General features: G+C 52.9%; 229 protein-coding genes, 5 tRNA genes, 3 pseudogenes and 1 riboswitch (2 of these 238 cut by a window edge). Of the genes and pseudogenes, 85 read left to right on the top strand and 152 right to left on the bottom strand.

Going from position 1 to position 227,843, the window contains the following annotated elements:
- From ACMV5I_RS02070 to ACMV5I_RS02105, 8 genes are all read right to left on the bottom strand, one after another.
- Positions 1–1,563, bottom strand: partial view of a host specificity protein J gene (locus ACMV5I_RS02070; protein WP_414823707.1) — the 5' end (the start) only. It extends 1,641 nt beyond the left edge of the window; only the first 1,563 of its 3,204 coding nucleotides appear in the window; its start codon is at positions 1,561–1,563; its stop codon lies off the left edge, out of view.
- Positions 1,564–1,618: 55 nt separating this feature from the next.
- On the bottom strand, positions 1,619–2,203 hold the full coding sequence (locus ACMV5I_RS02075; protein ID WP_414823535.1) for a tail assembly protein: 585 nt from the start codon (positions 2,201–2,203) through the stop codon (positions 1,619–1,621).
- Positions 2,200–2,913 carry a C40 family peptidase gene (locus tag ACMV5I_RS02080; protein WP_414823536.1) on the bottom strand — a complete coding sequence of 238 codons (714 nt, stop codon included), beginning with the start codon at positions 2,911–2,913 and terminating at the stop codon, positions 2,200–2,202. Before ACMV5I_RS02080 ends, ACMV5I_RS02075 begins: the two co-directional genes overlap by 4 nt.
- A 2-nt stretch (positions 2,914–2,915) precedes the next feature.
- Positions 2,916–3,671: a phage minor tail protein L gene (locus ACMV5I_RS02085; protein ID WP_414823537.1), complete on the bottom strand. Its 756-nt coding sequence runs from the start codon at positions 3,669–3,671 to the stop codon at positions 2,916–2,918.
- A 9-nt stretch (positions 3,672–3,680) separates the two neighbouring features.
- Positions 3,681–4,022: a phage tail protein gene (locus tag ACMV5I_RS02090; protein WP_414823538.1), complete on the bottom strand. Its 342-nt coding sequence runs from the start codon at positions 4,020–4,022 to the stop codon at positions 3,681–3,683.
- 222 nt (positions 4,023–4,244) lie between these two features.
- The gene (locus ACMV5I_RS02095) at positions 4,245–5,090 is read right to left on the bottom strand and encodes a hypothetical protein (protein ID WP_414823539.1); all 846 of its coding nucleotides are present in this window, start codon (positions 5,088–5,090) and stop codon (positions 4,245–4,247) included.
- Between the two features lie 39 nt (positions 5,091–5,129).
- The gene (locus ACMV5I_RS02100; RefSeq protein ID WP_414823540.1) at positions 5,130–5,354 is read right to left on the bottom strand and encodes a hypothetical protein; all 225 of its coding nucleotides are present in this window, start codon (positions 5,352–5,354) and stop codon (positions 5,130–5,132) included.
- 1 nt (position 5,355) lies between these two features.
- Positions 5,356–8,847 (bottom strand): phage tail tape measure protein, encoded by a 3,492-nt coding sequence (locus tag ACMV5I_RS02105; protein WP_414823541.1) that lies wholly within the window; start codon positions 8,845–8,847, stop codon positions 5,356–5,358.
- A gap of 163 nt (positions 8,848–9,010) precedes the next feature.
- Between ACMV5I_RS02105 and ACMV5I_RS02110 the strand changes: the two genes are divergently transcribed.
- A complete protein-coding gene (locus ACMV5I_RS02110) occupies positions 9,011–9,265 on the top strand; it encodes a hypothetical protein (protein WP_414823542.1) in 255 nt (84 codons plus the stop codon).
- 13 nt (positions 9,266–9,278) lie between these two features.
- Here ACMV5I_RS02110 and ACMV5I_RS02115 read toward each other — a convergent pair whose 3' ends face one another.
- The 17 genes and pseudogenes from ACMV5I_RS02115 to ACMV5I_RS02195 form a co-directional block, all read right to left on the bottom strand.
- Entirely contained in the window at positions 9,279–9,452 is a 174-nt protein-coding gene (locus ACMV5I_RS02115) for a hypothetical protein (protein WP_414823543.1), read from the bottom strand.
- Positions 9,453–9,621: 169 nt separating this feature from the next.
- Complete coding sequence (locus tag ACMV5I_RS02120) at positions 9,622–9,876, bottom strand: DUF1799 domain-containing protein (RefSeq protein WP_414823708.1); 255 nt, start codon at positions 9,874–9,876, stop codon at positions 9,622–9,624.
- Positions 9,877–9,923: 47 nt separating this feature from the next.
- A complete protein-coding gene (locus ACMV5I_RS02125) occupies positions 9,924–10,277 on the bottom strand; it encodes a phage tail assembly chaperone (RefSeq protein WP_223499656.1) in 354 nt (117 codons plus the stop codon).
- Between the two features lie 38 nt (positions 10,278–10,315).
- Complete coding sequence (locus ACMV5I_RS02130; protein ID WP_414823544.1) at positions 10,316–10,972, bottom strand: phage tail protein; 657 nt, start codon at positions 10,970–10,972, stop codon at positions 10,316–10,318.
- Positions 10,973–11,013: 41 nt separating this feature from the next.
- Positions 11,014–11,427 carry a DUF4128 domain-containing protein gene (locus ACMV5I_RS02135; RefSeq protein ID WP_414823545.1) on the bottom strand — a complete coding sequence of 138 codons (414 nt, stop codon included), beginning with the start codon at positions 11,425–11,427 and terminating at the stop codon, positions 11,014–11,016.
- Positions 11,424–12,008: a hypothetical protein gene (locus ACMV5I_RS02140; RefSeq protein WP_414823546.1), complete on the bottom strand. Its 585-nt coding sequence runs from the start codon at positions 12,006–12,008 to the stop codon at positions 11,424–11,426. Before ACMV5I_RS02140 ends, ACMV5I_RS02135 begins: the two co-directional genes overlap by 4 nt.
- 1 nt (position 12,009) lies before the next feature.
- The gene (locus ACMV5I_RS02145) at positions 12,010–12,360 is read right to left on the bottom strand and encodes a hypothetical protein (RefSeq protein WP_414823547.1); all 351 of its coding nucleotides are present in this window, start codon (positions 12,358–12,360) and stop codon (positions 12,010–12,012) included.
- A 13-nt stretch (positions 12,361–12,373) separates the two neighbouring features.
- The gene (locus ACMV5I_RS02150; RefSeq protein WP_414823548.1) at positions 12,374–12,856 is read right to left on the bottom strand and encodes a DnaT-like ssDNA-binding protein; all 483 of its coding nucleotides are present in this window, start codon (positions 12,854–12,856) and stop codon (positions 12,374–12,376) included.
- 37 nt (positions 12,857–12,893) lie between these two features.
- The gene (locus tag ACMV5I_RS02155) at positions 12,894–13,862 is read right to left on the bottom strand and encodes a major capsid protein (RefSeq protein ID WP_223499339.1); all 969 of its coding nucleotides are present in this window, start codon (positions 13,860–13,862) and stop codon (positions 12,894–12,896) included.
- A gap of 12 nt (positions 13,863–13,874) precedes the next feature.
- Positions 13,875–14,651, bottom strand: coding sequence for a hypothetical protein (locus ACMV5I_RS02160; RefSeq protein ID WP_223499338.1), 777 nt, complete (start codon positions 14,649–14,651; stop codon positions 13,875–13,877).
- A 79-nt stretch (positions 14,652–14,730) separates the two neighbouring features.
- Entirely contained in the window at positions 14,731–15,843 is a 1,113-nt protein-coding gene (locus ACMV5I_RS02165; RefSeq protein WP_414823549.1) for a hypothetical protein, read from the bottom strand.
- Positions 15,818–17,245 (bottom strand): DUF4055 domain-containing protein, encoded by a 1,428-nt coding sequence (locus ACMV5I_RS02170; protein ID WP_414823550.1) that lies wholly within the window; start codon positions 17,243–17,245, stop codon positions 15,818–15,820. Before ACMV5I_RS02170 ends, ACMV5I_RS02165 begins: the two co-directional genes overlap by 26 nt.
- A complete protein-coding gene (locus ACMV5I_RS02175; RefSeq protein ID WP_414823551.1) occupies positions 17,242–18,567 on the bottom strand; it encodes a terminase large subunit domain-containing protein in 1,326 nt (441 codons plus the stop codon). Before ACMV5I_RS02175 ends, ACMV5I_RS02170 begins: the two co-directional genes overlap by 4 nt.
- Positions 18,536–19,555: a terminase small subunit gene (locus ACMV5I_RS02180; RefSeq protein ID WP_414823552.1), complete on the bottom strand. Its 1,020-nt coding sequence runs from the start codon at positions 19,553–19,555 to the stop codon at positions 18,536–18,538. Before ACMV5I_RS02180 ends, ACMV5I_RS02175 begins: the two co-directional genes overlap by 32 nt.
- A 5-nt stretch (positions 19,556–19,560) precedes the next feature.
- The gene (locus tag ACMV5I_RS02185) at positions 19,561–19,821 is read right to left on the bottom strand and encodes a hypothetical protein (protein ID WP_414823553.1); all 261 of its coding nucleotides are present in this window, start codon (positions 19,819–19,821) and stop codon (positions 19,561–19,563) included.
- Positions 19,811–21,214, bottom strand: coding sequence for a ParB N-terminal domain-containing protein (locus tag ACMV5I_RS02190; RefSeq protein ID WP_414823554.1), 1,404 nt, complete (start codon positions 21,212–21,214; stop codon positions 19,811–19,813). The genes ACMV5I_RS02185 and ACMV5I_RS02190 overlap by 11 nt, the downstream gene beginning before the upstream one ends.
- 160 nt (positions 21,215–21,374) lie before the next feature.
- A pseudogene (locus ACMV5I_RS02195) lies at positions 21,375–21,827 on the bottom strand (ParB/Srx family N-terminal domain-containing protein); the annotation flags it as partial.
- Between the two features lie 547 nt (positions 21,828–22,374).
- Here ACMV5I_RS02195 and ACMV5I_RS02200 point away from each other — a divergent pair.
- Positions 22,375–22,674, top strand: a complete 300-nt coding sequence (locus tag ACMV5I_RS02200) for a DUF1883 domain-containing protein (protein WP_414823555.1) — start codon at positions 22,375–22,377, stop codon at positions 22,672–22,674.
- A gap of 145 nt (positions 22,675–22,819) precedes the next feature.
- On the opposite strand, the gene ACMV5I_RS02205 is transcribed toward ACMV5I_RS02200, so the two are convergent.
- From ACMV5I_RS02205 to ACMV5I_RS02220, 4 genes are all read right to left on the bottom strand, one after another.
- The gene (locus ACMV5I_RS02205) at positions 22,820–23,116 is read right to left on the bottom strand and encodes a hypothetical protein (RefSeq protein WP_223499330.1); all 297 of its coding nucleotides are present in this window, start codon (positions 23,114–23,116) and stop codon (positions 22,820–22,822) included.
- A 267-nt stretch (positions 23,117–23,383) separates the two neighbouring features.
- Positions 23,384–23,734: a hypothetical protein gene (locus tag ACMV5I_RS02210; protein WP_414823556.1), complete on the bottom strand. Its 351-nt coding sequence runs from the start codon at positions 23,732–23,734 to the stop codon at positions 23,384–23,386.
- Positions 23,731–24,096, bottom strand: coding sequence for a D-Ala-D-Ala carboxypeptidase family metallohydrolase (locus tag ACMV5I_RS02215; RefSeq protein WP_414823557.1), 366 nt, complete (start codon positions 24,094–24,096; stop codon positions 23,731–23,733). The genes ACMV5I_RS02210 and ACMV5I_RS02215 overlap by 4 nt, the downstream gene beginning before the upstream one ends.
- Positions 24,086–24,439, bottom strand: coding sequence for a phage holin family protein (locus ACMV5I_RS02220; RefSeq protein ID WP_223664477.1), 354 nt, complete (start codon positions 24,437–24,439; stop codon positions 24,086–24,088). The genes ACMV5I_RS02215 and ACMV5I_RS02220 overlap by 11 nt, the downstream gene beginning before the upstream one ends.
- Positions 24,440–24,564: 125 nt before the next feature.
- Here ACMV5I_RS02220 and ACMV5I_RS02225 point away from each other — a divergent pair, with 125 nt between their 5' ends.
- On the top strand, positions 24,565–25,005 hold the full coding sequence (locus ACMV5I_RS02225) for a hypothetical protein (protein WP_414823558.1): 441 nt from the start codon (positions 24,565–24,567) through the stop codon (positions 25,003–25,005).
- A 13-nt stretch (positions 25,006–25,018) separates the two neighbouring features.
- Here ACMV5I_RS02225 and ACMV5I_RS02230 read toward each other — a convergent pair whose 3' ends face one another.
- From ACMV5I_RS02230 to ACMV5I_RS02260, 7 genes are all read right to left on the bottom strand, one after another.
- On the bottom strand, positions 25,019–25,174 hold the full coding sequence (locus ACMV5I_RS02230; protein ID WP_223499325.1) for a hypothetical protein: 156 nt from the start codon (positions 25,172–25,174) through the stop codon (positions 25,019–25,021).
- Between the two features lie 717 nt (positions 25,175–25,891).
- Positions 25,892–25,966, bottom strand: a tRNA-Gly gene (locus tag ACMV5I_RS02235).
- 2 nt (positions 25,967–25,968) lie between these two features.
- Positions 25,969–26,045, bottom strand: a tRNA-Ile gene (locus ACMV5I_RS02240).
- Positions 26,046–26,100: 55 nt separating this feature from the next.
- Positions 26,101–26,304 (bottom strand): hypothetical protein, encoded by a 204-nt coding sequence (locus ACMV5I_RS02245; protein WP_414823559.1) that lies wholly within the window; start codon positions 26,302–26,304, stop codon positions 26,101–26,103.
- A 202-nt stretch (positions 26,305–26,506) separates the two neighbouring features.
- The gene (locus ACMV5I_RS02250) at positions 26,507–27,343 is read right to left on the bottom strand and encodes an antitermination protein (RefSeq protein ID WP_414823560.1); all 837 of its coding nucleotides are present in this window, start codon (positions 27,341–27,343) and stop codon (positions 26,507–26,509) included.
- Positions 27,340–27,627, bottom strand: a complete 288-nt coding sequence (locus tag ACMV5I_RS02255) for a DUF1364 domain-containing protein (protein ID WP_414823561.1) — start codon at positions 27,625–27,627, stop codon at positions 27,340–27,342. The genes ACMV5I_RS02250 and ACMV5I_RS02255 overlap by 4 nt, the downstream gene beginning before the upstream one ends.
- Positions 27,627–28,223 (bottom strand): DUF1367 family protein, encoded by a 597-nt coding sequence (locus tag ACMV5I_RS02260; RefSeq protein WP_414823562.1) that lies wholly within the window; start codon positions 28,221–28,223, stop codon positions 27,627–27,629. The genes ACMV5I_RS02255 and ACMV5I_RS02260 overlap by 1 nt, the downstream gene beginning before the upstream one ends.
- Before the next feature lie 562 nt (positions 28,224–28,785).
- Here ACMV5I_RS02260 and ACMV5I_RS02265 point away from each other — a divergent pair.
- Complete coding sequence (locus tag ACMV5I_RS02265) at positions 28,786–29,043, top strand: helix-turn-helix domain-containing protein (protein ID WP_414823563.1); 258 nt, start codon at positions 28,786–28,788, stop codon at positions 29,041–29,043.
- Positions 29,044–29,142: 99 nt separating this feature from the next.
- On the opposite strand, the gene ACMV5I_RS02270 is transcribed toward ACMV5I_RS02265, so the two are convergent.
- The 16 genes from ACMV5I_RS02270 to ACMV5I_RS02345 all read right to left on the bottom strand — a co-directional run bounded on the left by ACMV5I_RS02270 (position 29,143) and on the right by ACMV5I_RS02345 (position 39,129).
- Positions 29,143–29,703 (bottom strand): hypothetical protein, encoded by a 561-nt coding sequence (locus ACMV5I_RS02270; protein WP_414823564.1) that lies wholly within the window; start codon positions 29,701–29,703, stop codon positions 29,143–29,145.
- Positions 29,700–30,326: an HNH endonuclease gene (locus tag ACMV5I_RS02275; protein WP_414823565.1), complete on the bottom strand. Its 627-nt coding sequence runs from the start codon at positions 30,324–30,326 to the stop codon at positions 29,700–29,702. The genes ACMV5I_RS02270 and ACMV5I_RS02275 overlap by 4 nt, the downstream gene beginning before the upstream one ends.
- Complete coding sequence (locus tag ACMV5I_RS02280; protein ID WP_414823566.1) at positions 30,323–30,553, bottom strand: hypothetical protein; 231 nt, start codon at positions 30,551–30,553, stop codon at positions 30,323–30,325. The genes ACMV5I_RS02275 and ACMV5I_RS02280 overlap by 4 nt, the downstream gene beginning before the upstream one ends.
- Before the next feature lie 52 nt (positions 30,554–30,605).
- Positions 30,606–30,953, bottom strand: a complete 348-nt coding sequence (locus ACMV5I_RS02285; RefSeq protein WP_414823567.1) for a hypothetical protein — start codon at positions 30,951–30,953, stop codon at positions 30,606–30,608.
- A 71-nt stretch (positions 30,954–31,024) separates the two neighbouring features.
- Positions 31,025–33,223, bottom strand: coding sequence for a DNA cytosine methyltransferase (locus ACMV5I_RS02290; RefSeq protein ID WP_414823568.1), 2,199 nt, complete (start codon positions 33,221–33,223; stop codon positions 31,025–31,027).
- On the bottom strand, positions 33,220–33,585 hold the full coding sequence (locus ACMV5I_RS02295; RefSeq protein WP_414823569.1) for a hypothetical protein: 366 nt from the start codon (positions 33,583–33,585) through the stop codon (positions 33,220–33,222). The genes ACMV5I_RS02290 and ACMV5I_RS02295 overlap by 4 nt, the downstream gene beginning before the upstream one ends.
- Positions 33,575–33,811 (bottom strand): hypothetical protein, encoded by a 237-nt coding sequence (locus tag ACMV5I_RS02300; RefSeq protein WP_414823570.1) that lies wholly within the window; start codon positions 33,809–33,811, stop codon positions 33,575–33,577. The genes ACMV5I_RS02295 and ACMV5I_RS02300 overlap by 11 nt, the downstream gene beginning before the upstream one ends.
- On the bottom strand, positions 33,790–34,485 hold the full coding sequence (locus ACMV5I_RS02305; protein ID WP_414823571.1) for a hypothetical protein: 696 nt from the start codon (positions 34,483–34,485) through the stop codon (positions 33,790–33,792). The genes ACMV5I_RS02300 and ACMV5I_RS02305 overlap by 22 nt, the downstream gene beginning before the upstream one ends.
- Positions 34,482–35,105 (bottom strand): hypothetical protein, encoded by a 624-nt coding sequence (locus tag ACMV5I_RS02310; protein ID WP_414823572.1) that lies wholly within the window; start codon positions 35,103–35,105, stop codon positions 34,482–34,484. Before ACMV5I_RS02310 ends, ACMV5I_RS02305 begins: the two co-directional genes overlap by 4 nt.
- The gene (locus ACMV5I_RS02315) at positions 35,102–35,494 is read right to left on the bottom strand and encodes a hypothetical protein (RefSeq protein ID WP_414823573.1); all 393 of its coding nucleotides are present in this window, start codon (positions 35,492–35,494) and stop codon (positions 35,102–35,104) included. The genes ACMV5I_RS02310 and ACMV5I_RS02315 overlap by 4 nt, the downstream gene beginning before the upstream one ends.
- A gap of 43 nt (positions 35,495–35,537) precedes the next feature.
- Entirely contained in the window at positions 35,538–35,987 is a 450-nt protein-coding gene (locus ACMV5I_RS02320; RefSeq protein ID WP_414823574.1) for a replication protein P, read from the bottom strand.
- Complete coding sequence (locus ACMV5I_RS02325; protein WP_414823575.1) at positions 35,977–37,008, bottom strand: YdaU family protein; 1,032 nt, start codon at positions 37,006–37,008, stop codon at positions 35,977–35,979. The genes ACMV5I_RS02320 and ACMV5I_RS02325 overlap by 11 nt, the downstream gene beginning before the upstream one ends.
- Positions 37,008–38,069, bottom strand: coding sequence for a DNA-methyltransferase (locus tag ACMV5I_RS02330; RefSeq protein WP_414823709.1), 1,062 nt, complete (start codon positions 38,067–38,069; stop codon positions 37,008–37,010). Before ACMV5I_RS02330 ends, ACMV5I_RS02325 begins: the two co-directional genes overlap by 1 nt.
- Before the next feature lie 2 nt (positions 38,070–38,071).
- Positions 38,072–38,314 (bottom strand): hypothetical protein, encoded by a 243-nt coding sequence (locus tag ACMV5I_RS02335; protein ID WP_074032482.1) that lies wholly within the window; start codon positions 38,312–38,314, stop codon positions 38,072–38,074.
- Between the two features lie 18 nt (positions 38,315–38,332).
- Positions 38,333–38,896, bottom strand: coding sequence for a toxin YdaT family protein (locus tag ACMV5I_RS02340; protein ID WP_414823576.1), 564 nt, complete (start codon positions 38,894–38,896; stop codon positions 38,333–38,335).
- A 2-nt stretch (positions 38,897–38,898) separates the two neighbouring features.
- Complete coding sequence (locus ACMV5I_RS02345; protein ID WP_308870278.1) at positions 38,899–39,129, bottom strand: transcriptional regulator; 231 nt, start codon at positions 39,127–39,129, stop codon at positions 38,899–38,901.
- A 107-nt stretch (positions 39,130–39,236) separates the two neighbouring features.
- Between ACMV5I_RS02345 and ACMV5I_RS02350 the strand changes: the two genes are divergently transcribed.
- From ACMV5I_RS02350 to ACMV5I_RS02390, 9 genes are all read left to right on the top strand, one after another.
- The gene (locus ACMV5I_RS02350; RefSeq protein WP_308870277.1) at positions 39,237–39,611 is read left to right on the top strand and encodes a helix-turn-helix transcriptional regulator; all 375 of its coding nucleotides are present in this window, start codon (positions 39,237–39,239) and stop codon (positions 39,609–39,611) included.
- A gap of 336 nt (positions 39,612–39,947) precedes the next feature.
- The gene (locus tag ACMV5I_RS02355) at positions 39,948–40,145 is read left to right on the top strand and encodes a hypothetical protein (protein ID WP_081375925.1); all 198 of its coding nucleotides are present in this window, start codon (positions 39,948–39,950) and stop codon (positions 40,143–40,145) included.
- A 147-nt stretch (positions 40,146–40,292) separates the two neighbouring features.
- Positions 40,293–40,586, top strand: a complete 294-nt coding sequence (locus ACMV5I_RS02360) for a hypothetical protein (protein ID WP_414823577.1) — start codon at positions 40,293–40,295, stop codon at positions 40,584–40,586.
- Between the two features lie 139 nt (positions 40,587–40,725).
- Positions 40,726–40,959 (top strand): hypothetical protein, encoded by a 234-nt coding sequence (locus ACMV5I_RS02365; RefSeq protein ID WP_414823578.1) that lies wholly within the window; start codon positions 40,726–40,728, stop codon positions 40,957–40,959.
- A gap of 371 nt (positions 40,960–41,330) precedes the next feature.
- A complete protein-coding gene (locus ACMV5I_RS02370) occupies positions 41,331–44,564 on the top strand; it encodes a RecE family exodeoxyribonuclease (RefSeq protein WP_414823579.1) in 3,234 nt (1,077 codons plus the stop codon).
- Entirely contained in the window at positions 44,561–45,616 is a 1,056-nt protein-coding gene (locus ACMV5I_RS02375; protein WP_414823580.1) for a RecT family recombinase, read from the top strand. Before ACMV5I_RS02370 ends, ACMV5I_RS02375 begins: the two co-directional genes overlap by 4 nt.
- Before the next feature lie 5 nt (positions 45,617–45,621).
- Complete coding sequence (locus ACMV5I_RS02380) at positions 45,622–45,801, top strand: hypothetical protein (RefSeq protein ID WP_414823710.1); 180 nt, start codon at positions 45,622–45,624, stop codon at positions 45,799–45,801.
- 70 nt (positions 45,802–45,871) lie between these two features.
- Positions 45,872–46,117, top strand: a complete 246-nt coding sequence (locus ACMV5I_RS02385) for an excisionase (protein ID WP_074032141.1) — start codon at positions 45,872–45,874, stop codon at positions 46,115–46,117.
- On the top strand, positions 46,098–47,228 hold the full coding sequence (locus ACMV5I_RS02390) for a phage integrase Arm DNA-binding domain-containing protein (RefSeq protein ID WP_414823711.1): 1,131 nt from the start codon (positions 46,098–46,100) through the stop codon (positions 47,226–47,228). Before ACMV5I_RS02385 ends, ACMV5I_RS02390 begins: the two co-directional genes overlap by 20 nt.
- A gap of 95 nt (positions 47,229–47,323) precedes the next feature.
- Here the strand turns inward: ACMV5I_RS02390 and ACMV5I_RS02395 are convergent, their stop codons facing one another.
- From ACMV5I_RS02395 to icd, 3 genes are all read right to left on the bottom strand, one after another.
- Positions 47,324–48,535: an XRE family transcriptional regulator gene (locus ACMV5I_RS02395; RefSeq protein WP_414823581.1), complete on the bottom strand. Its 1,212-nt coding sequence runs from the start codon at positions 48,533–48,535 to the stop codon at positions 47,324–47,326.
- A 12-nt stretch (positions 48,536–48,547) separates the two neighbouring features.
- Complete coding sequence (locus ACMV5I_RS02400; RefSeq protein WP_414823582.1) at positions 48,548–49,222, bottom strand: hypothetical protein; 675 nt, start codon at positions 49,220–49,222, stop codon at positions 48,548–48,550.
- 272 nt (positions 49,223–49,494) lie between these two features.
- Positions 49,495–50,748 carry an NADP-dependent isocitrate dehydrogenase gene (gene icd, locus ACMV5I_RS02405; protein WP_414823583.1) on the bottom strand — a complete coding sequence of 418 codons (1,254 nt, stop codon included), beginning with the start codon at positions 50,746–50,748 and terminating at the stop codon, positions 49,495–49,497.
- A gap of 140 nt (positions 50,749–50,888) precedes the next feature.
- Between icd and rluE the strand changes: the two genes are divergently transcribed.
- The 5 genes from rluE (at position 50,889) to purB (ending at position 55,191) form a co-directional block, all read left to right on the top strand.
- Entirely contained in the window at positions 50,889–51,515 is a 627-nt protein-coding gene (rluE, locus tag ACMV5I_RS02410; RefSeq protein WP_202811225.1) for a 23S rRNA pseudouridine(2457) synthase RluE, read from the top strand.
- A gap of 9 nt (positions 51,516–51,524) precedes the next feature.
- Positions 51,525–51,971, top strand: a complete 447-nt coding sequence (locus ACMV5I_RS02415) for an NUDIX hydrolase (RefSeq protein WP_021804669.1) — start codon at positions 51,525–51,527, stop codon at positions 51,969–51,971.
- Between the two features lie 95 nt (positions 51,972–52,066).
- Entirely contained in the window at positions 52,067–53,170 is a 1,104-nt protein-coding gene (mnmA, locus tag ACMV5I_RS02420) for a tRNA 2-thiouridine(34) synthase MnmA (protein WP_021178255.1), read from the top strand.
- 2 nt (positions 53,171–53,172) lie between these two features.
- Positions 53,173–53,799 (top strand): high frequency lysogenization protein HflD, encoded by a 627-nt coding sequence (hflD, locus tag ACMV5I_RS02425; protein ID WP_021804670.1) that lies wholly within the window; start codon positions 53,173–53,175, stop codon positions 53,797–53,799.
- A 21-nt stretch (positions 53,800–53,820) separates the two neighbouring features.
- Complete coding sequence (gene purB, locus ACMV5I_RS02430; protein WP_414823584.1) at positions 53,821–55,191, top strand: adenylosuccinate lyase; 1,371 nt, start codon at positions 53,821–53,823, stop codon at positions 55,189–55,191.
- Positions 55,192–55,338: 147 nt separating this feature from the next.
- Here purB and ACMV5I_RS02435 read toward each other — a convergent pair whose 3' ends face one another.
- The 4 genes from ACMV5I_RS02435 to ACMV5I_RS02450 form a co-directional block, all read right to left on the bottom strand.
- Positions 55,339–55,947, bottom strand: coding sequence for a maltose acetyltransferase domain-containing protein (locus ACMV5I_RS02435; RefSeq protein ID WP_121608952.1), 609 nt, complete (start codon positions 55,945–55,947; stop codon positions 55,339–55,341).
- Between the two features lie 23 nt (positions 55,948–55,970).
- Complete coding sequence (locus tag ACMV5I_RS02440; protein ID WP_121606616.1) at positions 55,971–57,233, bottom strand: MFS transporter; 1,263 nt, start codon at positions 57,231–57,233, stop codon at positions 55,971–55,973.
- A 213-nt stretch (positions 57,234–57,446) separates the two neighbouring features.
- Positions 57,447–60,539: a beta-galactosidase gene (locus tag ACMV5I_RS02445; protein WP_414823585.1), complete on the bottom strand. Its 3,093-nt coding sequence runs from the start codon at positions 60,537–60,539 to the stop codon at positions 57,447–57,449.
- Between the two features lie 141 nt (positions 60,540–60,680).
- Positions 60,681–61,772 (bottom strand): LacI family DNA-binding transcriptional regulator, encoded by a 1,092-nt coding sequence (locus ACMV5I_RS02450; protein ID WP_121606615.1) that lies wholly within the window; start codon positions 61,770–61,772, stop codon positions 60,681–60,683.
- A 255-nt stretch (positions 61,773–62,027) separates the two neighbouring features.
- On the opposite strand from ACMV5I_RS02450, the gene ebgR reads away from it, so the two are divergent.
- From ebgR to ACMV5I_RS02470, 4 genes are all read left to right on the top strand, one after another.
- A complete protein-coding gene (gene ebgR / locus ACMV5I_RS02455; protein ID WP_121606614.1) occupies positions 62,028–63,011 on the top strand; it encodes a transcriptional regulator EbgR in 984 nt (327 codons plus the stop codon).
- A 345-nt stretch (positions 63,012–63,356) separates the two neighbouring features.
- Positions 63,357–66,428 carry a beta-galactosidase subunit alpha gene (gene ebgA, locus ACMV5I_RS02460; protein WP_414823586.1) on the top strand — a complete coding sequence of 1,024 codons (3,072 nt, stop codon included), beginning with the start codon at positions 63,357–63,359 and terminating at the stop codon, positions 66,426–66,428.
- Positions 66,429–66,431: 3 nt separating this feature from the next.
- On the top strand, positions 66,432–66,884 hold the full coding sequence (locus tag ACMV5I_RS02465) for a beta-galactosidase subunit beta (RefSeq protein WP_414823587.1): 453 nt from the start codon (positions 66,432–66,434) through the stop codon (positions 66,882–66,884).
- Positions 66,885–66,974: 90 nt separating this feature from the next.
- Entirely contained in the window at positions 66,975–68,390 is a 1,416-nt protein-coding gene (locus ACMV5I_RS02470) for an amino acid permease (protein ID WP_414823588.1), read from the top strand.
- A gap of 120 nt (positions 68,391–68,510) precedes the next feature.
- On the opposite strand, the gene ACMV5I_RS02475 is transcribed toward ACMV5I_RS02470, so the two are convergent.
- Positions 68,511–69,221, bottom strand: a complete 711-nt coding sequence (locus ACMV5I_RS02475; protein ID WP_414823589.1) for a GNAT family N-acetyltransferase — start codon at positions 69,219–69,221, stop codon at positions 68,511–68,513.
- 484 nt (positions 69,222–69,705) lie between these two features.
- On the opposite strand from ACMV5I_RS02475, the gene ACMV5I_RS02480 reads away from it, so the two are divergent.
- The 4 genes from ACMV5I_RS02480 (at position 69,706) to ACMV5I_RS02495 (ending at position 74,718) form a co-directional block, all read left to right on the top strand.
- The gene (locus ACMV5I_RS02480; RefSeq protein ID WP_284121742.1) at positions 69,706–70,425 is read left to right on the top strand and encodes a gluconate 2-dehydrogenase subunit 3 family protein; all 720 of its coding nucleotides are present in this window, start codon (positions 69,706–69,708) and stop codon (positions 70,423–70,425) included.
- The gene (locus ACMV5I_RS02485; RefSeq protein ID WP_121606608.1) at positions 70,426–72,204 is read left to right on the top strand and encodes a GMC family oxidoreductase; all 1,779 of its coding nucleotides are present in this window, start codon (positions 70,426–70,428) and stop codon (positions 72,202–72,204) included.
- A gap of 17 nt (positions 72,205–72,221) precedes the next feature.
- Positions 72,222–73,493 carry a c-type cytochrome gene (locus ACMV5I_RS02490; RefSeq protein WP_414823590.1) on the top strand — a complete coding sequence of 424 codons (1,272 nt, stop codon included), beginning with the start codon at positions 72,222–72,224 and terminating at the stop codon, positions 73,491–73,493.
- A gap of 460 nt (positions 73,494–73,953) precedes the next feature.
- Positions 73,954–74,718, top strand: coding sequence for a GntR family transcriptional regulator (locus ACMV5I_RS02495; RefSeq protein WP_414823591.1), 765 nt, complete (start codon positions 73,954–73,956; stop codon positions 74,716–74,718).
- Here ACMV5I_RS02495 and ACMV5I_RS02500 read toward each other — a convergent pair.
- From ACMV5I_RS02500 to ACMV5I_RS02510, 3 genes are read right to left on the bottom strand one after another with little or no spacing between them, the layout of a single operon-like run.
- The gene (locus ACMV5I_RS02500; protein ID WP_414823592.1) at positions 74,705–75,679 is read right to left on the bottom strand and encodes a PfkB family carbohydrate kinase; all 975 of its coding nucleotides are present in this window, start codon (positions 75,677–75,679) and stop codon (positions 74,705–74,707) included. The two genes, ACMV5I_RS02495 and ACMV5I_RS02500, sit on opposite strands and share 14 nt — an antisense overlap.
- Positions 75,676–76,695: an ADP-ribosylglycohydrolase family protein gene (locus ACMV5I_RS02505; RefSeq protein WP_024485248.1), complete on the bottom strand. Its 1,020-nt coding sequence runs from the start codon at positions 76,693–76,695 to the stop codon at positions 75,676–75,678. The genes ACMV5I_RS02500 and ACMV5I_RS02505 overlap by 4 nt, the downstream gene beginning before the upstream one ends.
- A 51-nt stretch (positions 76,696–76,746) precedes the next feature.
- Positions 76,747–77,997 (bottom strand): nucleoside permease, encoded by a 1,251-nt coding sequence (locus ACMV5I_RS02510; protein WP_261169342.1) that lies wholly within the window; start codon positions 77,995–77,997, stop codon positions 76,747–76,749.
- Between the two features lie 352 nt (positions 77,998–78,349).
- Between ACMV5I_RS02510 and phoP the strand changes: the two genes are divergently transcribed.
- From phoP to ACMV5I_RS02525, 3 genes are all read left to right on the top strand, one after another.
- Positions 78,350–79,021: a two-component system response regulator PhoP gene (gene phoP / locus ACMV5I_RS02515; RefSeq protein WP_021804688.1), complete on the top strand. Its 672-nt coding sequence runs from the start codon at positions 78,350–78,352 to the stop codon at positions 79,019–79,021.
- A 5-nt stretch (positions 79,022–79,026) separates the two neighbouring features.
- The gene (phoQ, locus tag ACMV5I_RS02520; protein WP_021804689.1) at positions 79,027–80,484 is read left to right on the top strand and encodes a two-component system sensor histidine kinase PhoQ; all 1,458 of its coding nucleotides are present in this window, start codon (positions 79,027–79,029) and stop codon (positions 80,482–80,484) included.
- A gap of 80 nt (positions 80,485–80,564) precedes the next feature.
- Complete coding sequence (locus tag ACMV5I_RS02525) at positions 80,565–81,686, top strand: cupin domain-containing protein (protein WP_021804690.1); 1,122 nt, start codon at positions 80,565–80,567, stop codon at positions 81,684–81,686.
- 53 nt (positions 81,687–81,739) lie between these two features.
- Here ACMV5I_RS02525 and pepT read toward each other — a convergent pair whose 3' ends face one another.
- A complete protein-coding gene (pepT, locus tag ACMV5I_RS02530) occupies positions 81,740–82,972 on the bottom strand; it encodes a peptidase T (protein ID WP_024485244.1) in 1,233 nt (410 codons plus the stop codon).
- A 333-nt stretch (positions 82,973–83,305) separates the two neighbouring features.
- Here pepT and potA point away from each other — a divergent pair, with 333 nt between their 5' ends.
- From potA to potD, 4 genes are all read left to right on the top strand, one after another.
- Complete coding sequence (gene potA / locus ACMV5I_RS02535; RefSeq protein WP_414823593.1) at positions 83,306–84,412, top strand: spermidine/putrescine ABC transporter ATP-binding protein PotA; 1,107 nt, start codon at positions 83,306–83,308, stop codon at positions 84,410–84,412.
- Positions 84,396–85,256, top strand: coding sequence for a spermidine/putrescine ABC transporter permease PotB (gene potB, locus ACMV5I_RS02540; RefSeq protein WP_024485242.1), 861 nt, complete (start codon positions 84,396–84,398; stop codon positions 85,254–85,256). Before potA ends, potB begins: the two co-directional genes overlap by 17 nt.
- Positions 85,253–86,029, top strand: coding sequence for a spermidine/putrescine ABC transporter permease PotC (potC, locus tag ACMV5I_RS02545; protein WP_414823594.1), 777 nt, complete (start codon positions 85,253–85,255; stop codon positions 86,027–86,029). The genes potB and potC overlap by 4 nt, the downstream gene beginning before the upstream one ends.
- 118 nt (positions 86,030–86,147) lie before the next feature.
- A complete protein-coding gene (potD, locus tag ACMV5I_RS02550) occupies positions 86,148–87,194 on the top strand; it encodes a spermidine/putrescine ABC transporter substrate-binding protein PotD (RefSeq protein WP_141131984.1) in 1,047 nt (348 codons plus the stop codon).
- A gap of 458 nt (positions 87,195–87,652) precedes the next feature.
- Here potD and cobB read toward each other — a convergent pair whose 3' ends face one another.
- From cobB to lolC, 5 genes are read right to left on the bottom strand one after another with little or no spacing between them, the layout of a single operon-like run.
- On the bottom strand, positions 87,653–88,492 hold the full coding sequence (cobB, locus tag ACMV5I_RS02555; RefSeq protein WP_141131983.1) for a Sir2 family NAD+-dependent deacetylase: 840 nt from the start codon (positions 88,490–88,492) through the stop codon (positions 87,653–87,655).
- A 9-nt stretch (positions 88,493–88,501) separates the two neighbouring features.
- Complete coding sequence (nagK, locus tag ACMV5I_RS02560) at positions 88,502–89,419, bottom strand: N-acetylglucosamine kinase (RefSeq protein WP_202728161.1); 918 nt, start codon at positions 89,417–89,419, stop codon at positions 88,502–88,504.
- Positions 89,420–89,471: 52 nt separating this feature from the next.
- Complete coding sequence (gene lolE, locus ACMV5I_RS02565; RefSeq protein ID WP_121606601.1) at positions 89,472–90,719, bottom strand: lipoprotein-releasing ABC transporter permease subunit LolE; 1,248 nt, start codon at positions 90,717–90,719, stop codon at positions 89,472–89,474.
- Positions 90,719–91,423, bottom strand: a complete 705-nt coding sequence (gene lolD, locus ACMV5I_RS02570; RefSeq protein WP_024485237.1) for a lipoprotein-releasing ABC transporter ATP-binding protein LolD — start codon at positions 91,421–91,423, stop codon at positions 90,719–90,721. The genes lolE and lolD overlap by 1 nt, the downstream gene beginning before the upstream one ends.
- Entirely contained in the window at positions 91,416–92,618 is a 1,203-nt protein-coding gene (gene lolC / locus ACMV5I_RS02575) for a lipoprotein-releasing ABC transporter permease subunit LolC (RefSeq protein ID WP_065685925.1), read from the bottom strand. The genes lolD and lolC overlap by 8 nt, the downstream gene beginning before the upstream one ends.
- Before the next feature lie 244 nt (positions 92,619–92,862).
- Between lolC and ACMV5I_RS02580 the strand changes: the two genes are divergently transcribed.
- Positions 92,863–93,843, top strand: coding sequence for a threo-3-hydroxy-L-aspartate ammonia-lyase (locus tag ACMV5I_RS02580; protein ID WP_202671167.1), 981 nt, complete (start codon positions 92,863–92,865; stop codon positions 93,841–93,843).
- Positions 93,844–94,163: 320 nt separating this feature from the next.
- Positions 94,164–97,640 carry a transcription-repair coupling factor gene (gene mfd, locus ACMV5I_RS02585; RefSeq protein WP_414823595.1) on the top strand — a complete coding sequence of 1,159 codons (3,477 nt, stop codon included), beginning with the start codon at positions 94,164–94,166 and terminating at the stop codon, positions 97,638–97,640.
- A 497-nt stretch (positions 97,641–98,137) separates the two neighbouring features.
- On the opposite strand, the gene ACMV5I_RS02590 is transcribed toward mfd, so the two are convergent.
- From ACMV5I_RS02590 to ACMV5I_RS02620, 7 genes are read right to left on the bottom strand one after another with little or no spacing between them, the layout of a single operon-like run.
- Positions 98,138–98,761, bottom strand: coding sequence for a flavoprotein (locus ACMV5I_RS02590; protein WP_414823596.1), 624 nt, complete (start codon positions 98,759–98,761; stop codon positions 98,138–98,140).
- Between the two features lie 20 nt (positions 98,762–98,781).
- Positions 98,782–99,246, bottom strand: a complete 465-nt coding sequence (locus ACMV5I_RS02595; RefSeq protein WP_414823597.1) for a group II truncated hemoglobin — start codon at positions 99,244–99,246, stop codon at positions 98,782–98,784.
- A gap of 48 nt (positions 99,247–99,294) precedes the next feature.
- Positions 99,295–100,164 (bottom strand): GNAT family N-acetyltransferase, encoded by an 870-nt coding sequence (locus ACMV5I_RS02600; protein WP_414823598.1) that lies wholly within the window; start codon positions 100,162–100,164, stop codon positions 99,295–99,297.
- A gap of 30 nt (positions 100,165–100,194) precedes the next feature.
- On the bottom strand, positions 100,195–101,325 hold the full coding sequence (locus tag ACMV5I_RS02605) for an acyl-CoA dehydrogenase family protein (RefSeq protein ID WP_414823599.1): 1,131 nt from the start codon (positions 101,323–101,325) through the stop codon (positions 100,195–100,197).
- Between the two features lie 7 nt (positions 101,326–101,332).
- A complete protein-coding gene (locus ACMV5I_RS02610) occupies positions 101,333–102,091 on the bottom strand; it encodes a thioesterase II family protein (protein WP_414823600.1) in 759 nt (252 codons plus the stop codon).
- The gene (locus ACMV5I_RS02615; RefSeq protein WP_414823601.1) at positions 102,088–103,719 is read right to left on the bottom strand and encodes a GMC family oxidoreductase; all 1,632 of its coding nucleotides are present in this window, start codon (positions 103,717–103,719) and stop codon (positions 102,088–102,090) included. Before ACMV5I_RS02615 ends, ACMV5I_RS02610 begins: the two co-directional genes overlap by 4 nt.
- On the bottom strand, positions 103,716–107,090 hold the full coding sequence (locus ACMV5I_RS02620) for a non-ribosomal peptide synthetase (protein WP_414823602.1): 3,375 nt from the start codon (positions 107,088–107,090) through the stop codon (positions 103,716–103,718). The genes ACMV5I_RS02615 and ACMV5I_RS02620 overlap by 4 nt, the downstream gene beginning before the upstream one ends.
- Positions 107,091–107,651: 561 nt before the next feature.
- On the opposite strand from ACMV5I_RS02620, the gene ACMV5I_RS02625 reads away from it, so the two are divergent.
- A complete protein-coding gene (locus tag ACMV5I_RS02625) occupies positions 107,652–109,076 on the top strand; it encodes an MFS transporter (RefSeq protein ID WP_414823603.1) in 1,425 nt (474 codons plus the stop codon).
- 88 nt (positions 109,077–109,164) lie between these two features.
- Here ACMV5I_RS02625 and ACMV5I_RS02630 read toward each other — a convergent pair whose 3' ends face one another.
- On the bottom strand, positions 109,165–109,836 hold the full coding sequence (locus ACMV5I_RS02630) for an ArsR/SmtB family transcription factor (protein ID WP_414823604.1): 672 nt from the start codon (positions 109,834–109,836) through the stop codon (positions 109,165–109,167).
- A gap of 159 nt (positions 109,837–109,995) precedes the next feature.
- Here ACMV5I_RS02630 and ACMV5I_RS02635 point away from each other — a divergent pair, with 159 nt between their 5' ends.
- Complete coding sequence (locus tag ACMV5I_RS02635) at positions 109,996–110,490, top strand: DUF2938 domain-containing protein (protein WP_414823605.1); 495 nt, start codon at positions 109,996–109,998, stop codon at positions 110,488–110,490.
- A gap of 34 nt (positions 110,491–110,524) precedes the next feature.
- Here the strand turns inward: ACMV5I_RS02635 and ACMV5I_RS02640 are convergent.
- The 10 genes and pseudogenes from ACMV5I_RS02640 to ACMV5I_RS02685 form a co-directional block, all read right to left on the bottom strand.
- A pseudogene (locus ACMV5I_RS02640) lies at positions 110,525–111,017 on the bottom strand (IS1 family transposase); the annotation flags it as partial.
- 292 nt (positions 111,018–111,309) lie between these two features.
- Entirely contained in the window at positions 111,310–111,846 is a 537-nt protein-coding gene (locus ACMV5I_RS02645; RefSeq protein ID WP_174332757.1) for a glycine zipper 2TM domain-containing protein, read from the bottom strand.
- Between the two features lie 294 nt (positions 111,847–112,140).
- Positions 112,141–113,445: an NAD(P)/FAD-dependent oxidoreductase gene (locus ACMV5I_RS02650; RefSeq protein WP_024485958.1), complete on the bottom strand. Its 1,305-nt coding sequence runs from the start codon at positions 113,443–113,445 to the stop codon at positions 112,141–112,143.
- A gap of 332 nt (positions 113,446–113,777) precedes the next feature.
- A complete protein-coding gene (gene ycfP, locus ACMV5I_RS02655; protein ID WP_024485957.1) occupies positions 113,778–114,320 on the bottom strand; it encodes an alpha/beta hydrolase YcfP in 543 nt (180 codons plus the stop codon).
- A gap of 76 nt (positions 114,321–114,396) precedes the next feature.
- On the bottom strand, positions 114,397–115,416 hold the full coding sequence (gene nagZ, locus ACMV5I_RS02660) for a beta-N-acetylhexosaminidase (protein WP_029712059.1): 1,020 nt from the start codon (positions 115,414–115,416) through the stop codon (positions 114,397–114,399).
- A gap of 37 nt (positions 115,417–115,453) precedes the next feature.
- Positions 115,454–116,317, bottom strand: a complete 864-nt coding sequence (locus ACMV5I_RS02665) for a phosphotransferase (RefSeq protein WP_414823606.1) — start codon at positions 116,315–116,317, stop codon at positions 115,454–115,456.
- Positions 116,298–116,879, bottom strand: coding sequence for a penicillin-binding protein activator LpoB (gene lpoB, locus ACMV5I_RS02670; protein WP_414823607.1), 582 nt, complete (start codon positions 116,877–116,879; stop codon positions 116,298–116,300). The genes ACMV5I_RS02665 and lpoB overlap by 20 nt, the downstream gene beginning before the upstream one ends.
- Before the next feature lie 25 nt (positions 116,880–116,904).
- Entirely contained in the window at positions 116,905–117,294 is a 390-nt protein-coding gene (locus ACMV5I_RS02675; RefSeq protein ID WP_414823608.1) for a YcfL family protein, read from the bottom strand.
- 12 nt (positions 117,295–117,306) lie between these two features.
- Positions 117,307–117,657: a purine nucleoside phosphoramidase gene (hinT, locus tag ACMV5I_RS02680; RefSeq protein ID WP_021178295.1), complete on the bottom strand. Its 351-nt coding sequence runs from the start codon at positions 117,655–117,657 to the stop codon at positions 117,307–117,309.
- A gap of 130 nt (positions 117,658–117,787) precedes the next feature.
- The gene (locus ACMV5I_RS02685; protein ID WP_414823712.1) at positions 117,788–118,096 is read right to left on the bottom strand and encodes a winged helix-turn-helix transcriptional regulator; all 309 of its coding nucleotides are present in this window, start codon (positions 118,094–118,096) and stop codon (positions 117,788–117,790) included.
- Positions 118,097–118,263: 167 nt separating this feature from the next.
- Here ACMV5I_RS02685 and ACMV5I_RS02690 point away from each other — a divergent pair, with 167 nt between their 5' ends.
- The gene (locus ACMV5I_RS02690) at positions 118,264–119,019 is read left to right on the top strand and encodes an SDR family oxidoreductase (RefSeq protein WP_414823609.1); all 756 of its coding nucleotides are present in this window, start codon (positions 118,264–118,266) and stop codon (positions 119,017–119,019) included.
- A gap of 65 nt (positions 119,020–119,084) precedes the next feature.
- Here ACMV5I_RS02690 and ACMV5I_RS02695 read toward each other — a convergent pair whose 3' ends face one another.
- Positions 119,085–119,681 (bottom strand): GNAT family N-acetyltransferase, encoded by a 597-nt coding sequence (locus ACMV5I_RS02695; RefSeq protein ID WP_414823610.1) that lies wholly within the window; start codon positions 119,679–119,681, stop codon positions 119,085–119,087.
- Between the two features lie 316 nt (positions 119,682–119,997).
- Here ACMV5I_RS02695 and ACMV5I_RS02700 point away from each other — a divergent pair, with 316 nt between their 5' ends.
- Positions 119,998–120,150, top strand: coding sequence for a type I toxin-antitoxin system Hok family toxin (locus ACMV5I_RS02700; protein WP_021178298.1), 153 nt, complete (start codon positions 119,998–120,000; stop codon positions 120,148–120,150).
- Positions 120,151–120,299: 149 nt separating this feature from the next.
- Here ACMV5I_RS02700 and ACMV5I_RS02705 read toward each other — a convergent pair whose 3' ends face one another.
- From ACMV5I_RS02705 to yceD, 15 genes are all read right to left on the bottom strand, one after another.
- Positions 120,300–120,809, bottom strand: coding sequence for a hypothetical protein (locus ACMV5I_RS02705; protein ID WP_414823611.1), 510 nt, complete (start codon positions 120,807–120,809; stop codon positions 120,300–120,302).
- Positions 120,810–120,962: 153 nt separating this feature from the next.
- Entirely contained in the window at positions 120,963–122,396 is a 1,434-nt protein-coding gene (ptsG, locus tag ACMV5I_RS02710; protein WP_202671173.1) for a PTS glucose transporter subunit IIBC, read from the bottom strand.
- Positions 122,397–122,735: 339 nt separating this feature from the next.
- Positions 122,736–123,512 carry a metal-dependent hydrolase gene (locus tag ACMV5I_RS02715; protein ID WP_414823612.1) on the bottom strand — a complete coding sequence of 259 codons (777 nt, stop codon included), beginning with the start codon at positions 123,510–123,512 and terminating at the stop codon, positions 122,736–122,738.
- 14 nt (positions 123,513–123,526) lie between these two features.
- Positions 123,527–124,534, bottom strand: coding sequence for a DNA polymerase III subunit delta' (gene holB, locus ACMV5I_RS02720; protein WP_414823613.1), 1,008 nt, complete (start codon positions 124,532–124,534; stop codon positions 123,527–123,529).
- Positions 124,534–125,172 (bottom strand): dTMP kinase, encoded by a 639-nt coding sequence (gene tmk / locus ACMV5I_RS02725; RefSeq protein ID WP_021804713.1) that lies wholly within the window; start codon positions 125,170–125,172, stop codon positions 124,534–124,536. Before tmk ends, holB begins: the two co-directional genes overlap by 1 nt.
- Positions 125,162–126,187, bottom strand: coding sequence for an endolytic transglycosylase MltG (gene mltG / locus ACMV5I_RS02730; protein WP_414823614.1), 1,026 nt, complete (start codon positions 126,185–126,187; stop codon positions 125,162–125,164). The genes tmk and mltG overlap by 11 nt, the downstream gene beginning before the upstream one ends.
- 13 nt (positions 126,188–126,200) lie before the next feature.
- Positions 126,201–126,998 carry an aminodeoxychorismate lyase gene (gene pabC, locus ACMV5I_RS02735; RefSeq protein WP_414823615.1) on the bottom strand — a complete coding sequence of 266 codons (798 nt, stop codon included), beginning with the start codon at positions 126,996–126,998 and terminating at the stop codon, positions 126,201–126,203.
- 122 nt (positions 126,999–127,120) lie between these two features.
- Positions 127,121–128,362, bottom strand: coding sequence for a beta-ketoacyl-ACP synthase II (fabF, locus tag ACMV5I_RS02740; RefSeq protein WP_024485943.1), 1,242 nt, complete (start codon positions 128,360–128,362; stop codon positions 127,121–127,123).
- Positions 128,363–128,443: 81 nt separating this feature from the next.
- Positions 128,444–128,680 (bottom strand): acyl carrier protein, encoded by a 237-nt coding sequence (acpP, locus tag ACMV5I_RS02745; RefSeq protein WP_004719003.1) that lies wholly within the window; start codon positions 128,678–128,680, stop codon positions 128,444–128,446.
- Positions 128,681–128,834: 154 nt separating this feature from the next.
- Positions 128,835–129,569, bottom strand: a complete 735-nt coding sequence (fabG, locus tag ACMV5I_RS02750; protein ID WP_021178306.1) for a 3-oxoacyl-ACP reductase FabG — start codon at positions 129,567–129,569, stop codon at positions 128,835–128,837.
- Between the two features lie 12 nt (positions 129,570–129,581).
- Positions 129,582–130,511 (bottom strand): ACP S-malonyltransferase, encoded by a 930-nt coding sequence (gene fabD / locus ACMV5I_RS02755; RefSeq protein ID WP_021804717.1) that lies wholly within the window; start codon positions 130,509–130,511, stop codon positions 129,582–129,584.
- A gap of 18 nt (positions 130,512–130,529) precedes the next feature.
- Positions 130,530–131,483: a beta-ketoacyl-ACP synthase III gene (locus ACMV5I_RS02760; RefSeq protein WP_414823616.1), complete on the bottom strand. Its 954-nt coding sequence runs from the start codon at positions 131,481–131,483 to the stop codon at positions 130,530–130,532.
- A 6-nt stretch (positions 131,484–131,489) separates the two neighbouring features.
- Positions 131,490–132,524, bottom strand: a complete 1,035-nt coding sequence (gene plsX / locus ACMV5I_RS02765) for a phosphate acyltransferase PlsX (RefSeq protein ID WP_024528541.1) — start codon at positions 132,522–132,524, stop codon at positions 131,490–131,492.
- 12 nt (positions 132,525–132,536) lie between these two features.
- Positions 132,537–132,704 carry a 50S ribosomal protein L32 gene (gene rpmF / locus ACMV5I_RS02770; protein WP_004943042.1) on the bottom strand — a complete coding sequence of 56 codons (168 nt, stop codon included), beginning with the start codon at positions 132,702–132,704 and terminating at the stop codon, positions 132,537–132,539.
- 16 nt (positions 132,705–132,720) lie between these two features.
- Positions 132,721–133,242, bottom strand: a complete 522-nt coding sequence (gene yceD / locus ACMV5I_RS02775) for a 23S rRNA accumulation protein YceD (protein ID WP_024485941.1) — start codon at positions 133,240–133,242, stop codon at positions 132,721–132,723.
- Between the two features lie 141 nt (positions 133,243–133,383).
- On the opposite strand from yceD, the gene ACMV5I_RS02780 reads away from it, so the two are divergent.
- Positions 133,384–133,965 carry a Maf family protein gene (locus ACMV5I_RS02780; RefSeq protein WP_202728149.1) on the top strand — a complete coding sequence of 194 codons (582 nt, stop codon included), beginning with the start codon at positions 133,384–133,386 and terminating at the stop codon, positions 133,963–133,965.
- Between the two features lie 79 nt (positions 133,966–134,044).
- On the opposite strand, the gene rluC is transcribed toward ACMV5I_RS02780, so the two are convergent.
- Positions 134,045–135,013: a 23S rRNA pseudouridine(955/2504/2580) synthase RluC gene (gene rluC / locus ACMV5I_RS02785; RefSeq protein WP_024485939.1), complete on the bottom strand. Its 969-nt coding sequence runs from the start codon at positions 135,011–135,013 to the stop codon at positions 134,045–134,047.
- 553 nt (positions 135,014–135,566) lie between these two features.
- Between rluC and rne the strand changes: the two genes are divergently transcribed.
- The 7 genes from rne (at position 135,567) to ACMV5I_RS02820 (ending at position 143,454) form a co-directional block, all read left to right on the top strand.
- The gene (rne, locus tag ACMV5I_RS02790; protein ID WP_414823617.1) at positions 135,567–138,860 is read left to right on the top strand and encodes a ribonuclease E; all 3,294 of its coding nucleotides are present in this window, start codon (positions 135,567–135,569) and stop codon (positions 138,858–138,860) included.
- A 251-nt stretch (positions 138,861–139,111) separates the two neighbouring features.
- Positions 139,112–140,161 carry a dihydroorotase gene (gene pyrC / locus ACMV5I_RS02795; protein ID WP_141131965.1) on the top strand — a complete coding sequence of 350 codons (1,050 nt, stop codon included), beginning with the start codon at positions 139,112–139,114 and terminating at the stop codon, positions 140,159–140,161.
- 74 nt (positions 140,162–140,235) lie between these two features.
- On the top strand, positions 140,236–140,475 hold the full coding sequence (dinI, locus tag ACMV5I_RS02800; protein WP_021178315.1) for a DNA damage-inducible protein I: 240 nt from the start codon (positions 140,236–140,238) through the stop codon (positions 140,473–140,475).
- A gap of 134 nt (positions 140,476–140,609) precedes the next feature.
- Positions 140,610–140,888, top strand: a complete 279-nt coding sequence (locus ACMV5I_RS02805) for a hypothetical protein (RefSeq protein ID WP_121606580.1) — start codon at positions 140,610–140,612, stop codon at positions 140,886–140,888.
- A 197-nt stretch (positions 140,889–141,085) separates the two neighbouring features.
- Positions 141,086–141,340, top strand: coding sequence for a biofilm formation regulator BssS (gene bssS, locus ACMV5I_RS02810; RefSeq protein WP_024485935.1), 255 nt, complete (start codon positions 141,086–141,088; stop codon positions 141,338–141,340).
- Between the two features lie 145 nt (positions 141,341–141,485).
- Entirely contained in the window at positions 141,486–142,598 is a 1,113-nt protein-coding gene (gene solA / locus ACMV5I_RS02815; RefSeq protein ID WP_174334091.1) for an N-methyl-L-tryptophan oxidase, read from the top strand.
- A 214-nt stretch (positions 142,599–142,812) separates the two neighbouring features.
- Positions 142,813–143,454 (top strand): helix-turn-helix transcriptional regulator, encoded by a 642-nt coding sequence (locus tag ACMV5I_RS02820; protein WP_414823618.1) that lies wholly within the window; start codon positions 142,813–142,815, stop codon positions 143,452–143,454.
- A 3-nt stretch (positions 143,455–143,457) separates the two neighbouring features.
- Here the strand turns inward: ACMV5I_RS02820 and ACMV5I_RS02825 are convergent, their stop codons facing one another.
- Positions 143,458–144,516 (bottom strand): AI-2E family transporter, encoded by a 1,059-nt coding sequence (locus tag ACMV5I_RS02825; RefSeq protein WP_414823619.1) that lies wholly within the window; start codon positions 144,514–144,516, stop codon positions 143,458–143,460.
- Positions 144,517–144,944: 428 nt separating this feature from the next.
- Between ACMV5I_RS02825 and ACMV5I_RS02830 the strand changes: the two genes are divergently transcribed.
- Together ACMV5I_RS02830 and ACMV5I_RS02835 are read left to right on the top strand one after the other, a co-directional pair.
- Positions 144,945–145,499 (top strand): cytochrome b, encoded by a 555-nt coding sequence (locus ACMV5I_RS02830; RefSeq protein WP_414823620.1) that lies wholly within the window; start codon positions 144,945–144,947, stop codon positions 145,497–145,499.
- A 26-nt stretch (positions 145,500–145,525) separates the two neighbouring features.
- Positions 145,526–146,104 (top strand): YceI family protein, encoded by a 579-nt coding sequence (locus ACMV5I_RS02835; protein WP_414823621.1) that lies wholly within the window; start codon positions 145,526–145,528, stop codon positions 146,102–146,104.
- A gap of 90 nt (positions 146,105–146,194) precedes the next feature.
- Here the strand turns inward: ACMV5I_RS02835 and ACMV5I_RS02840 are convergent, their stop codons facing one another.
- A complete protein-coding gene (locus tag ACMV5I_RS02840; protein WP_141131961.1) occupies positions 146,195–147,247 on the bottom strand; it encodes a rhodanese-related sulfurtransferase in 1,053 nt (350 codons plus the stop codon).
- Between the two features lie 208 nt (positions 147,248–147,455).
- Between ACMV5I_RS02840 and ACMV5I_RS02845 the strand changes: the two genes are divergently transcribed.
- On the top strand, positions 147,456–148,553 hold the full coding sequence (locus ACMV5I_RS02845; RefSeq protein WP_414823622.1) for an NADH:flavin oxidoreductase/NADH oxidase: 1,098 nt from the start codon (positions 147,456–147,458) through the stop codon (positions 148,551–148,553).
- Between the two features lie 19 nt (positions 148,554–148,572).
- On the opposite strand, the gene ACMV5I_RS02850 is transcribed toward ACMV5I_RS02845, so the two are convergent.
- Positions 148,573–148,734, bottom strand: a complete 162-nt coding sequence (locus ACMV5I_RS02850; RefSeq protein ID WP_414823623.1) for a histidine kinase — start codon at positions 148,732–148,734, stop codon at positions 148,573–148,575.
- A 327-nt stretch (positions 148,735–149,061) separates the two neighbouring features.
- Between ACMV5I_RS02850 and ACMV5I_RS02855 the strand changes: the two genes are divergently transcribed.
- The 4 genes from ACMV5I_RS02855 (at position 149,062) to ACMV5I_RS02870 (ending at position 153,777) form a co-directional block, all read left to right on the top strand.
- On the top strand, positions 149,062–149,982 hold the full coding sequence (locus ACMV5I_RS02855; protein ID WP_024486561.1) for a Kdo(2)-lipid IV(A) acyltransferase: 921 nt from the start codon (positions 149,062–149,064) through the stop codon (positions 149,980–149,982).
- A 59-nt stretch (positions 149,983–150,041) separates the two neighbouring features.
- Positions 150,042–150,326: a YciI family protein gene (locus ACMV5I_RS02860; RefSeq protein ID WP_414823624.1), complete on the top strand. Its 285-nt coding sequence runs from the start codon at positions 150,042–150,044 to the stop codon at positions 150,324–150,326.
- A gap of 184 nt (positions 150,327–150,510) precedes the next feature.
- Positions 150,511–151,746, top strand: a complete 1,236-nt coding sequence (gene mdtG / locus ACMV5I_RS02865) for a multidrug efflux MFS transporter MdtG (protein WP_414823625.1) — start codon at positions 150,511–150,513, stop codon at positions 151,744–151,746.
- Between the two features lie 477 nt (positions 151,747–152,223).
- On the top strand, positions 152,224–153,777 hold the full coding sequence (locus ACMV5I_RS02870; protein WP_414823626.1) for a peptide MFS transporter: 1,554 nt from the start codon (positions 152,224–152,226) through the stop codon (positions 153,775–153,777).
- 48 nt (positions 153,778–153,825) lie between these two features.
- Here ACMV5I_RS02870 and ACMV5I_RS02875 read toward each other — a convergent pair whose 3' ends face one another.
- On the bottom strand, positions 153,826–154,224 hold the full coding sequence (locus ACMV5I_RS02875; RefSeq protein ID WP_414823627.1) for a VOC family protein: 399 nt from the start codon (positions 154,222–154,224) through the stop codon (positions 153,826–153,828).
- Positions 154,225–154,356: 132 nt separating this feature from the next.
- Between ACMV5I_RS02875 and ACMV5I_RS02880 the strand changes: the two genes are divergently transcribed.
- Positions 154,357–155,157, top strand: a complete 801-nt coding sequence (locus ACMV5I_RS02880; protein ID WP_414823628.1) for an AraC family transcriptional regulator — start codon at positions 154,357–154,359, stop codon at positions 155,155–155,157.
- On the opposite strand, the gene leuA is transcribed toward ACMV5I_RS02880, so the two are convergent.
- Positions 155,129–156,796 (bottom strand): 2-isopropylmalate synthase, encoded by a 1,668-nt coding sequence (leuA, locus tag ACMV5I_RS02885; protein ID WP_202811116.1) that lies wholly within the window; start codon positions 156,794–156,796, stop codon positions 155,129–155,131. The two genes, ACMV5I_RS02880 and leuA, sit on opposite strands and share 29 nt — an antisense overlap.
- Positions 156,797–156,971: 175 nt before the next feature.
- On the opposite strand from leuA, the gene ACMV5I_RS02890 reads away from it, so the two are divergent.
- Complete coding sequence (locus ACMV5I_RS02890; RefSeq protein ID WP_024485685.1) at positions 156,972–157,346, top strand: MysB family protein; 375 nt, start codon at positions 156,972–156,974, stop codon at positions 157,344–157,346.
- A 97-nt stretch (positions 157,347–157,443) separates the two neighbouring features.
- On the top strand, positions 157,444–157,992 hold the full coding sequence (locus tag ACMV5I_RS02895; protein WP_414823629.1) for an N-acetyltransferase family protein: 549 nt from the start codon (positions 157,444–157,446) through the stop codon (positions 157,990–157,992).
- Positions 157,993–157,995: 3 nt separating this feature from the next.
- Here the strand turns inward: ACMV5I_RS02895 and ACMV5I_RS02900 are convergent, their stop codons facing one another.
- The 3 genes from ACMV5I_RS02900 to ACMV5I_RS02910 form a co-directional block, all read right to left on the bottom strand.
- Positions 157,996–158,235: a YceK/YidQ family lipoprotein gene (locus ACMV5I_RS02900; RefSeq protein WP_370454289.1), complete on the bottom strand. Its 240-nt coding sequence runs from the start codon at positions 158,233–158,235 to the stop codon at positions 157,996–157,998.
- 81 nt (positions 158,236–158,316) lie between these two features.
- On the bottom strand, positions 158,317–160,878 hold the full coding sequence (gene mdoH, locus ACMV5I_RS02905) for a glucans biosynthesis glucosyltransferase MdoH (protein ID WP_414823630.1): 2,562 nt from the start codon (positions 160,876–160,878) through the stop codon (positions 158,317–158,319).
- On the bottom strand, positions 160,871–162,439 hold the full coding sequence (locus tag ACMV5I_RS02910; RefSeq protein ID WP_414823631.1) for a glucan biosynthesis protein G: 1,569 nt from the start codon (positions 162,437–162,439) through the stop codon (positions 160,871–160,873). The genes mdoH and ACMV5I_RS02910 overlap by 8 nt, the downstream gene beginning before the upstream one ends.
- Positions 162,440–162,691: 252 nt before the next feature.
- Between ACMV5I_RS02910 and mdoC the strand changes: the two genes are divergently transcribed.
- The 3 genes from mdoC (at position 162,692) to ACMV5I_RS02925 (ending at position 166,353) form a co-directional block, all read left to right on the top strand.
- A complete protein-coding gene (gene mdoC, locus ACMV5I_RS02915) occupies positions 162,692–163,819 on the top strand; it encodes a glucans biosynthesis protein MdoC (protein ID WP_414823632.1) in 1,128 nt (375 codons plus the stop codon).
- A 311-nt stretch (positions 163,820–164,130) separates the two neighbouring features.
- Positions 164,131–164,355, top strand: a complete 225-nt coding sequence (locus tag ACMV5I_RS02920) for a hypothetical protein (RefSeq protein WP_021178338.1) — start codon at positions 164,131–164,133, stop codon at positions 164,353–164,355.
- 276 nt (positions 164,356–164,631) lie between these two features.
- Entirely contained in the window at positions 164,632–166,353 is a 1,722-nt protein-coding gene (locus ACMV5I_RS02925) for a potassium/proton antiporter (protein WP_284122033.1), read from the top strand.
- Between the two features lie 417 nt (positions 166,354–166,770).
- Here ACMV5I_RS02925 and ACMV5I_RS02930 read toward each other — a convergent pair whose 3' ends face one another.
- The 3 genes from ACMV5I_RS02930 to ACMV5I_RS02940 form a co-directional block, all read right to left on the bottom strand.
- On the bottom strand, positions 166,771–166,902 hold the full coding sequence (locus ACMV5I_RS02930) for a hypothetical protein (RefSeq protein ID WP_021178340.1): 132 nt from the start codon (positions 166,900–166,902) through the stop codon (positions 166,771–166,773).
- Positions 166,903–166,971: 69 nt separating this feature from the next.
- Positions 166,972–167,475, bottom strand: a complete 504-nt coding sequence (locus ACMV5I_RS02935; RefSeq protein WP_202728139.1) for a YlaC family protein — start codon at positions 167,473–167,475, stop codon at positions 166,972–166,974.
- A 119-nt stretch (positions 167,476–167,594) separates the two neighbouring features.
- Positions 167,595–167,900, bottom strand: a complete 306-nt coding sequence (locus ACMV5I_RS02940; RefSeq protein ID WP_071680533.1) for a hypothetical protein — start codon at positions 167,898–167,900, stop codon at positions 167,595–167,597.
- Between the two features lie 144 nt (positions 167,901–168,044).
- Here ACMV5I_RS02940 and ACMV5I_RS02945 point away from each other — a divergent pair, with 144 nt between their 5' ends.
- Both ACMV5I_RS02945 and proP read left to right on the top strand, forming a co-directional pair.
- Positions 168,045–168,458, top strand: a complete 414-nt coding sequence (locus ACMV5I_RS02945) for an Exc2 family lipoprotein (protein WP_414823633.1) — start codon at positions 168,045–168,047, stop codon at positions 168,456–168,458.
- A 425-nt stretch (positions 168,459–168,883) separates the two neighbouring features.
- A complete protein-coding gene (proP, locus tag ACMV5I_RS02950; protein WP_248945811.1) occupies positions 168,884–170,386 on the top strand; it encodes a glycine betaine/L-proline transporter ProP in 1,503 nt (500 codons plus the stop codon).
- Positions 170,387–170,534: 148 nt separating this feature from the next.
- Here proP and ACMV5I_RS02955 read toward each other — a convergent pair whose 3' ends face one another.
- Positions 170,535–171,491: a DMT family transporter gene (locus tag ACMV5I_RS02955; RefSeq protein ID WP_238393684.1), complete on the bottom strand. Its 957-nt coding sequence runs from the start codon at positions 171,489–171,491 to the stop codon at positions 170,535–170,537.
- Positions 171,492–171,630: 139 nt separating this feature from the next.
- Here ACMV5I_RS02955 and ACMV5I_RS02960 point away from each other — a divergent pair, with 139 nt between their 5' ends.
- Entirely contained in the window at positions 171,631–172,125 is a 495-nt protein-coding gene (locus ACMV5I_RS02960; protein WP_024485698.1) for an Lrp/AsnC family transcriptional regulator, read from the top strand.
- A gap of 124 nt (positions 172,126–172,249) precedes the next feature.
- On the opposite strand, the gene ACMV5I_RS02965 is transcribed toward ACMV5I_RS02960, so the two are convergent.
- The gene (locus ACMV5I_RS02965) at positions 172,250–172,669 is read right to left on the bottom strand and encodes a hypothetical protein (RefSeq protein WP_414823634.1); all 420 of its coding nucleotides are present in this window, start codon (positions 172,667–172,669) and stop codon (positions 172,250–172,252) included.
- 269 nt (positions 172,670–172,938) lie between these two features.
- Here ACMV5I_RS02965 and ACMV5I_RS02970 point away from each other — a divergent pair, with 269 nt between their 5' ends.
- Positions 172,939–173,391, top strand: coding sequence for a hypothetical protein (locus ACMV5I_RS02970; RefSeq protein ID WP_414823635.1), 453 nt, complete (start codon positions 172,939–172,941; stop codon positions 173,389–173,391).
- 101 nt (positions 173,392–173,492) lie between these two features.
- Here ACMV5I_RS02970 and ACMV5I_RS02975 read toward each other — a convergent pair whose 3' ends face one another.
- Both ACMV5I_RS02975 and ACMV5I_RS02980 read right to left on the bottom strand, forming a co-directional pair.
- Positions 173,493–173,987 (bottom strand): hypothetical protein, encoded by a 495-nt coding sequence (locus ACMV5I_RS02975; protein WP_414823636.1) that lies wholly within the window; start codon positions 173,985–173,987, stop codon positions 173,493–173,495.
- Positions 173,984–174,817, bottom strand: coding sequence for a winged helix-turn-helix domain-containing protein (locus ACMV5I_RS02980; protein ID WP_414823637.1), 834 nt, complete (start codon positions 174,815–174,817; stop codon positions 173,984–173,986). Before ACMV5I_RS02980 ends, ACMV5I_RS02975 begins: the two co-directional genes overlap by 4 nt.
- A 559-nt stretch (positions 174,818–175,376) precedes the next feature.
- On the opposite strand from ACMV5I_RS02980, the gene ACMV5I_RS02985 reads away from it, so the two are divergent.
- From ACMV5I_RS02985 to ACMV5I_RS03025, 9 genes and pseudogenes are all read left to right on the top strand, one after another.
- A complete protein-coding gene (locus ACMV5I_RS02985) occupies positions 175,377–175,904 on the top strand; it encodes a hypothetical protein (RefSeq protein WP_414823638.1) in 528 nt (175 codons plus the stop codon).
- 307 nt (positions 175,905–176,211) lie between these two features.
- Positions 176,212–178,275 carry a TcfC E-set like domain-containing protein gene (locus ACMV5I_RS02990; RefSeq protein ID WP_414823639.1) on the top strand — a complete coding sequence of 688 codons (2,064 nt, stop codon included), beginning with the start codon at positions 176,212–176,214 and terminating at the stop codon, positions 178,273–178,275.
- 28 nt (positions 178,276–178,303) lie between these two features.
- Positions 178,304–178,990 (top strand): pilus assembly protein, encoded by a 687-nt coding sequence (locus ACMV5I_RS02995; RefSeq protein WP_202811108.1) that lies wholly within the window; start codon positions 178,304–178,306, stop codon positions 178,988–178,990.
- The gene (locus tag ACMV5I_RS03000; protein WP_414823640.1) at positions 178,981–179,457 is read left to right on the top strand and encodes a hypothetical protein; all 477 of its coding nucleotides are present in this window, start codon (positions 178,981–178,983) and stop codon (positions 179,455–179,457) included. Before ACMV5I_RS02995 ends, ACMV5I_RS03000 begins: the two co-directional genes overlap by 10 nt.
- On the top strand, positions 179,454–180,017 hold the full coding sequence (locus tag ACMV5I_RS03005) for a hypothetical protein (protein ID WP_414823641.1): 564 nt from the start codon (positions 179,454–179,456) through the stop codon (positions 180,015–180,017). Before ACMV5I_RS03000 ends, ACMV5I_RS03005 begins: the two co-directional genes overlap by 4 nt.
- The gene (locus tag ACMV5I_RS03010; RefSeq protein WP_414823642.1) at positions 180,014–180,694 is read left to right on the top strand and encodes a hypothetical protein; all 681 of its coding nucleotides are present in this window, start codon (positions 180,014–180,016) and stop codon (positions 180,692–180,694) included. The genes ACMV5I_RS03005 and ACMV5I_RS03010 overlap by 4 nt, the downstream gene beginning before the upstream one ends.
- Positions 180,691–181,224, top strand: coding sequence for a helix-turn-helix domain-containing protein (locus ACMV5I_RS03015; protein WP_414823643.1), 534 nt, complete (start codon positions 180,691–180,693; stop codon positions 181,222–181,224). Before ACMV5I_RS03010 ends, ACMV5I_RS03015 begins: the two co-directional genes overlap by 4 nt.
- Positions 181,225–181,249: 25 nt before the next feature.
- Positions 181,250–182,230: a hypothetical protein gene (locus ACMV5I_RS03020; protein ID WP_414823644.1), complete on the top strand. Its 981-nt coding sequence runs from the start codon at positions 181,250–181,252 to the stop codon at positions 182,228–182,230.
- 156 nt (positions 182,231–182,386) lie between these two features.
- Positions 182,387–182,569, top strand: a pseudogene (locus tag ACMV5I_RS03025) (integrase); the annotation flags it as partial.
- 147 nt (positions 182,570–182,716) lie between these two features.
- On the opposite strand, the gene ACMV5I_RS03030 reads toward ACMV5I_RS03025, so the two are convergent.
- From ACMV5I_RS03030 to uvrY, 6 genes are all read right to left on the bottom strand, one after another.
- Positions 182,717–182,802: transfer RNA gene (locus tag ACMV5I_RS03030), tRNA-Leu, on the bottom strand.
- 10 nt (positions 182,803–182,812) lie between these two features.
- Positions 182,813–182,886, bottom strand: a tRNA-Cys gene (locus tag ACMV5I_RS03035).
- A gap of 55 nt (positions 182,887–182,941) precedes the next feature.
- A tRNA-Gly gene (locus ACMV5I_RS03040) sits at positions 182,942–183,017 on the bottom strand.
- Between the two features lie 144 nt (positions 183,018–183,161).
- The gene (gene pgsA, locus ACMV5I_RS03045; RefSeq protein WP_021804755.1) at positions 183,162–183,710 is read right to left on the bottom strand and encodes a CDP-diacylglycerol--glycerol-3-phosphate 3-phosphatidyltransferase; all 549 of its coding nucleotides are present in this window, start codon (positions 183,708–183,710) and stop codon (positions 183,162–183,164) included.
- A gap of 56 nt (positions 183,711–183,766) precedes the next feature.
- Positions 183,767–185,599 (bottom strand): excinuclease ABC subunit UvrC, encoded by a 1,833-nt coding sequence (uvrC, locus tag ACMV5I_RS03050; protein ID WP_414823645.1) that lies wholly within the window; start codon positions 185,597–185,599, stop codon positions 183,767–183,769.
- Positions 185,592–186,248, bottom strand: a complete 657-nt coding sequence (gene uvrY / locus ACMV5I_RS03055) for a UvrY/SirA/GacA family response regulator transcription factor (protein ID WP_024485703.1) — start codon at positions 186,246–186,248, stop codon at positions 185,592–185,594. The genes uvrC and uvrY overlap by 8 nt, the downstream gene beginning before the upstream one ends.
- Before the next feature lie 790 nt (positions 186,249–187,038).
- On the opposite strand from uvrY, the gene ACMV5I_RS03060 reads away from it, so the two are divergent.
- Positions 187,039–187,263 carry a DUF2594 family protein gene (locus ACMV5I_RS03060; protein ID WP_021178352.1) on the top strand — a complete coding sequence of 75 codons (225 nt, stop codon included), beginning with the start codon at positions 187,039–187,041 and terminating at the stop codon, positions 187,261–187,263.
- A 374-nt stretch (positions 187,264–187,637) separates the two neighbouring features.
- Here ACMV5I_RS03060 and ACMV5I_RS03065 read toward each other — a convergent pair whose 3' ends face one another.
- Complete coding sequence (locus tag ACMV5I_RS03065; protein WP_021178353.1) at positions 187,638–188,066, bottom strand: universal stress protein; 429 nt, start codon at positions 188,064–188,066, stop codon at positions 187,638–187,640.
- Between the two features lie 630 nt (positions 188,067–188,696).
- Between ACMV5I_RS03065 and cycA the strand changes: the two genes are divergently transcribed.
- Positions 188,697–190,097 (top strand): D-serine/D-alanine/glycine transporter, encoded by a 1,401-nt coding sequence (gene cycA, locus ACMV5I_RS03070; RefSeq protein WP_071680542.1) that lies wholly within the window; start codon positions 188,697–188,699, stop codon positions 190,095–190,097.
- Between the two features lie 66 nt (positions 190,098–190,163).
- On the opposite strand, the gene ACMV5I_RS03075 is transcribed toward cycA, so the two are convergent.
- Positions 190,164–191,078 (bottom strand): DMT family transporter, encoded by a 915-nt coding sequence (locus ACMV5I_RS03075; protein WP_024528494.1) that lies wholly within the window; start codon positions 191,076–191,078, stop codon positions 190,164–190,166.
- Positions 191,079–191,224: 146 nt separating this feature from the next.
- The gene (locus tag ACMV5I_RS03080) at positions 191,225–191,398 is read right to left on the bottom strand and encodes a hypothetical protein (protein WP_164721884.1); all 174 of its coding nucleotides are present in this window, start codon (positions 191,396–191,398) and stop codon (positions 191,225–191,227) included.
- Positions 191,399–191,787: 389 nt separating this feature from the next.
- On the opposite strand from ACMV5I_RS03080, the gene ACMV5I_RS03085 reads away from it, so the two are divergent.
- Positions 191,788–192,102: a hypothetical protein gene (locus ACMV5I_RS03085; protein ID WP_202729081.1), complete on the top strand. Its 315-nt coding sequence runs from the start codon at positions 191,788–191,790 to the stop codon at positions 192,100–192,102.
- Positions 192,103–192,216: 114 nt separating this feature from the next.
- Here the strand turns inward: ACMV5I_RS03085 and ACMV5I_RS03090 are convergent, their stop codons facing one another.
- A complete protein-coding gene (locus ACMV5I_RS03090; RefSeq protein WP_024486733.1) occupies positions 192,217–192,450 on the bottom strand; it encodes a hypothetical protein in 234 nt (77 codons plus the stop codon).
- Between the two features lie 502 nt (positions 192,451–192,952).
- Here ACMV5I_RS03090 and ACMV5I_RS03095 point away from each other — a divergent pair.
- The 3 genes from ACMV5I_RS03095 to ACMV5I_RS03105 are packed head-to-tail and all read left to right on the top strand — an operon-like array spanning position 192,953 to position 195,387.
- Entirely contained in the window at positions 192,953–193,363 is a 411-nt protein-coding gene (locus ACMV5I_RS03095) for a GNAT family N-acetyltransferase (protein WP_021178360.1), read from the top strand.
- Between the two features lie 25 nt (positions 193,364–193,388).
- Positions 193,389–194,078 (top strand): helix-turn-helix transcriptional regulator, encoded by a 690-nt coding sequence (locus ACMV5I_RS03100; protein ID WP_024528492.1) that lies wholly within the window; start codon positions 193,389–193,391, stop codon positions 194,076–194,078.
- 19 nt (positions 194,079–194,097) lie between these two features.
- Entirely contained in the window at positions 194,098–195,387 is a 1,290-nt protein-coding gene (locus ACMV5I_RS03105; protein WP_261461193.1) for a cytosine permease, read from the top strand.
- A 92-nt stretch (positions 195,388–195,479) separates the two neighbouring features.
- Here the strand turns inward: ACMV5I_RS03105 and cobT are convergent, their stop codons facing one another.
- The 6 genes from cobT to cbiB are packed head-to-tail and all read right to left on the bottom strand — an operon-like array spanning position 195,480 to position 201,002.
- Complete coding sequence (gene cobT, locus ACMV5I_RS03110) at positions 195,480–196,538, bottom strand: nicotinate-nucleotide--dimethylbenzimidazole phosphoribosyltransferase (protein ID WP_414823646.1); 1,059 nt, start codon at positions 196,536–196,538, stop codon at positions 195,480–195,482.
- 4 nt (positions 196,539–196,542) lie between these two features.
- Positions 196,543–197,160: an adenosylcobalamin/alpha-ribazole phosphatase gene (locus ACMV5I_RS03115; RefSeq protein ID WP_414823647.1), complete on the bottom strand. Its 618-nt coding sequence runs from the start codon at positions 197,158–197,160 to the stop codon at positions 196,543–196,545.
- A gap of 9 nt (positions 197,161–197,169) precedes the next feature.
- Positions 197,170–197,916: an adenosylcobinamide-GDP ribazoletransferase gene (gene cobS / locus ACMV5I_RS03120; protein ID WP_414823648.1), complete on the bottom strand. Its 747-nt coding sequence runs from the start codon at positions 197,914–197,916 to the stop codon at positions 197,170–197,172.
- Positions 197,913–198,458 (bottom strand): bifunctional adenosylcobinamide kinase/adenosylcobinamide-phosphate guanylyltransferase, encoded by a 546-nt coding sequence (gene cobU, locus ACMV5I_RS03125; RefSeq protein ID WP_202672376.1) that lies wholly within the window; start codon positions 198,456–198,458, stop codon positions 197,913–197,915. Before cobU ends, cobS begins: the two co-directional genes overlap by 4 nt.
- Positions 198,455–199,996: a cobyric acid synthase gene (locus ACMV5I_RS03130; protein WP_414823713.1), complete on the bottom strand. Its 1,542-nt coding sequence runs from the start codon at positions 199,994–199,996 to the stop codon at positions 198,455–198,457. Before ACMV5I_RS03130 ends, cobU begins: the two co-directional genes overlap by 4 nt.
- A 49-nt stretch (positions 199,997–200,045) precedes the next feature.
- Positions 200,046–201,002 (bottom strand): adenosylcobinamide-phosphate synthase CbiB, encoded by a 957-nt coding sequence (gene cbiB, locus ACMV5I_RS03135; protein ID WP_414823649.1) that lies wholly within the window; start codon positions 201,000–201,002, stop codon positions 200,046–200,048.
- A gap of 160 nt (positions 201,003–201,162) precedes the next feature.
- A riboswitch (cobalamin riboswitch) is annotated at positions 201,163–201,356 on the bottom strand.
- Between the two features lie 220 nt (positions 201,357–201,576).
- Between cbiB and cobD the strand changes: the two genes are divergently transcribed.
- Positions 201,577–202,650 carry a threonine-phosphate decarboxylase CobD gene (cobD, locus tag ACMV5I_RS03140; RefSeq protein WP_414823650.1) on the top strand — a complete coding sequence of 358 codons (1,074 nt, stop codon included), beginning with the start codon at positions 201,577–201,579 and terminating at the stop codon, positions 202,648–202,650.
- Positions 202,651–202,708: 58 nt separating this feature from the next.
- Here the strand turns inward: cobD and ACMV5I_RS03145 are convergent, their stop codons facing one another.
- The 16 genes from ACMV5I_RS03145 to hybO all read right to left on the bottom strand — a co-directional run bounded on the left by ACMV5I_RS03145 (position 202,709) and on the right by hybO (position 219,207).
- A complete protein-coding gene (locus ACMV5I_RS03145; RefSeq protein ID WP_414823651.1) occupies positions 202,709–204,037 on the bottom strand; it encodes a hypothetical protein in 1,329 nt (442 codons plus the stop codon).
- Positions 204,037–205,296: a hypothetical protein gene (locus ACMV5I_RS03150; protein WP_414823652.1), complete on the bottom strand. Its 1,260-nt coding sequence runs from the start codon at positions 205,294–205,296 to the stop codon at positions 204,037–204,039. The genes ACMV5I_RS03145 and ACMV5I_RS03150 overlap by 1 nt, the downstream gene beginning before the upstream one ends.
- 23 nt (positions 205,297–205,319) lie before the next feature.
- Positions 205,320–206,069, bottom strand: coding sequence for a hypothetical protein (locus ACMV5I_RS03155; protein WP_414823653.1), 750 nt, complete (start codon positions 206,067–206,069; stop codon positions 205,320–205,322).
- 211 nt (positions 206,070–206,280) lie between these two features.
- Positions 206,281–206,871, bottom strand: coding sequence for a HupE/UreJ family protein (locus ACMV5I_RS03160; RefSeq protein ID WP_202672380.1), 591 nt, complete (start codon positions 206,869–206,871; stop codon positions 206,281–206,283).
- A 60-nt stretch (positions 206,872–206,931) separates the two neighbouring features.
- Complete coding sequence (gene hypF, locus ACMV5I_RS03165) at positions 206,932–209,268, bottom strand: carbamoyltransferase HypF (RefSeq protein ID WP_414823654.1); 2,337 nt, start codon at positions 209,266–209,268, stop codon at positions 206,932–206,934.
- Between the two features lie 235 nt (positions 209,269–209,503).
- Positions 209,504–210,532 (bottom strand): hydrogenase expression/formation protein HypE, encoded by a 1,029-nt coding sequence (gene hypE / locus ACMV5I_RS03170; protein WP_284122004.1) that lies wholly within the window; start codon positions 210,530–210,532, stop codon positions 209,504–209,506.
- Entirely contained in the window at positions 210,532–211,647 is a 1,116-nt protein-coding gene (hypD, locus tag ACMV5I_RS03175) for a hydrogenase formation protein HypD (RefSeq protein ID WP_414823655.1), read from the bottom strand. The genes hypE and hypD overlap by 1 nt, the downstream gene beginning before the upstream one ends.
- Positions 211,634–211,909, bottom strand: coding sequence for a hydrogenase maturation factor HybG (gene hybG / locus ACMV5I_RS03180; protein ID WP_414823656.1), 276 nt, complete (start codon positions 211,907–211,909; stop codon positions 211,634–211,636). The genes hypD and hybG overlap by 14 nt, the downstream gene beginning before the upstream one ends.
- The gene (gene hypB / locus ACMV5I_RS03185; protein WP_414823657.1) at positions 211,909–212,871 is read right to left on the bottom strand and encodes a hydrogenase nickel incorporation protein HypB; all 963 of its coding nucleotides are present in this window, start codon (positions 212,869–212,871) and stop codon (positions 211,909–211,911) included. The genes hybG and hypB overlap by 1 nt, the downstream gene beginning before the upstream one ends.
- A 19-nt stretch (positions 212,872–212,890) precedes the next feature.
- Positions 212,891–213,232 carry a hydrogenase maturation nickel metallochaperone HypA gene (gene hypA, locus ACMV5I_RS03190; RefSeq protein ID WP_024486888.1) on the bottom strand — a complete coding sequence of 114 codons (342 nt, stop codon included), beginning with the start codon at positions 213,230–213,232 and terminating at the stop codon, positions 212,891–212,893.
- Positions 213,233–213,718, bottom strand: coding sequence for a hydrogenase-2 assembly chaperone (gene hybE, locus ACMV5I_RS03195; protein ID WP_414823658.1), 486 nt, complete (start codon positions 213,716–213,718; stop codon positions 213,233–213,235).
- Positions 213,702–214,202, bottom strand: a complete 501-nt coding sequence (locus tag ACMV5I_RS03200) for a HyaD/HybD family hydrogenase maturation endopeptidase (protein ID WP_121606541.1) — start codon at positions 214,200–214,202, stop codon at positions 213,702–213,704. Before ACMV5I_RS03200 ends, hybE begins: the two co-directional genes overlap by 17 nt.
- On the bottom strand, positions 214,202–215,896 hold the full coding sequence (gene hybC / locus ACMV5I_RS03205; RefSeq protein WP_098931614.1) for a hydrogenase 2 large subunit: 1,695 nt from the start codon (positions 215,894–215,896) through the stop codon (positions 214,202–214,204). Before hybC ends, ACMV5I_RS03200 begins: the two co-directional genes overlap by 1 nt.
- A complete protein-coding gene (gene hybB, locus ACMV5I_RS03210; protein WP_021804782.1) occupies positions 215,874–217,073 on the bottom strand; it encodes a Ni/Fe-hydrogenase cytochrome b subunit in 1,200 nt (399 codons plus the stop codon). The genes hybC and hybB overlap by 23 nt, the downstream gene beginning before the upstream one ends.
- Complete coding sequence (gene hybA, locus ACMV5I_RS03215) at positions 217,060–218,070, bottom strand: hydrogenase 2 operon protein HybA (RefSeq protein WP_046808164.1); 1,011 nt, start codon at positions 218,068–218,070, stop codon at positions 217,060–217,062. Before hybA ends, hybB begins: the two co-directional genes overlap by 14 nt.
- A 3-nt stretch (positions 218,071–218,073) precedes the next feature.
- Entirely contained in the window at positions 218,074–219,207 is a 1,134-nt protein-coding gene (gene hybO / locus ACMV5I_RS03220) for a hydrogenase 2 small subunit (RefSeq protein WP_024487114.1), read from the bottom strand.
- Positions 219,208–220,260: 1,053 nt separating this feature from the next.
- Here hybO and ynfF point away from each other — a divergent pair.
- Together ynfF and ACMV5I_RS03230 are read left to right on the top strand one after the other, a co-directional pair.
- Positions 220,261–222,699: a selenate/tellurate reductase subunit YnfF gene (gene ynfF, locus ACMV5I_RS03225; RefSeq protein ID WP_414823659.1), complete on the top strand. Its 2,439-nt coding sequence runs from the start codon at positions 220,261–220,263 to the stop codon at positions 222,697–222,699.
- Between the two features lie 44 nt (positions 222,700–222,743).
- Positions 222,744–223,025, top strand: coding sequence for a hypothetical protein (locus ACMV5I_RS03230; protein ID WP_414823660.1), 282 nt, complete (start codon positions 222,744–222,746; stop codon positions 223,023–223,025).
- Positions 223,026–223,417: 392 nt separating this feature from the next.
- On the opposite strand, the gene ACMV5I_RS03235 is transcribed toward ACMV5I_RS03230, so the two are convergent.
- A complete protein-coding gene (locus tag ACMV5I_RS03235; protein ID WP_284121997.1) occupies positions 223,418–223,795 on the bottom strand; it encodes a hypothetical protein in 378 nt (125 codons plus the stop codon).
- Positions 223,796–224,365: 570 nt separating this feature from the next.
- Between ACMV5I_RS03235 and yahO the strand changes: the two genes are divergently transcribed.
- The 3 genes from yahO to xdhB all read left to right on the top strand — a co-directional run.
- Complete coding sequence (yahO, locus tag ACMV5I_RS03240) at positions 224,366–224,635, top strand: DUF1471 family periplasmic protein YahO (protein WP_037413937.1); 270 nt, start codon at positions 224,366–224,368, stop codon at positions 224,633–224,635.
- A gap of 360 nt (positions 224,636–224,995) precedes the next feature.
- A complete protein-coding gene (gene xdhA / locus ACMV5I_RS03245; protein WP_414823661.1) occupies positions 224,996–227,281 on the top strand; it encodes a xanthine dehydrogenase molybdenum-binding subunit XdhA in 2,286 nt (761 codons plus the stop codon).
- 12 nt (positions 227,282–227,293) lie between these two features.
- Positions 227,294–227,843 carry the 5' portion of a xanthine dehydrogenase FAD-binding subunit XdhB gene (xdhB, locus tag ACMV5I_RS03250; RefSeq protein WP_414823662.1) on the top strand. Its footprint extends 332 nt past the window's final position, so 550 of the gene's 882 nt are visible here — the first part of the coding sequence; it begins with the start codon at positions 227,294–227,296; its stop codon lies off the right edge, out of view.

The raw sequence follows: 227,843 nt of genomic DNA on the forward strand, positions 1-227,843 counted from the left end.
CAGCCGATCACCCGGCGATACATCGGCAACCCGATCCAATTTAATCACCCGGCCATTAACCGCCGATATGCGGCCACCTAACACACGCCCAGCCAACATCTGATCTGCAACGCCAATGATGCGCCCGGGCAATGGAATGTAACCATCCAGCCCCGTTGAGAACGATATTGTGCGGTCGTTGCTATTCGTGAGCAGCGCCCAGCGCCCGCGCCGGTTTGCCTCCGTTTGCCGCGTGCAACCTATGGCGGAGATTTCCGTCTGATTGACACCGTAACGCTCAACCAGTGCATTTTCCATAACCGCTTCAACTTCATCTTGATAATGATTGTCAGGGTTTGACCAACTCACCATCGCACTCGAATAGCGGTTTCGATAACTGCCGCCTTGGTAGTGAAACTTTCCATCAATGACGTTTGCACGTGTGTATGTAAAATCCATATCTCTCGGCATATCAGCCAACACGCAAACCTGGTTATTGGCCCAATACGTCATGCCACGAAAAATCGAAGCCAGATCGCGCAGAACGGTAAAGGCTTCATTCTGAGCCTGAATATAAACGTCACACACAAATCGTGGCTCTGTACCGGAGCCGCCACGCCCATCGGGTACACGTTGATCACAGTATTGTGCGATACGATACAGTTCTACCTCATCAACTTGGGTTGCATCCAGGCGATCACCGAGGCCAAACCGGTTATTCAGCAAAATATCGTAGAATACCCATGCTGGATTGTTGGAGTAGGCCCATTTAAAACTGCCGTCCCATGTGCCGTTGTATGTCCGGCTTTCCGGGTCATATGTTGTCGGAACGCGAATAACCCGCCCTTTCGGCTTACAACTGATCTGCGGAATGTTTGGGAACTGTTTCGCATCGAACGAAACAAATAACAGCGCCGTGTTGGGATAACGAAGCTTGGCATCGATCACTTCAGTAATCGCCATCACCCGCGTAAGATCCACAACATTGCTGGATGTTGAATCAGGGGTAATCCTGCGCAAGCGGATTTGCCAGCCTGTTGTTGCTGGCGGCAGATTCACACGGTGACTGCGCTCAAAAAGTGACGTGGTTTTATCGTTTATAACCCCATTTAATACTGTCTGATATGCACCGCCATCCGTAGAGAGATCAATCGCATAATCAACCCGAGTACCCACGCGATCCCCGTTATCCTCTTGCCTTACCAGCGTCTGCCAGCCAATGCGAACTCTGACAGCCGATAGCTGAGTATTATTTATCGCCCTCACCCAAGGCTGCGTGGCTTTCAGATCGACACCAACACTAGCTTCGTATTCAGCGCCGGGCATTCCCTGAATATAATTCTGCATCTGGGTGCCCGGACGGAAATCCCACTCAAAGCCGGGATAGTTCAGGGTTCCATCTGGCGAATAAACCGGTGTGCCATCGAGGAAAATATTTTGCCCATCCAACCCGCCAGCAAATTCCCCCTCACCCAGCGCCAGCAAAATCTTCGCCCTCGCTATTGACTGTATGCTGTCAGGGGACTCTGTCGGGGTATGGCTACTACCACCGCCACCTTTGCGACCTTGGATCACGTCTGTCATGGTTTCGCCCATAAAAAAGCTCGTCTAAGCGAGCCTGATTGAACACTGATATTTTTTACTGCTGATCTTCCGCGTAAATCCCCGCTGATATCACAGCACCGCCGATTTCTCGACTGCCGTATAGGACACCAACTGGATTGCCCTGGGTTGTCGAGTTAACCGGACCACCGAAGGCGTAGGAGGGTTTGTTCTCGGCATTCTGGCCCACCGACAAGCCGCCTGGCTGGGGTGATAACATTTGCACCACGCCACCTAACAGCATCGATGCGCCGGCCATACGAAGATAGGGAGATATCGGAGCCAAATAAGGGACAAACGACGCTGCAATCAGGGCGGCACCAAGAATGGTTTGGAAAATACCACCCCGCTTGCTGCCGATAATTAGAGGAATGATACGTATATCGTCATTGCCCTTGGTCATGTCGATCTCTTCTTCGCTGACGTTTTTGCTTCCAACGAAAACGGCAAAGGTCAGCCCCCTCATTTGCGCCTCATTCATGAAACGCTCAAAGCCAGGGAATTGCCCTTTCAATGCCCTGACCGCATGAGGTATATCCCGAGCACGGTACTTAAATTCTTTGACAAACTTCTTCCCCAGAATACCGCCAAGCTTTATTGTTCTGATCGGTGTTTCGCTCATTTGAAAAAGTCCTTATAACGCAGGATTTTTATCATTCTTTCCTGAAAATAACCGCCGTATGGGATCCGCTGGCTCAGTTGCCCATAAGGATGGTGCAGCAGCATGTTACCTTCCAACAGGATCCCCGCGTGATTTGGCACCGAAGCCGAGATCTGCATAATGACCATATCGCCCGGTTGTGGTGACCCGTAGAACTCCCGAAAACCGCATTCATACCAGTTGTCCATATACAGGTTTTCACCTTCATCCCACCAGTGATGCTCCACACTGTAATTAGGCAGGGTAATGCCGTGCTGTTGCCGGTAATAATCCATAATCAACGACCAGCAATCGGCATGCCCAAGTATGAACTGGCGACCTTCCAACGGGCGATCACCGCGTGGGTTAATCGTCCTGATATCGCCCTCAGGCCATGAAGCGATCACCCACGGCAATTCCGTAACGTCACACTGCAACATGTCCAGTTCGCTGGGCTGCGTCGTGGCCCCATCGCCAGTGTGGCTATGTACGATAGATACTACGGTTCCCCAATCTTCGGCTATCGCATAGTCCAACGGAGCCAGCTCGAAATGTTCTGTAGGCTTGAGAGAAAGATTGGCACAAGGAAAATAACGCTCTACGCGCCCTCTCTGGGCAATGACGCCGCAGCATTCAGCCGGGTGGCAACTCTCAGCATGAGCCAAGATTGCATCGATAGTTTTTTGTCGCATGGTTACCTCCGAACCAAGGCAGAGCCAGGGAACCCGCCGAAATCCAGCTCGTTATTTTCCCCGTAGCGCTTTTTACAATCCGTCAGCAGCCCCCCACATGCATCTTGCGAAGGATCTGCGGTAGGATTACCTTTCTTATCAAACCAGCCGTTCTGCCCCGCGTATGCGCAACCATCCCCGGTTTTATACAGCCCCCGCATACACCAAGTGCAAAGTGCCGTAATTTGCCGCGTTGGGATCCGCCGCCCTTGCAATGACATTGGATCTGACAACGTAAACTCAATAGCCTCGTTGTGTTCCGCGCTTTTGCTGTCGATGTAGAAAACCTGCTTAAATTCTTGGGCTGGGTCTGCTTTAGGATTTCCACCGGCAAAGTTTTTGGCATCGAGGTAATGCACAAAGGTATCGTGGATCGTTACCTTGGCCTGGAGCATATCGTCAAACCGCAAACACAGCGCAGTGATCAGGCTGTCGATATTTGAAACCGCCAATTTCGGTGTTGCACTCGCCCCGTCGCTGGATGATTCCAGCCCCTTTAACTCATACGGAAATGCGCCGTATTCCTTCCCCTGCCACCAAATGCTTTTTGGCTTTAACTTGGTTTCATCGCCACCAGACGCAGCAATCTCCGCTGGTGTATGAGGTATGGTTTCATTGTGAAAGCGCAGAACATCGGCACCAAATTTTGTACCGTCGACTTCGATTAACCGGACCCGGTTACCGGGTTCCAGTTTTTGCACGTCGTTAGTGATTGCCACATTGTCCCCCTATGGCAAGAACGCTTGTTCAAATGTTGCGGATACCGTCATGATCTGACCGCCAACCGGAGTTGCCTTGATGGAGTCAGCAACCACGCGATATAGCCCCTTTACCCCGTAGGGTGGTGTCCAAAAGAATGATTTAGTGGTGTAGGAGCGGACGAACGCCAGCAGCGGGATCATTTCCGCTTTCTGGCCGGTGAATGACAACGGCCAGGTCTGGGTTTCAATGTTGAGGCCATTACCGGCTACCTGCTTATAGCCATCACCGAACTGCGCCGTTCTCACTCGCTGGGCATAGCTGCCCTCTGGCTGTCCCTGAATTCGCCAGGTGAAAGTGTCGATCGCCATGTTTTCTCCGTGCATAAAAAAACCCAGCCTGGGCTGGGTGTAAAACTTAACGAATTAGTGCCTATTTTCTTAGTCGAATGAGTCTGACATGCTTGCTATCTGGTTGTGCATGGTAATGATCTTAAAACATGATACTAACAGTGCACCAAGCACCTGAAAGTCATTACATAAGATGCCACTTGAAAAATCCCTACCCACAACCTTAGACATATTTCAAAAATATTATATTTCTCTAAACACCCACCTCAACTTGGCGGGGTAAACTTCACCTGTTTTAGCATTTACAAGTCTGGCTGCGATTAAATCAGCATTGAATACTACAACATCCCCTCTGATATCGTCTGGACTGTCCAGTGTGGGGGGCTTGTCTCCCATCCCAGAAACGACACCATGCCCCAATGCTTTTACTCTCGCTAAGTATTCTATTTTGCAATCTCTATGGCTCAAGTTTATGGGTAGATCACCAATCACCTCAATATCAGCATCAACAGGAATGCGGCCATCAGGATTGATTCCGTTGTTTCCGAAAACTAAGATCGCCCCCTTATAACGCAAGCGCTCTACCTGCGCAGTAACCCCAAATGCATTGGCCCCTTCATATGTATCATGGTTAGTGGTAACGTGTTTATCAACGGGGAATCCATACCAGCCTACAGCATTCCTTATTGCACCAGCCTCACCTGCGTTAACTTCCAAATACTCTCTAACGTTGTAAGTTCCTTTTTTAAAGGCGTCAGTTCCTGCAAGCCATCCTTTTTTACTCCATGTATTGTTATAAGGGGCATATGTGACAGAGTGAACGATATATTCTGACGATTCACCACGTTTGTTACGCTTAGCAAGCTCGTTTCTAAGTTTGACCCCGTTTATTGGCACCCCGGAGAAATCACCTTCTGAAGGTATCTCAATTATTTTATAGGTCGTCTTTTCGGCTAATTCTTGTTCTGTCCGCTGTTCATATTGACCGGACGGATAATTAGAACCACACCCGGTAAATGCCAGCGACAACAGAGATAAAAAGATTGTTTTTCTCACGTCAATGCCTCCAATAATCACAAGTGGCAACATCCTATCACCACCTGATTAGCAGTCAATATTTAGTAATGATTAACGCGTCTCCATTGCTGCCATTGCCTCCTTGAGCTTGATTTTGGCAGCTTTGATAGCCTCATTTGTTACTTCACCAAGATTCAACTCCCGGAACGCCGGCAATCTCACTGGGACACTGATTTCATTACCTGGCCCATGCCCCATGATGATGTACACTCGCGCTATAATTCCGCTTTCGTCTTCATTTTCATATGGTGTAATGTTTTCAACTTCAAATTTCATGTCATTTCCTTTGGTTATTTAGGTTCCACAGCGGAGTGCCTGGATTTTGCATTTCAGACATGACCGCATTGAGTATCACAGGCTTTAGTTGCTTGGTGATTCCGTTAATATCAACCACTGTAGAGGTTCCATTCTTCTGCTGCTGGTTTTGGTTGATGATATTTATACCGCCAACATCAACGTTTATTCCTCCACCTCGCAATCCATGCATTGGTGCAGCTCCGCTGACGGTGTTGGTATTGCCAACCAGCCCGCCTGTGGCATAGCCGCGCATCATGGCATACAGATTATCAACACCAATGCGTTCCGTGGCTTCTTTGGTCATTACGAACTCACCACGATGTACAACACCGGCTGGCTCGTATTTCCCTCCATCGCCGGTATAACCCCCCGTATCAAAACTGAAAGTTTTACCCAGAGCGGAAGTAATCGAACTACCACCTTCACCTTCTCCTAACATGCTCTTGACCGCGTAGGCCACCAAAAGCTTGTTGATGATATCAATAATCATCTTGAGGATTGACGTCGTGAAGTCGCGGAATGATGCTTTGCCGGTGGTTACCAAGTCAGTCATCATGTTGGAAATGCCGCTCAACGCACTCATAGCCACGTTTGACACCGAGCTATAAACATCCGTGGCTTTCTCCAGATACTCATTCAGCCCATTGAGCGCACCAGCTTTCCAGTCCTGTTCTAACTTATCTCGCTCCGCATAAGTCTTTTCAAGGGATGACAGTGCCTGCTTTTGTGCAACTGGATTATCAGCATATTCAGTAGTGAGTCGGTCTCTTTCCGATTGCCTCTGAGAATCCCTGGCAGTACCACCTTTGGAAAGAAAAGCGATCTCAGCACGTTTTGCCTGCTGCTGCCGATCAAATTTCTGTGCACTATCCAGCAACTTGTTTAATCGTTCCTGCTGGACAACCTGATCACCGATAACGGCCAGCCGTTCTTTACTCGCAAGAACAGCATCCTTGCTGGATAACAGTGATTTTTCTTGTGCTGATAACTGGCGTGTACCTGCTGCCTTTTCAAGAACCGTGAACTGCGCTTGGGCTTTTTGCAGATCTTTGCGCTGCTGACTGATTTTATCGTTTACGCCGGTATGCTGACGCAATACCTCCAACTGGGCTTGCAGCGCCAAGAGATCGGCTTGCGCAGAATCCTCAGCCTTATCACCAGCAGGGGGCTGATACTTCGGCCCTTTAGGAACCACAGGGTCTATGTGCTTCCTTATGATTTCTGCCCGATATTCTTTATATTGGGCATCCGTTAAAGCCCATCGATCTGCATCAAGTTTGGCTAATTCCTCTTTTCTTTGTGTAGCCTTACTAGCGTATTGCTGATTGTATTTTTCGCCAATTTTTATCCTGTTTTTGAGCCGCTCTTGCTCGTCTCGCTCCTGCTTTGCCCGCCCGGCAGCAAGCCCCTCATCAGTCAGCGACTTTTGAAGTTTCTCGTATTCTTTGGTCAGGTTGCCAACCAGAGTCCTTTGATTTACCAGCGCCTGGCTCTGTTCTCTAGACGAAAACGAATCATTTTGCCGACCGTAGCCATAGCCAGTAGTGTTTACAGCCGGTGTAGCCTCCAGGCGCTCAAGATTCTTACGTGCAACCTCCAACTGCTTCCTTACACCCTCAACCTTGCTACTAAGACTCTGTTCTCTCCCCACATCAAGCATGGCATCCCACGCCCCGGAAGCTGCATCCTTCACATACTCCCATGCTGTTTCCAGTGTGCCGAGATTATTTTTAACCCCGATAGACCGACTGCTCATTGAAGATGCGTAAGATTCCATCGCGATTTTTGCTAAATCGGCGGTGCGCCCCTGTTTTTCGAGAGAGATAATTTGCTCAAGTTGGGTGGCAGTAAGAAAATGGAGGGTTCGATCCAACTCCATTACTGCCTTGACTGGTTCGTCCTGTAGGCGCTTGAAATGCTGGATCGTTGTATCAATTGATTGCCCGGTAGCGTCTTCAATTTCTGCGGCAACCCGCGAGACCATGCTGATCGCACCAGAAGAGAATTCCCCGCTGCCGACCACTTTCGCAATCGAACTCGCGAATGCACGTTGTGTCAGTCCATTTTGTGATAGAGAGCGAGCTAAATCCTGCAACTGAGAGGCTGTTTTTCCAGCATACCCGCCTGTCAGTATAAGCTGCTTGTTATACTCCACGGCTTCTTGCGAGCCTTTGTGCCATGCAGTGACAAGTAGGCCAGCCACACCAACCAGCCCTATAATGGCAAGACTTGTTGGCGAAAGTATTCCGGCAAGCCCCTTCGCATGTTCAGCATTTTCGGCCAACGCATTGGCATTTTCTGATAATGACCCTGAAGATTCCTCAGAGGCATCTTTCATGCCCAACAACTCCTCCTTGATATAGCGGAAGATCCCACCCAGCCCACCGAACGAGTCACTGATCTGGCCGCCCTGTTGAAACAGAACCAGCCACAGCGGCATTCCGCCTGCTATAGACGTGAAGATATCGGTAAATTGTGCGGGCAGCATACGGATCGCCTGCCGATACTGCCCTGCTGAAATAGCCCCATTCTGCCAGGCAGCATCCTGCTCACGCAACCGGGCGATCAACGGTGCAGATTGGGTTGATAGCCCCAACTCAGCGGCTTTCAACTCCAGCAATTCAGCACGTGTTTTACCAATGGCCGTTACTTGTGCCTGCAGCGAGTCAATGAAAGACTTACGAGTAGTCTCTGCGCGCTTGGTCTCCATCGCAACAGCACGTTCTGCAGCTTCTTGCTCTGCCAGTGCCTGCTTCAACCCTCGCGCTGCAATAGCAGCTGCCCGCTTCTGCTCGGCATCGCGAATAAGTGCCCGCTCTTGTGCCTGCATTTGGGCAATCAGCGGCGCTGCCTCCTGGGAGATACCAAGCTGCGCAGCTCGATATGCAGCAGCATCAGAGGCAGATGCCTTATAAAGTGCGCTCTGTGCTTGGAGTTTTGTTAAAAATGCTTCTTTGGCGGCTGTAGCAGCTCGCTCTTGTTGCGCAGCAGCTGCCGCAGCTTTCCCTTCCTCCGTTCTGGCTGTAGCTGCCCGCTCCAACTGAATGCGGGTCTGCTGGATAGTACGGGAAGCCTCAGCAAAGGATTCTGGATCAATAACCCCTTTTGCGTTGAATTTCGATAACTGGCTTTCCATGTTATCGAGTCGTTCGAACGCCGCTGTAACCGGGTTAATCTGCGTCAGTAAATCGCGCAATTCTTGCCGTTGCTGCGCTGTCGCCTGCGAATGGTTTTTTGCTTCCGTCTGCGACTTATTCAACGCTGCAGCATATTCAGCAACACGGCGATGGGTATCTTCAATCTCTTGCGCGATCTCCTTCGATACCTTCGCCGTATTCTTCCCGGAAGCATTGAAACCATCTGCGGCACCGGCCGCACCGGTGGCTTTCTGCTGGAATTTATCCAGCTCTTGGTTGCCCCTCTGCAAATCGCCTGTATCGACGTGCAGGGAAAGCGATGCAATGTCTGACATGCTGGACTCCATGCAAAAAAAGCCACACCCAGGCGGCACTGTTCGAATATCAGGGTGTTGCTGGCGGAAACTAAAGGTTATCTTGAGTGTTCAGCTCGCCCATGTAGGAGCATGGGCGTTTACATCATAGGGATGGCTGATTAACTCTGGGAAAGGGATGAAGATGTCAAAACAATTTTCACTTGAAGAAACACTTGCAATAATGAATGACACTGCACGCAAAAATTATGCTATGACTGAATTATTAGCTCAAGCTTTCAGTGCGTTTGTCATATCAACTGGAAACAAAGACGCTGTTGTAGATTTTATAAAATCTACTAGTGCCACTGGGGAGTTAGTTGAAGCCCATAAACACGCACAACAGTCACTTTTGAAAATTCTCAATTCAGTAGAGATTATCCCCACCAATAAGCACTAACGGAATTACTTTTTTACTCTGTTATGTGTGATTTAATTTTTGCGGCCTGAAGATGGGCCGCATTTATGCTTCCTGATTCTATAACGGCATTCTGAATAAATACTTCCCCCTCACATATCGAAAAATTTTTGCCATTTAAGATATTCAGTTTTTTCTCCAAAGCTTCAACTCGTTGTTCTAAAGTCATAGTTATCTCCTGGTATTTTGTTAAAGCCTCAGACTGCAAAGCCTATTTGATGGTAATACCCAGCGGGCCACTACTGCATTGCTTTATGCTACGTCTTACAGGTAGAACTTTCATCGCATTAACGTTGTGTTGACGGCGACACAACATATGCAACAAACAAAATTTGGCCCTAGCTTTTGTGAATAACTGAAAGTGCCGCCGCCTCCATCACCCTGATATCAGTTAAGACGGTTGCCTCATCCTCTACGCCGTGCAGCTTCATTACCCAGGGCAAGCAGTTGTAATCCAGTCCGGTGACGCCGCTCATGCCAGTACGCCACTGTGTGGCCATGGCGCGGAATACTTCAAACGACTGCCACACATCGGGCAGGATCTCTACCGGGTCTGATTCAACGTCTTCCGGTGTTAGCCCAAATGCGGCCAGTTCTTCCGGTGAGGGTTCAGGCGTATAGAATGCCGAGGCAACCGCTGTTAGTTTTTTTCACGCAACGCCATCAGTTCGCGGGTATATGCCAACGCGATCGAGTCAAACGCCCGCGGGTAGTTTTCCAACAGCACCATAACGTTTTCTTTCGTGAATTTTTCCGGCAACGCCCAGCCAATGGCAATTTCGCAGACAAAATCTACCATCGGTGCATTGGTGTGCTTGCCCGTTTCGCCAAGCTTCTCGGTCTCTTCCCGCAAGTTTTTTTCCAGCACTTCCAGATCGGCACGAGTCTTATGCTTGAACGTAAACGTCAGAACACCATCTTCAGCACCAGCGCGGGGAATGGTCACATCGATTTTAAAAGTTGGATTAGGGATAAGAGTAAATTTCATGTCGATACCTGTGATTAGTGGGGCGCAGCTGCCGCCCCAGTGAATTATTTGTCTTTGTAGAACGTCATGGTGCGGGATTGCACAGCGATAGATACCTGGACGGTTTCTACCTGGTTTACCGCTGTGGCCGGTTGCGGATCGAACGATGCCACACCAGACCAATAACGTTTCTCTTTGGCTTTAGGCACATACATGTAAAATGGCAACGTATCGCCGGAGCGATCACCAGCAAGTAGAACGTTATAAATCGCCAGCGATGAATCATGCGCAAAGGTAAATGTCTGGTTTTTTGCGGCACGGAACGTGGCAAGGTTACGCTGGCGATCATCCTCCAGAAATTGCACCTGAACATATTGCTGATCACCACCGGAGGCACCCACTTCGGTAATTTGCGGGATCTGCATCCAATCAGTGATTTTCATTAATGACCCTACGCCCGCACCGTCAGGGAAAAAGTTTGTATCTGACGTGTCGAGGGAACCAATCGTAATTGCCGTTGCGGTCGCAATGGTCACCTTAGCAACCAGATTATCAACCAATCCCCAGCCGGATTTGATTAAAACAATGTCGTCAACAGCCAGTGTGCTGCCAGTAACAGTAAACACAGCCCCCTTTGCGTTGCTGACTGCTGTTGCAGGCAACGCGGCGGCCATTTTGGACCCCACAAATACCGTGGCGCCGTTAGGCAATGCAAATCCCATAGGATTCTCCAATTCAGGACATAAAAAAACCGCCGAAGCGGTCAGTGAGTGATGATGTCAGCTCGGTAATTCATGCTGACGGGGATTGTGTAGCGCGTATCCGTTGTTATGCCGCGGTAAACCGTGGGCGGCGTGCTGATGTAGCAGGTTAAGCCACCTTCGGTCAGCATCATCCCCAAAGGGAACAATGCGGAGATCTGGTCGGCCAAGTCCCTTGCAGGGCCGATGCCATCACCAGCAGGCGCAACAACGTTGATTTGCCAAACACCCGGCAAAACATGCAGCTTTTCCGCAAGGTCTATTGCTGTTGTGGTTGCGGGCATGGCGTAGGCTTGCAGATACAGGCCATCGGGCGGATCCATTGGGGTGTTTTCCCACGCAACAGGAATATCATGCGCGTCGGCCCATTCGCCCAGACGGGCCTCAAGCAACGCAGCTATGCGGGTGTGGCTCACGGTTCAATCTCCGATACGGCGGCGCTGAAATGCCGCTGGAAGTCTGCGGCAGTGATACGGACCATGCCGCCTGGCGCTTGGGTGGAATGTCCAAATTCCAGTGGATAGGCATAAGGGACGTTATTCGCGAAGTAAATGGCCTGCATGCCAATGCGGAATTGCTCTATCACCAGGTTTCCCGCAGCCAGCGTCGCACCGCCTGATTTATCGATCCGACCTGTTTCACCATCAGCCGGCGAATCAAAAGACACCTGCCAATTGCCGCGAAACCGGCCCCCGCTATAACCTGGTGGCGCCCGGATCCCCATACTGTCAGAAACCCGAGCGCGCTTTTTCAATTTCCCGGTGGGGGTGAGGTTGGCAGAGTCTTGTCGCAGGGCCTCATTGTGATCAAAAACAGCCTGGTTGTAAGCTACCGCCGTGTTATTCACTTCCCATAACTCAGGATTGCCAACAGGCGACATCTGCACAAGTTGCGCCAGTATCCGGATACTGGTCGCACGCACCACCTGCGCTTGATTGGCCTTTGCCTTATCGACAAACGCCGTTATCGTCTGCATAAAGGCATCATTTTCGGACATATTACGCCCTCAGTTGTGCCCGGTAACAAATCAGGATGGGACCAGGCTTTATCGGATGAGGATGCACTACCCGATATTTTTTACCGTCAACCTCGATCTGGTCATCTATACGGATTTCCGTTTCATGTGTGGCCACCAGTTGCACATCACCGCCCTGAATCAAAGTGCCGTCGATCTCGTTCGGTTTGTACTCGGTTTTTACACCGATTACCGTGCCGTTAACCTCCGGCTCCCTCACTTCCTTACCAGCTATGCGGCTGACTGTACCGCCGCGGGTATGCGGGTATTCAGATCCGTTCTCGGTCAATGTGTGAGTTGCCCTTTTCTGGGCGCCCAGATAATCGATAGCCATCCTTTCCCCCGAATCAAGATCTCGTTGCGATCGCGTTAATGGCAAACCCACCACCGACAACAAAGCCGTTTAATACCGCCATTACCGCCGGATAGGTCTGCTTGAAAGTTTCACCGTCAGCAATAGCAAAAACAGTGGTGATCGCTCCTTCGACACGCTCAGACTTTATTGAAGCCGATCTGCCGGCAGCCAACAGATCCCCCTCTTGAGCCTCAATTGCCAGCATGCATTGCGCTGTAACGACCTGTGGAGGGATCACGTCATTCGGATAACTAAAGCCATCGAATATCACACCAGAACGCGGCCATGCCAACGGCTGAACGGCTTTAGCCCTTCGCCCCTGCCAATTTATGCCACTCAGAAAATCCATTGCCTTGATCAGCAACGGCTCGGGGCTTTCTGGGGGCGTAATGCCCCGACCAACAACAAATGCTTCAAGATCTGCCGCCGATGCGTAGCTGTTGAATTCCGGCGCTTTCGGATTGGTAGACAACATAGTGCCTCCAAAAAATTAGGGGCCTAAGCCCCTTGGATTACTTAGCCTTGGCCGCCGGAGCGGAGTCGGTAAGCTTGATCATCACACCGGCCGTTACCTTGTTGCTGGTAGCGTGTTTTTTCCAGTTTGTCGGTGTCCCAATCTTGGTTAGATCCGGATTTGCGCCGCCCTTTGACTCATCCCAGCTATAGCCGAGCATATCAATATTTACCGTACCTTCAGCGCGGTAACCAATTGCAAGGTTTTCTTTATTGTTCACATCGAAAGAACGGAACCCCGGCGCTTGCGATTCAGTGATCGCAATAGCATTTGGCAGAAGCCCCAGAATAACATCGATTGGCGCTGTATCCGTAACCAGCACAGGCTTACCCAATGTGCCAGGCAATCCGCCATACACCACCACGCCCGCTTCTTCATAAATTTTGTTGGCGATAGCTTCATCGACAATGTCGAAATAGCTGGCAGAGTGCATAACGAACAGGCTGATACGGCCAAACTTATCGCCATATTTGCGCATTCCTTTGGTGAGCGTCTTTTTGCCATCGGTCGCAATATTGGCACTGACAACCATTTCGTCATTGGCACCAATAGCCGCTGTGAGCGCCTTAATTGCATATTTTACAAAACCTTCCAAGGTGGCATCAGCAACATCAATACCCACGATTTCCGAAAACTCAGAAACGTCGCGGCCACGGCGTTTAAATGCTTCCTCAGTGGTTTCGTAAGGGCCATATTTCCATGGTGCCTTAACACCCACGGACTCTCCGGCACCAATTTTTTTGCTATCCACCGGGTCGTTAGAATTCACGTCACGATGTTCGATGCTGCCCGACAGGTTATAAAAAGCACGCTTCTTGAAGTCACCTTCGATCAGCGCGTTATCCAGAACGATCGCCCCATTTGATGAAGCATTGAATACATCCAAATTATCCTGACGGCGCTCCAGGTATGCAGTTTGAGCCAGATCGTTATAAATGATCAGGTCGGTGTTAACAGTTGCTGCCATGTTCGGTGATCCTTATTCTTTTGGAAGTCTTAAAAATGCCTGCTGGCCATGAGCGCGGATGTAATCCGATTTTTGCTTGGAAGACATCTGAGAGCGCTTCAGTGATCCGCCACCAGGCTTATGCCCACCCGCGCCCGAACCTTCGGCTGCTGGCCAAAGATGAGGGGCAGTGTCTTTGAGGGATTCGGCCCACTCGGCAGGTGATAGCGGCGTTTTACCGTCCTTCCCCATAACCGGGTTGCCGTCCTTGTCGATTGCAACGGCCTCGCCGTCTTCGTTAAGTGTGAAAACTCCCTGGGAGCGTAAAATGATGTCGTCCGCCGCAGTGGCCAGAACACCAGTTTTTAATGCCGCCGAACGGATCACATCACCCAGCACTCGCTTAGTGAATTTGTTCGCTAGCGCCTCGGCTTTTTCAGCGCGATCTACGGCAGCTTTGATTTTCTTATCCGAATCACCACGCATTCGTTCGGTACGCTTCTCCAGCACCTCATCAATTTTCCCTGCGGCGATCAGTTCTGCCTCTTCGCCATCGGAAAAACGCTTGAGAATGCCACGCACAGCGTCGGGATCGATGCCATCAAAACGCTTCAAGTTGTCGCCTTGCTCTTTGAGCTTGCCGAGCAACTCGCTGTTTTTGGTTTTCAGGCCCGAAACAGACTCGTTAATGCGGGAATCAATAATGGCTTGGATTTCCGGGGTGATCTCGACCCCAGCACTGCCGCCGCCACCTTCCCCGCCTTCACCTGCTGCCGCATAATATTTACGTGCAATATTTCGGAATAACATGCTTTCCCCTTGGGATTTATTGCCGGGCTTTGCCCAATAAAAAACCCGCGCTATGGCGGGCTCGTTGAAAATCTAATTTTTACATTCCGGCCTGGCTAAATGCCTGCCCGTCAATCTCTCGCAGTTGCGCGAGTGTGAGCCACTCCCCTTTATCGGTGAAGAATTCAGAGGGTTTCATGCCACCATCTCGCATCAGCCGTGCGCGGGCCTCGCCCAATACCTGCACTTGCCGCTGATAGGATTGTCTCTGGAGCCAATCGCGATAATTCGTGTCTGCCGGCACTTGCCCATCCATACTGGCCCGAGTGCCTTCCAGCATGTCATTGGCATCGATCCCTAGGTCTTGCCATGACTTGACCACCAACGTTTCGGTAGAACGGCAGCAAAAATGAATGCGGCCAGGTCCTGCCCCATAAGGCACCTTATGCCCGATAGGTTTGTTTTCCATCGTGTACCGCAGGCGATCACGAATAATGCAGGCAGGCGTGGTTTTGTTGTCCAACGTGCTTAGCCACTGCTTACAATCAACTATGTCGGCGTTTGCCTGAGCAAATTCAGTGCGGGCTACTGCTGACATGTGATTGACCGCAGTCTTTATCACGCTTGTTGCGTTAGATCGGCCTGTTTGCAAAACGCCATCCTGATAATTCCGCGCCTTCGTGCCACGTATGCGCCGGTATATTTGGTCTGTCGTTTCTCCCTGCAAATAGCCCTGGCTAACCGCATTGCTGATACGCTGCATGCGGTCGCCTTCAAGCTTTCCGGCCCATTCACTCAACAACCGGCCCTGGAATGGCCGTGCGGTAGCTGCTGCATAGGCTTGCTGGGGTGTGATCGTCATGAGTGGCCAGCGCTGCTTAACCGCCCCAGGCAGCAGCGAATCGAACAGGCTCAACTGGTAGCCAACCTCATGCCCTATAAAATCGCTCAACTCGTCACTGAGTGAATGATAGAGCTGCTGATGAGCCTGCTGGTTGATATCGCGCACGCCGCCAAGCAGCGTTTCCAAGCGGCGAACGGTGAAACTGGTAGGATCCAAATCCTCCATGGCCACCATCAACCGGGCGGATAAGTCAGCGTCAGCCTGGTTTAATACCGCCACCATTCTTTTTGCTGTGCCGGTCGAGTACCGGCTTACAAAAATTGTGTGCGCCACCGCCTCATCACTAAGCCGCTGATTGACCGTCGCCATTGGCTCCACCCACAAAGTTAGGCCCGGAAGTGCTCAGGACATCCAAAATAGTCGCCGGGTCTGCCGCTGGATCGATGATGTCCATTTTTTGCAGTGAGCGGATCATGTCGAGCGTCGGAACAGCTCCGCTTTGCCACGCTGCCACAATGGCATTAAGGACATTGGCGTCTGCCCCTTTCGGCAGGAACTCCTTGGTTACCGCATAACTGATAGCATCAAACTCGTTGATACCCAGATAACGTGCGCACCACATCACCGCCACGGTATATGCCTCGGAAACGTTACTGCAGCAGATGCCCAGAATGGAGGTGCCGGACGCCTGCTCGCCGCTTGCCTGCGTTGCCGTCTTGATTGCACCATTTTGCTCAATAAGCCGAGCGCCGAGTGCAATCATGTAGGCTTTTTTGTCGTCCATCGCCTCTTTGGCAATCATGTTTGGCTGGCCTTGCGCCATCCCCATCGCCCCATCAGCCGGTAACAGCATAGGGTTTCGGGATCCAAACTTAACGCCGTTTTTTTCCAGCCAGTCGCGCCAGTCTTCGGATAAACCACTAATCCACGGCTGGATCTGACCACAAAAATGCACGCTATCCTCATAGTCTGCACTGTTGCGGTAATGGCCCAGGTTAATGGAGATCAGCGCCTCTAGCGGGGATTTGTCTATATCCGGGTTGTTATCCTGTGCGCCGAGGAAAATGAATGGTATTTCGTCCCAATGATCAGCTCCGAATGGCTTCGGATAATAAGGTTCACCCGCAACATATTTTTGCGACTTACCATCACCCGAAGGCCGCCATACACGCACCATGAACTTGTCCCCCTCCATCGCCAGTTCACGATATTGGATCACATCCTTGAAGCCGTAACCGTCCTCTTCTTCAACGCATTCACGCAATACCACGAGGATTAACTTGTTGCGTCCATTGATACGCTTTGTTCGCCAGTTGATTATATTTTCGGTCAGGTAACGCAAGATAATGGCTTGCTTCCCTTCCTCTGCGTAGTCGACATAAAGCCCGTCACGGGCCACCTCAAGGACTGATTCAAGGCTTTGCTGCGACTGCTGGTAAATGCTGGTCCCGGCTCCGTCAGCATTTGTTTTCAGGTATTCCAATTTGTTACTTTCGGGAAGGGAAAGCGTCGGATCCCGGCGAAATGCCATCCCCTGTAATCCCTGCTTAGTATTTGCAGCGATTGCATAGAAAACCGCACGTGCCAGATAGCTGGCGTTGCGCTGCTCATTGGCTTCGGATATATCCAGCGGGTTTAACTTTGGCAGATGCTCATGGCCTGCGGCCTTAACTGCATCCGGGCCGCTACACACGTCCCGGTTTCGCTTCCACGTAGGTAAAGCCTCGTCGTACTCTGGCCGAGTAAACGTTATGTCATTTTTTTTACTCATCCTAAAGTGGATCCCATGTTAGTGCTGAATGCTTCTTTGATTTTCAGAGCGAAGAGATAGAAGATCGGATAGCCACCAGCGTCGTTACCGTGGTCAAACCCACCTTTTTTATCTGGTTCACCGCTATCCGCATAAACCTGACGCTCTAGGCACTGAGTAAACTTAGGGCATTTTTTCGTATTCACTTTCATCCGGCGATCGCCATATGTGTTGCACAGCATGGCATTCACAGAGTTAACACGATCTTTAACTGCCGGGTTTGAGTCCTTGGCCTTAACCGTGAATCCAGCGTCTTTTAGCAGCGATATATCGGACTCACTGGCATTACTTGAACCACGATTTTTGCCGGAGGCATCTGGATAAATGAGGATTTTGTGGCCGAGAAAATGTTTCGTTATTTCCTCAATCATTGCCCTCGTATCAAATTTATTCATTAACTCATCAACGGCGTGCGGCAAGCCCTCACGCATTACGTAAACCACTGCCGCCATTTTTCCGACGTTGAAGTCCATCCCTATATGCAACTCATCACCTGGCTGGATAGTGTCGTCAGTATGGTTTTCCTTCCGGTCAAAACAGTAATAAACAACGCCTTGGTAATTCTCGAACGATGCCAAATACTCTTGGCGAAATGTCCGCGGATCCATCGTGCGTCTAGCTGTCTCTATTTCTTCCGGCGGTACGTTGCCACCGTCTACCGACGTATAAAGCCAACTGCGGTGATCCGGCTCTCTACCATCCTGCCCGGCACTGTAAGTGTCATAGCAGTGGTTAAACCCTTTCGGGGTACCAATACGCAACGCATGGCCACCCACATGCTGCACGCCATCAACGGTGTACTTGCAGGTCGAGAGCATCGGACGGATAACCTCTTCCCATGCCTGATAGGGGCAGTCTGCCCATTCATCTATCAGCACGAAAAAAAGACCAGAGCCTCGCAGATCATCGTAATTGTTCAAACCCACGCAGCGGATGATGTGGCCACTGTTGAGGGTGATCGACAATTCCGTTTCGTTAGGCTTCGTCGCTCGCCAATGAGGTGGGATCGCTTGCTTTAGCCTGCGCCAGAATACTCGCTTGGCCTGTTTCAGCGTTGGAGCGCAATACCAGATTTCGTCCTCAACGCTGACGTTCCAGCGATCGGCTAAACGGGCAGCTCGGCGCATTTCTGCCTTGCCCAGGAACGTTTTACCAAATCGACGGCCGCACACGGCATCACGAAAACGGGCTTTCGGCTGCCAGCCCCAAACATAGATATTCGCCTGTTTCGGCGTTAATTGAACGGGCCCGTCAGAGGATTGGATTGTCCGGAGTAGGTTCATCAGGGGTTATTGCCTGTAGTTGATAATCATCCTCCAGCCCTGTTTTGTTGTTTGCTGGCTCTCTTGCTGCCTGAGCGGTCAATAGCTGGATCAGGGTTCGACGTGCCGCGTCCTGGTCGGCGGTCAATACTTGGATGCCATGCTGCGTGTGCTTTATACCAGCGTAAAGCCAGCGAGCATCCGTCCCGGCCAGATTCCTTGTGTCGGCAATGTACGATTGCCCCTCCCCTGCGCCCTCACACTTCGGACAATCAGGATTGGGATCATCACTTTCGACAAATCCAAGGCCGCCGTATTCAGGTTGTGGCTTGCCATCGCCAGCCGCTTTTTCTGCCGCTTCGTCAAATTCTCCAATGTCGCGCCACTGGTAGCGATGATTGTCACCCCAGCAGTAGCGGCAATTCACATGGCGGAATTGGGATAACTCGTTAGGATCCGCTCGAGTGATTGAAACAAGCTGATGCACGATTTCATCAAGCTCTGCCGTGTAACGTTTTTGGCGCTTGTCCAAGCCATCACGAATTGCCCGGTAAACCGATACGTGGCGATACAGTCTCCGGGCTGCGGCCTTTCCTGTTTCTCCATCGCACTTGTAACCGGCATTTCGGTAAGACGCGTACTTATCACCAGTCAAAAGGTACTCAGAAACAAATTTTGCCTGCTGTTCGTTAATCCCGTAATCGCGGGGATCGAAGATAAATTCTGAGGGATCGCTTTCTATCTCAATCACGTCATTTTTAATCTGAGGCTCTATTTTATTTGTGGCTGTTTTTCCCTTGCCAGATTGCGCAGTTTTGCTTGTACGCACTTCCTTTTGCGCAGTATTGCGCATTTCAGATTGCGCACTTTTAGAAGGTTTCTTGATATAGCGGCGGGCGGTTGCGTAATTCAGTCCTTTGGCTTCACACCACGCTGTCGGCGATATACCGGACCGGGCATGGTCAGCCAAGAACTGGTCTTGCAGCGCCCCCCAGTCCGGTTTGCTCATACGGGTTACTCATGTTTGCTTTTGCGCTTAACGTTGCGGAGCATGCTGATAGCACCAGTGTCTCCAGTACGTGCTTTTTGATAGATGGCGTTGTGTAGGTCAGCCGCCCCCTTAGCGCTACCTCTTCGGATTGCCTCACGGAATTTACCAAGGGATTCGCGATCGACCTTTAACTGCCCCAGATCGAAACCCAAGACATCAGCTATTTGCTGCTCGGTCAGCTTGCGGGCGGCCCACCCTTCGACTTTTGAGTAATCAAGCTCCATGCTCACCTCGCAGCCAGAAAGCATCTAGCACATCATCAGAGCGTCCCAGGGGCTTACCGTCTGGCAACTCCATTTCGAACTCATAACGAATTGCTGCGGATAGTCTCTCTCTTGCCAGCGGATGTTCTGAAATTGCTTGCACCTGAAAAGATGATCCGGTGTTTGCGTGGTGTACGATTTTCAGCTCATGATTTTTTGCCAGTAGCTTCACGTCTGCCGCGCTATGGAAATGCTGATAGAACCAATTTCCTTTTCGATACTTCGCCGTGAAATTGTCCTTGTCGGGAAAATACACTTTCGATTTTTTCGAACCGGCTTTCATGAGGCGCATTGAAGCCTGCTCAAACTCCAACCGTCGGCCAGAAAAGAACACCAGCCCGCCTGGCTTGCAAAGCCCCTTGATGAAATCCATGACCGAGCGCTCAGCCTCCAGGCTATCGACGCTGTTTATCACGCTATCGCATACCACGTAGTCGAAAGGGCCGTGGTTTTTGAGTGACAGGCACATCGCGTCAATCATGCGATGCACGCTCCGTCGGTCGATGACATTGCCGGCACCGCGCCGCCGAAACAGCTCAAGATCGAGGAAGTTAAAACCAAGCCCCCGTAAAAGGTGTGCGTAGTCCCCCTGGCCGGACCCAAAATCGATCCCCCGCAGCTCTTTACCGTTCGCATGATTGGAAAGGTAAGGCATAACGAGTTGCTCATAGAGTTTTGAGCGATTTCCTTTCCTGCTGCCCTCCCTCAGCCGCATCATTTGCGCGTAGGTTTGAACGTAGGTTTTTTTCTCAAGGTGGCCATAGCTGAATACCCCGTACTCCCTATCAAGGTATTTTTTGTAGCGGGCCTTATCAGCGTCAGAGATAACAAAAACTGTCAGCGGGGATTTTGTCCCAATCGACGCAAGGGCGTACTGTGCACAGTGGATCACATCTCCGGACTCAGTAGCAACACAGCCACCCCACGGCCCGTATTTCATGATCATCTCGCTAATCTCGCGGCGGACATATGCCATGCGGGCGCGCAGGTTTCCAGATATCTGACCAGACTCAACAACCACGAAACCGGATTTTCCAACCAAACCGCTGACCCTGCAGTTTTCATCACCCGAATCCATATCCGTACCGTTATGCAACTGGTTGAAACGGATCTCGTCGTAAAGGTTGGTTTCTGTCGGCAGCAGGTAAACGGCGGCCGTTGTCACACCATTAACGCGAAGCGCTTTTGTGCGCTGGTGACCGGCAACCAGCAAGCTACCCCGAACAATGAGTGGTTTCACCAGCCCCAGGATTCGAATGCTATCCGCAAGCATCTGCAGATCATCGTCATTAATGTGCCGCGGGTTGTACTTGGCGCCATGCAAATTTGTGATGTCGTAATTCAGATCAAGCATCGTCACGCCCTCCAATTAGGGAGGAAACGAAACCGAAATATGATCCATTTTCGTCAACGTAATCATCAAGCGCGCTCAGCAAGCCTGACTCTTCGCATTCCGTTAGGGGAATGCGCTTTCGACAAAATGACAGGTAGTTTATGTCGACACCGGCCGAGTCCTCTTCACGATCGAAACTGATTTCTGATACATCCTCAAGCAGCGTATCAACCTCTGTTTCAGTGAAACCGGTCAGGTCAACGTCAAAGCCGCTATCCAACAAATCGGTTAACTCGATTTTCAGTAGTTCCTCATCCCACCCAGCATGCAGCGGTAACTTATTGTCTGCCAGGCGATAGGCTTTTTTCTGCGGTTCGGTCAGGCCCGATAATACGATGCACGGCACTTCTACAATCATCAGCACGTCAGCGGCCATAACCCGGCCATGCCCTGCAATAATTTCGCCAGCCTCATCGATCAACACCGGGTTTGTCCAACCGAATTCCTGAATGCTATCTGCCAACTTTTTTACTTGCTCGTCGCTGTGCAACCGCGCATTACGTGCATAAACAATTAGCGAATCGACTGGCTTATAAACGATTGCCAGCTTTTCCTGTTTTTTTTCTTTGGTCATTTCCGAGGATCCAATAAGATGACCCCGCTCTCGAGAGCAAGTGGGCCTTGGTTCGTACTCATCATGACGATCTTGTGGGTATGAATGGCCGCCGGTAGCTCTAACTACCGGTGGCCGCCCACCTTCCTTTAGAATTTTCTGCTGACTTCTGGATTACCCACTCGGGAAATCCGCCAACAACCATCTACGAATACAGATCGTTTGTGCTAATTTTCTTTGTGGCCAACGCAAAAATTCAGAACAAAATAAAAACCACCAGCAGATAACGGTCAGGGTGACCAGGCAGGAGCTACCGGAGATTTTTCGTGCCTTAATCAGTGCCCGAGCAGACGCTTTTTAATACAAATAATCAATTTAAATTCACCATTATTGTTCATTTTTACACAAATATTTTTATTTACATGCAAAGCTAAATCCATATACTCAATCCGAGTTATAAGTTTGCGCTGTTTTCCCACTAGTACTTCATATCCCTATGTAACACTTGCCCCTTATCAGGAGGGGCTTTTTTTTACTTCCAAAACGTAAAATATCGAGTTAACTTAAGATGCTATTAAATAATTCATCCCGTCATGATCGTTCATACCTTGCAGCGGGTAGTGTTGTAGTCGTACATTGTTCACACCCTTCAATCATTATGTTGATGTCTGATGACCAATATGGAAAATATCTCATGGGCACGGCAGTTTTCTTTTATGGGGGATATTATTCAGAATTTCCAGCTAACATAGCCGTACCGGACTCGTGTTACTGGAATGTCATTATCAAACCCGTACAAAATTGTAATGAGCACATAGAGCACTCTGTTTTATTTACAGATCAGAAAAAAACGCCCTATAATTTATAAGCAAATATATTATTTAAATTAACCGCGATGTTCAGGTGCTGCATAACATGCTCAACCTACAATTAGCTCATTAACAACCTGAAAATAAAAACCCCGGACTATGCCGAGGCTATTGGTTACATGAAAATAGCTAATGGCAACCTTATTAATCCAATTTATTTCTATGATCTTGGCATTTGATACGCAAATAACCATCAAATGTTGGTGGCATATTTACTTTTACAGACCTCATATCCCCAACTCCATACTCATGCATATATGTACTTCTATTTAATTCAAACTCATCGACCTGGATAATAACCTTAGGCTCAGCTATTCCTTTTTGCTGTTCATCAAACACTTTAACTAAGTATGCATCATCATGTTTTTTAATGACATCATAACGAACAAATCGCCCGTCTTTGTGATCTGATATGTAATGACTGTCAAAGTCGTAAATCATGTCGAATGCCTCTCTTTAGTATCGAATTCTTAATCTCCTCCAAATAGAAGAAAGATACAACTCATTTAAAGAGTCATAAAAAACTATCCACTACTGCCTACACTACTCCGGTGCCACTTAATCAATCCCCTAATCCTTGATGAGCACACATCAAGCTGAGTTTGGCTCACTTGCAACGCTATGACAGCATCACCAAACGTCGAGCCGGTGAACGGTGTCTGTTCGCATTGTTGTAATAGCACTTCTGGCGGGTACACGTAGATCAGCTTAGGGGCTGGTGTGGGTGGCATCCTTACCCCGCAAGATGTCGATAACATCATCAGGCAAAGGCTGATTGCCAAAGTCGCTATGTTCCAGAGCCTCGCGTAACGTTCTGTTTTCAGCATCGGCCTTGGCCCTCTTCTGCCGCTCAGTCTTAAGTTGTTCCTCGTTAGCGCGCCGGTCAGCGTCAGCGGCACCTTTTAGCGCCCTGATCGTTTCATCGCGACTTTCCACCATGGCTACCAGCGCTTTGTTGTCCTTTTCAGCTGCTTCCAAATCGTCTGATAACAAGGATGCATACCAGCCCAGACAGATAGCCAACAGCAACACACCTATCGTTCCGAACTTATCCATCATTGCTTCCAACGTGACGGGCCGGTGCGAACGTCAATATGGGTAAACGTGGCATAGCGCCCCACACCGTAGCGGCCCGGATACTTACCTTCAAAATACGCGGCCACTGCGGCTGGCTGAACGCCTTTTACCTGAATGTCGGCGGCGGTACCCAGCAGATGCTGGCTGGACTTTGCCCCGCCAACTTTTGCATTATGTGCCGGGCAACGACGACCACTGACGATGGTGATGGGCACAGCAAAGTGTGTGCGGGCGTCTTCCAGAACCTTGATCAGTTCTGCCGATACCTGGTTAGCACCGCAGCCGCAACGGCATGCAAATTCGTTACTGCTGAAATGCTCTGACAATTTAGAGTTACTGGTCATTTTTCCTGTCCTTTTCATCCAGCGGTGTATTGGTCTTCATGCTGGCAAATATGCGGAGGATAGAGATGCATCTCTCTACCCCCATGCCACCAATGACCACACCGACGATCAGTGCGTTGTCCTGACTCATACCAAACAGCTCGAGGGAATTGATAACGCCTAGCGTTATTAACAAACAGATAAGGCCCGCATAAAGCGCATCAAGCCACGATTTACCATCACGCAGCGTTAATAGCGTCGCCATGCCGAACGCGGCAAAAGAGCCGTATACCGCAGGGGCGTTAAGTTTTATCCACATAAGAAACGCCTCGACAAAGCCGGGCGGCAGGTTGTTATTGTCCATTACCAGTGCTCCGGCGTAAGAAATAAAAAAAGCTCACCTGAGTGAGCCTTGCGAGCCTGATTATTTTTTATCTCAGGCAGTGGTGGTATCTTGGTGGTGCTTAAATCAACCAAAAGGGAAACTTAATGAGCTCGATTCATAATTTATGGCATGCCATCAAATCACGGGTTTGCCATAACCACGGCGTTAGCCTTTTAGATTTTAACAATGGTAACCTTGAGGGCAATCGAGCCAGAAACCGAACTGCGCAACTGTTCGTATTAGAGATGATCCTCTACAAACACCGCCTGCAGTACGCAACGACATTTCAACCTCTAGATGGCAAGGATGCTCTACATCACCTTATTCTCACAAAAACAAAATGGAAACTCGCTGATATAAGATCACTTTCCCTTGAAGACTGCTTGTTTGTGATCCAGGATGAGTTGAGGCTCAGTAGAGTGCCAGAAGAAGCAAAGCATTTACTCAATGCAGCTAACCTTCCAGAAGCAGCCTTTATTTTTGAAGAGCTTCCAGAAGAGGATTGGGCTCCCAAGGAAAACTCAACTTTTCTGGCTTCAATGTAGGTGCGTATTGCCCTCAATCGTTGTCCACTTCCGTGAGTCGCTTGATCAAGGCGGCTCTTTCTGAAATCAAACGATTGTAATGGCTCAGGTGCAATTTTTGCTGACCGAGCCAATCTTCAAGCTGTTCCGGCGTCACGCCAAGATTGTAGAAATACGGTTCGTTCTGCATGTGCATTTCCTCAAGCAGTGATCCGGTCAAAGAAAAGGCCACGCATTAGCGCAGCCCTATGTTTTGTTGATTTTTACCTATTTAACCATGCGTAATATATTGCTTTTATTTATGAAATCATTAATTATACTTACCACTGCCATGATGAAACAGATACTCCATCTGACGTGGTGCCGATTCCCTAGTGTTGGTCATATTGACGCCCACCACCCTAGACGGAGGGTGGTGTTTTTTTTGCATTCAAATCGGCAGCAGTGTAATTATAGATGCCCATCCTGAAGTTGGTGGCATGCCAACCAACAATAACAACATGCCTTTCTGAACGCCTAGCCCTGAACAACCCTAGTTGCTTAGGGCATTTTTTTATCTTTAACAATGTGATAGATAGCACTAGGAAAAATCATGCGTGAATGGCTCCCATTACTACTTTTAGTTTCCACTCTGGCGATTTTGTCAGCATTTTTGTTTTTCAATATGGTTTGGTTCAATTAGCAAAAAGCCCCAGCGGTTAGGCCAGGGCTTGAATGGGTGCCAGTCTTTCCCGGCTGTCACTTCACATCGAGGGGCACATTCACAAACCCGACAAAGGGATCGACTGTGCGTGTCAAAACATAAATGCGCCCCTCTGTTGCGCCAGAATAAGCGGTTGAGCACTCACCGCTAAGATGACCCGACATCATTCCTTTTACAAGCCAGCAAGTGCTCATTCGATTGTTCTGGAGCGGTCAGCGGGAGTCGAACCCGCGTCATCAGCTTGGAAGGCTGAGGTAATAGCCATTATACGATGACCGCTTTGGTGGCCCTTGCTGGACTTGAACCAGCGACCAATCAGTTATGAGCCGACTGCTCTAACCAACTGAGCTAAAGGGCCGAGGCCAGGATACTAATGCAGTCAGGATAATCACACAAGACCCATCAAAAAATCTTTACAATCTTCGGTGTTTCTCCGCTTCGAATTTCTCGCTCAACACAATGCTGTCTGGTAGTAAGGCCCAGGCGACGTAGAAATCATGCGGGACCATTTCATCCATCATGAAAGTGTAAATACCGACGTGATAAACCTCAGCGCCTTCCTCCCAAGCCCGAATATGCCCCTCATGCCAGCCATCACAGGGGTTGAGAATTAACACGTTCTCCCCGTCAAGGTCCTCGGTTGGTCTTTCGCTGGCGGGTCTAAATGTGAGTTGTTCGATATTGGCTGTCTCCATAAATGCAAAAACCCGCACAGAGGCGGGTTTCTCAACGTCAGGCAGAAAACACCCATCGTTAGAGAGAAATTACCACACTTTCGGGAAATGTAAATAGCCCGCAATAAAATCACTCACTATTTTGTCAACCTGTCGTTGCCCTTAACGCCATATTGGCTCTCTCCTCTTCAATATCCAACTGGGTGATCATCTCGTCATAAAATGGCTTCACCGATTTTTTCCATGTATCTAACGAAATACTTTCAGTGATACAAGCGATCGCCCTATAAGCCTGAGTCGAAGGGATTCTTTCATAGCCGCGCCCTGAGCAGCGTTTGCAGGGTTTCTTCACCGGTACGCCTTGGCGCTCTGACTCATCTTTGTCGATGGCTACACCACGACCGCGGCAGTCATTGCAGCCGGATTTTATCACTGTTCTGCCGTTGCATTTTGGGCACACCTTGCGCGTGGTTTCATAGAAAGTATGCTTCACCCGCATTTCCCGACCTTCCAACTGCGTAATCGACGCTGGCAAATCTCCTCGCGCAAAGCTGTCGACAGTGTCGTGGGCCTTCGCCAGCTTGTTCATGACAAATTTCCGCTCTTCGATAAAGCCACTATCACATGCGTCGCATGGTACCTCGCTGGCAGCGCTCCGGGAGAAATCCAAGAATGCGAATGCCGCCAGGGTAAGGATCACTCGGGCTTTGGTTTCGCCCGGGAGTTTGCGAATTGCTGCAACGCTGTCAGAGCGCGCCATACTGTGCTTGGCAAGCAACACTACCGCCTTAACCTTGTCAGCATCACTAATGCCCACCTTACCCAAGAACGCCGACAAGCCCAATTCCGCCTGAGCCTGACACATTCCCAAAGCCCCCATTACGTCACTGATCGTCAAAGAATCCGAAGCCGTCGCAGGAACCGAGTCCCCCAGCATTGGAGATTTCGGTGAGAAATATTTTACTACCGACTCGAGATTCATAATTTTCCTTCCTTTCTCAGAATTGCTTGCGTGCGAAATACGCCCTCGGCGTGGTACAGACGCAGGGTTTCACGGTCATATTCGGTTTTAATGCGGCCATCGATCGCATCGTGACAGTTGCTACAAGCCCAGGCACCCTGAGCATCATCAGGTTTTATCCCGGTACCGCAGGTGCCAGCCAGGCGGTAATGCGCCAGCACGGTGGTGTAGGGATTGAAATTACATACTCCAGGGATCCGGATTTGGCAGTCGCGTCCTTTGGCATCCTTTTTAAGATTGGCCATTATTCGAACTCCAGCAGCTGCAAAGCCACGTTCTCAGCTTCTTGCCTATTGCGGAAACTGCGTGACAGGATGAAATTCCACAGGACGTTGAAAACGGACTTGTACAGGCCTTGGAATGTGTCTTCATCCATTTTGGAAAACGAGATCGATTTGGGTACCCGTTGGCGCAGTCCATTGGGCAGGATCACCTCATCGTAATAGCCAGCTTCAACTGTGGCCCATGCCCGGTAGGGCTCAAAGGACTTGATCACCGCAATTTCTTTGGCGCGCAACTTTCCTACATTAAACAGGTAGTCATCAGCAACTGAGCTGATGATTGCTCCATGCTGGCCGGACATATCAATGAGATATTCGACAAACCCATCAATGAGTTGCCGTTCGGGCAGCATCAATGTGCCGCCGGTTGGTGTCCAGTAATCGAATCCAAATTGCAGGAGTTTGAAAAAACGTTTGTGTAACTGATAGTTACGGACACGGCGGAACTCGGCCTGGATCCATTCTCCAAGCTTTACACGTTGCAAAAAATCGCTGGCCTCGATCGTTGCCGGGGTCAGGATAGTTGGTGCGGATTTTACTAATTGTAGTAACTGCGCCATTGGTTGCTCTCCAGTAGCGCAGCAGGTGATCAGCTGTTCAGGCTGATGATGTATTATACATTACTTTCGTTTGACGATGTAACCAGCCATCCTCAGTATTATGACCATCATATCCATATCAACGACAACCTGATCAGGTTGAAGTGGCATTACTCCCTTTATCTTCCCCTCTTCCGTATAAATAATTGATCGCCCTAAAAATGGTAGCTCAACTGGAAGTTCATATAAAAAATGACCATTCACGGGTTACATCTCCCTAAATTATGGGAGATTAGAAAAAATGCAACTTCCAATGTTTTTAACATACAAATCACCCAGAAATATTAATGGAGTATTGACTGTGCATTCCTATGCGGCGGCAATACATTAAAATCCCTGGTGAAAAAAGTTTTAATCTTAACCGCTTTATTTTGTGTGGATATGTTGCGGCTTTAGATTAATTTGCACCAGTCAACTATTATTATCAATACCACTAAAAGTGGTGGGTCATTGAGTGACCCAGCGGGAAAATAGCCGCAAATAACACGGATAATGCAGACCATTGATAATTAATGGTTATATTATGCAAGAGATTGAGCTGGAACTTAAGAACACCATCAGGAAATTACTTATAAAACATAAGTATAGTAGAAAATGGTTGGCCGGAGCTACAGGTATAGATTATGAGCGTGTAAAGCGGTTACTCAATGACCGAAGCAATCAGAGGTTATCTGTGGCTGACGCTGATTTAATGCTAACTGCGCTCGGGAGTGACCTGCGCCGGGCACTAATAAGCCCACTATTGAAAAAACTTCGTGCCGAAATTGATGAATATGAGTAATGAAAAAGGGGGCTCCCCCCCTTTTTTTATCTTGACTTTCGAATGATGCTTTTCGCTCAATCCCTTAGCAGCGTGACAAAATCATCCTCATTCATAGTATCACTCACCCTCGACCTTGGCCGCTGCACGGTCTAAGCGTTCAATCTCTGCCAGAATGAGTGCACCAGCCTTAACTAAATCGCGGCGCTCCGTTGATGGCCTCCAAAATTCTGCATCCCAAGGCCATTCAGGAGGTGTGTACCCTTGTCCGGGATACGGATTACCGGCGTAAAGGGCATAACAAGCTGCCGCAAAAGCCATTTCGTTATTCTCGTGTTCGTCATCATGATCCGATGTCCATCCCTCAGCGTTGATCTGCCGCTGCCGTTCGGTCATGACATCAGCAAGCGCTGGCTGCTGTAGTCGCCGCTCCAGCTCTGAGTTTGTGCGAAGCTCGTTATCACGCTGCTCGCGAACTAGTTCTAGCCGTTGCTCTGCTGCCTCTGCGCGTTGAATCAGTGCGCTTACATACCCATGTGAGTAGAGTGCAATGTCTTGCCCGCAGCCGTGGGGAATGGCCCACAGAGCGGCATATGTATCGCCATCAGGGCCTTGCATAGACTCCAGTTCTTCGCGGTCTGTGTATGCGATAGGCTGGCTAAGTTCATCGTTGTTGTTCATGGTCTGGATCCTTTCTCAATTTTCCGGATAGCACCCTGTAACATGACCTTGGCATATAGTGCCGGAGCAAGAGCCTTGGGAGCATCACCACCACCAGATAAAACGAACATCGCTTTTGTATGTGACGGAGCAGCCATCAGGTTGGCGATCTGGTTGTTGTTCTTGTCGTTATCCAAATGAATTACTGTATAACCCGGTTTGAGTGGTCCGTTCACACACTCCCAAACATAGATATCCAACCGTATAGGCTTACCTTTGATGTAAACTTTTTGGTAATCCCCTCGACCAGAAAGTCGATATTTCCCCCACCCTTTTCCACGCATGAAGCATCTAACGGCGTCTACAGTTTTATTGGTTTTGAAACGATTATTAAACATCTCTGTAAGAACTGGGTAAGTATTATCTTTGTTCACAAATAGAAATGTTAACTGTTCATCCGTATAGCTAGGTTCTTTTGTTAGATGTTTATCCATTCCACGACCGCGCAGAATCCCCCTAATCGAACCAAAACTTTTATTTGTGCCAAACCTATGATTAAAAATCTCTGTTATTTCTCTACATGTCATGCCGTGACAATGTGCTTCGAGAAATAATATTTGCTCTTGCGGGTATAGTTTGCTCATTTCTCGATCCCCATCACTTTAGGAACATTGCCTGCGTAACCGTCATAAACAGCTTTCTGCGCATCCAGCGCTATCCGGTAGGTGTTCACCATAGTGCCGCAGATCTCTACCACTGCTTTCGCTCTAGCGAGTTCCTCCTGTAAAACCTCACCTTTGATATTCTGATCAGTAACAGTTTCCAGCATGGCGAATTGATGGTTCATCAAATCTTGAATTGTATTCTTCATTGTTCATATACCTTCTCATGTAGCTCATAGGCGTGTGAATATTAATTAAGGTTTACTTATTCCTGGCTAAAGGCACTGCGAGATCTACAGTACAAGAAATGATTGCCACCTCGTTGGAACTCTTGGGTTCACCAAAAACGTAGTATTTGCTTCCTGGGCGGCCCATGACCGGGTCGAGGAAAACAGGCTCTTTCCCCTCAACCAAAACAGCAATCACCTGATGTAAACCACCGACAATATTCAAGGATGGAACAGATAGAAAATAAATAAATCGATTGCGCAGCGTTCCTTGTTTCGGATGTCCATAAAAGTATGGAATACTATAGTGGTCTAACGCATCGTCAAGCCACTCCGCCTTTGACTGGAATTTTTCATGCCAAAGGTCGACAACTTCATCCACTGGCTTTCACGCGACCATCGCAATGCAAGCTGACATGCATGTGTTGAAGGTTGGTTGTTGTTGATGTTCGATCATGCTGCCTGCTCCTCTATGGCAATACACATTTCTGGCAAGTTGGCGCGGACAAGCGCCTCAGCGAACGGCGGCGGTACCGCGTTGCCGCATCTGGCCACTTGCGCCTCTTTCGAGTATTTTTTCCCACGATAATCGCGTTCGATGATGTACCAGTCAGGGAACCCCTGGGCTCTATACAACTCTCTCGGCGCCAGCATCCGCATGCAGATATCAACGATGATGTAATCACCGACACGGATGTAGCCGGGGCGTTCTGCGGGAAATAAGTGGCTATCGTCTGGCTCGTCACTGAATTTCTCCAGTAACCGGGCGCACCACCACGCCCCATAACGCTGTTCCTCCGTAAGTGGTTCCTGGCCGCAGTGTGCCTCATTGATCGCCATACGGTCTTTTGTGGTGACCGAATGCACTGGTGCCGCAACGTCGACAGCTGTCGCTGTGCCATAGTATTTGGTCAGGAAAGCTTGGACGTGCCCGTTATGCTGGCCACTGGCGGTTATCGTCGGTACCGGTTCTGTAATTGGCCTGCCGTCTTTGCACGTGCCCCGCAAATGGACGAGGTGTGACGTGCAAAGTGCATGGTGATCAACTTGGGTAACCGTATGCAATGGCTCATCCAATCCCAGCCCTGCACCGGTGTAGTTTCCGCCATAGTGCTTCACCATGTTGGCTGCTACAACGGCATGCTTTATGCCTCCAGCTACAACGGTACCCAGGGGTTTGTCCAGATCCAGCACTCTTGGTGCCTGGCCAACTCGTTCACCGTATCCCATTTGAATCAAGGTTGCGGATGCGAGCGCTGTATGTGCAGTTGTTGGAATGGTAATCGTCGGTACGTCGACTGTTCGCGGTTTGCCCGAGTATTTCGGGCCGCCTGCCCCAACCAATACAGCGCTCACCGCGTTCACTCGTGAAACGCTCGTAATGGTCTGGTATGGGGTTGTGACAGACTTGGGGCGCATTTGCCCTTCATTGCCACCGGTACAGACAAGAACAGCCGCGGCTATTTGAGTTTTCCCGCCACCACCAGGCATGACCGTTCCCACCGGGGTATCAACCGGTTGGCCGGTACTGTTTCCGAACTGGCGTACTACCACCGGGGCGGCAACCCCAAAGCCGTGGGTTTGCGTTATCGTCTGCAGCGGAAGCCTGCCAGATTGCCCCCGGAAACAATGGTATTTGGTTTTGTTCGATGTGTGATTGCTTTTCACGACATACGGCTCGATCAAAAGGTGTTCTGCTTTGCTAGTGATCGTCGTTAATGGCTGTTCTGTTGAATACTGCCGGCCGTCACCACCGAAACCGGTTTGCCCAATTTGAACAATGTAGGGATCTGGATTATTTATAACGAACCGTTGCAAGCCTTTAACGATGCGGCGCAGAGTGTTATCTGCCAGATCCTTCTTTCTGCCAAAAATGCTTTTGGTTGGAAGTGACCAATCGATAATTTCGGCAGCTGTACGCCAGGGTTTTAGTTTTCCGCTCTTAACCTCTTTAGATTTCGGATCCCCGTGGGTGGGTTCGGGCCAAACTGTTGGATTACCATCACAGCGGGCCATCATGAAAAAGCGCTTACGGATAGTAGGAGCGCCATAGTCACAAGCTCTCAACTCACGATACTCAACCGCATAGCCCAATCCAGCTATCAGGCGACGGTGTTCGTCACTGCCCTCTGCTATACCCAAAATTTCGCAGCACTCAGCCAACGCAGGGTGATCTGCATCAATGCCGGTGGTCAGCATTGCTATAAACCCGAGAAAAGTTTCCCCAACACGATCTGGGCATGGGTAGTCATTGCCGTTCTGGTCTGTAACGAGCGGCCCCCACGTTTTAAATTCCTCCACGTTCTCCATTGCGGTAACCCGCGGGCGAACCTTCAAGATCCATCTGATTTTTATCCAGGCCAATCCCCTGATTTCTTTTTTAACCGGTGCGCCGCCCTTCGCTTTCGAAAAATGTCTGCAGTCGGGGCTAAACCACGCCAAGCACACAGGCTTGCCAGCTGTGGCAACCACCGGATCGATATCGAACACAGATTCACAGTAATGCAACGTGTCCGGATGATTGGTTTCGTGCATAGCGATCGCATGTGGGTCGTGATTAATCGCAATATCAACGCTGCGGCCGGTGGCCAACTCGATACCCGTTGACGCACCACCACCACCGGCAAAGTTATCAACAATAATTTCTCTCATTGGTATTGCCCCAAGGTATCGGCCAGCACTTTGGCAACGGAAGTAACAGTGGGCATAGGGATCCCTTCTAACCACATGCGATTGATATGGTGCCGGAGCCGTTTTTGATGGCACTCCGGCAAGTTTTCCGCGCTGTCAATTTGGGTGATCACCATTTCGACCTCTTTGGGCCAAACTGTATTTTCAACCGGGATCAGCAGCATGGTTTCAAGTTCGATGATCCGATTAATGGCGTTTTTCAGGATTATTTCGTCCATAGCACCGCCACCATTGTGATGATCAATATCCAAAACGTGCCGCTGGCGATGCATATCATTTTCCAGGGATTTCGTAACATCCATTTTTTTGATCTCACTCTTCATGATGGGCCTCGCTTGGTAGACCAACCGGATCGTATTGCCACGCGATAAAGTTTTGAGGCCATTGACGCACCACCCAGTCTTGAATAAAACGCCGTACTGGTTGACCCTCATACACGCCACCAAGAGTTTTACGACAAGCAACTAATACCTGGTAGGGCTGTTCCTTCTTTTCAGGTAGTTGCTTGTCAGGGCTGATCCACTTATTCAGTTCGCTATTAGTTGCCATCCCCGGCCCTCCACTCGTTTAAACTCAACCACCCAGCACCACGGATTAGCCTGCCAACTTTCAGCGCCGTAGATTGACTCCCAGAGTCGTTGAAAAGCCACCTTGGCGGTTGCAAAGTCACCTTTTGGGGTGAGATATGCATCAGGGATATTTGGCAGCAATTCGCCTGCAGGCGTTACTCCTTCGGCCTTTGCATCGTCGTTGCTGATATCGCCCAGGCGCTCAACCCGTACGCCGGTAATTTCCAATACCAGGCGGCAAGCGTGGCACGGCATGTGAATCGATGGTCGCCATGGAAAACCACGGGTTTCTCGGCTTTCTCCCTTAAAATCCACTTCATAGACGGGTTGCCAGTAGCTGTCATGCTGCTCTGGGACGCTTGGAGCGTATGTAATTTCATCCTCGTCATATTCGCTATGGATCAACTGCCATGTTTCGCGCACCCACAGCTGATCGCCTACCTGGCCGAATGGGCAGACTTTAAAGCAGTTAGCAAAATTGCGGATGGTATCCTTGTGGCTGGAGCCAATGCCGTATGCATAGCCATTCCAATTAAACCCGGTGCGCTCACTAAGCGTCGGTTGTGGTTTGATTACGCGCCGCGTCTGCGTCTTGCGTCCGTCGAGGATTGCGCGAACCATCTCACTATTGAAAATTATCGGGCGCTCTTTCATACCAGGCCCTCCAGCAGATCGACAGCAAATGCACGTGCCTGAAGTGCAGCAAATTGATGGGCCGCACCGAGATGTTTTGCACCTGCACGCTCAGCAGCGGATGATTTCTCTTCCTGCTGTTCTGCGAATTTCTCAACCAATTTCGTCTCAACTTCTGCCAGTGCTACGTTGGTAGCGGAGAAGTTCAATTCCTCGGCACATGGGATAACATCGCCGTATATGCGTTCCATTGCCTGCTGCCAGCCATATTCCATTGCGTCGTATCGGTCAGTGATACCGCGGTCTTCTAAGCCACACCCCATACCTTCAGGGTGATACTGGGGCTCGTTATCCAAGTTAGTAACGGAGTCGATGATGGCTTTCATCGCCGCACACTCAGCGGTCAGCGCCAGATTCTCGTCCATGAGGCTCTTTACCGTCGCCTCTACAGGCTCGGTGTAACCCGACAACGCATCGCTGGCCCATTGCTGCATGCGCTCGCCTTCAGTCGCCGGGTCCATCTTTTTGATGCCTGCTAGCGTTTGAACGTGATTTGCATTTCTCGCTGCTACCGCATTCAGTTCCTGCCTAAGCTGGTCCCGCTCTACCTTGAGGGCTTCATAGCTCAACACGTTAATCATGCTGATGCCCACCCCTGGACAGACGCCAGTGCCTGATCGAACATTTTGTGCAAATGGCAGAAGCGCAGTTCAACTGGGTTGAAGTGCCAGAGCCTTTTATCGCTGGGGGTGTTTTGAGAATTAGAACGATAATTTACCTCCCCTCGCGTAATAAAACTTTCGCTGGCACTGATCAGTGTGTAGCGCGCCTTGTTCCCCTGGCTTTTGACAACAATTTCAGCGTGGGGAGATCGAACCATATTCCTCAGTCGAGTGAGGATTGACATGCGAGTGAGGTCACCATCTGGATAAACCTGGTGTGCCAGCTCGTAAATTTCGCTGGTGCTCAGTTCCTTACCCAGGATCAGATCGACGAATTGCCTTGTTGTAATTCTGGTTTTTTTGGTCATTGGTTTATGCTCCGTTTTTATTACTGCATGACATGGCGTCACCCTAAGTTTTTTTGCGCTTGTACTGTTCGTAAGCCAGTTCTGCCGGTGTTGGTCCTGGCGGCGCTTTTGGCGCTTCCAGCACCCTGCGGATCGGGGGAATGGGAAAACCGCCTGCAACCCGCTTTTCCCAGTGAGCCAACTGCTTTACGGCCAGGGTGCGCAATTCTCCCTCAGTGAGTTTTCGCTCAATGCCTATGCGCTTCAGTGCGATGCAGATGTGATACAGCACCGGGTGACGCCAAGGGAATTTCTCTGCGCAGCTGTAGAGGTAAAACTCGTTACGCCAGCGCTTGTTCTCAGCCATGACATCCTCAACCGTCAGGCCAAACATGCCACCGCTGCATTCGGCGACTATCGATACAAACTCAGCCAGGTCCGGTGGCCAGTGGCTGCCAGCCCGCCATTTGTCTGCAAGCGCAGAGCAGACACGGGTGAGTTGCTCACTCGTCATCGAATTGACCTGGACCGTCCATAGGTCCGATGGTTGATTGCCATTCTTCGCAATCCAGCGTTGGCCGTAGATTTTGATCATCAGTTCCCACAGCTGCCATTCCGGCGGTGGACTGCCCTGTCTGTCGTTCCCACTCCATGAACTGCTCGTAGTACGAGCGCTGATCGCTTGGGTTGTATCGAAATTCCGCATGTTGTGTTACCTCAGTGGTTATTTTCCAATCGTCCTCAAAGTGCCGGGACGGCCCAAAAAATGTTTTTGCCTGCTTGATAAATTCCGTGCCGGACTTGCCTGTAGCCACCACGAAAGCAGAGTAGCGCCTTGTACCATCAAGCATGGACTCGCTTGTCACCCCTTCCCGCAGCCGGGCATTCCAAGCCTTGAGAGCACAGTGCTTGTCAGGGCTTCCTGGTCGCCGGGGGTAAGCCAGCCACACCGTTTCAAAATCCGGTGGGTACTCGTACCGGATGACCCGGCCACCGGCTTCCGGGTCATCCGGCTTTTGATCGGCAGAGCCCCCTCCCTGAAAATCCCCATCGGGTCGCTTGGCGGTTTTTTCGCCATGAGACAATAGGTTTTTATCTTTTAGATCTTTATCTGTATCTGGATCTTTATTCGTTGAACGGTCGTTGCCATCTCGTTCAACGACCGTTGAACGTACGTTATGTCGCAATTGATTTTCTTGCGTTTTTTTTGCCAAGCGTTTCTGTGCAGATATTTTCCCTGCTTCACTGCGCTGAGATTGAGCCCCTTTAACAGAGAGCAAATCACGCTCAATACGCTTGTGAACCCATACATTTCCATCGTCGATAAAAAACTCGTTCAACGACCGTTCAACGTCTGTCCAACGGTCGTTTGAAATCCGCGCTATACCCGCTAGCCTATTTTTTGGCAATGGCTTCCCGGTTTGCCAGTAATTGAATATCAGTAGCAAATATGCGCCGTGTTCCTCCGTTGAAAGATGCATGGTGTCTGCCAGGTAATCGGCAACATAAAACTGCATGTACGGAAGTGCCGCCATTAGCTGTTCCTGGTGTTTCGTGTTTCGGTGATTTTGGTTGCTATATCGCCGACCCTGCTTGGCACTAATGCCGCATATTCAGGATTCAGCTCGCACAGTACCGCCTTGCGGCTGTACGCCGCGGCGACGCCTGCCGTTGTGCCACTACCGCCGAACGGATCGATAACGGCGCCACCTGCCGGACTACCAGCCAAAATGCATGGCTCAACCAGCGCTGGCGGGAACGTAGCGAAATGCGCGCCCTTAAACGGTCGAGTTGCAATCGTCCAAACACTTCGGCGATTACGCAGGTTCGTATCCCACGCTGACTCGTCACGTTCAGCCCTGTGTGTGCCGTACGCTTGGCCCGGTATTGCTTGCCCGCGTTTGCTATCACCACGCTTGAATGAATCTCGCTTGGAACGCGTTCGCTCAGCCCTAACATCACGCGGGTCGACTTTGCTGGAGTGGTTCCAGCCGACACCCGTACCGATTTCACCATTGCCGACCGCCGGTTCCTTGAATGCTTCATGATCGAAGTAATATCGCGGCGATTTGCTGAATAGAAAAACGTACTCGTGTGCTTTTGTGCAGCGATCGCGCACACTCTCCGGCATCGGGTTTGGTTTATGCCAAATGATGTCCTGACGCAGATACCAACCGTCAGCGCGCAAAGCAAAGGCCAACATCCACGGGATGCCAATGAGGTCTTTATGCTTCATTCCTTGTGGTGCTGAACGCCAGCCGGTAACAGCATTTTTCCCCTTCCAAGCACCATCGCTGCGAGCATCCATGAAAGAGCCACCACCACCCCGCCCACCGGTTGCGTATGTATCTCCGATATTCACCCACAGCGTTCCGTCATCGCGCAGCACGCGGCGAACCTCACGGAATACGCCGACCAACTTCTCGATGAATTCTTCCGGTGTCGGTTCCAGCCCGATTTGTCCATCCACGCCGTAATCCCGCAACCCGTAATACGGTGGGCTCGTCACGCAGGTATGGAAGGCCCTTTCGGGCATTTTTCGCATAAGCTCTACGCAATCGCCGACATAGCAGCGGAAGAATTTATCCCAAGGCATAATCACCGACGCCCCATACGGCGCCCAGGAACATGTGGGCGATCCGGCTTGCCCTTCACCCGCTTTAGCGGCTTTGCGTACGTCTTTGCGACCGCAAGGCTGCTGGCGATGGTCGCGTTTGGGTATGCCAGGTAATGATTGGCGCCGTGCACTGCGGCAGAACGCGCGACTTCAACAGAAAATCCATTACTTACCAGTTGATCGCGGATCTGCGCTTCAACTTGTTCTCTTGAAAAGTTAGCCATTGGTTTATGCTCCGATCGTTAAAAACAGCCGCTGAATACTGCAGCGGCACTGGTCATAACTGCAGCCCACCGATCCGGCGGTGCCAGCCTTACCAGCGATTCAATGCCCTCGCGGATTTCTTTCTCCAGCTCACGCAACGGTGCTCCGAGTAATGCCGCCTGTTTGGCGTCCGCGCATTCTTTGATGGCGTCGGCCACCAGTTCAAACTTGGTTTTCCCCTGCTTCAATCCGTATTTTCTGGCTATCTCTATCGGCATCACGTCGGCAATTACCGGCGCCAGCTGCAGGACGTAACCGGCGTACTTCTCAGTACGGTGCGGGTTGTCCAACCAGCGGAAAATGTTCTGTCTGTTGTTACGGTCAGAATTCCCCAATTGGAGGCATTTACCGTCACGTCGAAACCATTCATCGGTGATCAACTTTGCGATAGTTTCCTGTGCCCGGCCCGGCAGCGTGCTCTGCCAATCCTCGACGGCCAGCCGCACCGCCTCGGGTTTGACGCTGGCACGGCGGCGCATGGAAGATTGATTTTCTGAACTCAGGCGCTGGCCACTCGCCCTGATAGCATTTGCAAATGACATGGCTAACTCTCCAGTTTCTGAGGTATACCTGATGTCGGATTGGGATGTATGTCTGGGCGCAATTCGTGCGGTGTTATGCCGGTCAGTGAGTAAATTTTCAAAAGCTGCCCCTCAGGAACACGCCCGGCATACTTTTTTACCCAACGATTTAGGGATGACGGTCTTATCCCTAAGGCAATTGCCAGCTTCCGCTGGTTACCAATAATTTCGATAGCTTTATCAAGTCCGGTCATTTCAGACCTCCATGCAGTTAAGACACAAACAAGTGTTACCCAAAAGCTAACACGTGTCAACTTTGTGATAAATTGAGGGACATTAGCTAGTGGCTTATACTTGCACTATGAAAAATGCAGATGACAAAAGTGATTCACTGATAACGCAACGCCTGGCGGAACTGATGGGAACTAAGCACATATCTAAGGCGGATATGGCCAGAATTGCGGGTATTAGTAGATCTTCGGTAAATGGCTGGTTTAAGAGGGGGAGCATTAGCAAAGAGTCTGCCTCTAAACTCTCCGCAGCGACTGGTGTATCGCTCGCATGGCTGCTTGGCGATGACTCGGCAGAGAGTAGAGACCTCTCACAAGATGAGATGAGATTATTAGATCTCTATCGGAAGTTGCCCGACGCGGAACAAGCAAACATGCTCGCAGCTTTCGAGATGCGCCTCAAAGAGTTAAAAGAATATTATGAGCGATATGTTTTAAAAAAATAAATATTAATCATATAGATATTAGCGTATCCCCCATCAAAAGCCGCTGCCCTAGCGGCTTTTTTGTTGCCTTCAACAAATTTATTCGCTTCCATGAAGTTGACTTGTGTTAGCTTTTAGCTCACACTTATTTCCATCAAGCAGCCGCCAAGGCAGAAACCACACGAAGCAATACCCCGAGTTACTTTGTGTTCTGCTGAGGCTAAGTAGCCAGCCCGAGGCGCAGGAACATGACGGCGACTGTAGAAGTGAAATCAGCAGCAGGTGAAAACGTTCTGACAGCCAGGAAAGACTGGCGAGCATAAACCAATGTTCAACCAATCAGCAGAGGGGTAGCCAATGATCAGCACTACCGTTCCACACAGTGGTAAAGCAACCAACTACCGCAACAAGCGCACCGGCGCTGCATGGGTGGCACATTACGATATCCATTGCCAAGTGTATCGGTTCGAGCCTACCGGCAACCTTCGGGCGATCAAGTCACCGTTTGAATCTCGCAGTATTCCGCCATATTTCGAACCGGCTGGCACCCACTGAAAATGCAACACCAGGGAACGGTCGTATATTCCCGCACGCAGATGTAGGTAATACGACGCCGGAAACGTAACCGGCAACCTAATTATTTTTAATTCAGCTTATTAATTAATCCATGGATCCCCATTACCTAAAATCGGAGTATGACCAATGAGCAAGACTGTTATTTTTAAATTAGAGCAGGTCAGCAATAACATCGCCAAAGTAGTTTCAAACAGCGAAACTGCTGGTTACATCGCATTGCCTGAAAACGAACATCAAAATCAGCAACCTTTCGCCATCACCAACAATGGCAAAGATATTGGCTATGAGCATTGTGAGGTATGTGCGATCGAAGCCGTTATCCGCCGCTTTGAACGCATTCCCCTCTCGGTAGAAATCAACCTCATTACGCCTAAAGAGGCCGGCCGCTCAGTGAGCATCAATGTTGTATCCATTCACTGATTGCTGTGTGAAGTCTTCCCCGCCGTCGCTGGCGGGGCTTTTTGAAGTTATTGAAATGCGTCCTGCGTTTCCTATCTGGGGGCGTAAATTCGCGGGGCGTATTTCAATATCAACCTGATTATCAATGGAGAGTAGATATATGGCTATCGACATTACCATAAAAGTAAAAAGCATTGGCTCAATTGAACAACCCGGATTTCGCTCAGATTTAGAAGTAGAACTTAACTCCGCTGAATTAATAGAGGCTGTCGATGCGAAAGCCATTGTCGGTGAATACGACAAGGACGAATTGCTTGAAGCAATTGGTGAAGAATATATCCAGGAATGGTTAGAGGAACAGGGATTCACAGTTACCAATGGTGACCAATCATGATGTTTTCACCATCTGTTGCAATCGATGCACAAAAGAAGTATTGCGCTGACAATCGCCTACCTTTATTTGCACCTCGTGACGGCATTTGCAATCGCTGCACAAATAATATTTACCGGCAAAAAGTTTCACATGGGTACAAAACGGGCATCTCAGTTGAAGCAGCTGGCACTACGCATGTTCTCGACTGCCCGCATTGCAGCCTCAGTTACTGCAATTAGAAGTAAAAGGCCCGCCAAGGCGGGCCAGTGCCGGTTTAACGTCCCGGCGACGGGTTACCGGGGAACCACCCCCAGCAACCGGAGCATAAACCAATGACCACTATCGCAGTCAATGATCGACTGCATTCTACCTAAATTCAGGAGAACTGCATAATGCAAAATGTTGCCGCCTATCTATACCGGGCAAAACAAAAGTCAGGTAAGCCTCATCTCTATGTTCATTTCGAAGCAAAGTCAGACGACCATGCCGAAACGAAGCGTGATTATCTTTTTATGGAAGCTGGATATTCCAAAGCCGATTATTTTACCCCACTACGCATTAACTTCCCTGTTGTTGACGATCTGCCAGTTGATGGCGCATTCAGTGAGTCATTCTGGTTATCTTGGGCACTTGAAGGAGATTCTGGGCGTACTTGTTTTCCGCGCGACAAAGTTGATCCCTCTGTCGCGATCCCTAAGCTTTACCCCTACATGCTCAAGGCCGACACGGATACACCGGCAAAAACACCGGAGCCGCCAGCTAAAGAAGAGGCCAAGTATTTCGCAAAAGACCTCGACAGACACACGGTAGGCGCTGCCGCATGGCTGCTTGGTCGGGATAGTCGCCAAATGACTGGGGAGCAGTTGAAAGCAGCATCCAAACTTATGATGGATGATTCGCAGCGGTACCCGCAAAATTTTATCATGGCATTATCAAATATTAAGATCTCTGACTGCGCATTTCATGAGGCATCAGTTATAGCTGCTGCCGCGGTGAAATCCATCTGGCCGCCATTCGGCAAAGTGCCGGAATTGGGCAAGATCAGCCAATTTATGGACGAATACCTGAATGCGAAAGTTGATGATCGCCAGTCTGTCATTTCCAAGTGGCAGACGTCGCCCAGAGCCGCAAATAACTCACAGGTAGAATTGCCTCGCACGTCGTCCGGCACACTGGCCGGCACAGGCAATAAACCAGTCTACGGCACGCCAATAGCGTCCTTTAGCGAACTTGAAACAGTCACTTACCTTGCTCACTACCCATCCGATTTTGATATCAGCAGGCCGCCTATCGGCATTGTTAATGCAGTAAAAGAGATGAAAACGCGCAAAGAAAAGTCCCCATTAGCATGGTATGGACCGTTGTCCGAAACTCCCGGCATTCTGGACTTTTCCCGTGAGGCCGTTGGTATGCTTATCCGCAATGCGCCAGAAACCCTCCACCTAACACCTGGCCCACTACGCGACTATATCAATGCGAACCTGATTGAGATTGACGAAAAAACAGCGAAGGTAAAAAACCATGCTCAAACCCAATCGCTGCCGCAGTGCGAGGCAGGCTCACTGGTTGATGAACAGCTTGCGAATGAAACGCTGGCAGGCGCATCAGCAAGTGCTGGCAGCGCGGCGCTGGCGGGCGAAATGACAGCAAGTAATGCCTCAAATGATGGCGAAAAAGAAGAGGTGGACGCCGCTAAGGATCTTGACCCAACAACGCGCAGCGCGTTGCTGCGGCGCGAAATCATGTTCGCCCTGGACGGTAAAACGTCAGTGATGAGTACGGATTATGTCGAGGAGCTTCTCACAAAAGCTGGCGATTTTAATCACGTATATCTCGCCAGGCTATTGGCAAAAGAAATTGAGCCCTGCGATCCTTTCAAGCAGTTGACCAAGGACGATATTTATCACCTCACCTGCGATCTGCTTGAGGCTTGGACCGACGATAAAGAAGAACGCTGCCAACTTATCGATGAACGCGTTGAGTTCTATCTGAAAGAAGCGCGTCAAACGTTGGAACAGGCAGTCGTCACTGGTCAGCATAAAAACGCTGAACTGGCGCGCCCTGATGCCTCAAATGGGGGAGAAAAAACGGAAGTCGCCCAGCAGCAGCCTGCTGGCGAATTGCACGCCATGGGCAGCGGCAAGTTTGATGTATCTGAATTGTTCGCGACATCACCGCTGGCCAGTGTAGATAACTCAGCCCCAGCCGATTTGCGGGAAAATGAGGATCTGACACCCAAGGATGTTCGGGAATTCCTGGATCCGTCAACCAAACCAGCCGATTTGTCAGGAGAATGCGCGCCAGCTGCACAGGAAGTACCGGTCGCCACGACACTGCCATACTTCGAGCCTGGCCGCTACCTCGATATCCCGAACGACGTTTACCACGCGGCGAACGGCATCAGCAGCACCCAAGTTAAAGATGCCCGGATCAGCCTGATGTACTTCCATGGCCGCCACGTCATCAAGTCTATTCAGCGTGAACGCACCGACGCCCTGACATTCGGCTCGCTGGTCCATACGCTGGCACTCGAACCGGATAAACTGGACGCAGAGTTTAGCGTCGAACCGCTGATCCCCGAAGGTGCATTCACTGATACAGCATCAATGCGCGCGTTTATCGACAAGCACAACTCAGCGCTGCCAAAACAGGCCGACGCTGACATGCTTCGGTCGATAATCGAAAAACACAACGCCACACTGCCGGTACCGTATGCCCTGGGTGGTAATGCCGACGAAATAGGACAGTTCTATACCCTGCTGCCAGCCGAATTTCAGCGGATCGGCGAGGAACAGAAGCCTACTGCATCAGCGATGAAAGCCTGCATCAAAGAATTTAATGCCACGCTGCCGGTACCTTTAAAAACGTCGGGATCACGCGACGCTTTACTCGAGCAATTGGAAAGCATCGACCCGGAGTTTGTCGAAGAAGAGCGCGCAATCCCAGCCCCTCTGTCTGTGAGTGGTAGCAAAGAGGAAATGGCTGCGCGCATTAAAACAATTTTGCCAACTGCCATATTCGCCGACGAACTGATCAGTGCCTGGAAAAGTAACAGCGATCAGCGCCAGCCGATCACCCAGGCGCAGATGAAACACGCGAAAGCGATTCAGTATGCCCTCTTATCTCACCCCCTGGCCGGGCTATGGCTGCAACATCCGCAACGTGCGACAGAGGTGAGTTACTTCGGTATTGATGAAAATACAGGGCTCGACGTGCGCATACGCCCCGATCTGGAAGTTGACACTGGCGCGCGGCGGATTGCCATCGACCTGAAAACCGTCAGCCTGCCGTACGTTAAGCAGGATAACCTCCGTCATCGCCTACACCGCGAAATCATTGAGCGCGATTATCACATGAGCGCTGGCATGTATTGCGACGTTGGGATGTTCGATCAGTTCTTCTGGATCTTCGTCAACAAAGAACCAGGTTATCACTGGGTAGCCGTCATCGAAGCCTCCGCCGATGAACTGGCCTTGGGATGCGCCATTTACAAACTGCAGTTGGTGGCAATCCGCAACGCAATGGATACCGGTATCTGGCCGGAGCCAATTACCGAGGTGTTTACTGACACCCTGACTGATTACGAACTTTCACGCCTGAAAGAGCTGAACGGAGAGCCATCATGAGCACTGAAATTATCGAACAGAAGAAAAACGGCATCATCGACAACATATCAATCCTGACTAACGGCGATCTGTTTGATCGCCTGATGAAAATCTCCGAAGTGATGGCGAAGAGTGGCGCTATGGTACCTCAACATTTTCGCGATCAACCCGATGCCTGTATGGCGATCACAATGCAGGCCGCGCGTTGGGGCATGGACCCCTTCGTCGTTGCTCAAAAGACCCATTTAGTTAACGGCACGCTGGGCTATGAGGCCCAGTTGGTAAACGCCATTATCAACAGCATGGCGCCAACTAAAGATCGCATTCACTTTGAATGGTTCGGGTCGTGGGAAAATATCCTTGGCTGTTTTGTCGAGAAGACAGGCAAGAGCGGAAATAAATACACTGCCCCTGGCTGGTCTCTGGCGGATGAAAAAGGCGTTGGCGTCCGTGCCTGGGCTACGTTAAAGGGCGAAGACGAGCCGCGCGAGTTGCTGCTTTATTTGTCTCAGGCTCAGGTTCGTAACTCAACCTTGTGGGCTAGCGACCCCCGTCAACAGTTGGCATATTTGGCCATTAAACGTTGGGCGCGTCTGTATTGCCCGGATGTGATACTGGGTATCTATTCTGACGACGAACTGCTTGAGCCAACTCCACGCACCGAGAAAGATATCACCCCGGCGACAGCGACTGTTTCAGAACTGGCAAGCGCGCCAGCAGTCGAACTGGATGAAAGTAAGGCAACGGAACTTGCTGACGCCCTTAGCGCCGCGCTGGATGAGGCAAGCACTCAGGAGGAAGCAACCGCCATTGAGCAGCGGATAGCCAAGCACAAAGATGCGCTAGGCAGCTCTCTGCTATTCAGTCTTCGTGGTAAAGCCCAGAAGAAGCGTAGCGGCTTTAAGGCGGTGATAGAGATTGATGCTGCACTCAGCGCCCTGGACGGCAGCGATAGCCAGAAATTTCAGCAATTGGAAACGCTGGTAGCGAACCGGAAAAACACCTTGCCGCCAGTAGACTATGAACGCTTCACCGTGGCACTGAACGACCTGCGACCGGAGTACCAGCAATGATCGACATCCTGATCGGTTTCGTCCTGTTGGTCAGTCCATGCAGTCACGATGCATGCGACGCGATACCGGTATCCGAACGGGTGTACTCAAGCAAAACTGAATGCGAACAGGTGAAAGAAGCCATTCAGTTTCGTCGGCCACACGCCGTATTGTTTTGCAGCGAAGTATATAGATCTGAAAATTGATTTTTGAAAATCAAAACACAACCCTGACCACGATTAAGATCGTGGTCGGTTGTGTGTAGGAGCATAACCAATGGCACGCACTCAAATATTAATGGAGTGGGCAATAGATGAGTTTGGGAAAGAAAATTGCCCTAGTTATTCAACGCTTCTTTTGTATGCAAAAAATAAAATGATATACCCGCCTCCTCAAAAAGCTGGGCGCTATTGGCGCGTAGAGAAAGGGGCAAGATTTACCGGGTTAGTCTGCCAGCCAGAGATGAAAAAAAGCGACGATCCCCGCCTATTGAGGATTTTATCTGATGGCAAGACCACGTAAATACAACATCGATGTTCCTGGTCTTTCCTGCTATACGGACGCCAGAACAAAAAAAGTGTACTGGCGTTACAAACACCCTATTACTAAAAAATTTCATGGGTTAGGTGATAACGAAGAAGAGGCAGCAGCAATAGCAAAAGACGCCAACACCAGGTTATCCGAGCAGTTGCTGCGTAACACACTCGCCGTTCGTGACAAGTTGAGCCGCGCCGTTGGCGGCAGTATAAGCGTTTCAACGTGGCTCGATCGTTACCTTAAAATCCAAGAAGAGAGGATGCAGGCAAACGAAATCACAAAAAATACCGTGAAGCAGAAGCTTGCCCCAGTCAAAGCAATGCGGGCAGCATTGGCAACAAAACCGATCCGAGAAGTTGATACACGAGATATTGCTGACATTCTGGACGATTACAAAAATCGGGGCCATTCAAGAATGGCTCAGGTAGTACGCACGACACTGATCGATGTATTCAAGGAGGCTCAGCACGCTGGTGAAGTCCCGCCAGGCTACAACCCTGCGGAAGCTACTAAGAACCCGTATAACAGGATAGACCGGGAACGGATGATCCTGGAGGAGTTCAACGTAATGCTGGCAGTGATCGCACCACCATTTGAGTACATGAAAAACGCAATGTTGTTGGCGCTCGTTACAGGTCAGCGCGTGGGTGACATCAGCAAGATGCAGTTTTCCGACATCTGGGATGATCACTTGCATGTTGAGCAGATAAAAACCGGTGCGAAGGTGGCAATCCCGCTATCTCTTCACTGTGCCGCCATTGGCATAACGTTGGGCCAAGTGATCGCACAATGTCGCGATAATATCGTCAGCCCACATCTAGTTCACTATACGCACAATACGGCGATGGCCCGCCGTGGTGGAATGGTCACGGCCAATACGATAAGTAGCAGCTTCAAAAAAATACGGGATCTGTCTGGCTTGGTTTGGGATAAGGGCACTCCACCCAGTTTTCACGAAATCCGCTCGCTTGCGGAACGTCTGTACAGGGAGCAAAAAGTGAATACCAAGGATTTGTTGGGGCATAAATCCCAACGTCAAACCGACCGTTACAATGATGATCGAGGGAAAGATTGGAAGGTTGTACAGGGTATTTAGTCCATTCCCCGTGCTTTTAGCACAGAAGTCCTGAGAACCCAGATTGCTACTTTATGAACACCTGCGACAACAAGAACAGCAGTCGCAGGTGACAATTAACGAATGTTTTTCTTACTAAAAATATCAACAACTTTAGTTGGAGAGGAATTATCTTTATGCGTACCTAAAATATTCTTAAGTTTAATTCTTGACTCCATATCTAGAATGGCAGTATCAGTGAGGAACCCTTTGGGTAAGGAAAAAATATCCTCAACATCAGTACGAGCCATACTTAAACCTTCAAGTAAACTTGATTTGGAAAATATATTTGAATCCAACAACAAATTAACACAACGTGGCAATAAGCGCGCAGACTCAGGCCTTCTCAAATCATCTAAAGGTTCCCCTTTTCGCCAACCTCTCGCAGACACGCCCTTGTATAGTCGTTGATACTCAAGAGGGGAAATTAACTCCAGAGAATTAGCTCTGTGAATCATAGCTTGAGCAGACATTCCCCAACGGGTTTTAAGAGAAAGAAAGTTTTCTAATGTCGGGTATGGTGGTAACTCAACAGAAAATGCTTCCTCTGGTAACATTAAACAAGCCGCAAACTTATTAGCTTGTTCTTCAATAGGTTTAAAATTTATGCTGTCTAGTCGTTTGACATATCTATGAAGCACAATATGCCCTAGCTCATGAGCCACATCAAATCGACTTCTATAATAGTTATCTTTGTCCGTGGCTAAAATTATATATGGCCTGTTCTCTGACTCATTCCATTGAGAATAACCATCCATTACTGCGCTTCCCTGCTCAAAGCGAGAACAGATAACACCAGCATTCTCAACAAGCAATAGTAGATCTGAAATTGGACCAATGCCTAGTCCCCAAGTATCACGGCATTTAGAAGCCATAACCTCAATCATTCCATCATCAATGGCACGGTAGTCATCGACCTTTAAATGAGGAATGTTGACTTCAGGGTAATCAAGGTATTCTTGTAAGAAACCTGATGCCTCCTGTAACCACTCCATGTATCTTTCAGAAGCATTACAAAGATCTTTTGCAGTGCTGGCCATCGTTCTGAAAAAAACTGGATTATTTTCCTTTTTCAATACTGGCTTGGTAAACCAGGGTAACGGGCAGTTTAAAACCTTCCCCATCACAGCCAAAATCTCAGCGTCAGGAGAATGACTACCATTCTCCCATTTGGTAATAGTCGAGGGAGAGCGTTCAACCAAGCGACCTAGGTTGATTTTAGATAATCCTCTCGCCTCTCGAATTTGAGTCAATCTATCAGGTTGAAAGCCAGATATACCCACTCTCATATAATCACCACATTAACCTTCTTGATCTTTGAGTCGCTTCTTTAGCAAAGGAATAGCCATATCAGGAACAATGACATTTCTTTCTACATTATAAAGTTCCAGAACATCAGTTATAGAATGATTGTAATGAAACCCTTTCATGTTCGTAAAAGGAACGACAACCCTTATATCAAGCATTCGATCTTGGTCCAAAGACAAAGGTGGGTTCACGTTCAACACCAATACCCCCAGAGAACCAAAGGATTTCGAATACTCACTTTTATTGCTTACATTGAAAAAATCTGGCGTATACCCTTCATAATCAGCATTAAGCTCTGCGATTAGTGAACGATGCTTGGCAGTACGAATCATGCTTTCATCGTGATTAATCCCGATGCGGCTAACTTTTACACCATTAGAACTAACGATAATGTAATTTTCACCTTTAGGCTTGGTTTCAGCATCAAATACTTCGTAACCAGCTGATACAGCCGCTCTCCGGAAAGCCGCATTCAAGCCATAATGCCTTGCCTGTGGGCGAAAGCGAACTTGTTCAGGACGCTCAAGCTTCATCACATTCCCCACCACAACAGAATGAGCTGCCTCGTATCCTGTAGCCAGACTGTCTTGTATGTTCAACCAAAAATCTCGCTTGAAAGCATTGGTTAAAACATCACTGATTTGCTTCTGAACGTCTTCCATACTCATTTAGATACCCTGATTGCGTTAAGCAGATTTTATCTTAGTTTTTTTTCGTTTTGATAGCAAGTAACTCATCTTGCATTCTAAGAATTTATATGGTGGTAGATATCCTTTTATAGCGATAGCTAACTAGGAGAAGGCCGTCAGGTACTGGAATTAGTTTATTTTACATACAGTTTTGCAGAAGAGTTTTGCAGGAGTTTTGCAGAAGAATTTTTGGAGGGGAAAAAACAGACGGGAGCCATAAGCTCCCGTTATCATTCAACGCCAAAACACACTTACATGTGTTTAACGATGGCGTCGACAAACTCGCTACATTTCAGTAGTTTAGCACCTTCCATCAGGCGTTCGAAGTCGTAAGTCACGGTCTTGGCAGCGATAGCGCCTTCCATGCCCTTAACGATCAGGTCAGCAGCTTCGAACCAGCCCATATGACGCAGCATCATCTCAGCGGACAGGATGATGGAACCTGGGTTCACTTTGTCCTGGCCAGCATACTTAGGTGCAGTACCGTGGGTAGCTTCAAACAGCGCACAATCGGAACCGATGTTGGCACCAGGGGCGATACCGATACCACCAACCTGAGCGGCCAGGGCGTCGGAGATGTAGTCACCGTTCAGGTTCATACAGGCGATCACGTCGTATTCTGCCGGGCGCAGCAGGATTTGCTGCAGGAAGGCGTCGGCGATTACGTCTTTAACCACGATCTCTTTACCGGTGTTCGGGTTCTTGATTTTCAGCCATGGGCCGCCGTCGATCAGTTCACCACCGAACTCTTCACGTGCCAGTTCGTAGCCCCAATCCTTGAAGGCACCTTCGGTGAACTTCATGATGTTGCCTTTGTGAACCAGCGTCACAGAATCACGATCGTTGGTGATCGCATATTCGATGGCCGCACGAACCAGGCGTTTGGTGCCTTCTTCGGAACAAGGCTTAACGCCAATACCGCACTGCTCTGGGAAACGGATCTTCTTCACGCCCATTTCGTCACGCAGGAATTTGATCACTTTGTCCGCTTCTGCAGAACCCGCTTTCCATTCGATACCGGCGTAGATGTCTTCGGCGTTTTCACGGAAGATCACCATATCGGTCAGCTCTGGCTGCTTAACCGGGCTTGGTGTGCCCTGGTAATAACGCACCGGACGCAGACACACGTACAGATCGAGTTGCTGGCGCAGTGCCACGTTCAGAGAACGAATACCGCCACCCACTGGCGTAGTCAGTGGGCCTTTGATCGCTACGCGGTAGTCACGAATGAGTTCCAGAGTTTCTTCCGGCAGCCACACGTCTTTCCCGTAAACGTGGGTGGATTTTTCACCGGTATAGATTTCCATCCAGGAGATTTTACGTTCGCCGTGGTAGGCCTTTTTAACCGCTGCATCCACCACGTGGATCATGGCAGGAGTAACGTCAACGCCAATACCGTCACCTTCGATGAACGGGATGATAGGGTTATGCGGAACAACCAGTTTACCCTGGGCATCAACCGTAATCTTTTTACCTTCTGCCGGAACAACTACTTTGCTTTCCATCAACCTCTCCTTTCTGTCTTCAAGCGCAATTTTTGTTAATGCTTTGTAAGATGCGTGTCAATACTACTTGAATATTCAGCTCGCGCCAATCCGAAACGGATTAGGCTATAATGCGCTTATCATTCGAAATCTCAAAGACCATGACTAAATTCTCTGTTAAAAATCACCAAGTTAAACGATTCAGCCGCAGTAAACCCGCAGCCCGCCAGAAATCGCAGGCGCCGCGGCGAGTGGTTATCTTCAACAAACCCTTTGATGTGTTACCACAATTTACCGACGAAGCCGGCCGCGTCACCCTGAAAAAATTCATTCCTTTCAGCGATGTTTATGCCGCTGGGCGCCTCGATCGCGACAGCGAAGGCTTACTGGTGCTGACCAACGACGGCAAGCTACAGGCGCAGCTAACCCAGCCAGGCAAACGCACCGGTAAGATTTACTATGTACAGGTTGAAGGCGAACCACAGGATAGCGATCTGGCAGCATTGCGCCTTGGCGTTACGCTGAACGATGGGCCAACCCTGCCCGCTGGAGCGGAACGGGTCGAAGAGCCAGAATGGCTATGGCCGCGCAATCCACCGATCCGGGAACGCAAGACCATCCCCACCAGTTGGCTGAAAATCACGCTCTACGAGGGCCGAAACCGCCAGGTGCGTCGCATGACGGCACATATCGGCTTCCCTACCCTGCGCCTGATTCGTTACAGTATGGGCAATCTTTCCCTGGGGGGCTTGCAACCTGGGGAATGGCAGACCGTCGATTCACTATAAGGAACCGCCATGTTTAAGCCGCACGTCACTGTTGCCTGCGTGGTTCATGCCGCCGGTAAATTTTTGGTGGTCGAAGAAACCATCAACGGTAAAGCCCTGTGGAATCAACCGGCAGGCCATCTCGAGGCGGATGAAACGCTGGTCCAGGCCGCCGAGCGCGAACTGTGGGAAGAAACCGGCATCCGCGCCACGCCGCAGTCTTTTCTGCGGATGCATCAGTGGATCGCGCCAGATCGCACGCCGTTTCTGCGCTTCTGCTTTGTGATTGAGCTGGAGCAGCCGCTGCCCACCGAGCCGCAAGACGATGATATTGACTGCTGCCTGTGGCTGACCGCCGAGCAGATCCTGGAGGCTGAAAACCTGCGTTCACCGCTGGTGGCTGAGACGATCCGTTGTTATCAGCAGCCGGAACGCTACCCGTTGTCGCTGGTTGCCAGCTTTAACTGGCCGCTTTAACCGCAAATAAGGGCCGTGCGCGCAGGCAGCCAACGTGGTAAAATCCTGCGCTTGTTTTTTATCGCACAGTACGTGTTCAAGTTCGTGAGATCCCCATGTCAGACAACAGCCAGAAAAAAGTGATCGTCGGAATGTCCGGCGGCGTCGACTCTTCCGTTACCGCCTATCTGTTACAACAACAGGGCTATCAGGTCGCTGGGTTGTTTATGAAGAACTGGGAAGAAGACGACGACGAGGAATACTGCTCGGCCGCCACCGATTTGGCCGATGCGCAAGCCGTCTGCGACAAGCTGGGCATCGAGCTGCATACGGTGAACTTCGCAGCGGAATACTGGGACAACGTGTTCGAGCTGTTCCTTGAAGAGTACAAGGCAGGCCGTACCCCTAACCCGGATATCCTGTGCAATAAAGAAATCAAATTCAAAGCGTTCCTGGAGTTTGCGGCGGAAGATCTGGGGGCGGATTTTATCGCTACCGGTCACTATGTCCGCCGCCAGGACGTGGACGGCAAAAGCCGCCTGCTGCGCGGCGTCGACGGTAACAAAGACCAGAGCTATTTCCTGTATACGCTAAGCCACGAGCAGGTTGCGCAAAGCCTGTTCCCGGTTGGCGAGTTGGAAAAGCCAGAGGTGCGCCGCATTGCGGAGCAACTGGAACTGGTTACCGCCAAGAAAAAAGACTCTACCGGCATCTGCTTTATCGGCGAACGTAAATTCCGCGACTTCCTGGGCCGCTATCTGCCAGCACAGCCAGGCCCGATTGTTAGCGTCGACGGCCAAACCATCGGCGAGCACCAGGGCTTGATGTATCACACCCTTGGCCAACGCAAAGGGTTGGGCATCGGCGGTATGAAAGACAGCAGCGAAGATCCGTGGTACGTGGTGGATAAAGACGTCGCCAACAATATTCTGGTGGTCGCCCAAGGCCACGAACATCCGCGCCTGATGTCTATCGGCCTGATCGCCCAGCAGTTACATTGGGTGGATCGCCTGCCGTTGACACAACCTCTGCGCTGTACGGTTAAAACCCGTTATCGCCAGCAGGATATTCCTTGCACCGTGACGCCGCTAGACGCCGAGCGCATCGAAGTCCGCTTCGATGAGCCGGTCGCAGCCGTCACCCCAGGCCAGTCCGCCGTGTTTTATCAGGGCGATATCTGCCTGGGCGGCGGCATTATTGAACAGCGTATACAGGAGTAACCATGGCGAAGAATTATTACGACATCACGCTGGCCATGGCCGGGATTAGCCAAGCGGCCCGTCTGGTACAACAGTTGGCGCACGAAGGGCAAATGGATGGCGAAGCCTTCCATACCTCGCTCAACAGCCTGTTGCAGATGGATCCCCCTTCTACCCTGGCGGTGTTCGGCGGTGAAGAGCGTAACCTGAAGATGGGGCTGGAAACCTTGATTGGCGTACTCAACGCCAATAACAAAGGCCCGGCCGCCGAGCTGACCCGCTACACCATCAGCCTGATGGTGCTGGAGCGCAAGCTTAACGCCAACAAAACGGCGATGAATACGCTCGGCGAGCGCTTGAGCCAGTTGGAGCGTCAGTTGGCGCATTATGAACTGGGTTCAGATACCATCATCAGCGCTCTGGCCGGTATCTATGTCGATGTTGTGGCACCATTGGGGCCGCGCATCCAGGTCACAGGTTCACCCGCCATCCTGCAAAATCCGCAGGTTCAGGCCAAGGTTCGTGCCACCCTGCTCGCCGGTATCCGTGCCGCCGTGCTGTGGCAACAGGTTGGCGGTAGCCGCCTGCAGTTAATGTTTTCCCGTAATCGTCTGCTCAAGCAGGCGCAAAATATCGTTGCTCATTGTTAAACTTCCCAGGAGTTGCTACCGATGGAATTATCCTCACTGACCGCCGTTTCCCCCATTGATGGACGCTACGGTGATAAAGTCAGCGCACTGCGCACCATTTTTAGCGAGTATGGCTTGCTGAAATTCCGCGTGCAGGTTGAAGTACGTTGGCTGCAAAAACTGGCCGCTTGCGCAGAGATCAAAGAAGTTCCCGCTTTTGACGCCGACGCAAACGCTTACCTTGATAAGATCGTCGCAGAATTCAGTGAAGAAGACGCCCAGCGCATCAAGACCATCGAGCGCACCACCAACCACGACGTGAAAGCGGTGGAGTACTTCCTGAAAGAAAAAGTGGAATCAGTACCCGCTCTGCACGCCGTGTCCGAGTTTATCCACTTCGCCTGTACCTCTGAAGACATCAACAACCTGTCCCACGCACTGATGCTGCACACCGCTCGTCAGGATGTGGTGTTGCCGCACTGGCGCAAAATCATCGAGTCCATCAAAGGGTTGGCGCTGGAATATCGCGATATTCCGCTGCTGTCACGTACCCATGGCCAACCTGCTACCCCGTCTACCGTGGGTAAAGAGTTTGCCAACGTGGCCTACCGGATGGAGCGTCAATATCGTCAGTTAGAGCGCATTGAGATCCTCGGCAAAATCAACGGCGCGGTGGGTAACTACAATGCCCACATCGTGGCCTATCCGGAAGTGGACTGGCACAGCTTCAGCGAAGAGTTCGTCACCTCGCTGGGAGTGACCTGGAACCCGTACACCACCCAGATCGAGCCGCACGACTATATCGCCGAGCTGTTCGACTGCGTAGCGCGTTTCAACACCATCCTGATCGACTTTGACCGCGATATCTGGGGTTACATTGCCCTGAACCACTTCAAGCAAAAAACCATTGCCGGTGAGATCGGTTCTTCCACCATGCCGCACAAGGTTAACCCGATCGACTTCGAGAACTCCGAAGGCAACCTGGGCCTGGCTAACGCGGTGCTGGGCCATCTGGCTAGCAAACTGCCGGTTTCCCGCTGGCAGCGTGACCTGACGGACTCCACGGTGCTGCGTAACCTGGGCGTGGGCCTGGGCTATGCGCTGATTGCTTATCAGGCCACCATGAAAGGCATCAGCAAGCTGGAAGTGAACCGTGCGCACCTGCTGGACGAGCTGGATCACAACTGGGAAGTGCTGGCCGAGCCGATCCAGACCGTGATGCGCCGCTACGGCATCGAAAAGCCGTATGAGAAGCTGAAAGAGCTGACCCGTGGTAAACGCGTGGATGCGGCAGGTATGCAAGCCTTTATCGATAGCCTGGAACTGCCGGAAGACGAGAAAACCCGTCTGAAAGCCATGACGCCAGCTAACTATATTGGCCGCGCCACCACCATGGTTGACGAGCTGAAGTAAGCGTCTCCCCCTTGTAGCTTTTAAAGGCTCTTTAGTTACCCGCCCAAGGGCGGGTAAACTTTAACCGAGCTGAACCGGACTCCACAGCCGGATCATCTATGAAACAACAAGCCGCGCCCCTACGCAGCGAACAGATTATCTTGCCGTTTATAGTGAGCTATCTGTGAAACGCCGCCCTTTATGGTAGAAAACTCGATCGTGCTCACCGATGGGTCTTAATACGCGGCAGGGAACGCCCGCAGCGACCACATCTGCAGGCACATCCTTGGTCACCACGCTTCCAGCACCAATAACGCTGTTACGACCTATGGTGACGCCAGGGTTAATGATGACCCCACTACCAATCCAGACATTATCTTCAATGGTGACGGGCAAAGAAAACTGCTGACCGGTAATACGCACTGCAGGATCCACCGGGTGCCCCGTGGTAGATATCGTGACATTCGGTGCAATCATTACATTATCGCCAATCAGCACCTTACCGTCGTCCACCACAACCAGATTAAAGTTGGCGTAAAAGTTTTCCCCAATAGCGATCTGGCTACCATAGGCAACATGCAGTGGCGGCTCAATCCAAAAGTTCTTGCCGACCCTTCCCATCAGTTGTCGGATCAGCGCTTCACGTTTTGTCCGCTCTGAAGGCCGCGTATGATTAAAGTCATAAACCAATTCTTTGCCGCGCAGGCGCTCTTCTGCCATACCTTCATCCATATCAGTGTATAAACACCCACTGGCTAACTTTTCCCGTTGCGTCATCATCGCATTATCCTTGTCGTTGACTATGCCATATCCCTTACGGCTTCAGGTTCAGGTTTAAAAGCTGACAGCGGCCCACGTCCCGACAAAGTGAAGACTGATATCAGAGTAAACGTTAGCGCAATAAGCCCCAGAATAAGGTAGGTTCCGTGGAAGCCGACTTTTTCATACATATTCCCGGCAAAGACCGACATAAACATGATGGCTAATTGTTTAAAGAAACAGAAACAAACCAGATAAATAGTGGCAGAGAAACGCACCTCAAATACCGAAGTGATATACTTAAAACAGCCGACGATCAGGAACGGAATTTCAAACATATGCAAGGTTTTCAGAATAACCACTTCTAACGGCGTAGAGGCAAATGAAGAGCCGATAATACGTATCGACATGATTAGCCCCGCGAGCAACAGCGCATTTTTCCCACCGATGCGATTCACAATGAGCGGTGCAAAAAACATGATTGAGGCATTCAGCAACTCCCCCATCGTGGTGACATAACCAAAAACACGCGTTCCTTGTTCAGTTGAAGAGAAGAACGAAGTGAAAAAGTTGGCGAATTGCTGATCAAACACATCATAGGTACAGGAAACGCCTACCACGTACAGGGCTAAAAACCACAGTTTTGAGTCTTTCAGTAATTCGAACGCCAAGCGTAAATTAAACGGCTTACTGTTAGCGCCCAATTTGTCAGCAACCTCGGCGGTACTGCCGGTTTCAGGCTTAGCGATAAGTAACAGGATCGCCAGTATCACGGCACAACCAGAGCCCAGCCAGAATACAAATTCGTTGTTGATGGTAAACATAATACCAACCACAGAGGCACACAACGCCCAGCCTACACAGCCAAATAAACGCGCACGGCCAAATTCAAACGAGCTACGGCGGCTTACTTTTTCTATATACGCTTCAATAGCCGGCGCACCTCCGTTATAAATGAAACCAAGATAAATCCCGCCCACGATGGAGCCTAAAACAATGTTGGTGCGTAGTAGCGGGCCAAAAACATAGATAAAGAACGGCGCAAACAACACCAGCATTCCTGTGATTATCCACAGCAAGTGTTTTCTCAACCCCAGCTTATCCGACAGCAAGCCAAATATCGGTTGAAAGAGTAATGAGAAGAAGGAGATGCTGGCAAAGATAATGCCGGTATCGCTTTTACTGACCTGGTTGATGTCATGCAGCCAGATGGGGAAAAACGGGAAATAGGCCCCCATGATGAAGAAGTAGAAAAAGAAAAACAGCCCAAACATCCAGAAGTTAGTGTTTTTTAAATAGTACATGCGAACTCCTTGTGCAAAACCCAAGCGCGTTTGAGTTCATACTCAAGTACGCGACATTATTTATATTTTCATCAGGTAGGAGATAGATACTTTTCTTTATTTTAAAAATTCGAGTTGCGGGAGTGTGCTAAACCCGCGCCTCCAGTCACATAGATAACCATGTGACTGGAGTAAATAAGTACAACTAAGAATCCATCCCATGATGAATAAGTCTTATCCGCCGTACTGCCAAACCAACTTATAGTTATAGTGCTCAGCATCCAAGATAAAATCCGGGCTCACACTCGGGCTCCATGAGTCATCACCGCCGACCCCCATATGGAAACCATCTATATTGACCCAAGCCCCCTGCTCCGCGCGCAACAAATGGTTATGTGAGGTATCAGCCAATTGTTGCTGGCCATATTGGCTGAGGCCAAAGTGGAAATCCCCCTGCCACTGCCAGTGACCAAAATTCAGTTGGCGAGTATTGCAACGCAATCCATTCTCCGTTGGGAAAATGTATGGCGTATGTAGCTCAGAAAGCGGTAACGTCCACCGCCCAAGCTGAGCGGAAAGCTGGCGGTCAGGATAGTTTTCGTGTGGGCCTAACCCCAGCCACGTTGCGTGTTCAGCAACCTCCGCAAGTTGGCAGCTCAAGCCAATCCGCGCCGGTGCTGGAATTCCATGGGCTACGTCAACGTTGACATCAATATGCAGTTTACCCAGGCGGTCGATCAAAAAGGTCTTGCGGCTGATAAACATGATGTTGTTTTGGTAGGCATAAGCATGGGCTGTGCAGATCTGCACGCCTTGTGAAATCGCATCGGCTTCACAGTGCAGTAAGCGCGTTTCTAGCGCGTACATTCCAGCTCTCTTCCAACGTTCTACCCATGCATTAGGATCGATGTGAGCGGCATCGCTCACACCAATGTCATTATCAAGCGGTGCGCGGGTAAAGTTGTCGCGTAACGGCGCCAACAGAGCGGCTTTTTCATCCTGCCACCACTGTTCAAGCAAACCGGTTTGCCGATTGAACTGCCAGCGCTGTGTACCCCACTCAATGCTGAAAGCGTCATTATGCTCGTTCAACCGAGGTGACTGCGCCTGAACGTCGCTGTAATCGGTTGGTAAGGTTAATGGTCGAGATAAACGCCACTGGTCCCAGGCACAACGATGATGCTCTTCAGACCATGCCGTTGCCTTGATTTGGCGAACCTCCACGTTCAACCACAGTTCACCGCTCTCTTTCAGTTCGGGAATATCACCCAATACGATTTTCTGTGTACCCTGCGCCGCTAATAACAGTTCAACCTCGCCCTGTGCAATAGCTTTCCCGTCCAAGGTTACATTCCAATAAAGCCGCTCGTTATCGCTGTTACGGAATAAATACTCACTGCTCACTTCAACCGTTAACGGCTGCTGTTCGAGCATTTGGAACTGATAAAACTGCTGGGCACGCTGCGCTTCAAACAGTGCCGGGTGCGGGCTGCGATCGGGGAATACCAACCCGTTCAGACAAAATTGGCGGTCATTGGGCGTATCACCGAAGTCGCCGCCGTAAGCCCAGTAAGATTGACCATCATCATCAAGACGCGTCAAACCTTGGTCGACCCAGTCCCAGACAAAGCCCCCCTGCAGTCGCGGATGTTTACGAAAAGCCTGCCAGTAACGATCAAAACCACCAAAGCTGTTGCCCATCGCATGAGCATACTCACACAGGATCAGTGGGCGGTTTTCATCGGGCATGCCGATCCACTTCTTGATCGACCATTTGGGTACTACCGGGAAAGGCTGATCCTGGTCGACGCGGGCATACATGGGGCACACAATATCCGTTGCCGCCGAATTGGCACCGCCGCCTTCATACTGCACTGGACGAGTAGGATCCTGGCTTTTCACCCAGCGATACAGCGCATCATGATTGCTGCCGTGGCCGGACTCGTTGCCCAGAGACCAGATGATGATGCAGGCATGGTTGCGATCGCGTTGTACCATGCGCGTAACGCGCTCGCTCATGGCAGGTAGCCAGAGCGGATCGTTCGACAGCCGGTTCATCGGCTGCATGCCGTGGGTTTCAATATTAGCCTCATCCACTACGTACAGGCCGTAGCGATCGCACAGCTTGTACCACAGCGGGTGGTTTGGATAATGGGAACAGCGCACCGCGTTGAAATTATGCTGCTTCATCAGCAGGATATCCTGACGCATGGTGGCTTCATCCATGACCTGACCCTGCTCAGGATGGTGCTCATGGCGGTTGATACCACGTATCAATAGCGGCTGTCCGTTAAGCTTCAGTAAGCCGTTGCTGATTTCAACCTGGCGGAAACCGACATCATAGGCTTCAGCCTCCAGCAATTCACCCGTTGGGGAGAGCAACTTGACCACTGCGCGATACAGTGTCGGCGTCTCTGCACTCCACAAGGCGGGTTGATCCACCGGCAGGCGCAGGGTCGTACGCTCATCATAAGCGCCGCGCTCATCGATAATCTCGCTGCCGAAGTCCTGCGTTTTCTCGGCGATCAGGGCATCTTTACGCCACAGTTGCACCTGCACCCGGTGTTGTTGTGGCTGATGAGCTCGCACCTCTACCACCAATTCCCCTCGGCGGAAACTGTCACTTAATGGCGTGGTGATAGAGATATCGCTCAGGTGAGTGGCGGGTTTATGCAATAGGCTGACATCGCGGAAAATCCCGCTCATGCGCCACATATCCTGATCTTCCAGATAACTGCCGTCGCACCAGCGTAATACCATCACCGCCAGCCGGTTTTCCCCTGGAACCAAAACGTCGCTGAGATCGAATTCAGCAGGTAAACGGCTGTCTTGCGAATAGCCAACCCAGTGACCATTGCACCACAGATAAAACGCAGAATTGACACCGTCGAAAATAATCCGGGTCTGTCCCTGTGCTAACCACCCATCATCAAGATTAAATGTGAGCGAATAACATCCCGTGGGATTTTCTACCGGGACGAAAGGCGGATTAACTGGGATCGGATAGGTAACGTTGGTGTAAATCGGTGCATCGTAGCCAGCCAATTGCCAGTTTGACGGCACCTGTATTTCATCAGCGTTGTCCAGGTCGTTCTGTAACCAGGTCTCCGGCACCCGTTCTGGCTGACTAAAATAGCTAAACTTCCAGGTGCCATTTAATGAAGCAGACTGAGCTGAAGCCCTATCTTCTCTTGCATCTTGCTCATTGCGCCAACTTTGAAATGGCGGATGCGCGGGTAGGCGACGGTATTGCGTACAGGCAGGATTTTCCCAGTCTCGACGAGATAAAACAGCGCTGAGTGATTTCCCTGTTTGAGATGAGTTCATGCTTTCCCTCTAAATGTTATACGCTCACAATTAACAATAAAATGAACAATGCGCGTAGAGGTGTAAAGCAAATATCCTTGGGAAAGCGAGATCAGTCACAAATTAAGCTCAGGGATCGCAACCGATCCCTGACTTTGGCGGCTATTTTCCCTCGAGCGCGGAGATTTGACGTGCGATACGCAGCAACTCCTGGGATAAAGTGTGCAGCGATACCTTTTCTTGATTCATAACCGCCGTTGTATGCCTTTGCACCAGACTGGTCGTCAAACGCAAAGAACCGGCATGAGACACATGTCGATCTTCCAGACACTGAACCAGGCGTTTAACGCTTTCCTGCCCCAACATCCGAAAGTCCTGCTTAATGGTTGTCAGCGGTGGGTAATAATAAGCACTGTCTTCAGTATCATCGTACCCCACTACCGACATTTGCACCGGAATTTGCAACCCGTACTCCTGCAGTGCACGCAGCACGCCTAACGCCATTTGATCGTTAGCAACCAAGATCGCCGTTGGGTGTTTTGGCAAGCTCAGGATCTGCCCGGCAAGCTGGTAACCGGAGGCCGCACTCCAATCTCCATGGAGCACAGAACAAGGCTTCAACTGACGCTCTGCTAACGTAGTCAGCCACCCCTGATAGCGCAAGCGTGCCGAAATCGAGACCAGCGGCCCGGTAATCAGTGCTATATCACGATGCCCAAGAGCAACGACATGTTCTACCCCTTGTCGAGCCCCCTGATAGGGATCAAAAAGAATGCTGGAGACATCAGAATCAGGGTCGACGTCCAAAAACAGCGCAGGCACCTCGCCACAAACTTGTTCAATAGCGTGAGAATCTTCAGCGCAGAGCGAAACGTTAATCAGCAATCCATCCACCCTTTGCGACAACAGCTCATTTATCGCAGTGCGACAGGCCTGAACGCTAAGATCTTCCACCATGGAAATCACCACGTTAAATCCCATCTGGTTTGCCTGCGTTTTAATTGCCGAAGCGATTTGAGAAGGTGCGTGCAGCGCTAGTTCGGTGGTCGCCAGCCCCAGCGTAAAACTCTGTTTGCCTGCAAGTTGCTGTGCGACACGGTTTGGTACGTAATTCAGCGCAGCCATGGCCTGCTCGACCTTCGCGCGGGTTTTATCCGAAACGTGTTCAGCACGATTTAATACCCGTGACACGGTTTGATACGACACTCCGGAATAGTCGGCGACGTCATTCAGCGTGACAGATTTAGGCTTCATACGGTTTCTCGCGTCGATTAATTCAAAGAAATCAAGCTAATGAGTATCAATCATAGCAGCTTAAAACGCTATCCAACCAGGCATTATTGACTGTACGGCCTGAAGGTATTGATTTCAGGCCTTCGGGCCCATAAAGACTGAACCCGTAAATCACACAACCCTTATTTTTTACTAAAAACTGATGAAAGTTCGCCGACATCACTTACAATGCCAGATAACGAAGTTTGCCGTTCAGGCTGTGAGATAAGGATAGATATGGCAACGCTGAAAGACATCGCGGCCGAAGCAGGAGTTTCATTGGCGACGGTCTCCCGGGTTTTGAATGACGATCCCACGCTCAACGTCAAAGAAGAAACCAAGCATCGCATTCTGGAAATTGCCGAAAAGCTGGAATACAAGACCAGCAGTGCCAAAAAGCATCTGACTAACACAGTGGTACAGCACCACGTGCTGGCGCTATACAGCTATAAGCAAGAGATGGAAATCAACGATCCTTATTATCTTTCCATTCGCCACGGCATCGAAACCCAGTGTGAGAGGTTGGGGATTGAACTCACCAACTGCTACAAAAACAACCAACTGCCGGATTTGAAAAAGATCACCGGCGTGCTGATCGTCAGCAAGCCTGCACCTGAGATCCTGCGTAAGGCAGCGGCGCTAACCGACAACATCTGCTTTATTGATTTTAATGAGCCCGGTTCCGAGTACGACTCAGTGGATATCGATCTGACAAAAATCAGCAAAGAGATCATCGACTTCTTTATTGAACACGGGGCCAAACGCATCGGTTTTATCGGCGGTGCCGATGAGCCGAATAAAGCGGATATCCGCGAAGCGGCCTTTGTGGAATATGGGCGGCTGAAAGGCGTGGTCCGCGATCAAGATATCTACCGTGGCGATTTCTCTAGCGCCTCCGGCTATGAGCTGGCGAAAAAAATGCTGGCAACCGCGGATTATCCTGCCGCGCTGTTTGTCGCCTCAGACTCCATTGCCATTGGGGTACTGCGCAGCATTCATGAGTTGGGGTTGAAAATCCCACAGGACATCGCCCTGATCAGCGTGAACGATATCCCGACCGCACGTTTTACCTTCCCACCGCTTTCTACCGTGCGTATCCACTCGGAAATGATGGGGATCCAAGGGGTCAACCTGCTGCTGGAGAAATTCCGTGATGGTCGTGCCCTGCCACTACAGGTCTACGTGCCCAGCAAGTTAAAGCTGCGTGAAACCACCAAGTAACTGACGACTCAATTCTCGCCATGTTGGGGCGCCGCATGCTGCGCCCGTTAAAACGCCTATCCCGTATCCAACCGCTTAGTTATTAGTAAAAAATACTAATAATTACGGGTTTTTTTACCTAAAAATCTGCCACTTTTTGCCACTTCTCTCCGCCTACCACGCCAATCAGCCATTTCTTTAACCCGATCACAGATCCACCAGCACAATGAGCATAAAGCGTGATCGAGTTAAAGCAAAACAAATTATCGGCTATATTTTAGTAAATATTTTACTAAAATCACTCCAAGCATTGACGCATTCCATGCCAAGACTGCGGCCTACAGCATTCAGACCAGGAGAGATGACGTGAATAATTGGGAAAACTTTCAACACCTGCATGAGAACCGAATGGCCCCCCGCGCCTACTTCTTCTCATATGACTCACTCAAGCGTGCCCAAACCTTTCAGCGCGCCCTCAGCAGCCACTTTATGGCGCTCAGCGGCCAATGGAGCTTTAACTACTTCACCAACCCGCTGCTGGTGCCCGACGACTTTTATTCACAAAGGATGACTGACTGGGGCCAGATCACGGTGCCCAACATGTGGCAAATGGAAGGCCACGGCATCCTGCAATATACCGATGAGGGCTTCCCCTTCCCGATCGATGTGCCTTTCGTGCCGACAGACAACCCAACCGGTGCTTACCAGCGTAGTTTCACACTAGGTGAACAGTGGAGCGGGAAACAGACCATCATCAAATTTGATGGGGTTGAGACCTATTTTGAAGTGTACGTTAACGGCCAGTATGTGGGTTTCAGCAAGGGCAGCCGCCTGACCGCCGAATTTGATATCTCCGGTTACGTACACTCTGGGGAAAACCTGCTGGCCGTGCGCGTCATGCAGTGGGCGGACTCGACCTATATTGAAGATCAGGATATGTGGTGGACGGCTGGCATCTTCCGTGATGTCTATCTGGTGGGCAAAGAGCCGGTTCACGTGCAGGATCTGACCGTTCGCACCGATTTTGCCGCTGACTATCAAAGCGCGACCCTGTCCTGCGCACTGGAGATCGAGAATCTGTCTGGGGCACCGCTAGCAGACTACGTGGTCGAGTATGCCCTGTTTGATAACGATAACCTCCTGGCGCAGCAGTGCCTGGGCGCACAAACCCAGACCCATTTTGCTATCAATCTGGCAAATCCCATCCAGTGGTCAGCGGAAAACCCTTATCTCTATCAGTTGTTTATCACGCTTAAAGACCCAAGCGGCACCGTGCTGGAGGTGATACCTCAACGCGTCGGGTTCCGCGATATCAAGGTGCGTGATGGCCTGTTCTATATCAACAACCAGTATGTGATGCTGCACGGCGTCAACCGCCATGATAACGACCATCTGAAAGGCCGTGCGGTAGGCATGGATCGCGTCGAAAAAGATCTGATCCTGATGAAGCAGCACAATATCAACTCGGTACGAACCGCCCATTACCCGAACGACCCGCGCTTTTATGAGCTCTGCGACATTTACGGGCTGTTCGTGATGGCCGAAACCGACGTCGAAACCCACGGTTTTGCCAACGTGGGCGATCTGAGCCGCATCACCAACGATCCGGCCTGGGAAACGGTATTCGTCGATCGCATCGTGCGCCACGTTCACGCGCAGAAGAACCATCCGTCGATCGTGATGTGGTCGCTGGGCAATGAGTCCGGCTACGGCTGCAACATCCACACGATGTACCACGCCACCAAAGCCATCGACGATACCCGCCTGGTGCATTACGAAGAAGATCGCGATGCCGAGGTAGTGGATATCATCTCCACCATGTATACCCGTGCGCCGTTGATGAATGAGTTTGGTGAACACCCACACGCCAAGCCACGCATCATCTGTGAATACGCGCACGCCATGGGCAATGGCCCCGGCGGCCTGACGGAATATCAGAACGTGTTTTACCAGCACGATCATATTCAGGGCCACTACGTTTGGGAGTGGTGCGATCACGGCATCCTCGCGCACGACGAGCAAGGCCAGGCGTTTTACAAATACGGCGGCGACTTCGGCGACTATCCGAACAACTACAACTTCTGCATGGACGGGCTGATCTTCCCGGATCAAACCCCAGGGCCGGGCCTGAAGGAGTACAAGCAGGTTATCGCGCCGGTGAAGATCCGCGCGCTTGAGGCACGCCTTGGCACCTTCCTGGTTGAGAACAAGCTGTGGTTTACCAATCTGGATGATTACACCCTCACCGCCGAGATCCGCGCAGAAGGGGAAACGCTGGCAACGCTGCCTCTGCGGTTGAAAGATCTGGCGGCCAACTCCTCACGGGAAATCCGCCTCGACCTGCCTGAACTGGATGAGCGCGAAACCTTTGTGAACTTCACCGTACGCAAGAACTCCAGCACGCTCTACAGCCCAGCCAATCACGAAATCGCGGTGTACCAGTTCCAGCTCAAAGAGAACACGGCGCAGGCAGAAGTCTATACCAACCTCAACGCCCTGCCACTACGGGTAGCGGAAAGCCGCCTGGCGTACTGCATCAGTGGCCAGGACTTTACGCTGACCTTCTCCAAGGTGAACGGCAAGCTGACCTCCTGGATGAGCAAGGGGGAAGAGATTATCGCCTCTGCTCCGGCGTTAAGCTTCTTCAAACCGATGATCGATAACCATAAACAGGAGTATCAGGGCCTGTGGGAACCCGCTCATCTGCAAATCATGCAAGAGCACTTCCGTACATTGGACGTCGTTCAGGCCGATGGCCGCGTTGAAATCACCGTCACCAGCATCATCGCCCCGCCGGTCTTCGACTTCGGCATGCGCTGTTGCTACCGCTACCAGATCAATGCCGAAGGCCAGCTCAACGTGGAACTCAGCGGCGAGCGTTATGGCGATTATCCGTACGTGATCCCGGCCATCGGGCTGGATATGGGCATCAACGGCGGCTTTGACCGGGTGAACTACTATGGCCGCGGCCCGGAGGAAAACTATCAGGACAGCCAGCAGGCCAACCTGATCGATATCTACCAGACCACGGTGGCCGAGATGTTCGAGCACTATCCGTTCCCACAAAACAACGGTAACCGCCAGCATGTGCGCTGGGCCGCGTTCACCAATCGCCACGGTACCGGCCTGCTGGTCAAACCGCAGCAACCGATCAACTTCAGCGCCTGGGAGTACACCAGCCAGAACCTGCATCAGGCGCAGCACACCAATGAGCTGCAACCGAGCGGTTATATCACCCTCAACCTTGACCACCAGGTGATGGGCCTGGGTTCCAACTCCTGGGGCAGCGAAATCCTCGACTCCTACCGGGTTTACATGGCGCCCTTCCGCTACGGCCTGACACTGATGCCGCTGCAAGCCGGTGACGTCAGCGCCCAAGCGCTGGCCAATCATGACTTTGCCAATGACTTCTTCACTCCAACCACCAACGAGGCCTGATCCATGCACGTATTAGACAACCTGGAACAATTCAAAGTGGTTTACCGGGACGGCCGCAAATGGAACCGTTGTGTGGAAGCCATTGAGAACATTGCCAATATCAAAGACGGCGTGATGCACTCCATCGGTGACGCGCTGGTCTATATGATTGAAGACGGCGTCACCTGCAATCGCGCGACCTTTGAAGGCAACCGTCGCTATTTCACCATCCATTATTACCTCGAGGGCGGTGAAACGGTGGAGTTCGCGCAGAAATCCGCCCTCTCCCCCGTTGAGGCCTACCGCGATGAAACCGACCGCGAATACCTGGAAGGCACCGGGCAAACCTGTGAAATACGTGCCGGGCAACTGGCGATTTTTGACAATCAGGAAGCCTACCGCTTCCACGGCGATAACCGGGTAAGAAAAGTGGTGCTGCGGGTCACCATTGAGGATGGCTACATGTTGAACAAGTGATCCTGCTGATTATGAAGCGAGCCGGGCGGGAAATCTCTCCCGCACCATCCAGATTGAGTTCATCATTGATGTCGTTCATCGGAGGACGCTATGTCCGATTCTTTACGTGGCACGATTGGCAAGTTTGCCCTGTTGTCGATGACCTTTGCGGCGGTGTTCAACGTACGCAATATCGTCAACAACAACATTGAGCTGGGCTTGAGTTCAGCCCCGGTATTTTTGTTTGCGACCCTGGTCTACTTCATTCCCTTTGTGTTTATTATCGCGGAGTTTGTGTCCGCCAATAAGAACTCCGAGTCGGGAATGTACGACTGGCTAAAACAGCCTCTGGGCACCCGAGCAGCCTATATGGGGTCGTTCCTGTATTGGTTCGTCAACCTGTTCTGGTTTGTATCATTGCTGCCTAACGTGATTGCCTATGCGTCGTACGCCATTATGGGCCGCGAATACGCCTTTTCCCCGGTGATGGTATCGATCATCTCGATCGTACTGTTTGCCGCCACCACCCATATTTCCACCAAGGGTGCCAGTTGGTTGGGCAAGATTGCCGAAGTCGTCGCCTATGGGGTATTCGCCCTGTTTGCGATTTACGTATTGGGCGCACTAATGGCGCTGAGCGGCGATCACGTCCCGGCGCAGCCTATTACGCTGGAGGCGATGACGCCGACGGTGAACTGGGCAACGTTGGGTATCATGTGTTGGATTTTCCAGGCGGCTGGCGGTGCAGAAACGGCGGCGGCCTACCTCAATGACGTCAAAGGGGGCCAGAAGTCGTTTATCAAGGTGATTATCATTGCCGGTGCGGTGATCGGTGGGATGTATGCCGTCGGTTCCCTGTTGGTTAACGTGTTTGTCGCGCGTGAAAACCTGACCTACGCGGGCGGCATGGTGGAAATCTTCACCGGGATGGCCAAGTACTTCAGTATTTCCGAAACGCTGGTGGGCCGCCTGGTGGGTATCGTGCTGTTCATCGCCATTTTTGGTTCGATGATGATGTGGACCTCCGCGCCGGTGAAGATCCACTTCTCCGAGATCCCGAAAGGCGTTTACGGCCAGAAAACCACCGAGCTGAACAAGCATGGCGTTCCGGTACGTGCCGCATGGTGGCAATTTGCCTTCGTGTTCGTGATGTTGGTGGTTAACGGCTTTGGTTCCGAATCGGTACAGCAGATGATGAACACCGCGATTAACCTGACGGCGGGGACGGCGATGCTGCCACCGATCTTTATCATGGTGGCCTACTTCGTGTTCCGCTGGAAGCATGACGATACGCCGCGCGAGTTCCGCATGGGGTCGCGTAAATTCGGGATGGGTGTAGTTTCGGTGCTGATCACCATCTTTGTGGTCAGCATGACAGCGTCGGCATTCCCGCCGGGTGTCGATCTGATGAAGGCCTTCTTTATCAACGTCTGTATGACCGCCGTGTTCTCGGCGCTGGCCTGGTGGTGGATTTCACGCTTCGAGGCTAAACAGGTGAGAAATAAGGCGGCACTAACCGAGCAGTAATTAACGAGACACCATTGCTGAATACGTAGGGGGCGAACATGTTCGCCCCGATATATCAACGGACGTGGCACTCGACAAAGCGGGCGCAGCATGCAGCGCCCCTACGAAGAAATGAGTCGGTTAGCTGTTTGGCGGCATAAACGCCTGCAAACGCTGTATCTGCTGGCCATCAGAGCCAAAGTTCTCGTCAGCCAGCCAACCTTCGAACGCACTACGCATCTGCGGCCAGTTTTGGTCGATCATGGCGAACCAGTCGGTATCCCGGTTGCGGCCCTTGGTGACCAACGCCTGCAAAAAACGCCCTTCGTATTGGAACCCAAAGCGTTGCGCTGCCTGCCGGGAAGGTGCATTCAGGCTATCGCATTTCCATTCGCAGCGGCGGTAACCCAACTCATCAAAGGTGTGGCGCAGCATCAGGTAAATCGCCTCGGTGGCGCAGGAGCGCTGCTTCATCAGCGGTGACCAACAGACGTGGCCAATTTCCAACACGCCGCTGGCCTCTTCAATCCGCATAAAGGCCACCGTGCCGACGGGCAGATCGGTGGCTAAATCGAACACCACCAGATTCACCAACGCCGGGTTGGCCTGCAGGTTTTCCAGATGCGCACGCAGTTCCTGCGGGCTATCCGGCCGCTCCCTCATCAGGTAAGTCCAGTCACGACCGTCTGGCGCGAGCTGGTAAGCCGCAAACAGCGCGGCAAAGTCCCGCTCGGCGTCCAACATCGTGAGGCGGCAAAATTTGCCCGTCAGCGTCACCTCCTGCGGCCGTGGCAAGGCATGCCATTGCACCAAGGGTTCGCCCACCGGCTGACCATATTGATTTATCGCCATAAAAGTATTCCGTCTGGTTGCAGCAAAAGTAGGTTCTCCGCAACAGCATATACCGATGCCAGATCGCAGCATACAGACCAATTAACCCCAACGACTAGACCAATCACCAACCGCCCGTTAGGGGCTTTAGTCAAGGTAAATTGTTAATGAAATGATCTAAATCAAAAACAATGTGAATAAAATGTTTTGAAACAGATGCTTTATTGTTTGTTTTAGCGGCCAAGACGTAAACTTGAATCACCATACCAGTAGCTTGCTAATCATTATTGGTCATGGAATAGCAACTCCCTCTGCCCGTTTTTATGGCCCAAGACAGCGGCCGCGCGGGCATTTCTGTGAAGCAGGTACCCTATGGATTTCAAGCTGCAGCTAGGCGACAAACTATCTCATCCCCAAGAGCTTACACTTAGTAAGTGACTGGGGTGTGATAGTGCAGGTAACAACGCTGCAGCTTGAAAGACAACGGGTAATTCAAGGTGGAATTATGTCTCGACAGCACTCTCCAGTACCGCCTCGGCGGAACTTTCTAAAGAAAACGCTAGCACTAATACCGCTGGCAGCCGCTGGAGGTACCGGCGTTCTGACATTGACGCCCCTACCAGCCTCCGCTGCAGGTGTCTCCTCTCACTATGTTCCCGCTTACTTCAATAACGATGAATGGCGTTTTTTGCTGGCGGCCTGCGATCGACTGATCCCCAGCGATAGCAACGGCCCTGGTGCCGTCGAAGAAGGCGTGCCGATCTTTATCGATAAGCAAATGGAAACGCCTTATGGCCACGGTGGCCTGTGGTATATGCACCCGCCGTTTGTCCCTTCGGCCCCTGAATTAGGCTATCAGTCCAAACTGACGCCGCGTGATACCTACCGCATTGGCATTCGCGGCATCAATGCGCACTGCCAGCAGCAGTACCAGAAAGCCTTTGCGGATCTGGATCATGCCCAGCAAGAGCAGCTCCTAACGGCGTTGGAAAAAGGTGAACTGGACTCCGAGACCCTGCCCGGCAAAGCCTTTTTCAACCAACTGCTGCAAAACACCAAAGAGGGTTATCTGGCCGATCCGCAGCACGGCGGTAACCAGTCGATGGCCTCATGGAAACTGATCGGCTTCCCTGGTGCGCGGGCGGATTACACCGACTGGGTCGATCATCCTAATCAGGCCTATCCCCTTGGCCCGGTCAGTATCTCCAGCAAAAGGAATGCATAAATGAGCACGATAAAAAAGCCACCGGTAGACGTGGTGATTGTCGGATTTGGCTGGACCGGTGCCATTATGGGCATGGAACTGACCGAAACCGGCCTGAGCGTATTGGCACTGGAGCGCGGTGAGCAACGCGATACCTACCCTGATTTTGCCTATCCACGGATTGCCGACGAATTGACCTATGGCATCCGCCTGAAACTGGAGCAGGAGATGGCGCACGAAACCGTCACCGTGCGCCATACGCCAGCGGATTTCGCCGTGCCTTATCGTCAGCTTGGATCCTTTTTGCCCGGCAACGGCGTTGGCGGTGCTGGCGTCCACTGGAACGGCATGCACTGGCGCGCCCTGCCCGCCGATCTGAAAATGCGTACCACGGTGACGGAAAAGTATGGCGACAAATGGGTGCCAGAAGGCATGTTGTTGCAGGATTACCCTCTCAGTTACACCGAGCTGGAGCCTTACTTCGATAAGTTCGAGAAGGTCTGTGGTACCGCTGGCAAGGCCGGTAACCTGCAAGGCAATATCGTCAAAGGCGGCAACCCGTTCGAAGGGCCACGCACCAGCGAATATCCCACTGCGCCCCTCAAGCAGCTCTATTCTGGTTCGCTGTTTGGCAAGGCGGCCGAGTCGCTCGGCTATCACCCGTTCAGCATTCCCGCGGCCAACTGCTCGGAGCCTTATACCAATCCCTACGGCGTGCAACTCGGCCCTTGTAACTACTGCGGTTACTGTGAGCGCTTCGGCTGCTTTATGTATTCCAAGGCCTCACCACAAACCACCATTCTGCCGGTGTTGATGAAGCGGAAAAACTTTGAATTGCGCACTCAGTCGCAGGTCATCAAGGTCAATCTGGACAGCAGCGGCAAAAAGGCGACCGGTGTCACCTATGTCGACGCCCAAGGCCAACAGATTGAACAACCGGCGGACCTGGTGATCCTCAGCGCCTTCCAACTGCATAACGTGCGTCTGCTACTACTCTCCGGCATCGGTAAACCTTATGACCCCGTCACCGGCGAAGGGGTCGTTGGCAAGAACTACGCCTATCAGATGAATAGCGGCATTTCGCTGTTTTACGATAAGGACACCCACTTCAACCCGTTTATCGGAGCCGGAGCTGCGGGCACGGTGATCGACGATCTCAACTCGGAAAACTTCGATCACGGCGCGCTGGGCTTTATCGGCGGCGCCTATATTTCCGCCACCCGCACCGGAGGCCGCCCGATCCAACAGATGTCGTTACCGCCGGGGACACCCACCTGGGGCAGTGGCTGGAAACAAGGTATCAAAGAGAATTATCAGCACTCGATGAGCATTGGCTCTGAAGGCTCGGTGATGCCCTATCGCGACTGCTATCTCGATCTCGATCCCACCTATCGGGACGCCTATGGGCTACCGCTGCTGCGCATGACCTTCGACTGGAAGGCTAACGAGATCAAGATGACCCAGCACATTACCAGCAAGATGGCGAACATCGCCAAAGCCATGGAGCCGAAGCAGATGGCGATTTCGGTGATGGACAGCGGTTCGCACTATGACGTGCGCCCGTATCAATCCACCCACACTACCGGCGGAGCAATCACCGGCGACAACCCAAAAACCAGCGTGGTGAACAAGTACCTGCAATGCTGGGACGTACCCAACGTGTTTGTCACTGGTGCCTGCGCCTTCCCGCAGAACCTGGCTTATAACCCCACTGGGATCGTCGGTGCGCTGGCCTATTATTCAGCGGAAGCGATCCGTAATCAGTATCTGAACAACCCCGGCCCGTTGGTTCAGGCCTGATACGCAAGGAGAAGACGATGAAAGGATTAACCCCCTCGCTGCTGGCCTTGCTGGTATTAAGCGCCAGCGCTCAGGCCGCCGAGGATACCCACCAGGTTGGGCAAATCGCTCATGGCGAATATCTGGCCCGCGCCGGTGACTGTGCCGCCTGCCATACCGCGCCAGGTGGCATGGCGTTCGCCGGTGGGCTGAAGATGACCACCCCGGTTGGCGCGATCTATTCCACCAATATCACTCCAGACAAAACCACTGGCATCGGTGCCTACGATCTACAAGAGTTTGCCGACGCCCTGCGTAAAGGCATTAGGCGCGATGGCACTCGGCTCTACCCGGCCATGCCCTATCCCTCTTTCGCCAAAATCAATGATGAAGATATACGCGATCTGTATCTCTACTTCACCCAACGGGTAACGCCGGTGGTGCAGCAGAACAAGGCTAGCGATATCCCATGGCCGCTGAATATGCGCTGGCCGTTGGCGATGTGGGACGGCATATTCCGCGAGGATGGCACCTATCAACCAGATGCTAACCAAAGCGCACAATGGAACCGTGGAGCCTATCTGGTTCAGGGATTGGGCCACTGCGGCAGTTGCCATACGCCGCGCGGCATTGGCTTCCAGGAGAAAGCGTTGAACCAGACGGATGACACCTATCTGAGCGGTGGGACGCTGGAAGGTTGGCACGCCGCCAGCCTGCGTGGCGATGCGCTCAGCGGGCTGGGTAGTTGGAACGCGGCAGATCTGACCCGTTTCCTGAAAACCGGCCACAGCGACAGATTTGCCGCCTTTGGCTCCATGGTAGACGTGGTACAAGACAGCACTCAGCACCTGAGCGATGAGGATTTGCAGGCGATCGCCACCTATCTGAAATCGCTGCCTGCAGGGGATGAGCAAAAAACGCCAATAGCCAACCAGCCGCTGGCACTTTACAGCATCGACCAAGGCAACCCAGGCGGTCAGGCTTATCTGGACAACTGCGCCGCCTGCCACCGCAGCGATGGCCAGGGCTATCGCAATACCTTCCCACAGTTGGCCCATAATCCGGCGTTGCTGGCGGAAGACCCTGCTTCGGTGATCAGCATCATTTTGAATGGTTCACGTACGCCGATGACTATAGAAGCCCCTACCGGACTCACCATGCCGGACTTTGGCTGGCGTCTGAGCGACCAGCAGGTGGCCCAGATTGCCACTTTTGTGCGCACCAGTTGGGGGAATAACGCCGCTCCGGTCAGCGCCGATCAGGTCAAAGAAATACGGGAGAACAGCGCCGCCAAACCTTCCCAGCAGTAAACACCACAACGGGCGCAGCATGCAGCGCCCCTACGTTTTGACTTGATCGTTGGTGTTACAGATTGTCTTTCATACCTGGCTATAGCACCGTACCGGCCCCCTCTCCTTTTTGGGGAGCGGGTTGGGGTGAGGGGAAACAGTGGGCACCGGCTCACCATTGATTATCCAAACAGTCGCAGCATGCAGCGCCCCTACGTTTTGACTTGATCGTTGGTGTTACAGATTGTCTCTCATACCTGACTATAGCGCCGTACCGGCCCCCTCTCCTTTTTGGGGAGAGGGTTGGGGTGAGGGGAAACCGTGGGCACCGGCTCACCATTGATTATCCAAACAGTCGCAGCATGCATCGCTCCTACGTAGCGAGTTTGATCTCCACAGATCTTGCTCCACACGGTTGCACCGCCCGGCGAAATCACCTTAAATAAGCTATCGCATTGAGGCTACAGGATTTCGGTCATCTATGAGCACGGATCCCAACCAGCGCCTGCTGGACAAACTGCAACAAGATCTGACCAGCGCTGGCGCTATGCCGCTCTACCTGCGCTTTAACGAATCGGTACGCCAGGCCATTGAGCTTGGCATATTGAGCCAGGGGGATTTTCTGCCCAGTGAGCGCCATTTCACCGAGCGGCTGGGGATCTCGCGCATTACGGTACGCAAAGCCTTGGCCTGCCTGGAGCAGGACGGCATTATCGGCCGCTCGCGGGGCTATGGCACCTTCATTCAAAATACCGTGGCTCAACCTAAACTGGCCTATTCGCTGGCGGATGTGAAAGGCTTTTCACGCGAAGTGATGCTGCAAGGCCGCAAACCGGACACCATGTGGATCAGCCGTGAACAGATCCCGGCGGATAGCGCACTGGCCGAGAAGCTGTCGCTGGCCGAGCATACGCCGGTGTACAAACTCAAACGCATTCACTTTATCGATCAGCGCCCCATGTCGGTAGCGGTGTCTTACGTGGTGGCAGAAGCCATAGCCAACGTTGAGGACATCGGCGTTTCCCTGTATGACTACTTCCGTTTGAACAACGTGGAGTTGGGATCGCTACGTAGCCAGGTTAGCGCCGCCATGAGCGATGACGAAACCCTGAACGCGCTACAGCTGAAAGAGCCGATGCCGCTGCTGATCATCAAGCAAACGCTGTTCGACAGCCGGAAAAAGCCCATCGAATACAGCGAAAGCTTCTGCCGCAGCGACATGTACGAGTTTATCAGCGAGGATTGAGTTCCTCGCTGGCCAGGAGCTCAGCCAAGGTTGGCGCACAATCTCCACCGGCCTGCGATACCACGTAACCGGCGATGCTATTGGCTAGCATCATGCTTTGGCGAGCGGTCAGGCCCAGTGCCAATCCGGCGAGCAAACCGGCGCTGTGGCTATCGCCAGCACCAATGCTGTCTACCACTTTGACCTGGCGAGCGGCGATCCAGCCTTGATCCTCCGGCCCGGCAAAGTAATATCCACCTTCCCCGCCACAGCGCACAATCACCAGTTGCTCAGTGGTTGACCATAACTGCTGGCAAAAACCGGCAATATCTTCCTGCATGCCAAGGTGCTGAGCTTCACGCTGGTTTAGCGTCAGGATCACGCCAGGGCGGATCAGGCGTTGCAGCAGGCTCTCCGCCATCACGTCGATGCGCGGGCCAATGTCCAGCACCACCCGAACCTGTTCAGGTAGACGTAACAGCCAATCCACCAGCACGTGGCCCCGCCTGGCTCCCAGTTGATAACCGGAAAGGTAAACCAGCCCGCTTTGTGGCGTCACGTCTGCCAACCACTCCGGCTGCCACTGGTTCTCTATGCCATCGATAGAGATAAAGGTGCGCTCTCCGTCCGGCTCGACCAACGCCAGACACCAGCCGTTATCCTCACCACCCACTTGCAGATCGGAACTCACGCCGCGCTGCGCCATCTCGCTACGCAAACGCTCCGCCCATACGCCTTCGCCCACCGGCAGCAGGTTACGACTGGTAATGCCCAACTGGCGCAGAGCCACTGCAATATTCAGCGCGCAGCCCCCTAAATGCAGCCCTTGCATCTGGGCCGACACGTCGCCACCGCGCACCGGCAACGCATCGGCGCTCACCACCATATCCATTACCGCTGCGCCAATCACCGTCACCGGGCACTGTTGATGCCAGCCGCCCTGGGTCAGCGTCTGCAATAACTCGCGTCTTTCGTGACTCATTCAGCCTCCTGCCAGCGCTGGCGGAAACGGAGAAAGGCCTGCGCGTAGTGGTTGATATCCAGCGGATTCACCCGCTTCAGTTCTGCCAACATGGCCGCGTCGAACGCGTCGATACCGTTCAGGGCACCGCAGATCGCCGTGGCCATCGCGCCAATGGTGTCGGTATCACCGCCCAGGTTGGCGCACAGGATCGCACAGCGGGTAGGATCGGTTTGCGCCAGTTCGACCATCGCCAACGCGGCCGGAACGGATTCTATGGTGCTGACCCCTGCGCCAACCAGCTGGTAGACCCGTTCTGAGGCCTGCTCGGTACCGCCAGCCTGTTCGACTACCTGGAAGGCCAGTTCGATGCGCGCAGCTAAAGAAGCACTGAAGGTGGTGCTCTGGCGGCGTTGAGCGTAATCTGCCACTCCCGGCAACGCCAGGCGGATCTCTGCCCAACTAGCCCCTTCGACCGCCTTGGCAACTGCCCAGGCAATCACCACCGCCCCGGCAACCGCGATATCGGATTTATGCGTCGGGCTGGAGGCCAGCCAAACCTGCTGGCAAAACTGCTCCAACGGTGCAGAAGGCAGCACACAACCCAACGGGGAAACCCGCATCGCCGCGCCGTTGGTCACACCGTTGTTTTCCAAATCGCTAATCGGCGTGCCCTTCTTCTGCTCCCCCAGCGCCAGTTTGGAACTTGGGCCAAGGATGTTTTTGTTGAAGGCGTCAAAACTATCGACCCAGCGGATCACATTGCGGGCAATCAACTCCGGCACCACTTGACCGTCGGCCTCGATCAACGCGTCGGCGAGCGCCAGAGCCATCGAGGTATCATCGGTATACTGCGCTGCCGTGAAATAGCAGGCGGCGTTGTTCTCCGCCGGGCCGTCAAGGAAACGGTCGATCCAGCCAAAGTGGCGCTTAACCCGCTCACGCGGCCACAGCTCGGAAGGCATGCCGAGCGCGTCGCCCAGCATTTGGCCATAAAGTGCGCCCACCACGCGTTGTTCCTGGGTTAACTGCTTCATCTGTTTCTCCTGAATTTTTACCTTGCCGGGCAACACGCCCGGCGCAATGAATTAAGACCGTGCCACGTCAATCGGGGTGATGTTGTCGCTGCGTTCACGGAAGAACAGCAGGAACAGCAGCATGACGCCCACCACCATCACCGCACCAACGCCCCACACGGCGAACCAGTCAAATGTCATACCGTCTCGCGGTTGTTCAAGGGCGAAAGTGGTCATCGCACGGCCCCCGAGCCAGTTACCGATAAAGCTGCCCAACCCCTGGCAAATCAGGGTGATCAGGCCCTGAGCGGCGGTACGCATATGCGGCGGCGCTTTTTTGTCGACGTAGATATAGCCGGTCACGAAATAGAAATCGTAGCTGACACCGTGCAGCAAAATGCCCATGAACAGCATGCTGTAGGCCCAGACGTCGGCGGTGCCGCCGTAGATAAAGAACACATAGCGGATCGCTGCGGTCACAAAGCCCAGCAACAGCACCTTCTTGATACCGTACCGCTTGAGCAGCATCGGCAGCGCCAGCATGGCGAAGATTTCCGAGACCTGCCCCAGCGTCATCCAGCCGGTGGCATTCGGCAGCCCAACCTGCGTCAGATAGCCATTGGCAAACTGGTAGTAAAACGCCAACGGCATGCAGAACAGGAACGAGCACAGGGCGAAGGTGGCAAATGAGCGATCCTTCAGCAGGCCAAGCGCATTCAGGCCCAGCAACGCCTTGATATCCACCGGGCCAGAGCCTTTGGCTGGCGTATTGGGCAGCACAAAGCTGTACAAACCGAGCGCGATCGAGGCCACACCGGTAATGATTAACGGCAGGTTGCTATCGGAAATATTGCCTAACCCCAGCAGCGGCGGCAGCATAAAGCCCACCACCAGACCGGAGGCAATCCAACCCAAGGTGCCCAGTACGCGGATGCGCGGGAACTCTTTTTCGGTATCGGTAATGTTGGCAAAGGCGATGCTGTTGGTCAGCGCCACGGTCGGCATATAGGTGATGGCATAAATCACTAGCAGCGGGAAGAAGGTGGCAAAGGTGGTTTGCCAGGCGATGATAAACATCAGCACCCCACCAGCCAGATGCAACCAGCCCAAGACTTTTTGCGCGGCGAAGTAGCGATCGGCAATGACGCCAACCAGCACCGGCGAAAGGATTGCCGCAATCGCCGTACTGCTGTACGACCAGGCTATTTCGCCCGGCGTAAAGCCCAGTTTGTTGAGGTATTGCCACAGGGGAACAAACCACGCTCCCCAGATAAACCACTCGATAAACATCATGACAGACAGCTTCAGATGAGGACGTTTCATTATTATTTATCCTTGCTGGCTACCTTCCCGGCATCGGCTCGGGAAAGCGGTGTAGGGTTCCTGGTATTAGTATCATTACGATACCTATATAATACCTTAATGATACCTTTAACCCTTTACAGCGATCCCGCTCACACTTCAGGCAGTCAGCTTTGTTTAAGTTTTGTTTACCTTTGGCACTGCGCTGTTTATCCTGCGTTTATCAGCCATTGCCGATAATCAATGGATGACAGAATCAAACGATCAGGGAATGGTCAGCTAATGCGCGTTGCCACAACGTGGCCAACAGCGTGTAACCTTTTCAGTGTGGGTGCCTGGTATTGCACCCGCCTAAACAACAGGAGTCTGTACCATGCGAGTACTGGTTGTCGAAGACAATGGCCTATTGCGCCACCATCTTAGTGTGCAAATGCGTGAAATGGGGCATCAGGTTGATGCCGCAGAAGATGCCAAAGAAGCTGACTATTTTCTGCAGGAACATGCGCCTGATATCGCCATTGTCGATCTCGGGTTGCCGGGTGAAGACGGCCTGAGCCTGATCCGCCGTTGGCGTGCCAACCAGATGAAGTTGCCGATCCTGGTGCTGACCGCTCGTGAAAGCTGGCAGGATAAGGTGGCGGTGCTGGAAGCCGGTGCCGATGATTACGTCACCAAGCCCTTCCACCTGGAAGAAGTGATTGCCCGCATGCAGGCCTTGATGCGCCGCAATAGCGGCCTGGCTTCACAGGTGATCGTACTGCCGCCGTTCCAGATCGACCTCTCGCGCCGTGAGCTGAGCGTCAACGAACAGCAAATCAAACTGACGGCCTTTGAGTACACCATTATCGAAACGCTGATCCGTAACGCGGGTAAAGTGGTCAGCAAAGATTCATTGATGTTACAACTCTACCCGGATGCCGAACTGCGCGAAAGCCACACCATCGACGTATTAATGGGCCGCCTGCGTAAAAAGCTACAGGCCGAATACCCACAGGAAGTGATCACCACCGTACGTGGTCAGGGCTACCGTTTCGATGCCAAGTGAGCATAATGTTCAACAGAGATAAAAAGCCCTTCTCACTGCGCGCCCGCTTTCTGATGGCCACCGCCGGGGTGATCCTGGCGCTGTCGCTATCCTACGGGCTGGTTGCGGTGGTCGGCTATATCGTCAGCTTTGATAAAACCGCCTTCCGCCTGCTGCGCGGTGAGAGCAACCTGTTCTTCAGCCTGGCGCAGTGGAAAGACCAGAAGTTGACCATTGCCATCCCGCCCGATCTCGATCTCAACTCCCCAACGCTGGTGTTTATCTACGACGAAAAAGGCAACCTGTTGTGGAGCCAGCGCTCGGTGCCGGAACTGGAAAAACGGATCCAGAAAGAGTGGCTGGAAGAGTCCGGTTTCTATGAGATAGACACCGACACCCGGATCAGTAGCGAAGTGCTGGGCGACAATCCCAAGGCCCAGGATCAGCTGAAAGACTATGACGATACCGACCATGAGGCGTTAACCCACTCGGTGGCCGTCAATACCTATGCCGCCACCCCACGCCTGCCCGCCTTGAGCATTGTGGTGGTCGACAGCATTCCGCAGGAGCTGCAACGCTCGGACGTGGTATGGGAATGGTTCAGCTACGTACTGCTGGCCAATCTGCTACTGGTCGTGCCTCTGCTGTGGCTAGCTGCGTATTGGAGTTTGCGGCCGATCAAGGCGCTGATAACCCAGGTCGGTGAATTGGAAAACGGCGAGCGCGAGCAACTGGATGAGAATCCCCCCAGTGAACTACGTGGTCTGGTACGGAACCTGAATATCCTGGTGCGCAACGAGCGCCAGCGCTATACCAAATACCGCACTACGCTATCAGACCTCACCCACAGCCTGAAAACCCCGCTGGCGGTATTGCAGACCACCCTGCGCTCGCTGCGGTCCAGCAAGCAGACCACCATCGAAGAGGTCGAGCCGATCATGCTCGAGCAGATTAGCCGTATCTCGCAGCAGATTGGTTATTACCTGCATCGGGCCAGCATCAACTCTGGTCAAACCGTGCTGACCCGTGAGATCCATTCGGTTTCTGCCCTGCTCGACAGCCTGAGCGTGGCGCTGAACAAGGTCTATCAGCGTAAAGGGGTAGTCATCACCCTCGATATCTCACCAGAAGTCACCTTTATGGGCGAGAAAAACGACTTTATGGAGGTGATGGGCAACGTGCTGGAGAACGCCTGTAAATATTGCCTGGAGTTTGTGGAGATCACCTCGCTGCACTCGGACAAATACCTGACGATCGTCATTGATGACGACGGCCCCGGCATCCCGGAAAGCAAGCGTGAGCTGATCTTCCAACGCGGCCAACGCGTCGATACTCTGCGCCCCGGCCAGGGGATTGGCCTGTCGGTCGCCGCCGAGATCATCGAGCAATATGACGGGCAAATTACCATCAGCGACAGCCCGCTTGGTGGTGCACGGATGGAAGTTACCTTCTCCCGCCAGCACGACTCCCACCATCACGATTAAATTCTCTCGCTCAGGCCCCGATCCACGGGGCCTAACTTCCGTTATAATCCCTGCAGGCTCACTCTATCCTGGAATAGAACATGGATTACCAATTAGATCTCGACTGGAACGACTTTTTGCAACGCTATTGGCAAAAGCGCCCGGTAATTATCAAGCGTGGTTTTAACAACTTTATCGATCCGATTTCCCCGGATGAGCTGGCCGGGTTGGCTATGGAAAACGAGGTGGACAGCCGCCTGGTGAGCCATCAGGAAGGTCGCTGGCAGGTTGGCCACGGCCCGTTCGAAAGTTTCGACCATCTGGGCGAGAACAACTGGTCATTGCTGGTGCAGGCCGTTGATCACTGGCATCAGCCTTCCAGTGCCCTGATGCAACCGTTCCGTAAGCTGCCGGACTGGCGCATGGACGATCTGATGATTTCGTTCTCGGTACCGGGCGGCGGCGTTGGCCCACATCTCGATCAATACGACGTGTTCATCATCCAGGGTACTGGCCGCCGCCGTTGGCGCGTGGGCGAAAAAGTGCCGATGAAGCAGCACTGCCCGCACCCTGACCTATTACAGGTAGAGCCGTTTGACGCCATCATTGATGAAGAGATGGAGCCTGGTGATATTCTGTATATCCCACCGGGATTCCCGCATGAAGGCTACTCACTGGAAAACTCGCTCAACTATTCCGTCGGCTTCCGCGCGCCGAATGGCCGCGAAATGGTGAGTGGCTATGCCGACTACGTGCTAGCACGCGAGTTAGGCAGCAAACGTTACACCGATCCGGATATCGCGCTGCGCGATCACCCGGCGATGGTTCTCCCCCATGAGGTCGATGCACTGCGTGGGATGATCCTGGAGCTGGTGCAGCAGCCGGAGCACTTCCAGAACTGGTTTGGCGAGTTTATTTCGCAGTCGCGTCACGAGCTGGACATCGCGCCGCCAGAGCCGCCTTATCAGGCCGGTGAAATCTATGAGCTACTGCAACAGGGTGAGCCATTACAACGTTTGGGTGGGTTACGCGTGCTGCGCGTTGGCGACCAATGCTTTGTCAACGGTGAGCTAATCGACACCGAACATCTGCAAGCCGCCGATGCGCTGTGCCAGCACGCCAGCGTTGATGCCGCCTTGCTGGGCGACGCGGTGGACGACCCGTCGTTCCTGGCCCTGCTGACGGCGTTGATTAACAGCGGTTACTGGTATTTCAACGACTAATCATAATGAGTGAGGGGCAAACTAGCCCCTCACTCAATCTGTTAACGCAAAAACTACCGTTTAGCGCGCTCAGCGCTCAGAGTAGCAATGCGCATAATCACCGCCACCGCCTGCTCCATCCCTTCCAGCGTAATAAACTCATGCTTGCCATGGAAGTTATAGCCACCGGTAAACAGGTTTGGACAAGGCAGCCCCTTGAAGGATAGCTGCGCACCATCGGTACCACCGCGGATCGGCTTCATCACCGGCTCAATATCGCAGTCCCGCATCGCCTGCTGTGCCAGCTCGATCACATGAGGATGCTCAGCCACCTGCTCACGCATGTTGTAGTAATTATCCTCGATCGCCACCTCAATGTAGCAATCCCGTGGTAACCCACGGCCAACCTTTTGCGCGACTTCAATCATCTTGCGCTTGCGTGCCTCAAAGCCTTCACGCTCAAAATCCCGCAAGATGTAATGCATCTCGGCACGTTCGACGTTCCCCTTGATGCTGTTGAGATGGTAAAAGCCCTGATACCCCTCAGTATGCTCCGGTGTTTCCTCGGCCGGTAGCTCCTGTTGGAAACGGGTTGCCAGCGACAGCGCGTTCACCATCACCCCTTTGGCACTGCCAGGGTGTACGTTATTACCGACGATTTTTACCGTCACTGCTGCTGCATTGAAGTTTTCACACTCCAGTTCGCCCACACCACCACCATCGACGGTATAGGCCCACTCTGCATCGAACGCGGCAACGTCAAAGAAATGCGCCCCTTTGCCTACTTCTTCATCCGGCGTGAACGCCACGCGGATATCGCCGTGAGGAATTTTTTGCTGCTTTAGCCGCACCATCGCGGTCAAGATCTCGGCAATCCCGGCTTTATCGTCAGCCCCCAACAGCGTTTTGCCGTCGGTGGTGATCAGCGTTTGCCCCAGCATCTGATGCAAGATCGGGAACATCACCGGCGATAACACTTCATCACCGATGCCCAAGGCAATGTCACCGCCGCGATAGTTTTCCACTATCTGCGGTGTCACATGCTTACCCGAAAAATCGGGTGAGGTATCAAGGTGAGAAATAAAGCCAATGGCCGGCACTGGCCAGCTCACATTGCCAGGCAGCGTGCCCATCACGCAGCCATGTTCGCTTAGCGATACCCGTTCAAACCCCAGCCCAATCATTTCCTGTTGCAACGCACGCGCCAGCTTCAGTTGCCCTTCGGTACTAGGCACATGTTTGACGTTCGCTTTAGCCTGTGTGTCAAATGAGACGTAGTTAAAAAAGCGATCTAGTAGTTTATCCATGGTTCCGCCCTCAGAATTTCGCGTTTCATTATGCGGAACCGATCCGGATCAAATATTGAGACAGGTCATTAATAATCAGATTTAACACAAATCATTAAAGCAAGTGATGGTTTAATAGGGTAACTACCGACGCAAAAATCGGCCAACTGGCATGACTTATGGGCGGTTTGGCTTTCAATTACCGGATTCTGCGTCTATCATGCGCCCTCTTAAATTTTTGATCGGCGCCGCTGGCTTTGAGCTTCAGTACCTGACGGGTCACTCCCGTAAGCTCGCGCAGTCTTTTCCAGCGGCGGTTCTATCTGCACCACCGTACGGGATAGAGACACTAAAATGACTGAACAATCCTCTTTGGTTACACTGAACGCCCTGAATAAAAGCTTTGACGGCAAAGAGATCATTCGCGATCTCAACCTTGAGATTAATGATGGTGAATTCCTGACCCTGCTTGGCCCTTCCGGCTGCGGGAAAACCACCGTGCTGCGGCTGATTGCCGGCTTGGAAAATGCCGACCACGGGCAGATCGTGCTCGACGGGCAAGACATCACCGCCATCCCGGCCGAGCATCGGCACGTTAACACCGTGTTTCAAAGCTATGCCCTGTTCCCCCATATGACCGTGTTTGAAAATGTCGCCTTTGGCCTGCGCATGCAGAAAACCCCAGAGGCGGAGTTAACGCCGCGCGTGGAGGAAGCCCTGCGCATGGTGCAATTGGACGAGTTCGCTCAGCGCCGCCCGCATCAGCTATCTGGAGGGCAACAACAACGGGTCGCGATTGCCCGGGCCGTGGTGAATAAACCTAAACTGTTACTGCTCGACGAGTCGCTTTCGGCACTGGACTACAAGCTGCGCAAGCAGATGCAGAACGAGTTGAAGGCGCTACAGCGCCAATTGGGCATCACCTTTGTGTTCGTCACGCACGATCAGGAAGAGGCGCTGACCATGTCCGATCGGATTGTGGTGATGCGCGACGGGCGAATAGAACAGGACGGCACCCCACGGGAAATCTATGAAGAGCCCAGGAACCTGTTTGTCGCCAGCTTTATCGGTGAGATCAATATCTTTGATGCGGTAGTGCTACATCGTATCGATCCGCAGCGGGTGCGCGCTCGTGTAGAAGGCCGTGAGTGTGATATCTACGCCGATCTCCCGGTCGAGCCAGGGCAATCCCTGAAGGTTCTGCTGCGCCCGGAAGATCTGCGCGTAGAAGAGGTGAACGACAGCGAGCAGATAGATGGCCTGGTCGGCTACGTGCGCGAACGCAACTATAAAGGCATGACGCTAGAATCGGTGGTTGAACTGGAAAACGGTAAGATGGTGATGGTCAGCGAATTCTTCAATGAAGACGATCCTGACTTTGACCACTCGTTAAACCAGAAGATGGCGATAACCTGGGTTGCAAGCTGGGAGGTAGTGCTGGCCGATGAAGAAATCGCGTAATTTGCTGCAAAACCTGGTGATCAGCGGCACCGTCGGCTGGCTGGTGCTGTTTGTTTTTCTGCCGAACCTGATGATCATCGGCACCAGTTTCCTCACCCGTGACGACGCCAATCTGGTGCAGATGGTGTTCACTCTGGATAATTACACCCGGCTGTTTGATCCCCTGTATGGCCAGGTGATGCTGCACTCGCTGAACATGGCGGCGATCGCCACCTTGTGCTGCCTGCTGCTGGGTTATCCCTTCGCCTTTATTCTGGCTCGCCTGCCGCAAAGGGTGCGCCCGCTGCTGCTGTTCCTGCTGATTGTACCCTTCTGGACCAACTCGCTGATCCGTATCTATGGCCTGAAGCTGTTTCTCAGCACCCGCGGCTATCTGAACGAGTTCCTGATGTGGGCCGGGATCATCGATACGCCGTTACGCATTATGTATACCTCTGGCGCCGTGGTGCTGGGGCTGGTCTACATCTTGCTGCCGTTTATGGTGATGCCGCTCTACTCCAGCCTGGAAAAGCTGGATAAATCCTGCCTGGAAGCGGCCCGCGATCTCGGGGCCAGCAAGCTGCAAACCTTTATCCGCATCATCATTCCGCTGACTATGCCAGGCATTATCGCCGGTTGCCTGCTGGTGCTGCTGCCCGCCATGGGCCTGTTCTACGTGGCCGACCTGATGGGCGGAGCCAAAAACCTGCTGATCGGTAACGTCATCAAGAGCCAGTTCCTGAATATCCGTGACTGGCCGTTTGGTGCCGCCACCAGCATTTGCCTGACGCTGGTGATGGGGCTGATGCTGTGGATCTATTACCGAGCCGCCAAGCTGCTGAACAAAAAGGGGGAGCTGGAATGATCGGACGCCTGTTGCGCGGTGGCTTTATGAGCCTGATTTACGCCTATCTCTATATTCCCATCGTGATCCTGATCGTTAACTCGTTCAACACCTCACGCTTTGGCATCAACTGGCGGGGTTTTACCACCTACTGGTACAGCATGTTGATGAACAACGACAGCCTGTTGCAAGCCGCTGGGCATTCACTGACCATGGCGGTGCTGTCCGCCAGCTTTGCGACCATGATCGGCTCTTTGGCGGCAGTGGCGTTATACCGCTATCGTTTTCGCGGGAAGCCCTTTGTCGGTGGCATGCTGTTTGTGGTGATGATGTCGCCGGATATCGTCATGGCCATCTCGCTGCTGGTGCTGTTTATGCTGCTGGGCGTCTCGTTGGGCTTCTGGTCGCTGTTATTTTCGCATATTACCTTCTGCCTGCCCTTTGTGGTGGTCACCGTCTATGCGCGCCTGAAGGGCTTTGACGTCAAGATGCTGGAGGCCGCACGCGATCTGGGTGCCAGCGAAATGGTGATCCTGCGCAAAATCATCCTGCCGTTGGCCATGCCCGCCGTCGCCGCCAGTTGGCTGCTAAGCTTCACGCTGTCGATGGATGATGTCGTGGTTTCTTCGTTCGTGACCGGGCCAAGCTACGAGATTTTGCCCTTGAAGATCTATTCGATGGTGAAGGTCGGCGTATCTCCTGAAGTGAACGCCCTTGCCACCATTCTGCTGGTATTATCGCTAGCGCTGGTGCTGACCAGCCAACTGCTGTTGCGCGATCGGCAAAAACACTGATTTGCCAACGGGATAAGCGTCTTTACCCCGCTGGGTACGCCACCTATAATGGCCGCTCTCTGGGGTATGGCGCATCACGCTATACTGTAAAAACACGCACTGCTAAAGGATCCGTACCATGAAAAAGTGGTCACATCTGCTCGCAGCCGGGATGATGGCACTGAGCCTTGGCTCGGCAAACGCCGCGGACGACGGCAAAACGCTCTATTTCTACAACTGGACCGAGTATGTCCCGCCTGGGCTGCTGGAACAGTTCACCAAAGAAACCGGTATCAAGGTGATTTACTCCACCTATGAATCCAACGAAAGCATGTATGCCAAGCTCAAAACCTACCGGGACGGCGCGTACGATCTGGTAGTCCCTTCCACCTATTTCATCGCCAAGATGAGCAAGGAGGGGATGCTGCAAAAGATCGACAAAAGCAAACTCAGCCACTTTAACGATCTCGATCCCAACCTGTTACACAAGCCGTTCGATCCCAACAATGATTACTCCATTCCCTATATCTGGGGCGCAACCGCCATTGGCGTCAATTCGGATGCCATTGATGCCAACACCGTAACCGCCTGGGCCGATCTGTGGAAACCGGAATACAAAGGCCGCGTGCTGCTCACCGATGATGCACGTGAAGTGTTCCAGGTCGCGCTACGTAAACTGGGTTATTCGGGCAATACCACCGATCCTAAGCAGATCGAGGCTGCCTATAACGAGCTCAAGAAGCTGATGCCAAACGTGCTGGCGTTTAACTCCGATAATCCGGGTAATCCGTATATGGAAGGTGAAGTCGATCTGGGCATGGTATGGAACGGTTCCGCCTATGTCGCGCGCCAGGCCGGTACCCCACTGGAGATTGTCTGGCCGAAAGAAGGCGGGATCTTCTGGATGGATAGCCTGGCCATTCCGGCTAACGCCAAAAACGTCGAGGGAGCGTTGAAGCTGATCGACTTCCTGCTGCGCCCAGAGATCGCGGTGCAGGTGGCGGAAACCATCGGTTACCCTACTCCCAATCTGGCCGCGAGAAAGCTGCTACCTAAAGAGATCGCCAACGACAAGTCGCTGTATCCAGATGATGCGGTGATTGAGAACGGTGAATGGCAAAACGATGTGGGTGATACCAGTACGCTGTATGAAACCTACTTCCAGCAGCTAAAAGCTGGGCGCTGAGGCCCCTCACCCCAACCCTCTCCCACAGGGAGAGGGAGCTGTCCTGAGCGCGTACGTTAGCCCGAGCAGCTCCGGAAAGCAGGGAGTAAGAACCAGTAAAACAAGGTATTACGCAAAGCAATCAACGAACTCGATCGGTCCCCTCTCCCTGTGGGAAATGGAGCTGTCCTGAGCGCGTACGTTAGCCCGAGCAGCTCCGGAAAGCAGGGAGTAAGAACCAGTAAAACAAGGTATTACGCAAAGCAATCAACGAACTCGATCGGTCCCCTCTCCCTGTGGGAAAGGGAGCTGTCCTGAGCGCGTACATTAGCCCGAGCAGCTCTGGAAAGCAGGGAATAAGAACAAGTAAAACAAGATATTACGCAAAGCAATCAACGAACTCGATCGGTCCCCTCTCCCTGTGGGAGAGGGTTAGGGTGAGGGGCATACTAAAGCCACCAATCTCACCCAACATTCTGCTAAGGCTTATCCGCCCGCTCGACCTTGCCCATCAGGAATTTGTGCACAAAGCGTGGCACCACTTCGCTGGCCGGACCGTAATGCTTCTCTTCGAACTGGCTTTCTACCAGGCTTGGCTCCAGATTCAGCTCCATGGTATAAGCCCCGCCCAACCGTGCCTCGTGAACAAAACCTGCCGCCGGGTAAACATTGCCAGAGGTGCCAATCGCGATAAAGAAATCGGCCTTGGCCAACGCGGCGTAAATCTCATCCATCCCCAACGGCATTTCACCAAACCACACCACGTGGGGTCGCAGAGGCGCAGGGAACTGGCAACAGTGGCAACGTTCATCCACGCTCAGGTCTCCCAACCATTCCACCACCTGCCCAGAGCTGGTGCAGCGCACTTTCAGCAGTTCGCCATGCATATGCAGCACCTGCTTGCTACCGGCCCGCTCGTGCAGGTTGTCGATATTTTGCGTAACCAGCAGGAAGTTCTCCTCCCCCAGCCACTCTTCCAAATCAGCCAGCGCACGATGAGCCGCATTAGGGCTGATATCCGACTGCTGTAGCTGCCGGCGGCGCGCATTATAAAACTCCTGCACCAAGGCAGGATCGCGCTGAAAACCGTCCAGGGTGGCGACATCTTCCACCTTGTGCTCTTCCCACAGCCCATCGGCAGCGCGGAAAGTACGGATGCCGGACTCGGCAGAGATCCCTGCCCCCGTCAACACCACGACAAACGGCTTTTTCAGCTCTGCCGCCGCCATGGTATCGCGTTGGAATATCCGCGAGCGAAAACGCTGATGCCGCACATGCTTACTCTTGCGAAACTGACACAACCGATGGCGAGTGTGCATGAACTCTCCTTATTTATGACTTTCCACCAAATTGAGGAACGCTGCCCCACGAACACCACCGGCATCGCCATAGCGCGCCTTCTCGATGCGTGGCAGTTTGGCTACCCGTAACAAATGGGCAGGCAAACGCTGGGGCAACGCCTGATAAATTGCGGCAAAATTCGATAAGCCGCCGCCAATCACCACCAGGTGGGGGTCGATGATGGTCAGCAGGTTGCCCAGGCAAATGGCCAGGACATCCAGAAAACGTTCTACGTGTGCTACAGCCTGTGGTTCACCGGCCTGATAATGCGCAATGATTTGCTGCGCTGGCAACTGTTGTTGATAAAAATGCGCGTACATCCACTCAAATCCGCGGCCCGAGATGTAATTCTCGATGCAACCGTCATGGCCGCAGCCACAGGGAACGCGAGGAATATCACGCCCGAGCACCTCCAGCGCATCCACCGGCAAGCGGAAGTGGCCAAACTCTCCGGTGATAAAGTTACGCCCAGAGACCACTTTACCATTAACGATCAAACCACCACCAACTCCGGTGCCCAGGATGATACCCAGCACCGTCGGGTAATGGCGAAACTCTTCGTCCCAAGCTTCCGAGAGCGTGAAGCAGTTGGCGTCGTTATCGACCTTGACCTCACGGCCAATCAGCGCGCTCAGATCGCGCGGCAACGGCTGCCCCATTGCGGCCGGGACGTTGGCGGTAAACAAGGTACCATCTTCGTTTGGCAACCCGGGAATGCCGATGCCCACCAGCCCTTGCGAACCACAAACGGCATCGGCCTCATGGGTGAGATCGCGTAATACCGCCAGCAATTGCCGGTAGTCGTCACGCGGCGTCGGCACCCGCTTTTGCCAGATACGTTGCAGATTGGCGTCGAACACCCCAAGTTCAATCTTGGTGCCGCCCATGTCGAAACCGTAGTACATAACTCGCCCTCAGGGTAAAAAAATGGGGCCCGCTACTGGCCCCAGGTTTTTATTACTGCCCGCTCAATACGCGGGCCGGATCGATGCGGCTGGCACGTCTGGCCGGATACCAACTGGCCAGCAGGCTAAGCACGATTGCCGTACCCAGTACGATCGCCACATCAAGCCAGTGCAGCTCGGACGGCAGGAAATCGATAAAGTAGATATCGCCAGACAAGAAAGAGTGGCCCATCAGCTTTTCGATGCCCTTGATGATATTGGTCAACTGTAGCGAGGCGATCACTCCAACCACTACTCCACTAAGGCTACCTACCAGCCCGGCCAACAAGCCATACCAGACAAAGATGGCGCGGATAAAGCCGTCTTTGGCTCCCAGCGTACGCAGCACGGCAATGTCGCCGCTCTTGTCCTTCACCGCCATCACCAGGGTGGAAACAATGTTGAAACAGGCCACGCCGATCACCAGCACCATCGCCAGATACATGATGGCGCGGATCATCTGAATGTCGCGATACATAAAGCCGTAGGTGCCAATCCAGCTCTTGATATAGACGGTGGCATCGGCGACTTCTCCGGCGTCACGCACCAGCTTGTTAGCGGCGAACACGTCGTTAACCTTGATGGCGATACCGGTGACACTGTCACCCATATCCAGATATTGCTGGGCATCCGCCAACGGCACCATAGCCATGCTGTGATCGAGCTGGCCGCTAAGTTGCAGAATACCGGTGACATGCAGGCGAATACGCTTCGGCTGCAACAGCTTCATCTCAGGATCGCTGTTGGGGATCATCACCGTGACGTAAGAGCCCTGCTTCACGCCCAGAGCGTCAGCCACCCCTTTGCCCAGGATCACCTGCTGCTCACCGCTTTTGAAGTTTGCCCAGGCATCGCCCTGCACATAACTTGGCAGCGCGCTGAGCTGTTTTTCCTGCGCAGGATCCACCCCTTTTACCTGCACGGCGCGTAGCTGAGCACCATTTTCCATCAGCCCGGTAAAGTTGATATAGGGTGCCGCAGCAACAATGCCCGGTACCTTTTCGACCCGTTGCAGGATCTCCGGCCAGCCGGTGAACGGTTGTTTGACCGGTTCGATCTCGCCGTGCGGCACCACCGCCAGAATACGGTTTTGCAGTTCACGTTCGAAGCCGTTCATCGCGCTCAACCCGACGATCAGCACCGCCACGCCCAGCGCGATGCCGATGGTGGAGATCACCGAGATTAACGAAACCATGCCGCCGCGCCGCCGGCCACGGCTAAAACGCAGCGCCATCAGCAATGAAAGTGGCGAAGCGCTCATTACTCGGCCCCCATCAGGGTCAGTTGCGCCTGTAGATGGCCGTCTGCCATTTCCAACTGGCGGCTCAGGCGCTTAGCAAGTTGCAGATCGTGGGTGACCACCAAAAATGCGGTGCCCTGCCGTACGTTCAATTCGCCCAGCAGATCGAAGATGCTGTCTGCGGTGCGTTTATCCAGGTTGCCGGTAGGCTCATCCGCCAACACCAGCGAAGGGTTATTCACCAACGCACGGGCAATCGCCACGCGCTGACGTTCACCGCCGGAAAGCTCGGACGGGCGATGTTTGCTACGTTTTTCCAAGCCCACGGCCGCCAACATCTCCAGCGCCTTTTCCTTCGCCAGCGCCGGTTTCATGCCACCGATCAGCAGCGGCATCGCGGCGTTCTCCAGCGCGGTGAAATCTGGCAGCAGATGATGGAACTGATAGATAAAGCCGAGCTGGCGGTTGCGCAGCTCCGCTTTGGCAGTGGAAGAAAGCTTGTTCAACGACTGCCCTTTGTAGATCACCTCACCAGAGGTAGGTGAATCAAGCCCCCCCAGCAGGTGCAGCAAGGTGCTTTTACCGGAACCCGAGCTGCCGACGATCGCCATCATCTCGCCCGGTTGCATGGCAAAACTGACATTGCGCAGCACGTCGGTATGCAAGTTGCCTTCCTGATAGGTTTTACACAGGCGCTCACACTGCAATAAAGGATGGTTACTCATAACGTAAAGCCTCAGCGGGTTGTACGGCGGCAGCGCGCCATGAAGGGTAAAGCGTGGATAACAGCGAGACCGCCATCGCCACTACGGCAATGATCGTGACCTGGATAGGGTCAACCGCCACCGGCAGAGAAGCCCCGTCGATCAACGCGCCAAGGATTGGCATCAGGTTGTTTAGATTGGTGGCAAGCAGAACGCCCAACAGCGTTCCCAGTAGCGAGCCGATAATCCCGGCGCTGGCCCCCTGCACCATAAAGACCGACATGATCTGCCGCCGCGTCAGGCCCAGGGTTTGCAGAATGGCCACTTCGCCCTGCTTCTCCATCACCAACAGGCCCAGCGAGGTAATGATATTGAATGCCGCCACCGCCACGATCAGGCTAAGCAGCAGCCCCATCATGTTTTTCTCCATGCGCACCGCCTGGAACAGCTCGCCCTTGCGCTCACGCCAGTCTTTCCACTGGGTGCCTTCCGGCAGCGTTTGCTGGCTAAGGGTGTCAACGCTCAACGGCTGTTGCAGGAACAGACGCCAGCCGGTGATATTGCCCGCAGGGTAGCGCATCAGACGTGAAGCATCTTGCTGGTTCGCCAGCAACTGATAACCGTCCACTTCACTATTGGCGTGGAAAGTGCCAATCACGGTGAACAGACGTTGGCTCGGGATGCGGCCCATCGGGGTAAACTGGCTGGCGCTCGGCACCATCAGACGCAGTTGATCGCCACGCTTGACGCCCAACTGCCCGGCAAGCTGCTCACCGATAATCAGGTTGTACTCACCCGGTTGCAGCTGTTGCTGTTTAACGTTGACCAGATAAGGCGTCAGCGGATCGGGCTGCTGCGGGTCAACCCCCAACATGACGCCAACGGCCACGCTGCGAGCGCTTTGCAGCACCACATCGCCGGTAGTCAGCGGGGTGACCCGGGTGACACCATGCAGGTTTTGCACGGCAGAGGCTGGCAGCTGTTCAGGGTTGATTGAACCCTGTTTGCTGGTGATCAGCGCCTGCGGCATGAGCCCCAGGATGTTGTTTTCGAGATCTTTCTCGAAGCCATTCATCACTGAAAGCACCGTCACCAACGCCATCACCCCCAGCGTAATGCCAATGGTGGATAGCCAGGAAACAAACCGCCCAAAGCGGTCTGAGGCTCGCCCGCGCATATAACGCAGGCCAATAAATAACGCGACAGGTTGATACATGAAATCCGTTTTGTTGCCGTAGCTTAAGCAAAGTGATCAAGGATAATAAAGGCTCTACCGGGTTTATGGAACCTCCCGGCCGGTTTTATTCATCATGTTTGCACGGGTTTACAGAAAATGCCGGATTTTGACCTTCCTGAAGACACGGTTGTTTCCGCTGATAGCCGTTTAACCGTTTGACAATCCGTTTACAACGGGCAAATTAATAGGCTGAACGAATCAATGCCAACCACATGAGGTAGTCATGACCGTTACGTCCCACTGCATCACCGCCGCCGATATTGCCAAAGCGGCCGAAATCCTGCAAAACCACGCGATCCGCACGCCGGTAATGACTTCCCGCCAGGCGGATGAGATCGCCGGTGCCCAGCTCTTTTTCAAATGCGAGAATTTCCAGCGCATTGGGGCCTTTAAATTCCGTGGGGCCTATAACGCCATCAGCCAGTTGACCCCAGCCCAGCGCCAGGCCGGAGTGATAGCCTTCTCATCCGGTAACCATGCGCAGGCCATGGCGTTGGCGGCCCGTGAGCTTGGGGTAAGCGTCACCATCGTGATGCCACATGACGCCCCCTCCGCCAAACTGGCGGCAACACGCGGCTATGGAGCTAACGTGGTGATCTATCAGCGGCAAACCGAAGACCGGGAAGCCATCACCCAACGGTTAGCGGCGGAAAAGGGCTTAACGGTGATCCCACCTTACGATTATCCGCAGGTGATGGCTGGCCAAGGCACCGCAGCTAAAGAGTTGATCGAAGAAGTTGGCCCGTTGGATATTCTGCTGGTTTGTACCGGTGGCGGCGGGTTGCTCTCTGGATGCGCCATTGCAGCACATCACTGGTCGCCCGGTTGCCGGGTATTTGGCGTCGAACCCGAAGCGGGCAACGATGTGCAACAGGCGTTCCGCAGCGGTGAAAAAGTGTGGATCCCAGTACCGAAAACCATTGCCGACGGCGCACAAACCCAGCAGGTGGGCAATCTCACCTTCCCGATCATTCAACACTATGTGGAAGATATTCTGACGGTGACCGACCAACAGCTATGCCAGCAAATGCGTTTCTTTATGGAGCGGATGAAGATGGTGGTCGAACCGACCGGTTGCCTGGCTGCCGCTGCGGCGATGAATCAGGTCATCGATCTGCGGGGCAAAAAAGTCGGGGTGATCGTCAGCGGTGGTAACGTGGACGTCGATAAAATCGGCCAGTACCTCGCCATGGCGCAGGATTGATTAAATTACCGCCAACAGGAAGCTTGCTCGCGCTTTTACCGGTGTCAGTTTATACGCCGCTGGGCTAGTATAACCAAGGTATACCCGTCGTCTTTCAAGCTGCAGCGTTGTTACCTGCACTATCTCACCCCAGTCACTTACAAAAGTAAGCTCCTGGGGATGAGATAGCTTGGCGCCTAGCTGCAACTTGAAATCCATAGGGTATAAGGAATGAGTAATTCTTTGTGACAAGCAAACAGGATTTTGTGGTATTCACACGTCAAGCGCCACGGTGAACACCACAAAAACTGTTATTCAATTCATTGATTAAAGATAACTGAATGAGCATTTCTGATAAAAGCCGCAGCTCCGCATCCTCCTACCGTTATTCTCTTCCTGACCGCGCGGGCGATTTACGCCAGCTAGGGCAGCTCACCGGTTCTGCCTGTGCCGTTGAATGCGCCGAAATCGCCGAACGCCATCCCGGCCCGGTGATGCTCATCGCCCCGGATATGCAGAATGCATTGCGGTTGCGTGACGAAATCCAGCAGTTTACCGATCAGATCGTGACCACCCTTTCCGACTGGGAAACGCTGCCATACGACAGCTTCTCGCCCCATCAGGAAATCATCTCGGCGCGGCTTTCCAGCCTGTATCATCTGCCGACCATGGCACGCGGCATCATCATTCTGCCGGTGAATACACTGATGCAACGCGTCTGCCCGCATGAGTTCCTGCATGGCCATGCGTTGGTGATGAAAAAGGGCCAACGGCTGTCGCGGGATCTGCTGCGGTCACAGTTGGAACAGGCCGGTTACCGCAGCGTCGATCAGGTAATGGAACATGGCGAATTTGCTACGCGCGGTGCGCTGCTGGATCTGTATCCCATGGGCAGCGAAGAGCCTTATCGCATCGACTTTTTCGACGACGAGATCGACAGCCTGCGCACCTTTGATGTGGATAACCAGCGCACGTTGAGCGAAGTAGACGCCATCAACCTGCTGCCAGCGCACGAGTTCCCGACCGATAAGGCCGCCATTGAGCTGTTCCGCAGCCAGTGGCGTGAACAGTTTGAAGTCCGTCGCGACGCCGAACATATTTATCAGCAAGTGAGTAAAGGCACCTGGCCTGCCGGTATCGAATACTGGCAACCGCTGTTCTTCAGCCAGCCTCTGCCCTCGCTTTTCAGCTATCTGCCAGCCAATACGCTGCTCGTCAACACTGGAAATCTGGAAGGCGCCGCCGAGCGTTTCTGGCTTGATGTCAATCAACGCTATGAGAACCGGCGGATCGATCCGATGCGGCCGCTGCTGGCCCCGGATACCCTATGGCTGCGGGTCGATGCGCTGTTTGCCGAACTGAAAGCCTGGCCGCGGATGGCGTTGAAAACCGAGGAACTGCCTGCCAAAGCCGGTTGCACCAACCTGGGCTATCAAACCCTGCCGGATCTCGCCGTCCAGGCCCAGCAGAAAGCCCCGCTGGATAATCTGCGGCGCTTTATTGAAAGCTTCACCGGTGGCGTGGTCTTCTCGGTAGAGAGTGAAGGCCGCCGCGAAACCCTGCAAGATCTGCTTGGCCGCATCAAGCTAAGCACCAGCCTGATCCACCATCTGGATGAGGTCGAGACGCAGGGCCGTTACATGATGGTCGGAGCTTCCGAGCGTGGCTTCCTGGATACGCTGCGTGACCGGGCGTTGATCTGTGAAAGCGATCTGCTCGGTGAACGCGTCAGCCGCCGTCGGCAGGATAATCGCCGCACCATCAATACCGATACCCTGATCCGCAACCTGGCAGAGCTGCACCCAGGGCAGCCGGTGGTGCATCTGGAACACGGCGTTGGCCGCTACGTTGGCCTGACGACGCTGGAAGCCGGGGGGATCAAAGCCGAATATCTGATCCTCTCCTATGCCGGTGAGGACAAGCTGTACGTGCCGGTTTCTTCCCTGCACCTGATCAGCCGCTATGCCGGGGGAGCCGACGAAAATGCCCCGCTCCACCGTCTTGGTGGAGATGTGTGGTCGAGAGCCAGGCAGAAAGCTGCCGAACGCGTGCGCGACGTGGCCGCCGAGCTGTTGGACATTTACGCCCAACGTGCCGCCAAGAGCGGTTTTGCGTTCAAACATAATCGTGAACAATATCAACTGTTCTGCCAGACCTTCCCGTTTGAGACCACGCCGGATCAGGAACAGGCCATCAACGCGGTACTGAGCGATATGTGCCAGCCGCTGGCGATGGACCGTCTGGTGTGCGGCGACGTTGGCTTTGGTAAAACCGAAGTGGCGATGCGTGCCGCCTTCCTGGCCGTCGAAAATGGTAAACAGGTCGCGGTACTGGTGCCGACAACCCTGCTGGCGCAGCAGCACTTCGACAACTTCCGCGATCGCTTTGCCACCTGGCCAATCCGCATCGAGATGATGTCGCGTTTTCGCAGCGCCAAAGAGCAGCAGCAGATCCTGGAAGAGGCGGCCGAGGGCAAAGTCGATATCCTCATTGGCACCCATAAGCTATTGCAGAGCGATCTGCGCTGGAAAGATCTGGGGCTGTTGGTGGTTGATGAAGAACACCGCTTTGGCGTACGCCACAAAGAGCGCATCAAGGCAATGCGTGCAGACGTAGATATTCTGACGTTAACCGCCACACCGATCCCGCGAACCCTGAATATGGCCATGAGCGGCATGCGCGATCTGTCGATCATTGCTACCCCACCGGCCCGCCGTCTGGCAGTGAAAACCTTTGTCCGCGAGTACGACAGCCTGGTGGTGCGCGAGGCCATCTTGCGTGAGGTACTGCGCGGCGGCCAGGTGTATTACCTGTATAACGACGTCGAGAATATCGATAAGGCCGCCGAACGCCTGGCGGAGCTGGTGCCAGAAGCGCGGATTGCCATTGGCCACGGCCAGATGCGGGAACGCGATCTGGAACGGGTGATGAACGATTTCCACCACCAGCGCTTCAACGTGCTGGTCTGTACCACCATTATTGAAACCGGCATCGATATCCCCAGCGCTAATACCATCATTATCGAACGGGCCGACCGCTTTGGCTTGGCGCAGCTGCATCAGCTGCGTGGTCGCGTCGGGCGTTCGCACCATCAGGCCTATGCTTATCTGTTAACGCCAAACCCGAAGGTCATGAGCACCGACGCACACAAGCGGTTGGAAGCGATTGCCTCGCTGGAAGATTTGGGGGCCGGGTTCGCGCTCGCCACCCACGATTTGGAAATCCGCGGTGCCGGCGAGCTGCTGGGGGAAGATCAGAGCGGCCAGATGACCACCGTGGGCTTCTCGCTGTATATGGAGCTGTTAGAAAGCGCCGTCGACGCCCTGAAGAACGGGCGAGAGCCTTCGCTGGAAGATCTCACCAGCAATCAGACGGAAGTGGAACTGCGCATGCCAGCACTGCTGCCCGATGACTTTATCCCAGACGTGAATACCCGTTTGTCCTTCTATAAACGCATTGCCAGCGCTAAAAATGAGGGTGAACTGGAGGAGCTGAAAGTCGAGCTGATCGATCGCTTTGGCCTGCTGCCGGATGCGGCGCGTAATCTGCTGCAAAGCGCGGCGATGCGTCAACAGGCGCAGATACTGGGGATCAAGCGTATCGAAGGCAACGAACGCGGGGGCTTTATCGAGTTTGGCGAGAAGAACCGGGTCGATCCGGGTTATCTGATTGGCTTGCTGCAAAGCAAACCGCAGGTTTACCGTCTGGATGGGCCGACCAAGCTGAAGTTTATGCTGGATCTCACTGATCGGGTCGAACGACTGAAGTTTATCGGAGAGCTGCTGGCGGCGTTCAGAGAGCATACTTTGGCAGTTTGATGGTCAATGTCCCCTTGTATGTTTAAAGGCACTTTAGTTACCCGCCCAAAGGCGGGTAGACTTTAACCGAGCTGTACCTGATGCCACAGCCCGTTTCCCCTCTGGCACAACAAGCCCGCGGGAGAGCTTATGGCGCGGCGTCAGTTTTCCTGTTAACCCGAACAGCTGCCAGGGCGGCAATTGACAACGCGTTTATTGATGCTCACCGCGCTACGTTCCAGTGGACTGCGCCTGGGGGAGTGGTACGAAATTAATCTAGATCGGGCCCCCAAAGAGAGAATGAAGATGCGGCGACCGCATGCCGTTCCTCTCCCAAGAGGCACTCACAGTATTGCGCCAAATCATAACCCTCACTACCGCTCATGGTTCATCTTACTATTCCCTTCCGTAAGTCCACCTGACCGCCCACATGATCGCAAGTGCATCAATGACGTCCTGCTACAACAGGGCTGGCGCGACCATATACCACCGCTCATGGATTTCGACATTGTAGTGTTTTATATAAGCCGAGCAGTTAACAACTTCACCACCTCATCTACCGAGGGCAAAGATGGATGGCCCACCATGCGCTGTAACGCAGTATCATAGTTTTCATGCCAAACAGGTTGAATCATTTCATAACCGTCCTCGCGCAGTTGGTTAACATTGCGGCGTACAGCAGCTTTCTCCCACATCACGGCCCCCATTACCGGGAAGAACAACACCGGAAAATCCGCAGCAAGCACTACCGTGGTCAAGCGATTTGGTGCAGCACCTTGTGCGACCGAGGCCAGCGTATTCGCCGTTGCAGGCAATACCGCCATAATGTCATGGTCAGCAACAATCTTTGAAGGTTTGTCGCTAGGCCAATCAGCAGGTTTTTCACCCGCAATCACACGGTCAGCCCACAGCCCGAGCGTTTCCTCGGGGATAAACTGCTCCGCTTGCCGAGTCATCAACACGGTTAATGAACAGTTAATATTCTTTTTAATCGCCTTCAGGTACTCAGGAAGATAAGTGATATCCACCGAGCCGGTGGCACCAATTAAAATGCGCTTCTTCTCCGTCATGATCGTGCTCCACACAAAGCTCTCGTTAATAGCCACAGCTATGAAAGTAAAAGCCGCAGCTTCTACTTTCATGCATCAAGTACCCTCAGGAATTACAGCGTACCAGGAGGTGCTTCGCCCCAGCCCCACTTCTTAATAGTTTCCCGTTTAGGGCGTGGCGCTTTAGGTTGTGAATTCGCCTGGGCACGACGCGATCCCCACTCAATATAAGCGGCAAATGCGGAACGGAACTCAGGATCGTTAGGCAAGTTAACCTCGTCCACACACTCCATCATCAAGTCCACCCAACGCTGACGCTGCTCCGGTTGGATACTCCTGCCGCGATGCTTGGAAACCATGCCCTTAAACCCGCCTCGATGAGCCGTGTAATTAGCCTCTCCACCCAGAACCTCTTCCAGCCAGATAGCGACATGCTCCGGGTGGTCACCCGCCATATGAGCAAACATCGGCGCTAATAACTCATCCTTTTCAACCTTGGCGTAAAAGATCGTCATGAGTTTTAGCAGAACCTCTCTTCCACCCATCCATTCAAATAAAGTTGGTGTATTTTCTGACATAAGTACTCCAGCAAAGTTAATTGGTGATGATTCAGACGAATTGATAACTCAACCTAATTCCAGAGAAGCCAGGGCATTAATTCCTGGCTGATAATCTGCAGGCGGTTCCCCACGATACATCCGGCAAGTATGAAACAACATTTTGAACCCTAAAGAGCGGGAAAATGCGATGGTCTGCTGGGCATGTTCTGGAATACCTAGCGTGACATTCGTCTGCTGCGGTATCTCATTCATCGCAGCCAACATCAGTGCTTTCATATTTTTCTCATTAGCGGCATAGAAAGGCCCGACTCGATACCCATCATCGGAAGGCCGCAAACCAATAAAGCCTTCAATCCCTTTATTACCCATTAGCAGAAGGCCTTTTCGCCCTTGGCCGAAAAACCACTCGGCAAGTAACCCGGCACGAGAATACCCGACGAAACTCGCGTCATAATCAATCACAGAGGTAATATTTTTTTGATCGACGAGTTCGATATTGTGTAGTTCGACAATGTTTTTAGTCGCCGCCCCCACCATGCGGAAAGTGTGATAATGTGTTTTGAATCCACACTTCTGATAATTGGCCTCTTGGGCGGGCATGCCATCCAGGCCAATACAGCGCCCTTCAGCATGTTCAATCGCCATACTCCAAACCGCCAAGCCAAGCCCTTGACCGCGAAAATCGGGATTAACAATATAATGGCCGAGATGAGCGTAATTTTGCGCGTGGTTCACAACAGATATCGAAGCAATCGGCCTATCCTGCCAATAACCGATATAAAAACCCGGCGCATCTATATTAAGGAAACGACTCGCGTCTCCTTCCCCAAGATCCCAGCGCTCCTGACGTGCCATTTCCACCACCACCTGCCATGTTTCGGGTGTAGCGATGCTGACCTGAAATTGGCTTTCAGGGCGTTCGGTTATTTTACTCATATTACCTCCTAACCGGATTAATAACTTCAGTTACAAGCCCATAGACTTGCTAATAAACTCCTTAAGCACTTCACTCGTGCCGCCATAAATAGTTTGCACCCGGCTATTTGCCCAAGTTTTACCTATATATGAATCACTCATATAACCAGCACCTCCATGTAACTGCAAACAGCGATCGGCCACTTTTATCTGAAGCTCGGTAGTCCAGAGTTTAATTCTTGCCGCATCAACCACGCTGAGGCTTTTCTGGTTAAAGCGAGCGGTGGCATCATTTAAATACACCCTAGCTATTTTTACTTCCGTGTCCAGCTCCGCCAGCATAAATCTATTCGCTTGAAACGATCCGATAGGCTGCCCGAAAGCCTTACGGTGCTTTACCCATACCAGCGTTTTTTCAAGTAGATATTCCGCTGTGGCAACGGCAACGGTCGCAATACTCAACCTTTCTCGTGGCATCCCTCCCATAAAATAGAGGTTGCCAATATTCTCGCGACCAATAAGATTTTCGCAGGGAACCCGACAAGCGGTGAAATGAAGATCGGCGGTATCACTGGCATGCCAACCTATTTTTTTCAGCAATGGCCCGCGCTCAAAACCAGGGGTGTTTCGTTCAACGATCAGCAAACTGGTGCCCTGCCCACGTGACGCCTCTGAGGTTCTTACCGCGGTCAGAATAAGATCAGCATTAATCCCATTGGTGATATAGCTTTTATGACCATTGACAATATAGTGCTGCCCTTGCTTTACCGCGGTCGTCTCAAGATGTGCCGAATCCGATCCACCATTGGGTTCGGTAATGGCGATCGCCGCAATCAGTTCACCGCTGCACAACCCTGGCAGCCAGCGAGCTTTCTGCTCATCGGTACCGTGGCTGTCTATATAACTGGCGATCACATCATTATGAGAGATAATGACTGGCGCGGTCATCTCGGCGCGAATTAACTCCTCCGTCAGGACAGCAGCATAGTGATAATCAGGCTTCTGCTGGCCACCCAATTCACGGGCAACGCCCAATCCCAATAACCCCACTTCACCCGCGTGGCGCCAAAAATCACGCCCGATCATGCCGTTAGTTTCCCACTCAGACAGAAAGGGTTTAGCCTCACGCGCCAGGAAATCACGGCAGGTGAGTCGAAATTTTGTTAACTCTTTGTTTTCCATAATATCCTCAGAAAGATTCCGCGACCAATGCCTGAGTCTCTGGTACCTGCGAAAATAGCGCCTTTACCAGGTCAAAATAGTTATAAATAGCGAAATGGCCCCCTTCGATAGGGTGTAGTTGGGTGGTGGCAAACGTGTGGTTCCGCCACGCTGCTTGCATTTCTTCAGTGACATGTTCATCTTGATCCGCTGAGATAACGTCCAAGGGTTGCGACACTTTTTTATCCACAAACGCCAGGAACTGATGGCGCAAGATATAATCGGTACGGAGCAAGGTCACCAGCTTGCGGGCGAAGGCGGGCTCATTGAGAATGCTCTCTGGTGTCCCATTATCCGCACGCATTTTTGAAATGATTTGATCGTCCGTCCACAAATGTCGGTCATCGTCCGCCTGCACGCTCGGTGCGATAGAGCCTGAAATCACGGAAAACAGCGGGCGCATAGCATAGTTTTCCGCCAACGCCGCACTCACGATAAAACTCAGCACGCCACCAAAACTATGACCAAACGTCACCCACTCGGTCGTCCCAGCCTGCTGGCGCAGGGCAAAGTCCGCATGGATATCGGCGCAGATCCGATCGACCAACAACGGCAGATTGTCGATCACCTTTTCACGGCTCAGCACGTCACGGCCAGGTATCTCGATAGGCTTGAACACCAGGTTGGCATCCCCTTTGAAGCGGCCAAGCCAAGCACGATAGACGCTCGCGCTGGCGCCTGCGTGTGGGAAGGCATAAATAACGCGCTTGGGCGCAGACGAATTCATATATGGCTCCCCAGTAAGAAAGAGGCGATACGCTCAGCGACCATCACGGTAGTGAGGTTCGTGGGCATAGAGGGGATACAAGGGAAGAGTGAAGCATCTGCAACGGCGATTTGGCTCAGGCCGTGCAGGTTACCCTGTTCATCCGCTGCGGTCTGCGGATCGCTCGCACATCCCATCCGTACCGTACCAGAGGCATGCCAGCCGGGGCTGAGCAGATTTTTGATGGCGTTATGCATAACCTCATCATTGTCGAACATCGCCTCAGACCAGAACTGGATACCGTCGAGATATGCCGCAAGCTCAGGGTGATTGATCAACCGCCACATTTGACGTACACCCCCGACCAAGCGCGCTATATCCTCTGGCTCCTGTGATAAAGGCAGATCGATCATTGGCAGTTGCTGACTATCCCTGCTCTGGATAAACACTCGTCCTCTGGCCTTGGGACGCATCAGCATCACAGAGGCCCCCACCAAGCGCGGGTAATCGGTGCGATTCTGAAAACCGGGTACGGTCTTGCTCGCCACGTTATTCATTAATCCTAATTGCACATCAATCTGCGCATCGTACCCGCTGTTCAAGCGCGCCGCAGTTTGCCGCCACGGTGTTTCCTGGATGCTATTTCCAGATTTTGGGAGTGCCCATAGTACAACCGAAGCGTGATCGGACAGATGGTTGCCAACGGCAGGTAGATCGGCCACCACGGGAATATCAAGTTGTTGTAATAAACGCGCATCGCCAATGCCGGAACGCTGCAAGATCGCCGCAGATCCTATCGCCCCGGCGCACAGCACGATCTGGTTGGCACGATAGGTAGTATAGCCCCCGTCGTGCGACGCTTCGACACCAACTGCCTTGTCCGCGTTAAACAGCACTCTCTCGACTGTCATGTGCGAGAAGATATGAAGGTTTTCCCGCTCGCGTGCCGCAGAAAGATAGGCACGGTAAAGATCGTATCTTTCCGCTCCCTGCACCACATTGGCTGGTACGACACCCACCGCCGCACTTTCTCCATCATTCAGATCGTCAACAAAAGCGATGCCGTTCTGTTGGCATATATCGGCAAAGGCTTGCTCCAATGGCAAGATGTCGTCCCTTGCAGGTCTCCGCAACCTGAGCGGCCCTTGGTGACCGTGCAGTGCAGAATCTGGACGATCAACGTCATTTTCCAGCTTCTTGTACCACGGCAAAACGTCACACCATGCCCATTGACGACACCCCATATTTACCCAGCGGTTAAAATCGCTGGGAAAGGCCCTTAAGGCTACGGCACCGTTAATCGCAGACGATCCGCCCATGACTTTCCCCAGGCGATAGCCAAAAGCTTTACGCCGGTTACGCTCTAACGGCTGATTATCATCTGCCTGGACGAAACGAGAAAATCGCTCTGTCCCATGCACGTTGGCTTCGTATGGCCAGTTATAGCCTTCAAGAACCAGGCGGGAAGCATCCCGCAACGGACTACCAGGTTGAGCAACGTCAGAATCCTGCCCCGCCTCAAGCAATAAAACACGGTGTTTGCCACTTTCGGAAAGACGAGAAGCCATCACACAACCCGCTGTCCCGCCACCGACCACAATAAAATCATAATCAACCGGCTCTGGAGCCGCTTTAAATGGATGCGTCATACGTATTGCTCCTGAGCCTTGTCCGCTACGCTGGAAAGGATGCGCGAAAAATCACGTACTGAGGCATTCATAAACAGGCTCTCAATCATATCCTGTTCACTGGACGGACCGACCTTGAAGGTTTCGCGTACCGCGCTCAACAGCCCCACTGCATGCAATGAATCGCCACCGATGTCGAAAAAACCATCATTGACATCAAAATCACTGTGTTGCAGCTGTTTTGACCATAAGGCGAATACACGGACCTCAAGCTCATCGGCGGGTTCACTCTTATCCGCTGCAGCCACCGCTTCCCCCCATAGCACGGGCAAAGCGTTACGATCTATTTTCCCATTACCCGTCAATGGCATACTGTCCAATAACACAAACCAGGTTGGTATCATATAAGAAGGGAGATGAGCTTGAGCGAGTTCGCGTAGTGCGCCTTCCAACACGCTCTTTTCGTTCTCGCTGGCCTGTTGCTTCGGCACAATATAGGCAGCTAGCTGCTTTTGGCCGGTTTTCGGGTGGCTGACCGCGTTGATCACGACGTGGTTAGCCTGCGGATTCCCCAACAGGCAAGCCTCTATTTCACCCAGTTCGATGCGATAGCCATTAATTTTTACCTGATTATCTTCACGTCCCAAGATCTCAATCAGCCCTTCATCAATATAGCGCCCCAAATCACCGGTTCTATACAGCCGCTCGCCCGTGAGCGGATGGTTAAAAAATCTCTCCTGCGTTTTTTCAGCATCGCCCAGGTAGCCTTGTGCCACGCCAGCGCCCGCAATGAACAGCTCGCCAGTAACCCACTTAGGACAGGGTTCAAGCCATTCATTGAGCACATGAAATTGCTGATTAGCCAATGGCTTACCGTAAGGAATACTTTTCCAGGCGCTATCTACATGCCGGATAGGGTAAACAATTGACCAGATTGAACCTTCTGTCGCCCCACCCAGGCTGATCACATCAATACCGTTGACGGCGGCCTTGATTTGATCCGGCAGGTTGACCGGGATCCAATCTCCACTCATCAGCACCAGACGCAAAGCACTGCCAGAAAGCTGCGAACCGGCCCGCTCTACCAAAGCTTTCATCGGTGCCGGCACGCTATTCCACAAAGTCACCCGATGTTTGATGATCTTTTCAGCCCATATTTTCGGATCGTTAGCCTCATTTCCCGCAGCAAACAGGATGCTGCCGCCGGCTCCCAGAACCCCAAAGTAATCATAAACGGACAGATCGAACCCCGCTGGCGCAACGGAGAAGACACGGTCATGCTGATTGACGTTGAAACGACGATTAATATCCAAAACCGTATTAGCGGCGTTGCGGTGCGTAATCATCACCCCTTTTGGCTCACCAGTTGAGCCGGAGGTAAAGATAACGTAGGCCAGATCATCCAATGTCTGTTTTGACACCTGTGCAGGAAACTTTATCGGTGCAGCACTATCAATGACCACCCCGATGTTGATTAATCCATCTATTGGTTCCAGGCCTGCAGGCGTCACGATGGCTTTCGCCGCACAGCGCTCAATCAACCGCGCTTTACGCTGCTCAGGAAGCTGTGGGTCAATCGAGACATATGCAGCCCCCGCTAACAGTACACCCAGAATGGCGGCCAGCATTTCTGGCCCTTGCGGCAGAGAAACAGCAACGATGTCACCCGGTTCAATGGCTACATCAGCACTCAGTTGCTCGGCAACGTGGTTACCGCTGGTGACCAACTCCCCATAGCTGATCTCTCTTTGCCCCTGAATAATCGCCGTTTTGGTCGGGAACTGACGTGCAGCATGCAAGATCAGATCCTGCAACAGCGCCGGTGGCATCCCATCATCCGTCGAATTTGCAGCCAGTCTCTCCTGCATGTCGTCCATGTTCAAGGCTACCACCGCACCCTGTTGTGACCAAATCTGCGGGTTTTCGCCACAGGCGTTCAGCAGTTTAACGGCTGCCTCAAACATCATTTCCGGCATGCCCACCGGGAACAACCCTTCGACGTAGTTCCAGTTCATCACCAGATCGCCATTGATACGCAACAACTGATTTTCGAGCCAGACCCCGGGCGTTTGGGTGCTGCTATACTTCACCATCGCCGTGCCTTCCCAGCCATAGTCGGTGACAATATCTCGTAGTTCCGCATTCAAGGTATTGCTGAAAACCACCGGGAAAGAGGGCGCCCTCCCTCCCTGGCTCCGACGCGTCATTTCGCGTAGAACCTGGATCCCATTGAATGAGGAATGCCAGTAGTTCACCAACTGTTCAGTCTGCAACATCACCAAGCGCTGACCAAACGCCTCCGACTTACCGTCTTCAACACACAACAGGCTCGACTGAAGATAATTCCCTACGCTTTGTTGCACATCCGGGAAATAGTTACGCCGCGCATGCTGGGTTAAAGTGAGAGTAAAGTTCTGGCGCCGCGACCACTGCCGCAAGGTCTCAACATAAACGCCAAGAAAAAGCGTTTCCAGGGTAATCCCCTGTGCAGTCGCGCTCTGGCGGAGCTTATTGACTAATTCCAGTGAGATCGGGTGTGAAAGCGTTTTAAATATGGGATTTTTAATTAATTCAGGTGACTGATACAGTGGTAATTCAGGGGCTGCAGGCATTGCATCCACTTTATTTAACCAGTAATCCTTATCCCGGCAGCCTTGCTTACTTTTCAGAAGTTGCCTTTCTCTTTCGATATAATCACCAAAATTAAATTCCGGCACGGATTTTACTACATGTGGATTTTGATAGAACCGCCACCAATCCTTCATCACTATTTTCACACTATGCAAATCAATAAACATCAATTCAAAACACAGGTGTAAACGAACCCTCCTTTTATTCAATAAGGTGGCTCTAATCTCGAAAGAAGGTGCAACAGCCAACGAACGTAAATGCGTTTCCATGCCATTTCGTGTGCTATTAATAAATTCCTGCAACTGGTTATCGTCCATATATTGGCAATCCGTCACGGCAATCTCATAATGTTCAAGGGCCGCAGAAATTCGTTGACGGCCACTATCAATCAGTTCGGCGCGCAGCATGGCATGCAGGGACAGCGTTTGGTTCAAGGCTGCATTGAGCCGCTGAAGATCGGGGTTGAAAATTTCCACTTCAAAATAGTAATGCGTTGCAATCCCTCCCAGAGGTATCCCTGCATTGCGACCAATCAAATAAGCGTATTGAATATCGGTTAGCGGAAATGACTCATCTTCTTTTCTTTCCACTGTTTTATCAAAGGTTGTTGAATCATCTACAGGTAGTTTCCCATTGAGCAACTCATTTATTTTATTGACATTTTTTTCAACGGAATATTCAACCTGATTGGTGATGAGGTCATTTTCTTTCCCTGAAAGTTTTAAGCCAATTCTCTTGGCCGATTCCTGCATGACTCGCATAAAAAACCCCTCTTAGATTATTCAATAAAAATAGAATGAGAGCGTTACGCATCCATCAAAAAATTTAAGAATACCAATCACTTAAAGTTAGGGATAAAAATTCCCCCAAGAATACCGTTGTAACAACAAACATCGGATAGATGAGATGCTCAAGCCTATCATATAAGCATAGTGAATACTTTTACTCCAACAAACAATCAACTGATCAATTGATTGTTGAAATACTACATTAATATGTTTTATGACGTCAAGCATAAACATTATAATAAATAACAATTTGATATCATAAAAAACACAACCAACAAATCATAACAAATTGTTTTTATTAAAAAAAACAAAAAACAGCTTGGCATTCATGATAATAAACCAGTAATGGGCATCAATAAAGTAATGAAAAATTAATTTTAATTTATACGTATTTTTCTTTTTACCTTGACAACATCAGATCAATACGCACATTATTCAATTAATCAATTGAATGATTTTTGTTATTCATTAGTTAAATTAATGAGTATTCAAAGAAAGCAAACTTAGCCAACAGATGACAAGTAGGGTGGTGAAATGAGTAATGATTTTGTGACAGACAAACGCGATTCGGAACTTCCTGAAGATGTGACTCGGCCACTAGCCGCAGAGGAAAATAACGCTTTAGTGTTTGCTATTCTCGCCTCCATTCAGGCAACGTTGATTTTTACAATTGTCATGATTGGAGTCCCATTGCCTGCGATTGGCACAGAATTCCAGTTGGTTCAAGCCGAACTGGTGTTGGTGAGTGCTGCCTATGGGTTGCCCTTTAGCGGCCTGCTGTTGTTTGGCGGGCGACTAACTGATCGTTACAGTGGAAGAAAAATGTTTACTTTGGGGATGCTTATCTTCGGCCTTGCGTCACTGAGTGGCATGTTCGCCTCTTCCTATTGGATTCTAGTAGCAATTCGCTTTTTGCAAGGGATCGGTGCCGCGCTTACGGCACCAGCCCTGATGGCATTATTGCGCCAACTCTACCGCGAGGCGGGCCAGTTCAACCATGCAATGGCAACCTGGGGCGGAGTATCGGTTCTGGGGGGAGCCGTTGGTTTTCTTTCATCAGGCATCGTCACCACTTGGCTGTCTTGGCGGTGGATGTTTATTGTTCCGGTTGTTGTTAGCTTGTCCGGTCTGCTTTTGGTACGCAGAATGATGAAGCCGCTCCCCCTACGTGATAACGACTCTCCTGGTTTAGATTTGAGCGGTGCTCTATTGGCGACTAGTGGCATTTCGCTGTTTAGCTTTGGCCTGATCATGAGTGGCGAATATTCTTGGCTGACTGCGCCAGTCTATCTGCCTGTTGCCGCTGGCCTGCTGCTTATTTTCACTTTCTTGCTCGTCGAACGACATGTTAGCTCTCCTCTGCTACCCTCTGGTTTTATCCTCAACCCAATGCGTATGACTGGCCTGATTGGTATTCTACTGGCCGCTGCGGGTATGGGCTTGATTACCTTTTTACTTTCCCTGTATCTGCAACAATTTCGCGGTTGGTCATCTTTTGCAACCTCCATGGCCTTTATACCTTATACCGTAGGACTCCTAATTATGAATCGTGCCGCCGGGGCTCTCATTATGCGCTTCGGCGCCTTACAAATCACATTTGTCGGGCTACTGCTCGGTGCTTCGGGGCTGCTTTTATTGGCTCAGCTCAATGAGCAAACCCACTATGTGCTTGGCCTGCTTCCTGGCTTATTTATCCTCCCCGCCGGAGCTTCTTTGACCTTTTCCGGCAGTGCGGTACTTTCAACGGCAAATGTTCCCCTACACGAAGCGGGCCTTGCGGGCGGCGTAATGAACACATCGATGGAGTTAGGTCCAACTATGGGGCTAGCTGCATTAATGGCGGTAGCGGCAACCCAGGTAAACGTAGTTAATGGCTATGCCTGGGCGTTTGGCACTGCAGGAGGCGTCTATTTACTCGCAGCGATAGGCGCACTAATTTTAATGAAAAAGATCAATTAGCCGAAATAATCGAAATACCACTGGAACCATAATGTTAAGTATCAGGATCCAGTGGTGTTTCCGTGATAGGTACAGCTAAAACGAGGGCTTACCGGTTAATTTGCACTTCCAGGCCGGCAGCCTTCCACTCCGGAAAACCATCCTCTAGGCAACGAGCAAGAAACCCATTAGTATGCAGGGTTTTCATAGCGTTGAGAGAGAGGACGCAGTAAGGCCCGCGGCAATACGCCACCACCTCCTGTCCTTTAAGCAGTTCAGATAGGCGCCCCTCTAGTTCTTCGGCCGGAATATTGACCGCTCCTGGCAGATGGCCAGAGGCAAACTCTTCGGGGGGACGCACATCTAGCAGAGTAATATCCCCCTCATTCAAGCGATGCAAAAGCTCTTCGCGAGAAATCGATTCCAGCCGTTCACGCTGGCTGAAAATATCAGTAACGAATGACCTGATCTCGCTATGTCGGTATTCCACATATTGCCGAATCGCCGTCAAGATATTCTGGACTGGCCCATTGCCCAAACGGTAGTAGACGTTTTTCCCTTCCCGGCGTGATTGCACAAACCCCGCACGTTTGAGATGTTGAAGATGCTGAGAAGCATTGGCTATCGTAAGACCAGCCAGTTCAGCTAGCCTTTCAACCGGTCTTTCTCCCTGCGCGATATGCTCAAGCAGTAGCAGACGATGTGAGTTCCCCAAGGAACGTGTCACTTCTGCAAATTCGTTAAGAACTTGGCGTTGACTATCGCCATTGAGTGTTGACATATTGTTTTTACTACCCCATCATTCAATATATTAATTGAAAGATATTATATCAAAGGTTGAAGGAGCCCACCAGTTTACTGCTGCTGCCTTTCAATCGAGATTGTGTTACAGAACATGTTACGTTTTCCACTTCCGAGGAGCGTAAAAAAGGATCATCAAATGGATATATTATTACGTGCAGTGCTCATTGGTATCGGGGCAACCTTGGTAATGGACCTCTGGGCATTACTGCAAAAACGCTTTTTTAATATCCCTTCGCTCAACTATCAGTTAGTCGGGCGTTGGTTAGGACACATGTCAAATGGCAAGTTTTTTCACCATACCATCATGCAGACAAAACCAGTAAGCGGAGAAAAGGCTCTGGGGTGGACGGCACACTATGCTATCGGCGTAGTCTTTTCTCTGATATTTATTTATCTCATGGGGCAAGACTGGCTTGAGCACCCCACATTTTTGGCAGCACTCATTATGGGCATTATCAGCGTCATTGTCCCTTTCTTTATTATGCAACCTGGATTTGGTTTTGGCTTGGCTGCATCCAAGACACCGCAACCTAATATAGCGCGCCAGCGTAGTCTGATAGCACACGGTTCGTATGGTGTTGGGATATATCTGAGTGCTGTTTTGCTACAGTACTACTGGCCGATAAGCTAAGAAAAGTCACTAACGCGGGTAATGACTCCAATAAGTAGAACATATACTTTTCTATGAAGGCCCCGATGACCTTTTCATGCAACTCAATCGACCATGAGAAGCAGATTGTTTTATGGTCCATGCGCTTTATACGGTCTCGCAACGTTAGGTTATTACGTTCAATACGTTTAGTAAATATTCTGCCCGTCAGATGCTTATCCTTCAGTACTTTCCGGCTATAACTGCCCCCATTCATCACTGGCTATCATGCCGATATTGAACGGGATCAGTAATGCCAGTAACTCGCGGCAAGTTTCATCGGTGTGGTGCCCAGAGGTGTAGGCCAGTACACCGCCTGTTTTGGTGTTGTATGCATACCAGAGCCAGTTCTGGCAGACAACATCTAGTTTGCAGATGAGCGCTACATCAGCATGAGCGACTAGTGAGGACGTTATCCGCTTCGGCGCGAGTTTTTAAAGTACGGATGACAGTGTTGATACCGACTTTTAGCGTTCTTACCGCATCCGGACACCAGCACCGTTGAAGGCCTAATCAACGATTAACAACGCCAGAACGGCTCCCTCTTCCTGTGGGCTGAGGAATCCCCAGAAAAATTGAGACGAGAAGCAGGCTGTTTTTCACCCAACAACGGGATGAAAAACAGCCTTAAGCAGACGAGAAGAGGTCATTCGTAATTATCTCACTGCCAATTTGCGAACAAAATGGAACAAATTACTCGTAAAACACTCGTTCTAATTCTCTGAAACCACTAACAAAAAATTAGTGGGGATTATTCCTTAGCCCTGTGGAAGGGTTGGGCAAAGGGGGAAACTGCGAAGATCAGACCTTGGTCAGCACCAACTGGCCGCTTTTATCCAGCGGGATCTGGGTGCCTGGATCGTGATCCATGCGGATTTTGCCCTGCTGGTCGCCAATCTTGTAAGTCACGTCATAGCCCAGCATTTTCTGCGATTTGTCATACACCGTTTTGCAGCGCTGCTGCGTGCTGGTGGTCGTGTCGTTGTCTTGCAAGGCCCCCTGCACCTGGTGACCGGCATAGCCACCACCCAACGCACCTACTACGGTCGCAACATCACGGCCCCGGCCACCGCCAAACTGGTGACCAATCACGCCCCCAGCAACTGCCCCCAACACGGAGCCAGCGATGCGGTTTTCATCCTGAACCGGTGCACGATGGGTCACCGTAACGTTCCGGCACTCCTGCCGAGGGGTTTTGATGGTTTCTTTGATCGGTGTTGCGGCGAGAACCTGCGCATATTGTGGGCCGGGAGTGAATACGTCCAGACCAGCTACGGCAGCAATTCCCAGAGCGGCTGCAATACCAATCCCAACACCGGCTAACATTGATTTGTTCACAGGAAATCCTCCTGAATGTGTTACCACGCATTATGCACCGGGCAAACTCGCAGCGATCGCTGGCGATCCCCCGGTTTACGGCGTGCGTGACGCGCCGTCTGTAAACTCCCTAAAGTCTGCACAAGGAAGTTCACCCTCGCAATAAGACTCAATGAGCAAAACGCACTGAAAACGGGCCAAAACCAATGAATTGAGAAGAATCCTATCTCTGCCTGCCCCCTTCTCACGGCAATAAAAAAACCCACGCGGCAAGCCTACGTGGGTTTTCATCAACCGAACAAGCGGGTTAAAACATCAGTGCATCTTCAAGCGCGGACGGATCACGCGGTTGATCCCACCCACCAGCATCATCAGGCCGGTTTTGGTATAGCCATGCAGCGCTACCTGGTGCATACGGTACAGCGAAATATACACCACGCGGGCGATACGCCCTTCGACCATCATCGAACCGCGCATCAGGTTACCCATCAGGCTACCTACGGTGCTGAAGCGGGAAAGCGAGACCAGTGAACCGTGATCCTTATAAACGTAAGGCTTCATCGGCTGATCGTGCATCATCGCCAGGATGTTGCTATAGCAACGTGATGCCATCTGGTGGGCTGACTGTGCCCGTGGTGGCACAAAACCGCCGCCTTCACGCGGGCAGGAAGCGCAGTCACCAATGGCAAAGATGTTGGCATCACGGGTGGTTTGCAGCGTTGGCTCAACCACCAACTGATTGATGCGGTTGGTTTCCAGCCCGGCAATCTCTTTCATAAAGTCCGGTGCCTTGATACCCGCAGCCCACACCATCAGATCGGCATTGATAAATTCGCCGCCTTTGGTGTTCAAGCCATGCTCATCGGCACTGGTCACCATGGTATTGGTTAATACGCGTACGCCAAGCTTGTTCAGCTCCTGGTGCGCCGCTGCGGAAATACGCGGCGGCAGCGCTGGCAGAATACGCTCACCGGCTTCAACCAGGGTAACCTTCAAGGCACTGTTATCCAGCCCTTCAAAGCCGTAGCTGTGCAGCTGTTTGACCGCGTTATGCAGTTCTGCAGACAGCTCAACGCCGGTAGCCCCACCACCCACGATGGCGATATTCACGCTCTCTTTCTCTTCCGGATTGGCAGAGAACTTGAGGAACAGGTTCAACATCTCGTTATGGAAACGGTGCGCCTGATTCGGGTTATCCAGGAAGATGCAGTTATCTCTTACCCCTGGGGTGCCAAAGTCGTTCGAGGTGCTGCCGAGCGCCATCACCAGGATGTCGTAGCTCAACTCGCGGGCGGGAACCAGCTGGCAGCCCTGCTCATCGCAGATCTGCGTTAACTGCAGCGTTTTCTTTTCACGGTCAATGTTGACCAGTGAACCCAGTTGGAAGTTGAAGAAGTGGTTACGCGCATGCGCCAGGTAGTTCAACGCATCCACACCGTCATCCAGGGAGCCGGTAGCCACTTCATGCAGCAACGGCTTCCACAAATGGCTGTGGTTGCGATCCACCAGCGTGATCTCCGCTTTGTGCTTACGACCCAGTTTATGGCCCAGGCTGGTTGCCAGCTCCAGACCACCGGCACCACCGCCGACAATAACGATTTTCTTCTTTGGCGTTGTCAAAATGACCCCCTGAATGTGAACCAATTGTTGCCTAAGGGTAAATAAATAATATCCTTAGAATACATAGGGTTCGCTTAAGTTAAACCTGCAATCTGAGGCCAGAATAGCACGAGAGGTTATTTGGTCATACCAAAATTGATGTACGTCAAAGTTTTTTGGTTAAAGGCTGGACGAAGGGCTTTTTTGAGGATTGTGATTCAAATAGTTAGCGTGAGATCACAGTTTTGCATTTTGCTGCCCACCGGCGAAAACGGGCTCGATAAAAACAAAAAAGCCGCAATTGCTGCCCTTTAGGAACAACGTTCACGGCTTGGTTATGCGTTATAAAACTGTTACGCCAGCGTCTTGAATGCCTTGATACGCTGAAGGTGTGGCGAGATGTTTTTAAACTTGTGACTCTGCTGTTCATCCCAGACGATTTCATAATACTTGTGCAACAACTCGGCACTACGCTGGCTGTCCAACACTTCGTCCTGGCGAGAAAGCACCACCAGGCAGCGATCGCGGTTCTTCTCGCGGAAATCTTCCACGCATTTGGTGGCGATATCGCGATACTCTTCCGGCCGGTCGATCTTGCCGTGCATATGTTCTTCCGGGTACAGGTTCGGGTTGAAGATCACCTGACGGATACCGCACAAAAATCCGATACGTTCGGCCCAAAAGCCCCCAAGACCCACGCCGCAGATCAGAGGATGGGCATCCCCTTCCTGCTGAACCGCCTTGTCCACCTCTTTCAATAAATGCTGCATATCATGGCGCGGATGCAAAGTGCTGTAGCTGATAAAGCGCACGTCCGGATCGATGAACTGTAACTGCATAATCTTTTCATGATTGCCGGGACTGGTGGAATCGAAGCCATGCAAATAAATAATCATGTGGTTCCTCGCAACAAGCTGGGGGCCGCTGGCAGCCCCCATTATTAACGCCGCCTTCTTGCGGCGCCCTGGCCGTTCACCCCGCTGAGCGTTGCTTATGCTCTTCCCAGCGTTCATGCAATTGACTCAGCGCATGATGCGCCTTTTGCCAACGGTCGGAATCGCGCAGTTCCTGACGGGTGAACTGACCGCGATGATATAACCGCTGCAATTTCTCTACTTTGACCGGGGACAGGTTATCTAACACGCTGACCGCCCCTGCCCGATTATTACAAACCAGGATCATATCGCAACCGGCATCCAGCGCCGCCTGGCCACGCTCGGCATAGCTGCCCATGATCGCCGCCCCTTCCATCGACAGATCGTCAGAGAAGATCACGCCCTCAAAGCCTAGCTCCTGACGCAAGATTTGCTGCAGCCAGTAAGGTGAACCGCTGGCCGGGCGCGGATCTGCTTCAGTATAGATAACATGGGCTGGCATGATGGCATCCAGCAATCCGCGTTGGATCAGCTCACGGAAGATAGTCATATCATGTTCGCGGATTTGGGCCAATGGCCGTGGATCGCGCGGGGTTTCTTTATGCGAGTCCGCCGTGACTGCGCCATGCCCTGGGAAATGCTTGCCGGTGGTTTTCATCCCGGCGCTGTGCATCCCCTGGATAAAGCGTTCGGCCATCACTAACGCCTGCTGCGGGTCGCTATGGAAAGAACGTTCGCCAATCGCCGCACTGGCGTGGCCGATGTCCAATACCGGGGCAAAGCTGATATCGATATCCTGGGCAATCATTTCCGAGGCCATCAACCAGCCGGCTTCCTGAGCCAGACGCCCGCCTTCCTGGGCATCGTTGAGCGCCGCAAAGGACTGCGCCGCCGGTAAGCGGGTAAAACCTTCGCGAAAACGCTGCACGCGCCCGCCTTCCTGATCCACTGCCACCACCAACCGCGAATGCGAGGCAGCGCGGATTTGGCGAACCAGCTCACGCAACTGCTGCGGATCGGCAAAGTTGCGGGTAAACAGGATCAGGCCCCCTACCAGCGGGTGTTTTAAAATCTCGCGTTCTTCTGCGTCCAGCTCATAGCCGACGACATCTAGCATTACTGGGCCCACGGCCACCTCACATCAGTATTCATGATTAGTTTGACGATGATAAACAAAAACGCTGGTATAACGCTGCGCCCCAACGCAAAAATTCCGCATCCCGACACTGCTGCCAGCGCACTTCACACCACATCAGCATCAGGTAATCCACCCACGGCAACCAACGCTGGACCTGTGAGGCCAACTGCGGCAAATCGGCATAGCTGTGGGGTTGGTATTGCTCCAAAAAGCGTTGTTGCACAGCCGGGGAAAATTGATTGAAGCGAAACATCGCCGCCAGCTCCAGGGCGATATCGCCATCGGCGGCATACTCCCAGTCGATCAACCTGAGCTGCCCGGCCTGTCGCAGCAGATTGCCGGCATGAATATCCATATGCAGCGTTGCCAACTGCAACGGGCGCGGCATGGTACCGTTGATGAAATAGCGCTGCCAACGCAGCCAGGCTGGCGTGAGACGCCTGCGATCGATTTGCTGCCAATAGCGGGTAAATTGCTGTTGCAAATCCAGCCGGTAACCACTCAACCCACGGTTATGCAACCGGGCGGTCAGCTCTGCCAACTCCCCGTTGGCCGTTAAGGAAGCAAACGCCGTTTCATCAACGCTCTCACCGGCAAGCCATTCGACGATCAGCCACTCAGGGCTCTGTAACCACACCTTTGGACCTATACCCAATCCAGCGCGCTTCAGCACTTGCCCCTCACGCCGACGGTTAACGCCGAGCATGCGTTTTTCCGGCGTCTGCGGACGGGCCAGCAGTTGCACATCGCCACTGTCGATCCGCCAGCTCTCGCCGCTCAACCCTTGTACCAGGCTAAAATGACAACCGGCGGTATTTACCGCCGGCAGTCTGTTACTCAAGAGTCGCCGCAGCTGGGATTCAGTATTTGACGTCGCCATTGCCTGACCAGACGATCTCACCGGTTTGTACCAACATCAGCTGCATTTCCATCGCTGGTGACTTCACATCGCCACTGACGGCGCTATACAACACGTATTGCGCGTTGACGATACGCGCCAAGCCAATCGCCTTGCTGCGCGACCCGAGGCTATCTTCCGCCGACAGGCCCAGCGTCTGTTTGGCGCTCGCCAACTGCGCTTCCGGCACGACGGCAAAGGTCTTGTTGGATGCCAAAGCCTGGTGCAGCGCCGAAGTGGCGTTGCCGATGCTCAATGAGCCATTGGTATTGTTCTTCACGCTGTCCAACAGCAATACGCTGCCAGGCGTGACGCCATCAGCCTTCAGCGTCTGATTGACCAACGGCTGCACGCTGCCCAGCCAGTCAAGCTGCTGGATCTTCGGCGGCTGTGGCACCGGCTCGGTGGTTGGTGGCAACGGTTCAGGCTGAGGCTCTGGTTGCGGCTGTGGCTCGACCGTCACCGGTGCCGTAGGCTCTGGCGGGCGTGATGGACAACCAGTTAACACCAACGCGGCCAGCGTTACCCATAGGAACTTTTTCATTACCTTCTCCAACGTAACCCAAAACTTATAAGTATAAATACAGACGCACACGCTTGGCATCAAGGTTGCCATTCAACGAATAAATCTCGGCGTCTGAATTGGCGGCAACGGTGACCGTGCGCGGCTGTTCAAAAGGCAGGATATCCAGCCCCTGTTTGTCATACCAGTAGAAACGATAGTGGAGGGTCACTGCCGTGGTCTGAGTATTGCTGAGCACCGAACTGGCCCGCAGGCGGCCAGATGCGTCAGCAATAGACGGGTTATCCGCCAGAATACCCGCCGTCAGTACCGGTGAATCCATCACCACCGTTTGCCGTTCATTGACCGAGATACCCTTTGGGCTGCTACAGCCCATCAGCATCGCGGCAGGGAGCACCAGCGCCATCAAGTAACGCGTCGTGTGGATATAGCGCATGGTCTTCCTCGGTTAACGTGACAACAACGGGCCCAGAGCGCGCCCACCAACTAAATGCATATGAATATGATAGACCTCTTGCCCGCCGTGACGATTGCAATTGATGAGCAGGCGGTAGCCGTCTTCGGCAATCCCTTCCTGCTCGGCAATTTTGGCCGCCACGGTGATCATACGGCCTAATGCGGCTTCGTGTTCCACGGTCACGTCGTTCACCGTTGGGATCAGCACGTTCGGCACGATCAGGATATGGGTCGGTGCCTGTGGGGAAATATCACGAAATGCGGTGACCAGTTCATCCTGGTAGACCACATCGGCAGGGATTTCACGGCGAATAATTTTACTGAAAATCGTTTCTTCGGCCATCTGGAACTCCTTGTTCAGCGAAAATATTGGTTTACGCAGTATCGTGACAAATTCTACTGCTATCAACCCGATTGCGCACTTTCCGTATCGAGTGATGGAGAATCACTCAACCTTACGAGTTTACCGGCGGTTATTGGCTACCGATCAGCTGCGGCGCATGACCACGCATCCAAGCGGCCAACGAGTCTAACGTGGGGCGCAACGTTTTACCCAGAGGCGTTATCTGGTACTCCACCCGTGGTGGCACCTCTGGAAACACCTGCCGTGTGACAAGACCGCATTGTTCAAACTGGCGGAGCTGACGCGTCAGTTCTTTTTGCGCGATGGGGGCCACCGCGCGCTGTAACTCGCTAAAGCGTATCGGACCGTCGATCACCATCAGGCGATACAGGATCGGGATCGCCCATTTTCCCGAAACCAAATTGACGAAGCTCACCATCGGGCACGGCTCCCCCACAGGCGGTAACGGAAAAATTTTTTCAACCTGCCCTTTCACTGTTGACGCCATTGCATCCCACCTTGTCCTTTAGTATCTAAATGGTACCTACTATGCAAAAGGTACTAACAAACCAATAATGGCGTAACTGACCAACGAGAGGAAGGGTTATGTCACGATTAGCAGGTAAATACGCGTTGATTACCGGGGGAACCAGCGGCATTGGGCTGGAGACGGCCCGGCAGTTTATTGCCGAAGGAGCGACCGTGGCGATCACCGGGCGCAGCGCAAGCGGGTTAACAGCGGCTGGCGAAATGCTAGGGGATGCCGTGCTGTTGCACAATGACGCCGGGGATATCGGCCAACAGCCGATTTTGGCCGCGCAGTTGGCTAAAAGCTGGCCCCGGTTGGATATCTTGTATATCAACGCCGGTGATGTCACCCACCTGCCGTTGCAGGAATGGGATGAGCAGCGTTATGACCAACTGATGAACACCAATCTCAAAGGCCCACTGTTTTTGATCCAGGCCCTTTTACCGTTACTGGGCAATCCTGCCTCGGTGATCCTGTGCGGTTCCGTCAGCGCGCATATTGGCTTGGCGCAAAGTAGCGTCTATGCCGCCAGTAAAGCCGGAATTTTGTCTTTGGCGCGTTCGCTTTCTGCCGAACTGCACCCGCGCGGTATTCGCGTCAACGGCCTCAGCCCTGGCCCAACGGCAACCCCAGCGCTGGGCAAGCTGGGTTTGCCGGCACAGGCTGAGCAAGCATTACGCGAAGAGATCCGCGCGCTGGTGCCGATTGGCCGCATGGGGACCGCGCTGGAATTGGCCAAAGCCGCCGTATTTCTCGCGTCTGACGAGTCCAGCTACATGGTGGGAAGTGAACTGCTGATCGACGGTGGCGTGGGGAATTTAGCGCGGAGTTGAAAGGCTGCTGTAGGGGCGCTGCATGCTGCGCCCGTTGAGATCATGCCACTGTTTGCTCCTCGAGTTTAGCGCTTCAGCAAAACTTCCAGCCTGGCTTTCACCTCACACCATTCATCATCGATAATGCTGAACCTGACCGAGTTACGTTTACGCCCGTCGGGCATGATGCGTTCATGGCGTACAATCCCCTCCTGCTTTGCACCAATCCGCAGAATTGCCGCGCGTGACCTGTCGTTCAGTTCGTCGGTGGTGAACTGTACACGTACCGCCTGTAATACTTCAAAGGCATAGCCGAGCAGTAGGTATTTCGCTTCGGTATTCACGCCGGTGCGCTGCACCGATTGGCTCAACCAGGTGTGGCCGATTTCCATTTTGCGATTAGTCCGGTCGATTTTCCAGAAACGGGTGCTGCCGATAATGCGGCCGCTAGCCTGCTGAACAATGACAAATGGCAGCATGGAACCGGCATCACGGCCTGCCACGGCGGTGGAGATATAGCTGTCGATCGTGCTGGTACTCGGCACTGCGGTAACCTTCAGGTTCCACAGTTCGCCATCAGCAGCCGCGCTCAGCATTGCCTCACGGTGCTCTGGCTGCAATGGCCGAAGTTCGATTTGATTGCCGATCAACGTTGGTGGTTTGAGCACGGATGGGTTGGGCATTGTTCCCTCTTTTGCTGCGATCTATGGACTGCCATCAGCATCGCAATAAACAGGGAAAAAAACCAACAAATTAAGCAGGATGTACACTGAGCCGGTTCAGCTTACTTGTTATATGTACCAAAGCGCTGATTTATTACCAGGCAGGATTAGGGGTAAAATTCGCGTGGGTGCTCTGGATCTTTTTGTCCTAAGCATTAGCAAGAGATAGAAAGAGAAAAGCCCCGAATTGATGTAAATCAACCCGAGGCCACTCTTATGCTCCAACAACATAAAGGTAGCCTCTTACCCGCCGAAAGGCAAGGACAAGGAGGCTATCATGCCGCAAAAATTAGTAGTAATGGCCCTGGTTATTCTCTGTATCACCGTACTGGTGTTTACCTGGATGACCAGGAAAAGACTCTGTGAGATCCGCATTCGTAGCGGAGAAACAGAGGTTGCGGCCATGATGGCTTACGAATCCGCAAGGTAAGGCAACCCAACGGCGGGGCTTGCCCCGCCTGTTGGTTGTTTGAGCAGAGATCCATGAGCACCCCTTCCATCAAAAAAGAAGACTTTCCCCGCCTTTAACTACCGCTATCCCCCTTCCCATAGCCACTTATTATCGACGACGTGCCACCTTTAAGGGAAAGTTATAGCGTAAGTCACTACCATACCAAGGGCATTAGTTCGTTTTTCAATATATATCTTGTTATTAAACTCATAGTTACCCACGGGATGACATACTCTAATACTTATGCCTAAATCTACATCATTAACTTCTGCCCCAGCGCAGCTGCTGCGACTCCCGTAGGCATAGGAATACGTCGTAGTATATGAAGATGTTTTACCGGGGAGATAGTAAGTGGCCGTTATTAATAACATGATAGCGACAAGCGCCGTTACGATGCTGATAGCGGCATACAGCTTGATATAATCAACAAATTTACTGCTGTTAAACACGCCACGTCTGATAATCAAAATTGAGATAAGCAAAGCCAGTGCCAGCGCCGTCACAAGCATATAACGCACACTTGTACGATTCAGAAAGGTTTGACGATAGATCTCACCATGCCATAGCATCATCCCAAAAACGAATCCCAAAAATAATATCGTCACGCTAAAAAGATAAGGATAAGAGTATTTTTTCATCGCCAATGTCCTTCTGGCTGGCTTCATGATGCTAATTTTTTGTACTACCGGATATAAACTTAATACCGAACTCATGTCAATAACGGTGACTAGCTCAGAAAAGTGCATAAAAAAAGGGAGACCTAAGTCTCCCCATTAACTCCCCTACCTGAATCAGTGGTTACGGATGTATTCATCCATATCGGTTTTCAGGTTGTCGGATTTGGTACCAAAGATCGCCTGAACGCCTGAGCCAGCCACAACCACACCGGCAGCACCCAGTTTCTTCAGACCAGCCTGGTCAACCTTGGATACGTCGGCCACGCTAACGCGCAGACGGGTAATACAGGCATCCAGGTTGGTGATGTTCTCTTTACCGCCGAATGCCTGAACCAGCGCAGCAGACATTTCAGAACCACCCTGAGTCACCTGCTCGGAAGCATTGTCTTCACGGCCAGGAGTTTTCAGATCCAGTTTGGCAATCAGCACGCGGAAGATGGTGTAGTACACCAGACCGTAGATAACACCAACGATTGGGAACAGCCAGATTTTGCTGCTGTTGCCGCTCAGTACGATGAAGTCGATCAGACCGTGTGAGAAGCTGGTACCGTCACGCATACCCAACAGAATACAGATTGGGAACGCCAGACCTGCCAGGATCGCATGGATTACGTACAGGATCGGCGCAACGAACATGAAGGAGAACTCGATCGGCTCAGTAATACCGGTCAGGAACGAGGTCAGTGCAGCGGAGATCATGATACCGCCGACTTTGGCACGGTTTTCCGGCTTGGCTGAGTGCCAGATGGCAATCGCGGCAGCAGGCAGACCATACATTTTGAACAGGAAGCCACCAGACAGCATACCCGCAGTTGGGTCACCCGCCATGTAACGCGGAATGTCGCCGTGGAACACTTGACCGGCCGCATTGGTATATTCACCAATCTGCATTTGGAACGGAACGTTCCAGATGTGGTGCAGACCAAACGGTACCAGCGCACGCTCAACAAAACCGTAGATACCGAATGCCACTACTGGGTTCTGATAAGCCGCCCATTCGGAGAAGGTCTGGATAGCCGTACCGATTGGCGGCCAGATGAAGGAGAGGATCACACCCAGAATGATAGCGGCCAGACCAGAGATGATTGGTACAAAACGCTTACCGGCAAAGAAGCCCAGGTATTCTGGCAGTTGAATACGGAAGAAGCGGTTAAACATGTAGGCAGCAATGGCACCGGAGATAATCCCCCCGAGTACACCGGTATCCGCCAGATGTTTGGCCGCAATCTCTTCGGCTGGCAAATGCAGCACCAGTGGCGCAACCACGGCCATGGTTTTCACCATGATGCCGTAAGCCACTACCGCGGCCAATGCAGAAACGCCGTCGTTGTTAGTGAAGCCCAGGGCAACACCGATAGCGAAGATCAACGGCATATTGGCGAATACGGAACCGCCGGCTTCCGCCATCACGTGTGAGACTACCAGCGGTAGCCAGCTAAAGTTGGCGGAACCGACGCCCAGCAGGATACCTGCGATAGGCAATACGGAAACCGGCAGCATCAGCGATTTACCTACTTTTTGCAGGTTGGCAAATGCGTTCTTGAACATAGTTGAGTGTGCTCCTGAGTAATAGTGCTTTGCTACTTCTCGCGAATTTTCGCGTTGCAGAGGGGGGAGAGAAAACCCCTGCATTTTCAGGGTGTCTGAGCACCCCTTTAATTTTTACGCAGAGTAAAATAAATACCCTGAACAATGTTTGATGGCAGTCACGTTTCGATGAATCTGACCGGCCATTTTTCAAAAATCGTCTACTTTTTGTGAAGAAAGATGAAAATTTGCCCGGCCGCTCCCCTGAAACGGGTGGGAACATTACCCGTTTCGAGGATTAATTACGAGCTTAAAAAGAATTAGATTATCGCCAGCGTTTCGCTAAGCCTAGACGAAGGATCAGAGTTCGATGTGAAACAAACGTGAAAAGTTGGCAGTGGTCGCCTGCGCCAGTTTTTCCAGGCTGACGCCCTTCAATACGGCCAGGTATTCTGCGACGTCACGCACATAGGCGGGTTGGTTTTCTTTGCCGCGATGAGGTACCGGCGCCAGGTATGGCGAGTCGGTTTCCACCAGCATGCGATCCAATGGCACATAGCGGGCTACCTCGCGCAGCGGCTCGGCGTTACGGAAAGTGACAATGCCGGAGAACGAGATATAGAAGCCCAGATCGAGCAAGGCTTTCGCCGTTGGCAAATCTTCGGTGAAGCAATGCAGCACGCCGCCGCAATCCTGTGCGTTCTCTTCACGCAGAATGGCCAACGTATCGTCACGCGCGTCACGCGTATGCACAATCACCGGCTTGTTGAGATCCCGGCCAATACGAATATGTTGGCGGAACGACTCTTGCTGTAACGGGATATTGTCTTTCTGATAAAAGTAATCCAGCCCGGTTTCCCCCAGGGCAACCACCTGCTCTGCCGCTGCCAGACTGCGCAGTTCGGCATAATCGTAGCCCCCCTCCAGATTCAACGGATGAACGCCACAGGAGAAGGCAACATCGTTACGTTGACCGATCAGCTGGGTCATCGCCTGGTAACCCGGCAGCGTGGTGGCAACCGCCAGTACAAAGCCCACATCCTGCGCTTTGGCTTTGACCAGAGCATCGTCCACGCTGTGGTGCAAGGTGGCGAAGTCCAGGCTGTCGAGGTGGCAGTGAGAATCTACTAATAACATGATAATTAACTCTTTTACAACGAATGAGGGGATGAGTAACCGGTAGTGCCGAGCATCTGCTCCCAACCGAGTAACTGTTCTGTCAGCAACAGCTCGCGATTAACGCCGACCACGCTGAGTAACTGATGGCGGCAGTTAAGCCACTGCTGCATGATTTGCTGGAGCGAAACGCTGCTCAAACGGCTGGCCAACTGCTGGACCAGCGGCAATTGATCCTGGTTCAGAGCATAGTTCGCGGCACCCTGCTGGTATTTCATAGCATCCATCAGTAGCGCGCATAACCAGTGTAGCCGGTCCGCCACGTCGTCATGGTTCAGTGCCGGCAACAGGGCCAACATATCGCACTGCGGCAAAGCGGCGCTCAAGGCGTTACACAGTGCGGCCCGCTGTTGCCAGCGATTCGGTTGCAGCAACTGTTCGGCAGCGAGTGGAGCACCGTCATGCAAGCGTAATGCGGTCAGACGATCGACCGGATTGCCCACACCCTGGCGGTTAAGCCATTGCAGACTAAGCTGTTCATCCGGGCTGGCCAGATGCCAGTAGAAACAGCGGCTACGCAGCGTCGCCAACAGGCGTGAGGGCTCACGGCAGCCTAGCAGGAAGTAGGTATTGGCCGGAGGCTCTTCCAGGGTTTTCAGCAAGGCGTTGGCGGCGGCCTCGGTCAACAGTTCTGCCTGCGATAGCCACACCACCTTGGCTCCCCCCTGCTGGGCATGGGAATAGAGGACCTCAATCACTTGGCGGATCGGTTCGATACCCAAGCTACTTTTGCCCTTTTCCGGAGCCAGTACGTGGTAGTCCGGATGGTTGCCTGCCAGCATCAACCGGCAGCTGTGGCACTCACCGCAGCTCTTTTCACCATTGCGCTTTTGGCAGATCAGCCAACGGCTCAGGGCATAGAGTAGCTCAGCATCGCCGTTGCCCACCGCCGCATGCAGCAGTAATGCGTGATGGCCACGCCCAGCCGCATACTGCCCCACCAAATGACGATAGGGAGCGTTAAGCCACGAGTACCAGTTCATTACGCTCCTTCCTGCTGTTGCAGCCACTGTACAACCACCTGGCGAATATCGGCAGTGACCTGTTCCAGCGTTTGTGCCGCATCTATGGTAACGATGCTCGCATCCTGAGCCGCCAGTTCAAGATAGCGAGCGCGGGTACGTTCAAAGAACGGCAGCGCTTCTTGCTCAATACGGTCCAACTCTCCGCGCGCGCGCGCTCTTTGCAGGCCCACCGACGGAGGTAAGTCGAGATAAAGGGTCAGGTCGGGGCGGAAGTCACCCAATACCGTATCACGCAGCGAACTCATCAAGTGTGGGTCGATCCCCCGGCCCCCGCCCTGATAGGCTTGTGCGGAAAGATCGTGACGATCGCCTACCACCCAGGCTCCCCGCGCCAACGCCGGTTGGATCACGGTTTCCACCAGTTGCACCCGCGCGGCATATATCATCAACAGTTCCGCCTTGATGGTCGGCAAATCGCCATCTGCGCCGCATTTAAACAGCTCGCGCAGCTTCTCCGCCAGTGGCGTACCGCCCGGTTCACGGGTAAACACAATGTCGTTAATACCCTGCTCGTTAAGCACGTTGACCACGGTATTGCGCGCGGTGGTTTTACCCGCGCCTTCCAACCCTTCAATCACTACAAAGTTACTTTTCATTCTTTTCCTTTTGTACCTGCCGATAGACACGCACCGCAGCATTATGGCTTGCCAGGTTGGTGGTGAACGTATGGCCACCCTTTCCGTCGGCAACAAAGTACAAATAATCGGTTTTAGCCGGATTGGCAGCAGCCTCCAGTGAAGCACGGCTCGGCATGGCGATCGGCGTTGGCGGCAGGCCACTGATCACATAGGTGTTATAGGGAGTTGCCGTCTCCAGATCCTTACGGGTGATGTTACCGGTATAACTGTCGCCCATGCCGTAGATCACGGTAGGATCGGTTTGCAAACGCATACCCAAACGCAGGCGATTGATAAACACCGAAGCGACCTTGGTGCGCTCCTCCGCTACGGCAGTCTCTTTCTCAACGATCGAAGCCATCGTCAGCAACTCTTCCGGCGTTTTGTATGGCAAGCTGGTGTCTCGCGCATGCCAAACGTCCTGCAATGCCTTGTACATCCGCAACTGCGAGCGCTTTAACAATGCCTGATCGGTGGTTCCCGCCGTATAGAGATAGGTATCTGGATACAAACGACCTTCCAGCACGCCACCTTCCGGTAGCCCCAGCGCCTTGGCGATTTCCGCCTCGCTTTTACCTGCCAGGGTATGTTTGACGTATTTGGACTCTTGCAGCACCTGCAGCCAATCTTTCAGACGCAAACCCTCGATAAAGCGCGCGCTGAACTGGGCTTCTTTGCCGCTCGCCAACAGTTTCAGCATCTGGCGCACCGTCATCCCCGGGGTTAAACGGTAGGTACCCGCCTTGAATTCGGCCAGTTCCGGCTGCAGGCGCAGTAACCACGGGAACCAGCGGCCATTGTGGATCAGCTTGTCGCGTACCAGCAGCCCTTCCAGCGCCACACGTCCAGTGCCTGCGGGCAGTTTGAAGTAGGTTTCCTGCCCAATCGCCAGCGGAGTATCGGCAAAGCGTTCAATCCGCTGATGCCCCCAATACAGCGAAGCCAACGCCAGGAGCAGCAGCAGTACAACAATCTTGAGCTTTTTTCTCTTCATCGATCAGCCATCATTAACAGTGTGGTCGCAAAAAATCATACAGTTGGCGCGAAGGGTAGCGCCATGATTGTGCCCTATTCACCGGCAGCAACGGCATCAGCGCGTTGCATATCAGCACTTCCTCCGCATCGGCCAGCGTCTCCAGCGGTTCACTGACGTAATGCAGTAGATACTCGCTGCCCGTCAGAAGTTCAATCACTCGGCGGCGCATCACACCGGCGACACCGGCCTGATCCAGATTTGGCGTAAAGACGTTTTTTCCTTTGCGCCAGAACAAATTAGCCGCACAGCATTCCACCAGCATACCCGCAGTGTCAAGCACCAGCGCCTCATCGGCATCGGCCTGGTCAAGATGTGCGCGGATCAACACCTGCTCCAGGCGGTTAAGGTGTTTCAGGCCTGCCAGCAGTGGATTACGCGCCAGCGCAACCGGGCTGACCGTCAGGCTGATCCCTTCTTCACGCCATGACTGGTAGTGCATGGGATAGGCGCTGCGCGAAACGATCCGTGTAGGAGCAGTACAGCCGTGTGGGCTGTAACCTCGTCCGCCGCTGCCTCTGGTCAGTATCGCTTTGACCACGCCCAGGGAGAGAGAGCTTGCCGCATGGCGCATCTCAAGTTCCAATGCCGCCCAGTCCACCGCTGGCAATAGCAATCTCTGCGCCGCCTGCTGCATCCGCTCAAGATGCCAGGGAAAAAGATCGATGTTGCCATCCACTACTCTGGCAGTGGTAAAGCAGCCGTCGCCAAACTGCAAACCGCGATCGCTGGGTGCCAGGGCGTCATGTTGTTGTCCATTGATCCAGTACATGCGTTTCCTCACTGTGTTATCACTACAGCATAACAGGCACATACTACGATAGAACGGCCTGGCGCCATAAAAAAAGCCCGGTCAAAATGCACCGGGCCTTTATCAACTTAAGTTGGCAATAATTATACGCGACGGAAAATCAGCGAACCGTTGGTGCCACCGAAGCCGAAGGAGTTACACAGCGTGAACTCCATATCTTTGGTCTGGCGCGCTTCGTGTGGTACGAAGTCCAGATCGCAACCTTCATCCGGATTATCCAGATTGATGGTAGGTGGAACCGCCTGATCGCGCAGAGCCAACACGGTAAAGATCGACTCAATCGCCCCAGCGGCACCCAGCAGGTGGCCGGTCATCGATTTGGTGGAGCTGACCATTACCCGGTTGGCATCGCTGCCAAATACGGATTTCACCGCTTGGGTTTCGGCTTTATCACCGGCCGGCGTCGAGGTGCCATGCGCGTTGATATAACCAATCTGTGACGTTGTCACACCCGCATCACGCAGTGCGTTTTCCATCGCCAAGGCGGCACCAGCACCGTTTTCCGGTGGCGATGTCATGTGGTAGGCATCGCTGCTCATACCAAACCCGACAATTTCGGCGTAAATTTTCGCACCGCGTTGTTTTGCGTGTTCGTACTCTTCCAGCACCATCATCCCCGCACCATCGCCCAGCACAAAACCATCACGGTCTTTATCCCAGGGGCGGCTTGCGGCCTGTGGGTTGTCATTGCGGGTTGAGAGCGCACGAGCCGCCCCAAAGCCGCCGACACCCAGAGGGGTACTGGCTTTTTCTGCGCCACCGGCCAGCATCACATCGGCATCATTGTAAGCAATGATACGTGCGGCATGGCCAATGTTATGGACACCTGAGGTACAGGCGGTAGCGATGGAAATACTTGGGCCACGCATGCCGTACATAATGGTCAGGTGACCGGCAATCATGTTCACAATGGTCGAGGGCACAAAAAACGGACTGATTTTCCGTGGGCCACCGTTAACCAGTGAGCTATGGTTTTCTTCAATCAACCCCAGGCCGCCGATACCAGAGCCGATAGCGGCACCAATACGATTGGCGTTCGCCTCGTTGATATCCAGCCCCGCATCCTGCATGGCTTGCATGCCGGCGACGATGCCGTATTGAATGAAGGCATCCATCTTGCGCGCATCTTTGCGAGAGATGAAATCTTCACAGTTAAAATTCTTTACCAAGCCAGCAAAACGGGTTGCATAGGCAGTAGTATCGAAATGGTCGATCAGGCTGATGCCACTCTGACCGGCAAGAAGAGCATTCCATGTGGACTCTACCGTATTGCCGACAGGAGACAACATGCCCAGTCCGGTCACAACTACTCGACGCTTAGACACGTTTGTCCTCCAAGGAGGGAAAATATGACGCTAGGGATAGAAAAAACTTAGGCGGTCGAGTGACCGCCTAGATATGTTCGCTTACTGCTGGCTAGCGTTGATGAAATCAATAGCTGCTTGCACAGTAGTGATTTTCTCTGCTTCTTCGTCTGGAATTTCGGTGTCGAATTCTTCTTCCAGAGCCATTACCAGCTCAACGGTGTCAAGAGAATCAGCGCCCAGGTCTTCAACGAAAGAAGCGTTGTTCAATACTTCTTCCTGCTTAACACCCAGTTGCTCAACAATGATTTTCTTAACGCGTTCTTCGATAGTGCTCATACTCTTAAATTTCCTATCAAAACTCGCTTTCGCGATGGTTTTCGTAGTGTATAAAATGTTGAAAAAGATGCAACTAAATCCCGGCTGGTCAAACCACGATTTTACGCTATTTTGCGGTTTTTACCTCAAATAACGCAAATAGTTTTCGCATTTTTTAAATCATATACATGCCGCCATTGACATGTAACGTTTCACCGGTGATGTAGCTGGCCTCGTCAGAGGCTAAAAATGCAACAGCGCTGGCGATTTCTTTAGCTTCCCCAAGCCGGCTAGCCGGAACCTGAGTCAAAATGCCTGCGCGTTGATCTTCTGTCAACGCCCGTGTCATGTCCGTCTCAATAAAGCCAGGAGCCACGACGTTGACCGTAATGCCACGTGAAGCGATCTCACGTGCCAAAGACTTACTAAAACCAATCAGACCGGCTTTAGCCGCCGCGTAGTTAGCCTGCCCTGCATTCCCCATGGTACCAACAACGGAACCGATAGAGATGATACGGCCAAACCGCTTTTTCATCATAGCTCGCATTACCGCTTTTGACAGACGGAATACGGAAGTCAGATTGGTGTCCAGGATATCCTGCCACTCCTCATCCTTCATTCGCATCAGCAGGTTATCACGCGTAATCCCGGCATTATTCACTAAAATGTCGATTTCGCCAAATTCCGCACGAATCGAGGTCAAAACGTTGTCGATAGATTGAGCATCAACCACGTTCAGCATATAGCCTTTGCCGTTCTCACCCAGATAGCTGCTGATGGCTTCAGCACCGCTCTCACTGGTAGCGGTGCCGATAACCTTGGCGCCACGTGCAACAAACAACTCTGCAATAGCCCGGCCAATACCGCGGCTTGCGCCGGTGACCAGGACAATTTTCCCTTCGAAGCTCATGGTTATCCTCTTTTACTGTTCCAACGCCGCAGACAGGCTGGCAGTATCGTTAACAGCTGCCGCCGTCAAAGTGTCGACAATGCGTTTGGTCAGGCCGGTCAGCACTTTGCCTGGGCCCACTTCCAACAGCAGAGTCACACCCTCTGCCGCCATAAATTCTACGCTTTCCGTCCAGCGCACCGGGCTGTACAGTTGGCGAACCAACGCACTGCGGATAGCTTCTGGCGCGGTTTCTGCGCGTACATCAACGTTATTGACTACCGGGACTAACGGCGCGTTGAAGGTGATGTCTTGCAACGCTACAGCCAGCTTATCGGCAGCCGGTTTCATCAGTGCGCAGTGCGAAGGCACGCTCACCGGCAACGGCAGTGCACGTTTGGCACCGGCCGCCTTGCAAGCTGCGCCTGCACGCTCAACCGCTTCTTTGTTGCCGGCGATAACGACCTGCCCCGGAGAGTTGAAGTTCACCGGTGAAACTACCTGACCTTGAGCAGACTCCTCACAGGCTTTGGCAATCGAGGCATTATCCAGACCGATGATGGCGTACATGGCACCGGTACCTTCTGGTACCGCTTCCTGCATCAGCTTGCCGCGCAACTCTACCAAACGGATAGCCGCAGCAAAATCCAGCACACCGGCACACACCAGCGCCGAGTATTCACCCAGGCTGTGGCCGGCCATCATCACAGGCATGTTACCGCCCTGCTGCTGCCAGACACGGAAGATGGCAACGGAGGCCGCCAACAACGCTGGCTGTGTCTGCCAGGTTTTATTCAGCTCTTCTGCCGGGCCAGTCTGCACCAACTGCCACAGATCGTAACCCAAAGCCGCTGAAGCGTCGCTAAAAGTTTGTTCCACAATGGGAAACTGTGCGGCCAAATCGGCCAACATGCCAACGGTTTGTGAACCCTGGCCTGGAAAAACAAAAGCAGTTTGCGTCATTTTTTTATTCCTGTTGAATCAAAAACGAACCAGCGCCGAGCCCCAGGTAAAGCCACCGCCGAATGCTTCCAGCAACACCAACTGACCACGCTGGATGCGCCCGTCGCGTACGGCTTCGTCGAGCGCCGCAGGTACCGAGGCGGCAGAAGTGTTTCCGTGACGATCGAGCGTCACCACCACTTTCTCCATCCCCATACCCAGTTTTTTTGCCGTTGCGCTGATGATACGCAGGTTGGCCTGGTGCGGAACCAGCCAATCCAGTTCGCTGCGGTCAAGATCGTTGGCCTTCAGCGTTTCATCAACGATATGTGCCAGTTCGGTGACTGCCACTTTAAACACTTCGTTGCCCGCCATGGTGACGTAGGCAGGCTGATCCGGGTTCTGACGATCTTTATTTGGCAGCGCCAGCAGATTGCCATAGCGGCCATCCGCATGCAGATGGGTAGAGATAATGCCCTGGTCCTCAGAAGCCCCCAGCACTACCGCGCCCGCACCGTCGCCAAACAGGATGACCGTGCCGCGATCTTCAGGATCGAGCGTGCGCGACAGCGCATCTGAGCCGATCACCAGCGCATGTTTTACCGCGCCGTTCTTGACGTACTGATCGGCCACGCTCAAGGCGTAGGTAAAGCCAGCACAGGCCGCCGCGATGTCAAACGCCGCGCAGTCCTGAATGCCCAGCATCTGCTGCACCTGGCAGGCAGAACTTGGGAACGCATGGCTTGAGGTGGTGGTCGCCACCACGATCAGGCCGATATCTTCTTTAGCCACACCCGCCATTTCCAGCGCGTGAGACGCAGCGTGGAAGCTCATGGTTGCCACGGTTTCATCCGGAGCAGCGATACGACGTTCACGAATACCGGTGCGAGTCACGATCCACTCGTCAGACGTATCCACCATTTTTTCTAAGTCAGCGTTGGTGCGCACTTGTGCGGGTAAGTAACTCCCCGTACCGAGAATCTTTGTATACATGAACGATCAGTCACTCTTGGGTAATACAGCTTCAAGGCGCGCAGCAATCCTGTCCGGAACTTGCCGCTGCACCGCCTGTACAGCCTGTTCGATTGCCACCGCAAACGCGTTTTGGTTTGCAGCGCCGTGGCTCTTAATCACGGTTCCCCGCAATCCTAACAGACATGCACCATTATACTGGTCGGGGTTCAGATGACCAAAACGCCTTGCCACCCTTTTTTGTAACCAACGACCCAACAATTTTAACCACCACGCCTGTTTTCCCCCTTCGGAGGATGACTTGAGTAGCGACAAGAACAGTCTTATCACACCTTCCATGGTTTTCAGAGTGACGTTGCCGACAAAGCCGTCGCAGACCATCACATCAGTTTTGCCGGTGAGCAGGTCGTTGCCTTCCAGATAACCAATATAGTTGATTGCCTGAGTTTTTTTAAGTACGGCGGAGGCTTCGCGGATATTATCCAATCCTTTGGTTTCTTCTTCGCCGATATTGAGCAGCGCCACACGTGGCTGCGCGATACCCAATACCTCTTCCGCCATCACTGCTCCCATGACCGCGAACTGCACCAGCATCGTGCTATCGCACTCTACGTTGGCCCCCAGATCCAGCACCACGGTTTTACCGCGCTGCTGGTTAGGTATCACGGTCATCAACGCCGGGCGTTCAATGCCATCCAACGGTTTGATCAGCAGCTTGGCCAGCCCCATCAACGCCCCGGTATTCCCTGCACTGACACAAGCCTGCGCCTCACCGCTTTTAATCAACTCCAGCGCAATACGCATAGAGGTACCTCGGCTGGCCCGGATCGCTTGTGAAGGCTTGGCGTCACCGGCAATAACCGATTCGGCAGGTACGACTTGCAAGCGTTCCAGGACAGACGGATCGGCTTTGGCAAGTAACGGGGAGATGACGTCGGGATCGCCGACTAACAGGAGATGAAGCTGTAAATTAGAGGCCAGTGCCTGCAATGAAGCAGGCACTGTGACGCAGGGACCGAAATCCCCGCCCATTGCATCTAACGCCAGGGTTAGACGAGTCAAAGTATCGCTGACTTAGCCGATAACCTTGCGACCGCGGTAGAAACCGTCGGCAGTGATGTGGTGACGACGATGAGTTTCACCGGAAGTCGCATCTACAGACAAGGTGGTGGTGGTCAGGGCATCGTGTGAACGACGCATGCCACGTTTGGAACGGGTTGGTTTATTTTGTTGTACGGCCATGGACCTTACTCCTCGATTACTTACGCTTTAAACTGGCTAATACGGCAAATGGATTTGGTTTCTCCGCCTCAGGAGGCAGTTTGCCAAACACCATGTCCGCTTCGGACACTTCACAGTGTTCAGATTCATGTACCGGAACGACAGGCAGTGAAAGAATAATTTCATCTTCAATCATTGCCAACAGATCGACTTCGCCAAACTCGTCAACTTCGATCGGTTCGTACGCTTCCGGTAATGCCTCAGCCTGCTCATCATTGACGACCGGGCTAAAACAATATGTTGTGTGGACCTGATGTGCAAACGGGACACCACAGCGTTGGCACATCAGCGTTACCGCGACGTCCGCATGCCCTGTTATCACCGCGAGGCGCTGGTTATCAATATCAAACGACAACTGCACTTCGACATCACTGTCCACACTGACCACAGAGTCGGCAACACGTGTAACCAGCTCAGGCGCATAGGAACCAACATAGTCCAGGCGTTTCTGAGCGGTACGTACCGCATCAATGGTCAAGGGTAATTTTACCTTTTGCATAGGGCGCGCATATTAACTTTGTAACGTCATAGAGTCAAAGAAAAAGGCCCTAAAACGGCACCTTTCACCAATATTCGCTTCCAGAGCGGCCGACAGTTTAAGATGACCGACATATTTACGCTACGGTTTGTGGAAAAAATTATGCAAAGACTCTTACTCGCCTCAACGTCAATCTACCGCCAGCAGCTGTTGGAGAAGCTGCACCTGCCCTTTATTTGTGCAGCACCGCAAACCGATGAAACACCGCTGCCCGGGGAAAGTGCCGAGGCTTTGGTGCTGCGCTTGGCGGCGGCCAAGGCTCAGGCGCTGGCCACGGCCTACCCAGATTATCTGATTATCGGTTCCGATCAGGTCTGCGTGATCGCCGGAGAAATCACCGGTAAGCCCCATAGCGAAGAGAACGCCCGCCAGCAGCTACGTAAGGCCAGCGGCCAGCAGGTGACCTTCTATACCGGTTTGGCGCTTTATAATAGCCGTAGCCAACGACTACAGGTGATATGTGAACCTTTCCACGTTCATTTCCGTACGTTGAGCGAAGTGGAGATCGAAACCTACGTGCGCCTCGAGCAGCCGCTCTATTGTGCCGGTAGCTTCAAGAGTGAAGGTTTGGGGATTGCGCTGTTTGAAAAGCTGGAGGGCCGCGACCCGAATGCGCTGATTGGCCTGCCGCTGATCGCATTGTTGGAAATGTTGCGGGCTGAAGGGATCAACCCGCTGGTATAAGTGGGCGCGGCATGCCGCACCCCTACGATCGAATATGTTCGGCCCTAACAAATTCCACAACTGCTCACTATGCCGGGGTTTATTTTTTAGCTGCGGCGGTCCGTTGGCGCAATACCTGCAGGCAATGACGCAGTTCGTCATCCATCGGCGCTTCGATGCGCATCGTTTCGCCGGTAGCAGGATGTTCAAAGCGCAGCGCCGCCGCATGCAGGAACAGGCGTTTCAGGCCGGTACCCGCCAATTGGCGATCGAACTCCCGGTCACCATAACGATCGTCAAAGGCGATCGGATGCCCGGCATGCAAGGTATGCACGCGAATCTGGTGGGTACGCCCGGTGATCGGGCTGGCCTTCACCAGCGTGGCATGTTCAAAGCGCTCTTCGATCTTGAAGCGGGTCTCCGAAGGTTTGCCTTCGCTGTTGACGCGAACAATGCGCTCCCCGCTCTGCAAAATATTCTTCAGCAACGGTGCCTGCACCGCTTTACAGTGCGACTGCCACTCGCCGCGCACTAACGCCATATAATCCTTCTGCATCCCCTTGAGGCGCAGTTGCTCGTGCAGCGAACGCAGCGCCGAACGCTTCTTGGCCACCATCAAGACGCCGGAGGTATCGCGATCCAAACGGTGCACCAGCTCCAGAAAACGTGCTTCCGGACGTAATGCCCGCAATCCTTCGATCACGCCAAAACTCAGGCCGCTACCGCCGTGCACCGCCGTTCCAGAAGGTTTGTTCAGCAGCAGCAGGTGATCGTCCTCATAAAGGATGCAATCCGCCAGGGCAGCAACTTTATCCAGCTTGGCGGAAACCGGCGCATCTTCACGCTCGGCGACCCGAACCGGAGGAATGCGCACCACATCGCCCGCGGCCAGTTTATATTCAGCCTTGATGCGGCCTTTATTGACCCGCACCTCGCCTTTGCGCACTATGCGATAAATCATGCTCTTCGGCACGCCTTTCAGGCGGGCAAGCAAAAAATTGTCGATTCTCTGGCCGGCTTCGTCGTCAGAAATCGTCACTAATTGTACTGCGGGAATGTTCGTTTTCATGGGGCAGGATTCTAAATAGAGCGCGTCAATAGCGCCACCTCTTTTTATGTGCTTAACTGTCTCTCAGACTGTGAAAGAAACGCCAGCGAACAATAAGGCAGCAAGCAAGGTTGATCGTTTGCGGTTTCGATCATAGTTAAGGAAAAGTCACCTTGCTATAAAGGTACTTGCAATGGAATAATGCTGTAACTTTCCGTGCCGATCCCCTTGAAACGAGGAGAATTGCGGAATTATACAGTTTGTCTGGTTGCACAAAAACGCAGCAATGGCGTAAGACGTAATGTGAAATCAAACAATTAGCGGGCTGCGGGTTGCAGCTTGGCCGGCAAATGGAATCAGATCTGTCATCATAAATCAGAGGCTATTCCCTGAGTCAAAAGCGCTGTGTTTCACAAAGAAATACAGGCTTACCGAGATAATGCGCCCCTATGCAGGCGACAACCGTGAGGTTGACGGCTTTGCGAGAAGACACGGGGTTTTCGGTTTTAACCTGGCCATGAGGTTATTTTGCCCGCAGCTTTGTCGATAATGTAAAAAAAACGAGTAAGTTAAGATGAAAAGAATGTTGATTAACGCAACTCAGCAGGAAGAGTTGCGTGTTGCCCTTGTAGATGGACAGCGGCTGTACGATCTGGATATTGAAAGCCCTGGCCATGAGCAGAAAAAAGCGAATATTTACAAAGGCAAAATCACTCGAATTGAACCTAGTCTTGAGGCCGCGTTCGTTGATTACGGCGCTGAAAGACATGGTTTCCTCCCGCTAAAAGAAATCGCTCGCGAATACTTCCCAAGCAATTACTCTTCCCATGGTCGCCCAAACATCAAAGATGTGCTGCGTGAAGGCCAGGAAGTCATCGTTCAGGTTGATAAAGAAGAACGGGGTAATAAAGGCGCTGCCTTGACCACCTTCATCAGCCTGGCCGGTAGCTATCTGGTTCTGATGCCGAACAATCCGCGTGCCGGTGGTATTTCCCGCCGCATCGAAGGTGACGACCGTACCGAACTGAAAGAAGCGCTCTCCTCGCTGCAATTGCCAGACGGCATGGGACTGATTGTCCGCACCGCTGGCGTTGGCAAATCTGCCGACGCTCTGCAATGGGACCTGTCATTCCGCCTCAAGCACTGGGAAGCGATTAAAAAAGCCGCCGAAGGCCGCCCTGCTCCGTTCCTGATCCACCAGGAAAGCAACGTTATCGTGCGAGCATTCCGCGACTACCTGCGCCCGGACATCGGCGAAATCCTGATCGACAACCCGAAGGTACTCGATCTGGCCAAAGAGCACATCGCTGCCCTGGGCCGCCCGGATTTCAGCAGCAAGATCAAATTGTACAGTGGCGAAATCCCGCTGTTCAGCCATTACCAGATCGAATCGCAGATCGAGTCCGCGTTCCAACGTGAAGTGCGTCTGCCTTCCGGTGGTTCCATCGTGATCGACACCACCGAAGCCTTGACCGCTATCGATATCAACTCCGCGCGTGCAACCCGCGGTGGCGACATCGAAGAAACCGCATTCAATACCAACCTGGAAGCCGCAGATGAAATTGCTCGCCAATTGCGCCTGCGCGACCTGGGTGGCCTGATCGTTATCGACTTTATCGATATGACCCCGGTTCGTCACCAGCGTGAAGTGGAAAACCGTCTGCGCGATGCCGTCCGCCAGGACCGTGCCCGCATTCAGATTGGCCGTATTTCTCGTTTCGGCCTGTTGGAAATGTCCCGTCAGCGCCTCAGCCCGTCACTGGGTGAATCTAGCCACCACGTGTGCCCACGCTGTACCGGTACCGGCACCATCCGTGATAACGAATCGCTGGCGCTGTCTATTCTGCGCCTGATCGAAGAAGAAGCGCTGAAAGAGAACACCAAAGAAGTTCACGCCATCGTACCGGTTCAGGTTGCTTCCTACCTGCTGAACGAAAAACGTGATTCTGTCAGCGCGATCGAGAAGCGCCAGGGTGGCGTGAAAGCGATCATCGTGCCAAACGATCAGATGCAGACTCCGCATTACTCCGTGCTGCGCGTACGCAAAGGTGAAGAAACACCAACCCTGAGCTACCTGCTGCCGAAGCTGCATGAAGAAGAAATGGCCCAGCCGCAGGATGATGCGCCAGTCGAGCGCAAACGCGAGCAACCGGCTCTGGCATCCTTCTCTCTGTCACAGGATGCTCCACCGCAGGAAGAAGAACCTGTGGTTAGCAAACCAGCCGTTGCCGCCAAACCGGCAGTTTCATCAGCCCCTGCTGCTGAAGCCAAACCTGGCCTGTTAAGCCGTCTGTTCGGTGGCTTGAAGTCACTGTTCGCTGGTGAAGAAACGCCAGTGGTTGAAGCTAAACCGGCCGTAGCTGAGAAAACGGAAGACAGCGACAACCGTCGTCAGGATCGTCGTGGCCAACGCCGCCAGGGTTCTGGCCGTAAAGGTGAACGTGGCGAGCGTAAAGAACGTGGCGAAGGGCGTGACAACCGTGAACGTGGCGATCGTGAGCCACGCGAAAATCGCGAGCCGCGTGAACCACGTGAAAACCGTGACGACCAGCGCCGCAACAACCGCCGTAACGCACAGCAACAGACTGCACCAGCGGCTGCTAACACCGAAGTGCAGACTGAAGAAGCGGCCAAGGTACAGCGCGAAGATCAGCAACAGCGCCGTGAACAACGTGCCGAGCGTCAACGCCGTCGTCAGGAAGAAAAACGCCAGGCTCCGCAAGACGTCAAAGTGCCAGAAACTGCGGAAGTCGTTGTTGCCAGCCATAGCAATGACGAAGATGAAGACCGTCATCAGCAGCCAACGCAGCGTCGTCAACGCCGTCCACTCGCGCAGAAAGTTCGCGTCCTGTCGGCGGAAGAAGAACTGCATCGCGCCGCTGAAGAACTGTTAGCGCCTAAGGCGCCGGTCGCCAAGGTTGAAGAAAACCAGGCTCCGGTATTGGCTGAGAGCGTTAAGCTGTTGCCACAGACCATTGCGGCACAGTCTGAAGATGACGCGCAAGCTGACAACCGTGGTAACGGTGAAAACGGCATGCCACGTCGCTCTCGTCGTTCTCCACGCCATCTGCGCGTCAGTGGTCAGCGTCGTCGTCGCTATCGTGACGAGCGTTATCCGAACCAGTCACCAATGCCGTTGGCCGGGGCGTTTGCCTCACCAGAGATGGCTTCAGGCAAGGTTTGGGTCAGCTATCCTGTGGCACAAGCAGCTGTCTACGTTGAACACGAAGAAGCTCAAGCGCCAGTGGCAGTAGAAACCGTAGCCGTTGCTGCTGCACCGGTGGCTGCTGAAGCCGCTCCTGTTCAGCCTGTAGTTGAAACCGCTCCGGCAGTGACTGAATCGGTGGCAACACCGGTAGTTGAAACCCAGGTAGAAGCTGCACCTGTTGAAACCGTAGCCGTCGCTGCCGAGCCAGCCACTGTTGTGGTAGATGAAACCGTTGTCAGTGAAACAGCTGAGGATGAGACGGTTGCAGATGCAGCGGTACAAGCTGAGCCAGTTATCGCTGAACCCGTGGTGCAAGAGCCTGTAGTTGAAGAAGCCGCAGTGGAAGAAGCCGTTGTGGCAGCCCCTGCAGAGGCTACTGTAACCGCAGAGCCGGAAGTCGTGTCAGCACAGCCAGAGGCTGCTCCAGCCCCTGTGCAGACGGCCCCAGTGGTTGCACAACCGCAACCGGCGCTCTACAAGCATATCGCTACCGCCCCGATGACCAAAGCGCCTGCGCCGGATTATCAGCCGGAAGCCGCGAAGACCAGCGAGTGGCAGCGCCCTTCCTTCAACTTTGACGGAAAAGGTTCTGCTGGCGGCCATGCAGCGGCTAATCAGGCCACTGCTCCAGCCACCAAACCGCAGCCGGTTAACGACTAAGTTAATTCCTGCCATACAAAACCCGCCTAGATGGCGGGTTTTTTCTTACTACTGAACACTCAGGCCCTCCTTTTCAGTTTGTTAATGTCCAATGCCTCAAGTTGCTCCGATCGCGTAAGCCAATTGATTTCAACTTGTCATTAACTAACAGATGCATCCAAAACGTTTTCCGCTTATCCTTTCACCCCGGCGTGAATAACCCTCGTTTATTCGCTTTTATTAAGATTTTTTGACCGCCGGAGCTCTGCACCATGACCGCACAACCCCAAGCCCTGAAAATCCGCCGCCCTGACGACTGGCATATCCATTTGCGTGACGACGACATGCTGAAAACGGTTCTGCCCTATACCAGTCAGGTGTTTGGCCGGGCGATTGTGATGCCGAACCTGGCCCCACCGATCACCACCGTTGCCGCGGCACGTAGCTATCGTGAACGTATTCTGGCAGCCCTCCCCGCAGAACATGACTTCACGCCGTTGATGACCTGCTACCTGACGGATTCGTTGGCTGCGGCTGAGCTGGTCAACGGGTTTGAGCAAGGGGTGTTTACCGCTGCCAAGCTCTATCCAGCCAATGCCACCACCAACTCCAGCCACGGCGTGAGCGATGTGGCCGGGATTTATCCCCTGCTTGAGCAGATGCAGAAGATCGGTATGCCGCTGCTGATCCATGGCGAAGTCACCGATGCCAGCGTGGATATCTTCGATCGCGAGGCTCGCTTTATCGAACAGGTGATGGAGCCGGTTCGCCGCCAGTTCCCGGAGTTGAAAATCGTATTCGAGCATATCACCACCCGGGAAGCCGCTCAGTACGTGCAGGAAGGCAATCGTTTCCTTGGTGCCACCATTACGCCGCAGCACCTGATGTTTAACCGCAACCACATGCTGGTAGGCGGGATCCGGCCACACCTGTTCTGCCTGCCGATCCTCAAGCGTAACATCCATCAGGAAGCGTTACGCAGCGCCGTTGCCAGCGGTTGTGACCGCTTCTTCCTCGGCACCGACTCGGCACCTCATGCCAAACACCGTAAAGAGACCAGCTGTGGCTGTGCAGGGGTATTCAACGCCCCAAACGCGATGCCCGCCTACGCCACCGTGTTTGAGCAATTAGGCGCGCTGGAGCATCTGGAAGCCTTCAGCTCGCTGAATGGCCCCCGCTTCTACGGCTTGCCGGTGAACCAGGACTTTATCACGCTGCAACGCCTGCCGGTGGCCCAGCCAGAGGAGATCACTTTGGGTAATGAAGCCGTGGTGCCCTTCCTGGCCGGTGAGACCATCAACTGGTCAGTGACCGACTGCTAAATATTTTATTTCTGCTCTTGCCTCCGGCGCTAGTTAACTGTATAAATATCCAGTAGACAGTTCCGGGGGCAATTATGCGTGTTGAAGTCACTATAGATAAAACCAAACCACTGCCGCCGGGGGCAATCGAAGCCCTGACCGGCGAATTCAGTAAACGGGTCAATCGCCAGTTTCCTGACACTACCGTCCAGATCCGTTATGCCGGTGCCAATGGCCTTTCCGTAATGGGCGGTGCCAAAACAGATAAAGACCTGATCGAGGAGATACTCCAGGAAACCTGGGAAAGTGCCGACGATTGGTTCAGTGCAGAATAATTCTGCAATGTAGTTGTTGCCGGGGGTCGCTCTCCGGCTTTTTTGTTTCCGCCGTATTGCCCTTTTCCCTGGAAGAAACAGCACTTGTGGTCTGTAATGATTAGACGACTTATGGTGCAACAAAGGTGTAAACAATGGTTCCGGATAAAGGCAAGCCCGAAGAAGCGATGACCTTTGGCGAGTTGCTGGCCCTGATCGCCGATCAAAAACGGCGGTTGAGCGTGCTCGAGGTCGCTTTCTCTTATTTGTCTTTTGGCTTGAATGACAAAGCCAACCAGTTGCTGATCCACAGCCTGAAACTGGAAGCACAAAATCAGAACCGCGATCCTGAAATGCAAAAGCATTTCGCCCATCTTGCCGCCGAATTAGAAAGTCATGCGCACGTGCAACTTCCTCCTGCATCCGAAGAGTAATATTTGAACTGGCGCAGCATGCAGCGCCCCAACCATTTGCCGATTAATTGCGCAAAAAATATTTATTTGCAATAAACCGCAGGAAAACACCCCACGCCAGATCTCGGATGCGTATACTGTAAAAGCTCACCATGAAGATGAGACGCATTGATCCTCGTTAGTAACTCCAGCTAGTCACTACTTGATAAGGGGTCTTTATGGACAGAAATGATGAAGTAATACAGACACATCCGCTTGTTGGCTGGGATATCAGTACCGTCGATGTTTATGATGCCATGATGATTCGCCTTCATTACCTGTCTTCACTAGACCAAACAGCCGAAGAAGCGCAAGTGGATCGGACTCTTTGGCTAACCACAGACGTTGCCCGCCAATTGATCAATATTTTAGAGGCTGGCATCGCCAAGATAGAATCTACGGATTATTTAGACCTTGATCGAAGAAAACATTAACCCATTCACCCTCAACCGCTAAGGCGTCGGCAAATAACCGGCGCCTTTTCTTTTGTATCGGCCCGCATCGGTTCCTGATGCATTACCGCCGCCAAACTCTTATCATATCCGCCATCAGCGACACATCAAAGAAAGGATATGGCACGTGGAATATGACTTGATCATCGTGGGTAGCGGCTCGGTTGGGGCTGCTGCAGGCTATTATGCGACAGCCGCAGGCCTTAAGGTCTTAATGATCGATAGCGCTTTCCCCCCGCACCGTCAGGGCAGCCACCACGGCGATACCCGCATCATCCGCCATGCCTACGGCGAAGGCGAAAAATATGTGCCTTTTCTGCTGCGTGCCCAGGCACTGTGGAACGGATTAGAGCAGAAAAGCGGCGACAAGCTGTTTCATCCCTGTGGCGTGCTCACACTTGGGCCACAAGACAGTGAATTTGTCACCACAGCACAGCGCAGTGCCAAAAACTTTAACCTTAATACCGAGTTACTGAGCGCCGAACAGATCCAACAACGCTGGCAAGAATTCACTGCGCCAGCAGGTTATGTCGGCCTGTTCGAACCCGATGCAGGAATACTGCGCTCTGAACTGATTGTTGCCAGCTACGTCAAATTGGCCAGAGAAGCGGGCTGCGCCCAACTGTTCAATTGCCCGGTAACCGCCATCGAGCCAATCGAGCAAGGGGTTGAGGTCGTTACTTCAGAGGGGCGCTACCAAGGGCGTAAAGCCGTGGTCTGCGCGGGTACCTGGGTTAAAAATCTGTTACCACAGCTTCCAATTTCACCGGTGCGTAAGGTGTTTTCCTGGTATCAGGCCGATGGCCGTTACAGCGAAAACAACCGTTTTCCGGCTTTCACCGTTGAAGCGCAAGACGGCTGCCACTACTACGGTTTCCCATCCGAGAATGACGGCTTAAAGGTCGGTAAACATGATGGTGGACAACCGATGGAGACAGCAGATCAGCGCAAGCCGTTCGGCTCCCTGGCCAGCGACGGTACCGAAGTATTCGGCTTTCTGCGCCACTTCCTGCCAGGGCTTGGCGTCTGTCTGCACGGTGAAGCCTGTAGCTATGATATGAGCCCGGATGAAGACTTTATCATCGACACCCTGCCTGACTGCCAACGCCTGATGGTGATCACCGGCCTGAGTGGCCACGGCTTTAAATTTGCCAGCGTACTGGGTGAGATAGCCGCGCTGTTTGCGCAAGATAAACCTTCATCCTTGGATATCACGCCCTTCAGCCTGCGGCGTTTCTGACCGTTCAATCCCCTGTTCGCCCCGCTCTGGCCAGCGGCAGGGGAAACCTCCAACAATAAAATCCCACTAATATACTGATATTCCTGAAAAATAGGTTATAGACGGAAATATCTTCCTATAGCCACTGGATTTCCGAATTGATCCCACAACCGGGTAAGGCCTATTTTACATAATTAGGCTCTAGCCCTTTTGTATCTTCAACAAGGACGTCACTATGAAACTACTCGTTGTGGACGAATGCTGTTTCACTCGTATTGGGATCGCCAACCACTTTACTGACAACGTGTTTGCGTCAGTAAACTGCTGCCCAGACATCGACACCGCGCTTCCTCTACTGGCCAGTTTCAAACCCAACCATATTTTGGTGAATCTGTCCAACTACTGCCGCTGTACAACAGACAATCAACTGCTTTCAGCGTTTATCACGGCGGCGTGGCGTGCAACGGTACATATTTATCTGGATGTTCCTTATCCCTACAGTGAAAGCCCGCTGCGCATTGCCAGCAATACTTTTTTATTCAACAAAGCCGTGCTACCCATTGCGCTAAAAACGCTAAGTAAAATCCCAAGTGAACTAATGAAGGATGAAGAGGCTCATTCGCTTTTCAGCCCGCAAGAGTTGACGGTAATGCGCTATTGGATGTCCGAAATGCCAAATTATCGCATCGCCAAGAAATTACAGATCAGCGCCCATACGGTGTACGTACATAAACGCCATATCACCGAGAAAATCAACGTGCGTAACCGGCTGGAATTTTATTCACTGTATAACATACTGCGTTATTTCTATCCGCCAGAACCCACCACCTTTAAGCCGGTGGGTTCGGCTTCGTTAGAACTGCGGGCCGCCGTTTAAGCCTTATTTCGGCGTAATTTCGTTTATCTGGCGTCCATCACCGAGGAGCATGGCCACCTTGCGTCCTCCGTCCATAGTTTCCAACGTGATGCGCGCGATAATGGTCAAGGGGACCGAAAGCAACATCCCCACGGGCCCCATCAGCCAGCCCCAGAAGATCAGGGAAAGGAACACCACCAGCGTAGAAAGCCCCAGCCCACGGCCCATGATCCGCGGTTCCAGCATATTACCGATGATCAGGTTGATCAGAATATAGCCCGCAGCCACCACGGCCGCATCGGCAAAGCCGTTAAACAGCAAAGCCTGGATCAGCGGCGGAATAGCAGCAATGATCGAACCAATATTGGGCACATAGTTGAACATGAACGCCATCATGCCCCAGATAAAGGCAAAACGAACGCCAACCCAGCTTAGAAAGCCCCAGACGATCAGGCCAGTTGCCAGACTGATAGCGGTCTTAATCACTAGATAGTGTGTGACCCCTTGCAAGGCCCGGCGGATAGTGGCCATCCCTTCGGTGGGATTATCCAGCGCCTGCTGCAGCTTAAAGGGCAATACCTTTACCTCAAACAGCATAAAGACCACCGTCATCAATAACAGGAAGATGCTGGTCATCGCCCCAGAAAGGTGCCCCAGCAGGCGGGTCACCAAGTTCATGGTGGCACCAGGATCGACGTATTTGACCACCGCATCTGCCGAGAAGTTAATATCCAGATTGAAGCGTTGCGCCTGGTATTGCAACTCACCCAGCTTCTCCAGCATCATGCCCCGATACTGTGGCAAGGAGCGAGCAAACTCATTTAATGAAGCTCCCAGCATGCCGACCAGGGTCAGCAACAGCACGACGATGGCAATCACCAACAGCGTCACCCCCAGCGCTCTGGGCACACGAAAACGTTCCAGTAGCAGCACCAGTGGGTTTAACACGATGGCCAAGAAAACCGCCAGCAGGAATGGCACCACAATATCTGCCGCCGCCTTTATGCCAGCCAGGATCACCACCAGCATGGCCAGCATCATAATCAAACGTAGCTTGCGGTCATTTAACTCGGGTATGCCCATGAAAATTCCTTGTGTGATACTGGCCCACCAGAGCCATTGATAAATACATGTTAGCAAATTATTCCTTGCTGTCGCAGGCATATTACCCTCAAGTTGCTGAAGGAATTAAACTAATCCTGGTTGACAGGGCGAACAAATAATCGGCGCTAGTCGTTATTCAATTATTTGCCAAGGTTTCTGATGGTATTTACGAAAAATGACAAAAGCTGACAATGAAGAATAAAGTCGATAGATTTCAATTGGCCAGCGTTTCTCCAGTATTGCCAAAAAAACGCCCTCTCCGACGATTCCTTTGACCAACTTGCCACAACTCAAACAAATCTACTGATTAATATCTTTATGCAGTAACTTAGTTAAATTTATTATTGATTTATGTTTCTTAAAGTTTAAGTATTGCTGTCGGTAAATGAGTTTTGTAAGGAAAACTGATGCTCTGGAAAAATACCGCCGACCGCTTTGGTCACGTTTCTGTACTGATCCACTGGCTGGTGGCGCTGACCGTTTACGGCATGTTCGCCCTCGGCTTATGGATGGTGACGCTGGGTTACTACGACGTTTGGTATCACCAGGCGCCGGAGATCCACAAAAGTATTGGCACACTGCTGTTTATCGTCATGGTGGTACGGGTGGTTTGGCGCTTTATCTCGCCGCCGCCCAAGCCTCTGGCCAGTTATAGCCGTCTTACGCGTATCAGTGCCGTGCTCGCCCATATCGCACTTTACACCGTGCTGTTCGCCATCCTGATCAGCGGCTACCTGATCTCGACCGCCGATGGTCAGGCAATCAGCGTATTTGGCTGGTTTGACGTACCGGCCACTGTCACCGGCTTGCCACAACAGGCTGACACCGCCGGGACTATCCATCTTTATCTGGCTTGGGCCGTCGTGGTGCTTTCGGTACTGCACGGCCTGGCCGCGCTTAAACATCACTTTATTGATGGTGATGTGACTTTGAAACGGATGCTGGGACGCAGCACCGATTAACCCTTTGGATTTATGGAGATATTGCTATGTTGAAGAAAACCGTATTAGGCCTGGCCGCGGGCGCCCTGCTGTTAAACGCCGGTTCCGCTCTGGCTGCCAACTATAAAATCGACAAACAAGGCCAGCACGCCTTTATCGAATTCCGCATCCAGCACCTGGGTTACAGCTGGGTTTACGGCACTTTCAAAGATTTTGACGGTGGCTTCACCTTCGATGCAAAAGACCCGGCTAACGATAAAGTCAACGTTACCATCAACACAGCCAGCGTAGACACCAACCACGCCGAGCGTGACAAGCACCTGCGCAGCGCCGATTTCTTGAACGTTGAAAAGAACAAGCAGGCTACCTTTACCTCTACCGAAGTGAAAAAAGACGGTGAAGGTTATGCCGTAGTCGGCAACCTGACGTTGAACGGCGTGACCAAGCCGGTCACACTGGCAGCCAAACTGGTCGGCGAAGGTAAGGATCCTTGGGGCGGTTACCGCGCCGGTTTCGAAGCCAACGGTAAAATCAAGCTGAAAGACTTTGGCATCACCACTGACCTGGGCCCGGCTTCTCAGGAAGTTGAGCTGATCATCTCGGTCGAAGGCGTTCGCGAGAAGTAATACATTCTTTATACAACAAGGGCGCTGAATTAGTAGGGGCGCTGCATGCTGCGCCCGCTTAGCAGCGCCCTACTTAACTTATGTGTCCCCTTACTCTTTCGGTTCTGGGATATGCATGGTGGTTTGCAACAGCCCTTTGGACTTATTGAAGATTTTTACGCCATTCTCGCGGCCAGCCCGGCGGGCTCGCTGTTCTTCACGCGGTAGTTTCAACTCTTCGCGGCAGGTCTCGCTGCAACAGCCAGCAAATTTCTCGGCACAGCTTGGGCACTGGATAAACAGCAGATGGCAGCCGTCGTTCAGGCAGTTGGTATGAGTATCACATGCCGCACCGCACTGATGGCAGTTGGCAATCACGTCTTCTGAGATACGTTCCCCCATGCGTTCGTCAAACACAAAGTTCTTGCCGATAAACTTCAGTGGCAACCCTTGCGCCTTCGCCTGGCGGGCATATTCGATAATACCGCCTTCCACGTGATAGACGTTTTTGAAGCCATTATGCAGCATATAGGCGCTGGCTTTCTCACAACGGATCCCACCGGTACAGTACATGACAATATTTTTGTCTTTCTGCTCCTGTAGCATCTCCACCGCCATCGGTAGCTGATCGCGGAACGTGTCGGAAGGCACTTCGATCGCCTTATCAAAGTGCCCAACCTCGTACTCATAGTGGTTGCGCATATCAACGAACACCGTATTCGGATCGTCGATCATCTGGTTAACGCGATCGGCCTGCAGATACTCACCCACATTGGCAGGGTTGAAGGTCTCATCTTCAATCCCGTCGGCCACAATACGTTCACGCACTTTCAGGCGCAGTACCCAGAAGGATTTGCCATCGTCTTCCAGCGCAATATTCAGGCGCACTTGGTCCAGAGCCGGATGCGAAGCAAACAGCACGGTTTTGAACGCGTCAAAGTGACTCTGCGGCACGCTGATCTGCGCATTGATGCCCTCTTTGGCCACGTAGATACGGCCAAACACCTTCAGTTTATCGAACTGAATATACAGGCTATCGCGAAATGCCTTGGGGTCGTCAATGGTGAAATATTTATAAAAAGAAACTGTGGTGCGTGGCTCGGTTTCGGCCAGCATACGCGCCTTCAGTTCCTCATTAGAAATTCGGTTATGTAACACTGGCATGGTGTACTTTCCTGTCTTTCGGGAGGTGACTGATTGAGTGCCCACGGGCCGTTAGCCCGCGCGCGGCGCACATCATACCCGAAAATAGACTGCAACACAGCATTAACCCAGCGGCAATGATTTCCGCACAAAGCTTGACGTTATTGGCAAATACCGATAAGCCTAGTGCACGTTGTAGCAACGAATTTTGACGGACCTTGAGGAAATTATGAGCCAGCTGTTTACTCCTATCACCCTGGGGCTACTGCGGTTGCCTAACCGTATTATTATCGCCCCCATGTGCCAGTACTCTGCCGACAACGGCAAAGCCACCGAGTGGCATACAATGCACCTCGGCCATCTATCCCTTTCCGGGGCGGGTTTGCTGATTGTGGAAGCCACTGCGGTTTCACCGGAAGGCCGTATTTCTCCGGGGGATCTGGGCCTTTGGGACGACGCTACCGAACAAGCACTTGCCGACGTAATTCAGTCCGTAAAAAAACACGCCACCATGCCTTTGGGGATCCAACTGGGGCATGCTGGCCGCAAAGCTTCATGCGCCCTTCCCTGGCAAGGCGGGGCTCAGTTGGCCAAGAGTGAGGGCGGCTGGCAAACACTTTCTGCCTCCAATCAGCCCTTTAACCCTCTGGATGAGGCTCCACAGGCCATGAGCCTGGATCAAATCGAGCAGTTAAAGGCACACTTTGTTGCAGCGGCACGGCGCGCCGACCGTCTCGGCTTCGATCTGATCGAACTGCACGGGGCGCATGGTTACCTGTTGCATCAGTTCCTTTCGCCACTGGCCAATCAGCGCACCGATCAATACGGCGGATGTCTGCAAAATCGTATGCGATTGTTGCTGGAAATTTTCAGCGAGGTGCGGGCAGTCTTCCCGGCCAATAAAGCGCTTGGGGTGCGGATCTCCGCCAGTGACTGGGTTGAAGGGGGCTGGAACGAACAGCAGTCCGTTGAGCTGACCAGCGCTTTAAAGGAATTGGGCTGCGATTACATTCATATTTCCAGCGGCGGCCTATCGCCGCAGCAAAAAATCCCGGTGGGGCCGAACTACCAGGTGCCGTTTGCCGAAACCATCAAACATAAAGTAGGGATACCAACCATCGCTGTGGGGTTGATCACCGAACCGGAACAGGCAGAAGCGATCGTCGCCACGGGTCAGGCCGATATGGTCGCGCTAGCGCGCGGTATTCTCTATAACCCCCGCTGGCCATGGCACGCGGCCGCCAAACTGGGGGCCCAAGTGCAGGCTCCGCCACAGTATTGGCGCTCAGAACCACACCGGGTGAAAGGATTGTTCAAAGACCATTAAAACGGCCTCAAGCGGGCGTTTAGCGCCCGCTTGACCATTCCGTAGCCCCGGAAATAACCGCTCCAGCCAGCAGCCCGCCCCCCGCTACGGCTAGCAAAGGGTTGTACTGCATATAGGCACCAAGACAGCCAAGTAACCCACCGATCACCATTAGCCCAGCGCTTAACCATGATGCCAACATAGTTACCTCCTGAATCAATAAACGAATAAAACACTGCCTGACTTATAGGTCGATTCTTACCTTGTTTGGTCAAATAACCAACAACCGCACCTGATTTAGGCCTAAAAAGGGTGTTTTAATGCGGTGAGTTTTCCTGTTACATAAGAAAAATGTCACAATACGCTACTATAAACGGCAGAAAACCATCGCATAGACCGAGTCATTCAGGCAACCCGTGGCCAGCAAAAAATTCTGATGGCGACCTACAACACGACTTATGGCAACTCGGCGTGTCTATGCATTTTATCTGTTATTACTGTTAAATGACTGCTTCTAAGCTGAGAACCCATGACGCAAGTTCCTTCTTTCAATCGATCTTTACTGCATCCGCGCTACTGGCTTACCTGGTTTGGCATCGCCTTACTCTACCTGCTGGTCCTGCTGCCCTACCCAATTATTTATCGTTTGGGGACCGGATTGGGTCGCTTTTCAATGCGTTTCCTCAAACGCCGGCGAGCGATAACTGAGCGTAACCTGGAACTGTGCTTTCCGGATATGCCGAGAGCCGAACGTGATGCGTTGATCGCCAAGAACTTCGAATCCGTGGGGATGGGGCTGTTTGAAACCGGCATGGCCTGGTTCTGGCCCAACTGGCGTATCGAGCGCTGGTTCAGCGTCAGCGGCCTGGAGCACATTCAAAAGGCACGGGACAATCATCAAGGGGTGTTGCTGATCGGCCTGCACTTCCTGACGCTGGAGTTGGGTGCTCGTATCTTTGGCATCCACAATCCGGGGATCGGCGTTTACCGTCCACACGATAACAAGCTGATGGACTGGCTACAGACCTGGGGCCGTATGCGCTCAAACAAATCCATGCTGGATCGTAAAGACGTCAAGGGGATGATCCGTGCCCTGAAACAGGGTGAGATCATCTGGTACGCACCGGACCATGACTACGGCCCGCGCAGCAGCGTGTTTGCCCCGCTATTTGCCGTAGAAAAAGCAGCGACCACCACCGGCAGCTATGTGTTGATCCGCATGGGGAAACCGGCGATCATTCCCTTTACGCCACGCCGCCTGCCAGAAGGAAAAGGGTACGAACTCATCATGCAGCCAGCGGTGGAAAATTTCCCGCTGGATAACGAAGTCGAGGCTGCAGCCTTTATGAACAAGGTGGTAGAAAAAGAGATCCTGATGGCGCCGGATCAATATATGTGGCTACACCGCCGCTTCAAGACCCGCCCAGAAGGTGAGCCTTCTCTCTATTAATCATTACGGGCCGAGATGGCCCGCATGATATTGTCACTTTCCCAGCAACAGGAGCTTCTATGTATATCGTCAGCCTGACCTATCACCGCCCGATTGAAGAAGTAGAAAGCCATCTTGAAGGGCATATCGCCTGGTTGAAGCACTATTTTCAAACCGGCAGCTTTATTGCCTCTGGCCGTAAGAACCCACGTACCGGCGGCGTGATCCTGGTAAAAGATATGGAACGCACCGAGCTGGATGCCATCCTGGCGGAAGATCCCTTCGTTGCCGTGGCCAATTATGAGGTGACAAACGTCGCTCTCACCACTACCAGCGCCGGATTCGAAGCCTTGGCCGGTGCCTGAACCCTCCGTTCCCGCGTTGCCCGGCGCGGGAATAATTGTCATTCTCCGTTTTAAAACTTTATTTCATTTTCACGCAAAATCACACAGCTGCTCATTTGATAACCTGCGTTATTAAGCGCATACTTACCAAGCTAACTTTTTTGCCTTGCGCGATCGCCAGGCATCTTTTCCCGCACGGATACCTATGGCCCCGGCAGCAGAACCTATCAATTGGCAACGTAACCTGTTCATCACCTGGCTGGGCTGCTTTCTGACCGGTGCGGCCTTTAGCCTGATCATGCCGTTCCTGCCGCTGTACGTTGAAGCTCTTGGCGTTACCGGCCATCAGTCGCTTAATATGTGGTCCGGATTGGTGTTCAGTATCACCTTCCTGTTCTCCGCCATTGCCTCACCGTTCTGGGGCAGTCTGGCCGATCGCCGTGGGCGTAAGCTGATGTTGCTGCGTTCTGCGCTAGGAATGGGCATTGTGATGGTGCTGATGGGCATGGCGCAGAACATCTGGCAGTTTCTGGCGCTGCGCGCGGTGCTGGGGTTGTTCGGCGGCTTTATTCCCAACGCCAATGCACTGATTGCTACCCAGGTACCGCGCCATCGCAGCGGCTGGGCGCTAGGCACCCTATCGACCGGAGGCGTCAGTGGTGCCCTGATTGGCCCATTGATTGGCGGCTTGCTGGCTGACCAATATGGCCTGCGCCCCGTGTTCTTCATCACTGCCACTGTGCTGTTTATCTGTTTCCTGCTGACGCTATTTTGCGTACGTGAACAATTCACTCCAGTGCAGAAAAAAGACATGCTGCATGCGCGCCAGGTGTTTGCCTCGCTCAAAAGTCCCAAGCTGATCCTCAGCCTGTTTATCACCACAATGATCATCCAGATCGCCACTGGCTCGATTGCCCCAATCCTCACGCTTTACGTGCGTGAACTGGCAGGCAACATCAGCAACCTGGCGTTTGTCAGCGGTTTGATCGCCTCGGTACCCGGCGTTGCCGCCTTGATGAGTGCGCCACGGCTGGGCAAGCTGGGCGACAGGATCGGCCCGGAGCGGATTCTGGTGTTTATGCTGGTGATTTCCGTGCTGTTGCTGATCCCAATGGCCTTTGTCCAGACACCGTGGCAACTCGGCGTATTGCGCTTCCTGCTCGGCGCTGCCGATGGCGCACTGCTGCCTGCGGTGCAAACCCTGCTGATCTACAACTGTACCAATCAGGTTGCCGGGCGAATATTCAGCTATAACCAATCTTTCCGGGATATCGGCAACGTCAGCGGCCCACTACTCGGCGCCGCCGTTTCTGCCAGCTATGGATTCCGCGCGGTATTCTGCATGACGGCGCTGGTGGTGCTATTTAACGCGTTCTATTCCTGGTGGTGTTTACAGCGGCGGCCAGCGAGAATGCGTGAAGACACGTTACAGGAAGAGTAATAGCGCTATTTATCGCCAGTTGTTCTGATAAATATTACCCAAGCCCCGTTTCCCTTACTTTTATTATTGTTACCCTCCCGCTCCGGCTCTGCCCCAATCTCTAAGAACAATATTATTAACACCTTGTTTTTAGACACAAAAATCACAATCAGAGCAATAAACCACCTGTCAATGGAAATAACGCCACAACCAACATAAAAACCAATAAAGTAGATGTTTGTCGACTTTTCGTCTAAAAAATGGGATACAGGTACTAGACAAAGCCACCATTCAGTTATCAAATGGTTAAATAATATCACGCCAGAAGTAACATTCTGACCAAGTGAATAAAATGGCCTGCAGGGTTTTCAAGCTTAATAGGCGCTGCGGCTGAGGTTTTGTCAGGTAATCCGCATCAGCGGGATTACCTCACTTACAGACACAGACATACCACAGTATCTGCTGCCAGCGCGCAGCACATTATATTGGGAAGACTTTATGCAATCCTCTGTTAATCAGAAAGAAAGCCGGACGTTCCTCGGCCATCCATATCCTCTCGGCTCGTTGTTCTTCACTGAAATGTGGGAGCGCTTCTCGTTTTATGGCATTCGTCCGTTACTGATCCTGTTTATGGCCGCCACGGTTTATGACGGCGGGATGGGTTTGGCGCGCGAAAACGCCTCGGCGATCGTCGGTATCTTTGCTGGCAGTATGTACCTGGCGGCACTGCCGGGTGGCTGGTTAGCCGATAACTGGCTCGGCCAGCAAAAAGCCGTTTGGTACGGTTCGATCCTGATCGCTCTGGGCCACCTGTCGATTGCCCTATCCGCTATTATGGGCAACGACCTGTTCTTCGTCGGCCTGATGTTTATCGTGCTCGGTTCCGGCCTGTTCAAAACCTGTATCTCGGTAATGGTTGGAACCCTGTACAAGAAAGGCGATGCGCGCCGTGATGGTGGCTTCTCGCTGTTCTACATGGGCATCAACATGGGCTCCTTTATTGCCCCGCTGATTTCCGGCTGGTTGATCCGTTCACACGGTTGGCACTGGGGCTTCGGCATCGGTGGTATCGGGATGTTGGTGGCCTTGGTGATTTTCCGGGTGTTTGCCGTACCGGCCATGAAGCGCTATGACAGCGAAGTGGGCCTGGACTCAACCTGGAATAGCCCGGTTGCCAAGAAAAATGGCGTGGGTGCCTGGCTGATTGCGCTGGCCGTAGGCGTTGCCGCGATCGTGGTTATGATCTCACAAGGCATCATCGTGATTAACCCGGTCGCCGTTGCCAGTATGCTGGTTTACGTCATCGCCGCCTCGGTCACGCTGTACTTTATCTACCTGTTCTTCTTTGCCGGCCTGAGCCGCAAAGAGCGTGCTCGTCTGCTGGTCTGTTTTATCCTGCTGATTTCTGCCGCCTTCTTCTGGTCGGCCTTCGAACAGAAACCGACCTCGTTCAACCTGTTCGCTAACGATTACACCAACCGCATGATCGGCGACTTCGAGATCCCAGCGGTATGGTTCCAATCGATTAACGCACTGTTCATTATCCTGTTGGCGCCAATCTTCAGTTGGGCCTGGCCGGCTCTGGCTCGTAACAAAATCCGCCTGAGCAGCATCACCAAATTCGTGATCGGTATTCTGTTTGCCGCCGCAGGCTTTGGCCTGATGATGCTGGCCGCGCAACAAGTGTTGGGCAATGGCGGCGCGGGCGTGTCACCAATGTGGCTGGTGGGCAGTATCCTGATGCTGACGCTGGGTGAGCTTTGCCTGAGCCCGATTGGCCTGGCAACCATGACGCTGTTGGCACCGGATAGAATGCGTGGCCAAATGATGGGCCTGTGGTTCTGTGCCAGCGCGCTGGGCAACCTGGCCGCCGGTTTGATCGGTGGCCACGTGAAAGCGGATCAGTTGGACATGCTGCCAACCCTGTTCGCCCGCTGCTCTATTGCGCTGGTGATCTGTGCCGCCGTGCTTATCCTGCTGATCGTCCCGATCCGCCGTATGCTGGAAAATACCCAGGGTAAAAACGGTGACAAACCGGTCACGCACGCCTGATAGACACTGAAGCCATTTAATTAAGCCAGCGCCCAGCGCTGGCTTTTTTTATGCCTGCCAGGCACGTGCTTGCAACACCACGCGATAACCATCCAAATCTTCAAACGTTTGCCCATGCACATCCCAATAAGGGTTGTACGCCCGTACACGCTCAAAGCCACTGGCTAGCATCCGATCGCACCTTCTCTGCCAACTTGCAACCTCCGGCACATAAAATACCAACAGGTTGTCCTGCGTTGGTGCGCGCCCAACCAGCACACCGCGGTGATGAGTGAACTCCAGATGATAGGCATGGTGCGGATGGCCAAGCATAATGCCATCGAACCCCTGGTGATCTGCAAACTCACCCAGTTGTTCAAACCCCAGGCCCTGGCAATACATGTTGGCAATCGCGGCCAAATGGTCGGTGGGCCGGGCAATCCGTAATACCGCGTTGGCAAGTTCCATATTTCCTCCCGTTGGCAAACAGCTAGCCTAAGCCGTTTCATGGCAAAACGGCGTACAGGAAATGCGCTTTGCGCTAGCGGCAAGACATGGCATGCTGCAACAGACACGTCATCAGGATCCAGAGGAGAAACAATGCTGTTTAACGTCGATTTTCTCCCAGAGAATCAGTCTATCGTGCCATTTTCAAAGGACTATCAGGATGGTGATTGCGAACCGGATCACTGCCACAACTGCGCCCAACTGATCCATGGCCTTAGCGGCGTGGTACAGGTGAATACGCGCGTAGGCAGTTGGGTCGTTCCCCCAGGCCGTGGTGTCTGGTTACCGGCCAAAGTGGAACATAACCTGCGTTTTAGCGGTAACGTGGCGGCACGCACGCTGTTCGTCGATCCCCTGGCCCGTGCCGATTTGCCTGCTCAGTGCCAAGTGGTGCAGATTTCCCCCTTATTGCGTGAACTGATTATCAGCGCGATGGATATTCAGCCCGGCTACCGGCCCGGCGGACGCGAAGAACGCATTATGGAACTGATCCTCGATGAGTTGCGTATGCTGCCGATCCTGCCCCTGCACCTTCCCGAGCCACGCGATGGCGTCTTATTGGCCCTGTGCCAGCACATTCAACAATCTTTGGCGCAGCCTTGGGAGTTGGAGCTGGCGGCGCAGCACATCAACGTCAGTGGCCGTACGCTGTCCCGTCGATTCCAGCGTGAGACCGGCCTACGCTTTAGCGACTGGGTACGTCGTGCCCGCCTGCTGGCGGCACTCAACGCCCTGGCCGCCGGAAGGTCGGTGCTGGAGGTGGCTTTGGATCTGGGCTATGACAGCCCCAGCGCGTTTAGCGCCATGTTCCGCCGCCTGCTTGGCGTTTCCCCCAGCACCTATTTTGCCCAGGCTCAGCCGGCAATCACGGCAAACAACGGCCAGCCACGTTGAACAGAGCCTGGAGCGAGGCACTGGCCGAGTCGGCGTCAATCCCAACTCCGTAAATTGCCTCCCCCCTTGCTGGGGTACAACGGATATAGGTTACTGCCCGGCTATGGCTCTGATGACCCAAGGTGTGTTCATGGTAGTCGTCGATAGCCAGCACCAGGCCAAAGCGCTGGCATAACGCATCTACCGCGCTGGACAACAGCCCATTACCGCTACCTTGCAACTGCATTGGTTCCCCTGCCAGTGCCACCTGCGCCGTAAAGCTGTAAGCCGCCCCACCCTGGCTTTGCGTTTGATAGCTGAGCAGCTGTAAGCGCGGCTGTTCCACCAATCCGTAGCTGTTGCGGAACAGCCGCCAGATTTCCGCCACCGTCATCTCCTTGCCGCTTTCATCCGTGGCCTGTTGCACCACTTTGCTGAAATCGATCTGCAAGCCACGTGGCAAGCGCAATCCATGATTCTGCTCTAACAGCCAGGCAGCACCACTCTTGCCAGACTGGCTGTTTACGCGGATCACCGCCTCATAGCTGCACCCCACGTCTGCCGGGTCAAGCGGCAGATAAGGCACCTGCCATAACCCATCTTCACGCTGCTGTTGGGCGGCAAAGCCTTTCTTGATAGCGTCCTGATGCGAGCCAGAGAATGCGGTAAACACCAACTCTCCGGCATAAGGATGGCGCGGATGTACCGGTAACTGGTTGCACTGCTCCACCACTTCAACCACTTCCTTCAACCGGCTGAAGTCCAGCCCTGGCGCGATGCCCTGGGTGTACAAATTGAGCGCTAACGTCACCAAATCGACATTACCCGTGCGTTCACCGTTGCCAAACAGGCAACCTTCCACTCGGTCAGCCCCCGCCAGCATGGCCAACTCTGCGCAAGCGACACCGGTACCGCGATCGTTATGCGGATGCACGCTGATGGTCACCTGCTTCCGCTGGCTGAAGTGGCGACAGAACCATTCGATCTGGTCGGCATAAATGTTCGGGGTACTCATCTCCACGGTGGCGGGCAGGTTGATAATCATGGGCCGCTGGCGTTCAGGTTGCCACACGTCCGCCACTGCCTCACAAATTTGCAGGGCAAACTCCAGTTCGGTAAAGCAGAAGGTCTCCGGCGAATACTCGAAACACCAGTCAGTTTCCGGATGCCGGTCGCACCATTGGCGAATACGGCGTGCGCCATTCACCGCCAGCGCCACGGTAGCAGCCTTGTCCTGCTTGAAAACGATGTCGCGAAACATCGGGGCGGTGGCGTTATACAGATGCACGATGGCACGTGGAGCCCCTTGTAACGACTCCATCGTGCGGTCGATCAGATCGTCGCGCGACTGCGTGAGCACCTGGATTGAGACGTCATCCGGGATCAGCCGTTGCTCGATCAAGTGACGTACGAAGTCAAAATCGGTTTGTGATGCGGAAGGAAATGCTACCTCGATTTCCTTAAACCCGCAGGACAGTAACAACTGGTAGAACTGTAGCTTGCGAGCGTTATCCATCGGCTCTGCCAACGCCTGATTGCCGTCACGCAGATCGCTAGAACACCAGCGCGGTGCCTGCTGCTGGGTGCGCCCCGGCCACTGACGATCGGGTAAATCGATGGCCGGGAATGGCCGGTACTTGCTTGCTGGGTTGGCTAACATCCTGATTCTCCTACAGACCAAAGTGTGTAGTCATTATTTCCTACCCGTAGCCACACGTCTCCCGGCGGATGGACAACCATCGTCGCAAAACGGACAACAAAAAATTTGCATCCTGCGGCGATGCGACAACAATTAATGCTGGTGTCCCCCACGATGATTGAAAAAGGAGATGAGCATGAGCCTGTATGCCACGCTGGAAGAAGCGATCGAAGCCGCTCGCGAAGAGTTTATCGAAACGGCGGAAGGCGGCGATGATGAGCCGCCGGTACCTCAACAGTTTAACCTGCAAAAATACATCATGTTGGATGGCGACACGATGTGGCAGGCGGAGTTTTTCGAAGAAGAAGGTGAGTCCGTTGAATGTATGACGATGCGCAGCGGTGCTGCCGCCCAGGCCATTTTTGACGGTGACTACGACGAGATTGAGATCCGCGCCGAGTGGATCAACGAAAATACGCTGCATGAGTGGGAGGAAGGTGATTTTCAGCTCGATCCTCCGCTGGATACCGAAGAAGGCCAAAGCGCTGCCGACGAATGGGATGAACGTTGAGCCCGTTGGGTGGGCGCCTGGTTGCCCACCCTCGCCTTGACGACCCTGGCTACGCATTGCATGCTGCTACATTCTTCCCTTAACACAGGCAGGTATCATGTTCATCAGGCAAGCAGTTCCCGGTGATTATCCCGCAATTCTGGCTCTACAGGCGCAAAACACTCCAGAGCAACTTAGCCCCCAGCAGCGGCAACAGGGCTTTATCGTATCGCAGATGAACGAAAAACAGCTGGCAAGTATCAACTGCGGCCTGGGTATTTTGATCGCTACCGAAGAAGAACAGTTGGCTGGGTTTGTCTGCCTGATGCCAACCGACGCCCAACCCCGACCGCCGGTAGTGGATGCCATGCTGCACACGTTGGCCACACAGCGGTTTCAAAACCAGGCATTGGATCAACAACGGGTATTTCTGTACGGCCCGGTATGCCTGAGTGCCGATTGGCGGGGAAAAGGTGTGCTACGCCAGTTGTTTGCAGCGGTGAAAGCGCGAACTCAGCAGGATTTTGACGTTGGCGCGCTGTTTGTTAGTGAGGATAACCCGCATTCGCTCGCCGCCCATGTCGCTGGCCTGGGAATGACGGCGTTGACCACTTTCCACTGCAATAACCAAAGCTATCAGTTGGTGGTCTTCGCAACCAGAGGCTAAGACCTATTCGTAAGGCCCGTGCTGCGCATCAAACGGCAGCATAAAGGTATCCACCACCAGCGAGAGCGGCACATCAATCACCATAACACTGCGCCAGGGAGTATCACGCAAATCCCACTGCACCCCTGGATAATATTGGTGCCCGTGGCCTGCACCAGGCACCGTGCGGCTGATAATGCTACCGCAGCCAGATAATGCCGTCACCATAGCGGCCAACAGTGCCAGACGGACTAGTGAAGCCATTTTCAACATCCAAGCTTTATTGAGATTGAAACGAAAAAGGGGAACACGCAGTGCGCATTCCCCTTTAATTAATACTAACCGTTAGCGTTGGCCGACGGGGTGAGCCAGTTCATTATGCGGTAACTGCCGATAATGTTCGCGCCAGGCCTCGCCCTGCGGCAGCAGCCAAATGCGCTGATGCAGGCGTGACAACGCTACCGGATCGCTTAACAGCTCAAGGCGTTTGGCTTTCGCCAACTTCTCTGGCCCTACTTCCATCGCCTCGTTCACCCGCTCTTCCCGCGTCCGATCGATAATGGCACGCAGATGGTGACGAGCCGTTGCCAGCGCGGCAGCCAAGGCGTTGTAGGACGGGTCCACCGCCGCATGCATAAAGCCATTGCGCAAGGCACGCTGACGATTAAGCTGCAGATAGGTGTCTGTGGCAACCAGTTCACGCGGCGGATCGTACTCTTCCGGGATCAGGAACAGCTTGGCCCGCTTGCTCTTGAGACCGAGCGTAGCACGGCTCGACAGCGCCGAAACAAACGGTGACAGGATCAGCGAGAAGACGATCGGTGACAGCCACCACAGGAAGTTCAGATCCAGCAATGCCATGCCGCCGCCCCAAACCAGCCCCAGCAGCATTTGCGAGCCGTGACGCTTGAAGGCTTCTCCCCAAGGGGTGTCATCGTCATCACGCTGCGGCGAGTTCCACACCACTTCCCAGCCCAGGAAGGCGCTGACCACAAACACGGTATGGAACAGCATGCGCACCGGCGCCAACAGCACTGAGAACATCACTTCCATCAGCATGGAAATCAGCAACCGGATCGGCCCGCCGTACTGCTTCGAGCCTTTTGCCCAGACCAGCACGATGCTCAGCAACTTCGGTAAGAACAGCAGCACCATGGTGGTAGAGAACAGCGCAATCGCCAGTTCTGGCTTCCACTGTGGCCACACCGGGAACAACTGCCGGGGTTGCAGGAAGTATTGCGGTTCCACCAGCGTATGCACTATCTGCAACGCGGTGGACAGCGCCAGGAACATAAACCACAACGGTGCCGACAGGTAGGACATTACCCCGGTCAGGAACACCGCGCGGTGTACCGGATGCATGCCTTTTACCAGAAACAGGCGGAAGTTCATCAGGTTACCATGACACCAGCGGCGGTCGCGTTTCAGCTCGTCCAGCAGGTTAGGCGGTAACTCTTCATAACTACCCGGCAGATCGTAGGCTATCCACACGCCCCAGCCAGCACGACGCATCAATGCGGCTTCTACAAAGTCATGGGAGAGAATGGAGCCAGCAAACGAGCCCTCACCCGGCAACGGTGCCAACGCGCAGTGCTCGATGAAGGGTTTCACCCGGATGATGGCGTTATGGCCCCAGTAATGGGATTCGCCCAACTGCCAGAAGTGCAGACCCGCGGTGAACAACGGGCCATAGAGGCGCGTGGCGAACTGCTGCACACGAGCATACAGCGTATCCATGCCTGAGGCTTTTGGCGCAGACTGGATGATACCGGCGTTCGGGTTGGCTTCCATCAAGCGTACCAGGCCGGTGAGGCACTCGCCGCTCATCACGCTGTCCGCGTCCAGGATCACCATGTAGCTGTACTCACCGCCCCAACGACGGCAGAAGTCGTCGATGTTGCCGCTCTTACGTTTCACACGGCGGCGGCGACGGCGGTAGAAGATACGTCCGTGGCCCTCAACATCGCGGCACAGCTCCATCCAGGCTTTCTGTTCGGCGACGCAGATATCGGGATCGTAACTGTCGCTCAGCACATAGATATCGAAATGCTCAAGCTGACCGGTCGCCTTCACCGATTCGTAGGTTGCCCGCAACCCGGCAAAGACCCGTTCAACGTCTTCGTTACAGATCGGCATGATCAACGCGGTACGGTGCGCTGGATCGATCGGCTCATCACCTTTGATAGTCGAAGAGATGCTGTATTTATCTTTGCCAATCAGCAGTTGCAGGAACCCCATCAACGCCGTCCAGAAACCGGCAGAGACCCAGCAGAACAGAATGGCAAACAGGATCAGAATACCGGTCTGCAAAAGATACGGTAATATTTGCAACATCGACTGCATCAGATCCTGATCGAACATGGCGATAGGATCGATCAGCGCCCAGCCCTGATAAGGCAGGATGGTTTTCATGTACCAGGTGGCGATGCCGGTTTGCACCAACATCAGGATCAACAGCACGTAACGGCGCATTGAACCGACAATACGCCAGCGGTTTTCCGCCTCGGCTTCTTCTTTGCTGGCATGACGATTGTGCGTCTTACGACCCAGCAGAGTATCCCAGAAACGCCCCACCGGGTTGGTGCGCCAGGCTTCAGGGAACATGGTGGTACGTTTTATCGGCGGCGTGGCTTTCAGAATGGTGCGCCCTTCCGGGTCACAATCGAAATCGTCGTCATCGACGGCCTCCGGCCAAGCCTGGCTGATGCGTGCCTTGACCGAGGCCAGGGCAATGTCATCGGCAGGCAGCGATGCCACATTGACATCAGAGGCTCCCATCTGACGATGCAAAGCCTCCAGTGCCGGGGTATCACCCGCCATCATTTGTTGTTTGAGCACCCCTGACCGCTCATCGGTCAGGGGCATTGCCGCAAGATATTCCTGGGCAGTTTCAGTAGACTTATTCATTGGCAGGTAGCTGATAGCTCCAGGTTTCCGTCAAGGTCTTGTCACCGTTGACCAACGCAGCACGCATTTCTACCGGCTGTTTCTCGTCTTTCACTTTCAAACGCACCGTCAAACGCCAGCCTTTGGTGACCGGATTATAGCGAACGCTGTTTTCCACCATTTCGCCGTTGTCACCAATGCTGATCTGAGAAGCTACCGGCGTATCGGCATCCAGCGCTTTCAGTGCCGGGCCGACGAAGTCAACCAGGAACGCCACGCTGCCGTCCGGCTCGCGGATCAGGTTTGACTGCTTCACATCACCGGTTGAACGCATGGTTTTACCCACGTAGCCGATATCCTGTGAATGCAGCTTCTCTTCGTCGCGGGTGAAGTACAGGCGGTAGTTCAATGCCAACGGCGTTTTTGCATCAGGCAACACGTCCGGCGTCCAGAACGCCACGATGTTATCGTTGGTTTCATCCGCGGTTGGGATCTCTACCAGCTCAACCTTGCCCTTGCCCCAATCGCCGCGCGGCTCAACCCAGGCGCTTGGACGCAGATCGTAACGATCGTCCAAGTCTTGGTAGTCACGGAAATCACGGCCACGCTGCAGCAGACCAAAACCTTTCGGGTTTTCGATGCTGTAAGTGCTGACCGACAGGTGCTTAGGATTGTTCAGCGGACGCCAGATCCACTCGCCGTTACCAGCATGGATAGACAGACCGTTGGAGTCATGCAGCGCCGGGCGGTAATTCAGCGTTGGCGAAGGATTGCTCGGCCCAAACAGGAACATGCTGGTCAACGGTGCCATACCCAACTTGCCCACTTTGTCGCGCAGGAACACTTTGGACTGGACATCTACCGTGGTATCGCGGCCGGGGTAAACCACAAAACGATAAGCGCCGGTGGCTCGTGGGGAATCCAGCAAGGCATAAATCACCAGATGTTTGTCGCCCTGCTTAGGACGTTCGATCCAGAACTCGCGGAAACGCGGGAACTCTTCGCCAGATGGCAAGGCGGTATCAATAGCCAGCCCACGGGCAGAAAGCCCATAAACCTGCCCTTTACCCACCACGCGGAAGTAGCTGGCGCCCAGCATGCTCATGATTTCGTCGTTCTTATCCGCACTGTTGACCGGATAGAGCACTTTAAACCCGGCGAAACCGAGTTTCTTCACCGAGTCGGGATCGTGCTTGACGGGACCAAAGTTGAAATAGTCCGGGCTGTATTTGATCTCTTTGACGGTGGTGGCCGTAACCTCGTTGACGGTCACCGGCGTGTCGAAGTACATCCCTTGATGGTAGAACTCAAGCTTGAAAGGGGTTTTCAGCTTGCTCCACACGGCTTTATCGTGATTGAACTGGATCTGCTGATAGTCCGCGAACTTCATATCGCGAAACTGAGAAGGAAGGTTGCTCTTCGGGGCTTCAAAGCCTTTTCCTGCCAGATCCTGTGCCTGTTTGGCCACATCGTCGATAGAAAAAGCCCATGCCTGCGAACTCAACAACGTGCATAAAACGGTAGCACCTAACCAACGTACGCTCGTGGCGCGTGGTTTTTTTGATAATAGATTTACTAGCACATCCCCCCCTATTCGTGTGCTCAAAATATTCAAAATCCATATTAATGGATTATTCTGCTCGCCGACAACATGATAAACGTGTGCTGATGTTTACGGCTTAGAGTTTAAGCAGTTGTGCAGCGTAGCAAGCCGTGCTCCAAGACGCTATGGAAAAATGTCGGTCGCTATAGTAGGGTTTGAGTTTGCGATTACCCCATTGCCGACTTATTAAGCGGGTTTACACTCCCCTGATGCAACCACCAGCGGTAACCTATGACTAACAGCAGTAACCAGCGCGAGTTTTTCCTGGATTCGATCCGGGCCTATTTGATGCTGCTGGGCATTCCTTTTCATCTTTCTCTGATTTACTCCAGCCACTCGTGGGCGGTAAACAGCACGACCCCGTCGTTTTCGCTGACGGTGCTGAACGACTTTATTCACGCCTTTCGCATGCAGGTGTTCTTCATTATCTCCGGCTACTTCTCCTACATGCTGTACGAACGCTATGACAGCCACCGCTGGTTGAAGGTACGCCTGGAGCGGGTTGCCATTCCGCTGTTGAGCTCTATCCCATTGATTACCCTGCCACAGTTTTTTTTACTCAAGAACTACACCGATAAATTAGCCGGCTGGGATGATTTTACCCCTTATCAAAAAATAAACGTGGCGGTTTGGGAGTTGGTCTCCCATCTGTGGTTTTTATTAACCTTGTGCTTATTGACCTGCGCCTGTTTTTATCTGTTTAAAAAAATTAAGGCGATAAAAACGCCGATGGCACCGCGGCCAATAAATAAAATGACCAATCTCAGCAATATCTCATTGTGGTTTTTATTGTATGCCTTTATATACGGCGTGTTTCATCGCATTATTTTAATCACCGCACCGCATTTACTGTCTAACGGCCTGTTCAACTTCGTGGTGATGGAAACCCTGTTCTACCTGCCGTTCTTCATTGTGGGTGCCTACGCGTTTAAGTACTCATGGCTGAAAGCGGTGTTCCTCAAGCCCTCGTGGCCAGCCGTACTGGGCTCACTGCTGCTGTTGGTAGCCTACATGCTCAACCAGAAACTGCTGGCGCACAGCAGCTTAGGGTTTGAACTGGAAATCATGATCAAAGCCGTACTTGGGGTCCTGATGGCCAACGTGGTGTTCGCATTTGGCCATGCGCTGCTCGATTTCCATTCGCCTCGCATTACCTATCTGGTCAACGCTTCGCTGTTTATCTATCTGGTTCACCATCCGCTGACGCTGATATACGGCGCCTTCGTGACTCCGCTGATCGATAATAATCTGCTGGGTTTCCTGCTGGGCCTGGTGTTCGTCTTTGCTTGCGCCTTCCTGTTATATGAGTTCCACAAGCGCATCCCGCTGTTACGCTTCTTGTTCTCTGGTAAAGCCTAACCTCCCGTATCAGGGCGTTGCTTGCAGCGCCCTGATAACATAATGTGACCCTCTCGCAGGAGACGCATGCTATGACCGCTTAGCTATAATTGATCGGTGGTCAGCGCACATATTGCTCAACCTATCGCGACCCGTTGATGCAAAGTTGTGCTGGAGCATATTGCAGTGACTTGTTATAACTACAGTGCATAAGAAAAAATCCACATCCCTGCCTTACGGTAGCGATTGGGCTCACGAACCCTAAGGGATGGCGCATCACCATCGCGTGCGCCGGTAACATTTCCCTTCCGTCACGACAGAGAGGATTTTTAATGACCGATAAACCGACCGCAGCAACTGAAGCCGTAGCAGAAAACGCCACACTACTGAAAATCTTGGGTAGACTGCTGTCCGCACTGGATTCTTCCATCAGCGGCAAAGATCGCAGCGTATTGGTAACCGAGCTTTCCAGCCTCAACCTGGACGGGATCTCCGAGGCCGAAAGGAAACTGGCAGCCGAATTAATCAAGCGTGCCCTGCAATCACTCGATCACTAACCTCCCGCCTGCAAACCATTAAGCCTCCTGCTGGGGGGTTAATGGTTTTTCATCAATAACCTGTTTCCTACTGTCCTCAATGAGCTGATAAATAGGCACAAAAGCCGCAATACCCACATTTCACCTCTCTTTTCATCAAATTTTGCGGCAACCAGCCATAATGACACCGTTTTTTGGCAATCAGCCTTGGCGTTGCACAGGAAAAACAGGCTATTATGACCCGGTGTCTTTGCTTTGGCGCCCCCCTTTCAGCTCAACTCGCAGGAGAACATTATTTTGGATGCCAGCACGATCAATAGCTTGTTCATCATCGGTGCCGTGTTGGTGGGAGCAAGTATTCTGCTCAGTTCTTTCTCTTCGCGCCTGGGTATTCCCATTCTGGTGATCTTCCTGGCGATAGGCATGCTGGCCGGTGTTGACGGCCCCGGAGGCATCGCCTTCGATAACTATCCCGTCGCCTATCTGGTCAGTAACCTGGCTCTGGCCGTGATCCTGCTCGATGGTGGGATGCGTACCCGCGTCAGTTCCTTCCGTGTCGCACTGTGGCCGGCATTGTCACTGGCCACCATCGGCGTTCTGATCACCGCTGGCCTGACGGGCCTGGCCGCCGCCTGGCTGTTTAACCTCGATTTGATCCAGGGGCTGCTGATCGGTGCCATTATTGGATCGACCGATGCGGCAGCGGTGTTTTCACTGTTGGGTGGCAAAGGGCTGAACGAGCGTGTCAGCGCGACGCTGGAAATTGAGTCCGGCAGTAACGACCCGATGGCGGTATTTTTAACCATCACCCTGATTGCCATGATTTCCGCTGGCGAAACCTCGTTAAGCTGGATGTTCATCGTCCATCTATTGCAGCAATTCGGTATGGGTATCGTACTCGGCCTGGGCGGCGGGTGGTTGCTGATAACGCTGATCAATCACATCAAGTTGGCGGAAGGGTTGTATCCACTGCTGGCGGTGAGCGGCGGCATCTTGATCTTTGCCCTGACTACCGCTCTGGATGGCAGCGGCATTCTGGCGGTCTATCTGTGCGGCCTGCTGCTGGGTAACCGTCCAATCCGTAACTACCACGGCATTGTGCAAACCTTCGACGGCCTGGCCTGGCTGAGCCAGATCGGTATGTTCCTGGTGCTTGGGCTGTTGCTTAACCCACACGACCTGTTGCCTATCGCCATCCCTGCCCTGCTGCTCTCGCTGTGGATGATCCTGTTTGCCCGCCCGATTTCGGTGTTTATCGGCCTGCTGCCGTTTCGCAACTTCAACCTGCGAGAACGCATGTTTATCTCCTGGGTGGGGTTACGCGGCGCGGTGCCGGTGATCCTGGCGGTGTTCCCGATGATGGCCGGGCTACCCAATGCCAATCTGTTCTTTAACGTCGCGTTCTTTGTGGTGTTGGTTTCACTGCTGTTGCAGGGCACTTCGCTGTCCTTTGCCGCCAAAAAGGCCAAGGTGGTGGTGCCACCGGCATTAACCCCGATCTCCCGCGTGGGGCTGGATGTTCATCAGGAAAACCAATGGGAGCAGTTTGTCTATCAGCTAAGCGCAGAAAACTGGTGCGTTGGCGCGGCGCTACGCGAACTCAAGATGCCGCCGGGAACGCACATTGCCGCGCTGTTCCGTGGCAAAGAACTGTTACACCCGAGCGGCAGCACCCGCTTGCTGGAGGGTGATACCCTGTGCGTTATTGGCCATGAACACGATCTGCCTGCGTTGGGTAAACTGTTCAGCCAAGCGCCTACGGTTACGCTGGATGAGCGGTTCTTCGGCGATTTCATTCTGCAATCCGATGCGCGCCTAAGTGATATCTCTCAGGTCTACGGCCTGAATCTGCAAGAAGGCGTGGACGATCAGCAAACGCTCGGTCAGTTTGTCACCCGGTTAATCGGAGGCGAAGCCGTGGTGGGTGATCAGGTGGAATGGGATGGATTGACCTGGACTATCGCTGAGATGGATGCTAATCAAATCAGTAAAATAGGCGTCAAGATCGTTACCGATTAACCCGTTAATCGCCATTAACCATGCCGTTGCGGGAACTAATCCGGCCCGGATAACTCTTAATGACAGTCATTAATGCCCACCCCAGCGTTGAGGTGGGCCGTTTGCGGTACATCAACCGTCGGATAAGATCTTGAGCAGCAAAGCGAAGTTCTTTTCAGCCTTGACCGTCATCGCTTTAAGCGTTGCCTTACTGGACTTGGGTATCGCCGATTTGGTCCATCGAATACTACTTGGATGATGTAACCTGATGCAAAAACAACAAGAGAAAGACTTACTGGGAAAAGTGCTGCTGACCGTTTCTGCCCTGTGCCTCGTCACCGTGGCCGGGCTGTTGGTCTGGGGCTTTGTGCTGGATTGAGGCAATGTCTGGCGAGCGGGCATAAAAAAACCGCCGCGGCGGTTTTTTTGGCAATTCAATCAGATTTTACAGCCTTCGCAGTCTTCTTCATCCTCAAGAATTTCAGGAACTTCCCTAGCCTTCTGCGCCGCATTTTTTTCCGCTTTGGCTAATTCATCATCAATGTCAAAATCAAAGATATCATCACTCATCGCTATTTCCTAAGAATAGTCTCATAACCAACGACTATTATAGCCAACCTCGACCCCGGTGCAACCTATTCAGCTCAGAGCGGCCTGCGGCGCTGACGGGGTAGCTAACCTTTTGGCATAGGCCAGATCGTAAACGTCATAGAAATCAATCTCGCCCTTATTGGCGATGATTTCCTGCATACGGGTTTTCAACACCGAGTTCACCGTAGGTTCGTTCAACAGCGCCTGGATAGCGTGCGGCGACAGTGCGCGCGTAAAGTACCATTCCCCATTGTAACAAACTCGTAGATCCAGCACGCCGATGTCCTCGAAGCGGTAAACCGGTTTGATTTCAATCAGCAGCATGGCAAACATAAACAGCACAAAGGCAGTAAAACCCAGAAAAGAATACAGCCCCATATAGGGCACCGGGTACATCACCGCGATCACCGCAAAATAGCCAGCGAACATGGCAAAACACAACCAACGGTGGGTACGTGCAAACTCGCTGTTGAAACGCGGCTTGCCGTCTCGCCCTTCCCGCCGGTTAATCTGTTCTATCTCTGCAACCAGGATGTTCTTGATCGTATCCATCGCCATACCTTAATGCCTCAGCGCATCGTGACTATCACCAATCTCAGCCCAAGCTATCACAATGACAGTTTATTGAGGTAGATCAATTCCTGCATTATTCGCCGCAAACTGTTATAGGATCAGCGTGATTGTGATGCCCTTCCCTGCCCCTGAGCGACCATAAACATACGCTGTGCAACATCATCCGCCTGCTTGATTTTACGTTTCTGCGGTTCGTCACAGCGATGCGCAGCGCGTACATAGGCGATTTCATGTGCCTGATCGATCATCGAAATCACCTTGTCGCACGCTGTTTTATCCATATTGCCCAATAGGGTGGTGATGATTGCCTGGTAGGCATTGGAGGCCGCAGTGAGTGCCTGTTCACGGGCTTCCAATGCCTCTATACGCTGCAAAAGCACTTGAAGCAGTTCGGTATCAGACATATCCACCTCCACTCACCAGGCAACGCTGCCTGTAATAAGTGTAGCAAGGGTTGCGCTAACATGATGGGTTTCAATATGTTGCTACTGGGATAGAATAGCGGGAAATCCTCTGGAACCTTCAAAACCTATAACAAGGAACATCACATGCCATCAAAACGTTATCGTTCTATCCCGTTGCTTGCCGCGCTGTTGCTTTGCGCCTGCACCACCTCACAAAACAGCGTTGAAAGACATGCCCGCCATGCCACCTTCCAGTTGGCGGAGGCGCATTTCGGCCCCGATACGCGCACCGATATCTCAAAATCGACGAAAGCCGCCATCCCATTCTTTGAGCAGTTCTACCAGGCAGGAAAAAAAGATCGCCAGGATGGATTGACCCGCGAACAGGCACAGCAAAGGGTGAGTGGGTTCCGCAGCCCTGATTTTTTACCTGAGTCAGAGCAAAAGGCGACGATGTTTAATCAATCCTATACGGCTGACTCGCCGAAAAAACAGCGCGAGATCCTGCTCGAAAATGCTATCGCCACTTACTGGGATGGTTATGACGGCAAGCCTTAACCAGGCGATCTATAGCAGCACCGCCCCCTGTCTGTGAGGGGGCCTTAACCCTGTATCATTCCTGTACTGTTCGGGGACATTGTAGACAGGTGTTCGCAGACAAGCTGAACACTTTTTAGCACCCTTTATTGATGAAAATTGGCCCATCCCTCAGATAATCCTGCCGTAAAAGCCACTGAAAAACATAACATTTTTTACTCGATTTGATTCAAATCCCAGATAACGCTAAGCTATATGACAAGAAAAACTAATCCTAAGGATGACATTTTTTGTTTAAAACCCTATTTATTGTAATGAGACTCTCAGAAAAAAACCACGAGGACAATCTGCAAAACAGAGGTGACATTAGCCTGACTGATATCTTGACCAATAAAAATGAGCGGGCCGACGAACTCGCCGACGATCAATTTTGCATGGGATGATTTATGAAGCTAAGAAAAAAAAAGCATAAACCACTACAGATTAATGACATCACGATTATTGATGACAGCAAGTTAAAGAAAGCCATTACCGCCGCCGCATTAGGCAACGCCATGGAATGGTTTGACTTCGGTGTTTACGGCTTTGTCGCCTACGCACTTGGCCAGGTGTTCTTCCCTGGCGCCACGCCCGGCGTGCAGATGATTGCCGCTCTGGCCACCTTCTCGGTTCCTTTCCTGGTACGTCCTTTGGGCGGCGTCTTCTTCGGTGCCATGGGCGATAAATTCGGCCGCCAGAAAGTGTTATCCATCACCATCATTATTATGGCGATCAGTACCTTCTGTATCGGCCTGATCCCGTCCCACGCCTCAATTGGCATCTGGGCCCCTATCCTGCTGTTGCTGGCCAAACTGGCACAGGGCTTCTCCGTCGGTGGGGAGTATTCTGGCGCAGCCATCTTTGTGGCCGAGTATTCACCAGACCGTAAACGCGGATTTATGGGCAGCTGGCTCGACTTTGGCTCCATCGCCGGCTTCGTATTAGGGGCTGGTGTGGTGGTACTTATCTCCAGCATCGTGGGTGAGGCCAACTTCCTCGACTGGGGCTGGCGTATTCCGTTCTTCCTGGCAGCACCGCTGGGTGTGATTGGCCTGTATCTGCGCCACGCCTTGGAAGAAACGCCAGCGTTCCAGCAGCATATGGACAAAATGGAACAGAACGATCGTGCGGCCATTGAGAACCCGCCGAAGACCTCGTTCAAAGAGATCGCCACCAAGCACTGGAGAAGCCTGCTGGTGTGCGTAGGTATCGTGATCTCGACCAACGTGACCTACTACATGCTGTTGACCTACATGCCAAGCTACCTGTCGCATAACCTGCACTATTCCGAAGACCACGGCGTGCTGATTATCATTGCCATCATGCTAGGTATGTTGTTCGTCCAGCCACTGGTCGGCATGACCAGCGACCGCATTGGCCGTAGGCCCTTCATCATTGGCGGTAGCGTCGGTCTGCTGTTGCTGGCCATCCCTAGCTTTATCTTGATCAACAGTAACGTTATTGGCCTGATTTTTGTTGGCCTGTTGATACTGGCCGTGTTGCTCAACTCCTTTATCGGGGTGATGGCCTCCATTCTGCCTGCGATGTTCCCTACTCACATCCGTTACAGCGCGCTGGCGATTTCATTCAATATCTCGGTACTGATTGCAGGTGTCACACCAACGCTGGCCGCCTGGCTGGTCGAAACCACCGGCAACCTGTATATGCCAGCCTATTATCTGATGGTGGTGGCAGCGATTGGTCTGGTTACCGGCCTGTATATGAAAGAAACGGCCAACAAGCCGCTGCGCGGTGCTGCTCCTGCCGCCTCTGACCGCTCAGAAGCCAAAGAGCTGCTGCAGGAAACTTACGATAATATCGAGCAGAAAGTCGAAGATATCAGCCAGCAAATCGCCGATTTGGAGAAGAAAAAGCAAACGCTGATCGACCAGCATCCAAAACTGGATTAATTCTCCACGGTGAACAAACAGGCCAGAGCTCGTTAGCGTAACGACTCTGGCCTTTTTATTTCTCTCAACGGGCACAGCATGAAGCCGATCAAGATTTTGTCAGTGGCCTCGTTCAACTTAGCCAGATTATGAGCCCGCAGCAGATTCGCTACTGAGTCTTAATGCCTCTTGCCGATGGCTTTACCGTCACAATAAAAATACCCGACATAATGACCAGCAGACCGATACCCAGCGTGAGAGTCAATTGCTCCCCCAGGAAGACAACAGACATCAGTAAGCCTATCACCGGCACCCCGAGCATCGCCGTCGACATGCTGGTGCTCGACAACCACATGCTGGCGGCATTCACCGCAACAAAGCAGAACGCGGTCGCCAGCGGCCCCATAAACAGCAGTATTTCGATTAACGATGTAGAACCATCGCCAGTATATGGCCCTTCGAAAACCCGAGCCATCAGTGCTAACGGTACGCTTGCCAACAGCATCTGCCAGGGAGCAAGCTCATACGCGCTGCACACCCCTTTATGATAACGCAGGTGCAAAATGCACATCGCCCAGGCAAAGGAGGCCGTAAGCAACATCAGGTTCGCCACGATGAGAACCTTATCGCTCCAGTTAAACGTGAACGGATTGAACAGCACAATGACCCCTACACCACCCAGCAACGATCCCATCAGTTGCCGACGTGACAGTGACTGACGGAAAAATAGTACTGCGATAGGTGTGACCCAGAGCGGCGTGGTGTAAGCCAGGATTGCGGATCGGCCAGCAGGCACTTCGGTCATGGCAAAGGCACCGAGCACGGTAAATGTCAGCATTTGCAGCAGCCCTACGCTCGCCACCAACGGCCAATCCTTGCGTGGCGGGAATCGCAGCTTTTTGGTCAATATCTGCAGAGCAAACAGGCACAGCGCACCACTGACAAATCGGGTGGTAGAAAGCCAAATTGGCGTCATATGAGAAAGCCCCGCCTTCATCACCGGCCAGTTCGCCCCCCAGACCACAATGGCCCCAACCAACAGCAGGACGCCTTTGATTTTCACGCTATCGGGCGCGTAGCTCGACACGTTTGGCGAGCCGGTTAAGTATTTACCCTCAGTATCCACAGCGGTTTCTCATCCATTTATTCAACATGCCAATTTTATCTGGATAACCGGGGAAACATTCTCTTATTATGTTCATCTAATCGGCTTTTATGAGTCATTTTAACCTCATAAATTACATTTTAAGGGCAAACTTTCTCATATGAAGAAGCTTGATCGCACAGACGTCGCCATTCTGAACTCGATGCAGACGAACTCGCGGATCACCAATGCGGAGCTTGCCCGCTCGGTCAATCTGTCCCCAACCCCCTGTTTCAACCGTGTAAAAGCCATGGAGGAGTTGGGCATCATCAGAGGGCAAGTAACCTTGCTGGAACCGGCGGTGCTTGGGCTCCATGTGAACGTATTTATTCAGGTGAGTTTGGAAAAGCAGGTGGAAGGTGCGCTCAGCAATTTTGAGCAAGCCATTGATCAGCGCCCAGAAGTGATGGAGTGTTATCTGATGACGGGAGATGCCGATTACCTGCTGCGGGTATTGGTGCCCGATATTCGCGCACTTGAGCGTTTTATTCTGGATCATCTGACCAAGATCCCGGGCGTAGCCAACATCCGTTCCAGCTTTGCCCTCAAGCAGGTGCGTTATAAAACGGCGCTGCCGCTACCGGCAGAAGGCATCAGCATAGTCTCGACGAAATAGTCGTTTGATAACGAGTCACGCATTGGCTGGCAAACTTCAACCGACTCAAGGCGTAGGGGCGCTGCACGCTGCGCCCAATTTTGAATAAGCTGCGCGAAAGTTGGAACCTCCGCGCAGAGAAGGATTATTTTTTCTTGGCAGTAGTCGGATTTGGTTTGGCTTTCTTTGGCTTGGCAACGACTTCTGCAGCAACGGTTGATTCTTTAACCGCTGGAGCAGATACCTTGGTTCTCGCTTTTGTCTCTGCGGAGGGCTTGGCAGCATTGCTTTTTGCTTTTGCCGCAACCAATGCAGGTTTACTCGGCGTTGTAACCACCTTGGCTTCCGAGGCAGGAGGCTCTATAGCGTTGTCCTTAGCTTGAACAGCACCGGGATCTGCAGCTAATGCCTTATACTTTTCCACCAGGTTTTGGTAAGTGTTTAACGCTTTGGCGCCATTAAAGGAGTTGTCAATTTTCCCTGCGCGGATCAACTCTACAACCACCTGCTGGGCCGCTAGCTCTGGATGTTTCGCCGGATTAATAATCTCAATTTCAAATTCCATCGTCATCTCCTGATTGAATAGCCGAGTCTTGTAGCATACCAGTTACCGCTGGCAACGAAATCTGGCTGAATCCATTCAATTTATAAATCGACGATAGAGAAGCCACAACGCTGCGTGATTGAATTTGCCCACGAGCTGAGAAAATACGTCGTTGCTTGTCGAATCGCGTTAAGGGCTATTGAGTGCTAGATTTAGATATGCCCCTCAGCCACCGAAATACCCAGTCCGTTTCCGTGGTAATAGATAGGCTCATTTTGGGAGGAACTACAATGTCAAAAAATGCAGCTGTTATGCTGACACTTACCCTACTTGGTATCGCCCCGGCCCACGCCATCAACGCAAAATTTGCCCAGCAGCTTGAGCGTTCTGGCTGCACCCAAGTGACCGAGGCCCAAGGCTGTGACATTCACAAAACCAAAGCCGAGAATGTCAAGGCCGGTTTTGGAGCCGCCCCCGCCGCTGACACCAGTGCCAGCCCATATACCGGTGAGTGGGTTGCCACCTTTCCAGAGACGGATGCCACGGTAGCGACAATCAGTATCGATGCCAAGGATCATGTCTTGGTCAACGGTAAGCAGGTCAAAGCAAAGAAATCTGATGGCGCGCTGGTGTTCAGAAGTGGCACCATCACTTATACCATTCAAGGAGATCGTCGCCTCAAGGGGGAAGATGTCTGGGTGGATAATGATGCAGGCAGCAAAGGAGTGATTAACGCCAAATAAAATGCGGCTATCCGCTTGAAAGGAGGGGCAGTCAAAAAAACCGCCGAAAATTTCTTCGACCACGGCCTAAGGCCTGCGATACAGGCCTTAGACTAGCTCCCTCAATCATCCGTCCGTGAGCACACCATGATGGGAGAGTGCATATTTCCAATCATATACGCCTTGTCATTCCAGCGCGAAACACGAAACACCCTCGGTATCTTCCCGCTAATGCACCCCAACAGGTAAGTATCAATCACACTTTTCGGGGTATTATCACCTTCCTCAATGGCATCATCACTGCGGCGCACATCAAACCAACCTTGCTCAGCATCGAGGGTTCGATAGTGTACGATGACAGTATGCAAGACACGGTGATTCTGCCCCCCTATCGTCAGCATCCCCGTTATACCGATGACACCACTGCCGTTGCTATTAAGCCGCAATGCGTAAGTTCCATTGAAGATCGGTGAATCAGGCTTCTCATCAAAAATAAGCTTCGCTTGAGAGCGGCAACTCAGTATTGTTTCAGGTTTCTTATTACCGACTTTCCAGTAGCCTATCATTATCGCAATGATGCCACACAGTAGTGCCCAGATAGGCCAGCGAATTTTCATTTAGGCACCATTGAGTAAAAATAGTAATTGTAACAAAAGTCGGTTATTTTCTTATCAAAATTGCAAATAGAGAAGAACGCGCGATTATTACCTTCAAGCGTTTCGCGTAAACCATGTTCATCTTGCACATACATCAATAAAATATCATCAGGTGCGCAACGCTTACTTTGTGACTGTAAAAAGTATTCGGCATAATGTCGATATTTATCTTTTTGCTCGTCATCAAGGGCATAAACAGAATAAGTACTACATCCTGTTACCTTTGCGACGTAGTGTCGGGTTTCATTAGCAGGCTTGGGCCAGTAAAAAACAGACATGGCTGATAATAAACCTAGCAACAGCAGAACACAGATGAACAGGGTGCATTTATTTTCCATCGCCACATGCCGCACGTGCCGCCATCTTTTATACAGTGACAGCTCTCTTTGTGGAATGTTGATGATTTCATTATTAGAAAAATGAACATCTTTCTCCTCACCCAGCAGTAATGTTGCTACTGGCTGACAAACCTTAACATCAACCATTCCCCCTAATTTAAAACCTAAGCGATGCACTGCAATAATAGCATCATTAACTCCAAGTTCCTTTAACGACTTCCTTAAGAAGGCAACATTATGATTTAGACTGCTATTCGATGGAGGGTAGCTATTTCTCTCCCAGACTCTATCCAGCAGAACATCGCGATGAATGGGTTCATTCTGTGCTTTAATGATTTCAGCCAACAGACCGGATTGCAATACAGACAGTTTAATAGCAGCGTGGCTTTGGGTTTTATAACGTAACCCTTCATTCTCTTTGAAGATAACGCTGTCATTGAATATATACTCCATAAATTATCGCTGTAGGCGTTATCGCTCTGCCTACCCTCACCTCAGGTAAAATTGTAATCACTTCGCCATTGCTCCCCCATGTAGATAACTAGGAGAAGTCTCATGATCGCTTATCACATAACTCCCAAACGAATGCAATTGACAGATGCAAATAAAAAAACCATAGAGGGATTTTTATCCATGTTATTCAATGCAGTTAAATGCTGTTTTTTCCTGCTTACAGCCATTTTCGCTTCAACATTGTACACAATAGTCATTAAAACTTCAATTGGCAAAATAACAGATAAAAACACTTCATTTGACTTCATTATTGAATGGTTATTCCAATTCAAGCCTTTGCATGTCTACAATACTCACCATCTGGAACAGTCCTAACTTGTGGATTAACCGGATAAAAAACAAATGACTGCATAGGACACAATCCTGGGGAGTCACTTTGCGTGGTGGTTAAAGAAAAGAATAACTATTCATTTCTACCTCCTAACAGAGTTTTCCCTGAGAGAGGATCCAGTGCAATATCATCTTGATGGATGAGTGAATTTCCACATGGAGAGAGACAATGAAATTTAATCAATACGCACTGATTTTAGGTATGGGCATGTTTTTCTGCGCTGGCGTTGCCAATGCTGCACCAAGCAATCAGGTACCGAAGACCATCCACCTTACTGCAAACATTAACGACGCGCTGTTTGTGTCTAAACCAGACGGTTCAAGTTGGTATGATGTAGAAGAAGTTAAGGCTGTGGATTATAAACAGCAAAAATTTTCTGCCACTCTACCGATCCGCGTATGGAGCAAAAATGAATCCTTTAAGTTGACGTTGGCACAACCGTTGAAAATGAGCAACGGTAATTATGAAATGCCAAATGCCAAAGTCACCGTAGATACGGGAGCAGGCTCTAAATCCTTGGCCACAGGAACTTCCACAGAAATAAAACAAACGGAAAAATCCGGATCTGAATATGATCAGGTTTATAATCTGAATATTAACCTTGACGCCCCCATTGAGGCTAACGGCTTAAGCACCAATGGTAATTACAGCGGCGATCTGGTCATGCTTTTTGAACCTGTAGTCACTGGGCCATAAGTCCCATATGGCCACTTTGTCTAGCGAAGTGGCCTTTAATTCTTTTTATATTAAATTTGCTGGGAACGCATAATTAATGATCATCAAGGAAAAAAAACTTTCTAAAAAAGGAGGGGTTTATCTGACGCTATGTCGGTCGACATTCCTGACATTTATTATCACTTCTCATGCGCAGGCTAATGAGCAATTAAAATTCGTCTATGGTATTCCAGCTGGTTTCAGTGAATCCGAAATTGATGACACAGCAAAATATGTCGCCACCATTAATGGTCTCACTCTACCAGATTTTATTAGTTATTCACCGCAAGTGAATAAGCTAAGTTTTGATCGGGAAAAATATCGCCGGAATGCCGTTTCCTCCGAAATCATCGCCAAAATGCAGAAGATATTCGAACAACTGGACTATAAAAAATGCCAGAACGGTTGCGATCTCACCTTGGAAGGCCAATACGTGACGGTAGATAAATTACGGCGTGCCATTACCTTACGCAGCAGTGAAAGCGACTACATTTTGCCTGCAACTTCATTGGGGTTGGTGCACAACCAAAACGTGGATATCCGTACCTCCAGCGATCGTTATCGTGCCGTGAACCTCAATAGTAATGCCTGGCTGGGTATGCCCTGGCAAAGTTTTGCCTATCTCAACTGGTACAGCAACTACACCCAAATGCGTGGCGAGAACTCTCACCGTCAGGGCATTTCAACCTACTACTTGCAAAAAAACTTCACCTCCACTTACTTACGTGCGGGTCGGCAGAACAGTATCGACTTTACCTCCGGTAGCGTCAGTACCACGCTCTCCCCCAGTTTTGATCAGTTTGTGACCCTAGGCAGCCAGTCGAACCTGCGTGTCGGCGGCGACAACGGTGAGCTGGTGCTGTTCTCCGCCGCTGAGGGCAACTACGAGTTCTATCGCGATGGCCGGATGATCCTCAAGCGCCCGGCGGTTCTGGGGCGCAATGCTATCAGCGTTAACGATCTGCCAGGTGGCTACTATTCGGTCGAAGTTCGCTTGGTCGATCGAAACGGCAATATCATCAACCGCGAAAACCACGCCATCAGTAACGTCAATTTTGGCGGTTATCCCGGCTATGTGGCCTGGCATCTGACGGCAGGTAAAGATCTTGGCAGCGATGGGCATTTGCTGGAAGGTGGTTTCAGCCGTGATGTGCTGTGGTTTTTCTTCAATGGAACCGTTATCAAAGGTTCACAAGGGAAATGGGCTACCGAAGGGAATATCACGCGTCCAGGCACGCTGGGGGATATCCAGATCGCTCCAACACTTGGAATAATGAGCGGTGAAAAGGGCACTGGGGGTTATCTCAACCTGTCGTTGAACGGTAACGAACTGGGCAACCTTTCCTATAGTCGTTTTCAGCACAATAACGTTTCCTATTACAGCTATGGCTCATCAAGCAGCGCGTTCTCTTACAGCCGTGGCCTGGGAGGCACACTGCTCTCCTACAACTACAGCCAATACTCCAGCGGCGAGTCGCATCAGGTTGAATCACGCTGGAACTATCGCCCCAATGGCCTGTGGTCAACCTTCTCACTGGGCATTCAAAAAGGGGGATACCGGCAGTCCGGCGGCAACTACGGCATTTTTTTCAATACGACCTGGACGCTGGATCGCGTACAGGGCAGTTTCTCCGCCGCGCGTTCCGGTGGACAAACCCAACTCAGCGGCGACTACCGCCATGCCAGTACCGATACTTTTGGCACAACCACGTTGGGCACCACCGTCAGCCGCATCAGCGATACCAATAACGTGAACTTGTATGCCACTCGAGAAGGTAGCCGTGGCGATGTTGCGCTGAATCTGGGCCGCAGCGCGAGCAACAATAACGCCGACCTGAACTATCGCGGCATGGTCGCCGCCAATAGCCGTGGGATCGCACTGGGCCGCTACAGCAACAGCGGTACCGCCATGTTGCTCTCTACCCCCAGTCTACAGGGGATGGATTACGGCTTTGAAGTTGAGGGGGCTCCCGTGGGCAGTGGCAGCGTTTACGCCGTGCCTGTCAACAGCTATCGGGATATCGCTTTTGCCCGTGTCAATAGTCAGGATCGCGAGCAGGACATCAACGTTGAAGTGCCTGCCAATATCATGCGCGCCCATCCAGGCCAGGTCTACGCAGCCAAAGCCAGCGTGGATATTAACCTGCTGTATAACGGATTTTTGCAAGACGAGCAGGGGAACCCGGTGAGTGGCACTGTCCGAGAAACCGGTGATATTGCCTACCCCAACGGCCTGTTCTCCATCGCCAGCAAGCAGCTATTACCCACCATTGAGGTCGAAAACCAAAGCCGTCGTTTTCGCTGCGATCTGAGCAAACCCCATAACAATGTTTACACCTGTTCGGCACTGTAGTGCCAGGCATTGCCCTACCGGAGTCATGATGAAAAAAACACTTTTACTGCTTCCCCTGTTGGCCAGCCTCAATGGCTTGCCTCTTAACGCCAGTGCGGGGCCACAATTGATGGTAACGCCAATCAGCCTGAAGGTTTTTAACCAGCATGAGCAGCGCGTCTCGGTGCGTAACACCGGCGATGCCCCGCTCTATCTTTCGATCTCTCTGGCAAAGGTGGATAACCCCGGTGAAGCGCAGGAACACAAAACACTCATCAGTCAACTGCCACATCCAGAACTGATGGCCACACCCAACAAACTGACGCTGGGGCCTAACCAGTCTCGGGATATCCTGCTCACGTCGTTGCAAGAGCCAGCAATCGAGACGGTGTATAGGCTTTATGTTGTCCCCGTCAAATCCCTTGAATTCACCGGGTCTACAGACGATAAAATTACCGCCCCGGTGACGCTTTCCGTGGGGTATGGCGTATTGATACGCCATCTGCCCGCCCCCGCCAATCAACGCACAGCACTGGAACACCGTTGCGGTGCTAATGAGATCTCCTTGCTCAACAGCGGTAATACTCGTCTGCTCCTTCGTCAGGTTAAAGCGCCCTCGGCTAACGATGCGCTGGCTGACGTGTTGGCGCTGTTTCCCGGCACACCACAAACCCTGAAAACCAGACGGCTTAGTGCCGAACTCAATGGGAAACCGGTTGAAATCACATGTCCCTGATCTTCTGGCGCAGGTTAGGCGTACTGATGACCCTGCTGCTGGTACAAAAAAGTGGCTATGCGGTGGGGGTATTAAGCCTCTCGCAGGCTGAGTTTACCGTCCCGCTCCACGGTCGTTTACCCGAACTGGTGGTGGAGAACCACGGTGACGGACCACTGTATCTGGAGGTCCGGCAGCAGTTGCTGACCAATCCGGGACTCCAGCCCGAAACATTGATTGACGTAGGTCATACCGAGTCTCCCTCATTGCTGGTCATGCCATCGCGTCTGATCCTTGGCCCTGGTCAAAAAAGAACGATGCAGTTACGTGTGCTTTCAGCACCGGCGAAAACCCAGGTATGGCGTATCACATTTCGGCCACAACAACATCTGAGCGTGACCACCGCGGGGGCCATGTCTGCGCGAATGCCTTTGCTGGTCAGCATCGGCTATGGGGTGGTGATTTATCAGACAGGGAGCCAATCATGAAGAACTCTTGCTCGCTAGCCTGCGCACTGTTGCTGGCATTGGTGACTTCTGCCTATATCTCAACAGCAGGCGCTACGGTAGTCATGGTCAAAGGGAAAACAACCAGCAGCGTCAGAGCTACCGTCGTGAAGCCCAATCGGCTCATCGTCAATGATGCCCACGGCGGCTGGTATATGCAGGAAATGGAAATGTTCCAGTACGGTGCGGCTAATTCTCCCTATGAAATTGAGCTGCCACTACGCATCACCTCCAGTAACGGTGTTTTTCAGGTTAGCCTGGATGAGGCATTGATCCTCCGCCAGGCTCAAACACCAGCTCTGCAATTTCAGGCAGCCCAGGTCAGCATGGCCAATGTGGGAAATACAGCACAGAAGCTGTCGGTAGGCACTCCGGTACATTTCCGTAACCCCACTTCAGCGCAGCCATTGCAGGACACCATTGGGGATTACACCCTCACCATCAGCGCACACCCACCTGATGGGGATTTCAAAACCACGGCGGGTATTTATCAGGGCGAGCTGAAACTGACTTTTGAACCTGTTGCCAAGGCACAGCCATGAAGCCGCGTCTTTTGTCCTGGTTCCTTGGGCTTAACTGCGCACTGGTGCCCGTTGGCGCAATCGAAGCAGCAATCGACATTTCACCGAAACGCATTGAGTTACGGGGTGACGTACCGCAAACCATCACGGTCAGCAATAACGGCGATCGGATTGAATACGTCACTATCGCAACCGAGTTAGTGGCCAATCCAGGCGTTCACTTTTCCGAGGAACAACGTGTTCCTATCGGGCTGATCCGCCAACCTACTCTGTATGCCTCGCCGTTCAAACTGATCCTCAGCCCGCAGCAGCATAAGGTGATCACCCTGCGGCCATTGAAAAGCGTGAAAAGCGAAATGGTCTATCGTCTCAATGTTCGCCCAATCGTGCAGTTGCAGGGCACCTCGGCAGAACGTGCAGCCTCAGGCATCGCCGTAAACCTGAGCTTCAGCGCGATCATACGCCAACGGCCAGACCACGAAAAAACCGGGCTTGATGTCCAGTGTGAACACGAAGGTGCACTTCTTACTGCAACGGGGAATGTCCACGTCACCCTCAAAGGAATACTGACTGATGGCCTGCCGGTTTCAGATCTCAACCTCTACCCGGGAACACCGCAACGTTTGCCGGGCAAACAAATCACCTTACCTGGCTATAACGGCTGCCTCGCCGGTAAACGCACGGAAAAAGAGTCATGAATATTGCCATCTTCGATCAAAACCATTTCTACGCCAATGGATTGAAAGTACTCATCAATGAGCTGCTTTCGCAAGGCGCTAATATCACCATCAACGAGAGCTCCTTACTGAGCAAAGCGCACCTGGTTATCCGCACGCCAGCCCTCTCAAGTTGGGAGGAATGGCAAAGCGCCTTTAACCATCCCCAGACGCTGTATATCTACCATCGCCCATTGCCCACGGACCCACTTCGCCGTGGCAACGCCCTGTATCGCGGTGAGCCGTTAGGTATCACGTTGAATACGCTGAAGCAACATTTGCACCGTTGCCCTGATGAAGAAATTCCCCCGCCATCAATCAACCGCCTACTGTCAGATAACGAGATCCAAGTGCTCAAACTGATCAAGATGGGTTGGTCTGACAGAGTGATTGCGGCTCATTGTCGATTGGGCACCAAAACCGTCAGTCTGATGCGCTGCAACGCGATCAAAAAAATGGGGTTACACAATCGCCTTGAGCTTTATCAGTTGCTCAGCAAACTGCATTTCTAATTTGTCGAATCTAACAGGTATGATCATGAAGCACCTTTTCGTTCTTTTTTCATTGCTGCTTTTTAGCACTGGTTCAGCCTTTGGTATTGAAATTAAAGTCAAAGCCGATAACGTCGTTTCTGGTTTCAGTAACTGCACCGTAACTAAAACAGGGAGTAACGCCTGGCAAGCCAGTTTTTCTATCGACTGGTTGGAGATGTCAGCAACCCCACCATTACCCAATTGGGGCAGCCGTACCGGCAGGGGATTTTTAATTTTCCTCTATGACAGCAGCGGCAAAGCTATCAAGACCTATCTTCCTCGAGATGACATCTCCATGAATGGCTATCGCCCAGGAGGGGCGGAGGGCAACTTTACCTACGGTAATAGCTATCTAGCCTATGGATTTAGCAATGGGTGGGATTCTTTTAGCTCCTTTTCAGCTAATATCGCTGTGCAGATAAAACAGGCAAAGGTGGCTATTGTGGCCATGTATCCCGTAAACGTTTATTCGGGAGCTCGTTCGGTGTACGAACAAACTGGAGCGATCTATTTTGCCCTCTCACAGGCTACATCCAATTGCCAACTGATGACCAATCCCAATACCCCCCCAGTGATCGTGAATCTTACGATGAATGCCCCTGACTGGGACTTAGGCGAGATCGCTACCGGTCAGCAACAGAAAGTCATGACTAACAACGCCGATCGCCTCTGCATCAGTTATCTTTCCACTGAAAGTGCCGGTAAGGATTTTATCGTTAATGCCACCAACGCTAACGGGATCGTAAATAATCGCTTTATCCTCAAGCACAGTCTGAACCCTACCAATACGCTCCCCTATACCCTGACGCTGGACAATATGGGCAAACAGATCCGGCTGCCGAATACTGACAATTCCAGCATCAGGTTTGAAGACAGTGGCAACCAAACTTGTTTTACGCCCACGTTTGATCTGTATGGGAATGATGACCAGGAACTGGGCGACTATACCGATGTGATCACCTACGAGATTGTGACCAAAAGTTAAACTATTCGACCTTCCTCAATATTTAGGCATACAAGTATGGTAAACCATAAGACACCGGAATCTCTGTCTTCTGGCGGGTAGACAAAGATGCAGATTATAGCGTACTCAATGACGTCGTTTGCCAGGGTGCCAATGTACATTTAAACGAAGCTGGCAGCCAAGGTTGCTAACCCAGGTCTTGACATTGATTTCACGTTTCACGATTTGAAGGCGAAAGTCATATCGGAACTGGAAGGTTAGCTCAGTGAGAAACAAGCGATCTCAGGTCACAGGAATTCTAGCCAAACGGCAATTTACGACAGAAAGGTGAAGGTAATATCTGTGGTGGGTAATCAATAAAAGTGAATGGATATGCTGCTTTCGGGATTTATGTTCTGAAAGCATCTTCCAAAAATGTTCTGAAAGGTGATTTTCGGCACAAAAAAACCGCCTCTCGGCGGTACGACATTACTACATATTGCTTTGATTATTCTTAGTTTATTTTCCTGGTACCCGGGGCGGGACTTGAACCCGCACAGCCATAAGCCGAGGGATTTTAAATCCCTTGTGTCTACCGATTTCACCACCCGGGCTCGGGAAAATTGGAGGCGCGTTCCGGAGTCGAACCGGACTAGACGGATTTGCAATCCGCTACATAACCGCTTTGTTAACGCGCCTTAATTCTGTTTGCCTTTGCAGGCTAAAGCTCGTAATCACCAGCTTTACTAAATTTGGAGCGGGAAACGAGACTCGAACTCGCGACCCCGACCTTGGCAAGGTCGTGCTCTACCAACTGAGCTATTCCCGCATTAATCAGAACTTGCTGATTTTTTTAAATCTTTTGGCAACTCACCGCTGCCGTCTGATGCGATGCATTCTACTTATCTGGCGTGGTGAGTCAATAAAATTGTTGTCTCACCAGGTTCGTTTGCCGATTTTTACATCGCTTCGATCAAGGTTCCAGCAAATCGCGGCGTGCCGCGTTCAAATATTGGAACATTGACCAGAAGGTCAGCACGGCGGCGATGTACAGCAAGCCGAACGACAGATACTCCACTGTAGGCTCTGGCCGCCACAACAGGCCAACCAATGACATCATCTGTGCCATGGTTTTCACCTTGCCAATCCACGAAACCGCCACGCTGCTGCGCTTGCCGATTTCCGCCATCCATTCGCGCAACGACGAGATTATGATCTCGCGAGCGATCATGGTTGCCGCAGGCAGAGTGATCCACCAGGTGTGATAATGTTCCGCTACCAGCACCAGAGCCACCGCCACCATCACCTTATCGGCAACCGGGTCGAGGAACGCGCCAAAGCGGGTAGTCTGCTTCCAGCGACGGGCTAAAAAGCCGTCAAACCAATCGGTTACAGCAGCAAACACGAAAATGACCGCACAGAGCATCGGAGCCCAGACGAACGGCAGATAAAACGCCAGGACGAAGAACGGGATCAAAACTACGCGGAACAGGGTAAGCCAAGTCGGTATATTCAATTGCATAATGCTGGTAACTATCTGGCTGGAGTGGAAATTAAGAGTATGTTGCTACATTGCCCTCAGTGTTTCAATGCATTGTAGATCTTTTCTGCCAATGCTTGTGAAATACCCGGCACTTTTGCAATTGCCTCAACGCTGGCGTTCAATAATGGTTGAAGTCCACCCATATACTTCAACAGCACCTGACGCCGTTTTGGCCCAACGCCGTCGATCAGTTCCAAGGCGCTGGTGTTTTTGACTTTCGCCCGTTTCTGGCGATGGCCGGTGATCGCATGGTTGTGTGAGTCATCACGAATATGCTGGATCACGTGCAGTGCCGGCGAGTCCGAAGGTAGCGAAATCCCCTCCCCCTCAGGGACGAAGAACAACGTCTCCAGCCCGGCCTTGCGATCGCTGCCTTTGGCAATACCGATCAGCAACGGTTTGTGCTTGTCCCAGGTCACGTTCAGCGAATTGAACACGTCAATCGCCATACCCAGTTGCCCTTTCCCGCCATCAATAAAGATGACGTCCGGGATCTTGCTCTCTTCCAGAGCTTTACCATAGCGCCGTTTCAGCACTTGCGCCATCGCGGCATAGTCATCGCCCGGCGTGATACCGGTAATATTGTAGCGCCGATACTCCGAGCGCAATGGACCGTTGCTGTCGAACACCACGCAGGAAGCCACGGTCTGCTCCCCCATCGTGTGGCTGATATCGAAACACTCCATCCGGTTTATTTCAGTCAGGTTCAGCGTTTTCGCCAGTTCCGCCAACCGCTGATGGATAGTCGATTGCTGAGAAAGCTTGGTGACCAGCGCCGTCGAGGCGTTGGTACGCGCCAGCTTCAAGTAGCGGGCACGGTCGCCACGCGGCTTGCTCTGGATCTGGATCTTGCGGCCAGCCAGTTCGCTTAGCGAGCTAGCCAGCAGATCTTTTTCCGGTAACGTAAAGTCCAGCAGGATCTCGGCTGGCAAAGTGCGCGCCTGGCTGCCTTGTAAATAGAACTGGCCCACAAAGGTTTGCACCACTTCACTCAGTTCTGTACCACCCGGTACTTTCGGGAAGTAGCTGCGACTGCCTAACACCTTGCCCTGGCGAATAAACAGCACGTGTACGCAGGCCATACCCGCATCGAAAGCCACGCCGATCACGTCCAGATCGTCGCTGTCTCCTGAGACAAACTGCTTTTCTGTCACTCGCCGTACCGCCTGGATCTGATCGCGGATGCGCGCAGCTTCTTCAAAATTGAGCAGTTTGCTGGCGTTTTCCATCCGCGCAATCAACTGGTGCAATACCTGCTGATCCTTACCGGACAAAAACAGGCGCACATAGTCTACTTGCTGGCGGTAATCTTCCTCACTCACCAAACCGGCAACGCATGGCCCCAGACAACGGCCAATCTGATACTGCAGGCAAGGACGGGAGCGATTGCGGTAGACGCTGTTATCGCATTGACGCACGGGGAACAGTTTTTGCAGCAGCGCCAGCGTTTCACGCACGGCGTAAGAATTGGGGAACGGGCCAAAGTATTCACCTTTGGCATGCTTGGCACCACGGTGTACCGTCAGCCGTGGGTGGCTATCGGCACTCAAAAAAATCAGCGGATAGGATTTATCGTCACGCAACAGAACATTATATCGGGGCTGATACAGCTTGATATAATTATGTTCCAGCAGTAGCGCCTCGGTTTCCGTATGAGTAACGGTAACGTCAATTTGCGCGATATTTTTGACCAGTGTTTCCGTCTTGCGGCTACTGACCTGAGTGCGAAAATAGCTCGCGAGACGTTTTTTCAGGTCCTTGGCTTTACCCACATAGATCACCGTCCCCGTCAGATCATACATGCGATAAACGCCAGGCTGACTGGTTACGGTTTTAAGAAATGCCGGTGCATCAAAACGATCATTCACTGCTTAACAAAGTCTCCGCGTTGAACAACCCGTGTCTGATCGCCAGATGGGTCAATTCAACATCCCCGCTGATATTCAGCTTGGTGAACATACGATAACGATAACTATTCACTGTTTTAGGGCTGAGATTCAGCTGCTCTGAGATCTCATTCACTTTCTTCCCTTTAGTGATCATCAACATAATTTGTAATTCACGCTCAGACAAGGTGCTGAACGGGTTTTCCGCCTGCGGCTCCAACTGGCTTAATGCCATTTGCTGGGCAATGTCCGAAGCGATGTAGCGCTGGCCGGCATGTACCGAACGGATCGCATTAATCACCTCTTGCGGTGCTGCGCCTTTGCTCAGATAGCCAGCCGCACCCGCCTGCATCACCTTGGCAGGCAACGGATTCTCAGTATGAATAGTCAACATGATGACTTTGATATCGGGCGTGTAACGCACAATCTTACGGGTGGCTTCCAGCCCCCCAATACCCGGCATATTCATATCCATCAAAACGATATCGACAGAGTTGCCGCGGCACCATTTTACGGCATCTTCACCGCATTGTGCTTCGCCAACAACTTTAATGCCTTTGATATCTTCAAGAATGCGTCGTATCCCTGCGCGCACCAGTTCGTGGTCATCAACAAGAAGAACGCTAATCAAGGAAAATTCTCCAAAATAAGGGAGTAACGCAATCAATCAGCCTCTGTCATCTAAACAGATATTACTTGGTTTTCAGCAAAGAATGAATACAGATTAATACTTACTCTCGGTTAACTATGGCCGGGTTTGTTGACCCTGCGCCACCTTTGTTACGATTAAAGCACTGGTTAGCGGATAAAAAACCATCAAGCCTATTAGGCTCAATACATTACCACCATGATACGCCATTTTACGCCTTCTGGCGGGAAAAATAATCGCTGTTTTCACAAAACCAGATAATAACCACCCTACCAATTATCACCCGTAACTATATGAATTACAAAATAATAACAAAATTACGCCATTTTTAATCACGTACAAACCGCTATAGGGAAACCCTTATTCAGAATACATAACCGTTGTAGACGGCGAAAAAGGTGACATTTCAAGAGAAAATAACCGACTTAAATGTCAATAGCTTGCAGATGAAATAGTTATTCATCACGTCGAATTAAGCCAGTATTACTTTATAAAATCCACTCGTTCTGAAAGCCCGCACCCGGCGCTAACTATAAATGAGTACGCAAAGGAATTACACCACTAGCGCAAAAAAATGCCCTGCCAACCTGCCCTCACGGGCATCATGCCCTCGCCACGCGGCCTCAGCGATACGAACCGCCGATGCTGTGATATACTCCGCGCCCTAAATGAGGCACGGGGTCTGCCTGGGTGAGTCGGCAGCGGGTTGTTGTGCATCAAACCACATTTCACATTTCACTTCAGGCTTATGCCTTAAAATTCAGGAGATAAAATGAGCAACGTTGACTTCACTACGTCTGCAAACCCGCAAGCGCTGGCCACCGAAGTTGCCTGCCTCAAAGCGACTTTGACGTTGATATTAAAGGCAATTGGCCAGGCTGATGCCGGTAAAGTGATCATCAATCTTGAACGTTTTGCCGCTCAGGTAGATGACCCGGATCAAGCTGAAATCTTCAAGAACAGTATTCAGCAGATCAAGCACGCCTACCGCCAATAATCCGTGCGCTATCAGGCCCCCGTTTTGGGGTCTGATAACGGCTTGGCAATGTAATTAGAGCCCCTCCTTAGCGGTTGAATGATAAGTTTCGTAACAGAATATTTTCTATCATTAGCTTAACCAACATTCACTCTAGCGCATTAATCATTAGTTGAAAAAACAACAATAGGATTAGTCCCATTTAATCATTAATAATGTTGTGGGATTTTTATTACCCCATTATTGTTCGTGACGCGAATAAATAGCCCTATAGACTAGGAATTAACTCACCTTTCGCGCAGTATCTGCACGGGCATGCTGGCAAGCACCGTTTTCTTTGGGGGGGTGATTGGCCCGCAAGGTGCGGGCCGGGTCTGATGAAGACTAACTACTGATTATCGGACTACCATCACCGAGATCTTGGCGTGGCGGACAATGGCGGCCGCATTCGAGCCGAGCAGGTAGGTTTTGACACTAGGACGGCGAGAACCAATCACGATCAGATCGGCTGAGATTTCCTCAGCAAGTTGTAGCACCTCGTCACGCGGCGAACCGAAGCTGATGGTATAAGAAAGACGCTCCAACGGCAGATCGATCCCCGCCATGAGCTTCTTCAACCCCTCCACCGCCTTCACTTCAGCCTGATTTTCAAACTCTTTGATGCCAAACGAATAGGCGGTCACAAACGCCGAAGCATCCGGCAAGGCATGGAAGAAATGCACCTTGGCCCCAGACATCTTGGCTAGATACTCCACGTGTTCGAGCGCATGTTCAGTCAATACGTCTTCAGCAAGATCTACCGGTACTAAAATGGTCTTGTACATATTCAATCCCCTCTCTGTATTACCGTGATGAACACAGCTTACCGCTGGCCAATGGGAGCTTGTACCTATTTATGATGCTTTTGTGATCAACAGGTGTAGCTGGTGGCTTCTCGACCTTTTGACCCTCGTTACTCAACCAATGATTTATACTTTTGTGATTTGAACCGCAAAACCAACCAAATGTACGCTGCACGCCCGGCGATCCACTGCCAAGCCGCGCCAGCTGCAGCAATAAACTGATTAGAACTCAACTGCTCCCCGCGCAAAACCCGCTATTAATGCCCCTCAAGCACAGACAGACATCAGGATTAGTTTAATCGCCTTTTAGCATTAGTTTTTCTCATGCTATTTTTATAAGCCCCTGTTTAATCAATGAGATAACCACTGCTGGCACTGTTCATTTGCCGCGGTAAAGAGTAATCTTCCGCCCCCTAGACGTCCGATTTGCCTCCCCTGAGTAAAGAATAATCGGCTTTTATCCCACCTTATTATGTTGTAAATATGTTGCACAAAGGTGGTGATATTGAGTTACCTTAACTTTTGTCGGAAAAACCGGCTAATACAGATAAAAAAGAGCCACTTCAGAGCTCGCCATTCCACTCATGACAGGTAAAAACAGGACAGCATACGATGGTAGATCATTCTAAAATAGCAGTGGACACCACGCCCGGATCAGAAGATCACCTAAGGCGAAACCTCTCAAACCGACATATCCAGCTGATCGCTATCGGCGGTGCCATTGGTACAGGTTTGTTTATGGGTTCCGGTAAGACCATCAGCCTGGCCGGGCCTTCCATCATCTTCGTGTACATGATCATCGGCTTTATGCTGTTCTTCGTGATGCGCGCGATGGGTGAACTGCTGCTCTCCAATCTGCAGTACAAATCTTTTAGCGACTTTGCCGCCGATCTGCTCGGCCCCTGGGCAGGGTTCTTCACCGGTTGGACTTACTGGTTCTGTTGGGTGGTGACCGGCATTGCCGACGTGGTGGCCATTACCGCTTACGCGCAGTTCTGGTTCCCCGATCTCTCCCAATGGATCGCCTCTTTACTGTGCGTGTTGCTGCTGCTCAGCCTGAACCTGGCAACGGTGAAAATGTTCGGTGAGATGGAGTTCTGGTTTGCGATGATCAAAATCGTCGCGATAGTGGGCCTGATCATCGCCGGCCTGGTCATGGTGGCGATGCACTTCGAATCCCCAACCGGCAGCGTAGCCTCCTTCTCCCACTTATGGAATGATGGCGGCATGTTCCCGAAAGGCATTAGCGGCTTCTTTGCCGGCTTCCAGATTGCGGTGTTTGCCTTTGTGGGTATCGAGCTGGTGGGAACCACCGCGGCCGAAACCAAAGATCCGGAAAAAGTGCTGCCACGCGCCATCAACTCCATCCCGATCCGCATCATCATGTTTTACGTTTTCGCGCTGATCGTGATCATGTCGGTAACGCCTTGGAACTCGGTGGTGGCCGATAAGAGCCCGTTCGTCGAGCTATTCGTGCTGATCGGTCTGCCAGCCGCAGCCAGCGTCATCAACTTCGTGGTATTGACCTCTGCCGCCTCTTCCGCCAACAGCGGCGTGTTCTCCACCAGCCGTATGCTGTTCGGCCTGGCACAGGAAGGCGATGCGCCTAAATCCTTTGCCAACCTGTCCAAACGTGCGGTACCGGCAAACGGCCTGACCTTCTCTTGTATCTGTCTGCTGGGCGGCGTGGTGCTGATCTATCTGATCCCGAACGTCATGACCGTATTCACGCTGGTCACCACCGTGTCGGCCATTCTGTTCATGTTCGTCTGGACCATCATCCTGTGTTCGTATCTGGTCTACCGTAAGCAACGCCCGGCACTGCACCAGAAATCGATCTACAAGATGCCTGCCGGTAAGTTGATGTGCTGGGTATGCATGGCGTTCTTCGCATTCGTGCTGGTGCTGCTGACGCTGCGCGAGGACACACGCCAGGCGCTGGTCGTCACGCCGCTGTGGTTTATCATTCTGGGGATCGGTTATCAGTTTGTACGCCGTAAAAAGGCGGCCTAACCTTAGTTATTGCAACGCCGCGTTCTCACGCGGCGTTTTTACAGGTGCAGCATGCAGCGCCCGCCGCTATGTCAACTCTACTGGCTTGGGTTTACGCCGAATACGCAACTCACTGACAATCACCCCCAGCACAATCAACCCTGCGCCAATCAGCGCCAACCCAGGCAAACGCTCACCGGCGATACGACCGACTATCCCAGCCCATACCGGTTCACCGGCATAAATCACCGTGGCACGGGTAGGTGAAACGCTGCGTTGTGCCCAGTTCATCGTCAGTTGGATCACCGCACTGGCGATCCCCAGCCCTACCGCGCTGTAAAGCAGATAGTTGGAAAACGCCGGAACCGACTCCCCGGTGGGAGCCATCATCAAAAACGATAACAACGACGCAGTAGCCAACTGCACAATGGTCACCCGCCGCACATTGACCTTGCCCGCAAAAGCACCGATTAGAATCACCTCGATGGCAATCGCCAGCGCACTGACCAACGTCAGGAATTCACCGCCGCTGAATGCCAGGCTGGAACTGCTTGGCCCGCTCAACAGCATCAGTCCGACGAAGGCCAGCAGAATGCCAATCCAGGACATGATCCCCGGCATACGCCCAAGGACCAGCCACTGCAATAACGGCACAATCGGCACGTACATGGCAGTAATAAAGGCCGACTGGCTGCTGGTGATGGTTTGCAGCCCCATGGTTTGCAGGCCATAGCCGAACATGATCGAGGTGCCGATAAACACTCCGGCCTTGATTTCGTACCAGGTCATCCCGCGCAGCGAACGCAGAGAGAACAGCACCAGCGCCAACGTCGCGGTGCCAAAACGTAGCCCGACAAAAAAGAATGGCCCACTGACCAGCATCGCCTGATGCACGGCCAAAAAGGTGCCGCCCCAGAGCATGGTGATAAAGACCAGTACGGCTTCCTGGGGTTTGATCTTCAGAAACAGCGTGGGAGTAGAGTTTTTCTTGACCGTTGACACTGACTTGCCCTTCCTGCTGGGTGCACTAAAATACACAATTTCTGCCAGTATGGGGAAAAGGCTAGCAATCGGCAATATCGTGCCGGATTGGCAGCAGCAATCGCCGCCCGGTGCCGAAGGTTGACAACCAATCCTCCTGGACCTTTTTACTCTTCCTGGGCCGGGACTTCCGGCAGCGTTTCCAACGGCGGCTGTATCCCCTCAGAGATGTAATCTACGGCAGCCAGGGAGCGCTCGTTGCCCATAGCGTCTTCCACCACCACATGTTTGATAGCACCATCAGAAAGTATCACTCGCTTAATGCCACGTTCGGGTTCCATATCTCCTCCCGGTGTGAATGTCTGCCCCTCAAGTTTAGCCTGTGCAGCGCTTGTCGGGTTGCGGTCTAAGCGTTTATCTGAATCCCCTTCGCATTTTTTATCATATCCCCCCGGTTATCCGAACTCCGTGCGGCAATGCACTTTGTATGGCCAGCGAAGAATCATCACCAGCAGTTATACATTGAAGGGGAAACATCAATCATCCCTATCTTGTTTGCGGAACCCGAGCAGGGTTAAAATGCCGACCAGCCTACCGCTCACCCGTTGAACGTCCGGTCGATTCAAGCTGTGTCCGCCTGTCCGCCAACCAAAGCCAGGCGTTCTATTTTTTGCGTACTGCAAAGGGAAATAAGTCAGTGTCTAAAGATTTTGATGAACTAATAAGAGACATGGATCTTATTATTGAAAATGTAGACAGTTTCAAGGCTTTGGCCCCACGCATGCCGCCACCGGCGGTAGAAGCGCCGCCAACAGCCCACTCCTACGATTCATTCTGCGAAAACATTGCGCTGAAAGTGGTATTGAAGGTTCTGCTGTCATCGGTAGACAAGATCGTCAAGGTGCAAATCGCCAACCGGGTTGAGCAAGAGATCACTCAGATCGAGCAACAGGTCGTCTTGGCTGGCGGTGGCCCGGTTGCGCCCGAAGACCTGGCACAGATGACCCACTACGTGCGCCGTACCGTTCACGATTTGCTCAATTGAGTTCCGCCAGAAAAGCGGTTGTGCGTTGGGGATGGATTGTTTCAGCCCGGATAGCATGGTTTGGCGAGTATCGGCACTCAGGGAATGGTTGAATATTCATCGGGTATACCCGAATCAAGCGTACTCCAGGCGTTTCGGCTGCAAACCGGGCGTTTGGGGTTTCGTCACCTTGACGGCTTTCGCCGGATCGCCTGCCACAAACTCCAGGGTGGGCGAGTAGTAAAAAGGCAACCATGCCTCGAAATTCTCTTCCCACTCCCATTTGACTGGGCATGGCCACAGAATATCTTCGTGCAGAATGTAATAGATCCACCTCCCATGAGGGCGGCGTGGCTTAAGTGTTTTCATAATGCCATCAATACTTTCTCACCTGTTGCGAGCTGGCCGCGAAATGGGCCGCTCGGCCATAATACCTCAGTGGAGCCACTTGAAGCGAGGAGCACCACGAAACGCGGTGCTTAACAGGTAATTATACGATAACGGCACGGATTTTGCGGCAAAGTAGCGGAGTTTAATCCGCTACTTTGCGCAATGCATTACTACGAAGTGATGGTAAATCTTACTACATGTTCAGTGAGGAATAGTGCGGTTGGCAAGTTATCTTGCTCTTGTCACTACCCTCTGCCCTAAAGGGCGTATCCCTGGTGAAGCACAATATTTTCTATTCGGTATACTCTTGAGAAAGGTCAATTATTCCCTTCTCTTGCCAACAACATACCCATTTTTTGCCACCAGGAAAACAGGTGAAAAACACCCTTGTAATCATTGTCAATAAATGTTAACAAAAGCTAATCAATACAGACACCTTAATGAACATTTGAATTATTAGCATGAAAAGGAAAGATTGGCCATGAAGATTAACGTAACGGACACTCCAAATCCGCAGGACGAAGAGTTCGTGATTGACAGCCTCTGGGCGCACAACCATCAGTATGATGCGGTAGATATTCATCCGTTATTCCTGACCGTCACCGACGATCGCGGGCAGATTGTGGCAGGGCTGGTTGCCAGAACCTGGTGGGGTGGATTAGAAGTCCAGTACCTGTGGGTGGGTGACGAGTATCGCAAAAAAGGCTACGGCCGTGACCTGATGCTGCGGGCAGAACAGGAAGCCGTCAAGCGCGGTTGCCATATGGCCTATGTCGATACCTTCAGTTTTCAGGCGCAGGCGTTTTACGAAAAACTGGGGTACCAACCGTATGGCAACTTAGCGGGCTATGCGCACCGCCATACTCGCATTTATTTAGCGAAAAACATCTGATAGCGCTGGAGTATGAGGGGTTCAAATGGATTCATTTTGGCAGAGCAATGAATTATATTTAAAAGGTCTCATCACCATGATGGAACATTTAAATGAGCCTTGGGGCATTAAAGATTTATCTTCACGCCATATTTATATGAATAAGGCGGCCTATCTTTATACCAATACACCTCTCAATTTCGATATTGCGGGCAAGCTTGATGCCGAATTCCCTGCCGATTGGGCAGAGTTCGCCCCCGACTTGCAAGAACACGACAGGAAAACCGAAGGAACGCGGGATCGCGTAGCCGTCATCGAGACGCACTTCTGGTACGGTAGCGACAGCCTGGTCCCCTTTATCAGCGAAAAACTGCCTATTTATAATGACAAGGAAGAGCTGGTTGGCACCATGTGGAACGCCCGTCCGCTGGACAGTTTTTCACCGCTAAAATATATCAACCAGCAAAAACCCAGCATATTAACCACCGAAGTCAGCATCCAGATTTTTACCCAGTCGGAGTTGGATATCATATTTTTGATGCTGCAACGCTACACCAACAAAGAGATTGCCAGGCTATATGACGTCAGCAATAAAACCATAGAAAATAGAATCTACAACATCTACCAAAAAGCCGATGTGCATACGCTCCAGCAGTTCGAGGAGTATTGCAAACTGGTGAATTTGGACAGCTACATTCCAGTACGCCTAATTGAAAAAGGCATCCAATTTATTTAAACGTTAACGAGAGATTATCGTGATTAAAATTGAAGACTACCCACTGAGCCGGGTACCGCAGGATAAGAGGGTCTCCTTCCTCAGCGTCGCCATCGTGCATATGGGTATGCTAACGGCCTTGGACCAGTTTATGTTGGGTGCCGTGCTGGGTAACTCAATGACCCTGACCGATGCCTTTATCGCTATCTCGATTGGCAGCCTGATCTTTGGGGTCGTGACGTTCGGGCTGGGTTTGGCCGGGATGAGAGAAGGTATCTCCGGCAGCCTGCTGGCTCGCTGGTGTGGCTTTGGCCGCATAGGCTCGGTGCTTATCGGCCTGGTAGTGGCCGTCAGCCTGTTGGGCTGGTTTGGCATTCAGAACGCCATCTTTGCCAAATCGCTTAACTTCGCCTTGGGCGATCGCCTGGGCTTCCCGCTGTCAGCCTCACTCTCCGGCCTGTTTTTGACGGTGCTGGTCGCTTTTGGTTTTAAAGCGCTGCGCATCACTGCACGTATCGCAGTGCCGCTGTTTATCCTGCTGGTGTTCTTTATTTCCTATAACGTCCTCTCTGGGCAGAAACTGCATGAGGCCATTCTGCTGGCACCGATGGGGGAAGCGTTGACCATCAGCGCGGGCATCACCATCGTAGTCGGCGGCGCCATTGTCGCCAGCCTGATGACTCCTGACCTGACCCGTTACTCCAAAAACAAACGCCACGTGTTTGGCATTACTCTGCTGACCATTATTGCCGGTGAATTCGTGGTTAACGGCCTGGCGATTTTTATTGCCAAAACGCTCGGCACCGCAGACGTGGTAACGATCATGGCCCAGAGTGCAGGCGGTATCGGTTTGCTGGTGGTCGTGTTCTCCACCCTGCGCGTTAACGATCTGAACCTCTATTCGTCGTCCTTGGGCGTAGTGAATGCGGTTGAAGGGATTACCGGTAAAAAGCTGAAATACACCGCAACCACGGTGATTATCGGTCTGTTGGGCACGCTGCTTTCGGTTCTGGGGATCCTGGATCGGTTTGTGGATTTCCTGACCGTGCTGGGCGTGGTATTCCCACCGATCCTCGGCGTCATGCTGGTGGACTATTTCCTGCTGCGCAGCCACCGAGACGCTTTGGATGCCAGCCGCCAGCTTGGACAACTGCCGCAGGAAACGCCGCTCATCGGTTGGGCAGCGATTATCGCCAGCATCGTCGGCAGCGTGATTGGTCTGGTGACGGAATGGGGCGTGCCAACCATTAACTCACTGCTGGCAGCCAGCGTGATTTACTGGCTGTTTAAACGCCTGTTTGGCCGGGCAACCAACCTGCAAACTGCTTAATTTGTCGAATTAACAGGGTCGAGCATATGTTCGACCCTAGCTAAGCGGGCGGCGCCCCTACAAGGTGAAACCTTGGTGGTGGTATCCGCCTTTCAGGTCGCGTTACCGGGAATAACAATATTACTGTCCGCCAACGATCCCATCTGATTAAACATCACGCAGGCCGCATCCACGATATGCATGGCAATGGCGGCACCGCTGCCCTCCCCCAGCCGCATATCCAGATGCAGATAAGGTGCCAATTGCAGGTGCTCAAGAGCCGCAGCCGCGCCCTTCTCCGCAGAGAAATGGGACGGCAGCAGATAATCCCGAGCCTGAGGCGCAATGCCGCAGACCGCCAGCGCAGAGGCGTAAGAGAGAAAACCATCGAGGATCACCGGCAGACCGGCCGCAGCAGCCCCCAGCATCACGCCAGCCATTCCCACCAGATCGTATCCACCCAGCTTCGCCAACACGTCCAACGCGTCTTGGGCATCCGGCTGATTTACCTCAATCGCCCGACGCACCACGTCCACCTTGTGGTGCAAACGATCGCTGGGGAAATTGGCCCCAATGCCGACCACTTCCTGCGGATCGCGGCCGGTAAAGACGCTAACTAACGCAGCGGCTGGCGTAGTATTAGCCATCCCCAACTCACCAACGCCAAACAGCTTCACCCCAAGCGCCGCCTGCTCCAGCGTCAATTGAGCCGTGGCCAACAGCAACTCCTCCGCCTGCTGGCGCGTCATTGCCTCACCACGCGCAATGTTGCCGCTGCCGCGCCCAACTTTCATGTCGATCAGGCCCGGCAAGGGTTCGCTGTCGATGCCAACATCCACCAGCTTCACCTCGGCACCAGCATTGGCCGCCAATACGCAGACGCCGGTATTGCCTTTCACCATATTCAGCGCCTGGATCACCGTCACTTCACGCGGTGACACCGCCACCCCTTCGGCATAAACGCCGTGATCGGCCATCATGACGATTATTTGCTTGCGGCTGGCGTCCATCTCGCTAAAACCGCGCATCCCGGCTAACTGGGTCGCCAACTGTTCCAGGCGGCCAAGGCTACCCGGTGGCTTAAGCAGGCCATCAATCTTTGCCGCTGCCTGTTGCATGGCGGCCGCGTCCAACGGCTTAATCAGGTCGATTAACGATGACAATGTTTGCATAACTTTATTCTCTGCTTGCAGGCTGCCAATGAGCCTGGCTGTTAAATACTTTTAGCGTGACAAACCCCTGGTTGAGTTCCACCACGCTGTAGGCTCCCTGGGTAAACGGGAAATGCCACATCCCGGCGGCAGGCAACTTTAGTAACCCAGCCAGCAGCAGGCTCAGAGAACCTTGGTGCGCCACCAGCAGACGATCGCCATCGCCCTGTTCGTTCAGCAGACGCTGGGCCTGCTGGCTAATCCTCTGTGAAAACAGTGGAAAGGACTCCCCCGCTGGCGGGCAGGCTAGCTGCCAATCTGCCACCCAGTCGGCCCAGGCAGCACTATCCTGCTGCTGTAAATCCTGGTGATGGCACATTTCCCAGTCGCCAAAATTCATTTCGTTAAAGCCGCCGTCGGGTTGGATCACCAGTTCCCTTTGCCCGAGCACGATCTCGGCGGTATGTTGGGCGCGTCTTAACTCACTGCTGATCGCCTGGGTAAAAGGCACCTCGGCCAGCCATTGTGCGATCTGCCTGGCCTGCTGCTCACCTTGTTCGGTCAACGGCAAGTCGGTCATGCCGCAAAATACGCCCTGCCGATTCGCCGCCGTTTGCCCGTGTCGTACCAAAAATAGCCGCATAACGCCCACTCACAGCAGTGTCAGTAAGAAGATCAGCTCGGCAATTTCTATCGCCGCCCCCAGGGTGTCACCGGTTTGCCCGCCCAGACGGCGGTGCAGATAGGTACGCAGTAACATCACAGCGATCAGCGCACAACCAAGCGCAAACAGCCCCTGCCCATGCCCTAACAAGGCGACCAAAGCGGCCCCCAGCGCCAGAGTGAACAGCGTTTGTCCGCCGCTGATCTTGCCAATGTAAAGGTTCCCCAGCCCGTTACCCTCACGGGCATAGGGCTGGCGATACATCATCAATACCACCAGGCTCCGGCAGGCTACTCCTGCTGCCGCCAACGTGGCCAACATCGGTACCCCGCGCAGTGCCAGTTCGCTGATCACCAACACCTTGGCCACAACGATAAAGATCAGCGCCAACCCACCATTGGTACCTAGGCGACTGTCGCGCATGATCTCCAGCATTTTTTCCCGAGTACGAGCCGAAAATACGCCGTCACAGGTATCGGCCAATCCGTCGAGGTGGAAGGCACCGGTAACCAGAGCCAACGCCAGCACGTATCCCAACGCCGCCAGTGGTACCCCACACCAGGGAGCCAACAGGGTAAAGACGGCGCCACCGATTGCACCGACGATCAGGCCAATCAAGGGGAAACCGACGATCCCACGCTGGTAATTATCCATCGCTAACCCCTGTGTCCAACTGGCGGGCAACGGGATACGCGTCATCAATTGCAGAGTGGCCCAAAACAGTTGCAAACTCATTTGATCTTGACCTCAATACCAGAAATTACCAATAGCACCGACTCAGCGGCGGCGGCCAAACGCTGGTTAACACGCCCGGCAATATCACGGAAGTGCCGTGCCAGACGGTTTTCCGGCACGATGCCCATCCCCAGTTCATTGGTGACCAGATAAATCGCCGCTGGGCTGCGGGCGCAGGCGGCCAGCAGATCATCGATCTGCCGTTGGATTGCCGTTTCAACCACGGCAAAGTCGATGCTTTCCACCGGCATCTCCCCGGTCAGGTCAAACATCAGGTTGGCGATCAGCGTGGTAATACACTCCAGGATCACCGCATCTCCCGCCCCCGCCTGTTGGTCGATCACGCTGGCCAGTTGCTGGCTGCCCTCCCAGGTACGCCAATGCGCAGGCCGGGCCTGGCGATGCAGCTTGACCCGTTCAGCCATTTCCTCATCGGTGACCACCGACGTGGCGATATACAACACCCGGTCACTGACACCGCTCGCTAACCTTTCGGCCAGCGAACTTTTGCCGCTGCGTGCTCCACCGGTGATCAGGATCATTGGGCCCCCGTTTGCTGGTGCTCGGTCATCAAGCGGTAAATTTTATCCATATCAATATGTTCCCGCATCTTATCGGCCAAGAGATCAAACTGTTGCTGCTTATAATCGGCATAATCGAAAGCCGGGCCGTCGTAAACCGGCAGCCCTTTACGCTGTCGTAACTGGTTTAGCAGCGCGCGGCAAAAAGGTGCGCTGTCGAATAAGCCATGAATATAGCTGCCCAGCACGTTACCGGCGGGGTTAACAGCCCCGTCAAAGGCGCTGTCCGGTTGGCCGTTACGTAGGGAAAGACGGGAGAAGGGCGTAGCCTCTGATCCAAGCTGGGTGGTGCCCATATGGATTTCATAACCAACGACGTCCTGATCGCCACAGCCAGACCAGAGGCCGGGCAACCCAGGCTCACATTGCGCTGTCACCTGCGTTGTGACTTTTTGCGGTGCGAAGCGGGTGGTGACATCCAGCAATCCCAAACCCACCATCTGCTCCACTCCGGATTCCACGCCATCAATAATGTGCTTGCCGAGCATCTGGTAGCCGCCGCAAATACCCACGATCTGCACTCCGGCCCGGTGCTGATCCTGTAACGCCGCCGCCAACCCGCTTTGCTGTAACCACTGCAAATCCCCTAGGGTATTTTTGCTACCCGGCAGGATAATCAGATCGGCACCGGCCAGCGCCGCCGGGTGCGAAACATAGCGCAGCCCTACGTCGGGCTGGGCCGCCAAGGCATTAAAATCGGTAAAGTTAGACATATAGGGCAGCTGTACCACCGCGATGTCCAGCTCATGGCTGCTGCCTGTCGGGGCATACTTGCCATTTTGCAACGCCACACCATCCTCATCTTCCAGATCGATATTCAACCAGGGCATCACGCCCAGCACTGGCACACCAGTCAGGGCTTCGATCTGCTCCAAGCCCGAGTAGAGCAAGGCAATATCACCACGGAATTTATTGATGATTACCCCTTTCACCCGGGCTTTCTCTTCTGGTTCCAGCAGGGCCAGCGTGCCGTAAATAGCGGCAAATACCCCGCCACGATCGATATCCGCCACCAACAGCACTGGCGCATCGGCGATCGCCGCCATGCCCATATTGACGATGTCGCGGTCGCGCAGGTTGATTTCCGCCGGGCTACCTGCCCCCTCCAGCACCATGATGTCGTAGCCGCTGGCCAGGCTGTGATACACCTCGCTGATTTGTTGCTGTAACTGTGGCTTGTACTCGTGATAGCTGACCGCGTCCATATTGCAGGCCACTTTGCCCATCAGCACCACCTGCGCCTGGCAATCGCTGGTCGGTTTCAGCAGTACCGGGTTCATCCGCACATCGGGTGCGATACCGGCGGCTTCGGCCTGAAAGATCTGCGCCCGGCCCATCTCTTCGCCACGGGCGGTAATGCCAGAGTTAAGCGCCATATTCTGCGATTTGAACGGCGCACAGCGATAGCCATCCTGCATGAATATCCGGCACAGCCCGGCCACCAGCACGCTTTTACCCACATCGGATGCGGTTCCCTGCACCATCACACACCGTTTCATCACTTATTCTCCACGTCGCGCTGGCTGAGCCGCGCAAACCATTATTATTTCAAGCGCCAAGCCATAGCAGGCGCAACGCTGCAAACAGCAGCAGAGCCAACAGCGAGGCCGTCATCATCAGACGAGTGCTGCGTGGAATATCTGCCAGCTCGATCTCCCGCCGAGCCTCGCCGATCCACGGCTTTTCGACCCGTTGACCAAAGTAATTGTTAGGACCGCCAAGCCGCACTCCCAGCGCTCCAGCCACGGTGGCTTCCGACCAGGCGCAGTTAGGGCTGGTGTGCCGATAGCGATCGCGCCAGCCAATGCGTAACGCCTGGCGATAGTCCAACCCGTTCAGCCGGGCCGCACAGCTCAGCAGTAGCCAACTAAGCCGGGCCGGTAACCAGTTGGCGAAGTCATCCATCCGCGCCGACACATAGCCGATAGCGCGGTATTTCGGCGTTTTATAGCCCACCATTGAATCAAGAGTGTTAACCGCTTTATACGCCATCGCCAACGGTGCTCCACCTATCAGCAAAAAGAACAGCGGCGCAATTACGCCATCCACGCTGTTTTCTGCCACCGTCTCCACCACCGCCCGAGTGATTTGCGGCTCTTCCAGTTGTGAGGTATCCCGCCCGACAATCCACGACAGCTTGTGGCGGCTCTCCTCAAGATCGGCACTTTGCAGTGCCCGGTGAACCTCCATGGCCGCCTGCTCCAGGCAGCGCCCGGCGAGCAGGGTATAAATCAGCCAGACTTCCGCCAGCCAGCCTAACCACGGGTGGATATACTGCATCAGCGTTAAAAATCCCCAACTGACCAGCCAGACCGACCCAACGACGCCCAGCCACAGCAGCCCGCCGCCAAGTTTTAGCGCTCTCTCGCTATGGCAAGTCCGGCGGATCGCGCGTTGCAGCACCGTGATCAGGTTACCGATCCAGCGCACCGGATGCGGCCAGTGCGGTGGGTCACCTAACAGACTGTCGAGCAGAAAGGCCGCGAACCAGGCTAGCAGCGTCATGGCACGCACCTTGTAGCCGCGATTAAGAAAGCCTGATGGTGGGTTAATGGCATAAAAAAATCCCGACCTCTCGGGCGGGATTTGGGTGTCAACAGGATACGACCAGGCGGTGCAACATAGCTGCACGTATCTTATGACAACCCCCTTCCCACCGAAGGTGTTGAATGTGTGACCAACTGGCCGGTCTTCTGGCTTAGCGTCATCCTCATCCACTCCCTTCCCAATCCTCAGATCAGTGGCGCAGTGGACTCGTCGGCATCACAGCAGCGGGGGCTGCGGGGGAGTTAAACCCCCTTCCCAACCACAACCTGTCATCGTTCAGGGTGTGGGTTATCCAGTTGGCAATAATACGGTTAATCACAACGTATGGGTTCAATGAACTCCACGCTTAAATTTATCACTTAGTTTTCATCTCGATAGCCTCGACAATGGCCATGCCATAATAACCTGTTGATATGGCGAATACACGCCAAGATCTGGCATTCACCTGGGCGACAGGTTTAGTTTGCAACGGATCATCGGCAATTACGCTGTGTTATCCTGCACGCAAATTTGACAGGGGAATAGCAAAACCGTGAGCGAACATGGTGGTAACGTACTGGAAATGGCGTTGAAAACCGGTCTGGATCCGGCCGAGATTATTGATTTCAGTGCCAATATCAATCCGTTGGGCATGCCCGCCAGCCTGAAGGCGGCGATTATCGAGCATCTGACCAGCGCCGAATGCTATCCCGACGTTGAATACCGGCGTCTGCATGCGGCATTGGCGCGGGTTCATCACTGCCCGCCAGAGAATATCATGGCAGGCAACGGGGCCACCGAGCTGATTTACGCCATCGTGAACCGGCTACGCCCCCGCACGGCGCTGCTCCTTACGCCGGGGTTTGCCGAATACCGCCGGGCATTGCAGCGGATTGACTGCCAGATAGAGGACTTCCTGTTGGATGAAGCCGGGGGTTTTCAACCCGATGAGCGGCTGCTGCAGGTGCTGGCCGAGCGCCAACCGGACTGTCTATTCCTGGCCACCCCCAACAATCCGATCGGGCTGATGCCAGACCCCGCGCTGTTGCAGGCCATTGTCGCCTGCTGTCGCCAGCACAACATTGCGTTGATCGTTGATGAAGCCTTTATCGATTTTCTGCCAGATGCGCCGGGGCTGATCCCACAAATGGCGGAGTATTCACGCCTTTATATCCTGCGCTCATTGACCAAATTCTTTGCCATCCCCGGCCTGCGCCTCGGCTATCTGGTCAGCAGCGATCGCACGGCTTTACAACAGATGAAACAACTGCGTGAACCCTGGACCATCAATGCCTATGCAGCACTGGCAGGCGAAGTGATCCTCGACGATCGCGATTACATCCAGCAAACCCACCAATGGCTGGCAGAGCAGCGTGCTTGGTTGTTTGACGCGCTGGCCACCTTGCCGCACTTGCGCATTTGGCCAGGGGCAGCGAACTATATTTTCCTACGCTGCCTGCGCCCCGGCTACGATCTGCAACAGGCGTTGTTGCAGCACCGCATCCTGATCCGCCACTGTGCCAACTACCCTGGCCTTTCCGCCGACTATTACCGGGTGGCTATCAAAAGCGCAGCGACCAACTGCAAGTTGATCGCCGCGCTGCAACAGGTTCTGGTGGAAGACTGAGGCGTTTTTAGACATCAAACGTTACCCTTTGATTATTGGAACGGATGCAGCATGGCAATTACGGCGGAGTGGTTGTCTCATACACCAGGCCGTCGCTATTGCCCAACTTAGGGTAATCGAAATCATGGGCTGGAAAGCGGAACAAGCGGTTACGCCAGCGGTCAAACTGCACGCGATAGTTATAGCTATCAGGCAGTTTTTTCATTCTGAACCAGTGCTGGCCGCCATCGGTAGAGACTGTCATATGCAGCGGGTCGTTGAACGCTTTCTCCATCATCAGCAGATCATTACCCGCATAAAGCGTGCCTAAGGCTTTTTTACCGGTTTCCAGCAGCGGTTGCAGCGCGCCATTCTCCCGCAACCGGTTCAGGCTATAAAGCCACCGTGGCCGCTGGCGTAAGACAAAATCAAAATCCCCTTGCGGGCTAATGTCGGCCGCAACGATATCTCCGCCCACCCACTGGCTGGACTGGATTTGAGCGGATTTCAGATTGAAATCAAGCAGCAATGAAGCAGTTAACCGATCCTCTTCCCCAGTGTTATGGGGCTGATTACTGACGATCACCCGATCGCCGCCGTTATAGTGCCAACTGGCCGCATAGAGAGCAGGCTCGATCCCGCGTTCCGTTAACAACCTGGCCAGATCGAATATCTGTTGCCAATGCTGGCCGAGATCGTCCGACCGGTAGAGTTTACCCTGTTGAACCAGCAGCACGCTCTGCGCTCCAGAGAGCCCCAAGAGCTGATAAGTCTGGTTACCACCGGGTGCTTGCCACTGGGGTAACCAACTCCAGTTACGCCCGCCATCGGCAGAATAAAATACGGCATCTTTGCTATAAGAACGGGTGCCGAACACCACCAGGCAATGCCCTTGAACATCACACTGTTGCTCAGCCACGTAGCCCAAAAAACGGGCGCTGACGCGCAGCTTGCCATTCTCTTCGATGATGAGTTGGCTGACCGGGATCGTGGCGCTGTCATCATAGCTCCGGTGCCGAATTGTTCCACGGCCAACCTTTGCCTCCAGCATCAAGCGTAACATGGTGGTATCAGGGGATATCTGCAGGTTTAACAAAGGGGGACCAATGTCTGCCAGCACATCGATCTGCACCGAATTTTCATAGTGAGAGATCAGCGTATTCTGGTCACGCTCAATATCCGTGATCCGCGTATTTATTACATCGCTGATACCCGTTAACAGCACCCCTTGTTGAAAACTGCTCAGGCGTTCCCCACTCATAACTACCGCAGGACGTTCTGCCTGATAGTTTCGCTGCCACTGCCAGTCGGGGGCAAACCCGGCAAAGCTGTCGATATAAAACAGCATCCAGGAAATGATAAGCCCCAATGCCAGCAGGATGATGCGCGTTAGGCTATTGCTGAACATCAGGGGACTTCCTGAATATAGGGTTTGCCACCGTTGCGTTTTTTAAACAACACCAACAGTTGGCGGGCAAAGACAAAGCGCGCCGCACTGAGCGAGTTCCTGCGCGTTATCCAAGTGCAGACCTCCACCAACAGCATGAACACGCAGAAAATCATGATGCTCATCAGAGCAAAGTCATAAAACATGCCTGCGGCGTCCAGCCAGTCCCACTTATCCGGCGCACCGCCCTGCTCCCACCAATCATGCAGGGTGAAAAACACCAGCATCACCAGTAAAAAAGAACAGCAGCCAAACATCACTTTATACATCAGCTTGAGCTGGTGAAAAGAAACGGCAATCCCGCCGAGCTTGAGATAGGCGCTGCCATCCCTTTCATTACACAGGCCCAGCACCGCATTATCTTGCTGATTGACCACCAACATCAGCGGATCTTCGGCCGCCAGGAAGAACGGATGTTGCCGATAGAACAGCGGATTGAGGTCTTCCATCAGCGAGTTAATTCCGCTACGAAATGAGAACCGCTCTCCATTGCAGCTAAATTGGTACTCGATAAAATCCCGGCGGCTTTTGCCTCCGCCGGTAAAATCGCGGCGGGCGCTAACATCGGCAGCCTCTCCGCTCACGCTGGTCAAGGTGACTTTATCGGCCAATAGCAAATCATTCGGCTGCAGCGCATCCAGATCGTTAGCCAATTCTTTGCTGGCCTGTAGTGAAGGCGCTCCGCCCCCCGGCTCGGTTAATGATTCGGTGGTAGTAAGGCAAAGGGACGTGTCGCCTTGTTTGACGCTCTCCAGCCCTTTTAACAACCTACGCGTGTGACGGCTGGTTCCCACCATCAGCGTATGTAACGAAGCCACGAACCACCAGCAGCCAAAGATGAAAACAAAAAGCAGTAGCACCATCACCCAGATATTCAGCAACTGGAAATAACCCACTGCTGAGAGCGTCATCAACATGATCGCGCCGACCAGCTTCATCAACGCAGCCGGTTTGCTAATGTCGGCCAGCTTCGGTTGCAGCTCCCCCTTTTCAGGCGAAACCAGCCAATGCAGCCAGTAGCTGCCATCAGCCAACTGATGGGCACCGATATACACACGATCCCCCGATACCAAACGGTATAACACTTTGGCATCCACAAACTGTTTGCTGTAGGTATAGAACACCTTGTCCCCGGCCAAAATGCGCCGTAGCTTACTTTCGCTGGGCGCGTTGAGATTGTGGCGGATAAAGGACAGCTCATAGAAGCAGATTTTTTTCATGGTTGCTAACGACCAGGCACGGATTAAAAACGATGTTCGAGCAACTTATCCTGCTCTACGGGATAGGCTTTACCATCGAACTTGAGTTCGACACGGGTCTGGGCAATGACTTTGTTGCTTTCCAGGCAGTCCATCCCTTTTTGGCTCGATTCTTTGTGCATCGCCATAGTCTGTATCTGCAGATCCTGAAGGCCGTTATGCGCACGTTTGCCAAGCGCCAAGGCGCGATTGATCACGACAAAATCCCCGGCACACTGGCCATCCCACTCACCGCCATATTCATTCATGGTGAGATTATTGAGTACCAGAGTTAATTGCTGTTCTTGCAGGGTATAGAGGTTAAGGCGTTCGATGCTGATGGGATTGACCGAGGAAGCTCCCCGGTGGTCAAAGCGCACTCCGAAAGCGCGTATCGCCGGAGACAATTGGTAGCGTGCAGTGTCAATGGTCACGCTGCGGGTAGAAATGGCATCATCCATAATCGCTCTGGGATGATATTTGCTGGCCAGCACCTTGCCGGACTGACTATCGACCACCAAAACGGCGACGTCATAGTCGGTAAAATCGGGTTGAGCCTCTTCCTTGGGTTCCAGCATCAGCACCGCTATGGTTTTTTCCGGAGCATAGGGCCACACCTTGCAGGTGGACAGCTCGGTATTCATGGTCGTTTTGGCGGCGAAGGGCTTAGCCAGCTCGGCCAGGAGAGGCTGGCAATCGGCCAGAGAAGAAAAAGAAACCAGGCATAACGCCAGTAAACCTATCACCCTGTTCATAGCAACATTCCCTGTCATTCTTGAATTAACTCATAGGGTTAAAAGTTGTGCGGAAGATAACGCAGTATCAAACGCAATTAGCTAGCAGGGAATCTAACTATAAAATAGGCACAAATCCAGCCGCTTGTTATTTTTTGAGATAAACAGGAGAGACTGCTGGCAGCGATCGCAAAGTCACTGCCAGCAAACCTTGGTGAGGAAATGGTTAAACTCAGATCACACCGCTGAGCAGGCCGATCCCCAGCAGAGATGAACCGCCGCCAATCACCCGCGCCCAGCCGCTATGCGTAGACGAAGACGCCAGCAGATAACCGATACCCAACCCCGCCACGTGCAGCAACGCCGTTGCAATCACCATACCGGAAAGCGCCGCCGCCGAATGAGAAAGCTCAGCACCGTGGGCCAGACCGTGGAAAATGGCAAAAGCGCCGATAATCAATGCGCCCGTTATCGCCGACAGTTTCAGCTGTAAGGCAACCATCACGCCAATGCCCAGCAGCGAGGCGGCAACGATGAACTCAGTGCCAGGTACGGTCACACCTGCCATGCCAACCAGCGCACCGGTCAGCAGCAAACCGGCAAACGCCAGCGGCGCCAGCCACCACTGCTTGGTATTCATAGCACTCCAGATGCCTACCAATACCATGGCAACCAGATGATCCATCCCGGTCAGCGGATGGATAAAGCCTTCGGTAAAGCTTAATACGTGATGCGCGCCACCGTCATGGCCCACATGGGCAAAGGCCAGCATGGGGAACAGCGCCAGTAGGGATACAGCCACAGCTTTGACATTAATACGCATAATGAATACCTAAATTTTCCAGTGAATGAAGGTGGTGGTTTTACTCGTGAAAACAGTTGATTACGTTATAAATTCATCCTTATGCCTGCCTTGAATAAGTCGGTTGGCGGCAATCAGCGCCTGCCCCAAGGCCAACCCGCCATCGCCTGCCGGTAAACGGGATGGCAGCAAGACCTGTAATCCGTCCAACTGCTGGAGCAACAGTTGCCGCAACAGCGCGTTATGCATCACTCCACCGGACAGCACGACGGTATTGATGCCGTATTGCTTTGTCGCGTGGCGAGCCAATGCGGCAAATCCCTGGGCCAGGGCGAAATGGAACGCATAAGCACGCTGCGCCGGGGGGGCCTGATAGGCCAGCCATTGCCGCCAGAAGGTGGCCAGATCCAGCTGATTGCCGAGCAGCGGCAGTGAAACCGGGGGCTGATGAGGCGGGCTTTGCCACGCCAAGGCTTCCAACTGGCAGGCAGCCTCCCCCTCCCAGGAAATTTGTGGCGGCACGATCTGTAATGCTGCGGCCACCGCATCAAACAAGCGCCCGGCGGAAGAGGCCAACGGTGAGTTGATTTGCCGTTCTACCGCCCGCAGTAAGATCGTCGCCTGCGGTTGAGGGATAGAGTCAGCCTCTGGCAACGTCTGCCAATCGGGGACAAAACGCTGTAACTGGGCCAACAGGTTGCGCCACGGCTGGCGAGCGGCCACATCGCCCCCTGGCAATGCCACTGCGGGCAACCCGCCCAAATGCTCACAATGCTGATAATCTACCAGCAGGCATTCACCGCCCCACAGTTGCCCGCCAAGACCATATCCCAGCCCATCCAACGCCAGCCCGATTACCTTACCGCCGTCGCGCGGCCAGCCATGTTCCGCCAGGCAGGCTACCAGATGGGCATGATGATGCAGCGTGGTGACACAAGGGATCGTCCGCTCGTTGGCCAACGCCAGACCCTGCTGGTGGCTGAGATAGCCGGGATGGGCATCGATGGCGATCGCCTGTGGCACCACGCCGTAGATTTCGCCAAACAGCGCCAACAATCGTTGTTGCTGTTGCCGGGTGGTTTCATCTTCCAGCGAGCCTAGATGCTGGCTGACCACCGCCCGGTCATCCCACAGCAGGCAGAAGGTATTCTTGCTATCGGCTCCCAGTGCCAGAATGGCCGGTTGGGAGGTAAAGCCAGGGGGCAAGGGCATCGCATCCGGGACATAGCCACGTGCCCGGCGCAGCATCTCACTACCCTGCTCGGTCAAGCGTACTAAAGAGTCATCGGCTCGCTGGACGATCTCGCGGTTATGCAGCAGCCAGACGTCAGCCACCCCAGCGAGTTCATCCAGTGCCTGTTGGTTGCTCAGTGCGGGAGGTTTGCCTGCCGGATTGCCGGAGGTCATCACCAGTGGCCGCGCGACCTGTTGCAACAGCAGATGTTGCAGTGGATTAGCCGGTAACATCACCCCTATCTCATTCAACCCCGGCGCAATCTCCCCGCACAAGGGACTTTGCGGGTGAGCCATTACCAGCACTATCGGGGCTGGTGGGCTACGCAACAGCTTTAACAGTGCCGTCGATTCCGCGACCTGAACACATTGTTGCAGCCAGTGAGTATCCGGCATCATCACCGCCAAGGGCTTGGCAGGGCGATGTTTACGCGCGCGCAGGCGCTGTACCGCAGCCGGGTTGGTGGCGTCACAGGCAAGATGAAAACCGCCAATCCCCTTCACCGCCACGATCTGCCCGGCAATCAGCGCCTGTGCGGCCAGTTTCAGCGCATCGTCGGCACTGGCGGTGGTTTGGCCTGCGGCATCGCTGAGCCACAGGTGCGGGCCACACTCCGGGCAGGCGGTAGGCTGTGCATGAAAACGACGGTCGGCAGGATCCTGATACTCCGCCAGGCACTGCGGGCACAGCGGAAAAGGCTGCATTGAGGTATTGGGCCGATCGTAGGGCATCCGGCGAATGATGGTAAATCGCGGGCCGCAGTGGGTGCAGTTGATAAACGGATAGTGATAGCGCCGGTTATGCGGCGAGTTCAGCTCTGCCAGGCAGGCATCGCAGGTGGCCGCATCCGCCACGATATGGGTATCCACTTGCCCCGCGCCGCTGCTGGCAATGGTGAAACTCGCTGGCTGTTGCGGCCAGTTAAACGGTGTAGAGGTGACGCTATCGATCCGCGCCAGAGGCGGACACTCTTGCGGCAGTACCCGCAAAAAATCCGTTATGGCGGGCGATTGCCATAACTGGACGATCACCCCGGCACCGTCATTGCTGACCTCGCCGCACAGGTTAAAGCGCCGGGCCAGCAGCCAAACGTAGGGACGAAATCCGACCCCTTGCACCTTGCCCTTGATCCGCAGGCGAAGGCCGTTGCTGCTGGCGATATTCTCCGGCTCAAAATCTGCCATGTTGTCTCGACTCTCCTGTTAGTCCAGCGATCAATCTGTATCTCCCTCACCCCAACCCTCTCCCCAAGGAGAGGGAGCTGATTAGGTGCCGTGGTTGAGTACCGCGACCGACCTGTTGTCCTCAGCCATGATCAGGTGACTCTCTGCAACTGAAGCGAACTCGGTCGGTCCCCTCTCCCTGTGGGAGAGGGTTAGGGTGAGGGGCAAAACCACACTCAACACCACAACCAAACCACTAGCAGATCCGTGGCAAAGGCTCATCCAGCGGCAGATCCAGCCGCCGGGAAACCCCGAACAGCCCGGTGAGGCTCACCTGCTGGCGCTCAGTGGTATGGCCAATCACCGCCGCATCGCGGCCCAGCGGATGACTATGCAACGCAGCTAACACTTCAGCTTCAGCCTCGGCTGCCACCACCAACACCAGCTTGCCTTCGTTGGCAAAGTTGAGCGCATCCAGCCCCAGCAGTTCGCAAATCCCCCGCACCGCCGGTTTCAACGGTAACGCCGCCTCGGAAATCGCCATGCCACAGCCGCTAGCAGCGGCAAACTCATGCAGCACCGCCGTCACGCCGCCACGAGTCGCATCGCGTAAAGCGCGCACCCCGGCAATCGGTAACAATGGGGCAATCAGCGGAGCCAACAGCGCGCAATCGCTGCTTAATTCACTCTCCAGGCCCAGCCCTTCACGCAGGTTCAGAATGGTTGCGCCATGATCGCCCAAGGTGCCGCTGACGATAATGCTGTCACCCAGGCGGATGTTAGCGGCCCCCCAGTGGACGCCAGCCGGGATGGTTCCCAAGCCGGTGGTATTGATAAAGATTTTGTCTGCCGCACCACGGGGCACCACTTTGGTATCGCCGGTCACAATCTGGATCCCGGCCTGCTGCGCCGTGCTGGCCATCGACTGGACGATGCGTTCCAGCGTGGCATACGGCAACCCTTCCTCCAGGATCATGGCGCAGCTCAGATAACGCGGCTGGGCACCACTGACGGCCACGTCGTTAGCGGTGCCGCAAACCGCCAGTTTGCCGATATCACCACCGGGGAAGAAAATGGGATCGATAACGTAACTGTCGGTCGATACCGCCAAGCGGTCGCCCGAGGTAACAAGCTCATCCAGTGAGATTCGTGCCTGATCTTCCCGGGCATTTAATGCCGGATTGGCAAAGGCGGGTAGCATGAGTTCTTCAATCAGGGATTGCATGGCGCGGCCACCGCTGCCATGGGCCAGGGTGATTTCCCGCCCGTTGTTCTCTTCACGCATTATGCGTTCTCCCTGCGATACTGATAGTAAGCCGAGCAGGCCCCTTCCGAGGACACCATCAGGGCACCAAAGGCGTTCTCCGGCGTACATTGCTTGCCAAACAGCGGGCAGGCATCCGGTTTGCAGCGCCCGGTCAACACTTCGCCACAGCGTGAACGCGGATCGTCCGCAACCCGCTGCGCCTGCGGTTTAAACCGCAGCTCTGCATCAAAATCCGCATACTCAGGTTTGATCTGCACGCCAGAGTGGGCAATCTCGCCCAACCCGCGCCATTCGCTGCTCTCTTTCAGGCCAAACACCTCTGCCATCGCCCGCTGGGCCAGAAGATTGCCCTGTTCAGGCACGATGCGCCGGTATTGGTTTTCTACCGCACGGCGGTCATCACGCAGCTGTTCCAGCAGCATCACCAAACCTTGCAGAATGTCCAACGGCTCAAAGCCGGTCACCACCAGCGGCTTATGATAATCCGCAGCGATAAACTGATAGGGCGCGTTGCCGATCACCATGCTGACGTGGCCCGGCGCCAGGAAGCCGTCGATGCGCACATCGGGCTGCTGCAACAGGCTGCGTAAGGTGGGGATCAGAGTGATATGTTGGCAAAACAGAGTGAAATTTTTCAGCTGCCGCTGGCGGGCTTGCTGCAAGGTCAAGGCGCTGGCGGGCATAGTAGTTTCAAAACCCAGGCCAAAAAACACCACTTCACGCTGAGGGTTATCCGCCGCCAGCTGTAGCGCATCCAGCGGCGAATAAACTACCCGGATATCGGCACCACGGCGGCGGGCATCCAACAGTGATCCATTGCGGCCAGGAACCCGCATCGCATCACCGTAGGTGCAGAAAATCACCTCCGGATGGGCGGCAATCTCCAAGCAACTATCAATGCGCCCCATCGGCAATACGCAAACCGGGCAGCCGGGGCCGTGGACAAATTCCAGGCTGTCCGGCAACAGTTGGTCAAGACCAAACTTGAAGATCGCGTGGGTGTGGCCACCGCAGACTTCCATCACCTGTAGCGGCAGGCGCTGCGACTGGGGGATGGCTAACATCAGCGTTTCAATGCGCCGTAACAGCGCCTGGCATAACGCCGGATCGCGGAATTCATCAACGTAGCGCATTGGCATCCTCGTCATCCCGTGCCAACCCGACGGCGCGCATATGCTGCAATGCCGCCAGCGTCTCCAGCGCTTCCCGTTCATCGAGCAGGCTCATGGCAAAGCCGACGTGCACCAACACCCACTGGCCGATCAACTCCTGCGGTGATCCTTCACAGACCAGCGCAATATTGATCCTGACCGCCACGCCGCACACGTCGGCCCAGGCCAGTTGGTGGATATCCTCCCCCACTGCGGTCACCTTACCGGGCACACCGAGGCACATTATTGTTCCCCCAGCCAGTTCAGCCAGAGATCCATTCCCTCACCGCTGGTGGCCGACAATGCGATCACCTGGATGGACGGATTAACCTGGCGGGCAAACTCGATGCATTTCTCTACAGAGAAATTAACGTAAGGCAGCAAATCGATCTTGTTGATAATCATCAGCGTTGCGGCAGCAAACATATGAGGATACTTCAGCGGCTTGTCTTCCCCTTCCGTCACCGACAGCACTGCGACCTTATGCCGTTCGCCCAGATCGAAGCTGGCCGGGCAAACCAGGTTGCCGACGTTCTCGATAAACAGCAGGCTGTGATCCTGCAAATCCAGGCGGTGTGCCGCGTCGTGTACCATCTGCGCGTCCAGATGACAGCCCTTGCCGGTATTAACCTGAATAGCCGGTACGCCGGTGGCGCGAATACGCTCGGCATCGTTACTGGTTTGCTGGTCGCCCTCAATCACCGCGCAGGGTAATTTGCCCGCCAATCGTTCCAGCGTGGCCGTTAGCAAGGTCGTTTTGCCCGAGCCGGGGCTGGAAACCAGGTTCAGCACCAGAATATGTTGCGCGGAAAAGTGTTCGCGGTTGTGGGCCGCCAGATGGTTGTTCTTGCTCAGGACGTCCTGTTCAATCTGCACCAGACGGCGCTGTCCGATACCCGGTGCATGGCTTCCCGCCTCGCCGTGTCCATAGTGCAGGTCTTGCGAATGCGGTTGCACCTCTGGCGTAAAGCGCTCCGCCGCTGCGACACCCGCGTAATGGTGATGCACATCGCCCTGGTGGTAATAGTGATGATGGTGATGGATCACCACGCCTGCCGGTGCTTGATGTTCTCCGTCGTGGTGGTGGTGATGATCAGGATGATGGTGAGCATCATGATGGTCGTGATGATGGTGGTCGTCATGGTGATGATGTTCGTCACCCTCGATGGTTTTTTCGCCACTGGCGCAACCGCAAGTCGTACACATCGTTATTCACTCCTCAAAATTATTCCACTTCCAGCTGCTTTAACCGCAGGCTGTCACCGCTCTCGACACGCAACTGGTGGCTGCCGCACTGTGGGCAACCTTCATCATGTTTTTCAATCAACACGCTCATGCTGCAACTCCAGCACCAGGCGCGGGCCGCTTGGTAGTCCAGCAATAGCTGGCACCCCTCTGCCAGCGTATTGCGGGATGCGGAGGCAAAGCTGAAACGCAGCGCGTGCTCTTCAATACAAGAGAGCGCCCCAATCTCCAGCCACACCGCCGTCACCCGTTTAGCTCCGTGCTGCCGAGCCTGCTGCTCTATCAATTCCATCGTGCTCAGGCACAGGCTGATTTCATGCATCTACGCCGTTCTCTGTGACAGACCAAATAGCGCTCTGCGCCCCGGATTACTGGGGATGTTGCCATCCGCCACCGGTAGCGAAAGCGCCATCCGCGCGCTCTGTTGTGCCAACGCCAGCGCCTGCTCGGCCCCCAGATGGCGATCCAACGGAGACATCAGCGAACAGGCCAGGTATTGCCCGCAGCCCGCAATCTCACCGACGATGAACCGCACGCTGCCGCAAGGCAGGCTCAACGCCAGCTTGTCTCCCACCGCATAGGGTTGCCAAACCTGTTCAGGACCGGGCAACACCAGCAGGCTGAGCATCCACGGCGTGAGAATGGTGCCGACCCACTGCCGTTCAAACAGCTGAAAGCCACAGGCACGCACCGGGATTTGCGGTTGGAAAAACGGCAAACCCTGCATCTCACCATCGGCGATCGCCTGAAAGGCGGTTTCCAACCGCGCGCTGGGATTGAGCTGAAAACCGTTAGTCACAGTCTGCATTGGCCACCTCTTTTGGCTCCGCCACCACGCCGCTCTCTTGCAGCGCCAGCAACACCTGGGCTAACGCTGGTTCAATCGCCTGGCTGACCACGGCGGTCAGACCTATTCCAGGCTCCAGCGACTCTGGCACCACGCCCACCAGGGTGAGCCGACGGGGAAACTCATCCGTCAGCCGCAGCGCCATCAGCACGTCGGAAAGCCCAAGTTGATGGGGCGAAACCTTACGGGTAAACAGCGCCGGGATCTCTTCGTCATACAGCACGGCGACGCTGCCCGGTGCGGCACCGGTCAACACCGCATCCGCCACAATCAGATGATCGCGATCGGCCATCATTTCCATCAGTTCCATCCCCGAGGTGCCACCGTCCAGCACCTCAACATGGGCCGGTAAGCGATAGCGCTGCTCAAGGGCTTCGACGATGCGCACGCCCACTGCTTCATCGCCCAATAACAGATTACCTATGCCTAATACCAAGATTCTCATTACAGCACCTTGACCCTGGTCACTTCATTGCCAGTGGTGTCTACAATATGTACCGCACAGGACATGCACGGGTCGAACGAGTGGATAGTTCGCACCACCTCCAGCGGTTTGCTCGGATCGGCCACCGGCGTGCCAACCAGCGAGCGCTCGTAAGGACCGGGCTCATCGTTAAAGTTGCGTGGCCCGGCGTTCCAGGTTGAGGGCACTACTGCCTGATAGTTGGCGATCTTGCCGTCCTTGATCACCACCCAGTGGGACAATGCACCGCGCGGAGCTTCGATAAAGCCCACGCCCCGGATCTCACCGGTCAATGGAATATTCGGTGGGATAAAGGTTTCGTGGTCGCCGCTGCCAATATTGCTCACCAACGCCTGCCACTGCTGGCCCAGGGTTTCATGCAGTACACAGGCATGTACCGTGCGCCCGACAATGCGGCCCAGGGTCGACGGCAACTGATCGGCGGTTAACGCTTTGCCGGTCAGGGCCTGGTAATTGCTGTTGACCTTGGCAAAATATTTCTGGGTTGGCGGGTGTTCGGCTTGCAGGGTACACATCAGCCAGGCCAACGGCCCCATCTCTACCGCTTTGCCGTAGAAGGTTGGCGCTTTTACCCAGGAGTATTTACCATCTTCTTGCCAGCCAGTGTATTTAGGCCGGGTCAGCCCTTCCCACGGTGCCAGTGGTTCATCGTCCTGATACCAGGCGTGTTTACCGCTCTCCTGAATACCCTTGATCAGATACTCATCGCGCTGGTTGGCGATCGGTCGGAACTTGCCGTTCTCCAGATAGCCACCCGGCATCAGGAACTGGTCGCCTTTACGATCGATCGGCAGCTCCGGCACGCAGAGATAGCAGTCTGAGCCTTTGCCGAGGGTTAGCCACTCAGGGTAATGCGCCGCGATCACCGCGCTGTCCACCAGATAAACCTGCTCGATAAAGTCGCCCAGGCGATCGATAAAGGTTTTCAGGTACATCAGGCGCTCGAGGTTCAACACGCTAGGGGCATCGAGGTTGATCGGGTTAGCCACCCCACCCACCGCCAGGTTCTGGATATGCGGCGTTTTGCCGCCCAGTATTGCCACCACGCGGTTGGCATCACGCTGGCATTCCAGCGCCTGCAGATAGTGGGCAACGGCGATCAGGTTAATCTCCGGCGGTAACGCCATGGCCGGGTGCCCCCAGTAGCCATTGGCGAAGATGCCCAGTTGGCCGCTGGCGACCAGATCCTTGATCTTCTGCTGCACCCGGGTGAACTCGGCAACGCTGTTCAACGGCCAGCTAGACAGGCCACTGAGCAAATCGGCAGCCTTCTGTGGATCGGCCTTCAGCGCCGAAGTGACGTCTACCCAGTCCAGCGCCGAGAGCTGGTAGAAATGCACAATATGGTCGTGAATGCTGTGGGCGGCGGCAATGATATTGCGGATATACTGGGCATTGACCGGGATCTCCATGCCCAGCGCATTTTCCACCGTCCGCACCGAGGCTAACGCGTGAATGGTGGTGCACACGCCGCAGATCCGCTGGACGATCATCCACGCGTCACGCGGGTCGTTACCTTGCAGGATCTCTTCCATTCCGCGCCACATGGTGCCGGAGGACCAGGCTTTAACCACCTTGCCGTCTTCGATTTCACAGTCGATGCGCAGGTGGCCCTCAATACGGGTGACGGGATCAATGGTGATGCGTTGGCTCATGCTCTACCTCTAACTGGTTGTTTTCATTCTTATGTTGATGCGCAGGCAGCACCGGTAACAACCGGATCAACAGGATGTACGCACAAACTTCAATTGCCACAAAGCCGATGGAGATCAGCAGTTCGCTGGCCGTCGGGAAATAGTGGTAGCCATTGCCAGGGTCGTAGGCCAGCAACGCGTAATTCAGCCGCCAGAACGACGCTCCGCAAACCATGCTCAGCGCACCGAGAAACAGCAGGCGTGAGTTGCGGCGGTTACGTTTCCAGCGGAACATCACCAGCGGCACCAACATCAACAGCGTTTCCACCCAGAACGAGATGGCAAACCGATCGAGATGCCACAGATAGTCCGTTTTGCCGCGCCAGATCAGTTCCCCAAAGCGCAGCACAATAAACAGCAGTAAGAACCCATCGATGATGTAGGTCATGCGGGCAAACAGCGGCGTTTCCTCTGGCCCTTTCCCCCGCAGCCCGGCCTGCACCAGTGAGCCTTCAAATATCACTATCGAGAAGCCCAGAATGCCCGCCGTCAACAGAGAGAACAGCGGTAGCATTTCGTAGCTTTGCCACAGCGGGTGGATTTTGATCCCCGCCGCAATCATCAGCGAACCCATCGAGGATTGGTGCATGGTTGGCAGCAATGCGCCCAGGGCGATCACCAGGAACATCACCTTGTTGAGCCTTTTGAGCGACACCTTCCAGCCCAGCCGTTCCAGCAGCGCTGGGGCAAACTCCAGCGCCACGATGCCAACATAGATCGTCATACAGACCGCGGTTTCAAACAGCACCGACGAGGTGTTGAAATGGCCGGGAATATAGAAGTAAGGCAGGTTCCAGTAACGGCCGACGTCGATGGTGATCGACAGCCCGCCCAGCGAATAGCCGAACAGGCTGGCTAACAGCGCAGGCCGCACCAGCGGGTGATATTCTCCCCGGTTGAACACATACACCGCCCAGGCCAACGCCCAGCCGCCGCAGGCTAAACCGGTGCCTACCAACAGATCGAACGCGATCCAGATCCCCCAGGGATAGCCGCCGTTCAAATCGGAAACATCGCCCAACCCCAACACCAGACGTTTGAGGATCAGCAACAGGCACAGCACCACAAACGGTGCCAGCATCATCACCGGCCAGCTCACCAGCCGCCCGCCGAGTGGCTGCGTTTTATGCGTCGTCATGTTTATCTTCCTTCTTGTCCTGACGCTCGTTACGCTGGTTGCGCTGCACCAGGAAGGTGATCCCGGCCAGAGCGGCAAACGGCAACACCATGCCTTTGTACAGCGTGTGCTGGATATGCTCGGAACGCGCACCGGTTGACAACTCCTCCAGTGCTGGCAAGCCGAGATCCTCGAAAGGCACACCGGTCAGCACCAGCACCTGCGTTCCGCCGCCCTCATGCTCGCCATACAGGTGCGGTTGGTAATGCGGCACCGGGTGTTCGTAATGGTCGTTGCCTTGCAGGGTTTGGCGCGGGTAACGGTAATTTTCACCGGGCTTGCTGGCCAGACGCTGTTTGGCTTCGGCCATTAACTGCTCGCGAGTGCCAAAAATCACCGCCCCGGTTGGGCAGACTTCGACACAGCCTGGCAGCCCGCCCTGATCCAGCCGGGCAACGCCTTTCTGGTTACAGAGCTCGCATTTGTGGATCTTGCCGAACGGGTTGTCGTAGTCGTATTTCGGCACGTTGAACGGGCAACCCACCATGCAGTAGCGGCAGCCGGTACAGACATCCGGGTTGTAATGCACGATGCCGGTTTTGGCATCTTTGTGCAGCGCCTGAACCGGGCAGACGGATACGCAGTTGGGATCGACACAGTGCATGCACTGCTTTTTGATATAGGCGTAGCCGTTGTCCACCTGGTCTTTGTGCTTGCCGTCTCCGCTGGTCCACACCTGAATAATGTTGTTGGTATAGGGGCTGAGCTTGTCGTTGTTCGACCAGGTCGCTTCGGTACCCGCGTAAGCATAGGTTTCGCCATGCGGTTCATCGGTATGGTTGATACGTTGGCATTTGCTGACACAGGCCTGGCAACCCACGCACAGGGTCGAGTCATACAGCATGCCCAGCGAGTTGGGGATGGGCTGCTTGTTCTCCGGCCCGGCCTGCGCCGCAGGGGCAACCCCTGCCAACATCGCGCCACCGCAGGTCAGTTTTAGAAAGTTACGTCGATTCACGGCTTACTCCTTGCTTGGCGGCTGCTCGTCGTCTTTACGCTGCGTTTTTTGCTGCCGCCCCAGCTCTTTCACCGCCATCAGGCTGACCCCGGCAACCAGGCCGACGACACCGCCAAGCAATCCCATCGCCGTTGGGCTGACATGCCCGCCTTCGACGATACCCACTTCGGGTTTGGCGTTTCGTGGGGTAGGATTTTCGACGCTAGCCAACTGGGCGATCCCTTTGGTAAAACCGATGCCCTCCTCGTTACAGCCGTAGCATGGGTGGCCGATCCCGACCGGCCAGATGCCACCGCCCACGTCGCAGAACTCCAGCGTTGAGCAGTTGCCGTAGGTTTCTGGCCCCTTGCAGCCAAGGTGATACAGGCACCAACCCTGCCTATGGCCGTCATCACCAAACTGTTTGGCGAAACGCCCGGCGTCAAAGTGCGGACGGCGCTCGCAGTTTTCATGGATCAGACGGGCATAGGCGAATTCGGGGCGATTTTTCGCATCCAGCGCCGGTGGCCGTTGGTAGGTGATGATATGGGCCACCGTCGCCAGGAAGTTGTGCGGGTTAGGTGGGCAGCCGGGGATGTTGATTACGGTTTTGCCGGGTAAAATATCCTGCAGGCTGACTGCGCCGGTCGGGTTAGGTCCGCTGGCCGCGACGCCGCCCCAGGCGGCACAGGAGCCGATGGCGATCACCGCAGCGGCGTGCTCTGCCGCATTACGGATATGTTCAACGATCGGCTTACCGGCCACCATGCAGTAGACGCCGCCATCCTTCATCGGAATGGAGCCGTCGACCACCAGCACGTATTTCCCTTTGTATTGCTCAATCGCGCGGTGCTTGTTTTCTTCCGCCTGTTCGCCGAACGCAGCAGAGAGGACTTCGTGGTATTCCATGGAAACCACGTCAAGCAACAGGTTCTCGATCGTTGGGTGAGTGGCCCGTAACAAGGACTCCGTACAGCCGGTACATTCCTGAGCCCCGATCCAGATGACCGGTGGCCGCTGTGGCGAACCTACCGAGTGGGCTATTTCGGCGGCGGCTTTGGTGCTGAGCCCCATGGTGGCGGCCAATGCCGCACATAACTTCATAAAATCGCGGCGATTCACGCCATCCCGGAAAAATGTTTGATTTTCCCTTATCATTATTATCTATCCCCTGTTGATGACCGACATGCAAGCCCGTAAACACAGTATGCGGGTGGTTAATATATTGTTATTTTCCGGCTACCCTGAGTTGATCTTTATCAACCTTTGCAGAGGTAACGGTTAATATTTGCGTAACATGAGAAAAATCGCTTCAGCAAAAAATATTTTTCTTGCATATTTTTCTGGCTAGATTTATTCGCGCACGCATTTAAATAACAATAACTCTCATTACCTTTTAAATAAAAATCCTAACCCCGTTAAATAAGCCACCGAGCAAACAACAAGAATAATAATGTATTCACCTGAATCGTTTTGTAACAATTAATATCCCCTCTGCCTCAGCATAAGCTTTACGACACAATCAAGCGTGATGAGTATAGAAAAGGCCGGGGCAGGAAAACACGTAATATGCCGTTTTAGTTTATAATTTTATTGCAGAGTCATCAGCGGGGCCGTGCTTGGTAGTGGTGTTGCAGGATGTCGAACTTTTACCCGATTTTCCTACCACTGTGACGGCTGGCGGGGATTGGTCATCATGCAATACATCGGGGATTAAGCAATGAATGACTTTGCTAATCCCTCTAACACGCGCGTAACGGGGGGCTTATGTTGCACGAGGCCATAACAATATTGTATCGACGCTGGATTTAATTCACCAACATCCCTTAATCCTGCCAACCAAATATGCTATAGATTGAGATACCGGCCTCAACACAACGCTTGCCGCTGTGAAAAGAAACAACCAGCCCGCTTTATTCGCTTGCTAAAAGCTAAAACTTGACCTCAAGCAAACTTCATCTGCCCCGTGCACGAGTATACTTATTAAGAGGTAATCAAATTATTAAGCTCAGAGATAACTTTGCATGGCGAATATTACCAATGCAAATTCATTAATGCAGACGGTTCTATTCGCTACAGGTTAGCACTTTTAATAGTTCACGCCACCGTTGCCTGACTTAAAACGTCTTGCCAAGAGACAGCATAGGTTAATAGCAAACCAGACATCAGGCGTTATCGGCACCGAAATAGGCCAGCACAGGGAGCACTATCATGAACGATAACAACAACCCGGACCTGCTTCATCACCCGTTCAGCCGTCGTAAGCTAATCAAAACCGGCTCCGCTACCGGCTGTTTACTGGCCGCCACTTCGGGGCTGGTGTTGCCCTTCCGTAAAATCGCTGCCGCCGAGCCGCTGCCAAATGCCCAACTGCCGGAAGACAAGGTGGTCTGGAGTTCTTGCACAGTAAACTGCGGCAGCCGCTGTGCGCTGCGCCTGCACGTGCGGGATGACGAAGTCTACTGGGTGGAAACCGACAACACCGGTAACGATCAATATGGCAACCATCAGGTGCGGGCCTGCCTGCGCGGGCGCTCTATCCGCCGCCGTATGAACCACCCGGACCGTCTGAAATACCCGATGAAACGCGTCGGCAAACGCGGCGAAGGCAAATTCAAACGCATCAGTTGGGAAGAGGCGCTGGATACCATCAGCGGCCAGTTGAAGCACACCCTGGCGCAATACGGTAATGAAGCGGTGCACGTGCTGTACGGTACCGGGGTCGACGGCGGCAATATCACCAACTCCAACGTGCCTTATCGCCTGATGAACTCCTGCGGCGGCTTCCTCAGCCGCTATGGCAGTTACAGCACCGCGCAGATCACCGCCGCCATGCCCTATCTGTACGGCGCACAAGAGGGCAACAGCCCGGATGATATCGCCAACAGCAAGCTGGTGGTGCTGTTTGGCAACAATCCGGCGGAAACCCGCATGAGCGGTGGTGGCGTGACCTACTATCTGGAACAAGCCAGGGCTATCTCTAACGCCAAGATGATTGTCATCGATCCGCGCTATACCGATACCGCTGGTGGCCGTGAAGATCAATGGGTACCGATCCGCCCGGGCACCGATGCGGCGTTGGTTGCAGGCATAGCCCATGTGCTGATCAGCGAAAACCTGGTGGACCAGCCGTTCCTGGATAAATACTGCGTAGGCTATGATGAAACCACCCTACCCAGCAGCGCGCCAAAAAACGGCCATTACAAAGCCTATATTCTCGGCCAGGGTGACGATGGCATCGCCAAAACGCCAGAGTGGGCGGCTCGTATCACCGGGATACCGGCCAACACCATTATCCAACTGGCCCGCGAAATCGGCATGACCAAACCGGCCTATATCTGCCAGGGCTGGGGGCCACAGCGTCACGCCAACGGTGAACAAACCGCCAGGGCCATTGCCATGTTACCGATCCTGACCGGTAACGTCGGTATCAACGGCGGAAATACCGGCTGCCGCGAAGGCAGCTTCGATCTGGGCGTGGAATGGTTCGATATGCTGACCAACCCGGTACAGACCAAGATTTCGGTGTTTACCTGGACCGACGCCATCATGCGCGGCCCGGAAATGACCGCCAAGCGTGACGGCATCCGTGGCAAAGATAAGCTGGACGTACCGATCAAATTTATCTGGTGCTATGCCAGTAATACGCTGATCAATCAGCATGGTGATATCAGCCGTACCCACCAGATCCTGCAAGACGACAGCAAGTGTGAAATGATCGTCGGCATCGAACACTTTATGACCTCATCGGCCAAATATTGCGACATTCTGCTGCCCGACCTGATGCCAACCGAGCAGGAAGACCTGATCTCTCATGAGTCCGCGGGCAATATGGGCTACGTGATCCTGGGCCAGCCCGCCACCACGCGCAAGTTTGAACGCCGCCCGATTTACGAGATCCTTTCCGAGGTGGCCAAACGGGTTGGGCCACAGGCCGAAGCGACCTTCACCGAGGGGCGCAACCAGCAGCAGTGGATCGAATACCTGTGTGAGAAAACCCGCGAACGCAACCCGGAGATGCCAAGCTATCAAGAGATGAAAAGCGCTGGTATTTATAAGCGCAAATGCCCGGAAGAGCACGTGGTGGCCTTCAAGGAGTTCAGAGAAGATCCGCAGGCCAACCCACTGAAAACGCCATCGGGCAAGATTGAAATTTACTCCGAACGGCTGGCGGAAATCGCTGCTACCTGGGAGTTGGCGCCAGAAGATGTGATCCACCCGTTACCTGTCTATGCCGCCGGGTTTGAAGGTTGGGAAGATCCGCTGAGCAGCCAATATCCGCTGCAATTGTTTGGTTACCACTACAAGGCCAGAACCCATTCCAGCTACGGTAATATCGACGTATTGCAGCAGGCTTGCCCGCAGGAGGTGTGGATCAACACGCTAGATGCGCAGGCGCGCGGCATCAAAAACGGCGATCGGGTGAAGGTCTTTAACGGCCGGGGCGAAACGCAGATCCAGGCGAAGGTAACGCCACGCATTATGCCCGGCGTCACCGCGATGGGCCAAGGTGCCTGGCTGGCGGCGGATATGTTTGGTGATAAGGTCGATCACGGCGGCAGCGTGAATATTCTGACCCACCATCGCCCTTCCCCGCTGGCCAAGGGCAACCCGCAACACACCAATCTGGTGCAGATTGTGAAGCTGTAGGTAGATTTGGGGCTGGTTGAACTCGGCCTGCCCCTTCAACACCGTTGTGGCTACATGGCGATGCGCTGCTGTGGCAAGGCTATGCTCCGGCCAACCCGGCAGTGACAGATCTGAGTTATCTGACATTACGCAGCCATCAGCCGCAGGCGGAGTTTATTGGCGTATGGGATTTTGACGATCGGCAGCCAATAACCGATATGCATGTCAGCCGGGATAGCGAAGGTCTGCGCATTCAGTTGCGGCGCGGGGAATTAATGCTGACAGTGGAGGTGAACGACGGTAGCGACTCGCTACCGCAATGGCATACGATGCAAGGTGCGGTATGACTGCCATTTAACCATCAAAACCACGGCAAGATTGGCCCCAAACTGATTAACCGTTATGGGGCCAATATTTTTCCTTGATTAGGCTGGCTATCATTTTTCTTTCGACATTCGGGTCACTATCTTACACACCGCGTTGTAAACCAGATCGACCAAACTGAGGAAGCCTAACGGTATGATAATAACTAGAACTGCCACAGCAAGACACGGTGGGTACTCTATAACAGAATAAGCTATTACCCCAAGGTGCTTATAAAGAGGATTAACAATGAAAGACATAAAAGCAAAAATCCATATAAAAAATAAAAAATTTGATTTAATCTTCATTGTATAAACCTCTTTTTAAGTGATGAAAAATGTAACATGCTGGTATTAGTTTTTAGCCATGAGTAACATTACCAACTACAGCTGTTACCTGAATTCCCACCACAATTGCTATTGCTACCCGTTCCGCCACCACCGCCATTCCCGGTGTTGATACAGTTGCCAACGCCTGTTATCGCGCCGCCAAACGCCCCGGCAGCAGCAGTTCCTAGGCCACCCCACGCACCGCCAGCTGCACCACCTATAACACCCAGTGCAAGACCTGCAGCACAATTGGCATCCATACCGGGAGATGAATTGCCGACAAAGCCATTGGCCTGCCCGCCATAGTTAGTTGAAGGCCCCCTTCCCTTGTTGTTATTGCGACCGCCGTTATCCGACCGATCACCACCATTATTCCCTCGACCGCCAGAAATTTGATCAAGCATAGCATTATCAATAACTCTCATAAACAGCTCCTTTATTAATTAATATAAAACAACCTGGTTCGAAATCATTATTAACCCAGCGCAATTTAACATGCAACACATTATTTATTAGCGAATCAAGTAACGCGTATAAATATAAAATTATTTATACGCGCCACATCTCTCTGATTTACCTGACTTTCAGGCTCATTACTCAACGCTGGAGAAAGCGTTTTATCTTGAAAATAAATTAAAGCATCCAACGGATATTATGTGGACCTCTTATTTATTCATTTAAACTTAAAAATAATGTTTTCAGCATCGGGTTGTTCCTCCCCGATAGTTGCACTGCTCACTTCTAAACCCTGCCGCCGCCCAAGTTGGGTGGTGTACGCTGCAGAGGCTGTTTTACCTCCCCTCACGTCAAGACCGATTTGGAGCTCTCGTCAATTATTCGTCTATACTGGGTGGCAGGGACTTTACAATTGAAGCCTTTCACCTGAAAAGTACCTTATGCAGTTGCTTTAGCCTGATCATAACCACTTTTAATCCCTCGCATTAATGCGGTTTTATTTGAAATCATGCACTCAACTAGTCACAAGGAAACACACTATGAAGAAACTGATACTGGCTCTTTTCGCAAGCACACTCGCCTTCAGTTCAGTCGCCGCAGAATTGATGGCAAAAGTAGATTTCGAAAAGGTGAAAGATCAATATGTTAACGTCGGCAGTATTTCCACCTCTGGCGAAACCTCTCAATCTGATGCAAAAGAGGAGCTTTCAAAAAAAGCGGATGAAAAAGGTGGGGATATCTATGTGTTGACCTCGGCTAACACGGATAACAAAGTTCATGGTACGGCGGAAGTCTACAAGAAAAAGTAGCCTTGCCATTGAGTTAGCGTTAGCCATCTCGCAACGAAAATTGCCCTGCTCTCTTCAAGGGCAATTTTTTTGCGCTCATTCTGATGCCCCCTCTTCGAGAGTGGGCTGGTTTCGGTATAGCTAGTATCAACCTGATAATCTTATCCTTATCAATATGATAAATTATCGTCGTACATCGTCTTTGCTATGCCGTCATTGGTGCGTCCTCCCCCCTCTTTGACCACCAAAAAACTATCACACCCCCGCCATAAACCAGATTCAACTCACAAATCTCACATCCGGCTGATTTTTCAACCCATCATGGCCTGTAAGTTGCTGCTGTTGGCTATCGCGACTTTTTCTCTCACCGAGGAGAGCAAGATGCCTGTAGGAACTTCGCCCGAACGCGTCGATGCACAAGCCAAAGTCACCGGCCGGGCGCGTTATACCGACGATATGACCATGCCCGGTATGCGCCATGCCAAATATGTCCGTAGCCCGATTGCCCATGGCCTGGTTACGCGTATCGACACCAGCAAAGCCCTGCAACTGCCAGGGGTGGAAGCCATATTCACTTATCAGGATGTGCCGCAGCATGGTTTTCCGACTGCCGGCCACGCCTGGTCGCTGGATGCCAATAAGCGTGACGTAGCGGATAAACAGTTGCTGACCCAGCATGTACGCCATCACGGCGATGGCGTGGCGATCGTGGTTGCCTGCGACGTGTTAACGGCAGAGAAAGCCGCCATGCTGGTTGAAGTGGAATATCAGGAACTGCCAGTGATGACCACAGCAAAAACCGCGCTGGCAGCCGATGCGCCGCTGTTACACGGCGGTAAAAGCAATTTACTGAAACAGCACCAGCTCAACGGCGGCGATCCCGTGGCAGTATTGGCTGCGTCAGAGGTCGTAATCGAAGGCAACTACAGCACGCAGGTAGTGCAACATTGTCATCTGGAAGGGGTGATTTCCTACGCTTACATGGACGAGATGGATCGCATCGTGATCGTCTCAAGCACCCAAATTCCCCATCTGGTACGCCGTGTGGTAGGCCAGGCGCTGGATCGGCCATGGTCATCCATCAGGGTGATCAAACCCTATATCGGCGGCGGGTTCGGCAATAAGCAGGACGTATTGGAAGAGCCGATGGCCGCATTCCTGACCTGGAAACTCGGCGGCGTGCCGGTCAAGGTTGAACTGAGCCGCGAAGAGTGCTTTTTGGCGTCACGCACCCGCCACTCGTTCGCCATCAGCGGTAAGATGGGCATTAACCGCGACGGCATCCTGCAAACCTATAGCCTGGAGGTGCTCTCCAATACCGGTGGGTATGCTTCTCACGGCCATTCCATTGCCTCCGCCGGGGCCAATAAAATCGCCTATTTGTATCCGCGTATCGCCTTCGGCTACAAAGCCACCACCTTTTACTCCAACCTGCCGAACGCCGGAGCCATGCGCGGCTACGGTGCACCACAGGTGACCTTTGCCCTGGAATGCATGATTGACGAAGCCGCCGCCCAACTGGGGATGGATCCGCTGGAACTGCGGCTCAAAAACGTCGCCCGCCAAGGAGATCTCAACCCACTCAATCATAAAGAAATCAAGAGCGCCGGGATTATCGAATGCCTGCAAAAAGGCCGGGAATTGTTTGACTGGGATGCCCGTCGTGCCGCCTGCCTGAACCAAAGTGGCCCCATCCGTCGCGGCGTTGGCGTGGCCTGCCTGAGCTATGCGTCCAATACCTATCCAGTTGGCGTCGAGATTGCCAGCGCCCGGTTGTTACTCAACCAGGACGGCACCATCCATCTGCAAGTCGGCGCGACGGAAATTGGCCAGGGATCGGATACCGTGTTTGCACAAATGGCAGCGCAAACCATCGGCGTGCCCTTCTCTTCCCTCTACGTTATCTCCACCCAAGACACCGATATTACCGCCTACGATCCCGGGGCCTTCGCCTCGCGGCAAAGCTATGTCGCAGCCCCAGCCATCCACCAGGCCGCTACCGAACTACGCGCCAAGATCCTGACCCATGCAGCCTATATGTGCAACCAGCCCGAATGGGCGCTAGATGTGATCAACGGCGAGGTGGTGCTGAAGGAGATGCCGGAAAAAGTGTTGTGCTCAGTGCAAGAAGTCTCCATGAGCGCCCATTACGATCAGGAGGTCGGCGGGCAGATTATGGCCGAAGTTTCCTGCAAAACCCGCAGCAATCCACCCGCCTTTGGCTGCACCTTTGTTGACCTGACCGTCGATATTGAGCTGTGTAAGGTCACCATCAACAAGATCATTAATCTGCACGATTCCGGCCAGATCCTTAACCCACTGCTGGCCGAGGGACAGGTGCATGGCGGCATGGGGATGGGCATCGGCTGGACGCTGTTCGAAGAGATGATCATCGACGAGCAAAGCGGCATCGTGCGCAATAACAATCTGCTGGATTACAAGTTCCCTACCATTCTCGATCTGCCAGAGTTGGACTGTGCGTTTGTCGAAACCTATGAGCCGCAATCCGCCTATGGGCACAAGGCGCTGGGTGAACCGCCGCTGATCTCTCCCGCCCCGGCGATCCGTAACGCCATCTGGATGGCAACCGGCGTGAAGATAGATGAGTTACCGCTGACGCCCAAAACGCTGTATCGCTACTTTTCGCAGGCGGGCCTGATCGAGTAACTGGAGAACACTATGTACGATATTGCACACTATTATCGGGCGACCAGCATAGACGATGCCGTGCGGCAATTAGCCGCCGATCCGCAGGCCCGGCTGATTGCTGGAGGTACCGACGTGCTGATCCAGCTCCATCATATAAACGGCAAATACCGCCATCTGGTGGATATTCACGGCCTGAACGAGCTGAACGGCATCAAGCTGCTGCCGGATGGCACACTGCGTATCGGCAGTGGCACCACCTTTAGCCAGATTATCGACTCACCGTTGGTGCAGCGCCATATCCCGATCCTGGCAGAGGCAGCCGCGACGATCGCCGGGCCACAGGTGCGGAATATGGCCACGCTGGGCGGGAATATCTGCAACGGTGCCACCAGTGCCGATTCCGCCTCACCCTGTGTGGTGATGGAAGCCGAGCTGGAAATCGCTACCCCCACAGGGTTACGCCGCACGCCGATCCAGGGATTCCACACCGGTCCAGGCAAAGTCGCGCTGGGGCAAAATGAGGTCGCCGTGGCGTTGCTGTTCAGGCCACAGCACTATCAGCACTTTGGGGCCAGCTATT

Source organism: Serratia sp. T13T92 (assembly GCF_047530105.1).
Classification (GTDB): Bacteria; Pseudomonadota; Gammaproteobacteria; order Enterobacterales; family Enterobacteriaceae; genus Chania; species Chania fonticola.

Bases quoted from the DNA above. Each gene is read 5' to 3' on its own strand.
- ACMV5I_RS02075 (WP_414823535.1), bottom strand. From the start codon at position 2,203: ATGAGCGAAACACCGATCAGAACAATAAAGCTTGGCGGTATTCTGGGG.
- ACMV5I_RS02080 (WP_414823536.1), bottom strand. From the start codon at position 2,913: ATGCGACAAAAAACTATCGATGCAATCTTGGCTCATGCTGAGAGTTGC.
- ACMV5I_RS02090 (WP_414823538.1), bottom strand. From the start codon at position 4,022: ATGGCGATCGACACTTTCACCTGGCGAATTCAGGGACAGCCAGAGGGC.
- ACMV5I_RS02095 (WP_414823539.1), bottom strand. From the start codon at position 5,090: ATGTTGCCACTTGTGATTATTGGAGGCATTGACGTGAGAAAAACAATC.
- ACMV5I_RS02100 (WP_414823540.1), bottom strand. From the start codon at position 5,354: ATGAAATTTGAAGTTGAAAACATTACACCATATGAAAATGAAGACGAA.
- ACMV5I_RS02105 (WP_414823541.1), bottom strand. From the start codon at position 8,847: ATGTCAGACATTGCATCGCTTTCCCTGCACGTCGATACAGGCGATTTG.
- ACMV5I_RS02110 (WP_414823542.1), top strand. From the start codon at position 9,011: ATGTCAAAACAATTTTCACTTGAAGAAACACTTGCAATAATGAATGAC.
- ACMV5I_RS02115 (WP_414823543.1), bottom strand. From the start codon at position 9,452: ATGACTTTAGAACAACGAGTTGAAGCTTTGGAGAAAAAACTGAATATC.
- ACMV5I_RS02130 (WP_414823544.1), bottom strand. From the start codon at position 10,972: ATGGGATTTGCATTGCCTAACGGCGCCACGGTATTTGTGGGGTCCAAA.
- ACMV5I_RS02140 (WP_414823546.1), bottom strand. From the start codon at position 12,008: ATGTCCGAAAATGATGCCTTTATGCAGACGATAACGGCGTTTGTCGAT.
- ACMV5I_RS02145 (WP_414823547.1), bottom strand. From the start codon at position 12,360: ATGGCTATCGATTATCTGGGCGCCCAGAAAAGGGCAACTCACACATTG.
- ACMV5I_RS02150 (WP_414823548.1), bottom strand. From the start codon at position 12,856: ATGTTGTCTACCAATCCGAAAGCGCCGGAATTCAACAGCTACGCATCG.
- ACMV5I_RS02155 (WP_223499339.1), bottom strand. From the start codon at position 13,862: ATGGCAGCAACTGTTAACACCGACCTGATCATTTATAACGATCTGGCT.
- ACMV5I_RS02160 (WP_223499338.1), bottom strand. From the start codon at position 14,651: ATGTTATTCCGAAATATTGCACGTAAATATTATGCGGCAGCAGGTGAA.
- ACMV5I_RS02165 (WP_414823549.1), bottom strand. From the start codon at position 15,843: ATGGCGACGGTCAATCAGCGGCTTAGTGATGAGGCGGTGGCGCACACA.
- ACMV5I_RS02170 (WP_414823550.1), bottom strand. From the start codon at position 17,245: ATGAGTAAAAAAAATGACATAACGTTTACTCGGCCAGAGTACGACGAG.
- ACMV5I_RS02175 (WP_414823551.1), bottom strand. From the start codon at position 18,567: ATGAACCTACTCCGGACAATCCAATCCTCTGACGGGCCCGTTCAATTA.
- ACMV5I_RS02180 (WP_414823552.1), bottom strand. From the start codon at position 19,555: ATGAGCAAACCGGACTGGGGGGCGCTGCAAGACCAGTTCTTGGCTGAC.
- ACMV5I_RS02185 (WP_414823553.1), bottom strand. From the start codon at position 19,821: ATGGAGCTTGATTACTCAAAAGTCGAAGGGTGGGCCGCCCGCAAGCTG.
- ACMV5I_RS02190 (WP_414823554.1), bottom strand. From the start codon at position 21,214: ATGCTTGATCTGAATTACGACATCACAAATTTGCATGGCGCCAAGTAC.
- ACMV5I_RS02200 (WP_414823555.1), top strand. From the start codon at position 22,375: ATGCTATTAAATAATTCATCCCGTCATGATCGTTCATACCTTGCAGCG.
- ACMV5I_RS02205 (WP_223499330.1), bottom strand. From the start codon at position 23,116: ATGATTTACGACTTTGACAGTCATTACATATCAGATCACAAAGACGGG.
- ACMV5I_RS02210 (WP_414823556.1), bottom strand. From the start codon at position 23,734: ATGATGGATAAGTTCGGAACGATAGGTGTGTTGCTGTTGGCTATCTGT.
- ACMV5I_RS02215 (WP_414823557.1), bottom strand. From the start codon at position 24,096: ATGACCAGTAACTCTAAATTGTCAGAGCATTTCAGCAGTAACGAATTT.
- ACMV5I_RS02220 (WP_223664477.1), bottom strand. From the start codon at position 24,439: ATGGACAATAACAACCTGCCGCCCGGCTTTGTCGAGGCGTTTCTTATG.
- ACMV5I_RS02225 (WP_414823558.1), top strand. From the start codon at position 24,565: ATGAGCTCGATTCATAATTTATGGCATGCCATCAAATCACGGGTTTGC.
- ACMV5I_RS02230 (WP_223499325.1), bottom strand. From the start codon at position 25,174: ATGCAGAACGAACCGTATTTCTACAATCTTGGCGTGACGCCGGAACAG.
- ACMV5I_RS02250 (WP_414823560.1), bottom strand. From the start codon at position 27,343: ATGAATCTCGAGTCGGTAGTAAAATATTTCTCACCGAAATCTCCAATG.
- ACMV5I_RS02255 (WP_414823561.1), bottom strand. From the start codon at position 27,627: ATGGCCAATCTTAAAAAGGATGCCAAAGGACGCGACTGCCAAATCCGG.
- ACMV5I_RS02260 (WP_414823562.1), bottom strand. From the start codon at position 28,223: ATGGCGCAGTTACTACAATTAGTAAAATCCGCACCAACTATCCTGACC.
- ACMV5I_RS02265 (WP_414823563.1), top strand. From the start codon at position 28,786: ATGCAAGAGATTGAGCTGGAACTTAAGAACACCATCAGGAAATTACTT.
- ACMV5I_RS02270 (WP_414823564.1), bottom strand. From the start codon at position 29,703: ATGAACAACAACGATGAACTTAGCCAGCCTATCGCATACACAGACCGC.
- ACMV5I_RS02275 (WP_414823565.1), bottom strand. From the start codon at position 30,326: ATGAGCAAACTATACCCGCAAGAGCAAATATTATTTCTCGAAGCACAT.
- ACMV5I_RS02280 (WP_414823566.1), bottom strand. From the start codon at position 30,553: ATGAAGAATACAATTCAAGATTTGATGAACCATCAATTCGCCATGCTG.
- ACMV5I_RS02290 (WP_414823568.1), bottom strand. From the start codon at position 33,223: ATGAGAGAAATTATTGTTGATAACTTTGCCGGTGGTGGTGGTGCGTCA.
- ACMV5I_RS02295 (WP_414823569.1), bottom strand. From the start codon at position 33,585: ATGAAGAGTGAGATCAAAAAAATGGATGTTACGAAATCCCTGGAAAAT.
- ACMV5I_RS02300 (WP_414823570.1), bottom strand. From the start codon at position 33,811: ATGGCAACTAATAGCGAACTGAATAAGTGGATCAGCCCTGACAAGCAA.
- ACMV5I_RS02305 (WP_414823571.1), bottom strand. From the start codon at position 34,485: ATGAAAGAGCGCCCGATAATTTTCAATAGTGAGATGGTTCGCGCAATC.
- ACMV5I_RS02310 (WP_414823572.1), bottom strand. From the start codon at position 35,105: ATGATTAACGTGTTGAGCTATGAAGCCCTCAAGGTAGAGCGGGACCAG.
- ACMV5I_RS02315 (WP_414823573.1), bottom strand. From the start codon at position 35,494: ATGACCAAAAAAACCAGAATTACAACAAGGCAATTCGTCGATCTGATC.
- ACMV5I_RS02320 (WP_414823574.1), bottom strand. From the start codon at position 35,987: ATGACGAGTGAGCAACTCACCCGTGTCTGCTCTGCGCTTGCAGACAAA.
- ACMV5I_RS02325 (WP_414823575.1), bottom strand. From the start codon at position 37,008: ATGGCGGCACTTCCGTACATGCAGTTTTATGTTGCCGATTACCTGGCA.
- ACMV5I_RS02330 (WP_414823709.1), bottom strand. From the start codon at position 38,069: ATGCCTTGGGATAAATTCTTCCGCTGCTATGTCGGCGATTGCGTAGAG.
- ACMV5I_RS02335 (WP_074032482.1), bottom strand. From the start codon at position 38,314: ATGGCTAACTTTTCAAGAGAACAAGTTGAAGCGCAGATCCGCGATCAA.
- ACMV5I_RS02340 (WP_414823576.1), bottom strand. From the start codon at position 38,896: ATGTCATTTGCAAATGCTATCAGGGCGAGTGGCCAGCGCCTGAGTTCA.
- ACMV5I_RS02345 (WP_308870278.1), bottom strand. From the start codon at position 39,129: ATGACCGGACTTGATAAAGCTATCGAAATTATTGGTAACCAGCGGAAG.
- ACMV5I_RS02350 (WP_308870277.1), top strand. From the start codon at position 39,237: ATGAAAAATGCAGATGACAAAAGTGATTCACTGATAACGCAACGCCTG.
- ACMV5I_RS02355 (WP_081375925.1), top strand. From the start codon at position 39,948: ATGATCAGCACTACCGTTCCACACAGTGGTAAAGCAACCAACTACCGC.
- ACMV5I_RS02360 (WP_414823577.1), top strand. From the start codon at position 40,293: ATGAGCAAGACTGTTATTTTTAAATTAGAGCAGGTCAGCAATAACATC.
- ACMV5I_RS02365 (WP_414823578.1), top strand. From the start codon at position 40,726: ATGGCTATCGACATTACCATAAAAGTAAAAAGCATTGGCTCAATTGAA.
- ACMV5I_RS02370 (WP_414823579.1), top strand. From the start codon at position 41,331: ATGCAAAATGTTGCCGCCTATCTATACCGGGCAAAACAAAAGTCAGGT.
- ACMV5I_RS02375 (WP_414823580.1), top strand. From the start codon at position 44,561: ATGAGCACTGAAATTATCGAACAGAAGAAAAACGGCATCATCGACAAC.
- ACMV5I_RS02385 (WP_074032141.1), top strand. From the start codon at position 45,872: ATGGCACGCACTCAAATATTAATGGAGTGGGCAATAGATGAGTTTGGG.
- ACMV5I_RS02395 (WP_414823581.1), bottom strand. From the start codon at position 48,535: ATGAGAGTGGGTATATCTGGCTTTCAACCTGATAGATTGACTCAAATT.
- ACMV5I_RS02400 (WP_414823582.1), bottom strand. From the start codon at position 49,222: ATGAGTATGGAAGACGTTCAGAAGCAAATCAGTGATGTTTTAACCAAT.
- icd (WP_414823583.1), bottom strand. From the start codon at position 50,748: ATGGAAAGCAAAGTAGTTGTTCCGGCAGAAGGTAAAAAGATTACGGTT.
- rluE (WP_202811225.1), top strand. From the start codon at position 50,889: ATGACTAAATTCTCTGTTAAAAATCACCAAGTTAAACGATTCAGCCGC.
- ACMV5I_RS02415 (WP_021804669.1), top strand. From the start codon at position 51,525: ATGTTTAAGCCGCACGTCACTGTTGCCTGCGTGGTTCATGCCGCCGGT.
- mnmA (WP_021178255.1), top strand. From the start codon at position 52,067: ATGTCAGACAACAGCCAGAAAAAAGTGATCGTCGGAATGTCCGGCGGC.
- hflD (WP_021804670.1), top strand. From the start codon at position 53,173: ATGGCGAAGAATTATTACGACATCACGCTGGCCATGGCCGGGATTAGC.
- purB (WP_414823584.1), top strand. From the start codon at position 53,821: ATGGAATTATCCTCACTGACCGCCGTTTCCCCCATTGATGGACGCTAC.
- ACMV5I_RS02435 (WP_121608952.1), bottom strand. From the start codon at position 55,947: ATGACGCAACGGGAAAAGTTAGCCAGTGGGTGTTTATACACTGATATG.
- ACMV5I_RS02440 (WP_121606616.1), bottom strand. From the start codon at position 57,233: ATGTACTATTTAAAAAACACTAACTTCTGGATGTTTGGGCTGTTTTTC.
- ACMV5I_RS02445 (WP_414823585.1), bottom strand. From the start codon at position 60,539: ATGAACTCATCTCAAACAGGGAAATCACTCAGCGCTGTTTTATCTCGT.
- ACMV5I_RS02450 (WP_121606615.1), bottom strand. From the start codon at position 61,772: ATGAAGCCTAAATCTGTCACGCTGAATGACGTCGCCGACTATTCCGGA.
- ebgR (WP_121606614.1), top strand. From the start codon at position 62,028: ATGGCAACGCTGAAAGACATCGCGGCCGAAGCAGGAGTTTCATTGGCG.
- ACMV5I_RS02465 (WP_414823587.1), top strand. From the start codon at position 66,432: ATGCACGTATTAGACAACCTGGAACAATTCAAAGTGGTTTACCGGGAC.
- ACMV5I_RS02470 (WP_414823588.1), top strand. From the start codon at position 66,975: ATGTCCGATTCTTTACGTGGCACGATTGGCAAGTTTGCCCTGTTGTCG.
- ACMV5I_RS02475 (WP_414823589.1), bottom strand. From the start codon at position 69,221: ATGGCGATAAATCAATATGGTCAGCCGGTGGGCGAACCCTTGGTGCAA.
- ACMV5I_RS02480 (WP_284121742.1), top strand. From the start codon at position 69,706: ATGTCTCGACAGCACTCTCCAGTACCGCCTCGGCGGAACTTTCTAAAG.
- ACMV5I_RS02485 (WP_121606608.1), top strand. From the start codon at position 70,426: ATGAGCACGATAAAAAAGCCACCGGTAGACGTGGTGATTGTCGGATTT.
- ACMV5I_RS02490 (WP_414823590.1), top strand. From the start codon at position 72,222: ATGAAAGGATTAACCCCCTCGCTGCTGGCCTTGCTGGTATTAAGCGCC.
- ACMV5I_RS02495 (WP_414823591.1), top strand. From the start codon at position 73,954: ATGAGCACGGATCCCAACCAGCGCCTGCTGGACAAACTGCAACAAGAT.
- ACMV5I_RS02500 (WP_414823592.1), bottom strand. From the start codon at position 75,679: ATGAGTCACGAAAGACGCGAGTTATTGCAGACGCTGACCCAGGGCGGC.
- ACMV5I_RS02505 (WP_024485248.1), bottom strand. From the start codon at position 76,695: ATGAAGCAGTTAACCCAGGAACAACGCGTGGTGGGCGCACTTTATGGC.
- ACMV5I_RS02510 (WP_261169342.1), bottom strand. From the start codon at position 77,997: ATGAAACGTCCTCATCTGAAGCTGTCTGTCATGATGTTTATCGAGTGG.
- phoP (WP_021804688.1), top strand. From the start codon at position 78,350: ATGCGAGTACTGGTTGTCGAAGACAATGGCCTATTGCGCCACCATCTT.
- phoQ (WP_021804689.1), top strand. From the start codon at position 79,027: ATGTTCAACAGAGATAAAAAGCCCTTCTCACTGCGCGCCCGCTTTCTG.
- ACMV5I_RS02525 (WP_021804690.1), top strand. From the start codon at position 80,565: ATGGATTACCAATTAGATCTCGACTGGAACGACTTTTTGCAACGCTAT.
- pepT (WP_024485244.1), bottom strand. From the start codon at position 82,972: ATGGATAAACTACTAGATCGCTTTTTTAACTACGTCTCATTTGACACA.
- potA (WP_414823593.1), top strand. From the start codon at position 83,306: ATGACTGAACAATCCTCTTTGGTTACACTGAACGCCCTGAATAAAAGC.
- potB (WP_024485242.1), top strand. From the start codon at position 84,396: ATGAAGAAATCGCGTAATTTGCTGCAAAACCTGGTGATCAGCGGCACC.
- potC (WP_414823594.1), top strand. From the start codon at position 85,253: ATGATCGGACGCCTGTTGCGCGGTGGCTTTATGAGCCTGATTTACGCC.
- potD (WP_141131984.1), top strand. From the start codon at position 86,148: ATGAAAAAGTGGTCACATCTGCTCGCAGCCGGGATGATGGCACTGAGC.
- cobB (WP_141131983.1), bottom strand. From the start codon at position 88,492: ATGCACACTCGCCATCGGTTGTGTCAGTTTCGCAAGAGTAAGCATGTG.
- nagK (WP_202728161.1), bottom strand. From the start codon at position 89,419: ATGTACTACGGTTTCGACATGGGCGGCACCAAGATTGAACTTGGGGTG.
- lolE (WP_121606601.1), bottom strand. From the start codon at position 90,719: ATGAGCGCTTCGCCACTTTCATTGCTGATGGCGCTGCGTTTTAGCCGT.
- lolD (WP_024485237.1), bottom strand. From the start codon at position 91,423: ATGAGTAACCATCCTTTATTGCAGTGTGAGCGCCTGTGTAAAACCTAT.
- lolC (WP_065685925.1), bottom strand. From the start codon at position 92,618: ATGTATCAACCTGTCGCGTTATTTATTGGCCTGCGTTATATGCGCGGG.
- ACMV5I_RS02580 (WP_202671167.1), top strand. From the start codon at position 92,863: ATGACCGTTACGTCCCACTGCATCACCGCCGCCGATATTGCCAAAGCG.
- mfd (WP_414823595.1), top strand. From the start codon at position 94,164: ATGAGCATTTCTGATAAAAGCCGCAGCTCCGCATCCTCCTACCGTTAT.
- ACMV5I_RS02590 (WP_414823596.1), bottom strand. From the start codon at position 98,761: ATGAAAGTAGAAGCTGCGGCTTTTACTTTCATAGCTGTGGCTATTAAC.
- ACMV5I_RS02595 (WP_414823597.1), bottom strand. From the start codon at position 99,246: ATGTCAGAAAATACACCAACTTTATTTGAATGGATGGGTGGAAGAGAG.
- ACMV5I_RS02600 (WP_414823598.1), bottom strand. From the start codon at position 100,164: ATGAGTAAAATAACCGAACGCCCTGAAAGCCAATTTCAGGTCAGCATC.
- ACMV5I_RS02605 (WP_414823599.1), bottom strand. From the start codon at position 101,325: ATGGAAAACAAAGAGTTAACAAAATTTCGACTCACCTGCCGTGATTTC.
- ACMV5I_RS02610 (WP_414823600.1), bottom strand. From the start codon at position 102,091: ATGAATTCGTCTGCGCCCAAGCGCGTTATTTATGCCTTCCCACACGCA.
- ACMV5I_RS02615 (WP_414823601.1), bottom strand. From the start codon at position 103,719: ATGACGCATCCATTTAAAGCGGCTCCAGAGCCGGTTGATTATGATTTT.
- ACMV5I_RS02620 (WP_414823602.1), bottom strand. From the start codon at position 107,090: ATGCGAGTCATGCAGGAATCGGCCAAGAGAATTGGCTTAAAACTTTCA.
- ACMV5I_RS02625 (WP_414823603.1), top strand. From the start codon at position 107,652: ATGAGTAATGATTTTGTGACAGACAAACGCGATTCGGAACTTCCTGAA.
- ACMV5I_RS02630 (WP_414823604.1), bottom strand. From the start codon at position 109,836: ATGTCAACACTCAATGGCGATAGTCAACGCCAAGTTCTTAACGAATTT.
- ACMV5I_RS02635 (WP_414823605.1), top strand. From the start codon at position 109,996: ATGGATATATTATTACGTGCAGTGCTCATTGGTATCGGGGCAACCTTG.
- ycfP (WP_024485957.1), bottom strand. From the start codon at position 114,320: ATGATTATTTATTTGCATGGCTTCGATTCCACCAGTCCCGGCAATCAT.
- nagZ (WP_029712059.1), bottom strand. From the start codon at position 115,416: ATGCTAGATGTCGTCGGCTATGAGCTGGACGCAGAAGAACGCGAGATT.
- ACMV5I_RS02665 (WP_414823606.1), bottom strand. From the start codon at position 116,317: ATGGCGACGTCAAATACTGAATCCCAGCTGCGGCGACTCTTGAGTAAC.
- lpoB (WP_414823607.1), bottom strand. From the start codon at position 116,879: ATGAAAAAGTTCCTATGGGTAACGCTGGCCGCGTTGGTGTTAACTGGT.
- ACMV5I_RS02675 (WP_414823608.1), bottom strand. From the start codon at position 117,294: ATGCGCTATATCCACACGACGCGTTACTTGATGGCGCTGGTGCTCCCT.
- hinT (WP_021178295.1), bottom strand. From the start codon at position 117,657: ATGGCCGAAGAAACGATTTTCAGTAAAATTATTCGCCGTGAAATCCCT.
- ACMV5I_RS02685 (WP_414823712.1), bottom strand. From the start codon at position 118,096: ATGGTGAGCTTCGTCAATTTGGTTTCGGGAAAATGGGCGATCCCGATC.
- ACMV5I_RS02690 (WP_414823609.1), top strand. From the start codon at position 118,264: ATGTCACGATTAGCAGGTAAATACGCGTTGATTACCGGGGGAACCAGC.
- ACMV5I_RS02695 (WP_414823610.1), bottom strand. From the start codon at position 119,681: ATGCCCAACCCATCCGTGCTCAAACCACCAACGTTGATCGGCAATCAA.
- ACMV5I_RS02700 (WP_021178298.1), top strand. From the start codon at position 119,998: ATGCCGCAAAAATTAGTAGTAATGGCCCTGGTTATTCTCTGTATCACC.
- ACMV5I_RS02705 (WP_414823611.1), bottom strand. From the start codon at position 120,809: ATGAAAAAATACTCTTATCCTTATCTTTTTAGCGTGACGATATTATTT.
- ptsG (WP_202671173.1), bottom strand. From the start codon at position 122,396: ATGTTCAAGAACGCATTTGCCAACCTGCAAAAAGTAGGTAAATCGCTG.
- ACMV5I_RS02715 (WP_414823612.1), bottom strand. From the start codon at position 123,512: ATGTTATTAGTAGATTCTCACTGCCACCTCGACAGCCTGGACTTCGCC.
- holB (WP_414823613.1), bottom strand. From the start codon at position 124,534: ATGAACTGGTACTCGTGGCTTAACGCTCCCTATCGTCATTTGGTGGGG.
- tmk (WP_021804713.1), bottom strand. From the start codon at position 125,172: ATGAAAAGTAACTTTGTAGTGATTGAAGGGTTGGAAGGCGCGGGTAAA.
- mltG (WP_414823614.1), bottom strand. From the start codon at position 126,187: ATGAAGAGAAAAAAGCTCAAGATTGTTGTACTGCTGCTGCTCCTGGCG.
- pabC (WP_414823615.1), bottom strand. From the start codon at position 126,998: ATGTACTGGATCAATGGACAACAACATGACGCCCTGGCACCCAGCGAT.
- acpP (WP_004719003.1), bottom strand. From the start codon at position 128,680: ATGAGCACTATCGAAGAACGCGTTAAGAAAATCATTGTTGAGCAACTG.
- fabG (WP_021178306.1), bottom strand. From the start codon at position 129,569: ATGAGCTTCGAAGGGAAAATTGTCCTGGTCACCGGCGCAAGCCGCGGT.
- fabD (WP_021804717.1), bottom strand. From the start codon at position 130,511: ATGACGCAAACTGCTTTTGTTTTTCCAGGCCAGGGTTCACAAACCGTT.
- ACMV5I_RS02760 (WP_414823616.1), bottom strand. From the start codon at position 131,483: ATGTATACAAAGATTCTCGGTACGGGGAGTTACTTACCCGCACAAGTG.
- rpmF (WP_004943042.1), bottom strand. From the start codon at position 132,704: ATGGCCGTACAACAAAATAAACCAACCCGTTCCAAACGTGGCATGCGT.
- yceD (WP_024485941.1), bottom strand. From the start codon at position 133,242: ATGCAAAAGGTAAAATTACCCTTGACCATTGATGCGGTACGTACCGCT.
- ACMV5I_RS02780 (WP_202728149.1), top strand. From the start codon at position 133,384: ATGCAAAGACTCTTACTCGCCTCAACGTCAATCTACCGCCAGCAGCTG.
- rluC (WP_024485939.1), bottom strand. From the start codon at position 135,013: ATGAAAACGAACATTCCCGCAGTACAATTAGTGACGATTTCTGACGAC.
- rne (WP_414823617.1), top strand. From the start codon at position 135,567: ATGAAAAGAATGTTGATTAACGCAACTCAGCAGGAAGAGTTGCGTGTT.
- pyrC (WP_141131965.1), top strand. From the start codon at position 139,112: ATGACCGCACAACCCCAAGCCCTGAAAATCCGCCGCCCTGACGACTGG.
- dinI (WP_021178315.1), top strand. From the start codon at position 140,236: ATGCGTGTTGAAGTCACTATAGATAAAACCAAACCACTGCCGCCGGGG.
- ACMV5I_RS02805 (WP_121606580.1), top strand. From the start codon at position 140,610: ATGGTTCCGGATAAAGGCAAGCCCGAAGAAGCGATGACCTTTGGCGAG.
- bssS (WP_024485935.1), top strand. From the start codon at position 141,086: ATGGACAGAAATGATGAAGTAATACAGACACATCCGCTTGTTGGCTGG.
- ACMV5I_RS02820 (WP_414823618.1), top strand. From the start codon at position 142,813: ATGAAACTACTCGTTGTGGACGAATGCTGTTTCACTCGTATTGGGATC.
- ACMV5I_RS02825 (WP_414823619.1), bottom strand. From the start codon at position 144,516: ATGGGCATACCCGAGTTAAATGACCGCAAGCTACGTTTGATTATGATG.
- ACMV5I_RS02830 (WP_414823620.1), top strand. From the start codon at position 144,945: ATGCTCTGGAAAAATACCGCCGACCGCTTTGGTCACGTTTCTGTACTG.
- ACMV5I_RS02835 (WP_414823621.1), top strand. From the start codon at position 145,526: ATGTTGAAGAAAACCGTATTAGGCCTGGCCGCGGGCGCCCTGCTGTTA.
- ACMV5I_RS02840 (WP_141131961.1), bottom strand. From the start codon at position 147,247: ATGCCAGTGTTACATAACCGAATTTCTAATGAGGAACTGAAGGCGCGT.
- ACMV5I_RS02845 (WP_414823622.1), top strand. From the start codon at position 147,456: ATGAGCCAGCTGTTTACTCCTATCACCCTGGGGCTACTGCGGTTGCCT.
- ACMV5I_RS02850 (WP_414823623.1), bottom strand. From the start codon at position 148,734: ATGTTGGCATCATGGTTAAGCGCTGGGCTAATGGTGATCGGTGGGTTA.
- ACMV5I_RS02855 (WP_024486561.1), top strand. From the start codon at position 149,062: ATGACGCAAGTTCCTTCTTTCAATCGATCTTTACTGCATCCGCGCTAC.
- ACMV5I_RS02860 (WP_414823624.1), top strand. From the start codon at position 150,042: ATGTATATCGTCAGCCTGACCTATCACCGCCCGATTGAAGAAGTAGAA.
- mdtG (WP_414823625.1), top strand. From the start codon at position 150,511: ATGGCCCCGGCAGCAGAACCTATCAATTGGCAACGTAACCTGTTCATC.
- ACMV5I_RS02870 (WP_414823626.1), top strand. From the start codon at position 152,224: ATGCAATCCTCTGTTAATCAGAAAGAAAGCCGGACGTTCCTCGGCCAT.
- ACMV5I_RS02875 (WP_414823627.1), bottom strand. From the start codon at position 154,224: ATGGAACTTGCCAACGCGGTATTACGGATTGCCCGGCCCACCGACCAT.
- ACMV5I_RS02880 (WP_414823628.1), top strand. From the start codon at position 154,357: ATGCTGTTTAACGTCGATTTTCTCCCAGAGAATCAGTCTATCGTGCCA.
- leuA (WP_202811116.1), bottom strand. From the start codon at position 156,796: ATGTTAGCCAACCCAGCAAGCAAGTACCGGCCATTCCCGGCCATCGAT.
- ACMV5I_RS02890 (WP_024485685.1), top strand. From the start codon at position 156,972: ATGAGCCTGTATGCCACGCTGGAAGAAGCGATCGAAGCCGCTCGCGAA.
- ACMV5I_RS02895 (WP_414823629.1), top strand. From the start codon at position 157,444: ATGTTCATCAGGCAAGCAGTTCCCGGTGATTATCCCGCAATTCTGGCT.
- ACMV5I_RS02900 (WP_370454289.1), bottom strand. From the start codon at position 158,235: ATGGCTTCACTAGTCCGTCTGGCACTGTTGGCCGCTATGGTGACGGCA.
- mdoH (WP_414823630.1), bottom strand. From the start codon at position 160,878: ATGAATAAGTCTACTGAAACTGCCCAGGAATATCTTGCGGCAATGCCC.
- mdoC (WP_414823632.1), top strand. From the start codon at position 162,692: ATGACTAACAGCAGTAACCAGCGCGAGTTTTTCCTGGATTCGATCCGG.
- ACMV5I_RS02920 (WP_021178338.1), top strand. From the start codon at position 164,131: ATGACCGATAAACCGACCGCAGCAACTGAAGCCGTAGCAGAAAACGCC.
- ACMV5I_RS02930 (WP_021178340.1), bottom strand. From the start codon at position 166,902: ATGAGTGATGATATCTTTGATTTTGACATTGATGATGAATTAGCCAAA.
- ACMV5I_RS02935 (WP_202728139.1), bottom strand. From the start codon at position 167,475: ATGGATACGATCAAGAACATCCTGGTTGCAGAGATAGAACAGATTAAC.
- ACMV5I_RS02940 (WP_071680533.1), bottom strand. From the start codon at position 167,900: ATGTCTGATACCGAACTGCTTCAAGTGCTTTTGCAGCGTATAGAGGCA.
- ACMV5I_RS02945 (WP_414823633.1), top strand. From the start codon at position 168,045: ATGCCATCAAAACGTTATCGTTCTATCCCGTTGCTTGCCGCGCTGTTG.
- proP (WP_248945811.1), top strand. From the start codon at position 168,884: ATGAAGCTAAGAAAAAAAAAGCATAAACCACTACAGATTAATGACATC.
- ACMV5I_RS02960 (WP_024485698.1), top strand. From the start codon at position 171,631: ATGAAGAAGCTTGATCGCACAGACGTCGCCATTCTGAACTCGATGCAG.
- ACMV5I_RS02965 (WP_414823634.1), bottom strand. From the start codon at position 172,669: ATGGAATTTGAAATTGAGATTATTAATCCGGCGAAACATCCAGAGCTA.
- ACMV5I_RS02970 (WP_414823635.1), top strand. From the start codon at position 172,939: ATGTCAAAAAATGCAGCTGTTATGCTGACACTTACCCTACTTGGTATC.
- ACMV5I_RS02975 (WP_414823636.1), bottom strand. From the start codon at position 173,987: ATGAAAATTCGCTGGCCTATCTGGGCACTACTGTGTGGCATCATTGCG.
- ACMV5I_RS02980 (WP_414823637.1), bottom strand. From the start codon at position 174,817: ATGGAGTATATATTCAATGACAGCGTTATCTTCAAAGAGAATGAAGGG.
- ACMV5I_RS02985 (WP_414823638.1), top strand. From the start codon at position 175,377: ATGAAATTTAATCAATACGCACTGATTTTAGGTATGGGCATGTTTTTC.
- ACMV5I_RS02995 (WP_202811108.1), top strand. From the start codon at position 178,304: ATGAAAAAAACACTTTTACTGCTTCCCCTGTTGGCCAGCCTCAATGGC.
- ACMV5I_RS03000 (WP_414823640.1), top strand. From the start codon at position 178,981: ATGTCCCTGATCTTCTGGCGCAGGTTAGGCGTACTGATGACCCTGCTG.
- ACMV5I_RS03005 (WP_414823641.1), top strand. From the start codon at position 179,454: ATGAAGAACTCTTGCTCGCTAGCCTGCGCACTGTTGCTGGCATTGGTG.
- ACMV5I_RS03010 (WP_414823642.1), top strand. From the start codon at position 180,014: ATGAAGCCGCGTCTTTTGTCCTGGTTCCTTGGGCTTAACTGCGCACTG.
- ACMV5I_RS03015 (WP_414823643.1), top strand. From the start codon at position 180,691: ATGAATATTGCCATCTTCGATCAAAACCATTTCTACGCCAATGGATTG.
- ACMV5I_RS03020 (WP_414823644.1), top strand. From the start codon at position 181,250: ATGAAGCACCTTTTCGTTCTTTTTTCATTGCTGCTTTTTAGCACTGGT.
- pgsA (WP_021804755.1), bottom strand. From the start codon at position 183,710: ATGCAATTGAATATACCGACTTGGCTTACCCTGTTCCGCGTAGTTTTG.
- ACMV5I_RS03060 (WP_021178352.1), top strand. From the start codon at position 187,039: ATGAGCAACGTTGACTTCACTACGTCTGCAAACCCGCAAGCGCTGGCC.
- ACMV5I_RS03065 (WP_021178353.1), bottom strand. From the start codon at position 188,066: ATGTACAAGACCATTTTAGTACCGGTAGATCTTGCTGAAGACGTATTG.
- cycA (WP_071680542.1), top strand. From the start codon at position 188,697: ATGGTAGATCATTCTAAAATAGCAGTGGACACCACGCCCGGATCAGAA.
- ACMV5I_RS03080 (WP_164721884.1), bottom strand. From the start codon at position 191,398: ATGGAACCCGAACGTGGCATTAAGCGAGTGATACTTTCTGATGGTGCT.
- ACMV5I_RS03085 (WP_202729081.1), top strand. From the start codon at position 191,788: ATGGATCTTATTATTGAAAATGTAGACAGTTTCAAGGCTTTGGCCCCA.
- ACMV5I_RS03090 (WP_024486733.1), bottom strand. From the start codon at position 192,450: ATGAAAACACTTAAGCCACGCCGCCCTCATGGGAGGTGGATCTATTAC.
- ACMV5I_RS03095 (WP_021178360.1), top strand. From the start codon at position 192,953: ATGAAGATTAACGTAACGGACACTCCAAATCCGCAGGACGAAGAGTTC.
- ACMV5I_RS03100 (WP_024528492.1), top strand. From the start codon at position 193,389: ATGGATTCATTTTGGCAGAGCAATGAATTATATTTAAAAGGTCTCATC.
- cobT (WP_414823646.1), bottom strand. From the start codon at position 196,538: ATGCAAACATTGTCATCGTTAATCGACCTGATTAAGCCGTTGGACGCG.
- ACMV5I_RS03115 (WP_414823647.1), bottom strand. From the start codon at position 197,160: ATGCGGCTATTTTTGGTACGACACGGGCAAACGGCGGCGAATCGGCAG.
- cobS (WP_414823648.1), bottom strand. From the start codon at position 197,916: ATGAGTTTGCAACTGTTTTGGGCCACTCTGCAATTGATGACGCGTATC.
- cobU (WP_202672376.1), bottom strand. From the start codon at position 198,458: ATGATCCTGATCACCGGTGGAGCACGCAGCGGCAAAAGTTCGCTGGCC.
- ACMV5I_RS03130 (WP_414823713.1), bottom strand. From the start codon at position 199,996: ATGAAACGGTGTGTGATGGTGCAGGGAACCGCATCCGATGTGGGTAAA.
- cbiB (WP_414823649.1), bottom strand. From the start codon at position 201,002: ATGACGCTGCTAGCCTGGTTCGCGGCCTTTCTGCTCGACAGTCTGTTA.
- ACMV5I_RS03145 (WP_414823651.1), bottom strand. From the start codon at position 204,037: ATGTTCAGCAATAGCCTAACGCGCATCATCCTGCTGGCATTGGGGCTT.
- ACMV5I_RS03150 (WP_414823652.1), bottom strand. From the start codon at position 205,296: ATGAAAAAAATCTGCTTCTATGAGCTGTCCTTTATCCGCCACAATCTC.
- ACMV5I_RS03155 (WP_414823653.1), bottom strand. From the start codon at position 206,069: ATGAACAGGGTGATAGGTTTACTGGCGTTATGCCTGGTTTCTTTTTCT.
- ACMV5I_RS03160 (WP_202672380.1), bottom strand. From the start codon at position 206,871: ATGCGTATTAATGTCAAAGCTGTGGCTGTATCCCTACTGGCGCTGTTC.
- hypF (WP_414823654.1), bottom strand. From the start codon at position 209,268: ATGGCAGATTTTGAGCCGGAGAATATCGCCAGCAGCAACGGCCTTCGC.
- hypE (WP_284122004.1), bottom strand. From the start codon at position 210,532: ATGCGTGAAGAGAACAACGGGCGGGAAATCACCCTGGCCCATGGCAGC.
- hypD (WP_414823655.1), bottom strand. From the start codon at position 211,647: ATGCGCTACGTTGATGAATTCCGCGATCCGGCGTTATGCCAGGCGCTG.
- hybG (WP_414823656.1), bottom strand. From the start codon at position 211,909: ATGTGCCTCGGTGTGCCCGGTAAGGTGACCGCAGTGGGGGAGGATATC.
- hypB (WP_414823657.1), bottom strand. From the start codon at position 212,871: ATGTGTACGACTTGCGGTTGCGCCAGTGGCGAAAAAACCATCGAGGGT.
- hypA (WP_024486888.1), bottom strand. From the start codon at position 213,232: ATGCATGAAATCAGCCTGTGCCTGAGCACGATGGAATTGATAGAGCAG.
- hybE (WP_414823658.1), bottom strand. From the start codon at position 213,718: ATGCAGACTGTGACTAACGGTTTTCAGCTCAATCCCAGCGCGCGGTTG.
- ACMV5I_RS03200 (WP_121606541.1), bottom strand. From the start codon at position 214,202: ATGAGAATCTTGGTATTAGGCATAGGTAATCTGTTATTGGGCGATGAA.
- hybC (WP_098931614.1), bottom strand. From the start codon at position 215,896: ATGAGCCAACGCATCACCATTGATCCCGTCACCCGTATTGAGGGCCAC.
- hybB (WP_021804782.1), bottom strand. From the start codon at position 217,073: ATGACGACGCATAAAACGCAGCCACTCGGCGGGCGGCTGGTGAGCTGG.
- hybO (WP_024487114.1), bottom strand. From the start codon at position 219,207: ATGATAAGGGAAAATCAAACATTTTTCCGGGATGGCGTGAATCGCCGC.
- ynfF (WP_414823659.1), top strand. From the start codon at position 220,261: ATGAACGATAACAACAACCCGGACCTGCTTCATCACCCGTTCAGCCGT.
- ACMV5I_RS03235 (WP_284121997.1), bottom strand. From the start codon at position 223,795: ATGAGAGTTATTGATAATGCTATGCTTGATCAAATTTCTGGCGGTCGA.
- yahO (WP_037413937.1), top strand. From the start codon at position 224,366: ATGAAGAAACTGATACTGGCTCTTTTCGCAAGCACACTCGCCTTCAGT.
- xdhA (WP_414823661.1), top strand. From the start codon at position 224,996: ATGCCTGTAGGAACTTCGCCCGAACGCGTCGATGCACAAGCCAAAGTC.